Annotated in this window: 202 protein-coding genes and 3 pseudogenes (1 of these 205 running past the window's edge); 115 read left to right on the top strand and 90 right to left on the bottom strand. The window is 53.0% G+C overall.

Annotation, left to right across the window (positions count from 1 at the left end):
• Nucleotides 1-224: 224 nt before the first annotated feature.
• From CWS43_RS16420 to CWS43_RS16385, 6 genes are all read right to left on the bottom strand, one after another.
• The gene (locus CWS43_RS16420) at nucleotides 225-2,195 is read right to left on the bottom strand and encodes an alkyl/aryl-sulfatase (protein ID WP_101078112.1); all 1,971 of its coding nucleotides are present in this window, start codon (nucleotides 2,193-2,195) and stop codon (nucleotides 225-227) included.
• Nucleotides 2,196-3,019: 824 nt separating this feature from the next.
• Nucleotides 3,020-4,006, bottom strand: a complete 987-nt coding sequence (locus tag CWS43_RS16410; RefSeq protein ID WP_101078108.1) for a replication initiation protein — start codon at nucleotides 4,004-4,006, stop codon at nucleotides 3,020-3,022.
• Nucleotides 4,007-5,369: 1,363 nt separating this feature from the next.
• Nucleotides 5,370-5,579, bottom strand: coding sequence for a plasmid partition protein ParG (locus tag CWS43_RS16405; RefSeq protein WP_101078106.1), 210 nt, complete (start codon nucleotides 5,577-5,579; stop codon nucleotides 5,370-5,372).
• A complete protein-coding gene (parA, locus tag CWS43_RS16400; RefSeq protein WP_014341720.1) occupies nucleotides 5,576-6,202 on the bottom strand; it encodes a ParA family partition ATPase in 627 nt (208 codons plus the stop codon). Before parA ends, CWS43_RS16405 begins: the two co-directional genes overlap by 4 nt.
• Nucleotides 6,203-7,709: 1,507 nt before the next feature.
• Nucleotides 7,710-8,795 carry an ABC transporter ATP-binding protein gene (locus CWS43_RS16390; protein WP_101078102.1) on the bottom strand — a complete coding sequence of 362 codons (1,086 nt, stop codon included), beginning with the start codon at nucleotides 8,793-8,795 and terminating at the stop codon, nucleotides 7,710-7,712.
• A 250-nt stretch (nucleotides 8,796-9,045) separates the two neighbouring features.
• On the bottom strand, nucleotides 9,046-10,602 hold the full coding sequence (locus CWS43_RS16385; protein WP_232777020.1) for a PLP-dependent aminotransferase family protein: 1,557 nt from the start codon (nucleotides 10,600-10,602) through the stop codon (nucleotides 9,046-9,048).
• A 147-nt stretch (nucleotides 10,603-10,749) separates the two neighbouring features.
• Between CWS43_RS16385 and CWS43_RS16380 the strand changes: the two genes are divergently transcribed.
• From CWS43_RS16380 to CWS43_RS16345, 8 genes are all read left to right on the top strand, one after another.
• Nucleotides 10,750-12,018: a 4-aminobutyrate--2-oxoglutarate transaminase gene (locus CWS43_RS16380; protein ID WP_101078100.1), complete on the top strand. Its 1,269-nt coding sequence runs from the start codon at nucleotides 10,750-10,752 to the stop codon at nucleotides 12,016-12,018.
• 8 nt (nucleotides 12,019-12,026) lie between these two features.
• Nucleotides 12,027-13,481 (top strand): NAD-dependent succinate-semialdehyde dehydrogenase, encoded by a 1,455-nt coding sequence (locus tag CWS43_RS16375; protein WP_101078098.1) that lies wholly within the window; start codon nucleotides 12,027-12,029, stop codon nucleotides 13,479-13,481.
• 269 nt (nucleotides 13,482-13,750) lie between these two features.
• A complete protein-coding gene (locus CWS43_RS16370; RefSeq protein WP_101078097.1) occupies nucleotides 13,751-14,779 on the top strand; it encodes an ABC transporter substrate-binding protein in 1,029 nt (342 codons plus the stop codon).
• 185 nt (nucleotides 14,780-14,964) lie between these two features.
• A complete protein-coding gene (locus tag CWS43_RS16365) occupies nucleotides 14,965-16,227 on the top strand; it encodes an ABC transporter permease (protein WP_101078095.1) in 1,263 nt (420 codons plus the stop codon).
• 11 nt (nucleotides 16,228-16,238) lie between these two features.
• Nucleotides 16,239-17,078: an ABC transporter permease gene (locus CWS43_RS16360; RefSeq protein ID WP_369825880.1), complete on the top strand. Its 840-nt coding sequence runs from the start codon at nucleotides 16,239-16,241 to the stop codon at nucleotides 17,076-17,078.
• Between the two features lie 85 nt (nucleotides 17,079-17,163).
• Entirely contained in the window at nucleotides 17,164-17,907 is a 744-nt protein-coding gene (locus CWS43_RS16355; RefSeq protein WP_101078093.1) for an SDR family NAD(P)-dependent oxidoreductase, read from the top strand.
• Nucleotides 17,900-18,949, top strand: a complete 1,050-nt coding sequence (locus tag CWS43_RS16350; protein ID WP_101078092.1) for a phosphotransferase — start codon at nucleotides 17,900-17,902, stop codon at nucleotides 18,947-18,949. The genes CWS43_RS16355 and CWS43_RS16350 overlap by 8 nt, the downstream gene beginning before the upstream one ends.
• A gap of 11 nt (nucleotides 18,950-18,960) precedes the next feature.
• Nucleotides 18,961-20,220: an aspartate aminotransferase family protein gene (locus tag CWS43_RS16345; RefSeq protein ID WP_101078090.1), complete on the top strand. Its 1,260-nt coding sequence runs from the start codon at nucleotides 18,961-18,963 to the stop codon at nucleotides 20,218-20,220.
• Between the two features lie 2 nt (nucleotides 20,221-20,222).
• On the opposite strand, the gene CWS43_RS16340 is transcribed toward CWS43_RS16345, so the two are convergent.
• Nucleotides 20,223-20,894 (bottom strand): GntR family transcriptional regulator, encoded by a 672-nt coding sequence (locus tag CWS43_RS16340; protein ID WP_101078088.1) that lies wholly within the window; start codon nucleotides 20,892-20,894, stop codon nucleotides 20,223-20,225.
• A 291-nt stretch (nucleotides 20,895-21,185) separates the two neighbouring features.
• On the opposite strand from CWS43_RS16340, the gene CWS43_RS16335 reads away from it, so the two are divergent.
• Genes CWS43_RS16335 through CWS43_RS16320 form a run of 4 tightly spaced genes read left to right on the top strand, consistent with a single transcriptional unit; the run spans nucleotide 21,186 to nucleotide 25,919 of the window.
• Nucleotides 21,186-23,579, top strand: coding sequence for a DMSO/selenate family reductase complex A subunit (locus tag CWS43_RS16335; protein WP_101078086.1), 2,394 nt, complete (start codon nucleotides 21,186-21,188; stop codon nucleotides 23,577-23,579).
• Nucleotides 23,576-24,196 (top strand): DMSO/selenate family reductase complex B subunit, encoded by a 621-nt coding sequence (locus CWS43_RS16330; protein WP_101078085.1) that lies wholly within the window; start codon nucleotides 23,576-23,578, stop codon nucleotides 24,194-24,196. Before CWS43_RS16335 ends, CWS43_RS16330 begins: the two co-directional genes overlap by 4 nt.
• A gap of 2 nt (nucleotides 24,197-24,198) precedes the next feature.
• Nucleotides 24,199-25,047 carry a DmsC/YnfH family molybdoenzyme membrane anchor subunit gene (locus CWS43_RS16325; protein ID WP_101078083.1) on the top strand — a complete coding sequence of 283 codons (849 nt, stop codon included), beginning with the start codon at nucleotides 24,199-24,201 and terminating at the stop codon, nucleotides 25,045-25,047.
• A complete protein-coding gene (locus CWS43_RS16320) occupies nucleotides 25,047-25,919 on the top strand; it encodes a 4Fe-4S binding protein (RefSeq protein WP_101078081.1) in 873 nt (290 codons plus the stop codon). Before CWS43_RS16325 ends, CWS43_RS16320 begins: the two co-directional genes overlap by 1 nt.
• 33 nt (nucleotides 25,920-25,952) lie before the next feature.
• On the opposite strand, the gene CWS43_RS16315 is transcribed toward CWS43_RS16320, so the two are convergent.
• Entirely contained in the window at nucleotides 25,953-27,425 is a 1,473-nt protein-coding gene (locus CWS43_RS16315; RefSeq protein ID WP_101078235.1) for a sugar porter family MFS transporter, read from the bottom strand.
• Nucleotides 27,426-27,770: 345 nt separating this feature from the next.
• Between CWS43_RS16315 and fabV the strand changes: the two genes are divergently transcribed.
• From fabV to CWS43_RS16290, 3 genes are all read left to right on the top strand, one after another.
• Entirely contained in the window at nucleotides 27,771-28,967 is a 1,197-nt protein-coding gene (gene fabV, locus CWS43_RS16305) for an enoyl-ACP reductase FabV (RefSeq protein ID WP_101078077.1), read from the top strand.
• Between the two features lie 340 nt (nucleotides 28,968-29,307).
• Nucleotides 29,308-29,757 (top strand): STM2901 family protein, encoded by a 450-nt coding sequence (locus CWS43_RS16295; RefSeq protein ID WP_101078075.1) that lies wholly within the window; start codon nucleotides 29,308-29,310, stop codon nucleotides 29,755-29,757.
• The gene (locus CWS43_RS16290) at nucleotides 29,757-30,071 is read left to right on the top strand and encodes a DUF1493 family protein (protein WP_101078074.1); all 315 of its coding nucleotides are present in this window, start codon (nucleotides 29,757-29,759) and stop codon (nucleotides 30,069-30,071) included. Before CWS43_RS16295 ends, CWS43_RS16290 begins: the two co-directional genes overlap by 1 nt.
• A gap of 24 nt (nucleotides 30,072-30,095) precedes the next feature.
• Here CWS43_RS16290 and CWS43_RS16285 read toward each other — a convergent pair whose 3' ends face one another.
• The 3 genes from CWS43_RS16285 to CWS43_RS16275 all read right to left on the bottom strand — a co-directional run bounded on the left by CWS43_RS16285 (nucleotide 30,096) and on the right by CWS43_RS16275 (nucleotide 31,672).
• Nucleotides 30,096-30,578 carry an Hcp family type VI secretion system effector gene (locus CWS43_RS16285; RefSeq protein ID WP_101078072.1) on the bottom strand — a complete coding sequence of 161 codons (483 nt, stop codon included), beginning with the start codon at nucleotides 30,576-30,578 and terminating at the stop codon, nucleotides 30,096-30,098.
• Between the two features lie 229 nt (nucleotides 30,579-30,807).
• Entirely contained in the window at nucleotides 30,808-31,113 is a 306-nt protein-coding gene (locus CWS43_RS16280) for a DUF1471 domain-containing protein (RefSeq protein ID WP_101078070.1), read from the bottom strand.
• A gap of 298 nt (nucleotides 31,114-31,411) precedes the next feature.
• Nucleotides 31,412-31,672 (bottom strand): helix-turn-helix transcriptional regulator, encoded by a 261-nt coding sequence (locus CWS43_RS16275; RefSeq protein WP_101078068.1) that lies wholly within the window; start codon nucleotides 31,670-31,672, stop codon nucleotides 31,412-31,414.
• A 725-nt stretch (nucleotides 31,673-32,397) separates the two neighbouring features.
• Between CWS43_RS16275 and CWS43_RS16265 the strand changes: the two genes are divergently transcribed.
• Entirely contained in the window at nucleotides 32,398-32,895 is a 498-nt protein-coding gene (locus CWS43_RS16265; protein ID WP_101078067.1) for a ferritin-like domain-containing protein, read from the top strand.
• Between the two features lie 115 nt (nucleotides 32,896-33,010).
• On the opposite strand, the gene CWS43_RS16260 is transcribed toward CWS43_RS16265, so the two are convergent.
• On the bottom strand, nucleotides 33,011-36,211 hold the full coding sequence (locus tag CWS43_RS16260) for an autotransporter domain-containing protein (RefSeq protein ID WP_101078065.1): 3,201 nt from the start codon (nucleotides 36,209-36,211) through the stop codon (nucleotides 33,011-33,013).
• Nucleotides 36,212-36,346: 135 nt separating this feature from the next.
• Nucleotides 36,347-38,536, bottom strand: a complete 2,190-nt coding sequence (fhuE, locus tag CWS43_RS16255) for a ferric-rhodotorulic acid/ferric-coprogen receptor FhuE (protein ID WP_101078062.1) — start codon at nucleotides 38,534-38,536, stop codon at nucleotides 36,347-36,349.
• A gap of 412 nt (nucleotides 38,537-38,948) precedes the next feature.
• On the opposite strand from fhuE, the gene CWS43_RS16250 reads away from it, so the two are divergent.
• Together CWS43_RS16250 and CWS43_RS16245 are read left to right on the top strand one after the other, a co-directional pair.
• Entirely contained in the window at nucleotides 38,949-40,592 is a 1,644-nt protein-coding gene (locus CWS43_RS16250; RefSeq protein ID WP_101078060.1) for a methyl-accepting chemotaxis protein, read from the top strand.
• 19 nt (nucleotides 40,593-40,611) lie between these two features.
• Nucleotides 40,612-41,931 (top strand): sugar ABC transporter substrate-binding protein, encoded by a 1,320-nt coding sequence (locus CWS43_RS16245; RefSeq protein ID WP_101078059.1) that lies wholly within the window; start codon nucleotides 40,612-40,614, stop codon nucleotides 41,929-41,931.
• 64 nt (nucleotides 41,932-41,995) lie between these two features.
• Here CWS43_RS16245 and CWS43_RS16240 read toward each other — a convergent pair whose 3' ends face one another.
• The gene (locus tag CWS43_RS16240) at nucleotides 41,996-43,387 is read right to left on the bottom strand and encodes an aldehyde dehydrogenase family protein (protein ID WP_101078057.1); all 1,392 of its coding nucleotides are present in this window, start codon (nucleotides 43,385-43,387) and stop codon (nucleotides 41,996-41,998) included.
• A 100-nt stretch (nucleotides 43,388-43,487) separates the two neighbouring features.
• On the opposite strand from CWS43_RS16240, the gene CWS43_RS16235 reads away from it, so the two are divergent.
• The 3 genes from CWS43_RS16235 (at nucleotide 43,488) to CWS43_RS16225 (ending at nucleotide 46,090) form a co-directional block, all read left to right on the top strand.
• On the top strand, nucleotides 43,488-44,372 hold the full coding sequence (locus tag CWS43_RS16235) for a LysR family transcriptional regulator (RefSeq protein ID WP_101078055.1): 885 nt from the start codon (nucleotides 43,488-43,490) through the stop codon (nucleotides 44,370-44,372).
• A gap of 533 nt (nucleotides 44,373-44,905) precedes the next feature.
• On the top strand, nucleotides 44,906-45,313 hold the full coding sequence (locus CWS43_RS16230; protein ID WP_101078053.1) for an H-NS family nucleoid-associated regulatory protein: 408 nt from the start codon (nucleotides 44,906-44,908) through the stop codon (nucleotides 45,311-45,313).
• Nucleotides 45,314-45,529: 216 nt separating this feature from the next.
• The gene (locus CWS43_RS16225) at nucleotides 45,530-46,090 is read left to right on the top strand and encodes a cytochrome b (protein WP_101078051.1); all 561 of its coding nucleotides are present in this window, start codon (nucleotides 45,530-45,532) and stop codon (nucleotides 46,088-46,090) included.
• Between the two features lie 329 nt (nucleotides 46,091-46,419).
• Here the strand turns inward: CWS43_RS16225 and CWS43_RS16220 are convergent, their stop codons facing one another.
• On the bottom strand, nucleotides 46,420-46,653 hold the full coding sequence (locus CWS43_RS16220) for a hypothetical protein (RefSeq protein WP_101078050.1): 234 nt from the start codon (nucleotides 46,651-46,653) through the stop codon (nucleotides 46,420-46,422).
• A gap of 371 nt (nucleotides 46,654-47,024) precedes the next feature.
• Entirely contained in the window at nucleotides 47,025-47,942 is a 918-nt protein-coding gene (gene panE / locus CWS43_RS16215) for a 2-dehydropantoate 2-reductase (RefSeq protein ID WP_101078048.1), read from the bottom strand.
• Nucleotides 47,943-48,125: 183 nt separating this feature from the next.
• Between panE and CWS43_RS16210 the strand changes: the two are divergent.
• Nucleotides 48,126-48,887: pseudogene (locus tag CWS43_RS16210) on the top strand (Fic family protein); the annotation flags it as partial.
• Between the two features lie 48 nt (nucleotides 48,888-48,935).
• On the opposite strand, the gene CWS43_RS16205 reads toward CWS43_RS16210, so the two are convergent.
• The 4 genes from CWS43_RS16205 to rhaS (CWS43_RS16190) form a co-directional block, all read right to left on the bottom strand.
• A complete protein-coding gene (locus tag CWS43_RS16205; protein ID WP_101078234.1) occupies nucleotides 48,936-49,901 on the bottom strand; it encodes an ABC transporter permease in 966 nt (321 codons plus the stop codon).
• Between the two features lie 44 nt (nucleotides 49,902-49,945).
• Nucleotides 49,946-50,959 carry an ABC transporter permease gene (locus CWS43_RS16200; protein ID WP_101078044.1) on the bottom strand — a complete coding sequence of 338 codons (1,014 nt, stop codon included), beginning with the start codon at nucleotides 50,957-50,959 and terminating at the stop codon, nucleotides 49,946-49,948.
• Nucleotides 50,956-52,470, bottom strand: a complete 1,515-nt coding sequence (locus CWS43_RS16195; protein ID WP_101078042.1) for a sugar ABC transporter ATP-binding protein — start codon at nucleotides 52,468-52,470, stop codon at nucleotides 50,956-50,958. The genes CWS43_RS16200 and CWS43_RS16195 overlap by 4 nt, the downstream gene beginning before the upstream one ends.
• A gap of 67 nt (nucleotides 52,471-52,537) precedes the next feature.
• On the bottom strand, nucleotides 52,538-53,530 hold the full coding sequence (gene rhaS, locus CWS43_RS16190; protein ID WP_013578029.1) for a rhamnose ABC transporter substrate-binding protein: 993 nt from the start codon (nucleotides 53,528-53,530) through the stop codon (nucleotides 52,538-52,540).
• A 401-nt stretch (nucleotides 53,531-53,931) separates the two neighbouring features.
• Here rhaS (CWS43_RS16190) and rhaS (CWS43_RS16185) point away from each other — a divergent pair, with 401 nt between their 5' ends.
• The 3 genes from rhaS (CWS43_RS16185) to CWS43_RS16175 all read left to right on the top strand — a co-directional run bounded on the left by rhaS (CWS43_RS16185) (nucleotide 53,932) and on the right by CWS43_RS16175 (nucleotide 57,690).
• Nucleotides 53,932-54,750 carry an HTH-type transcriptional activator RhaS gene (gene rhaS, locus CWS43_RS16185; RefSeq protein WP_101078041.1) on the top strand — a complete coding sequence of 273 codons (819 nt, stop codon included), beginning with the start codon at nucleotides 53,932-53,934 and terminating at the stop codon, nucleotides 54,748-54,750.
• Between the two features lie 211 nt (nucleotides 54,751-54,961).
• Nucleotides 54,962-56,401: an aldehyde dehydrogenase gene (aldA, locus tag CWS43_RS16180; RefSeq protein ID WP_101078040.1), complete on the top strand. Its 1,440-nt coding sequence runs from the start codon at nucleotides 54,962-54,964 to the stop codon at nucleotides 56,399-56,401.
• A gap of 194 nt (nucleotides 56,402-56,595) precedes the next feature.
• Nucleotides 56,596-57,690: a hypothetical protein gene (locus tag CWS43_RS16175; RefSeq protein ID WP_101078039.1), complete on the top strand. Its 1,095-nt coding sequence runs from the start codon at nucleotides 56,596-56,598 to the stop codon at nucleotides 57,688-57,690.
• Between the two features lie 24 nt (nucleotides 57,691-57,714).
• On the opposite strand, the gene CWS43_RS16170 is transcribed toward CWS43_RS16175, so the two are convergent.
• The gene (locus CWS43_RS16170) at nucleotides 57,715-58,473 is read right to left on the bottom strand and encodes an alpha/beta hydrolase (RefSeq protein WP_101078038.1); all 759 of its coding nucleotides are present in this window, start codon (nucleotides 58,471-58,473) and stop codon (nucleotides 57,715-57,717) included.
• 787 nt (nucleotides 58,474-59,260) lie between these two features.
• Between CWS43_RS16170 and pqqU the strand changes: the two genes are divergently transcribed.
• From pqqU to CWS43_RS16150, 4 genes are all read left to right on the top strand, one after another.
• Entirely contained in the window at nucleotides 59,261-61,414 is a 2,154-nt protein-coding gene (gene pqqU, locus CWS43_RS16165) for a TonB-dependent receptor PqqU (RefSeq protein ID WP_101078037.1), read from the top strand.
• 190 nt (nucleotides 61,415-61,604) lie between these two features.
• Entirely contained in the window at nucleotides 61,605-63,998 is a 2,394-nt protein-coding gene (locus tag CWS43_RS16160) for a glucose/quinate/shikimate family membrane-bound PQQ-dependent dehydrogenase (RefSeq protein WP_101078036.1), read from the top strand.
• A gap of 214 nt (nucleotides 63,999-64,212) precedes the next feature.
• Nucleotides 64,213-65,016: a hypothetical protein gene (locus CWS43_RS16155; protein WP_101078035.1), complete on the top strand. Its 804-nt coding sequence runs from the start codon at nucleotides 64,213-64,215 to the stop codon at nucleotides 65,014-65,016.
• 42 nt (nucleotides 65,017-65,058) lie between these two features.
• The gene (locus tag CWS43_RS16150) at nucleotides 65,059-65,421 is read left to right on the top strand and encodes a DUF596 domain-containing protein (protein WP_101078034.1); all 363 of its coding nucleotides are present in this window, start codon (nucleotides 65,059-65,061) and stop codon (nucleotides 65,419-65,421) included.
• Between the two features lie 6 nt (nucleotides 65,422-65,427).
• Here the strand turns inward: CWS43_RS16150 and CWS43_RS16145 are convergent, their stop codons facing one another.
• The gene (locus CWS43_RS16145; RefSeq protein ID WP_101078033.1) at nucleotides 65,428-66,072 is read right to left on the bottom strand and encodes a hypothetical protein; all 645 of its coding nucleotides are present in this window, start codon (nucleotides 66,070-66,072) and stop codon (nucleotides 65,428-65,430) included.
• A gap of 177 nt (nucleotides 66,073-66,249) precedes the next feature.
• Here CWS43_RS16145 and CWS43_RS16140 point away from each other — a divergent pair, with 177 nt between their 5' ends.
• Nucleotides 66,250-66,666, top strand: coding sequence for a hypothetical protein (locus CWS43_RS16140; RefSeq protein WP_101078032.1), 417 nt, complete (start codon nucleotides 66,250-66,252; stop codon nucleotides 66,664-66,666).
• A 225-nt stretch (nucleotides 66,667-66,891) separates the two neighbouring features.
• Here the strand turns inward: CWS43_RS16140 and CWS43_RS16135 are convergent, their stop codons facing one another.
• Both CWS43_RS16135 and CWS43_RS16130 read right to left on the bottom strand, forming a co-directional pair.
• Nucleotides 66,892-67,692, bottom strand: a complete 801-nt coding sequence (locus CWS43_RS16135) for a helix-turn-helix transcriptional regulator (RefSeq protein ID WP_101078031.1) — start codon at nucleotides 67,690-67,692, stop codon at nucleotides 66,892-66,894.
• Between the two features lie 12 nt (nucleotides 67,693-67,704).
• Nucleotides 67,705-68,253, bottom strand: a complete 549-nt coding sequence (locus CWS43_RS16130) for a kinase inhibitor (RefSeq protein ID WP_101078030.1) — start codon at nucleotides 68,251-68,253, stop codon at nucleotides 67,705-67,707.
• Nucleotides 68,254-68,564: 311 nt separating this feature from the next.
• Here CWS43_RS16130 and CWS43_RS16125 point away from each other — a divergent pair, with 311 nt between their 5' ends.
• Nucleotides 68,565-69,842: a glycoside hydrolase family 28 protein gene (locus CWS43_RS16125; protein ID WP_232777015.1), complete on the top strand. Its 1,278-nt coding sequence runs from the start codon at nucleotides 68,565-68,567 to the stop codon at nucleotides 69,840-69,842.
• A gap of 210 nt (nucleotides 69,843-70,052) precedes the next feature.
• Here CWS43_RS16125 and CWS43_RS16120 read toward each other — a convergent pair whose 3' ends face one another.
• Nucleotides 70,053-70,520 carry a heme-binding protein gene (locus CWS43_RS16120; protein ID WP_101078028.1) on the bottom strand — a complete coding sequence of 156 codons (468 nt, stop codon included), beginning with the start codon at nucleotides 70,518-70,520 and terminating at the stop codon, nucleotides 70,053-70,055.
• Between the two features lie 267 nt (nucleotides 70,521-70,787).
• Here CWS43_RS16120 and CWS43_RS16115 point away from each other — a divergent pair, with 267 nt between their 5' ends.
• Nucleotides 70,788-71,177: a DUF4440 domain-containing protein gene (locus CWS43_RS16115; RefSeq protein WP_101078027.1), complete on the top strand. Its 390-nt coding sequence runs from the start codon at nucleotides 70,788-70,790 to the stop codon at nucleotides 71,175-71,177.
• A gap of 3 nt (nucleotides 71,178-71,180) precedes the next feature.
• On the opposite strand, the gene CWS43_RS16110 is transcribed toward CWS43_RS16115, so the two are convergent.
• From CWS43_RS16110 to CWS43_RS16095, 4 genes are all read right to left on the bottom strand, one after another.
• Entirely contained in the window at nucleotides 71,181-71,426 is a 246-nt protein-coding gene (locus CWS43_RS16110; RefSeq protein ID WP_101078026.1) for a DUF1272 domain-containing protein, read from the bottom strand.
• Nucleotides 71,427-71,580: 154 nt separating this feature from the next.
• The gene (locus tag CWS43_RS16105; protein ID WP_101078025.1) at nucleotides 71,581-71,952 is read right to left on the bottom strand and encodes a VOC family protein; all 372 of its coding nucleotides are present in this window, start codon (nucleotides 71,950-71,952) and stop codon (nucleotides 71,581-71,583) included.
• 96 nt (nucleotides 71,953-72,048) lie between these two features.
• Nucleotides 72,049-72,738, bottom strand: a complete 690-nt coding sequence (locus tag CWS43_RS16100; protein WP_101078024.1) for a YafY family protein — start codon at nucleotides 72,736-72,738, stop codon at nucleotides 72,049-72,051.
• Between the two features lie 39 nt (nucleotides 72,739-72,777).
• Entirely contained in the window at nucleotides 72,778-74,199 is a 1,422-nt protein-coding gene (locus tag CWS43_RS16095; RefSeq protein ID WP_101078023.1) for an MFS transporter, read from the bottom strand.
• Between the two features lie 136 nt (nucleotides 74,200-74,335).
• On the opposite strand from CWS43_RS16095, the gene CWS43_RS16090 reads away from it, so the two are divergent.
• Nucleotides 74,336-75,241 carry a LysR family transcriptional regulator gene (locus tag CWS43_RS16090; RefSeq protein ID WP_101078233.1) on the top strand — a complete coding sequence of 302 codons (906 nt, stop codon included), beginning with the start codon at nucleotides 74,336-74,338 and terminating at the stop codon, nucleotides 75,239-75,241.
• 42 nt (nucleotides 75,242-75,283) lie between these two features.
• On the opposite strand, the gene CWS43_RS16085 is transcribed toward CWS43_RS16090, so the two are convergent.
• Together CWS43_RS16085 and CWS43_RS16080 are read right to left on the bottom strand one after the other, a co-directional pair.
• Entirely contained in the window at nucleotides 75,284-76,648 is a 1,365-nt protein-coding gene (locus CWS43_RS16085) for an amidase (RefSeq protein ID WP_101078022.1), read from the bottom strand.
• A 1-nt stretch (nucleotide 76,649) separates the two neighbouring features.
• Nucleotides 76,650-77,489 carry an MBL fold metallo-hydrolase gene (locus CWS43_RS16080; protein WP_232777013.1) on the bottom strand — a complete coding sequence of 280 codons (840 nt, stop codon included), beginning with the start codon at nucleotides 77,487-77,489 and terminating at the stop codon, nucleotides 76,650-76,652.
• A gap of 93 nt (nucleotides 77,490-77,582) precedes the next feature.
• Here CWS43_RS16080 and CWS43_RS16075 point away from each other — a divergent pair, with 93 nt between their 5' ends.
• Nucleotides 77,583-78,530 carry a LysR family transcriptional regulator gene (locus tag CWS43_RS16075; RefSeq protein WP_101078021.1) on the top strand — a complete coding sequence of 316 codons (948 nt, stop codon included), beginning with the start codon at nucleotides 77,583-77,585 and terminating at the stop codon, nucleotides 78,528-78,530.
• Nucleotides 78,531-78,566: 36 nt separating this feature from the next.
• Here the strand turns inward: CWS43_RS16075 and exoX are convergent, their stop codons facing one another.
• A complete protein-coding gene (gene exoX / locus CWS43_RS16070) occupies nucleotides 78,567-79,229 on the bottom strand; it encodes an exodeoxyribonuclease X (protein ID WP_101078020.1) in 663 nt (220 codons plus the stop codon).
• A 118-nt stretch (nucleotides 79,230-79,347) separates the two neighbouring features.
• Nucleotides 79,348-79,917, bottom strand: coding sequence for a hypothetical protein (locus CWS43_RS27255; protein ID WP_157825404.1), 570 nt, complete (start codon nucleotides 79,915-79,917; stop codon nucleotides 79,348-79,350).
• A 909-nt stretch (nucleotides 79,918-80,826) separates the two neighbouring features.
• Here CWS43_RS27255 and CWS43_RS16060 point away from each other — a divergent pair.
• From CWS43_RS16060 to CWS43_RS16025, 8 genes are all read left to right on the top strand, one after another.
• Complete coding sequence (locus CWS43_RS16060; protein WP_101078231.1) at nucleotides 80,827-81,981, top strand: mandelate racemase family protein; 1,155 nt, start codon at nucleotides 80,827-80,829, stop codon at nucleotides 81,979-81,981.
• 156 nt (nucleotides 81,982-82,137) lie between these two features.
• Complete coding sequence (locus tag CWS43_RS16055; protein WP_232777029.1) at nucleotides 82,138-83,676, top strand: ABC transporter substrate-binding protein; 1,539 nt, start codon at nucleotides 82,138-82,140, stop codon at nucleotides 83,674-83,676.
• Complete coding sequence (locus CWS43_RS16050; RefSeq protein WP_232777011.1) at nucleotides 83,673-84,761, top strand: ABC transporter permease; 1,089 nt, start codon at nucleotides 83,673-83,675, stop codon at nucleotides 84,759-84,761. The genes CWS43_RS16055 and CWS43_RS16050 overlap by 4 nt, the downstream gene beginning before the upstream one ends.
• On the top strand, nucleotides 84,758-85,663 hold the full coding sequence (locus CWS43_RS16045) for an ABC transporter permease (RefSeq protein ID WP_101078017.1): 906 nt from the start codon (nucleotides 84,758-84,760) through the stop codon (nucleotides 85,661-85,663). The genes CWS43_RS16050 and CWS43_RS16045 overlap by 4 nt, the downstream gene beginning before the upstream one ends.
• Nucleotides 85,635-86,501, top strand: coding sequence for an ABC transporter ATP-binding protein (locus tag CWS43_RS16040; protein WP_101078229.1), 867 nt, complete (start codon nucleotides 85,635-85,637; stop codon nucleotides 86,499-86,501). The genes CWS43_RS16045 and CWS43_RS16040 overlap by 29 nt, the downstream gene beginning before the upstream one ends.
• A 25-nt stretch (nucleotides 86,502-86,526) precedes the next feature.
• Nucleotides 86,527-87,297, top strand: a complete 771-nt coding sequence (locus tag CWS43_RS16035) for an ABC transporter ATP-binding protein (protein WP_101078228.1) — start codon at nucleotides 86,527-86,529, stop codon at nucleotides 87,295-87,297.
• Nucleotides 87,298-87,467: 170 nt separating this feature from the next.
• Nucleotides 87,468-87,785: a helix-turn-helix domain-containing protein gene (locus tag CWS43_RS16030; RefSeq protein ID WP_101078016.1), complete on the top strand. Its 318-nt coding sequence runs from the start codon at nucleotides 87,468-87,470 to the stop codon at nucleotides 87,783-87,785.
• The gene (locus CWS43_RS16025) at nucleotides 87,778-89,046 is read left to right on the top strand and encodes a type II toxin-antitoxin system HipA family toxin (protein ID WP_101078015.1); all 1,269 of its coding nucleotides are present in this window, start codon (nucleotides 87,778-87,780) and stop codon (nucleotides 89,044-89,046) included. The genes CWS43_RS16030 and CWS43_RS16025 overlap by 8 nt, the downstream gene beginning before the upstream one ends.
• 39 nt (nucleotides 89,047-89,085) lie before the next feature.
• Here the strand turns inward: CWS43_RS16025 and CWS43_RS16020 are convergent, their stop codons facing one another.
• The 6 genes from CWS43_RS16020 to CWS43_RS15995 form a co-directional block, all read right to left on the bottom strand.
• Nucleotides 89,086-90,021, bottom strand: a complete 936-nt coding sequence (locus CWS43_RS16020; protein WP_101078014.1) for a DMT family transporter — start codon at nucleotides 90,019-90,021, stop codon at nucleotides 89,086-89,088.
• 64 nt (nucleotides 90,022-90,085) lie between these two features.
• Nucleotides 90,086-91,870 carry an ABC transporter permease subunit gene (locus tag CWS43_RS16015; protein ID WP_101078013.1) on the bottom strand — a complete coding sequence of 595 codons (1,785 nt, stop codon included), beginning with the start codon at nucleotides 91,868-91,870 and terminating at the stop codon, nucleotides 90,086-90,088.
• Nucleotides 91,870-93,378 carry an ABC transporter substrate-binding protein gene (locus CWS43_RS16010; protein ID WP_101078012.1) on the bottom strand — a complete coding sequence of 503 codons (1,509 nt, stop codon included), beginning with the start codon at nucleotides 93,376-93,378 and terminating at the stop codon, nucleotides 91,870-91,872. The genes CWS43_RS16015 and CWS43_RS16010 overlap by 1 nt, the downstream gene beginning before the upstream one ends.
• Before the next feature lie 13 nt (nucleotides 93,379-93,391).
• Entirely contained in the window at nucleotides 93,392-94,630 is a 1,239-nt protein-coding gene (locus CWS43_RS16005) for an MFS transporter (RefSeq protein WP_101078011.1), read from the bottom strand.
• Between the two features lie 4 nt (nucleotides 94,631-94,634).
• Complete coding sequence (locus CWS43_RS16000; RefSeq protein WP_101078010.1) at nucleotides 94,635-95,456, bottom strand: ABC transporter ATP-binding protein; 822 nt, start codon at nucleotides 95,454-95,456, stop codon at nucleotides 94,635-94,637.
• The gene (locus tag CWS43_RS15995) at nucleotides 95,456-96,274 is read right to left on the bottom strand and encodes an ATP-binding cassette domain-containing protein (protein WP_101078227.1); all 819 of its coding nucleotides are present in this window, start codon (nucleotides 96,272-96,274) and stop codon (nucleotides 95,456-95,458) included. The genes CWS43_RS16000 and CWS43_RS15995 overlap by 1 nt, the downstream gene beginning before the upstream one ends.
• Before the next feature lie 269 nt (nucleotides 96,275-96,543).
• On the opposite strand from CWS43_RS15995, the gene CWS43_RS15990 reads away from it, so the two are divergent.
• The 13 genes from CWS43_RS15990 to pduF all read left to right on the top strand — a co-directional run bounded on the left by CWS43_RS15990 (nucleotide 96,544) and on the right by pduF (nucleotide 108,875).
• Nucleotides 96,544-97,662, top strand: a complete 1,119-nt coding sequence (locus CWS43_RS15990; protein ID WP_101078009.1) for a 1-propanol dehydrogenase PduQ — start codon at nucleotides 96,544-96,546, stop codon at nucleotides 97,660-97,662.
• Nucleotides 97,663-97,700: 38 nt separating this feature from the next.
• On the top strand, nucleotides 97,701-98,378 hold the full coding sequence (gene pduL, locus CWS43_RS15985) for a phosphate propanoyltransferase (RefSeq protein WP_101078008.1): 678 nt from the start codon (nucleotides 97,701-97,703) through the stop codon (nucleotides 98,376-98,378).
• 28 nt (nucleotides 98,379-98,406) lie between these two features.
• On the top strand, nucleotides 98,407-99,114 hold the full coding sequence (locus tag CWS43_RS15980) for a flavoprotein (protein ID WP_101078007.1): 708 nt from the start codon (nucleotides 98,407-98,409) through the stop codon (nucleotides 99,112-99,114).
• 13 nt (nucleotides 99,115-99,127) lie between these two features.
• On the top strand, nucleotides 99,128-99,394 hold the full coding sequence (locus CWS43_RS15975) for a EutN/CcmL family microcompartment protein (protein ID WP_101078006.1): 267 nt from the start codon (nucleotides 99,128-99,130) through the stop codon (nucleotides 99,392-99,394).
• Nucleotides 99,395-99,403: 9 nt separating this feature from the next.
• A complete protein-coding gene (locus CWS43_RS15970; RefSeq protein WP_101078005.1) occupies nucleotides 99,404-99,904 on the top strand; it encodes a heme-binding protein in 501 nt (166 codons plus the stop codon).
• A gap of 42 nt (nucleotides 99,905-99,946) precedes the next feature.
• Complete coding sequence (gene tdcD, locus CWS43_RS15965) at nucleotides 99,947-101,146, top strand: propionate kinase (protein WP_101078004.1); 1,200 nt, start codon at nucleotides 99,947-99,949, stop codon at nucleotides 101,144-101,146.
• Nucleotides 101,147-101,473: 327 nt separating this feature from the next.
• Complete coding sequence (grpH, locus tag CWS43_RS15960) at nucleotides 101,474-101,755, top strand: propanediol utilization system shell hexameric protein GrpH (protein ID WP_095925478.1); 282 nt, start codon at nucleotides 101,474-101,476, stop codon at nucleotides 101,753-101,755.
• A gap of 21 nt (nucleotides 101,756-101,776) precedes the next feature.
• Entirely contained in the window at nucleotides 101,777-102,562 is a 786-nt protein-coding gene (gene pduB, locus CWS43_RS15955; RefSeq protein ID WP_101078003.1) for a propanediol utilization microcompartment protein PduB, read from the top strand.
• A gap of 42 nt (nucleotides 102,563-102,604) precedes the next feature.
• Nucleotides 102,605-104,113 carry an aldehyde dehydrogenase family protein gene (locus tag CWS43_RS15950; RefSeq protein WP_101078002.1) on the top strand — a complete coding sequence of 503 codons (1,509 nt, stop codon included), beginning with the start codon at nucleotides 102,605-102,607 and terminating at the stop codon, nucleotides 104,111-104,113.
• 9 nt (nucleotides 104,114-104,122) lie between these two features.
• The gene (locus CWS43_RS15945) at nucleotides 104,123-104,425 is read left to right on the top strand and encodes a BMC domain-containing protein (protein ID WP_101078001.1); all 303 of its coding nucleotides are present in this window, start codon (nucleotides 104,123-104,125) and stop codon (nucleotides 104,423-104,425) included.
• A gap of 64 nt (nucleotides 104,426-104,489) precedes the next feature.
• Nucleotides 104,490-107,033: a glycyl radical diol dehydratase GrpM gene (gene grpM / locus CWS43_RS15940; protein WP_101078000.1), complete on the top strand. Its 2,544-nt coding sequence runs from the start codon at nucleotides 104,490-104,492 to the stop codon at nucleotides 107,031-107,033.
• An 81-nt stretch (nucleotides 107,034-107,114) separates the two neighbouring features.
• Nucleotides 107,115-108,032, top strand: coding sequence for a glycyl-radical enzyme activating protein (locus CWS43_RS15935; RefSeq protein ID WP_101078226.1), 918 nt, complete (start codon nucleotides 107,115-107,117; stop codon nucleotides 108,030-108,032).
• Between the two features lie 51 nt (nucleotides 108,033-108,083).
• The gene (pduF, locus tag CWS43_RS15930) at nucleotides 108,084-108,875 is read left to right on the top strand and encodes a propanediol diffusion facilitator PduF (RefSeq protein ID WP_101077999.1); all 792 of its coding nucleotides are present in this window, start codon (nucleotides 108,084-108,086) and stop codon (nucleotides 108,873-108,875) included.
• Between the two features lie 119 nt (nucleotides 108,876-108,994).
• Here pduF and CWS43_RS27730 read toward each other — a convergent pair whose 3' ends face one another.
• The 4 genes from CWS43_RS27730 to CWS43_RS15910 all read right to left on the bottom strand — a co-directional run bounded on the left by CWS43_RS27730 (nucleotide 108,995) and on the right by CWS43_RS15910 (nucleotide 113,165).
• Nucleotides 108,995-109,519 (bottom strand): BMC domain-containing protein, encoded by a 525-nt coding sequence (locus CWS43_RS27730; RefSeq protein WP_101077998.1) that lies wholly within the window; start codon nucleotides 109,517-109,519, stop codon nucleotides 108,995-108,997.
• A 57-nt stretch (nucleotides 109,520-109,576) separates the two neighbouring features.
• The gene (gene metK, locus CWS43_RS15920; protein WP_101077997.1) at nucleotides 109,577-110,722 is read right to left on the bottom strand and encodes a methionine adenosyltransferase; all 1,146 of its coding nucleotides are present in this window, start codon (nucleotides 110,720-110,722) and stop codon (nucleotides 109,577-109,579) included.
• Between the two features lie 142 nt (nucleotides 110,723-110,864).
• Nucleotides 110,865-111,917 (bottom strand): AraC family transcriptional regulator, encoded by a 1,053-nt coding sequence (locus tag CWS43_RS15915; RefSeq protein ID WP_101077996.1) that lies wholly within the window; start codon nucleotides 111,915-111,917, stop codon nucleotides 110,865-110,867.
• Between the two features lie 18 nt (nucleotides 111,918-111,935).
• A complete protein-coding gene (locus CWS43_RS15910) occupies nucleotides 111,936-113,165 on the bottom strand; it encodes a PocR ligand-binding domain-containing protein (protein ID WP_101077995.1) in 1,230 nt (409 codons plus the stop codon).
• Between the two features lie 633 nt (nucleotides 113,166-113,798).
• On the opposite strand from CWS43_RS15910, the gene bamA reads away from it, so the two are divergent.
• Nucleotides 113,799-116,219 (top strand): outer membrane protein assembly factor BamA, encoded by a 2,421-nt coding sequence (gene bamA / locus CWS43_RS15905; RefSeq protein ID WP_101077994.1) that lies wholly within the window; start codon nucleotides 113,799-113,801, stop codon nucleotides 116,217-116,219.
• A gap of 195 nt (nucleotides 116,220-116,414) precedes the next feature.
• Here the strand turns inward: bamA and CWS43_RS15900 are convergent, their stop codons facing one another.
• The 12 genes from CWS43_RS15900 to CWS43_RS15845 form a co-directional block, all read right to left on the bottom strand.
• Complete coding sequence (locus CWS43_RS15900; protein ID WP_101077993.1) at nucleotides 116,415-116,798, bottom strand: methionine-R-sulfoxide reductase; 384 nt, start codon at nucleotides 116,796-116,798, stop codon at nucleotides 116,415-116,417.
• A gap of 160 nt (nucleotides 116,799-116,958) precedes the next feature.
• A complete protein-coding gene (locus CWS43_RS15895) occupies nucleotides 116,959-118,326 on the bottom strand; it encodes an efflux transporter outer membrane subunit (RefSeq protein WP_157825409.1) in 1,368 nt (455 codons plus the stop codon).
• 5 nt (nucleotides 118,327-118,331) lie between these two features.
• On the bottom strand, nucleotides 118,332-121,442 hold the full coding sequence (locus tag CWS43_RS15890) for an efflux RND transporter permease subunit (protein WP_101077991.1): 3,111 nt from the start codon (nucleotides 121,440-121,442) through the stop codon (nucleotides 118,332-118,334).
• Nucleotides 121,442-122,581, bottom strand: a complete 1,140-nt coding sequence (locus tag CWS43_RS15885; protein ID WP_101077990.1) for an efflux RND transporter periplasmic adaptor subunit — start codon at nucleotides 122,579-122,581, stop codon at nucleotides 121,442-121,444. The genes CWS43_RS15890 and CWS43_RS15885 overlap by 1 nt, the downstream gene beginning before the upstream one ends.
• A 125-nt stretch (nucleotides 122,582-122,706) precedes the next feature.
• Nucleotides 122,707-123,201 (bottom strand): PadR family transcriptional regulator, encoded by a 495-nt coding sequence (locus CWS43_RS15880; protein WP_232777009.1) that lies wholly within the window; start codon nucleotides 123,199-123,201, stop codon nucleotides 122,707-122,709.
• 260 nt (nucleotides 123,202-123,461) lie between these two features.
• On the bottom strand, nucleotides 123,462-124,037 hold the full coding sequence (locus CWS43_RS15875; protein WP_101077988.1) for a membrane integrity-associated transporter subunit PqiC: 576 nt from the start codon (nucleotides 124,035-124,037) through the stop codon (nucleotides 123,462-123,464).
• Entirely contained in the window at nucleotides 124,034-125,629 is a 1,596-nt protein-coding gene (locus CWS43_RS15870) for an intermembrane transport protein PqiB (RefSeq protein ID WP_101077987.1), read from the bottom strand. Before CWS43_RS15870 ends, CWS43_RS15875 begins: the two co-directional genes overlap by 4 nt.
• Nucleotides 125,622-126,275 (bottom strand): paraquat-inducible protein A, encoded by a 654-nt coding sequence (locus CWS43_RS15865; protein ID WP_369825878.1) that lies wholly within the window; start codon nucleotides 126,273-126,275, stop codon nucleotides 125,622-125,624. The genes CWS43_RS15870 and CWS43_RS15865 overlap by 8 nt, the downstream gene beginning before the upstream one ends.
• On the bottom strand, nucleotides 126,239-126,856 hold the full coding sequence (locus tag CWS43_RS15860; RefSeq protein ID WP_101077985.1) for a paraquat-inducible protein A: 618 nt from the start codon (nucleotides 126,854-126,856) through the stop codon (nucleotides 126,239-126,241). Before CWS43_RS15860 ends, CWS43_RS15865 begins: the two co-directional genes overlap by 37 nt.
• A 25-nt stretch (nucleotides 126,857-126,881) precedes the next feature.
• The gene (locus tag CWS43_RS15855; RefSeq protein ID WP_101077984.1) at nucleotides 126,882-127,544 is read right to left on the bottom strand and encodes a DUF3313 domain-containing protein; all 663 of its coding nucleotides are present in this window, start codon (nucleotides 127,542-127,544) and stop codon (nucleotides 126,882-126,884) included.
• A gap of 228 nt (nucleotides 127,545-127,772) precedes the next feature.
• Nucleotides 127,773-128,807: a TRAP transporter substrate-binding protein DctP gene (gene dctP / locus CWS43_RS15850; RefSeq protein ID WP_101077983.1), complete on the bottom strand. Its 1,035-nt coding sequence runs from the start codon at nucleotides 128,805-128,807 to the stop codon at nucleotides 127,773-127,775.
• Nucleotides 128,808-128,965: 158 nt separating this feature from the next.
• Nucleotides 128,966-131,386 (bottom strand): TonB-dependent receptor domain-containing protein, encoded by a 2,421-nt coding sequence (locus CWS43_RS15845; protein ID WP_101077982.1) that lies wholly within the window; start codon nucleotides 131,384-131,386, stop codon nucleotides 128,966-128,968.
• Nucleotides 131,387-131,763: 377 nt separating this feature from the next.
• Between CWS43_RS15845 and CWS43_RS15840 the strand changes: the two genes are divergently transcribed.
• From CWS43_RS15840 to CWS43_RS15820, 5 genes are all read left to right on the top strand, one after another.
• On the top strand, nucleotides 131,764-132,375 hold the full coding sequence (locus tag CWS43_RS15840; protein WP_101077981.1) for a TetR/AcrR family transcriptional regulator: 612 nt from the start codon (nucleotides 131,764-131,766) through the stop codon (nucleotides 132,373-132,375).
• A 137-nt stretch (nucleotides 132,376-132,512) separates the two neighbouring features.
• On the top strand, nucleotides 132,513-133,238 hold the full coding sequence (locus CWS43_RS15835) for an SDR family oxidoreductase (RefSeq protein ID WP_101077980.1): 726 nt from the start codon (nucleotides 132,513-132,515) through the stop codon (nucleotides 133,236-133,238).
• 43 nt (nucleotides 133,239-133,281) lie between these two features.
• Nucleotides 133,282-134,094 (top strand): siderophore-interacting protein, encoded by an 813-nt coding sequence (locus CWS43_RS15830; RefSeq protein WP_101077979.1) that lies wholly within the window; start codon nucleotides 133,282-133,284, stop codon nucleotides 134,092-134,094.
• A gap of 237 nt (nucleotides 134,095-134,331) precedes the next feature.
• Nucleotides 134,332-136,062 carry a tannase/feruloyl esterase family alpha/beta hydrolase gene (locus CWS43_RS15825; protein WP_198555848.1) on the top strand — a complete coding sequence of 577 codons (1,731 nt, stop codon included), beginning with the start codon at nucleotides 134,332-134,334 and terminating at the stop codon, nucleotides 136,060-136,062.
• Between the two features lie 225 nt (nucleotides 136,063-136,287).
• Nucleotides 136,288-136,740: a PadR family transcriptional regulator gene (locus tag CWS43_RS15820; protein WP_198555855.1), complete on the top strand. Its 453-nt coding sequence runs from the start codon at nucleotides 136,288-136,290 to the stop codon at nucleotides 136,738-136,740.
• Nucleotides 136,741-136,793: 53 nt separating this feature from the next.
• Here CWS43_RS15820 and map read toward each other — a convergent pair whose 3' ends face one another.
• From map to CWS43_RS15795, 5 genes are all read right to left on the bottom strand, one after another.
• Nucleotides 136,794-137,594 carry a type I methionyl aminopeptidase gene (map, locus tag CWS43_RS15815; protein WP_101077978.1) on the bottom strand — a complete coding sequence of 267 codons (801 nt, stop codon included), beginning with the start codon at nucleotides 137,592-137,594 and terminating at the stop codon, nucleotides 136,794-136,796.
• Nucleotides 137,587-137,841, bottom strand: a complete 255-nt coding sequence (locus tag CWS43_RS15810) for a ParD-like family protein (RefSeq protein ID WP_101077977.1) — start codon at nucleotides 137,839-137,841, stop codon at nucleotides 137,587-137,589. Before CWS43_RS15810 ends, map begins: the two co-directional genes overlap by 8 nt.
• 195 nt (nucleotides 137,842-138,036) lie before the next feature.
• A complete protein-coding gene (locus CWS43_RS15805) occupies nucleotides 138,037-138,288 on the bottom strand; it encodes a pentapeptide MXKDX repeat protein (protein ID WP_101077976.1) in 252 nt (83 codons plus the stop codon).
• A 49-nt stretch (nucleotides 138,289-138,337) separates the two neighbouring features.
• The gene (locus tag CWS43_RS15800; protein ID WP_101077975.1) at nucleotides 138,338-139,141 is read right to left on the bottom strand and encodes a molybdopterin-dependent oxidoreductase; all 804 of its coding nucleotides are present in this window, start codon (nucleotides 139,139-139,141) and stop codon (nucleotides 138,338-138,340) included.
• 10 nt (nucleotides 139,142-139,151) lie between these two features.
• Entirely contained in the window at nucleotides 139,152-139,778 is a 627-nt protein-coding gene (locus CWS43_RS15795; protein ID WP_101077974.1) for a cytochrome b/b6 domain-containing protein, read from the bottom strand.
• Between the two features lie 159 nt (nucleotides 139,779-139,937).
• On the opposite strand from CWS43_RS15795, the gene CWS43_RS15790 reads away from it, so the two are divergent.
• The 8 genes and pseudogenes from CWS43_RS15790 to CWS43_RS15760 all read left to right on the top strand — a co-directional run bounded on the left by CWS43_RS15790 (nucleotide 139,938) and on the right by CWS43_RS15760 (nucleotide 146,594).
• On the top strand, nucleotides 139,938-140,660 hold the full coding sequence (locus CWS43_RS15790) for a response regulator transcription factor (protein WP_101077973.1): 723 nt from the start codon (nucleotides 139,938-139,940) through the stop codon (nucleotides 140,658-140,660).
• 3 nt (nucleotides 140,661-140,663) lie between these two features.
• Entirely contained in the window at nucleotides 140,664-142,130 is a 1,467-nt protein-coding gene (locus CWS43_RS15785; RefSeq protein ID WP_101077972.1) for a HAMP domain-containing sensor histidine kinase, read from the top strand.
• Nucleotides 142,131-142,389: 259 nt separating this feature from the next.
• Entirely contained in the window at nucleotides 142,390-143,886 is a 1,497-nt protein-coding gene (locus CWS43_RS15780) for a UbiD family decarboxylase (RefSeq protein ID WP_101077971.1), read from the top strand.
• Nucleotides 143,887-143,896: 10 nt separating this feature from the next.
• Nucleotides 143,897-144,463 carry a UbiX family flavin prenyltransferase gene (locus tag CWS43_RS15775; protein WP_101077970.1) on the top strand — a complete coding sequence of 189 codons (567 nt, stop codon included), beginning with the start codon at nucleotides 143,897-143,899 and terminating at the stop codon, nucleotides 144,461-144,463.
• A gap of 43 nt (nucleotides 144,464-144,506) precedes the next feature.
• Nucleotides 144,507-145,220 carry a DUF554 domain-containing protein gene (locus CWS43_RS15770; protein WP_101077969.1) on the top strand — a complete coding sequence of 238 codons (714 nt, stop codon included), beginning with the start codon at nucleotides 144,507-144,509 and terminating at the stop codon, nucleotides 145,218-145,220.
• An 83-nt stretch (nucleotides 145,221-145,303) separates the two neighbouring features.
• Nucleotides 145,304-145,642 carry a LysR family transcriptional regulator gene (locus tag CWS43_RS27545; RefSeq protein WP_232777007.1) on the top strand — a complete coding sequence of 113 codons (339 nt, stop codon included), beginning with the start codon at nucleotides 145,304-145,306 and terminating at the stop codon, nucleotides 145,640-145,642.
• A gap of 15 nt (nucleotides 145,643-145,657) precedes the next feature.
• Nucleotides 145,658-146,158: pseudogene (locus CWS43_RS27540) on the top strand (LysR family transcriptional regulator substrate-binding protein); the annotation flags it as partial.
• Nucleotides 146,159-146,273: 115 nt separating this feature from the next.
• Nucleotides 146,274-146,594: a multidrug efflux SMR transporter gene (locus CWS43_RS15760; protein WP_101077968.1), complete on the top strand. Its 321-nt coding sequence runs from the start codon at nucleotides 146,274-146,276 to the stop codon at nucleotides 146,592-146,594.
• Between the two features lie 78 nt (nucleotides 146,595-146,672).
• Here CWS43_RS15760 and CWS43_RS15755 read toward each other — a convergent pair whose 3' ends face one another.
• Nucleotides 146,673-146,894 carry a YdgH/BhsA/McbA-like domain containing protein gene (locus tag CWS43_RS15755; RefSeq protein ID WP_101077967.1) on the bottom strand — a complete coding sequence of 74 codons (222 nt, stop codon included), beginning with the start codon at nucleotides 146,892-146,894 and terminating at the stop codon, nucleotides 146,673-146,675.
• A gap of 281 nt (nucleotides 146,895-147,175) precedes the next feature.
• Here CWS43_RS15755 and CWS43_RS15750 point away from each other — a divergent pair, with 281 nt between their 5' ends.
• Nucleotides 147,176-148,519 carry a hypothetical protein gene (locus tag CWS43_RS15750; protein WP_101077966.1) on the top strand — a complete coding sequence of 448 codons (1,344 nt, stop codon included), beginning with the start codon at nucleotides 147,176-147,178 and terminating at the stop codon, nucleotides 148,517-148,519.
• A 31-nt stretch (nucleotides 148,520-148,550) separates the two neighbouring features.
• Here CWS43_RS15750 and CWS43_RS15745 read toward each other — a convergent pair whose 3' ends face one another.
• From CWS43_RS15745 to hutW, 3 genes are read right to left on the bottom strand one after another with little or no spacing between them, the layout of a single operon-like run.
• Nucleotides 148,551-149,174: an NAD(P)-binding oxidoreductase gene (locus tag CWS43_RS15745; RefSeq protein ID WP_101077965.1), complete on the bottom strand. Its 624-nt coding sequence runs from the start codon at nucleotides 149,172-149,174 to the stop codon at nucleotides 148,551-148,553.
• Nucleotides 149,171-149,683 (bottom strand): heme utilization cystosolic carrier protein HutX, encoded by a 513-nt coding sequence (gene hutX, locus CWS43_RS15740; RefSeq protein ID WP_101077964.1) that lies wholly within the window; start codon nucleotides 149,681-149,683, stop codon nucleotides 149,171-149,173. Before hutX ends, CWS43_RS15745 begins: the two co-directional genes overlap by 4 nt.
• Nucleotides 149,670-150,995, bottom strand: a complete 1,326-nt coding sequence (hutW, locus tag CWS43_RS15735) for a heme anaerobic degradation radical SAM methyltransferase ChuW/HutW (protein WP_101077963.1) — start codon at nucleotides 150,993-150,995, stop codon at nucleotides 149,670-149,672. The genes hutX and hutW overlap by 14 nt, the downstream gene beginning before the upstream one ends.
• Before the next feature lie 225 nt (nucleotides 150,996-151,220).
• Between hutW and CWS43_RS15730 the strand changes: the two genes are divergently transcribed.
• Complete coding sequence (locus tag CWS43_RS15730) at nucleotides 151,221-152,216, top strand: AAA family ATPase (RefSeq protein WP_157825403.1); 996 nt, start codon at nucleotides 151,221-151,223, stop codon at nucleotides 152,214-152,216.
• Nucleotides 152,216-153,214, top strand: coding sequence for a DUF4435 domain-containing protein (locus CWS43_RS15725; RefSeq protein ID WP_101077961.1), 999 nt, complete (start codon nucleotides 152,216-152,218; stop codon nucleotides 153,212-153,214). The genes CWS43_RS15730 and CWS43_RS15725 overlap by 1 nt, the downstream gene beginning before the upstream one ends.
• A 58-nt stretch (nucleotides 153,215-153,272) precedes the next feature.
• Here the strand turns inward: CWS43_RS15725 and CWS43_RS15720 are convergent, their stop codons facing one another.
• Complete coding sequence (locus tag CWS43_RS15720) at nucleotides 153,273-153,977, bottom strand: SDR family oxidoreductase (RefSeq protein WP_101077960.1); 705 nt, start codon at nucleotides 153,975-153,977, stop codon at nucleotides 153,273-153,275.
• Nucleotides 153,978-154,150: 173 nt separating this feature from the next.
• On the opposite strand from CWS43_RS15720, the gene fecI reads away from it, so the two are divergent.
• From fecI to fecE, 7 genes are all read left to right on the top strand, one after another.
• Entirely contained in the window at nucleotides 154,151-154,669 is a 519-nt protein-coding gene (fecI, locus tag CWS43_RS15715; protein ID WP_101077959.1) for a ferric citrate uptake sigma factor FecI, read from the top strand.
• 5 nt (nucleotides 154,670-154,674) lie between these two features.
• The gene (fecR, locus tag CWS43_RS15710; protein ID WP_101077958.1) at nucleotides 154,675-155,646 is read left to right on the top strand and encodes a ferric citrate uptake sigma factor regulator FecR; all 972 of its coding nucleotides are present in this window, start codon (nucleotides 154,675-154,677) and stop codon (nucleotides 155,644-155,646) included.
• A 135-nt stretch (nucleotides 155,647-155,781) separates the two neighbouring features.
• Nucleotides 155,782-158,142, top strand: coding sequence for a TonB-dependent Fe(3+) dicitrate receptor FecA (gene fecA / locus CWS43_RS15705; RefSeq protein WP_101077957.1), 2,361 nt, complete (start codon nucleotides 155,782-155,784; stop codon nucleotides 158,140-158,142).
• A gap of 67 nt (nucleotides 158,143-158,209) precedes the next feature.
• Complete coding sequence (locus CWS43_RS15700) at nucleotides 158,210-159,115, top strand: Fe(3+) dicitrate ABC transporter substrate-binding protein FecB (protein ID WP_101077956.1); 906 nt, start codon at nucleotides 158,210-158,212, stop codon at nucleotides 159,113-159,115.
• The gene (gene fecC / locus CWS43_RS15695) at nucleotides 159,112-160,116 is read left to right on the top strand and encodes an iron-dicitrate ABC transporter permease FecC (RefSeq protein ID WP_232777003.1); all 1,005 of its coding nucleotides are present in this window, start codon (nucleotides 159,112-159,114) and stop codon (nucleotides 160,114-160,116) included. Before CWS43_RS15700 ends, fecC begins: the two co-directional genes overlap by 4 nt.
• The gene (gene fecD, locus CWS43_RS15690) at nucleotides 160,113-161,075 is read left to right on the top strand and encodes a Fe(3+) dicitrate ABC transporter permease subunit FecD (RefSeq protein WP_101077955.1); all 963 of its coding nucleotides are present in this window, start codon (nucleotides 160,113-160,115) and stop codon (nucleotides 161,073-161,075) included. The genes fecC and fecD overlap by 4 nt, the downstream gene beginning before the upstream one ends.
• A gap of 2 nt (nucleotides 161,076-161,077) precedes the next feature.
• Nucleotides 161,078-161,845, top strand: coding sequence for a Fe(3+) dicitrate ABC transporter ATP-binding protein FecE (gene fecE / locus CWS43_RS15685; protein WP_101077954.1), 768 nt, complete (start codon nucleotides 161,078-161,080; stop codon nucleotides 161,843-161,845).
• Between the two features lie 53 nt (nucleotides 161,846-161,898).
• Here fecE and CWS43_RS15680 read toward each other — a convergent pair whose 3' ends face one another.
• Nucleotides 161,899-163,128: an EAL and HDOD domain-containing protein gene (locus CWS43_RS15680; RefSeq protein ID WP_101077953.1), complete on the bottom strand. Its 1,230-nt coding sequence runs from the start codon at nucleotides 163,126-163,128 to the stop codon at nucleotides 161,899-161,901.
• A 362-nt stretch (nucleotides 163,129-163,490) separates the two neighbouring features.
• Between CWS43_RS15680 and lldD the strand changes: the two genes are divergently transcribed.
• Nucleotides 163,491-164,639, top strand: a complete 1,149-nt coding sequence (lldD, locus tag CWS43_RS15675; RefSeq protein ID WP_101077952.1) for an FMN-dependent L-lactate dehydrogenase LldD — start codon at nucleotides 163,491-163,493, stop codon at nucleotides 164,637-164,639.
• 41 nt (nucleotides 164,640-164,680) lie between these two features.
• Here the strand turns inward: lldD and CWS43_RS15670 are convergent, their stop codons facing one another.
• Nucleotides 164,681-165,811 (bottom strand): GGDEF domain-containing protein, encoded by a 1,131-nt coding sequence (locus CWS43_RS15670; RefSeq protein WP_101077951.1) that lies wholly within the window; start codon nucleotides 165,809-165,811, stop codon nucleotides 164,681-164,683.
• A gap of 299 nt (nucleotides 165,812-166,110) precedes the next feature.
• Between CWS43_RS15670 and CWS43_RS15665 the strand changes: the two genes are divergently transcribed.
• The 7 genes from CWS43_RS15665 to blaRAHN all read left to right on the top strand — a co-directional run bounded on the left by CWS43_RS15665 (nucleotide 166,111) and on the right by blaRAHN (nucleotide 175,069).
• The gene (locus CWS43_RS15665; RefSeq protein ID WP_101077950.1) at nucleotides 166,111-167,013 is read left to right on the top strand and encodes a homocysteine S-methyltransferase family protein; all 903 of its coding nucleotides are present in this window, start codon (nucleotides 166,111-166,113) and stop codon (nucleotides 167,011-167,013) included.
• Between the two features lie 72 nt (nucleotides 167,014-167,085).
• Entirely contained in the window at nucleotides 167,086-168,630 is a 1,545-nt protein-coding gene (locus CWS43_RS15660; protein ID WP_101077949.1) for an ABC transporter substrate-binding protein, read from the top strand.
• A gap of 91 nt (nucleotides 168,631-168,721) precedes the next feature.
• Nucleotides 168,722-169,660 carry an ABC transporter permease gene (locus CWS43_RS15655; protein WP_101078222.1) on the top strand — a complete coding sequence of 313 codons (939 nt, stop codon included), beginning with the start codon at nucleotides 168,722-168,724 and terminating at the stop codon, nucleotides 169,658-169,660.
• Between the two features lie 19 nt (nucleotides 169,661-169,679).
• Nucleotides 169,680-170,501 carry an ABC transporter permease gene (locus CWS43_RS15650; RefSeq protein ID WP_101077948.1) on the top strand — a complete coding sequence of 274 codons (822 nt, stop codon included), beginning with the start codon at nucleotides 169,680-169,682 and terminating at the stop codon, nucleotides 170,499-170,501.
• Nucleotides 170,491-172,083 (top strand): ABC transporter ATP-binding protein, encoded by a 1,593-nt coding sequence (locus CWS43_RS15645; protein WP_101077947.1) that lies wholly within the window; start codon nucleotides 170,491-170,493, stop codon nucleotides 172,081-172,083. Before CWS43_RS15650 ends, CWS43_RS15645 begins: the two co-directional genes overlap by 11 nt.
• 310 nt (nucleotides 172,084-172,393) lie before the next feature.
• A complete protein-coding gene (locus CWS43_RS15640) occupies nucleotides 172,394-174,064 on the top strand; it encodes a methyl-accepting chemotaxis protein (protein WP_101077946.1) in 1,671 nt (556 codons plus the stop codon).
• A 117-nt stretch (nucleotides 174,065-174,181) separates the two neighbouring features.
• Nucleotides 174,182-175,069 carry an RAHN family extended-spectrum class A beta-lactamase gene (gene blaRAHN, locus CWS43_RS15635; protein ID WP_101077945.1) on the top strand — a complete coding sequence of 296 codons (888 nt, stop codon included), beginning with the start codon at nucleotides 174,182-174,184 and terminating at the stop codon, nucleotides 175,067-175,069.
• Nucleotides 175,070-175,236: 167 nt separating this feature from the next.
• Here blaRAHN and CWS43_RS15630 read toward each other — a convergent pair whose 3' ends face one another.
• Genes CWS43_RS15630 through CWS43_RS15620 form a run of 3 tightly spaced genes read right to left on the bottom strand, consistent with a single transcriptional unit; the run spans nucleotide 175,237 to nucleotide 177,705 of the window.
• Entirely contained in the window at nucleotides 175,237-175,824 is a 588-nt protein-coding gene (locus CWS43_RS15630) for a flavodoxin (protein ID WP_101077944.1), read from the bottom strand.
• A gap of 16 nt (nucleotides 175,825-175,840) precedes the next feature.
• Nucleotides 175,841-176,830 carry an aldo/keto reductase gene (locus CWS43_RS15625; protein WP_101077943.1) on the bottom strand — a complete coding sequence of 330 codons (990 nt, stop codon included), beginning with the start codon at nucleotides 176,828-176,830 and terminating at the stop codon, nucleotides 175,841-175,843.
• Between the two features lie 23 nt (nucleotides 176,831-176,853).
• Nucleotides 176,854-177,705 (bottom strand): aldo/keto reductase, encoded by an 852-nt coding sequence (locus tag CWS43_RS15620; RefSeq protein ID WP_101077942.1) that lies wholly within the window; start codon nucleotides 177,703-177,705, stop codon nucleotides 176,854-176,856.
• A 226-nt stretch (nucleotides 177,706-177,931) separates the two neighbouring features.
• Here CWS43_RS15620 and CWS43_RS15615 point away from each other — a divergent pair, with 226 nt between their 5' ends.
• From CWS43_RS15615 to CWS43_RS15580, 8 genes are all read left to right on the top strand, one after another.
• Nucleotides 177,932-179,062 carry an efflux RND transporter periplasmic adaptor subunit gene (locus tag CWS43_RS15615; protein ID WP_101077941.1) on the top strand — a complete coding sequence of 377 codons (1,131 nt, stop codon included), beginning with the start codon at nucleotides 177,932-177,934 and terminating at the stop codon, nucleotides 179,060-179,062.
• Nucleotides 179,059-182,139 (top strand): efflux RND transporter permease subunit, encoded by a 3,081-nt coding sequence (locus tag CWS43_RS15610; RefSeq protein WP_101077940.1) that lies wholly within the window; start codon nucleotides 179,059-179,061, stop codon nucleotides 182,137-182,139. The genes CWS43_RS15615 and CWS43_RS15610 overlap by 4 nt, the downstream gene beginning before the upstream one ends.
• Nucleotides 182,136-182,828 carry a heavy metal response regulator transcription factor gene (locus CWS43_RS15605; protein WP_101077939.1) on the top strand — a complete coding sequence of 231 codons (693 nt, stop codon included), beginning with the start codon at nucleotides 182,136-182,138 and terminating at the stop codon, nucleotides 182,826-182,828. The genes CWS43_RS15610 and CWS43_RS15605 overlap by 4 nt, the downstream gene beginning before the upstream one ends.
• Nucleotides 182,825-184,228 (top strand): heavy metal sensor histidine kinase, encoded by a 1,404-nt coding sequence (locus tag CWS43_RS15600; RefSeq protein WP_101077938.1) that lies wholly within the window; start codon nucleotides 182,825-182,827, stop codon nucleotides 184,226-184,228. Before CWS43_RS15605 ends, CWS43_RS15600 begins: the two co-directional genes overlap by 4 nt.
• A gap of 111 nt (nucleotides 184,229-184,339) precedes the next feature.
• Entirely contained in the window at nucleotides 184,340-184,633 is a 294-nt protein-coding gene (locus CWS43_RS15595; protein ID WP_101077937.1) for a hypothetical protein, read from the top strand.
• A 149-nt stretch (nucleotides 184,634-184,782) separates the two neighbouring features.
• Nucleotides 184,783-185,190 (top strand): hypothetical protein, encoded by a 408-nt coding sequence (locus CWS43_RS15590; protein WP_232777001.1) that lies wholly within the window; start codon nucleotides 184,783-184,785, stop codon nucleotides 185,188-185,190.
• Between the two features lie 566 nt (nucleotides 185,191-185,756).
• On the top strand, nucleotides 185,757-187,142 hold the full coding sequence (locus CWS43_RS15585) for a diaminobutyrate--2-oxoglutarate transaminase (protein ID WP_101077936.1): 1,386 nt from the start codon (nucleotides 185,757-185,759) through the stop codon (nucleotides 187,140-187,142).
• A gap of 18 nt (nucleotides 187,143-187,160) precedes the next feature.
• Nucleotides 187,161-188,633: an aspartate aminotransferase family protein gene (locus tag CWS43_RS15580; protein WP_101078220.1), complete on the top strand. Its 1,473-nt coding sequence runs from the start codon at nucleotides 187,161-187,163 to the stop codon at nucleotides 188,631-188,633.
• Between the two features lie 91 nt (nucleotides 188,634-188,724).
• Here the strand turns inward: CWS43_RS15580 and CWS43_RS15575 are convergent, their stop codons facing one another.
• The 4 genes from CWS43_RS15575 to CWS43_RS15560 all read right to left on the bottom strand — a co-directional run bounded on the left by CWS43_RS15575 (nucleotide 188,725) and on the right by CWS43_RS15560 (nucleotide 192,488).
• Nucleotides 188,725-189,681 (bottom strand): GlxA family transcriptional regulator, encoded by a 957-nt coding sequence (locus CWS43_RS15575; RefSeq protein WP_101077935.1) that lies wholly within the window; start codon nucleotides 189,679-189,681, stop codon nucleotides 188,725-188,727.
• A gap of 20 nt (nucleotides 189,682-189,701) precedes the next feature.
• Nucleotides 189,702-190,898, bottom strand: a complete 1,197-nt coding sequence (locus tag CWS43_RS15570) for an MFS transporter (protein ID WP_101077934.1) — start codon at nucleotides 190,896-190,898, stop codon at nucleotides 189,702-189,704.
• 59 nt (nucleotides 190,899-190,957) lie between these two features.
• Complete coding sequence (locus tag CWS43_RS15565) at nucleotides 190,958-191,719, bottom strand: SDR family oxidoreductase (RefSeq protein WP_101077933.1); 762 nt, start codon at nucleotides 191,717-191,719, stop codon at nucleotides 190,958-190,960.
• A gap of 325 nt (nucleotides 191,720-192,044) precedes the next feature.
• The gene (locus tag CWS43_RS15560; RefSeq protein ID WP_101077932.1) at nucleotides 192,045-192,488 is read right to left on the bottom strand and encodes an ester cyclase; all 444 of its coding nucleotides are present in this window, start codon (nucleotides 192,486-192,488) and stop codon (nucleotides 192,045-192,047) included.
• A gap of 118 nt (nucleotides 192,489-192,606) precedes the next feature.
• On the opposite strand from CWS43_RS15560, the gene CWS43_RS15555 reads away from it, so the two are divergent.
• Together CWS43_RS15555 and CWS43_RS15550 are read left to right on the top strand one after the other, a co-directional pair.
• The gene (locus tag CWS43_RS15555) at nucleotides 192,607-193,530 is read left to right on the top strand and encodes a LysR family transcriptional regulator (protein WP_101077931.1); all 924 of its coding nucleotides are present in this window, start codon (nucleotides 192,607-192,609) and stop codon (nucleotides 193,528-193,530) included.
• Between the two features lie 155 nt (nucleotides 193,531-193,685).
• Nucleotides 193,686-195,023, top strand: a complete 1,338-nt coding sequence (locus CWS43_RS15550; RefSeq protein WP_232776999.1) for a glycoside hydrolase family 28 protein — start codon at nucleotides 193,686-193,688, stop codon at nucleotides 195,021-195,023.
• Between the two features lie 68 nt (nucleotides 195,024-195,091).
• Here the strand turns inward: CWS43_RS15550 and mntP are convergent, their stop codons facing one another.
• Together mntP and CWS43_RS15540 are read right to left on the bottom strand one after the other, a co-directional pair.
• Nucleotides 195,092-195,664: a manganese efflux pump MntP gene (gene mntP, locus CWS43_RS15545; RefSeq protein ID WP_101077930.1), complete on the bottom strand. Its 573-nt coding sequence runs from the start codon at nucleotides 195,662-195,664 to the stop codon at nucleotides 195,092-195,094.
• A gap of 307 nt (nucleotides 195,665-195,971) precedes the next feature.
• The gene (locus CWS43_RS15540) at nucleotides 195,972-197,003 is read right to left on the bottom strand and encodes a sensor domain-containing diguanylate cyclase (protein WP_101077929.1); all 1,032 of its coding nucleotides are present in this window, start codon (nucleotides 197,001-197,003) and stop codon (nucleotides 195,972-195,974) included.
• Nucleotides 197,004-197,898: 895 nt separating this feature from the next.
• On the opposite strand from CWS43_RS15540, the gene CWS43_RS15535 reads away from it, so the two are divergent.
• Nucleotides 197,899-198,813 (top strand): GGDEF domain-containing protein, encoded by a 915-nt coding sequence (locus CWS43_RS15535; RefSeq protein WP_157825402.1) that lies wholly within the window; start codon nucleotides 197,899-197,901, stop codon nucleotides 198,811-198,813.
• 70 nt (nucleotides 198,814-198,883) lie between these two features.
• Here the strand turns inward: CWS43_RS15535 and CWS43_RS15530 are convergent, their stop codons facing one another.
• Nucleotides 198,884-199,603 (bottom strand): EAL domain-containing protein, encoded by a 720-nt coding sequence (locus CWS43_RS15530; RefSeq protein WP_157825401.1) that lies wholly within the window; start codon nucleotides 199,601-199,603, stop codon nucleotides 198,884-198,886.
• A 440-nt stretch (nucleotides 199,604-200,043) separates the two neighbouring features.
• Here CWS43_RS15530 and CWS43_RS15525 point away from each other — a divergent pair, with 440 nt between their 5' ends.
• Nucleotides 200,044-201,807 carry an EAL domain-containing protein gene (locus CWS43_RS15525; protein ID WP_101077926.1) on the top strand — a complete coding sequence of 588 codons (1,764 nt, stop codon included), beginning with the start codon at nucleotides 200,044-200,046 and terminating at the stop codon, nucleotides 201,805-201,807.
• 93 nt (nucleotides 201,808-201,900) lie between these two features.
• Here the strand turns inward: CWS43_RS15525 and CWS43_RS15520 are convergent, their stop codons facing one another.
• From CWS43_RS15520 to CWS43_RS15505, 4 genes are all read right to left on the bottom strand, one after another.
• The gene (locus tag CWS43_RS15520; RefSeq protein WP_101077925.1) at nucleotides 201,901-202,929 is read right to left on the bottom strand and encodes a LacI family DNA-binding transcriptional regulator; all 1,029 of its coding nucleotides are present in this window, start codon (nucleotides 202,927-202,929) and stop codon (nucleotides 201,901-201,903) included.
• 30 nt (nucleotides 202,930-202,959) lie between these two features.
• Entirely contained in the window at nucleotides 202,960-204,369 is a 1,410-nt protein-coding gene (locus CWS43_RS15515) for a sucrose-6-phosphate hydrolase (RefSeq protein ID WP_101078218.1), read from the bottom strand.
• A complete protein-coding gene (locus CWS43_RS15510) occupies nucleotides 204,369-205,739 on the bottom strand; it encodes a sucrose-specific PTS transporter subunit IIBC (RefSeq protein ID WP_101077924.1) in 1,371 nt (456 codons plus the stop codon). Before CWS43_RS15510 ends, CWS43_RS15515 begins: the two co-directional genes overlap by 1 nt.
• Nucleotides 205,740-205,813: 74 nt before the next feature.
• Nucleotides 205,814-207,394, bottom strand: coding sequence for a carbohydrate porin (locus CWS43_RS15505; RefSeq protein WP_101077923.1), 1,581 nt, complete (start codon nucleotides 207,392-207,394; stop codon nucleotides 205,814-205,816).
• Nucleotides 207,395-207,648: 254 nt separating this feature from the next.
• Here CWS43_RS15505 and CWS43_RS15500 point away from each other — a divergent pair, with 254 nt between their 5' ends.
• Entirely contained in the window at nucleotides 207,649-208,590 is a 942-nt protein-coding gene (locus tag CWS43_RS15500) for an aminoimidazole riboside kinase (RefSeq protein WP_101078217.1), read from the top strand.
• A 157-nt stretch (nucleotides 208,591-208,747) separates the two neighbouring features.
• Here CWS43_RS15500 and umuC read toward each other — a convergent pair whose 3' ends face one another.
• The 3 genes and pseudogenes from umuC to CWS43_RS15485 all read right to left on the bottom strand — a co-directional run.
• Nucleotides 208,748-210,010 carry a translesion error-prone DNA polymerase V subunit UmuC gene (umuC, locus tag CWS43_RS15495; protein ID WP_101077922.1) on the bottom strand — a complete coding sequence of 421 codons (1,263 nt, stop codon included), beginning with the start codon at nucleotides 210,008-210,010 and terminating at the stop codon, nucleotides 208,748-208,750.
• Nucleotides 209,994-210,428, bottom strand: coding sequence for a translesion error-prone DNA polymerase V autoproteolytic subunit (gene umuD / locus CWS43_RS15490; RefSeq protein WP_101078216.1), 435 nt, complete (start codon nucleotides 210,426-210,428; stop codon nucleotides 209,994-209,996). Before umuD ends, umuC begins: the two co-directional genes overlap by 17 nt.
• 232 nt (nucleotides 210,429-210,660) lie before the next feature.
• Nucleotides 210,661-210,858 (bottom strand): annotated as a pseudogene (locus tag CWS43_RS15485) (LysR family transcriptional regulator); the annotation flags it as partial.
• 333 nt (nucleotides 210,859-211,191) lie between these two features.
• Here CWS43_RS15485 and CWS43_RS15480 point away from each other — a divergent pair.
• From CWS43_RS15480 to kup, 4 genes are all read left to right on the top strand, one after another.
• Nucleotides 211,192-211,497, top strand: coding sequence for a LysR substrate-binding domain-containing protein (locus CWS43_RS15480; protein ID WP_101077921.1), 306 nt, complete (start codon nucleotides 211,192-211,194; stop codon nucleotides 211,495-211,497).
• A gap of 149 nt (nucleotides 211,498-211,646) precedes the next feature.
• Nucleotides 211,647-212,408, top strand: coding sequence for a glucose 1-dehydrogenase (locus CWS43_RS15475; RefSeq protein WP_101077920.1), 762 nt, complete (start codon nucleotides 211,647-211,649; stop codon nucleotides 212,406-212,408).
• Between the two features lie 128 nt (nucleotides 212,409-212,536).
• Nucleotides 212,537-213,577, top strand: coding sequence for an oxidoreductase (locus tag CWS43_RS15470; RefSeq protein WP_101077919.1), 1,041 nt, complete (start codon nucleotides 212,537-212,539; stop codon nucleotides 213,575-213,577).
• 173 nt (nucleotides 213,578-213,750) lie between these two features.
• The gene (gene kup / locus CWS43_RS15465; protein WP_101077918.1) at nucleotides 213,751-215,625 is read left to right on the top strand and encodes a low affinity potassium transporter Kup; all 1,875 of its coding nucleotides are present in this window, start codon (nucleotides 213,751-213,753) and stop codon (nucleotides 215,623-215,625) included.
• Between the two features lie 64 nt (nucleotides 215,626-215,689).
• On the opposite strand, the gene CWS43_RS15460 is transcribed toward kup, so the two are convergent.
• Both CWS43_RS15460 and CWS43_RS15455 read right to left on the bottom strand, forming a co-directional pair.
• Complete coding sequence (locus CWS43_RS15460; protein ID WP_101077917.1) at nucleotides 215,690-216,463, bottom strand: hypothetical protein; 774 nt, start codon at nucleotides 216,461-216,463, stop codon at nucleotides 215,690-215,692.
• Nucleotides 216,464-216,567: 104 nt separating this feature from the next.
• On the bottom strand, nucleotides 216,568-217,380 hold the full coding sequence (locus tag CWS43_RS15455) for an alpha/beta fold hydrolase (protein WP_101077916.1): 813 nt from the start codon (nucleotides 217,378-217,380) through the stop codon (nucleotides 216,568-216,570).
• A gap of 142 nt (nucleotides 217,381-217,522) precedes the next feature.
• Here CWS43_RS15455 and CWS43_RS15450 point away from each other — a divergent pair, with 142 nt between their 5' ends.
• The 4 genes from CWS43_RS15450 to CWS43_RS15435 all read left to right on the top strand — a co-directional run bounded on the left by CWS43_RS15450 (nucleotide 217,523) and on the right by CWS43_RS15435 (nucleotide 221,738).
• Nucleotides 217,523-218,395 carry a LysR family transcriptional regulator gene (locus CWS43_RS15450; protein ID WP_232776996.1) on the top strand — a complete coding sequence of 291 codons (873 nt, stop codon included), beginning with the start codon at nucleotides 217,523-217,525 and terminating at the stop codon, nucleotides 218,393-218,395.
• 146 nt (nucleotides 218,396-218,541) lie between these two features.
• Nucleotides 218,542-219,540 (top strand): ROK family protein, encoded by a 999-nt coding sequence (locus CWS43_RS15445; RefSeq protein WP_101077914.1) that lies wholly within the window; start codon nucleotides 218,542-218,544, stop codon nucleotides 219,538-219,540.
• Between the two features lie 96 nt (nucleotides 219,541-219,636).
• Nucleotides 219,637-220,809, top strand: coding sequence for an MFS transporter (locus CWS43_RS15440; protein WP_101077913.1), 1,173 nt, complete (start codon nucleotides 219,637-219,639; stop codon nucleotides 220,807-220,809).
• Between the two features lie 116 nt (nucleotides 220,810-220,925).
• Nucleotides 220,926-221,738, top strand: a complete 813-nt coding sequence (locus CWS43_RS15435; RefSeq protein WP_101077912.1) for a Cof-type HAD-IIB family hydrolase — start codon at nucleotides 220,926-220,928, stop codon at nucleotides 221,736-221,738.
• Between the two features lie 63 nt (nucleotides 221,739-221,801).
• Here the strand turns inward: CWS43_RS15435 and CWS43_RS15430 are convergent, their stop codons facing one another.
• From CWS43_RS15430 to mntR, 3 genes are all read right to left on the bottom strand, one after another.
• Nucleotides 221,802-222,341, bottom strand: coding sequence for a glycine zipper family protein (locus tag CWS43_RS15430; protein WP_101077911.1), 540 nt, complete (start codon nucleotides 222,339-222,341; stop codon nucleotides 221,802-221,804).
• Between the two features lie 14 nt (nucleotides 222,342-222,355).
• A complete protein-coding gene (locus CWS43_RS15425; RefSeq protein WP_101078215.1) occupies nucleotides 222,356-222,706 on the bottom strand; it encodes a hypothetical protein in 351 nt (116 codons plus the stop codon).
• A gap of 268 nt (nucleotides 222,707-222,974) precedes the next feature.
• The gene (gene mntR / locus CWS43_RS15420; RefSeq protein ID WP_101078214.1) at nucleotides 222,975-223,415 is read right to left on the bottom strand and encodes a manganese-binding transcriptional regulator MntR; all 441 of its coding nucleotides are present in this window, start codon (nucleotides 223,413-223,415) and stop codon (nucleotides 222,975-222,977) included.
• Between the two features lie 188 nt (nucleotides 223,416-223,603).
• On the opposite strand from mntR, the gene CWS43_RS15415 reads away from it, so the two are divergent.
• Genes CWS43_RS15415 through CWS43_RS15395 form a run of 5 tightly spaced genes read left to right on the top strand, consistent with a single transcriptional unit; the run spans nucleotide 223,604 to nucleotide 227,690 of the window.
• Nucleotides 223,604-224,560, top strand: coding sequence for a metal ABC transporter substrate-binding protein (locus CWS43_RS15415; protein ID WP_101077910.1), 957 nt, complete (start codon nucleotides 223,604-223,606; stop codon nucleotides 224,558-224,560).
• Complete coding sequence (locus CWS43_RS15410; protein ID WP_101077909.1) at nucleotides 224,557-225,342, top strand: ATP-binding cassette domain-containing protein; 786 nt, start codon at nucleotides 224,557-224,559, stop codon at nucleotides 225,340-225,342. The genes CWS43_RS15415 and CWS43_RS15410 overlap by 4 nt, the downstream gene beginning before the upstream one ends.
• A complete protein-coding gene (locus CWS43_RS15405) occupies nucleotides 225,339-226,193 on the top strand; it encodes a metal ABC transporter permease (protein ID WP_101077908.1) in 855 nt (284 codons plus the stop codon). Before CWS43_RS15410 ends, CWS43_RS15405 begins: the two co-directional genes overlap by 4 nt.
• The gene (locus CWS43_RS15400) at nucleotides 226,190-227,044 is read left to right on the top strand and encodes a metal ABC transporter permease (RefSeq protein ID WP_101077907.1); all 855 of its coding nucleotides are present in this window, start codon (nucleotides 226,190-226,192) and stop codon (nucleotides 227,042-227,044) included. Before CWS43_RS15405 ends, CWS43_RS15400 begins: the two co-directional genes overlap by 4 nt.
• A 58-nt stretch (nucleotides 227,045-227,102) precedes the next feature.
• On the top strand, nucleotides 227,103-227,690 hold the full coding sequence (locus CWS43_RS15395) for a flavin reductase family protein (RefSeq protein WP_101077906.1): 588 nt from the start codon (nucleotides 227,103-227,105) through the stop codon (nucleotides 227,688-227,690).
• A gap of 18 nt (nucleotides 227,691-227,708) precedes the next feature.
• On the opposite strand, the gene mtr is transcribed toward CWS43_RS15395, so the two are convergent.
• Nucleotides 227,709-228,953: a tryptophan permease gene (gene mtr, locus CWS43_RS15390; protein WP_101077905.1), complete on the bottom strand. Its 1,245-nt coding sequence runs from the start codon at nucleotides 228,951-228,953 to the stop codon at nucleotides 227,709-227,711.
• Nucleotides 228,954-229,233: 280 nt separating this feature from the next.
• Between mtr and CWS43_RS15385 the strand changes: the two genes are divergently transcribed.
• Together CWS43_RS15385 and CWS43_RS15380 are read left to right on the top strand one after the other, a co-directional pair.
• Nucleotides 229,234-230,040, top strand: a complete 807-nt coding sequence (locus CWS43_RS15385) for a hypothetical protein (protein WP_101077904.1) — start codon at nucleotides 229,234-229,236, stop codon at nucleotides 230,038-230,040.
• 543 nt (nucleotides 230,041-230,583) lie between these two features.
• Nucleotides 230,584-230,686, top strand: partial view of a hypothetical protein gene (locus CWS43_RS15380; RefSeq protein ID WP_101077903.1) — the start only. It continues 611 nt past the right edge of the window; the window shows 103 of its 714 coding nt (coding positions 1-103); its start codon is at nucleotides 230,584-230,586; the stop codon falls past the right edge of the window.

Genomic DNA, 230,686 nt, shown 5'->3' with positions numbered 1-230,686 from the left:
TTTCCAAAAGAGAAATAAAAGTAAAAAGAAATAAAAACTAATCCTATTAATTCATATAGTTAATGTTAATTATAGATGACTGGGGTTTTCCTCTAGCTTTCATGGTGGCGATAAAATGGCGGTGGATAACCTTTAGTCTGACCTGACAATAAAGGCCTGTAATCATTGATAAGGCACAGTGGAATAAATTCCCCTGCAGCGAAAGTACCGCAAGGGGATTTTACTTATGGTGTAACGATATTGAACCAGAACTCAAATTTATCCATGTAACCCAACATTTCATCTAGCTTCGCGCCGTTGCCGGTAACCTTCACATCGCCTTTATCTTCAGCTTGTTTCAGGGTTTCTTCCTTAAGGATGATTTTGTTGAGGGTGTCGCGATTCAAAACAATGGTGGCATCGGCGTTTTTCGCCTCTGCATCAGCGGTATGGTTCAACACGCCGTTTTCCAGTTCCAGCTTGTACTTGCCGCCATCACTGCCCAAATCGACGTTGAATACTGCTTTCGCATTCGCTGCTTTCTCGCCATTGATATGAACGCCGAGGTAGTCAAAGAACATTTCCGGTGACATCGCTTTTACCGTATCCGGACTTGCCGTATTTGGTGTTGGCAGTTTCTGTACACCGTTACGTAATTCCTGCGCGCCAGTAAGATAGAAATTACGCCATGGCCCTGATTCGGCCTGATACCCCAACTGTTCCAATGCGTCTGCTTCGAGATTGCGTGCTGCTTCATTTTTCGGATCGGCAAAGACAACTTTACTCACCACCTGTGCAACCCACCGGTAGTTCCCCTTATCGAAGTCCTCTTTAGCTTTTTTCAGAATGTTATCCGCGCCGCCCATATAATCGACAAATTTCTTCGCCGCTTCCTCCGGTGGCAGTTCATCCAGTGTTGCAGGGTTGCCGTCAAACCAGCCGAGATAAAGAACGTAAGTTGCTTTAACATCATGGCTCACCGAACCGTAATAACCCCGGCTTGCCCATGTTTTAGCCAGACCGTCCGGTAGTTTAAAGTTTGCCGCAATTTCATCACGAGTCAGGCCGGTATTTGCCAGCCGGAGTGTCTGATCGTTGATATAGCGATACATATCGCGCTGACTTTTCATCAGGTTAACAACATTCTCTTTACCCCAGGTCGGCCAGTGGTGCTGTGCCATGATGATCTCTGCTTTATCACCCCAGCGGTTAATTGCATCGTTAATGTATTTTGACCAGGCCAGCGGGTCACGAATTTTTGCGCCACGTAGTGAATAAGTGTTATGCAGCGTGTGAGTAATATCCTCTGCTGCTTCAATCATTTTTTTCTCTTCTACGTACCACAACATTTCAGAAGGGGCTTCGGAACCTGGTGCCATCATGAAATCGTAGGTCAGACCATCAATCGTTTCTTTCTGCCCTGTTTTAGTGATGTAGTTAGTTGGAGCAATTAACGTGACCGTCCCTGCTGATGTGGTGGTACCCAGCCCTGCGCCAACCTGGCCTTTCGCATCCGGTTTCAGCAGGTTCCCATACATGTAACTAGCACGGCGGCTCATGACATTACCCGCCATAATATTCTCAGATACCGCTTCATCCATGAATCCAGCAGGCGCATAAATTTTTACCTTACCGGATTTCACATCAGCTTCATCGACCACACCACGTACACCGCCGTAATGGTCAACATGACTGTGTGTATAAATGACCGCGACAACAGGTTTCTTACCCCGATTTTTATAGTACAAGTCCATGCCCACTTTCGCGGTTTCTGCCGAGACTAAGGGATCTACAACTGTAATGCCTTCTTTACCTTCGATAATGGTCATATTCGAAAGATCGAGATTACGGATCTGATAAACCCCATCAGTCACCTCGAACAGGCCGCTGATATTGATTAACTGGGATTGTCGCCAAAGACTTGGGTTAACACTGTCAGGAGCCTTGTCGCCTTCTTTTATGAAAGCATATTTTTGAGGATCCCAGACAACATTTCCCTGAGAGCCTTTGATCACATCTGCCGGTATAGCGGCAATAAAACCTTTGTGGGCATTGGTAAAATCGGTGTTGTCGGAGAAAGGAAGCTGACTATAAAGTGCATCATTAGCTTGCTTCGTCGCTGTCGTCGCATCTTTCGGTGCTTCCTGCGCAAAAAGCGGTGTTGATGAAAGTAACCCTGCCAGAGCAAGGCTTTTGACTATCAATTTAAGTTTCATTCCTTATCCTCAAAAAGTAATCATGCCCCATATGAGGCTTATTCATTAATCTGCACACGATATGCCTCGCACGAGGTATAACGATTGCGAATTAACGTCTTCATGACTCGTTTTAAGAATAATCAGGATGTTACATTACGCAATGTTTTAACATAAAAATCACACAACCTATTGGATATAAATACTTTTATAATAAGTCATCACAGGGAATAATATTTTCAATTTCACAAAAATAAAGATTTAAATTCAATTTCCTAATTATCAGCTTTCCGCCGCCTCATAACTCACATCTGACAGAAGCACTTCCAGATTCAACGCAGCCAAAAACCCACTCCCACCCAGGCGGTACGTAGGTTCCGGATTTAAATCCGGACACTGATCTTCGCCCTGAAAACTATACTTCTCAACGGGCGCACGCTGGTCAGAGGCTAAACCCGCTGGCCTGAATGGCGATAAAATGGCGGTGCAAATGGTGCATACTGGCAATTAAAGGGTTTGCGTGACAGATCATGTCAGTGCTCACTTACACTAAAAACCTGCTTATACGCTAGAGATAGGCTTTCGCTCTGGGTTTTATGCCTCATGAGATCCATTTCTGAAACGATGGCTTATAGCTTTTGGGCAGTACGCTGATAAAGCCACCCAAACGGGTAATGTGGAATGATTTCCTGATCACACCCAGTAAGTACTCACTAACAACAAAGGGTAAAATAATCAGATAGTTAGAGAAAATGGCCGTCAAAATTATCCTGACCCTCACAACGAAAAACGGCGTATCTCGATGAGATACGCCGTTCGTTTCTGAATGCTTTCCGGCCTTACTCTCAGGCTACGGTTTTTTTACTGCGGGAACTGACCTCAGAGAGGATCTCTTTTTGTTTATTCTTTTCGCCTATCAGCTTGTACCAGCCTGAGAGTTTACGCAGATCCGGTAATGTTGCCTTCTCTTCTACGTCGTAAGCACTTAATTTCTCACGATACTCCTCAAAGATATTGATACAACGGCGCGCCCACTCACCTTCCAGCGCAGAGCCAGTCACAGCGCGCGGACGGCGTGGCAAGCGCGGGCGCAGCGGTTTGCTGGCCTCTGGCGCTGACTCATCAACATACGCGAACTTGATCGAAACAACGGTTCTGCCCTGCTTCACCGGCTCCCAGACCACGGAAATATCGGTATTGGCGTTGATCCGGTTGATCGTCGGCTCAAGCAACTTCTGGCGGAAGTCACGGTAATCCTCGTATTTACCCGCTAAACCGGCCTTCTCGCGCATCCAGTTGAGATCCAGGGTCACTTCAATGGCTTTGCCGCTGCGTCGCCCGTAGAGGTTTTTGGCTTTGATTAACCAGCCATACAGGCGCACGGAAAATGGGGTATCCAGTTTTGCGATATTGGCAAAATTAAGTTTGGTGAAAGACTCTTTTAATTCATAAAGATACGGCGCAACGTCCTGACCGAATCTCAGTACAACGGCGCTGTGATCATCACTGCTGACGTATTCCAGTCGCGAAAACCACGAAAGCTGTACGGTACGAACTTTGCCGGTTTTCGTATCCGGTTTGTAGATGGTGACCGGCTTTTTCATCAGGCTTTCTGCCGCTTCACGCAGCTGGCGGTGGCTGCTCGTCGGGTTTACCCCGTAGATCCGCTGGTAATCCTGAGGGAAAAGTCGATAAAGCGTGTCGGGCTGAGGTTTCCTGCTATCAATTTGTGCCAGCGCCAGGTTAAGCAAGCGCATTTCATCCAGAGTAACGCTGTAGGCGCCTTCAAGAAGATCGTTCCCCTGAACTACGGTGAGTTTATTCAGTTCCATGTAGCAGGATCCATAAGTGGAAAGTAGGTAAATTATTCCACATAAAAAATACTGACGTAAAGTAAAAACAAGGCTTATTTATTCTTTAAATTTCATGGCATTAGTAAAAGATCAAAAAACATCGATCAGGAAAAACTTCCACATATGATTTTCCACAGCATTTGGGATCCTTTTTTTAACATGCTGGATCTGCACGTTTTTTACAGGAAATTACTCCACGTATTGAACTGAAGGTCTCCGCCGCGAAATATCATGAATACACGCAGTTCTCCCCTGTTGATCAGAAAATTCCTCCACATATCGCCCTGCATTGTACGTTAATTGAACGAAGGCGGATTTGTGATCCCCTTCTCATTCCACAATCAGCGCATATTCCCCACCAGAAACAGAACCGACAGGAAAACCTTCCACATATGCATGCAGCCTCGAGCAGAAAAAGTCTCCACATTTGGGAATGCACGATCGGTGATCAGGAAATAACTCCACATAAGGAATGAATTCCGATCTCAGGAAATCTTTCCACCTATAGTAAATGGCGGGATCAGGAAATGCTTCCACGTATTCACGTCGTAATACGTTCCCTGACCGGACATTACCGTGAAATCATTCACGCTAGATCAGATAATTCTTCCACATATCAACAAGTGACAATGTCACCGTATTTATAAGTAACTGTTTTTAAAGTATTAGTATTTCCGTGAGCGTTCAAATGACGCTAACCAGATCAGAAAATCCCTCCACATAACGACAAATTGGATCAGGAAAATCTTCCACATATGCCCTCTTCTGCTGCCTGAATACAGGTTTCTGAAGCGGGTAATGGTGGTGAGAATGATCCTCTGCCCGTTATGTGACACAACGTGACGCTGTCACAGGAAATGTTTCCACATTAAGAAGCAATTAGGGATCAGGAAAAGACTCCACTTATCAAAAAAATGTTTTGTGGCAATGTGTTAGCTTTAAATCTAAGCTGGTGTTCCTGAGATGGGCTGTCACTGCAAACTGTCCACAGAAAAAACCTCCACGTATCCAGCAGACTGATCTGTAAGGAAATTATCCACAGGAAAAAGCTCTACATTGATCATGAAAAGGATCCACATCCAACAGGAAGGATCTCCACTCCGGACAGGAAATCTCTCCACAATATGTGTTGTATTTTACTGATTAATATCAGAAAAAACCTCTCTTAAAGAGAAAGATCTAAACTTAAAAATAAAACAAAACACTATTTGATCTTGAGATCCTGATAGGGACTGGAGAGGCTATTGCGTAAGGGGACTGGTAACACTAAGCCGGACAAGGTTGTGCAGGCTTTAGAAACAGAAACGGGTCTTATAAGACCCGATCCAGACAGTTGAAACGATCAGGAACGCTCGTTAGTGATAAGCCATGCATTGATCAACTCTGTCAGAACATCTTTCATCTCGCGATCTTGCAGGAAGCAGCTGGTTTTGAAGCGGCGATGCAACTCTTCATCGATGTTAGTCTGTAACTTCTTCACTGAAGCGGGCGGCTTTGCTACAGCGTCAAGTGCTGTAGTCAGTTGTCTGTGCTGGCCAAGTTTCATTTTCATTTCAACAACTCCGTAATTTCTTTGGTCATAATTTCAATCTCGCCTTTCGCATTACCGTCCGTTGTATCGAAGACTGTACCGCCATCCATCATGGTACGGATGTAAACCTGGCGCTGAGTAGTGCCTGTGCGCAGTGCCGGAACGCCTGTATCTGCAATTGATTCCTTCAGGACTTCCAGCATCTTAGCGGAGGCGACTTTCTTAGTGATCAGAAAACGCGCGATGACAGGTTGTAAATTTTCACGCGCCTCAACAACGGCAAGTATAGCGCCGCAGGCTGCAAAATCTAAAGGTGACGGTGTCACGGGGATCAGTACTAAATCACTGACCATCACTGCTGCTGATGAAATTGCCGAGATTGCTGCTGCACCGTCGATGACCACGTAGTCATATTCTTTCAACTGCTTGCGTACGGTATAGACTTCTTTTTCTGATGCGGCTTCCGCCAAGTCGAACTGGCATTTGCTTTCGTCGTACCAGTTACTGATGCTTCCCTGTGGATCGGTATCGACCATCACCACTTTATGACCTTGCCTGGCAAGACAGGTTGCGATGTTAATAGAAGTCGTGGTTTTCCCTACCCCGCCCTTCCCGTTCAGGAAAGAAATAATTTTCGCTGCCATAACAACCTCTTGATGAAGCGCTAAATGAAGATTATTGAATCCCGGAATTATAGGACTTTGGGATTCAATATTTATGTAATCATAGGATTCTGGGATTTAAAAATCCATGAATCACAGGATTGAAGCACTACTATAAAGTCTACATCTGATGATTTCAATATTTTAGGATTACCGAATTATATTATCCTGTAATTCCAGGATTACATGATTAGCGGTTTAAAGAGCGCGGCGGTAGCATTATGTTCAGGATGTTGTGATTTTTGAATCTCATCATCCCAGGGTTTTGGGATATCAGGATTACAGGCGGATAAGGTTGAAGTATCGAACTCAGAGAATAATGGTACAACTTGAAGCTACGAGGATTTAGGTATCTTGTGATTTCATGATTCTGCAATCTTGGGATTTTCGCGGGGATGCATCATGCCAATGAGAGCGCCAAAAAGTTTCGGCTGGTGTTGACGTTCAAAACAGTAGCCATGAAAATCTCACCATCTCACCATCTCACCATCTCACCATCTCACCATCTCACCATCTCACCATCTCACCATCTCATCATCTCACCATCTCACCATCTGATGATTCCTGTATCCAGGGATTTATACATCTTGGGATTTCTGAAGTATGTGATGCCAATTCTGTATTTTATGATTACAGGATTAAATGATTCTGGCATGCCTGACATTACAAAATCCTTAAGTTTTTGGATATGGGTAGCAGGATTATGGGATTAAGTAATCTTTGAATCATTTGTTATCATTAGAAGATCATGCCGGTATGTTTGGTACGACAGGATTCCAGGATGACATAATCCCATGGTCTTAATGAGGATCACAGGAGCATAAGATTACACGTTGATGAGTGCTCTCTGGTCTTATCTTGTTATGTGTATCATGTAATCCTGGGATTTAAATGGAATCTCAGGATTACATGATACCGGGTTGGGATTCTATGATTTCATAATCATTTCATGAAAATCATTTAGTTAAATTCGGAAAGTTGAATTGATTGTAATCTACCATCAGAGGATTTCAGGATTCCATGATTATCTATAGGATTTTGAGATTACAGGATATCCATAACAAATTACAGGATTGTGGGATTCTCATAATGCACGGGGATTCAGAGATTCCATGATTATGGAGGTGATGAGTGCAGACTTATAAGATTCAAGGATTCTGAGATTCATCGATAGCATAAGATTACCGAATCCTAAAATCTCAGGATTAACGCAACTGATAATGAATTTTGGGATAGTGGGATTTCAGGATGGTGTGATTTTATGATTATGAAATACAGGCTTGAAGGATGTTGTGATTATAAGATGCTGGGATTTATCTTGTGATGACAAGATGACAAGATGACAAGATGACAAGATGACAAGATGACAAGATGACAAGATGACAAGATGACAAGATGACAAGATGACAAGATGTAGAAACAATAAATCCCAAGATTATAAAATCTCAGGATTTTAGGATTGGAAGATTCAGAGATTTGAAAGGCGGAATTAATGGGTCACAACATCAAGTGCACGCAGATGTTCAGGCAGCCAGGAAAGAAGAACTTCTGATCCGGCTTTCCAATCCGGATTCATGTGTGCGGCAGAAAGTTTCACCATGAAATTATCTTGCCCGGCAACCTCAGTCATCATCCTTACATGATCGCCAAGATAGATAAATTGCTTTATCCGAGCTTTAACGTTTTCCATCCCGGGTTGCGGGTTATTCACGCTGATCCGCTCGGGGCGAATCGACAGCAAAATCTTTTTACCTGGCGAACTTGGACGAATTTTAACTGCGCGTAATCCGGTGCCATCATCGAGTGAAGCACGATAGTAATCACCATCAGAAGCATCATTAGTCGCGAGCAGGCTGTTATTTTCTCCGATGAACTGTGCAACAAACGCATTATCCGGTTTTTCGTAAATCACGCTTGGGCTGTCCATCTGCTGGATAACTCCGTCGTTAAACACCGCTACGCGGTCAGACATGGTCATCGCTTCGCTTTGGTCATGAGTCACATAAACAATCGTCAGATCCAACATCTGATGTAATTGCTTGATTTCCATCTGCATGTGTTCACGTAACTGCTTATCCAGTGCGCCGAGCGGTTCGTCCATCAGCACGAGTTTGGGTTCGAATACCAGAGCGCGGGCGAGGGCGACACGTTGCTGTTGCCCGCCGGACATTTGAGCCGGATAGCGGTCGGCCAGCGGTTTTAATTTCACCATGTCAAGAATGCGGTCAACTTTCTCTTTGATATCCGTCTTGTTCAGACGGCGGATAGTGAGCGGGAAAGCCAGATTCTCCGCAACCGTCATATGCGGGAACAATGCGTAATTTTGGAACACCATACCGATATCCCGCTGATGCGGTGGCAAATTATGAAGTGGCTTATCGCGTAAAAGAATTTCACCCTGCGTCGGTGTTTCAAAGCCTGCCAGCATCATCAGGCTGGTCGTTTTGCCAGAGCCAGAGGGGCCAAGCAGCGTTAAAAACTCACCCTCATGCACATCAAGATTAAGATTTTTAACTACCAGCTTATCGCCGTCGTAACTTTTCTTGATATTTTTGAAGCTGACATACGTTCTCATCACAAGCACTCCGCAGATAAAAATTATCGAATATCTAATGACGCGACCCGGCACAAATCGTGCATAAAACATCCTCAAAAGGATTGTTTGTGTGGCGTTGCTAAAAATCTTTACCACCCACCCGAAACGCGAACAAGCATTTTTTAGCAAAAAACCACAAAAAAATGGCCTGAGAGAAATCTCGCAGGCTTATGAATTCTATTGCTATTTTTTTAAGTTCACAGATTATTGCTAGCAATATGGAAGGGGGCTACGCAGGATCAGGCAAGTTATCAGCTTCCGTTTCGGTGTACTCAGTCAGCGCCTCATGTGCACTACAAGATTGCAATCTGCGTCGTAAACAATCAACGATATGCCCAAATGCTGTTTCAATCTCTTCTTCCGGCACACAGCCGTAGCCCAGCAAAAGCCCACGCCGCGGGGCGGGACGCAGGTAATACGCCGAAAGTGGGCGTGTCAGAACTTTCTTTTGCTCCAGTTCTGCGCTCAATGCCACATCATCAATCGAGTCTGGCAGTGACAAAATCATGTGCAGCCCTGCATTGCTGTTTTCACACAAAAACGCCTGCCCAAGTTCCTGCTCAATCAATCGGGTCAGTGCGTTGCGTCGTTTACCGTACAGCAGACGCATCCGGCGGATATGCGCTGCGTAATGGCCTTCACGAATAAATTCCGCCAGCGTCAGTTGGGTCAATCCATTACCGGCGCGATAAAGTTCTGAATGGGCGATTTTAAGGCGAGATGCCAGCGGACGTGGTAACACGACGTAGCTGATACGCATAGCGGGATACAATGTTTTGCTGAATGTCCCGATGTAAATCACGGGTGCATCGCTGCTCAAACCCTGAAGGGCGGGGATGGGATTACCGGAATAACGAAATTCGCTGTCGTAATCATCTTCCACTACCCAACTACCTTGCTGACTCGCCATCGCGAGTATTTTCTGACGTCGGGCAAGGCTCATCACGGACCCCAGCGGGTAGTGATGTGACGGTGTCACGCATATCAGCTTAGGTGCACGGTTTTCTGGCGGGTTATCCGGCGGGTCCATGCCATTTTCGTCAACGGCGATGGGTTGAATCTCGACACCGTTGATGGTCAGCACGTTACGGATGCCCCAGTAACTCGGCTCCTCAATCCATGCAACGTCGCCAGGGTCACACAGCATTTTGGCCAGCAGATCCAGCGCCTGATGTGTCCCTGCGGTGATCAGGATTTGATCTGCAGTGCAGTCCACAGAGCGGGCAATGCGCAGATAATCCGCCAGCGCGTGTTGCAACTGCGGGCACCCGCCGTGACGAGAGTAGGTGAGAAATTCAGGATGCAATCTGCGACTCAGGCGGTTCTGCAGTTTTCGCCAAATATCATGTGGAAATTTGGTGACATCAGGTACGCCAGGCATGAACGCCCCCCACTGGTGCGAAGCGACACCCGTACGTGTCAGCAGTTGAGAACCCCGTTTGGAGAGAGCAACGTGGCTGCGAACGGGCGGGCAATTCGTCATGGTTTTATCTGCGATAACGCCATCCTTAGGCAAATCGGCGGTGACGAAGGTACCACTTCCCGTGCGGGTCTGAATGTAACCCTCGGCCTGCAATTGCTCATAAGCGGCCAGCACCGTATTTCGTGAGATATCCAGTTCTTTTGCCAGATCACGGGAAGCGGGCAGGCGGCTGCCGGGGCTGATGCTGCCATCGAAGATAGCCTGTTGTAATGCCAGATAAACCCGCTTATTTAGCGTACCGGCAACATCCTCTGAAAGCCCGGTAAGACGTTGCAAAATGAGGTCAGAAAGGAGTGAACGCAAAAGTGGTACCTCAAAATAATTAAAACTGGTTCTGGATTATAGAGCCGCTGACGGGATAAAAAACAAGAACGGATTGCTAATTCGACAAATTGTTCACCTCGCAACCGGCAATCTATAAAAATTTCAACCTTCAGGCAGGAGCGAAAGATGAGTCACAGTGAACTGGAAAAACGCCGTAAAGAAGCGACACCGCGTGGTGTCGGCGTCATGTGTGATTTCTATGCAGCGAAAGCGGAAAACGCTACGTTGTGGGATGAACAGGGACGGGAATACATCGACTTTACTGCCGGAATTGCTGTGCTCAATACCGGGCACCGTCACCCTAAAATCGTCGAGGCAATCCGTAAGCAACTCGATCTGTTCACGCACACTTCCTACCAGATTGTGCCTTATGCCAGCTTTGTAGAGCTGGCCGAACGTATCAACGCTATTTCACCTGTCGCAGGAAAAGCGAAAACCACATTCTTCAGTACCGGAGCCGAAGCCGTCGAAAACGCGGTGAAAATTGCCCGCGCGGCAACCGGGCGTCCCGGTATTCTGACTTTCTCCGGCGCATTTCACGGGCGTACGTTACTCACCATGGCGCTGACGGGGAAAGTGGTTCCTTATAAAGTCGGTTTCGGCCCGTTCCCGGCATCGGTGTTCCACGCGCAGTATCCCAATGCGCTGCACGGCGTCAGCACCGAAATGGCGCTGGACAGCATCGAACGTATTTTCCGCAGTGATATCAGCCCGCAGCAGGTTGCGGCGATTTTGTATGAACCGGTGCAGGGCGAGGGTGGATTCAACATCGCGCCGGAAGCTTTCGTTAAAGGCCTGCGTGAAATCTGCGACCGCCACGGCATCGTGCTGATTGCTGATGAAGTGCAGAGCGGTTTTGCCCGCACCGGTAAAATGTTCGCATCAGACTATTACGCTGATGCCAAGCCGGACATTGTGACCATGGCCAAAAGTCTGGGCGGCGGTATTCCGATTTCCGGCGTGACCGGACGTGCTGAACTCATGGATGCACCGGAACCGGGTGGCCTCGGTGGCACCTACGCAGGCAACCCGCTGGCTGTTGCATCTGCGCTGGCCGTGCTGGACATCATTGACGAAGAAAAGTTGTGTGACCGCGCCAGCCGCCTGGGTGCGGAACTGGTCGAGACACTGGAAAAAGCGAAAGCGACATGTCCGGCTCTGGCCGATATTCGCGCTCGCGGTTCAATGGTTGCGGCTGAATTTAATGATCCTGCCACTGGTAAACCTTCCGCAGAACTGACCAAACTGTATCTGCGTAAAGCGCTGGATGCCGGATTGCTGATGCTGAGCTGCGGCGTTCACGGCAACGTGATCCGTTTCCTGTATCCGCTAACCATTCCTGACGCTCAGTTCAAAGACGCACTGGCGATTCTATCCGGCGTTCTGGCTGACTGAGGCAATCTATGCAACTCAAACATCAAAGCTTATTACGCCAGCAATGCCTGATTAACGGCGAATGGGTCGACAGCGAAAACGGTGAACGCGACGATGTAGTCAACCCCGCAACGGGAGTGGCGATCGGCAGTGTTCCGCAGATAACAACCAAACAGACGGCGCAGGCTATTGTCTTCGCCGAACAGGCGCAGATTGAATGGCGGGAAAAAACCGGCAAACAACGTGCCGCCCTGATGCAGAAATGGGCGCAACTGATGGTGGCACATGCAGATGACCTGGCGTTGTTGCTCACCGCGGAACAGGGTAAATCACTGGCCGAAGCGCGGGGGGAAATCGTTTATGCGGCTTCCTTTATTGAATGGTTTGCCGAAGAAGCCAAACGCGTAGAAGGCAGCGTGCTCGCGCCGGTTCAGGCATCACAACGCATGCTGGTGCTGAAACAGCCGATTGGTGTCTGTGCAGCCATCACGCCGTGGAACTTCCCGGCAGCGATGATCACCCGCAAGGCAGCGCCAGCGCTGGCAGCCGGTTGTACGATGATCGTGAAACCCGCAGAACAAACGCCACTCAGCGCCTTAGCGCTGGGGCAACTTGCCGTGGAAGCAGGTATTCCGGCTGGCGTACTGCAGGTGATCACAGGGTCCGCGCAGGAAGTGGGCAAAGTTCTGTGCGACAGCCCGGTGGTTCGCAAACTCAGCTTCACGGGCTCCACAGAAGTCGGACGGATCCTGATGGCGCAAAGTGCGCCGACGGTGAAAAAACTTTCTCTGGAACTGGGGGGGAACGCACCATTTATCGTTTTCGATGACGCCAATCTCGAACGCGCCGTGGCAGGCATTATGGCGTCAAAGTTTCGCAATAGCGGGCAAACCTGCGTCTGCGCCAACCGGATTTATGTCCAGCAAGGGATTTATCCCGCGCTGGTAAAACGACTGGTCGAAGAAGTGGAAAAACTGAAAGTGGGTGAGGGGACACAACCGGGCATCACGCAGGGCCCGCTCATCGATGATGCCGCCGTTGGTAAAGTCCGCGAGCATATCGAAGATGCGGTATCGCACGGTGCAACAATTCTCACCGGCGGTCAGCCACACGCGCTGGGCGGCACGTTTTACCAGCCAACGGTGGTCGGCGGTGTGACATCAGCAATGAAATTCGCCCGTGAAGAGACCTTCGGGCCGGTTGCGCCAGTCTTCAGTTTTACCGATGAAGCGCAGGCCGTGGCGATGGCTAATGATACCGAATTCGGGCTGGCGGCGTACATTTTCACCCGCGACGCGGCACGTCAGTGGCGGGTTCCGGAAGCCCTGGAATATGGCATGGTGGGGATTAACACCGGGCTGATTTCCAATGAAGTTGCTCCATTTGGTGGTATTAAACAGTCCGGTCTGGGGCGTGAGGGGTCACGCCACGGGATGGACGACTATCTGGAAATGAAATATCTGTGCATCGAGTTAGGTGAATAACCCTGACGCACAACGTCCCGATAGGGTGCAGAAATGCACGTCAGCTGTGCAAGGTTCGACAATAAAAAGAAACTGAGTGGTCACGAGGCATAAAAAAGTCCTATAACGCCTCGAAAAATCCTGTCCGTCCGCGGTTCATTGCGTGGCGGACAGACTTATCAGGAATGGCATGGTTTATGCTTTATCATAAAATATGATGCATCATATTTTTAACAATGCCGTTCTCTTAGCGCTTTCCTTACTTTTTTAGTTAACCCAGGAGTCACAGCATGTTTAAGAAAATTGCCCTTACTACTCTTCTTGCAGGGTTAGTGTTTCAGGCTCAGGCGGAATCCCTGACCGTGATCTCTTTCGGCGGCCTGAATAAGGACGCTCAGGACAAAGCGTTTTACAAACCCTTCGCTGCCGCCGGAAAAGGCACTATTGAACCGGGGGAATACAACGGTGAAATGGCGCGTATCCGTGCAATGGTGCAAACCGGTCAGGTGGGTTGGGACGTGGTAGAAGTTGAAAGCCCGGAGCTGATCCGTGGTTGCGACGAAGGGCTGTTTGAGCCGCTCGACTGGAGCAAACTGGGCGATAAAACCCAATATGTGCCGGGTGCGGTCACCGAATGTGGAGCGGGCATTTTCCTGTGGTCAACGGTGCTGACGTATGACGCCAGCAAACTGAAAAAAGCGCCAACCAGCTGGGCAGACTTCTGGGATGTAAAAGATTTCCCAGGCAAACGCGCACTGCGCAAAAGCGCCAAATTCACGCTGGAAATCGCCTTACTGGCGGATGGTGTGAAACGTGAAGATATCTATAAAGTGCTGGCCACGCCAGCTGGCGTGGAGCGCGCCTTCAAGAAACTCGATCAAATCAAACCGAATATTCAGTGGTGGGAATCTGGCGCGCAACCGCTTCAGTGGCTGGTGTCCGGCGACGTCGTGATGACTTCCGCCTACAACGGTCGCGTGAGCGCCGCGCAGGGTGAAGGTCATGATTTCAAAATGGTCTGGGACAACAGCCTGTATGACCTCGACAGCTGGGCCATCGTAAAAGGGTCCAAACACAAAGATCTGGCCGAACAGTTCATCGCTTTCGCTAACAAACCTGAAAACCAGAAAGTCTTTGCTGAAACTATCCCTTACGGCCCGACTGAAAAATCCGTGACCGGCATGATCGACCCTAAATACGCGCAAAATCTGCCGACCGCCGAGAAAAACCTGGCAGGCGCTTTGCAGGTTGATACTAACTTCTGGATTGAACATGGCGAAGATCTGGAACAACGCTTCAACGCCTGGGCTGCTAAATAGGCACACCATCTTTCAGACTGACTCTGCGTTGGCTTCGCCCCCGACTCCCGGTCACAGTCTTTTGTCTGTGGCCGGGGATCCGCCTCGCTCACCGCCTTGATTCAGCCCGAATGATTTAGGGTATTGCAGTGATCGCAGGACCTATTTTTAGAAAAACAGGCAAACCGCCGCAGCGGGAGAAAATTATGAGCCAGACAGAAATGCTGACGACACCGGTGCCGGACGACACAGCTTCCGGGCCGACGCTGCGTCAGCGCTTGCGTAAAGTCGAAGCGGCGTATACGCGACGTTCTTTGCTGCTGATTGCGCCGCTATTATTGTTTGTGGTTGTGAGCTTCCTGTTCCCGATTGCCTCCATTCTGGGCAAGAGCGTGGTCAACCCGGAGCTGGGGCAAACCCTGCCGGAAACGGTGGCACAGCTTTCGCGCTGGGACGGTAAAACGGTGCCGGATGAAGCGACGTTTTCCGCGCTGGTCACTGATTTGCGCAATGCCCGCAACAGCGGTCAGATGGCGACCATTGCTAAGCGTTTGAGCTATGAAGATAACCGCTACCGGAGCCTTATCACCGGGACATTACGCCATGTGCCGCAGGGTGGTGCAGTGCGTGAATCGCTGATTGAGAGCATGCCGCTATGGGGGGAATTAAGCACCTGGCAAACCGTGCAGCGTGCAGCGAAACCGGTCACTTCTCTTTATCTGTTGTCAGCGTTTGACCGCAAGGTTGATGTCGATTCTGGCAAAATTGTCGCGTTGCCGCCCGATCAGGCATTGTACGTGAACGTCCTGCTGCGCACGTTGTGGATGGCTCTGGTGGTGACGATCTGCTGCGTTCTGCTCGGCTATCCTCTGGCATACTGGCTGGCAAAACAGCCGGTGGGCCGCGCTAATCTGCTGATGATTTTAGTGCTGCTGCCGTTCTGGACATCACTGATTGTCCGCACGGCAAGCTGGATCGTGCTGTTGCAATCAGGCGGCCTGATAAACCGTGCATTGCTCTCGACCGGCATTATTGATCATCCGTTGATTATGGTGTTCAACCGTCTGGGTGTTTATATCTCGATGACGCACATCATGCTGCCGTTTATCGTCCTTCCTTTATATGCTGTGATGAAAAGCATTTCGCCGAACTATGTTCGTGCCGCAATTTCGCTCGGGGCGCATCCTTTCTCCGCGTTCTGGCGGGTTTACGTGCCGCAGACTTATGCCGGGGTGACCGCCGGAGCGCTGCTCGTCTTTATGATGGCGATTGGTTACTACATTACCCCCGCGTTGCTCGGGGGGCCGGGTGACCAGATGGTTAGCTACTTCGTGGCATTTTTCACAAACACAACAATGAACTGGGGTATGGCCGCTGCACTGGGCAGTCAGTTACTGGTGATTGTCGTGTTGTTGTATATCGTTTATATCCGCGTCACGCGTACCAAAGCTGAAATAGCTGCGCATTAAGGAGCCCGATGATGAAACACAGTATGAAACAGAAAGGGGCACTGATTTTGCGGCTGTGGCGCTGGTGTTTTAATTTCTACAGTGCGGCAATTTTGCTGTTCCTGATTGTACCCGTATTAATTATTGTGCCGCTGTCTTTTAACGAGGGGTCGTTCCTCAGCTATCCGCTGACTGGTTTTTCATTGCGCTGGTATCAGACGTTTTTTCACTCAGATGAGTGGTTGAGTTCGCTGGGTAACAGCCTGCTGATTGCCCCGCTGGCAACGCTTCTTGCGACGGTTCTTGGTGTTCTGGCTTCCGTCGGGTTGGTGCGCGGAGAGTTTCGCGGTAAATCACTGGTCATGGCGATTCTGATTTCACCGATGATTGCGCCTGTCGTGATTATTGCCGTGGGGATGTTCTTCTTTTTCGCCCGTGTTTCGCTGCTCAACAGCTATCTCGGGCTGGTACTGGCGCACGCCTTGCTTGGCGTACCTTTTGTGGTGATCACCGTTGTGGCGATCCTCAAAAACTACGACCGCAATTTATCCCGCGCGGCAGCCAGCCTTGGGGCGTCACCGTGGTACGTTTTCCGCAAAGTCACATTGCCGCTGATTGCACCAGGCGTTTTCTCCGGTGCGTTGTTTGCGTTTGCTGCCTCATTTGATGAAGTGGTGGTGACACTGTTCCTTGCCAGCCCGCGCCAGCGCACATTGCCGATCCAGATGTTTGCCGGTATCCGTGAAAATCTCGACCCGACGATTGCCGCCGCTGCTTCGCTGATGGTGGGTGCATCGCTGATTTTACTGCTGGTGATGGAATTGCTGCGTCGTCGTGGCGAGCGTTTACGCCATTCCCCGGTTGCACATTAGATAGAAATTAATCAGAGGACTTTACAGGTCCTCTTTTTTTGATTATTCCTGATGCATCAAATATCAAAATGCAGGAGCATTGACCATGACAGAAACAACAGAGCAAAAAACGCTTTTGCTGACCGGCGCAAGCCGTGGCATCGGTCACGCGACGGTCAAACATTTCTATGCCGCCGGATGGCGGATTTTCACCGCATCGCGTCAGAACTGGGTAGACGAATGCCCGTGGGCAGAAGGTTTTCTTAACCATATTCATCTGGATCTGGAAGATATCGACAGCGTGCAGAAAGCGCTGCCGATGATCAAAGAGCGCCTCGGCGGGCGGCTGGATGCGTTGGTGGATAACGCCGGTATCTCGCCAAAAACCAGCACTGGCGGGCGTCTCGGCGTGCTCGGCAGCGATTACGCAACCTGGCTGCAGGTGTTTAACGTTAATCTGTTTTCGACGGCGATTCTGGCAACCGGCCTGTTTGATGAGCTGAAAGCCGCGCAGGGTAGCATTATTAACGTGACATCGATTGCCGGCAGTAAAGTCCATCCGTTTGCGGGGGTAGCGTATGCCTGTTCCAAAGCCGCGTTATCAACCCTGACCCGTGAAATGGCGCATGAATTCGGCCCGCACGGCATACGTGTCAACGCCATTGCGCCGGGTGAAATTGATACCGCTATTCTCTCGCCGGGCACGCAGGAAATCGTCGAACGCACCGTACCGTTGCAGCGTTTGGGGAAAGCCGATGAAGTCGCATCGCTTATCCATTTCCTCTGCACATCGGGTGCATCTTATGTCAACGGCGCGGAAATTCACGTTAACGGCGGTCAGCATGTCTGAAGCGCCGTCACTGCTGACTACGGAAGTGCCGCGCGTCAGCCCGTCGCAAGCCGAAAACATCGCCGCGCAGGTCTACGGGCTGGATGGTTCCGCGCAGGTGTTGGGCGGTGAGCGGGACAGCAATTTTTGTCTGACCACATCTTCAGGCCGTGCCTACATGCTGCGGTTTGTGAACCCGGCAGAAGTGCCCGAAGAAGTCGATTTCCAAACCGCCATTCTCAGTCATCTGGCCTTGCGCGACAGCCAGCTGCCGGTGCCGCGATTGCAGGAAAGTTGTGGCGGTGAACTGACGCCCCAGGTCAGCGTCGGCGGGCAAACCCTGACGTTGCGCGCGGTCAGTTATTTGCCGGGCACCGCGCAATTTCAGGTACCGCGTTCGAAAGCGCTGATGTGCGAACTGGGCGATGCGCTGGCGCGTCTGGATGTCGCGCTGAATGATTTTGAGCATCCGGGCGCAAAACGCGATTTGTTATGGGATATCAGCGATATGTCGCGCCTTGAAGGCTGGGTGCCGCAACTGACCGACCCCGCACAAAGGCAGACGATTTCCCGTGTGCTGGAGATCCACCGGCAAAAAGTGGTTCCCACCGGGCAGCGATTGCGCAAACAGGTGATCCATAATGATTTGAATGCCCATAACGTGCTGGTCAGCAGTTCGGATCCGCAACGTCTGGCCGGGATTATTGATTTCGGTGATGCCCTGTACGCACCGCTGATCAACGAACTGGCAACGGCGCTGGCCTATCAGCTGGACAGCCATGGCGATGACCTTTTCCTTTATTGCCGTCCGATGATTGCTGCCTATACAGCGCGCCAGCCGCTGACGGACGCTGAACTTGATGTGCTGCCTGAACTGGTGGCCTCGCGGCTGGCGCTGAGCCTGCTGATTGCTCAGCACCGTGCGATGCTGTATCCGCAAAATCGCGACTATATTTTGCGCAATCAGGTGCATGCATGGGGAAGTTTATCGCGCCTGATGGCACTTTCATTTTCGCAGGCTGACACGATATTTCGTCAGTCGTGCACGTCTGAACTGAAGTAAAGAGGTTCTCTATGCTGACTCAGCAACAGGTTTTAGAAGGCCGCCAGCAGTGGCTGGGCGGCGGTTATCGTCTGTTTTATCAGGAGCCGTTGCACGTCGTGCGCGGCGAAGGCGTCTGGCTGTATGACAGCGAAGGGCGTCGCTATCTGGATGCTTATAACAACGTGGCATCCGTGGGACATTGCCATCCGGCCGTTGTCGAAGCGATTGCGGCGCAGGCCGCGCAGCTCAACACGCACACGCGGTATCTGAATGACGCCATCGTAGAGTTTGCTGAAGATTTTCTGACGGAATTTCCGCCGGAACTGCGCAATCTCACCATGACCTGCACCGGCAGCGAAGCCAACGATCTGGCGCTGCGCGTGGCGCGGCAAATCACCGGCGGGCAGGGCGTTCTGGTCACGCGCTGGGCGTATCATGGCGTCACCAGTGCATCAGCCGAACTTTCGCCTTCGCTCGGCGACGGTTTTGAGCAAGGCAAAAATGTCTGGCTGATTGATGCGCCGGACACCTTCCGCCGTCAGGGCGCTTTCGCCGCTGGCGTGGAACGGGCGCTGGAAGAAATGAAACAGGCTGGCGTAAAACCAGCGGCGCTTCTGGTGGACACAATTTTTTCCAGCGACGGCGTTTTCAGCCCTGAACCGGCAGAAATGCGGCGTGCGGTGGCGTTGGTTCGTGCCGCTGGCGGATTATTTATCGCCGACGAAGTGCAGCCCGGTTTTGGCCGCACCGGCAGCCAGCGCTGGGGTTTTGCCCGCTACGGCGTGATGCCGGATCTGGTGAGTCTGGGCAAACCGATGGGCAACGGACATCCGGTCGCCGGGCTGGTGGGCAGGCCGGAACTGTTTGCAGAGTTTGGCCGTCGTCAGCGTTATTTCAACACCTTCGGCGGTAATCCGGTTTCCTGCCGAGCGGCGCATGCGGTTTTACAGGTTTTGCGACGTGAAGAACTGCAACAGAACGCGCAACGGACGGGAGAAATCCTGCGGGAAGGGTTGCTGAAACTGGCGGCGCGTTATCCGGTGATCGGCGATGTGCGCGGTGACGGTTTGTTTATCGGTGTGGAACTGGTGAGCGATCAGCGCAACACGCCCGCGCCTGAGCTGGCGGCGTTTGTCGTTAACCAGATGCGGCAGAAACAAATCCTGATCAGCGCCACCGGCCCGGCGGCTAACGTCCTGAAAATCCGTCCGCCGATGGTCTTTCAGCCGGAACACGCTGCACTGTTGCTGGAAACACTGGCGGGTGTATTGACAGATATCCCGCTCTAAAATCACCTCTCCCGGCTGGCGGCCAGGAATTCAACCATCTTCTGGCTGCCGTCGAGAATATCTTCCTGAATGGCTTTTCTGGCCGTTGCGCTGTCGCCTTTGCGCAGTGCGCGCAAGATTTCTTCGTGATGTTCGATCGCCATCCGCTCGGAAAAATGTGCGTACGCCTGGGCAATCAGCGGGCCAGTGCGCATCCATAAACTGTCGATGAAATTACTCAGTAGCGGCATCCGCGCGCTTTCGGCCAGCATCAGGTGAAATTCACTGTTGAGGCGCAGCGCTTCCGGTAAATCTTCGCTGCTGATGGCTTTGCGGTTGTTCTCAATATTTTGTGCGATGCGCTGTAACTCATATTCCGTTACCGTCTGCGCCGCTTTTTCCGCCCCGAGACCTTCGAGATCTAAACGCAACGTGCGGATTTCCTGATATTGCTGCTCATCAAGCTGCGGCACACGGATATCTTTCGGTGTGCGCATTTCCAGCGCCTGCTCTTTTGCCAGTTGCAAAATCGCATCCCGCACCGGCGTCACGCTGGTGCCGACCTGTTCCGCGAGTTCGCGTATCCGCAGGCGATCATTGGGCTTCAGCCGACCGGTAATTAATGCTTCGCGTAATGTGGCGTAAACGCTGCTGCCCAGATAGGCGTGGTTAATTGAGCTGATGGGATAATTCAAAGTTCACCGTAGCAATAGAGTGCGCGCACCCGGATTAAGGAGGAATTTGTGAAAGGCGATTATACAACATGATGCATCAAATGTGATGGGCAGAAGTAACCCTCGTTTGATATCTATTTTGCGTGATGAGTTGCGTGCGATACATCACGGTAATTAATACATAACCTTATGAAATTAAAAAATAAAGCGCGTATACCCCGAAAGGAGAGGCCACCTGTATGCGTGTTGATATCACACAAGGAAAAATTTGACTTAAGCGTGCGATGATTTTTCCTTTTGCGAGCTAATGTCATGAAAAATAATGAAGATTGTAAGGATCCTTCGAGCGTAAACCGGCGGGATTTTGTCAAACTCAGCGGTGTGGTGGCCGCACTTCCTCTGATCGGCTTTAAATTTGCACATGCAGGCGGGAAAATCTCTGTCGCCTCTCAGGAATTCCCCTCCTCACCGGAAAAAATCGTCCCCACCTGTAGTTCATTCGACTGTGGCGGCAAATGTGATATCCGCGCCCATGTTCAGGAAGGCGTCGTGACCCGCATTTCCACCCGTCCGGATGCCGATCTCGACCCGGAAATGCCCATCATGCGCGCCTGTGTGCGCGGGCGCAGTTACCGGAAATTTGTCTATCACCCTGACCGGCTGAAATACCCGATGAAGCGGGTCGGCAGGCGTGGCGAAGGTAAATTCGAACGGATCAGTTGGGACGAAGCCACGACGCTGATTGCGTATAACCTCAAACGCATCACGGAAAAGTATGGCCCGGAATCGCGCTATGTTCACGTCGGTACGGCGGTCAGCGGCGGCCCGTTCTCCGGCGATACCATGGTGCGCCGGTTGCTGAACCTGACCGGCGGCTATCTCAATACTTATCACTCGGTGAGTATGGGCAATACGGCGGCGGCGACGCCTTACACGTATGGCGCGGCAGCCAGCGGCAACACGCTGGATACGCTGGCGGACACGCCGCTGGTGATCTTATGGGGGCATAACCCGAACGAAACCATATTCGGGCATACCAACCACTATTTTCAGCAAATGAAACAGAACGGCACACGGTTTATCGTGGTGGATCCGCGCTATTCGGACACGGCGGCTTCGCTGGCGGATCAGTGGATCCCGCTGCTGCCCTCCACTGACAATGCGCTGATGGACGCGATGATGTACGTCATCATCACGGAGAACCTGCACGATAAAGCGTTTGTTGAGCGTTACACCCTCGGTTTTGATGAAAGCGCAATGCCGGAAGGCGTACCGGCCAATGAATCGCTGGTGGCGTACCTGACCGGCGTGAAAGACGGCGTGAAAGACGGCGTGAAAAAGACGCCGGAATGGGCGGAAAAAATCACGCATGTGCCTGCGCAAACCATCCGCCAGCTGGCGCGTGATTACGCCACTACCAAACCGGCAGCGCTGATCCAGGGATGGGGGCCGCAGCGTCATAACTGTGGCGAACGCACTGCGCGCGGTTCGACATTACTGGCGACGATCACCGGAAATGTCGGCGTGAAGGGCGGCTGGGCGGGCGGTTATGGCGGTGACAGCAGCCGTAAATTCACCGCCGGTGTGGAAATGCCCGATAATATGGTGAAGAAGCAAATCTCGGTGATGAACTGGGTGCAGGCGGCGGATGATGCCAGCAAAATCACGCCGGCGGACGGGCTGACCGGCGGCGACAAACTGGACAGCAATATCCGCATCCTGTTTTCGCTGGCGGGGAATTATCTGGCGAACCAGAATCCGGATATCCATCAGGCCGTTAAGGTTCTCGAAGATGAATCCAAAATTGAATTTATCGTTGCCAGCGATCTGTTCCTCACGCCCAGCGCGAAATATGCCGATCTGTTGCTGCCGGAAACCAGCTTTATGGAGCGCTGGAATATCGGCGAATCGTGGGGAACCGGCAATTACCTGATCCTCTCAGAAAAACTGATTGAACCGCAGTTTGAAAGCCGTACCGACTACGACTGGTTGCGCGAAGTTGCGGCCAAACTGGGCGTCGAAAAGGAATTCAGTCTCGGACGGACGGAAAAAGACTGGATCGTCAGCATCTGGGAAAAAACTCGTGAATCAATGCCGGAGGAGAAACTGCCGACCTTTGACGAACTGCTGATCACCCGACGTTATCTTTTCAAAGACAAACCACATATCGCGTTTGAAGCGAATATCAGTGACCCGCAAAACAATCCGTTCCTGACGCCTTCCGGCAAAATCGAGATTTTCTCAAAGCGCCTGTACGACATGCATCATCCGGAAATCCCGGCGTTATCGCATTACGTTCCGGCGCACGAAGGCCCGGAAGATGAACTTTCTGCCCGTTTCCCGTTGCAGCTGATCACCTGGAAAGGCAAAAACCGCGCGAACTCCACGCAGTATGCCAACCCGTGGATGAAAGAAGTGCAGGAGCAAAAATTGTGGATCAACCCGGCTGATGCCACACAGCGCGGCATTGCGCAGGGCGACAGCGTGCGCATTCACAACGATCGCGGCGTGACGCTGATCCCGGCGGAAGTGACGCAGCGCATCATACCCGGTGTGGTGGCTTTACAGGCAGGCGCGTGGTGGCAGCCGGACGAAAACGGCGTTGACCGTGGCGGTTGCGCCAACGTACTCAGTTCGGCGCGCATTACGGCGCTGGCGAAAGGGAATTCTCATCAAACCATGCTGGTGGAGGTTGTGAAAGCATGAGCCAATTTATAGATTACGCGCCGGTCAGTGACCGCCAGTTGGGTTTCTTTATCGACTCCTCCCGCTGCTCGGGCTGTAAAGCCTGTCAGGTCGCCTGCAAGGATAAAAACAATCTGGAAGTGGGCCGCCGTTTCCGCCGTATTTACGAAGTGAAAGGCGGCGGATTCGTGTCCACCGGGCAGGGCGGCGTTTACAACAACGTCTATGCCTACACGCTGTCGATTTCCTGCAACCACTGCAAAGACCCGATCTGCACTAAAAACTGCCCGACCACCGCCATGCACAAACGGCCGGGCGACGGCATTGTGCGCGTCAATACTGACAAATGTGTCGGCTGTGGCTACTGCGCGTGGTCATGTCCGTACGGCGCGCCGCAGCTAAATCAGGAAACCGGTCAGATGTCGAAATGCGATTTTTGCGTCGATCTGCAAGCTGCCGGAGAACAGCCTGTTTGCGTCGCGACCTGTCCGCTGGGTGCGATCAAATTCGGGCCAGTTGACGAGTTACGCGCGCAATACGGCGACTTGTGCGACGTTCAGGGTTTACCGGGGTCTGCGCTGACGCAGCCCAATCTGGTCATCAAACCGCATCAGGGCGCTGAAAAGGGAGGGAAATAATCATGCACGAATGGCCACTTATTATTTTCACTCTGCTGATCCAGAGTTCTGTCGGCATCACGCTGTTCACCACGCTGATCCTGATTTCCGGCGCGGACAAACTGAGCGCCAGAGAAAAGCATCGTCTTGCGCTGCCCGCGATGCTGACGGCGTTTATCGCCGGTGCGCTGGGGCTTATCGCATCCACCGCGCATCTCGGGTATCCGCTAAACGCGTTTCATGCGCTGAGCCATTTCAGCAGTTCGTGGCTGAGCCGTGAAATCGTGTTTGCCAGTACGTATCTGGCAGCGCTGGGGCTGGCGACGCTGATTGCGCTTCTGACCAGGCGGGTGATCACGCTGTTAATGGTGACTGCCGTCGCGATGGGTGCGGTGGATATCTTTTGCATGAGCGCGATTTATGTTCACGCTTCCGTTGTCACGTGGATGCACTTCAACACCTACGTCATGTTTGGCGGCACCGCGCTCACCCTCGGCGCAGTCTACGGGTTGTGGACGCTGGCGTCGCGTCCGCTGCTGGCGTGGGGAAGCGTGCGCAGGCTGGCGGTGATGTCGATTGGCGTGCTGATCGCGGTCACCGTTTTTCGCCTGCTGATTCAGCCGGTGTACGGCAACTATCTGGCCAGCTTGGGCGGCGCGGATCTGATGACGTTCCCGCATCGGCCTCTGGAAGCTTACGGGCAGATGGCGTGTACGCGCTTTGTGGCCTGGGCTCTGCTGATTGCAGGCGTGAGCCTGGCGGCATTAAGTCTGCATACGCAGCGGTTCAGCCGCCTGCGGTTGCTGGCGGGCGCGGTGCTAATCCTTATTGCCGAAGTGATGTTGCGCTTTAATTTCTTCAGCATTCATTAATGAAACTGTTTTCGCTCAATGCCCGTCCGCCCGAAGCCGGTGCCGGACGGGCCTGCGTTCGCAATACTCTGCCCGGCAACCCTTGCCGGGCCTGCGTGGATGCCTGCGGCGCGGGCGTCATAAAGGTAAACAACGGAAAGATTGAAATAGAAACCGCAGGCTGTACGGCCTGCGGGGCCTGTCTTTTTGCCTGTCCGGCTGGCGCGATGGGCGGCATTACGCCGCCGGAACGCGCTTACCGCGACGGCTGTCTGACCATGCCGCTGAGCCTGAGCGCGCCGTCGGTTAACGAACTGCTGATGTGGCATGCGCAATTCCTGATACGCGGCGTCGAAATGGAGGCCGGTTCGCACTCCGGCTGGCTGATGGCGGTTGCGGCACTGAATATCCGGCTGAAACAAAGCGGTGAACCGCTGTGGAATCTACAGCCCCCTTCCGAAGATATTCAGCAGGGATTGCGCCGTCGCTGGCTGCGCATCAAAGACGATTCCCGCCAGACGGGCCACGTTACACCGGGCGGCAGGGCGCGACGTGCCAGCTTCCCGCAGGTCACCGAATATCGCCTCACGGTGGATCGCGAAAAGTGCTCGCTGTGCGGAGCTTGTGCGCGGGTTTGCCCCGAATCAGCGATTCACATCAGTAACACGTCTTTTACGCTGAATGCGCAAAAATGCACGGGTTGCGGCAACTGCGAAACCCTGTGCTTCGAAAAAGCGATCAGCGTGGCGAAGGATAGCGCGGCGGGTTCAGAAATTTTGGAAACAACGGGCGCGGTGTGTATGACATGTCGCCGCCCGTTTACGGCATGGTCAGCAGATGAAAAACGGTGCCCGGTATGCCGGAAGCACGGTTTCAATATGCGTGAGACGTGAGTTGAAGGCGCGTCCCTGCGCCGGTAAAACGGTTTAAACGCCTGCCTGCTCTGGCGCAGGGTCATCCTGCAAATGCTTTTTGAAGTGTTTCTCGATCTGTTCCAGCGTTTTGCCCTGCGTTTCCGGGGCGAAAATCACCGCGAATATCCCGCCCGCCACGCCGATGGCGGCGAACGTGAAGAACGACCAGGTCAGCCCGATGCTTTCCAGCATGATCGGGAACATAAACGCGATGGAGAAGTTCGTCATCTGCATGGCAAATACAGAGACGCCGTTCGCCATACCGCGGATGCGCATCGGGAACATTTCCGACAGCAACAGCCAGGTGACCGGCGACAGCGCGCCCTGCTGGAAGCACAGGAAAATCAGCATCCCGCCGAGCACCAGATAACTGCGCACCGCATCAGGATGGCCGTTGACCGTCTCCGGCATCAGCCAGGTCACCAGCCCGATGGCAAGCAGCGTACAGGTGCAACCAATTTGCCCGGTCAGCAAAAGCGGACGCCGCCCGAAACGGCTCAGCAGCATGATCCCCACGAACGTCATGATCACCGAAATCACGCCGTTGGCGATGGTTGCCATGAGCGACGCATTGGTGCTCAGCCCGGTAGCCTGCAACATCGTCGGCGCGTAGAACATAATCGTGTTTACGCCCGACAGTTGCTGAAGCATCGCGACCCCGATCCCCAGCACGACCAGCCGCTTCATCCACACGGAAATGGTCTTCTGGCGGCGCGAGTGCTTCTCGCTTTTAGAACTCATGGAGCTGCGGATTTCGTTAAGTTCTTTCTCGACTTTGCCCGCTTTACGGGTGCGTTCCAGCACGTCGCGCGCCTCGCGGTAGCGGCCATGCATGGCGTACCAGCGTGGTGTGTCTGGCAGGAATAACATGCCGACCCACAAAATCACCGCCGGAACACACGCCACACCGAGCATCCAGCGCCACGTCGTTTCACCGCCCCAGACTTCGTTAATCGCCGCATTACTGGTGTAAGCAATCAGCTGGCCGGAAACAATCATCAGTTCCTGCAAGGTCACAAACTGCCAGCGCCGGTTGGACGGTACGATTTCGGCGATATAAATCGGCACAATCGCCGCTGCGCCGCCGACGGCCAGCCCGAGAATGAAGCGGAAAATAATCATCAGCACGACGTTAGGTGCCAGCGCACAACCCAGCGAGCCGAGCATGAAAATCAGCGCCATCGTGAGGATGATTTTCTTGCGGCCAAACCGGTCAGCGACGCGTCCGGCGCAGATGGCTCCGATGGCGGAACCCAGTATCAGAAAGCTGGTGACCATCCCGGTGGTCACCGAGGTCAGGTGCAGGTCGTGCTTCATAAACAGCAGCGCGCCCGCGATCACCCCGGTATCGTAGCCAAAAAGCAAACCACCGAGGGTGGCGATGAACGCGATGATTTTTACCAGCGGTTCGGTCGGCTGCGGCGTTTTCTTCACCTCGCTTTCCTGTCCGTCTTTGAGTTTGTCAGTCACAAGTGCTCCCTGTATTTCATTATTGTCGTTATGGAGTGTGATGCAGATCACACAACTATTAAACGTAACGCATGTTGAGGATTTTGGTAGGAAAAAGGGAAAATGAGTGGTTTATGGCACGCCGGATGCTGAAATTTCGGAAAATACTGACCAGCGCGCAGGAGCGGGGCGGGAACTGGATTACACTTGCTCACAGAGGATTTTTCAGTGGGTTTTTTATCCATTCGGGTAAAATTGAATCAGTTTTCGCTTAAGAGAAGTCTGTTTACGATGGGATAAAGCAGCAGGTTTTGCCTGAAACGGCGCAAACCTATATTCTATCGGCCAATTTACTGAGACAGTTGCAACAATGAGGTCTATATGATTATCAAACCACGCATCCGTGGCTTTATCTGTGTTACTGCCCATCCGGAAGGTTGCAAGGCGAACGTTAAAGAACAAATCGATTACGTGACCGCACAGGGTAAAATCGACGGCGGCCCGAAAAAAGTCCTGGTGATCGGTGCATCCACCGGTTACGGCCTCGCTGCCCGTATCTCTGCTGCTTTCGGTTCTGACGCTGCCACGCTGGGTATCTTCTTCGAACGTCCGGGCGATGAATCCAAAACCGCCACTGCGGGCTGGTACAACTCTGCGGCATTCGAAGAATTTGCTGAAGCAAAAGGCCTGTATGCCAAAAGCATCAACGGCGACGCGTTTTCTGATGAAGTAAAACAGAAAACCATCGAACTGATTAAACAGGATCTCGGTCAGGTTGATCTGGTGGTTTACAGCCTGGCTGCGCCACGCCGCACCCATCCGAAAACCGGTGAAGTGTTTAACTCCACCCTGAAGCCAATCGGTAAGCAAGTGACTATCCGTGGCATCAACACCGATAAAGAAATCATTAACGAAACCACGCTCGAACCTGCAACGCCGGAAGAAATCGCCGGAACTGTTGCGGTGATGGGTGGCGAAGACTGGCAGATGTGGATTGAAGACCTGAAAGCCGCCGGTGTGCTGGCGGATGGCGCGAAAACCACGGCCTTCACCTACCTGGGTGAAGAAGTGACGCAGGACATCTACTGGAACGGTTCTATCGGCGAAGCGAAAAAGGATCTGGACAAACGTGTTCTGGATATCCGCAGCTCACTGTCAGAACAGCACGGCGACGCACGCGTTTCCGTTCTGAAAGCCGTTGTGACTCAGGCGAGCTCTGCTATCCCTATGATGCCGCTGTACCTTTCCCTGCTGTTCAAAGTGATGAAAGAGAAGGGCACCCACGAAGGTTGTATCGAGCAGGTTTACGGCTTGTACAAAGACAGCCTGTACGGTGCTTCTCCGCTGCTGGACAACGAAGGCCGTCTGCGCGCTGACCTGAAAGAGATCGCGCCAGAAGTGCAGGAAGAAGTCGGTAAACTGTGGGATGAAGTCACCAACGATAACATCGCTGAACTGACGGACTTTGCAGGCTACAAAAGCGAGTTCATGCGCCTGTTCGGCTTTGGCCTGAACGGCGTTGATTACGCCGCCGACACCAATCCGGACGTGAAAATCAAACATCTGATCCAGATGTAATCTGATTTAACGCGCAATGATTGCTGAAAACCCAGTTCTGCCGAAAGGCGGAGCTGGGTTTTTTTGTGGTATATCAGGATGTTGAAACAGTTCTAGTTTTGGGTGGGATTACCTGTCCACCCAGCGCTGTTTTTGCAGGCGCTGGATCAGCCGGATAGGGTCACTTTGATCGAAGGCGGGGATTTTGAGGGGGAGGAGACAATGATTTTCGGCGTAGTGACTCACATCATCAACGATGCGACGACCGACGAATCTGATGATTTTCCGTGTATGTGATCATATTGCCCGCCTCAGTTGCAGGATGTATTCTTTAACCCTTCTAATCAAAAGGATATTGAGAGTGGACACTACTGAAACGCTAAACGGGACATACTTTTACCACGGCAACGATAACTTAACTAAAGAAGAGTTGTTTTGGTTAATCTTCTTGGAATCTTTCTCCAATCACGCCGGAATAGAAATAGAAACAGCTGCAACCATCTTTGTGGGTAGACCCATCATCCCTAAGCGCAAAGTCTTAGGCTCAAAGGGGGACAGAACAAGCATTGCATCAAAAATGTCACGTAGAATCTTTAAGGATGCAAAGCTCCCAAACAATCTAAAAATTCCCACAATCGCTTATGGTCAGGTGAGGAACTCAAATCAGATTGGTACGATCGTTGGGCGTTGGGTTCCGTATTTGGGCTACCCACAGGCAATAATAATTTGTGCAATCGTGGCAAAGGATACACGTAGTAAATACAACCTCATCGCCTACCCTCAAGACCGTATTGCATGGACGTATTTCTGATGGAAGTAGATGAAAATGAGATTCTTCAATACATCACGGAAAAATACAGTGAGCGGAGAAAACCAGTTCGTAAAGACTGGACGTTTCAGGAACACTTTAATTTAGTGACGGATGAATTAGGGGAGATGCTGATTGACCTGTTCACTCGGTATGGCATCAGCTATGACAATTTTAATCTCGACAATTACTTTGAGCCTGAATTACCGTGGTGGTGGTTTCGGCTTCGACGGCAGTACAAAGAAAAGATGTACAAGCCTCTTACTGTTGAGATGATTATTGAGTCTGCCAAAGCCGGAAAATGGCTTTACGATTAAGGGGCGCAATACCCCTTTTTCATATTATGCTGTTTGGCGATCATTCCATGAATCGGCAAAGATAATATTGCCGTCGTTATGTTTCCACGTTATTTTCTCGTACCGTAGTTCTACTGTTTCCAGATGGTTATCCTGCGGGTTATCACTGGCAGCCATTGTTGGCGAAATCGAAACGATGCGCACCTTTTCCAAAAGCATGTTGAAGTATTCCACTTCCTGACCAGCATCGTTAATGCGATACCATTTTATCTCGGCAGATTCGAGATTCTGACCAGTTGCCACCGCTTTATAGATGTATGGGCTGGAGCAATCAAAATCTTTTACGATTAGTAAAGGGGAGTGCATACGTGTGGCAGTAACTTTCCCTGTTGCGTTGTCAGTCGGGATCATCAGGTTGTGATGAAACCCCTTAACCTCGATACTGTATTCCCTGTCTTTGACATCAACGCCGCCTTTGATTAGTGCGCCGCCATCATCTTTAAGCCACATGTAAGCTGGAATTGGCATTTCTTTAAATCTCATTATTAAAAGTGTGGCTAATGTTAAATCGATGAAGGCAACATTTGAAAGATAAATTTGAGTTAAGTCTTGTTTTGCCGTGGTGGTAATCAGTTCAGTTTTGCGTAGGGAGTTGTTCAGTCGTTAGATACGACACTCTTTACTACTAGAAAATAAAAAATGCCGCAAACCTTCCCGGCCTGCGGCATTTTTATTTCATCACTGCTGTCGTAATCCATTAGCCATAAGCCACTTTGTGGTTGATATGGTAGAAGGTCGCCGTTGCGGCCATAACGTGCTGATCTTCCTTGCCCGGTTTGTGCGATTCCACATTGGTGATGTGGTAACCGACGGCACCGGCGTCTAACGCTTTTTTAACAAACGCGCTGTTGAGTTCTTCCATGGACGTTGCCCAGGAAACCGTGGTTACGCCGACGGCTTGCAGGGAGGCTATTTCACGATGCGATAATCCGGCGCGCACCAAAACAGGCTTAACAGCTTTCGGATAGAATATGGATAAAACATCATTTACTAAGCCTTTCATGGATTTACTCCTCACTAATACAGTCTCTATACCCGGATGATTTGGGTATTCAGAATGTGCCGTAATAATCAGAGGCGATTGCGCACTTGAGATATTTATCCGGCACATTGCCAATAAACACCTTTTCATGTTGCGACCATTAGCTTTAATTGCTAATTCATTGTTAAGCAAACTTCCGCCACAATTAACGCAATATTTAAAGAGGATATTTACAGTGGGTTACAGGTTCGGTGTTTTTGACATGAGCAAATAAAAGGGCGCATTTCGCACCCTTAATCTTATTCCCTCGACCTGTTCTTTAAATCCGGTTCGCCGCGCGCGGTGGCCGCTGCATCAGCTCATGGGTGGCAGGATGGTAATAGCGACTCGGCCAGATGACGGACGGGGGAATACCCAGCGCCTGACCGATCAGGATTTCACCTTTCGGCCACGGTCTGGAAAGCGCATTTGAAAGCGTTGAGGAACTCAGGCCAGCAGCGCGGGAAACGGCGGCAAGCGTGGTGCCTTTCTTGCGTAACGCGGCAATGATATCGGCCTGATGCCAGTCCTGATTATTCATAACGGTTTGCTCCTGTGTTGGCCTGCGCAGGAACCGCGGTGCAGAAGGGCAGAAAAGTGGGGCTATGCGATAGTTTCATTGACATCTCCTTGTAGTAAGTACGACTACCACGGGAGCTGCGAAACTCTTTGGTGGTAGCTCAGACAAGGTTCGCAGTACCGGCCTACAAGGACACCGGCCAGCCCGAAGGCTGCCCCGTCTGAGCCACCATTGATGTTATCAGACAGCGTAAGCCGTACAAATAACAGATGAGCAAAGACATTGGCACTCAATGCATGGCATTAAGTACGTCCTTATAGAGTTAACCGAGCTGCGAAACCCGGCTGCGGATTTTGCCGCAGCGGGCGCACTATAGCGTAATACAAAGAAGTAAACCAACAGGCTTAATGCGAAATTGAGGTTTGCTTTCCAGAGAAATTTCAAGCGTTGCAGTGAGTTACATTCTGCACTTCCCATTGCACCATTGCAGAAAATGCATTTGACGGTGTTCAGACAAAATCCTGAATGGAAATTTGTTTTTTAATATAAAAGCAATGTAATTTTTTTCGGGTGTCGGTAAATAATATTATCGTCATAGCAGGCAGGGAGTTAGCGTATTTATGGATGAATAAAAAACGATTTTTATTTTATATTTCTGATGAGATAAGTCTCAAACGAAATTTATGACATTCAAAGGGACTACGCTTAATGAGTCAATAAATCCGCCGCTGTAAAAAGGAAATATAATGTCTATTACAACCTTAAAAGAATTATTCATTCATGATTTATCTGATGTTTATAGTGCTGAACGTCAGATAACCAAGGCGCTGCCTAAAATGGCCCGTGCTGCCACAGACCCTAAACTGGGCGATGCTTTTAAAACACACCTTGAAGAAACGCAGGGGCAGATTGAAAGATTAGATCAAGTCGTTGAGTCTTCTGATGAAATTCGCCTTAAACGTATGAAATGTCATGCGATGGAAGGGCTGGTAGAAGAAGCGCAGGAGCTGATTGATTCTGTTGAAAAAGGCGAAGTGCTGGACGCCGGCCTTATCGGCGCAGCCCAAAAAGTTGAGCATTATGAAATTGCGACTTATGGCACCTTAGCCGCGTTAGCGAAAAAGCTGGGATATTCGCAGGCTGCGAAATTACTTGAAGAAACATTGCAGGAAGAAAAAGACACCGATAAAAAATTAACGGTTATTGCGGGATCACAACCGGTAACCAAAACTGCAAAAAGTTAATTGCGCACCAATTATTACGTAACGTCCCCTGATAATGTTAGGAATAAACAATGAGCAAATCTAAAGCGCATAAAAAAGGGCGCTTTAGCGCCCTGTAACTCATTTCTTAAACGCCTCAGAATCCGATATTCACCCTTATCATGATCATCTGAGAACGGCTGCGCGCATCATCCAGCCCCAGCGTTCCCTGATAGGCGATGCCCGGCGTAATGTTGTGTGGCAGCAGGAAATCCAGCCCCATGCCCAGCACGATATTTTCCTGACTGTCGCCGGAGACATCTGCGCTCCAGCTGTCATTGCCGCTGTCCGCATAACCCAGACGGGCGCGGCCCTGATCGCTGAAGGCGTGCGCGTATTCGATACGACTTTGCCAGCGCAACATCGACCAGGTCAGCGGCAACGCGTACTGCGTCCGGATCCCAACGGCGCCGGTGACGTCATTCAGCACTTGTGAGGCGAAGGCTAAATCATAGGCGTCGGCGTTCGATTCGGTGTAGCTGTTCAGATGTGTGCGCGATAATTGCAGACGTCCGTAAGGGGAGATGAGCAGGTCCGGCAGACGGTAATCGTAACCCGTGGTGACGGCGCCAAATACCTGATAACCACCACGGTCGCCGCGTGCGAAGTGATCCATTTCTGTTACGTAGCGGCGGCTGTCATAGTCCAGACGGCTATAGCCGAGCAGGCCATCGATAAAGTAGTTGTCCGGATGATAACTGCCATAAAACGCTGAACTGACGGAGCGCCCGTTGCTGCGGGAACCGCTGTCGCCAATGTCGCTGACGTCCCGGCCAAAACCAATCCCCATACCTGCGGTAAATTCAGGGGTGAACTGATAGTCTGCGCCGGTGCTGATCCCCACCAGCGTATGGCTGAAACTCACGCCGTCTTTATCGGAATGCCCAAAATCCACAAAGCCACCGGTCCAGTAATTGATGCGTGAATTATTGCTGTTGAGCGGATGCTGTGCGGAGGTTTTGTCTGTCATCTGGGGCAATTCGGAGGGCTGACGGTTATTTTCCCAGGCAGAATTCCACAGCGTATCGTCAGGGCCGCGTTCTTTTTTAGACGACGGCATGTTGAAGCGGATACCGTTCATCCCGCTGTGAACACTGGCCGTATTGTGCAGGGTTTCCAGACGATCGCTGAAGTTACGGATCTGAGCGCGCGCAAAATTCTGTGCCGACTGAATCTGGGCACTGACCAGGCCGAGAACGTCGGGATCTTTAGACGGATCAGGGCGTCCGGCGATGGTGAAGGTCACCGTCGCCGGTGCAGATTGTGAATCTTGCGTCAGCAACACATAGCGCAGAGCTACCGTGCCGGAAGCCTGACTGGCAGCGTCAAAATCCAGATAAACGCTGTTTTCGCTTTGTTGGATTGTAGCGTTACCTGATGTTTTTGGCGGTAAATCAACAAGGCGCGCGCCGGTGAACGGGCCGCCTGTGGCGCTTTCGGTCAGGTTGACGCGCACTGATTTTCCGGCCAGAACGGAAGCGGCATGGCTTGCACCCACCGGCTCCGCACTGATGATATTGAGCGTATACGTGACCTGACCGCTTGCGCCGCTGGCATCCGTCGCCGTCAGTGTGAAATTGCTGTTACCTGCGGCGGCTGGTGTCCCGCTCAGGGTATCGCCAGCCAGCGCTAATCCGGCCGGTAAAACCCCTGAAATGCGGTACTGATAAGGCGCTGTGCCGCCGGAAGTGCCGAACGTCTGACGGTAAGCTGTGCCTGCACGGCCTTCCGGCAACGCGCCGCTGGCGGGGGTAAATGCCAGCGTCGTGGCGGTAACATTAAGTGTGACCGTCGCCTGTGCCGCGCCAAAATTGTTGGACGCGCTGTAAATGAAACTGTCACTGCCGGAATATCCCGCGGCAGGGGTATAGCGGATTTTCAGGCTTTGGATCCGCGCAGTGCCGTGTGCGGGTTGTTGCACAATGGCAAGCGACGTCACTGCGCCGCCGGATAACACCGGTTCAATCAGATTCTCACGGGTATTGGCGACCACGGTTGATGACACCGCGCTGACGACCGGTGCCTGACCGGTAACGGTAATCTGATAACTGACCGTGCCGGTGATCCCGGCGTTATCCGCAGCGCTGACCTGAATTGTATAGCTACCCGATGCCGTCGGCGTTCCGGAAATTTCGCCGGTGCTGGCGCTGATTGTCCGGCCTGCGGGCAGGCCGGACGCGCTGTAGGTATAAGGCGACGTGCCACTGCTGGCCGTGATGGTCTGTGACCAAGGCGTGCCCACCGTGGCAGAAGACAATGTGCCGCTGGCCGGTGTGAAACTCAGCGTCACGTTGGTTACATGGATGCTTACAGTGGCTGGCGCAGAGGTTCCCCAGTTATTGCTGGCGGTATAGGTGAAGGTATCCGTGCCTGAATAGTTGCTTACCGGTGTGTAAGTGGCGGTGGTTCCCGTGATGACAACGGAGCCGTGTGCGGGCGGAGAGGTTACCGCCACCGATGTGGCTGTTCCGCCGGAAAGGGGCAGGGTAATGGCGTTATTGCTGCTGTTAAACGCCACGCTGGTGCTGTCCGAACCCGCGACCGGTGCCAGCCCGCTGCGTTGCACCACTACGGTATAGGCGGAAGTGGTTGTCCCATCTCCCGCCGTAACGACCACGCTTAATGTGTTATTGCCTTCGCTTAATGCAACCGCACCGGAGGCGCTGCCCGAGGTGACGGACACGCCGTTCACGGTGACGGTTGCCGTGTTATTGCGGGTGGTTGGCGTGAGAGAAATGCGGGTGACGCTGTTGGCCACAACCACGTTGTAAGACGAGGTGCCGGAGGAGAATGCCGGAGACAGTGAACCCTGGGAAGCTGAAAGCGCCGAAAGGCTGGCGTCTGTTGATGCGCTGGTCGCAGAGGTACAGGAAACTGTGAGCGGGCTGAGGTAGCCGTGGCTGGTCGTTATGCGAAACCGGAGTCCGGCACTCACCAGCTGCGAGCCCGTAACCGTATAAGTATGTGTTCCGGCTGTGCCGCCTGAACTTGCAGTGGGGTAATAGGTTGAGAACGTGCTCATCCCGTAGTTCGTCAGGCTAAAACTGTCGGTATTCGTGTTGTCACTGTTCACGCCTGCGCCGGAGTCGGTAAACGTCAGGGTCAAAGTATCACCAGCGTCAAACTGGCTTGACTGATAAGCCTGTGCAGCAAATGTCGCGGTGGAAAACGTCGCGTTATTCAGTGCGGTACAGCCTGCGGATTGCGCGATGGCCGAGGATACCGAAACTAAAGACAACAGAAGAAAAGTGCAGACAAAACGGGCACAGCCGCCTGTTGCGCGATAAAGGCGAGTCATGGTTATTCCCTGAGATAATCTGACGTGCAGGCGTCGTTTTTATTGGTTTATTTCAGGGATGTTATCGGAATATTCCGAAAGCCAATCGCGCAATTACCGCATCAAAAGGGGGGTAATTGCGCGATGGCAAACAAATCAGAACGCGTAAGAAAGGCTGACGGAATAACTGCGAGGCTGACCGTAAACGGCGTAATCGCTCAGCCACGAGTAATAGCTGCGGTCAAAGAGGTTATCGATGTTAGCCTGCACCGCGAGCTGACGGGTGACCTGATAACGGGTGAACAAATTAACCAGCGGAACGCTGCCCTGATACACGCGCACTGTGTTGCCGTCTGGCCCGGTGGCATCCTGGAAGGTACGGTTTTGCCAGTTCACGCCACCGCCGACGGTGAGATCCGGCATCCACGGTAACTGATAGCGGCTGAACAGTTTGAGCTGCGTCTGCGGCATATTGCTGTTGAGACGTCCACCGGTGTTATCCCGCGCAACATAGCGTGTGGCGCCGAAAGTCATTTGCAGGTTGTCGGTCACCGCGCCGTTAATCTCGAATTCAGCCCCTTTGCTGACCGTGCCCTGCGCGGCGTAGTAGGCCTGTTCGCTGGTGTCATTGACGAAGTTGTCGCCATCGGCTTCTGCGACATTATCCTGTTCGATGCGGAAAACGGCGAACGTAGCGGTCAGGCGGTCGCTCATCCAGCTGGATTTCAGGCCGGTTTCGTAGTTTTTCCCGGTGGCTGGTGCCAGATAATGACCGTCGCGGGTGCGGTAGGTTTGTGGCTGGAAGATGGAGGTATAACTGGCGTAAGCCGACCACGTATCGTCGATGTCGTAAACCAGGCCGCCGTAAGGCGTGAGGTTATTTTTACTCATATTGCCGCTGCTGCCGACGGTGCTCCACTGCGTATAACGCGCGCCGATAATCAGTGAGAGCGGGTCGGTCAGCGAGAACCGGGTCGCCAGGTAGCCCGCTTTCTGGCGCACCACGTCGTCGGCGTTCAGATACCAGTCGTCCCATTCCGGTTCCGCAACGTCGCCGTTCCAGTTGTTGAAGCTGCCCATGGTGTCGCTGTCGATCGGGCCGTTGGCGCTGTACGTCGAGTTGTGCTGGCGGCTGTAACTGACGCCAGCGACCATTTCATGCTGGCGGCCAAAGAGCTGGAAAGGTCCGCTGGCGTAGGTATCCACCGAATCCAGTTTGCGCGTTCCGCGGTCTTTACTGCCGAATCCGGAAATCCCTTCGCCCGTTGTCGCGTCCGGGAAATCTTCGATATACAGCAGCTTGTCGTCGAATTTCTGTTCGCCGTGCGTTCCGTTGACGCGGAATGTCCAGCCGTTATCGAAATCATGTTTCACGTTAGCGAAGACTTTGCGCGATTGGGTGTTGTAGTGCGTCCAGTCCGCGGATGTGTTGGTGCTGCGGTCGAAATGCGTGCGTGCGCCGTTGCTGTACCAGGTCGGCAGCCCGCCCCACGTCGGATTGCCGGTATTATTTTCCTGATAATCGTAGCCGAGCGACACCGTGGTGTTATCGGTCACGTCGGCATCGACCACGCCATAAATGAATTTTTTGGTTTTATGGTAACGGTCGAGCCAGCTGTCCTGATCCTGATAACCGGCCACGACGCGGCCGCGCACTGAGCCTTCTGCGTTGAGCGGGCCGGAAACGTCGAGCACGTAACGCTGTTTATTCCAGCTGCCGTAGCTGGCGCTGATATTGCCGGTGAATTCTTTGCTGTCCGCCTGTTTGCGCACCATGTTGACGGACGCCGCCGGATTACCGGCACCGGTCATCAGCCCGGTCGCGCCGCGGACGACTTCGATACGGTCATAAATGGCGGTATCTTCGGCGGCATCGCCAAAGTTCCAGGTATCGCTGACAGAAGAAGGAATGCCGTCGTAGGTGTAATTATTGATGTAGAAGCCGCGTGAGAAATAGGAAACGCGCTCGCTGTCGATGACTTCCGTCGAGATGCCGGTGGTGTTATCCATCACGTCGCCCACCGATTGCAGGTTCTGATCCTGCATGCGCTGTTTAGTGATCACGCTGACGGACTGCGGCACGTCACGCGGCGTCAGCAACATCTTCGTACCCGCACGCGTGGTTTTGACGTTGTAATCCTGCGACTCATCGACGGTTCCGTTTGCGGTTCCTTCAACGACCATATTCTCATCAGCGGTTGTCGCTGTGCCGGTGGCGGCTGCGGCGTGAGCAGCGGAAGAAGCCGCCATGACCAGAACCGCCAGCGCCGACAATGATGTTGAAAGCTTATTTTTGTTCTCAGGTGCGGATGTTGCCGCGCCGTAACCCCTGCCAGTGAAAGACATAACGTTTCCCGTAAAAAACACATTAATAGAAAGCGATACCGCTTCTTTTAATTGTCTTTACACAGGATCATCTGACCGCAGTCATCCGCCTGAATTGCAAATTTTAAGAAGAGCACGCAATGAGAATGTGAATAGTAATCATTTGTGTTTTCTATGTCTCAGAACCTTTCAGACCAATAAAGTAACAAAATGTTTTAACGCTTTCCCGGCAGTGTAAATCGCTGATTAAACGTAAACCGTTGCTATCTAAAATCGTTAAAACTTTAATTGCGGCGCGGGTACAGGCTCCTGAAATAACTGCTTAAATATTCGCTGGCCTCTGCCGATAAATCGTTCTAAAGGGCGATCGCCGGTTTGCCATTTCACGCTGACGCCTTCCTGTTGGATTACCGCTGTTATCAGAGGAATTGATATGGGATTTACCATCAAGAGCCGGTTGATTGGCATCGTGGGCTTGCTGTGTATTTTGCTGACGATCGCTGCATTATGGGCAATATTAGGTCTTCGCGCCGCCGATCAGCGGGCGATTTCAACTTACCGCACTGAGTTATTACCTCTGCAACATTCCGCGAAATTATACCGCCTGGCGCAGATGCAATCGGCAACGCTGTTTGAATCACTGCGTTACTGGACTGATCCGGCTGAAGTCGATCAGCGTGTGGCGCAGATTGATGCTTACGGCAGGCAAATTGCCGCCGAACGCAAGGCGTATGAAGCCACGTTTGCCGTGCCCGGTAGCGAAAAACTCCGCACCACTTTTCTCGATGACCTGAACGGTTATCAGGCCGCCATCAGCAATGCTGCAAAACTGGTCGCCGGAGGCAACCCGTCCGGTGCGCTGGTGATTATCGAAACCCGTCTGAAAAATGGCAGCCAGGCATTGCAGCAGGATATCGACGGGCTGGATAACCTGATGAGAAGCCACGCCGAAAACAATTACGCCACCAGTTCAGCGGCGTACGCCACGATGCGCAACAGCATGGCGGCGATTCTGGCCGTCGGTTTACTGGTCGCCGGGATTGCGGGTTGGCTGCTGGTGCGTTCGATTACCGGCGCAGTACGTCGCGCACGTCGTCTGGCCGAATCGATTTCCGAAGGCGGCCTGAATCACCGTCTGGGCGTGATCCCGAAAGATGAAATGGGCGAACTGATGCAGGCGCTGGCGAATATGGATGCTCGTCTGAGCGGTATCGTACGTGAGGTCGGTGAAAGCGCGCAGGCGCTCAGCAGCGCGGCCGGGCAAATGGCGGACGGCAATAATGATCTGTCTTCCCGGACTCACGCACAGGCCAGCTCGCTCGAACAAACGGCGGCAAGTATGGAACAGATGACCGCGACGGTGAAATTCAACGCGGAGAATGCCTCGCAGGCCAGCCAGCTTGCGCAGACCGTGCGCGAGCAGGCACAGCAGAGCAGCAGTATTCTGACTGACGCGGTTACCGCAATGCAGGAGATCGAAGATTCCAGCAAGAAAATTGCCGATATCAATCGTGTGATCGACGAAATTGCCTTCCAGACTAACCTGCTGGCGCTGAATGCGGCGGTGGAAGCCGCGCGCGCAGGCGAACAGGGGCGCGGTTTTGCGGTGGTCGCCTCAGAAGTGCGTCAGCTGGCGCAACGTTCTGCAACAGCGGCGCAGGAAATTAAAACGCTGATCCAGACCAGCGTCAGCAAAGTCGATGCGGGCAGTAAACTGGTGTTGCGCTCCGGCGAAACGCTTCAGGAGATCAACGGCGGTATGGCGAAAATGGTGGAATACGTGGCGGACATCGCCGTTGCCAGCCGTCAGCAGTCCAGCGGGATTGAGCAGGTGAATGTGGCAATTGTCCAGATGGACAGTGCGACACAGCAAAACGCTGCACTGGTGGAAGAAGCCAGCGCGGCCAGCCATACCGTGAACGAACACGCGGCGCGGCTGGTTGAGAAAATGTCGTTCTTCCATTTGCGCCCGTCCGCAAATTTACCGGCGACGACAATTGAAGGCGTGCTGGAACCATTGCCTGCACTGAACTCTCCGGCGAAAGCGCCTCGTCAACCGCGACTGGCGAAAGCCTGAGCCGAAAAGGAGCACTATCATGTCAGGTCTTTTTCAGCGTCAGATCCTGAGCATTCTGCTACCTCTGGCTTTTTGTGCCAGCGCGCAGGCGCAGACCGTCGTTAAAATCGCGACTATCGCGAACGGCGACATGACGATCATGCAGCAGATGTCCGGTGAGTTTGAAAAAACGCATCCGGATATCAAACTCGAATGGCACGTGATGGACGACGGCGAGCTGCGCAAACAGGTGCTCAGCGACATGAACAGCGGGCAGGCGAATTTTGACGTAATCACCGTGGGCACGTACGAAGCGCCGCTGTGGGGTAAAAAAGGCTGGCTGCAACCGCTCAACAATTTGCCCGCTGATTACAATGTTGATGATTTACTGAAACCCATCCGCAGTGCGCTTTCCTGGCAGGGCACGCTGTACGCGCTGCCGTTTTACGGCGAAAGCAGCATGACGTATTACCGCAAAGATTTGTTCGCGAAAAAAAATCTGACCATGCCGAAAAATCCAAGCTGGGATGAGGTGAAATCTTTCGCGGCGCAGCTGACCGATAAATCGCAGGGCATTTATGGCCTGTGTCTGCGCGGGCTGGCAGGGTGGGGTGACAACGTGGCGTTTATCACCACGATGGCCAACGCCTATGGCGCGGAGTGGTTCGATGAAAACTGGCATCCGCGTCTCGACAGCGACGAGTGGCGCGCGGTGCTTACCGATTACGTGCAGATGATGCATGACTACGGCCCGCCGGATGCGAAATCCAACAGCTTTGGTCAGAACCTGAAACTGTTTGCACAGGGCAAATGTGCGATGTGGATTGACAGTACCGTCGCCGCCGGAATGGTCATCAACCCGCAGATTTCGCCGGTCGCGGACAGCGTCGGTTTTGCGCCCGCGCCGACGGCGATTTCGAGCAACGGTTCGCACTGGTTATGGGCATGGGCGCTGGCCGTTCCGCAACGTGCAAACCATAAAGATGAAGCGCAGCAATTCATTACCTGGGCAACATCGCAGGCGTATATTCAGGACGTGGCGAAAACGGTGGGCTGGGGTGCAATCCCGCCAGGCAGTCGTTACTCCTCTTACGCGCAGGTGAAATACCAGAAACTGGCACCTTATGCCGATGGTGTAAAACAGGCGGTGGAAACTGCGACGCCTGAGCAACCAACACTATATCCGGTGCCGTATCAGGGCGTGCAGTACGTGAGTATCCCGGGGTTTGATCAGATGGGCGATGCGGTCGGGCGAAATATTTCCGATTTGCTGGAAGGCAAGAAAACACTCGATGAAACGCTGAGCGCGAATCAGCAGGTGGTGACATCGATTTACGCCACGACATCACAGGGCAATTAAAATCAAACAATCACAGGATTATATAATCCTGTGATTGTTTCTTTGTTTTGCGTCTCAGCCTGGCTTACTTGCGGTTACTCCACACGGTCTGCACGTTGCAGAATTCGCGTAAACCGAAATGCGACAACTCGCGGCCATAACCGCTTTTCTTCACACCGCCAAATGCTACGCGCGGATCCGATGCGCTGTAACCGTTAATGAAGACACCGCCGGTTTCCAGCTCGCTTGTCATCTGTTCCGCCAGCGCCAGGTCAGCGGTGAAAATTGTCGCGCTCAACCCAAAATCGCTGTCATTAGCCAGTTCAACCGCGTGGTCCGCATCGCGGGCAACCGTAATTGCCGCGACCGGCCCGAACAGTTCCTGACGGAACGCGGTCATTTCCGGTGTCACATTGCTCAAAATTGTCGGCGCATAGAAGTTACCGTTTCCGGCAATTTTCTCGCCACCCAACAGAAGGGTGGCGCCTTCTGCCAGCGTATCCTGTACCTGTTTATCCAGTTCATCACGCAGATCGAAACGCGCCATCGGGCCGATGTAAGTGGCCTCATCCTGCGGATCGCCGATCACCAGCGCCTGCGTGGCTGCGACGAACTTCGTCGTGAAAGCGTCCAGAACACCTTCTTCGATGATCAGACGTTTCGCTGCGGCGCAAACCTGTCCGGTATTCTGATAACGCCCTGCAACAGCAGCGTTAACGGCCTCATCGAGATCCGCGTCATTAAGTACGATAAACGGATCTGAACCGCCGAGTTCGAGTACGCATTTTTTCAGTGCCTTACCAGCGAGTTCGGCAATGGCTCCCCCGGCGCGTACGCTGCCCGTGACCGTCACGGCGACAACACGGGGATCGGCAATCAGCTGCGCAACAGCGGGTGTCCCGACATTGATGACGCCAAACGCCCCGACCGGGAAACCTGCTTTCAAGGCTGCCTGTTTCACCAGATAGGACGAACCCATCACGTTTGGTGCGGGTTTTAGCAGAAAAGTATTGCCCGCTATCAGTGCAGGAACCGCACCACGAAGAATCTGCCAGATTGGGAAATTCCACGGCATAATCGCCAGAATCATACCGGAAGGGCGGTAATGAATGTGCGCCTCGCCGTTATCAACCGTTGTCGGTTCCGGTGCCAGCATTGCCGGGCCATTTTTGGCATACCATTCGCACAGACCCGCTGATTTTTCGACTTCGGCGCGAGCCTGCTTAACCGGCTTACCCATTTCACGGGTAATCATGCGCGCGATGTCTTCGCTGGCTTCGCGCAGCTCAGCGGCGAGGTTGATCAGCAGCGCTGCGCGTTTAGCGATTTCTGTCTTGCGCCATTGCTTAAATGCCGCGTTGCCCTGAGCAACCGCCGCTTCCAGCATCAGCGCACTGTCAAAAGCATATTCTGCGATGTGCTCGCCGTTAAACGGGTTTTGCGAAATTGCGTGAGTTTGGGTATCTGCCGTTGTCATGTTGTGTTCCTCGTTAAGTCAGTTCATTCAGAATAGAGGGTTGCTGAGATGAATAAAAATGAATAAAAATAAGCAAACCGTTCACTTTTTGAGAAAGCTTATGAACCTGTCCCAGCTTGAGATGTTCCGCGCCGTGGCCGAAACCGGCAGCATCAGCGCCGCCGCGCAGCGCGTGCACCGTGTGCCTTCGAATCTCACCACACGTATTAAACAGCTGGAAGCCGAGCTTGGCGTGGAGCTGTTTATCCGTGAGAATCAGCGGTTGCGGCTTTCGCCAGCGGGGCGGAATTTCCTCAGCTACAACAACCGCATTCTGGACCTGGTCGAAGAGGCTCGTGTGTCGGTTGCTGGCACTGAACCGCAAGGGATATTTGCGCTGGGGGCGCTGGAAAGCACCGCCGCTGTGCGCATCCCTGCTTTACTGGCACGTTATCATCAGCAGTTTGGCAAAGTTGAACTGGCACTAAGCACCGGGCCTTCCGGTGAGTTGCTGGATAAATTGCTGGAAGGAGAACTGGAGGCGGCATTTGTGGATGGCCCTGTTTTGCATCCGGTTCTGGATGGCGTACCCGTTTTCCAGGAGGAAATGGTGATTGTGGCACCGCTTCACCACGCGCCGGTGACCCGCGGGCAGGAAGTGAATGGCGAAATCGTTTATGCGTTTCGTTCGAATTGTTCTTACCGGCGGCATTTTGAAAGCTGGTTCGCCGATGATGGCGCCGCACCCGGTAAAATCTACGAGATGGAATCCTATCACGGGATGCTGGCGTGTGTGATTGCCGGCGGTGGTCTGGCGCTGATGCCGCGCAGCATGCTGGAAAGTATGCCGGGCAGCAGTACGGTCAGCTTCTGGCCGCTGGCCGATAATTATCGTTTTCTGACCACATGGTTGCTGTGGCGGCGTGGCGCACTGACGCGAAATTTATCAGAGTTTGCGGCAATGGCATCAGAGGTGACGGTCAGCCTTCAACCGACTGCAAGATGATTTGCCAGTCCATCGCAAATTTCAAGGCCACACAGAGTGCGCAAACAATAAAAATGGTTTTGAACATAGCTCAAACAGGTCTCTTTTGTGTGATGTGAATCACATTTTAAAACGGATCGCATAAGAGCGCCTCTGTAGTTTTGAACAGAAGATGCGGTTTCCTGCGTATTTTTTATTGCAGTGTGTATTTGAAAGAAGGGGATATCCGCGCGAAATGAAACGGATCCGTGTGATTTGTACATTATAGCAACATTAACTATTCACACAGTGATACTATTATGAAGGTGCGTAATTTGGATTAATAATATTTTTCAGGTTAATTTGACAGCTTTAAAGTGATTTGTTCGTGAAATTTTTTATTCAGCGCCAACAAGTCTTTAGGAAGACAAAGCATTAACAATAAAGAGAAGCTAAACGACATGGCGGGGAATGTGTAATAGGTTGTAATATTATGCTGGCGCAATTGATATCATTATTTCTTTGTGTAGAATCATGGTGACTAATTTAATGAACATCTCTAAAGTGAGCACATCATGGACAACGCATTAAACGTTTTGAATAATATCCGTACACTTCGGGCCCAGGCTCGCGAAATGCCGTTGAGCACTCTGGAAGAGATTCTTGAGAAACTGACGGCTGTTGTTGAAGAATCTCGTGAAGATGTAAAAGCGCGTAGTGCACAGCAGCAGGAACGTGATGAGAAACTATTGAAATATCGCGAAATGCTGGCAAATGATGGTATTGCTATTGATGATCTGTTGGGGCATCAGGCGGCAAAAGAAACCACTAAAGCTAAACGCAAACCGCGTCCGGCAATCTATGAATATACCGACACCGATGGTTCTAAAAAGACCTGGACCGGCCAGGGGCGTACTCCTTCAGCTATTAAAGCTGCACTGGACAAGGGCGCAACTCTGGAAAGCTTCCTGATTGCACGCTAATTAATTCGCTGTTGTGTTGAGGCGCTGCCTGCCACGCTCTGAGCCAGGCAGGTAGCGTTTCCTCTGTGTATTGATTTTTAATCTCTTATTTTTTACCGCGACACTGTTAATTTTTCTTTCCACACTTTGCCCCCACTGGCGTGTTAGCCTGTCATCTTAATGTAAGCTTAAGCCTCAACAAGTAGGGTAATGGTAACTTTGTTTACCGGAACTTCTATGCGTACCCGATATTCTTCTGCGCAAATTGTGCTGCACTGGCTGGTGTTTGTTTTGGTCGTTCTGGCCTATGCCACGATGGATATAAAAAACACATTCGCGAAGGGTTCCCTTATAAGAGAGTTATTAACGCTAACGCATTACAGTCTGGGGTTCTGCGTATTATTCCTGATGTGTGTGCGTCTTTTTGTCCGCGCGATGTACGTCACACCGGCCATTAAACCTCTTCCTCCACGCTGGCAAAATTGTCTGGCGGCCATCACGCATGCTGTCGTTTATCTGATGTTTATCTGTTTACCGGCCTTGGGAATTTTGTCGCAATATTATGGCGGGCATGACTGGACAATATTTAACATCAGGATGCCGGGAAGCTATCTGCCGGATCTCCCATTACAAAAACAGCTCAAAAATTTGCATGGATGGCTGGCAGATGCCGGATATTACCTGATCGGATTACACACTTTTGCTGCTCTGTGGCACCATTACCGCCGCCGCGATAATACGTTGATACGCATGTTGCCGGGGAAGAATCAACGGGATAAAAGTCTTTTAAGAGAATAAACTCCGCACGCTGTTTTTTGATTTTTGTATTCCTTAAGGTGGCTTTTACAATAACGCGTTTGGTTACTGTGTATTATTGGTTTTATAAGTTTACTTAACTCAAATTATTCCTATGGAAGGCATGAACATAGCTTGTCCGGTGTGGGACGAATCACTGTGTCGCGGGCACAATACTCATAGAAACGATAAGAAAATCCAAATAAAAAACTCAACTGGTTCGATATCGTAGATGATCGCAATCATCCGTGGCCGGGTCTGACCTGGTTCAAAACCTCGATTAACCTTCCCGACGTAAAAAAGAAACCGCCCCTAAGGGCGGCTCTCTAATGCTACTTGCTTTGAGCGAAATTGATGCTGATGTGATTGCCAGTAATTCGCCAGCCTTCATTTCCGCTACCAATTAAACCACCCAATACAATGAGCAGTGCATAGATGCACTTTTTCATTGAAACGGCCTCAATTAAAACCGTGTGCCACGTTTGATCTGCCAGAGAACCCGCCGCAGCACAAGCGATGTTGGTCGCCTGTTTAACGGTACTGTGAATCCTTTCTAAATCTGGCACCCGGAGCTACCCGGCGAAAAGTCCGAGGCGATAGTATCAGCACGAATTTCAGAATAATTTGATCTCAACACTTAAGTTAAATTTATTATTTTGCCAGAGACAACCTATGCTCTATAGGCCGTGACAAACTCCAAGTTTGTTGGAACAAATCTCAGGTTTGTGCAAGATCAACAATTACGAAATACGCGCTACAATTTGTAGCCGGAGAAGTGAATTTGAGTTAATCTCCTCCTCGTTGGTCGCCTGTTTGGTGTGAGACCGCTAATCGAAGCACCACAAAATCCCCGCCTTTTGGCGGGTTTTTTGTTTCTATGGTCAGGTGATATTCTCAAACCTTCAGATTTGGCAGAAACAGACCTCAAAATCCACTGCTATTCACGGTTCTTCTGATACACACAAAGGTGCGTATAAGCGGCCTGCAACAGCGGAATGCTGATCCCCACACGCGTTGCACGCTCCACCAGATCGCCGATAATCTGGTCGGCCTCGACAGGATAGCCCTGCGTCATATCGCGATACATTGACGAGGTTTGTGGCGAATTTTTATCGGTCACGGCCTCCCTGACTTTTGCCACCGCCGCCGTGCGTTCCGCATAGCCAAAGGCTTTCATGGTGGTCAGCGCTTCGGTAACAATGGCCTGTGCGAACTCCGTTCCGCCCGGCGCAGAGGCGACCTGACCGATGTTGCCGCGCATGGTGCAGGTGATGGCGCCGAAGCTTGAAAGCAGCAGCCACTTCTCCCACAGATCGCTGATGATGGTTTCCGAAAGGATGGCATCGATACCGGCGCTCTGGAATGCCTGATCGACTTTAAGAATGCGTTCGGTTTTCTCGCCGGAGAGTTCGCCGTAGAAAATCTGATGCAGTGGCGTCATCTGATGGAGATGGCCGTCGGCATCCAGCGTGGCGTTGATTTTGCACAGTCCGCCAATCAGCGCATGCTCGCCGAAGCGCTGGCTGAGCGTTTCCATATGCTTCATGCCATTGAGCACCGGCATGACCAGCGTGTTTTCGCCAACGACCGGTGCGATATCTTTGATAGCCGCTTCCAGTCCGAAGCTTTTCACTGTCAGCAGAATCAGATCATAAGGGCCGGTCAGCTGAGAAGCCTGTACCACGGCGGGTTGCAGGTGAAAATCACCGTGCGGGCTGTGAACCGTCAGTCCGTCTTTCTGCACTGCCAGCGCGCGTTTCTCGCGCAGTAAAAATGTCACATCCTGCCCGGCCTGAGCCAGCCGCGCACCAAAATATCCGCCCGTCGCACCCGCGCCTACCACTAAAATCCGCATATGTTATCCCCATTGTTTCAAGACATTCAGAAACCAAGCTGTGGGTTTAAACTACGGGAGTCATAGCCTTTTAATCAAGAGGCTGCGGCATAAAGGATTCAGTGGCTGGAGAGAAAAGAAGAATTTTTGATGATTTTGTCGCGTGATACTATTACGCATCACTATTTCTAAAAGGAGCACTGAATGGCAGGTTATCAGCCACCGTACAGCATTACGCCAGCCATTCTGAACCGGGTCGTTGAGGTTGGGGAATTACTCGGGCGCTGGGCCGCGCATGCGGAACAATCATCGGTGCTGCTGCGAAAAGAAAACCGCATACGGACCATTCAGGCTTCACTGGCGATTGAACATAACAGCCTGTCTACCCAACAGGTGACGGCTATTATGGAAGGCAAGCGCGTGCTCGCGCCGCAAAAAGATATACAGGAAGTTCGTAACGCGATCCTGACTTACGAACAGCTACCCACGTGGAAAAGCTATGTTCTCGACGATGTCCTGAAAGCTCACCGGCTGATGATGACCGGCCTGGTGGATGCGCCGGGTCACCTGCGTAGTGGTGATGTCGGGGTTTATCGCGATAATCAGCTGATTCATATGGCGCCGCCGGTCGGGCAGCTTTCGCGCCTGATGGCCGATTTGCTGAACTGGCTGAAGGAAACCGAGATTCATCCGCTGATTGCCAGCTGCATTTTTCATTACGAATTTGAATTCATCCATCCGTTTCCGGACGGCAACGGAAGAATGGGGCGGTTGTGGCAAACGCTGATCCTGAGCCAGTGGCGTCCTGAACTCGCCTGGCTGCCGGTTGAAACCCTGATCCATAATCAGCAACAGGATTATTACCGCGTATTGGGTGAATGCGATCGCGCCAGTGACTGCACGGCATTTATTGCATTTATGCTGGAAAAACTGGTTGAAGCATTACGCGAAGGCATTGAAACCCAACTCTCTTTTCACATTCCCCGCCCGTAGGCGGGAATTGCAGGCCAGACGCTATTTCCCCCGCGCTGCCATAATCCTCCGGTACAGCACCGGCAGCGAAATCACCACAATCAGCATCGCGCCGACGATGACTGACATCACGATCCCCGGCACGTTCAGCAGGCTGAGTCCGAAGGTCAGCAGGCCCATCAGGAAGGCGGCGATGATGACGCCGGTCATGCTGCCCGAACCGCCAAGAACGCTGACGCCGCCGAGCACCGCCATCGTAATCACGCTCAGCTCCCAGCCAAGTGCCAGCGTCGGGCGCGTGCTGCCGAGCCGTGACGTCAGCAGAACCGCCGCCAGCCCGGACATCACGCCGACCAGCACGAACAACGTCAGGTTGTGGCGCTTCACGTTAATGCCGGAATACCAGGCCGCCACCGGATTATTGCCGATGGCGTAGGTACGGCGGCCAAAGTTGGTTTTGTGCAGCAGGAAATAAAAAACCGCACCCAGCACCAGAAATAACGCGAACTCAAACGACAGCGGCCCCCAGACATAACCCTGCCCGAACCACGCAAAGCTGGCGGGATATTTATTCAGTGACTGATCGCCGAGCAGCACATACGTGATGCCACGGAACAGACTCATGGTCCCGATGGTGATCACAATCGATGAGAGATTCAGGCGCGTCACCAGCAGCCCGTTAATCAGCCCGCACAACAATCCCACGCTCAGCCCGACGCCCACCAGCGCCGGTGTCGGCAGCCCGGCCTGCGCGCAGAATCCCATTATGGTGGAACTCAGTGCCATCGTTGAGGCGACGGATAAATCGATTTCACGGGCGATAATCAGCATCGCCATCGGCAGAACAATGATGGCCTTTTCGGTAAAGTTGAACGTGGCGTCCGACAGATTCCAGATATTGAGGAAGTACGGTGAGGCGAGGGCGTTCACCACAAACACCAGCAGCGTCACCACCAGCAAAAATCCTTCCCAGCACATCAGGCGGCGGAAGAACGGCGTTACCGCCATCGGCACACTTTCCCGTGCAGGCGTGCGCGAAGTTAAGGTCTTATTCATGATCTGGCCTCTGATTCAGGTCCTGATGCGTGGACGGAAGGAGAATGGCGTAAAATCAGTCTTCCTTTACGTTTATTGCCGCGTTCGTTGAGGACAACCGCGATAACAATCACCGCGCCCGAAATGGCCATCTGCCAGAACGGCGACACTTCAATCACCGGCAGGGCGTTATTGATGACGCCGAGGAACAGCGCGCCGAGCAGGCAGCCGATGACCGAACCGATGCCGCCCATGGTGCTGATCCCGCCGATGACGCAGGCGGCGACAATCTGTAATTCAAAGCCATTGGCGACGTCCACGTAGGCGACGGCAAAACGTGAAATCCACAGATATCCGCAGAAACCCGCCAGCGCGCCGGAAAGGCAGAAGCTGACGAACTGCATTTTTCCCGCGTTGATCCCGGTGTAATACGCCGCCGTGGCATTGCCGCCTGCGGTATATAACGCGCGGCCCGTGCGGCTGTAGCGCAGGAAATACGCCACCAGAATCAGTGCGGCAATCGCGCACCAGCCGAGCAGCGGCAGGCCAAGAAACGGTGCGCGCGGCAGGCTGAGGAAATCCGGGCTCATCTGATGGGCGTTAATCCAGCCGCCGTTCGAGAGCAGGAAAATAATCCCGCGATAAATACTCATGGTGCCCAGCGTCACCACAATCGGCGGGATGCCGACTTTCCACACCAGCAGGCCATTAATTGCACCCATAATCAGGCCAAGCACCGTCGCCAGCACGACCAGCGACCACACCGGAATGTCAGGGTGATGGAAGTTGATCAGCGCAACAATCATGCCGGTCAGTGCCAGATTGGCGGCCATCGACAAATCAATGCCTTTGGTCAGCAGCACCATCATCTGGCCGAGTGCAAGAATGATCAGAATCGAGGTGTCGTTGAACATCTCCAGCAGGTTTCCGGCACCGATAAACTCCGGTGAGCGTGCACCGACGCCGAGCACCATCAGGACAATCACCACCGCCAGCAACAGCTCACGGTACTTGAGTAAATTCTTGATCATGCTGCCTCCTCGCCCGCGCCGCTGGCAGCACTGACAATCATTTCGGCGGTGGCGTCGCCCGCGTTGAATTCCGCCACCATCAGCCCTTCGTGCATCACAATAATCCGGTCCGCCATGCCCATGACTTCCGGCAATTCTGAAGACACCATAATCACCGCCAGCCCGCGTCCGACCAGCTCGGACATAAACTGATGCACCGCCGCTTTCGAACCGATATCAATCCCTTTGGTCGGCTCATCGAGAATGATGATGTCCGGCTGCGTCGCCAGCCATTTTGCGATCACCACTTTCTGCTGATTACCGCCGGAGAGCGTGCCCACAGGCTGTTTCCAGCTCGAGGCTTTCACCTGCAACCGGCGCGCATAATCATCGGCCAGCGCCCACTCTTTTTTGTCATTAAGCACGCCGCGCGGGTTCAGCTGGCTGAGCTGCGGCAGGCTGATATTCTGGCTGATAGGCAAATCGATAATCGCGCCCTGTTTCTGGCGCTCTTCCGGCACGTACACAATTCCCGCGCGGATGGCCTGAGAAGGGCGCGTGAAATGCTGTTCTTTGCCGTTGATCAGAATCTTGCCGCCGTTTGGCTGCGTGACGCCAAACAGCGCCTGCATCAGCTCGGTGCGGCCCGCGCCGACCAGCCCGTAGAATCCGAGAATTTCACCTTTGCGCAGTGAGAAATTAATGCCCGCAAATTCGGTCGGATGGCTGAGATTCTGCACCTGCAACACGATTTCACCGGGTGCGCAGTTCACTTTCGGATACGCCTGGCTGACTTCGCGCCCGACCATCATCGTGACCATCTGCGGCTCACTGATCTCACTGATTTTGCCGGAGCCGACATAACTGCCGTCGCGCAGCACCGTGTAGTAATCGGAAATCGCGAAAATCTCGTCGAACTTGTGCGAGATAAACAGGATGGCTTTTCCTTCATGTTTCAGGCGTTCGACAATCTGATAAAACTCCACGATTTCATGCTGCGATAGCGCCGCCGTCGGTTCGTCGAGGATCACCACCTGGGCATCAAACGACAGCGCGCGGGCAATCGCCACCATATGTCGCTGCGCGATGCTCAGTTCTTTCAAAATAGCGTGCGGATCGATATTCACTTCCAGACGCGTCAGAATATCGCGCGCCTGCTGATGCATCGCCGGCCAGTTCAGGCGCTTAAAAATCCCGCCGTAAACATAGTGGCCGACGAAGATATTTTCGGTAACCGAAAGCTCGTCAAACAGCACAGTTTCCTGATGGATGGCGGTAATACCGATTTTGTGCGCCGATTCCGGGTTGGGCAGCTTTATCGGAATCGCTTTATAGCGCAGCTCGCCTTCTTCCGGCTGATAAATGCCGGTCATGACTTTCACCAGCGTGGATTTACCCGCGCCGTTTTCGCCAATCAGGGCTGTCACCTTTCCCGGATACAAATCCACATGCACGTTATTCAGCGCCCTGACGCCCGGAAAGACCTTGCTGATGCCCTGTAATGACAAAAGCGGAGTCGTGGAATCTGTCATTTCGTTTCCCCTGTCTGGCTAAGCACAACAAAACGGCTCACCGCAAAACGATGAGCCGCCGTCAGGATCAGAATATTTTCGAGAATTTGTCGATGTTGCTGGCGTCGTAAACAAACGGTTCAGCCATCGCACCACTGCCGTCCGCATCCAGTTTCACTTTGCCTAAACGGCCCATGCTGGCTTCGGTTTTGGTGGCCGTGCCTTTAACCAGATCGTCTGCCAGGTAGGTTGCCGCGTAACCGAGATCAATCGGGTTCCAGATGGCAAAACTTTTGGTCGCGCCGGATTTCACCGCGCCTGCCATTTCAGACGGCAGACCGAGGCCGGTGACGTAAACTTTGCCGATTTTACCCTGATCTTTCACTGCCTGTGCGGCGGCCACAATCCCGACCGAAGACGGGGAAATAATGACTTTCAGATCCGGATAAGATTTCAATAAGCCGATAGTTTCGCGATAACTTTTATCTGACAGATCATCGCCATAGGCCACAGTCACCAGATTGACGGAAGGATACTTTGGCAGCACCTTTTTCATCTCGGCAATCCACAGATTTTGGTTGGTCGAGGTCGGTGTGGCGCTGAGGATCGCGACATCCCCTTTTTCGACATTCAGCGCTTTCAGTGCATCGGCGGCCAGTTTGACGTTGGTTTCACCAATCAGCGCATTGTTGGACGGATTCAGGTGGATCTGACGGCCTTCTTTGGCGACGCCGGAATCCCAGGATACGACTTTAATGCCGCGCTGCATGGCTTTTTTCAGCACCGGAACCAGCGCGTCCGGGTCGTTGGCGGAAACGGCAATGGCATCAACGCCCTGTGCGATCAGGCCGTTCAGCACTTCAATCTGCGCTTCGGCGGTGGTGGTGGTCGGGCCGGTGTAAATCACTTTTACATCACCCAGCTCTTTCGCTGCCTGCTGTGCGCCCACGTTAGCCGCTTCAAAGAAACCGTTGCCCAGTGATTTCGCCACCAGCGCAATTTTCACTTCAGCCGATGCCGCGCCTGCCAGCAGGATGCTGCTCGCCATCAGGGTGAGGCTCAGTACGTGTTTTAATTTCATTGTTTGTACTCCGCATAAGTCTGCATAAAGTTTAACGACCCAAAAGTTGCCGGCGCGCCAGGCGCATGATCACGACTCTAGGAGGTTGCCGGCGGGCTGACCTTTCCGCGAGTGCCAGTCCGGCGTTAACTATGGCAAAGACACAAAGGTCTGGGAGAACAACCTCACAAATTGATAACATTCTTATTGGGAGGGCGCGAAACGGTCAGAAAAACACAGATTAACCCTGGGGGAAAATCCGATCAGAATTAGGTGTAAAGCTAAGTAGTGCGCCGGATTGGGCCGGATCGGTTCGGGGAATAAAGGTTTTGTTCAAAAGCGATTGGCGGATCACAATTTCAGGCCAATGGCTGCCCCGGCGCGGACTAAGATATTACGATAATGTTAATAAGGAGTCGGAAATGACCGTGTTACGCAGTAGTGAGTATTTCCCCTCAGGAGATTTCCCGGTCACCATTGAACCACGTTATCCGCAGGAAACTTTTCCTGAGCATCATCACCAGGATTTCAACGAGATTGTGCTGGTCGAACAGGGCACCGGGACGCACGTTTTTAATGATCATCCGCTGATCCTCAGTGCGGGCAGCGTTTGCTTTGTGCGCCACTGCGACCACCATCTTTATGAAGATACCGATAATCTGCATCTGACTAACGTGCTGTACCGCAGCCCGAATGCATTTCGTTTTCTCAGCGGTCTCAGCGATTTATTGCCGAAGGAAGTCGATGGCATTTATCCGGCACACTGGCGTATCAGCCCGAATCAGATTGTGCAGGCCAAAACGCTGATCGACTTGCTGGCACAGGCACCGGCCCGCCAGTCCCCTGAATTACAGGCGCAGCAGGAATTGTATTTTATGCAGCTCTTATTGCTGCTGCGCCAGGGCCGCCGGGATGTCGGCTATCGCGGGCAGGGCGGCGACCTGAATAATCTGCTGGACTGGATGAATGAGCATTACGACGAAGAGATCAACTGGCCGGTGCTGGCGGAACAATTCTCCATGTCCCTGCGCACGCTGCATCGCCAGATGAAACAGCAAACCGGCTGCACGCCGCTCAATTACCTCAACCGGCTGCGCCTGCTCAATGCGCGCAACATGCTGCGTTTCAGCGACAGCCCGATCACCGAGATCGCCCATAACTGCGGTTTTTGCGACAGCAATTATTTTTCTACCCTGTTTAAACGCGAATTTGGGTATGCGCCCCGCAGTATCCGGCAGTGATCTTCGCTCTTCTTAATAACTCCCTCTGATTTGCAAAAATGTTATGTCGGGCAGACCGACCATGACATTTTTGCCATTTCTCAAAATCAACTGGCAACCACGGAAAGGTAAAAATGGTGCGGATAGAACAGTCTGTTAAAACTTCACAAAAAAGAACTTATTTTTTAACAATCCGTTCATCACCTCTATCCGGTCTTTGGAGACTCTTTACATGAGCACAGTTCAAAAACGTATGTACATCAACGGCGAATTCGTTGAAAACACCGGCGGTAAGTGGATTGACGTGGTAAATCCGGCCACAGAACAGGTGATTTCGCAGATCCCTGAAGGCTCGGCGGAAGACACAAAAAAAGCCATTGATGCCGCCGAAGCCGCGCAGCCGGGCTGGGAAGCCTTGCCTGCGGTGGAGCGTGGTGTGTGGCTGCATAAAATCGCTGCCGGGATCCGCGAACGTGAAGCCGAACTGACCGAAACCATTATTGCCGAGGGCGGCAAAACCTACGGCCTGGCGCAAACCGAAGTGCTGTTTACCGCCGATTATCTCGATTACATGGCTGAATGGGCGCGCCGTTACGAAGGCGAAATTATTCAGAGTGACCGGGCTAATGAAAACATCTTTGTGTTCCGCAAAGCCATCGGCGTGACCACCGGCATTCTGCCGTGGAACTTCCCGTTCTTCCTGATTGCGCGCAAAGCGGCTCCGGCGCTGATCACCGGCAATACCATCGTGATTAAACCGAGCGAAATCACGCCGAATAACGCGGTGATTTTTGCTGAAATCATCCACAAAATTGGCCTGCCTAAAGGCGTGCTGAACATTGTGACCGGCTACGGGCCGACCGTCGGGCAGGAACTGGCCGCCAACCCGAAAGTCGGAATGGTTAGCCTGACCGGCAGCGTCGCCGCCGGTATCGCTACCATGACCGCCGCCGCGCAGAACGTGACAAAAGTGTCGCTGGAGCTGGGCGGTAAAGCCCCGGCGATTGTAATGAATGATGCTGACCTGGAGCTGGCGGTTAAAGCTATTGTCAGCTCACGCGTGATCAATACCGGGCAGGTGTGTAACTGTGCGGAGCGTGTTTACGTGCAGGAAGGCGTGTACGACGAATTCATTTCGCGTATCAGCGAGGCGATGAAAAAAGTCACGTTCGGCAACACCGCTGAACAAAAGGATTTGGATATGGGGCCGCTTATCAGCGGTGCGGCGTTAAAACGCGTCGAGGACAAAGTGGCGAAAGCTGTTTCGCAGGGGGCAAAAGTGCTGCTGGGCGGAAAACGTCACGGCGACAAAGGTTTCTTCTATCAGCCGACGGTGCTGGTGGATGTGAAGCAGGACATGCCGATCATGCATGAAGAAGTGTTTGGCCCCGTGTTGCCGGTTGCGACGTTCAAAACGCTGGAAGACGCGATCGCGATGGCCAACGACAGCGAATACGGGCTGACGTCTTCGATCTATACCTCAAATATCAATACCGCGATGAAAGCGCTGAAACAGCTGAAGTTCGGGGAAACCTACATCAATCGCGAAAACTTCGAAGCGATGCAGGGCTTCCATGCGGGCTGGCGTAAATCCGGCGTCGGCGGTGCAGACGGTAAACACGGTTTGCAGGAATACCTGCAGACACATGTGGCCTATTTGCAGTTCCACTGAGGTTCCGCCCGCCGTTTTAACTGACTTATCCGCAACTCTTAAACCGGAGCAGGGAAACCTGACTCCGGCTTTGTTTTTGCTTAAAATAAGTTCTGAAAATATAAAAAATCTTATTTGATGCAAAGCGTCATTTCATGTAAATCAGGTGTGCACCCGGTGTGTCCTGACTATTTATTGCGAGTGAGCACGACAAAATGAGCGTGATACAGAGCCTTATCAAACAAGCTTTTGGCACCACGAACGGTCATGAGGCCGCCAGTTTTCTGGCCAGCGCCTGCAACCGGATGAAGACGATGGATAAAATATCCATCGCCCGCGAAGTGGAAAGTGCGCTCAAAGGCGTCAGTTTTAGCCGTTCCGAGGCGGAGAACGGTGCAAAGGCGAAAACAAAAACGGTTTATAAGGATACGGCCGTCACGCTCGAAAAACTGGCTGCATTGGAAAAACAGGTGCGCAGCCTGACGAACGAACTCGCCGTCGCGCGCACTAAAGTCAGCATGGGTAATCCCGCAGATTCTGAGCAGATGAAAGCCGAGGTTATCCGCCTGAATACGCGGGTCGCCGAGCTGCAACGCCAGTCAGAAATCCAGAGAAAACAGTACGCGGACGATCTGGCCCTGATCCGCTCGCGCCAGCAGACGAGCGGGAGATCAAAGTCTGCTGAGCTGGATGCGGCCAATGAACTGATCACCTACACCGGCAACCAGATGGTGGCGCTGGCCGCCGCGCGCGATTCCCTGCAACAGCGTTTAAACCTGGTGGAAACTGAATCTGAACGCCGCGTGCTGGAAGAAGAGGATAAGCGCCACGCGGCAAACCGCCGGGCTGATGGAAATTACGCACTGCTCGGGCAGCAAAAAGAGCTGACCGCTGAGGCTAACCGTAAAATTACGCAGTTGCGTGCAAGCCTTAAACTCGAAGAGTTCGAAGGGCAGTCGGCAAAAACTGAAACAGCGAAACTGAAAAAACAAATTGCTGAGCTGGAAGATGAAAACAGCCGGTTAGCGGAGGAAGCTCGTAATAATTATGATGATTGCGAACGGCTGAGTAACGCGCTGGACAGGATTGACAGAGAGTTTGCGGCGTATAAAGACAAGAAAGAACGTTTCACCGGGTGGATCCACGTTCCGGGCGCCATGATGAGCCTCGCCGTCGCCGGGCTGGTGATGTATTCGGATGCACAACCCGGACATCTGCTCGATAGCCTCACTCCCGCCGTACTGCTCGGGAGTGTGGTGTACGCGCTTTCCCATATGATCGCAATGATTACATCGGGCCGGAAAGCCTAACAGCACCGGCAAATGCTGCCCTCTTTACTTCAATGCCCCCTGCGCGGCCTGTTCAATCAGTGCTGCCACGTCTTTTGGATGTGATTCATACACTGAATGGCTGGCCCCTGCGATTTCAACCGTGTGGCTGTGTGCGCGTTTGGCGTACATGCGCTCTAAATCCGGGTTAATAATTTTGTCGGCCTTCGCCACCATGTACCAGCTTGGTTTCACTTTCCACGCCGGATCCGGGATGTTGGCAGTGAATACGCTGGCAGACGTCAGCATCTGTGCCTGCGCTTCGAATTCAGCCTGTTTGCGTGGCAGGTCGGCCGCAAAGTCAGACGGGAAATTGGCCGGATTGATATACAGGAAGCCGTCCGGCGTTTTCACAAACGGATGTGCCGTATTCGGGAATTTCTTGCCGTTTATCGCTTCGGTTTCGCCGTTATCCAGCGCATGCGCCGCAATATAAACCAGCCCCGCCACGTGCGGATCGTTACCCGCTTCGGTAATAATCGCGCCGCCATAGCTGTGCCCGACCAGGATCGCCGGGCCATTTTGCATATCCAGAATGCGTTTGGTTGCAGCGACGTCTTCCGGGAATGACGTCAGGGGTTCCTGCACCAGCGTCACTTTATAACCATCATGCGTGAGAATGTCGTATACCGGGCGCCAGCCTGAGCCGCCAACAAACGCACCGTGAACCAGCACAATATTTTTTACCGGTGCTGCCGTGGCCGCCTGGGTACCGAATGCCGCCGCTGCGGCGACCAACAATGTTGAAGCTAAACGTAAACGCATTGCACTACCTCTTTCGCTTAATCAGAAATGAACATCAGGGTGTGATGCCACTTTGGGCCTGACGCTCTGACAGGGAAGTGACATGACTATGACAAAATCGTCATGAAGGATTGCGCCGGCATAAAAGTGTGAAAGCGTTTTCCCCGATTTAATTGTGGGTATTTCGGCTGACGGAGGTCATCTCCATTTTATATCTTTTGTAAAGACAGCCTGGTTCCAATAACCGGTACTTATTGGGTAAAAAAAAGACGATGAATATTCCGCAGTCTCAGAATTGTGGTCTATATTTATTCTCAGACCCGTTTTTCAGGGCGAATTTCGAAAGTCGAAAGGCAAATTATTCATCCGAAGGTTTGTGTGGATTAATACCTTATTAGGATGTTTTTGCTTATTCGATAAATTTTTATTTATCATAGTGTTAAATATAGTGTAATCGCTACCATCTCAGTTTCTATCAAGGCCGTGCGACTGTCGTTGAAATTTTCGAACGAAAGCCGGGTTTTATTCTATTTGAGAGAAATTACATCAGAAGTGAATTAAGCCCACGATGTCTGGGCGGGGATTTAAATTGAAATCTGGTTTCAATGCACTCTGCGTGCGGTATTTTGTTAAAAAGTTATATTTGTAAAGTTGCGTATGTACTAACAGGAAGAAAAAAACTATAGTGACGCCCTTCACCGCTCTCAATCAGATTGGTCGATTTTTGTCTACTTCTAATGTCTAAAATTGAGATGTGAGTCGTTTTTTTTGACTCGACCTTTTAACTTAAAACAAAAGAACTCATAAAGTGAACGCCAAAACCTCTGCTTTTATTTTTACCTTTTTGTCATTTCTTACGCCAGTTTCAGTCAGTTACGCCCAGACAGCCACAGCGTCACCCGATAAAGATCAGGACGACAATGCCGATTCCTCTTCCCTGATGGTGATCAAGCGTGAAAGCACCGGCGGTTTGTCCGAATTAGACACGCCAGCAGCGGTCAGCGTGATTGATGGCGACGATTTCAGAAACAGTAAAGCGCAGGTCAACCTGTCTGAAAGCCTGGGCAGCGTTCCCGGTCTACAGGTGCAGAACCGTCAGAACTACGCGCAGGATTTACAGCTTTCCGTTCGCGGATTCGGCAGCCGTTCCATGTACGGCGTGCGCGGCGTGCGTATTTATGTTGATGGCATTCCGGCCACCATGCCAGACGGGCAGGGGCAAACCTCCAATATCGACCTGAATTCTGTTGATCGCGTTGAAGTCCTGCGCGGGCCGTTTTCGGCGCTTTACGGCAACTCTTCCGGCGGCGTGGTGAACGTGGATACCCAAACCGGTTCCCAGCCTACCAAACTCGAAGCCGGTACCTATTTCGGCAGCTACGGTTCTTTCCGTAACAGCATAAAAGCCAGCGGCGCAACCGGCGACGGCACGCACGCGGGTGATGTGAATTACCTGATTTCCGGATCGCGTTTCACCACCGACGGTTACCGTGACCACAGCGGTACGCAGAAAAACCTCGGTAACGGCAAACTGGGCGTGCGTATCGATGACGCGAGCACCCTGACGCTGATGTTTAACAGCGTGTCCGTGGATGCGAACGATCCGGGCGGGCTGACTGAATCTGAGTGGCACGCTGATCCGACGCAGGCCAAGCGAGCCGATCAGTACAATGCCCGTAAGAGCCTGGATCAGACACAAGTTGGTTTGCGCTACCAGCGTCAGATGGGCGAGAACGACGAGTTCAGCCTGATGACATATCACGGCGAGCGTCACACCACGCAGTATCAAACCATTCCTGCCGCAACGCAGAAAAACCCGCTGAACGCAGGTGGCGTGATTGTGCTGGAGCGTAAATATTCCGGTGTGGATACCCGCTGGAAACATGACGATCAGATCGGCTCCGTACCGTTCTCCGTCACCGGCGGCCTGGATTATGAAACCATGACCGAGCGCCGTTTCGGTTATGAGAACTTCGATTCTGATGGCGATTTGGGCGTGAAGGGCAACGAGCGCCGTAACGAAAAGAACGTGATGTGGAACCTTGACCCGTATCTGCAAACCACGTGGAACCTGACCCCGCGCTGGACGCTGGATGTCGGCGCGCGCTACAGCACCGTCAATTTCGATTCAACGGATTACTACATCACCGGCAGCAATCCGGATGACAGCGGTTCACGCCGTTATCACAAACTGTTGCCGATGGCGTCCCTGAACTTTGCGGTCACGCCAACGCTGAATACGTATGTGTCTGCGGGACGTGGTTTTGAAACGCCGACCATTAACGAGCTTTCTTACCGTACTGACGGCAAGTCTGGCCTGAATCTGGATCTGCAACCGGCGACCAGCACGACGGTTGAAGTCGGCAGCAAATGGCGTGTGGGCAACGGTTTAGCAACCGCCGCCGTGTTCCAGACCGATACCGATGATGAGCTGGTGGTGGCCGAAAGCATCGGGGGCCGTTCGAGCTACATGAACGCCGGGAAAACCCGCCGTCGCGGGCTGGAGCTGTCATTAGATCAGCAGTTCGAAGAGAACTGGCGCCTGAAAATGGCCTGGACCTTGCTCGATGCGACATTCCGCAACGAAACCTGCGGCGCGGGCGACTGTACGCCAGCGGGTAACCGTCTGCCGGGGATCGCCCGCAATATGGGCTACGCCTCGCTGGAATGGGCACCGGTTGATGGCTGGCACGCTGGCGCAGATGTCCGCTATATGAGCGACATCGAAGTGAATGATGAAAACAGCGAACAGGCTCCGGCGTATACCGTCGCCAGCGTGAGTGCGGGCTACCGCTTCAACTGGAGCAAAGTGACGCTCGACCTGTTCACCCGCGTCGACAACCTGTTCGACAAAAGTTATGTCGGTTCCGTGATCGTAAATGAAGGCAATGGGCGCTATTTCGAACCGGCGCCTGGCAGGAACTACGGTGGCGGAGCTACGCTCTCTTATAGCTTCGAATAAGTTTTACGTTTTTCAGTCAGTCACAGAAGTTCGTTTTAATTCAGTAAAAAGTACCCCGCGAAGCTGCCAGACGCCTGCACGTATTTACGCTGGCAGCATTCGCAAGGCATGACGCCCGTGTAAACCGGGTGTTCTTGAAGATTCAGCGCACCTGAATCGACGATTATAAAAATCTGTAAGGTCATCAACTATGGAAACGAAAGCCTCGTTATCACGCATCGTCGTAATAATTACCGCTTTGTTCGCCGCGTTAAGCGGGATTTATCTTTTAGTCGGCGGTATCTGGCTGGCGAAATTAGGTGGTTCTCTTTATTACATTATTGCCGGTGTGATTTCGCTGGTTACTGCGTGGCTGCTGTTCCGCCGTCGCTCCTCTGCATTATTGCTGTACGCCGTGTTCTTGTTCGGTACCACCATCTGGGCTGTGTGGGAAGTGGGCACTGACTTCTGGGCGCTGACACCGCGTCTGGACGTCACCTTCTTCCTCGGCCTGTGGATCCTGCTGCCCGTCGTTTATAACCAGATGATCGCTAAGAACGCTTTCGCGCGTGGCGCACTGGCGCTGTCGCTGGTGTTCACCGTGATCGTTCTGGGTTACTCCATCTTCAACGACCCGCAGGTCATTAACGGGACGATTAAAGCGGCAGATTCTGCGCCTGCAAAATCGGATTCCGGTATTCCTGACGGTGACTGGCCTGCGTATGGCCGTACTCAGGGCGGTACCCGTTACTCGCCGCTGAGCCAGATCAACGATCAGAACGTCAGCAAGCTGGATGTGGCCTGGACTTTCCGCACCGGCGACCTGAAAACGGCTAACGATCCGGGTGAAATCACCGATGAAGTGACGCCAATCAAAATCGGCGACATGCTTTACCTGTGTACGCCACACCAGAAACTGTTTGCTCTGGATGCCGCGACCGGTAAAGAGAAGTGGAAATTTGATCCGCAGCTCAACTCCAACCCGACTTTCCAGCACGTAACCTGCCGTGGTGTGTCTTATCATGAGACCACGCCAGCCGCGCAAGGCACCGAAACTAACGGCGCAGCACCTGCTGTTTGTTCACGTCGGATTATTCTGCCTGTCAACGATGGCCGTCTGTTCGCACTGGACGCTGAAACCGGCGCACGTTGCCCGGCATTCGGTAACAACGGTGAGCTGAACCTGCAAAGCAACATGCCTAACGCGGTTCCGGGCCACTACGAGCCGACTTCACCGCCAATCATCACTAAATCTGTGATCATTGTTGCCGGTGCGGTAACCGATAACAACTCAACCCGCGAGCCTTCTGGCGTGATCCGTGGTTTTGACGTTGAGACCGGTAAACTGCTGTGGGCCTTCGATCCGGGCGCGTCTGATCCGAACAAGCTGCCTGCTGAAGGCGAGCACTTCGTGGCGAACTCCCCGAACTCATGGGCTCCGGCGTCTTATGATGACAAACTGGATCTGGTTTATCTGCCAATCGGCGTAGCTACTCCGGATATCTGGGGCGGCAACCGTACGCCAAATATGGAACGTTTCGCGAGCGGCCTGCTGGCGCTGAACGCGTCCACCGGTAAACTGGCGTGGTTCTACCAGACTGTTCACCACGATCTGTGGGATATGGACGTTCCGGCGCAGCCGACGCTGGCTGATATTACTGACAAGAGCGGCAACAAAGTTCCTGCGATTTATGTACCGACCAAAACCGGTAACATCTTCGTGCTGGACCGTCGTGACGGTAAGCTGATTGTTGATGCGCCTGAAAAACCTGTTCCGCAGGGTGCGGCGAAAGGCGACCATGTGTCTCCGACTCAGCCATTCTCCAAACTGACCTTCCGTCCTGAAGCCAAACTGACCGGCAAGGACATGTGGGGCGCAACGATCTACGACCAGCTGATGTGTCGTGTGATCTTCCACAAACTGCGTTACGAAGGGACGTTCACGCCGCCTTCCGAGCAGGGCACGCTGGTATTCCCGGGTAACCTGGGGATGTTCGAGTGGGGCGGTATTTCTGTGGATACCGATCGTCAGGTGGCTATCGCTAACCCGATCGCTCTGCCGTTCGTGTCTAAACTGATCCCACGTGGCCCGGGTAACCCGATCGAGCCAGATGCTAACGATAAAGGCGGTTCCGGTTCTGAGTCTGGTATCCAGCATCAGTACGGCGTGCCTTACGCGGTCACCCTGAACGCATTCCTGTCTCCGCTGGGCTTCCCATGTAAACAGCCTTCATGGGGTTACATCTCCGGCGTTGACCTGAAAACCAACGACATCGTGTGGAAAAAACGTATCGGCACCGTGCGCGACAGCTCACCGGTTCCGCTGCCGTTCAAAATGGGTATGCCAATGCTGGGCGCACCGATTTCTACTGCCGGTAACGTGTTCTTCATCGCGGCAACCGCAGACAACTACCTGCGCGCGTTCAACATGAGCAACGGTGACAAACTGTGGGAAGCCCGTCTGCCAGCTGGCGGCCAGGCCACCCCGATGACTTACTCTGTGAATGGCAAACAGTACGTTGTTATCGCAGCCGGTGGTCACGGATCGTTTGGCACCAAACTGGGCGATTACATCATCGCTTACGCACTGCCCGACGCGAAATAATCCGCGTTTGAAGAAAGTGAGAAGTTAATGGAAAGGCCGCGAAAGCGGCCTTTTTTTGCCTCTATGATATCCCTTTCAAAATCCATCTCATGGTTTCTGCTGTTCTGCCGATACTCTCTTAATCTTTGAATTCGGGTATAATTTTTACTCTGCGGCCAGAATGTTTTATAAGGCATGCGCGGCAGTTCGCCCATAAACAACAAGGAAAAATGAAATGACCGACATGGATGTAAAGATCAGTGAGAACAATATCGTTTCACCTTCGATCAATCGCCTGATAAAAAACGGCTGGGCGGCCGCAGTGGCTTCGGCGCTGATTACCGTTGCGCTGGATGTTTATTTCTGGATGAGCGGCGTCCGGGCTGTACTCGTCTATTTCAACCTTATTTATGTGCTCGTAAGCTGTGGTCTGGCATACGGTATTTACCGGCGCAGCAGGGTTTGTGCGGTGCTGATGCTCTTGCTGTTTGTGCTGGATAAAGTCTATGCGCCCGTGACGTACAGCAGCGGTAATATCGTATTCTTCGTCATGTTTATGATGTTTTTTTCCGGCGGTGTTGTTGGCACGTTCTGGTATCACTCAAAAGCGCGTTCGCAGGATGTCAGCGGCACGAAAGTGATGTTACTCACGGCGCTGTGTGCGGCGATATGCATCGGATTCGTTGCCAGCGTGAAATTCCTGACGACCGATTCGCCGCAGAAAGCCTGGCACGAATTCCACCAGCAACTTGACAAGGCCAATGCCAAAGGCAACTTCCCGGCCAGGCTTGATTATTACACCGTTGTGCAAAGTGCCGAGCTCAGTGATAAAACGCTTATTTATACCTACTCCGTCGAGAATACCCGTCTGGCTGATATCAGCGATTCTCAGCTCGAAACCCAAAGCCGGGCTAATTTTGCGCGTGCTTACTGCGCGGGCAATATGGTGCAAAAATATGGTCTGCAGGTTGAATACGTGTATACGCAAGGGTTGACTGAAAAATCGTATTCCTACAATAAAAAAGATTGTATGGATTAAGTCATTAGCGGGTATTTCAGGCGTCTCAATGAAGGTTATTCAATGGAAATAAAAACAGTGTGTGATGCTGTCGTTCAAAGTGCATTCGGACTTTCAATGGGGGCTGTTTGGCAGCATATCAGCGTCGAATGTGCCCACATTCCTGATAACGATGCGTTCAGGTTTGACGTTTTCTTTCATCTGCTTGAACGACTGATGGATGAGGGAAAAATCCGGCTGGCATCGGACGGACAATTTCTTTCAGGAACAGCAGAACAACAGCTGGAGCGGATAAAAAATGCGTGGCCTCATGGTAAGCCGGACGATGAGTTAGACGATCCCGAGGGTGCCGGTCTCTGGTTTTTAGCCAAATCACCGGCGGGCATTGTCTGGCTCATGCCCGACGGCAGAGAAATCTGGACATAGTTTTCGCTATGTCCGGCAGCCTGTCACCTGCGGGTAGTTACGGCAAACCAGAATGAGTTTGTCTTTGGGCTCGAAGCCTTTATCCAGCATACATTGCTGAACCTGTGCGGCCTTCAGGACTGTCGGGAGATAAGACACTGAGCCCAGCGGATTCGGATATCCGCACTCATACATCGTCTGTAACGCGAGCTTATCGTTCTCAACGGCATGGGAAAAATGCAGAGAAGCCCCGGCTTTACGCCAGCGGATGAACTGTGATTCATCTACGCCCGAACCCGGTTTGATGGAGTAGAAACCCCCATCAGCGACGAAAGGCAGCGCTTCGAGTTGCTTCTGGCTCACCGGGTAGCCCTGCTGTTTAGCCACGCAGGCAGGCGCGTTTTTGTTCACATCGCAAATATGAAAATCATGCTTATACGTGAATCCCTTTCCTTCCATGCACTGGTAATACAAAACAGTTTCGTTATCGGTGAAGTCCGGTTCAGGCCCCGGCAGCGGCACGCCGCATTGCCCCATCGCGACGCGGGTTTCATCGATTGAAGTATGCGGGCGCTGCCATTGCGTCAAATCCGGCGGCGGCGGACAGCCGGTAAGCAGAAAAACGGACGCTATCAGAGCAGGTAAAGAAATCAGTACAGAGAGGCGTGGCATAAAAATCCTTTATTAATCATATTATGGACGTCCCTGACCCCCGCGGGTGCGTGGGGAACAACGTGAGCGGAGAAGTATAGTTCAAAGGATGGGGAGCCGTAATGGACTCTCCCGGCATTAGCTGTAATCTGCTAAAAGAAGATATCCGCCCACCTTAAAAAAGATAAAAGGACTGATATGGAACCGGTACGGCTGATGGGAGAGGGGTATGAACCCTGGGTCGAATGCTCTGGAGAACGGATGATTTACACGCTGCCGGTCGACTCAGGGTTTGTCAGCTTTTGCTTCACATTTGAGATCTGCCAGCGTGATCTTGATGTCCTGCTCTCAGATGACTACAGACGCGCCGTGCTTGAAGTCACTGCGCATTTGTTACTTCAGTGTTCGACGCTCAGAGGTAATGGCCGTTTTGTGCAAAGCGACTTTGACAGGCTTGTCTTGAATACGCTTCATTCAAAGCGTAGTTTCCTGGAGGCATTCATTACGCAAGTCGATAGGGAACATAATTATTGTGTTTCTCATTTTGTGAAAGAAGCGATGAAGCGGCGCTCCGCTAAAAACAAAACGTGTGGAACGCCTGAACGGGTTAATTGAATAACTGGCATAATTAAACGTTGTTGGTTTGAAAAACGCTGACACACAACGTCCGCATTCTTACTGCTTTGTGCCACAGACCGGTACTTCTGGTTCCGGATTAACCCGTTATGATCTTCATCAAAAAGGTGACGGTATAATCATGTTGCCTTTTTCTTACTCAAAATCTTGTCATCCTTTTCATTTTTATGCACTGATACTTTGGACACCTTCACCCCTGAGCAATTATACTTCGCGAACCTTGCCCTGTACTGCGCGCCGTAATGCCCGTGGCGTGATTTGATAGCGTTCCTGGAAACGAGATGTGAAGCGAGACGGGCATTGGTATCCATTATCTCTGGCGATCTCAGCGATGAGTCTGCCGGTTGTTTGAATCTCATGAAGTGCATTACCTAATCTGACATCGTCAAGAATTTGCTGGAAACTGCCTCCCTCTGCTGTCAGATATCTATGTAAGGTTGATGCTGACATATTAAGCCTCTCAGCAGCATCACGAACCGTCCATCGAGCCGAGGGGGAAAGGGCTATTAAGTCCTGACAACGCGCCGTCACAGTATTTACCTGGTTGCCCATGAAGATATTGGCTATGCTGGTATCTTGAAGCATCACCAACATTCCTAATACCATATGCTCAAGTAGTATTTCCGAATAGTTATTATTCAATGCGTATTTCAGCTGTTCCCAGCAATATTCCAACTCTCTGTTTAATTTTATACAAAATTTTTTTACATTGTCCCTTCCCAATGGGGAAGGGTAATGTTTCAGGTAAAAATCAATAATTGATGAGGGTATGAAGATTATTTCAGAAAGATAGCGTCCACCTGAGGGGATATTCGCAATATGGAGCTCATATCCCGCCGGGAATGCGATCAGCTGAGATGTTTCGGCGGTTTCGATATGCTCACGCCAACCAATAATTTTTTTCCCATGTCGGACACGACACAATGCAGGTCTAAGTAATTTAACTTTGTGCAGCTCATGCGCCTGTTGTGAGCTGAATTCCTGCATACTTAATTTATCCTGCATTGCATTTTCTCATTAGTGGCCGTAGACGGGGACAATTTCGGCTGTCGCAAGCTTATTGGCATTTAACATATATCCAACCAATGCACCGCTCGAACTCCTGTCAATTGGCAAGTTACTTACTTTCAGTGCCCATATCTTAAAATGGTAATGATGAGGTTTATCGCCACTTGGTGGACATGCACCTCCGAAACCAGAATATCCAAAATCATTTCGACCATTAGTTGCACCCTGAGGGAGTTTTGACCCACTCTTATCTCCGGCCCCAGATGGGAGACTCTTCACATTGGCAGGAATATTAACGACAGTCCAATGCCACCAACCCGAGCCGGTTGGTGCATCCGGATCAAAAGTTGTTATAGCGAAACTTTTTGTCCCCGGAGGGACCCCTGACCATTCCAGCGCAGGAGAACGGTTTTCCCCCTGGCAGCCAAAGCCATTGAAGAGGTAAGTCTGGTTCAGCGATGTTCCCGTTTTGATTTCCCTGCTATCTAAACGGAACCCATCTGCATAGGCTGATGATGAACAAAGTATGAATAACGCAATTCCGCAATGAAATTTCATGAGTAGGCCTTTTATTCTTGTCGAGAAGCTATTTTATTAACCTGCACCCAGCCATATTATGCTAATTAATTCAAATAATGTGCCAATACACTCAAATATTAGCTGTTTAAATTAAGACGCGTTTAAGGTCTCCTTGTCCTGATGTCGCTTTGTGAAGGCAGGCTTAACGGTCTCCTGCACTGTGATTTTTTTGGGTCAGAACATGATTTATTCATATGGCTCAAATATGATGTTGTTTTCATTATCAGTGAGTTGATTGTATGTCTGGGATCCGCAGTCATGTATTGGGATTTACCTGCTGTGTTTTGGTCATGTCAGGGCTCCTGGCCAGTACTTCCGGCCTGGCGCAGGATCGGCGGCAGGTGACAGAACCCGGATTACCTGCTTCGGTATGCGCGACATTGGCCCCTTCTGCACAATCGAAAGATGATACCGGGCGTTTGCAGGACACGATCAACCGCTGCCAGCCGGGAGCCGCCGTACGCCTGATAGCCGGTGCGGCTGGCACCCGCTTTGTTAGCGGGCCGCTGATCATGAAATCCGGTGTCACCCTCTGGCTCGATCGTAATGCCGTGCTGGCGGCAACGGCTGATCCAATGGCATACGACAAGGATGGCCTCTGTGGCAAGCTCGATGGTAAAGGTAATGGCTGCCGTCCGTTTATCTTGTTCAGCGGGACGCATGGCGGTGGCATCGTCGGCGAGGGGATGATAGACGGACAGGGCGGGCAAGCCATGATCGGGCATAACGAGACATGGTGGCAACTCGCGCGTCGCGCACAAACCGAAAGCAGCAAGCAGAATATCCCGCGCCTGATCGAGATTGACCACGCACACGACATTACGTTCTACAAAGTCACGCTGCACGATGCGCCCAACTTCCACGTGGCGATGAATGGCGTACGGGGAGCGACCTTCTGGGATGTGCGTATTGATACGCCAGCAAATGCACGAAACACTGACGGTATCGACCCCGGCGCCTCGCAGGATATCACCATTGCACACAGTTTCATCCGCACCGGTGACGATAACGTGGCACTCAAGGCCGGCAGCGGCGGGGCCACCCGATACGTCTCGCTGATCGATAACCATTTTTACTGGGGACATGGTCTGTCAATTGGCAGCGAGACGGTCGGCGGCGTCAGCGATGTCATGGTTCAGGGGCTGACTCTGGACGGCACGACCTCCGGTTTGCGTATCAAAAGTGACGCCAGCCGCGGCGGGTTAGTCAGCAATGTGCGTTACGAGCACGTGTGTATGCGTAACAATCGCCGCCCGATTGACTTCGACACCCGCTACGATGCCAACGCGCAGGGTAGTGAGATCCCTGTCTTCCGCGACATCGTCCTCCGGGACGTCGTTGGCGAATCCGGTGATCTCGTGTTGCGAGGCTATGATGATACCCATCAGCTTGGCATCACTCTGGATGGCGTGCGCTTCACGCCGGATGCGCGCTGGCAGATTGAATTCGCCCGGATCGAAACCGGACCCGGCGGTGTACGTCCGGCGTTACCCGGAAAGTTGCAGGGTTCAGAGGTGCATACCGGTTGCGACGGGGGCTGGGTGTCGTTTCCTGGCGGCACTTCATGACCTATCATTGAATAACAGATAATGAATTTGAGGCTAAAATTGCTGAAAAAAAATCGCACTCGCAGCGCTATTATCGTGCTGTTTCCTGAAAGCCAGATTGAAGAGGGATGAGGCCATTTAATTAATGGAATTTCTTCTTAATATTCGAATTTGTTCCATTACCCCGTCCCTCTTGTATTCTGGTGAAATAAAGAATTATCTTAACATGTTTTATTTAAAGCTTTCGCTGGCTGTTTTTGCGATAGCGATTTCATTTGGATTTGCTGAACCGCTCACGCCTACGGCACCGATAGTATTACCTTGCCACACGACGGGCGAACCGCCACCCAGCGGAATAACGCCCGGCAATGTGGCAATGGCAGGTTCTTTGCCGTTGGCCCGATCCATATATTTATCCGTCGGGGTGCGATATAACGCCGCCGCACGACCTTTCAGCACCGATGAGTCAATACAACCTGTTGGTGCGTTATCCATGCGCTGAAACGCCAGGAGTTGCCCGGACTGGTCGAGCACGGCAATACACACGTTGGCGTTAAGCGCGGTTGCTTTCTCCTGAGCCGCAGCTATTAATTTCAGTGCGTCACTTTGTGTCAGGATAGTTTGTGTCGTCGTCGCCTGAACGGCAGTTGTGCCAAATAGTGCAGCACTCAGAAGCGCCATAGACAGGATTTTTTTCATTTAAAAAGCTCCTTAATAAGAGAGCCAGTTTGTGGCTCCCGCGTATTATCCACGCCGGCGGCGCAGACAATAAATAATACATAACCAGAGTGCTGATATAATGATCTCGCTTAATATATGAATCGACATGACATAACGAATTTTGCAACGTAATGCGACTATGGGATGAACTTATAGTTCAAAGCCGGCACTACATTGCTGAAATATTCGAAAGGTGACTTGTTGGGTGCGAATGTTATATCGCCAGTGCAGAAAAGGAATAACCAGATGGCCGCCAGTTTAGATGAAATTAAAGCGCTGGAATACAGCCTTCATGCTGCCAGCCGTACAGACAGAGAATGGTTAGAAAGGGTGCTGCATCAGGGTTTCAGGGAAATCACACGTTCCGGCGCGATGGTTGACCGTCAACAGACTATTGCATCGCTGATTGCTGAAATGCCAGGATCGGGGATTGAGTCTGATGATTTTCAGCTCCAGATTCTCAGTGAGAAATCTGTGCTGCTGACGTACAAAACCTGGGGGCGCGGCGCTACCGGAAACGTACGTGGCGCGCTGCGTTCCTCAATCTGGACACTGACGGAAGGCACCGGCTGGCAGCTGATTTTCCATCAGGGCACGCCAGCGGCTCAAACACTGGCGTTATCTTCTGCCGGATGACCTTTACGACGAGGCGCAGCCCGCCGGATTAAATACACGTGTTGTCGACGCCGGATTATTCGCTAATTTATTCTCCGGCCTGCGGGGACGTGCAACTAATTCTCCACCGCAATTCGGGCAGATTCCGCCCAGTTTGGTTTCGGCGCAAGTGACGCAGAAGGTGCACTCAAACGAACAAATTTTCGCGTCAGCCGACGTCGGCAGCAAATCGGTATTACAACACTCGCAGTTGGGTCTCAGTTCCAGCATAGAAATTTATCCTCTGTGGGTTTACTTCATGAGCAAGCTTCAATTTTCACCGACGTGTATCGTCGTAAACATAACCTGAAACAGCGGCTTGGGAAAAGCCCCGCGTCGGGATAGCTAATTTTAGCAGAGCGCAGCAGCGCTCTGTTTTACGCCATTAATCCAGAGATAAGCGGTAAACACGCAGGCGATGCCCATCGGGATCCCGCGCAACAAACGTGTATCCGAAATCCGTTTCAACCGGATTTTGCACAATTTCTAACCCCTTCTCACGCCAGAGGGAACAGAGTGCATCCACCTGTTCATTGCTGTCGGCGGAAAAGACAATTTCACCCTGACCGGGTATGCCTGCTGAGGCTGGTTCGACGGTATGGCGGGACCATAATCCCAGTTTCATGCCCGAGGGGAGGATAAACATCGCAAAGGTGGGAGAAATCTCAACCGGTTGTTTTTCAATTAAGTCAGCATAGAATTCGGCACTGGCTTCCGGGTTGTTGACGTACAGAATAACCAAACTTGAATCAATCATGAGCAGCCCCTTGGCGTTAATGAAACATCACGCTTGATGTCCCTTACTGCTTATCATAGAGGTGACTACTGCCAGTTTTTGTCAGTAGTCGTCAGGCTATTGTGGGGTGATTTTTTCCATTTCGTGCCATTCCTTCAGTAATCTTTGGCGCCGTTTGGGGTAACGCGTATTTCCTTCTTTAAGCGAGATAATACAATCCGTGCGGAAATGGCGAAAACCCTGACGTTTCTCACACCAGGCGACGAGCACATGAACGAGGTCGAAATACCCGAGTGCAAAAGGCCAGATTATCCGGTGGGATTCTTCGTTTTTCAGGCTGCGATACACGATTTCAAGCTTACGTTCTCCCCGTATTGCCTGCCGAATCTGCGGTAAAAAGGCTTCTCCGGTTAGTGCGCTGTCAGAAGGGCCCACCAGCAGCGTCGAAGACTCCAGAGAAACACGCAAATCCTCTGGCAGTACGGCAGCAATTTTTGCCAGCGCATTTTTGGCCGCTGTGCTCAGTTGCTCATCGGTACGCTTTGCGACCCAGCGCGAGCCCAGAACCAGCGCCTGAATTTCATCTTCGGAAAACATCAGGGGAGGTAGCATAAAGCCCGGACGCAAAATATATCCAAGCCCCGGTTCGCCCTGAATATCAGCGCCCTGTGCCTGCAATGTGCCGATATCGCGGTAGAGGGTCCGGATGCTGATATTAAGATCCGCAGCCAACTGAGCGCCCGTCACCGGAAACCGGTGACGGCGCAGAATCTGTATCAAATCAAGCAAACGCTGGGAACGTGACAAGGCATTCTCTCTTCAGTTTTCAGAAAGCTATTATTTCCATTATTTCTCTGCCTGCAAATCATGTCGCTGGCCGCGCAACCGGCTCACGCTGAGGGTAATCGCCAGAACCGTCGCAATCACGGCGATCCACAAACTTAGTTTTACGGAATGGGCTTCCTGAATCGCGCTGCTGGCGGCGTAAATGGACAAGACCACGCCGACGACCGCGGCACCCAGGCACTGCCCGAAGGTGCGCATAATCGCCAGTACGCCTGAGGCGTAGCCGCTATTTTCACGCGAGGCGTTCGACAGCATTTCACGGTTATTCGGGCTCTGGAAACAGCCGAAACCGAGGCCGCAGACGAAACTTCTCAGGCCGATATCCCAGAATTGTGGATCAGCAGGCAGTTGTGCGAGCAGTAATAGCCCCACCGCAAAGATCGCCAGCCCGACCGTGGAAATAATGGCGGCCGGATAGCGATCCGCAAGGCGTCCTGCGTGGGGCGCAGCGAGGATAATGCCCAGCGGCCACGGCGTGAAAAGCAGAGCGGAGACAAACGCGCTGTAGCCGTAAACGCTCTGGAACAGAAACGGTAGCGCCACAAAAGTAATGCCCTGGCTGACAAATGACGCCAGTGAAGTGAGTGCGGCCAGCGAGAACCGCGAGGAGGCAAACATGCCGAGCGGCAAAAGAGGTTTTGCTGCGCGACGCTGACGCCAGACAAAAGCAGCGCCTGCGACCACCGCGATCAGCCCGTAGATGACCGCCGTGGTTAAATCATCTGCACCCGGACGTGAAAACGCGTCTGCGGCCATGATCAGCGCACCGAGCATCGCGGCGGATAACACCGCACCCGCAAAATCAAACGGCTGGCGCGTGGCTGCCGGGTTTGCCGGAATGACGCGCAGCGCCAGGACCATGGCAATAATGCCCAGCGGAATATTAATGGCGAACAGCCATTGCCAGCTCAGCGCCGACAAAATGGTGCCGCCGAGCACCGGCGCTATAGCCGTGCTGGTAGCGATGATCAGGGCATTGAGGCCAAGAATTCGTCCCAGCAAACGGTTAGGGAATACCGAGCGCAAAATCGCCGGGCCAATGCTCAGCGTGGCCGCCGCGCCGATGCCCTGCAACACGCGCATGAACACCAGCACATCGAGGGAGGAAGACAGCGCGCAGCCCAGCGAGGAAAGGGTGAAGAGAGCCAGCCCGGCAACAAAAATTGAACGAAAACCAATGTGGCTGGCCATCGCGGCAAAAATCGCCAGCGCCATGGACGCCGAAAGCAGATACCCATTGGAAACCCACACCGCTGCGCCCGCCGAAATATCCAGCGCCCGCGCGATTTGCGGCAACGCAATATTCACCATCGAACCGTCGAAAACGGACATCGTTGCCATCGTCATGACCGCAGCCATCGCGAAACCACGCTCGCGGCCCGGTAATCCTTCATCGCCGGGTCTGTCTGAAAATAATTCCATAATTCAAACCGTTCTCTCTCACAGGGGATGCAGGAAATATAGCGGTACGCCGGATATAGCGGAAGACGCAGCATTTGCATTGAATACCTGCATCAAACGCCTTCTCTCCGGTTTCGTGGCGCGTTACACTGCGCGAATGACTGAACCTGACCTGAACTTACTCATTGCGCTGGATGTGCTTCTCGCTGAAAGAAGTGTAGCGGGTGCTGCGCGCCGTCTGGGATTAAGTGCTTCCTCGATGAGCCGGACGCTCAGCCGCCTGCGCACGGCTACGGGCGATCCTTTGCTGGTACGCGCCGGACGCCAGATGGTGCTGACGCCGTATGCCGAAGAGATCCGCGAACGTGCGCAGAACGCCAGTTTTGAAGCGCGTGCGTTGCTTCGTCCGTCATCGGCAGAACTCAATTTAGCCCGGCTTGAACGCACCTTCCTGCTCCGTTCCAATGATGGTTTTGTGGTGGCGTTTGGCGCCGCGCTGATTGCCGCTGCCGCGCAGGTCGCGCCTTACGTGTGTTTGCGGTTCACGCCAAAACCGGAAAAAACGTCTAACGCACTGCGCGAAGGGCGGGTTGATCTCGAGATTGGCGTCGTCGGCGATATGGGGCCGGAAATCCGTTTGCAGACATTGTTCCGCGACAGATTTATCGGCGTGGTAAGAAAAGGCCATCCGCTGGCGCGAAAGGAAACCCTCACCGCGCAGGAATATGTCTCGTTCGGGCACATTGTCGTTGCCCGCCGCAACGGCACGCATGGCCCGGTCGATGACGCGCTGGCCGAAGCGGGGCTGAAACGAAAAATCGCCGCCGTGGTGCCGGGGTTTTCTGCGGCACTGGCGATTGCCCAAAACTCCGACCTGGTGGCGCTGATCCCCGCGTCATTCCTGATTGCCGAACCCGTCGGGCTTTGCGCTTTCGAACTGCCGGTGAAAACCCGCGAAATCACGATTTCCCAGATGTGGCACCCGCGCTCAGAAGTCGATCCGGCGCACCGCTGGTTGCGTCAGCTGGTGCTGAGCGTTTGCCGGGAGAAAGTACCTCAGTGAAAAAGGGGAACTGAAGAACAGTGAATAAAAATAGAGTCCCGGTTAACTTCTGTATTGATTAAAAACTGAAGCTGCCTTAATCAGAACATTTTCATTATCTTTTAATGCAAGCAGTTCCATCCCAACGGGAAAACCATTTTTTGTAAACCCGACAGGGATGCTCAATGCCGGAGCGCCTGTGACCGCCGAGAGTAATGCATTGCTTCCTTCCTGCAGTTGTCCAATTTTTACCGGAGGATTTCGTATAACGGGGTAGATCAAAACATTAATCCCGTTTTCGGCGAAAAACCGTTCAAAATCTCCGTAGAGTTGCTTCTGAATTTCCAGCGCCTGAGCGTATTCATTCGACGAAGTGCCTTTATGAAAGGCGCGGTTTTTGAATACGGCCTCTAACTGCGGATGGAAAAGCTTTGATTCATAAATCGCCTTGAGTGATTTAAATTTTGCTTCTGTTCTGAGGGTCAGTAATTGCTCAAGTGATTCGGCAAATTCATAAGCAATCACATTCGCTTCATTCACCCGTTGTTCAAGGCCAGGAAACTCCACCCGTGACATCTTGCCTGCATGGCGGGTTATTTCATCAGCCGCTTGCGTGATTAAATCTCTGATATCGGTATTTTCGGGTGTGGTTCCGGTAAACCAGCCCTCCAGTAAACCGGCATTAATATTGCCTTCAAAATGTGCAATGGGATCCCCTGAGAGTATTCCGGCTGCCAGTTGCAGGTCTTCGGCTTTTCTCACTAACGGCCCGGCAATATCCTGAGTGGGGGATAAAGGAACAATGCCTTCCATTACGATGCTTCCCCGCGTTCCCCTTAGCCCATAAAGGTTATTAAAAGCTGCTGGGATGCGGACCGAGCCTGCGGTATCCGTGCCGATTGCCAGAGGAACATATCCTGCCGCAACCGCCACGGCGGAGCCACTGCTGGAGCCTCCCGGCGAGTAGCCTGGCAGTAACGCATTTTGCGTAAAACCTGTTAACGAGGAAGCGCCGGTAATCCCCGCGGCGAGTTCGTGCATCGCGGTTTTGCCCAATAAAATCGCACCTTCCTGCCGTAGCCGGGTGATTAACGGTGCATCGTGGCGGGCGATAATCCCCTCTAACGTGACGGAACCCGCAGTGGTGGGCCATCCGGCTACGTCGATATTGTCTTTAATCAGAATGGGGATGCCTTCCAGCTTTCCCAGAGGTGCGCCGCTGGCGCGTTTTTCGTCACTGTTGGACGCCGCAGTCCGGGCTTCATCTGCAAATAATCCTGTAATGGCATTGAGCGCCAACCCTGATTTATCGGTGTTTTCTATGCGTGTAATCGCGAACTCGACGAGATCCAGAGAGGTCACGCGCTTTTTATCAAGCGAACGAAGCAATGAAGTGACAGACGCCTTACTGTAATCATCCGGTGTCATTCTACTTTTCCTCATAGATTATTGATGATTTTTGGCCGTGCCCGGCGTCCAGAATACGGCCAAAAGAGGCTTTCGGGAAATGCGAGCTAAACCAGAGGGCGTCATGTTCTTTGCACCAGTCGATGGCTTTTCTTCTTGATTGTTCTGCTAAAGGTTTATTCTCACAAAATACAGAATTCCAGTGAGGGTGCGTAAATTGCACTGGGCTGTGCATGACATCGCCGGTAAAAAGTGCGAACTCCCCGGCTGATTGTAAAATGATAGATGCATGGTCGATACTGTGTCCCGGCGTCGGCATAAATTTCAATATTCCGGCAAAAACAGGTGAAGTCTGGATATTAATCGTTTCCAATTTTCTGTTTTTAATAAGCGGCAAAATACTGTCCTGATATAACGCGTGTCGCTTTTCATCGGTTTTACATTGTTTTAATTCTATTTCGGAACAAATATAACGGGCGTTGGGGAACAGGGGTTGCCATTCACCCTCCTGGCCATCAGTATTCCAGCCGACATGGTCTGTATGCAGATGTGTTAAGAGAACATAGGTGACGTCGTCGGGTGAAACCCCTGCCTGCCTGAGGTTTTCCAGGTAATTTGTATTCAACTGATGAAACAGCGGGATGTTATTTCTGTTACGATTATTCCCGGTGGCAGTATCAATAATGATAATGTCATCATCTGTTTTAATTACCCAACTGTGGATGGAGAGTTCAACGTTTTTATCTTCTTCGCCATTCATATCACAAAGGTGATCAGGAAATAACGACGCCAATTTAAATGAAGCGGTTTGCTCGGAAATTTTGGAAATTTTACAATTTCCGACAGTCACTGGAATATGCATGTTACTCCCGATAATGTTTGGACAGGTTGATTGTTAACCTGTTAATGCCGAAGTATGATTACGTGCATCTGATTATTCAAATCGATTAAAATTATGAAAGATATCAATGAAAATGATTTTGGTAAAATAGACCTTAACTTATTGATCGTACTGGTCATCATGGCTGAAGAGCGCAGTGTCACCAACGCAGCAAAACGGCTTCATCTGGGGCAGCCCGCGATGAGTGCCGCCTTAAAAAGATTGCGTGAGATGTTTGATGACCCGCTCTTTATCCGCACATCCCGGGGCATGCTTCCCACTACCCGTGCCGAAAAACTCGTCGGGTTTTTCCGGCCTGTACTTCAAAACGTTCATCGCGCAATTTTCGATTTCCCTTCATTCAATCCGGCTGCCGACAGCTATAACTTTCGTATCGGGATGAGTGACTGGGTCGAACATTGGCTGATGGCAGACTTACTGGAAATATTAAGTGCCGAAGCCCCGGGGATAACAATTACTGTATTAGGCTCAGACCCTTATAAAGATTTGCAAATGATCAGGGATGATAAAGCGGATGTGATTATTTCGGTCGGAAAAGACCTGACGCAGGAAGCGGGCAGAGAAAATCTGGTGCAATTTGGTTTCAAAACCGTTTGGGACAGAAAGCAGATCGAAATCGAAAAACCGCTGAGCATTGAAGATTTTATAAAATATGATCATCTTCTGGTTTCGTACAGAGGCGCAAATCAAAGCCTGATCGATAGCCAGCTCGCGTTATCAGAACGTAAAAGAACGGTGAGATACGTCACCCCGAACTTTGCCTCTCAGCCGCTTATCTTATCGCGTTTACCCGTGTTTACGACCGTTCCTGAGGGATTAGTCGATGTCTGGTGCAAACGCTATGATTTTGATTTTGATGATGTCCCTGTCGAAACATCAAAATATCATCTGTCACTGTTATGGAATAACCGGCGGGAAAAAGAACCGGCTATAGAATGGATTTTGCACAAACTAAAAGCGCTTATCGCGGGTAAAACGAAAAGCATTCGCGCTGAGCAATGAATGCTTTTTGTTATTGCTCCGGAAGGCCAGAAAACGCTATTGCGCATCAAGATAATGTTTAAGCGTCATCCGCAGATCGGGCGTTAATTCTTTGATATTTTTCAGCATCCAGCGCAAATATGCCGGGTCGTCTTCGGCGATTTCTGCAATCTTTTTACCCCGGTATTTGCCAAACATCATGGTGGTAATCAGCGCAGGTCTGCCGGTGATAGTGACCATTTCTTCCGGCGTCCAGTCGGATTCATCCATAATGCGGATGAGTAACGCGGCGGTGATATAGCAGTCAAACAGCGCGCGGTGATGATGCAGTTCCGCCGGAGTTTTCACGTCGAGCTTGAGGGATTTGTACAACGCCATATTGCTGTACTTAATTCCCGGCCACAGACGACGCGCCAGTTTAACGGTACATATCCATTGTCCGGGCATTTCAGGCAGCATGCGCTGGTCGAAACTGGCGTTGTGGGCGACGTAATATGGGCTGCCGTGGTAGCGGGGAATGACATCTTCAATCCACGGTTTATCGGCCACCATGGCCTCGGTGATTTTGTGGATAGCCATCGCCTGATAGCTTATCGGGCGATCGGGGCGAACCAGGTCGCTCATCGGATTGACGATCCTTCCGTCCTCAATATCGACAGACGCCACTTCCACCACGCCGCCCTGCAACCCGCAGGTTTCCGTATCAATAACACGCAACATATTCCACTCCCGAGCCCACCGGGCATTTGCCGGTAAATTACCGTGACCCTAATTTATTTTGCCTGATTTTTCAATCAGGGTGACAAGCGCTCTGGCATCATAATGCCGGGTTTGCATTTTATTTGCCCGCGGTGACCTTACGTATATCGCCCTGTAATAGCGCCAGTTTTGCAGCAAGCCCATCAGCGATGAGCACCGTGGCATTTTTCACCGGGGTGATGGTGTAATAAGGAACGGAGTCAATGCATTTCAGCCGTGAGAAAGTATATTGATTATCGTGCTGTATGGCCATCCGGTAGTCTCCTTCGGAGATGAAAATATATGACGCATCCGGATTTTCGTTAACAATCATATACCGGTCATGGCAGTAGAAGGAGGTCCGGGAATCGAGCGGTATTGTTCTGCTAAATACGCTTTCGACAATAGCAGAGTAAGTGAGTGTATAAATAAGCCAAACGACACACCCCACAAAAAGCAACAGCGTAAACACTTGCCGGTTCGGTGATTTTTGCATTATTCGCGTATTCCACCGCGAAGGGATGCGTTTTGTTTTTATGCCAAATGCGGATAGAATAATTATAACGACAATGAAAAACACACAGTAATAATAAGTGTATTTCACAGCGGCTAGGCCAAGCGTTGTTGTCATGATGATTGTTTTTTCGTAAGGTATATCAATTAGTTCCATAACACTCTTGCGGGTTGCTACATAACTGTACGCGGTAATCAAAACCCATGAAAATTTGATAATTTTGAAAAAAGTCTTAACAAAGACTGAACTCTCCGGGTCTATGTAGGCAATGTAATAATGAATAAGTAAGTAAATACAAAAAATTATCGTCAGAAGAAATATAATCGGGGATTGCAGTGATGAGCTAAAGTAAAATGTGACAGATGCCATGAGGCAATAGAAACTGCAAAGTACACTAATAAAACAAATCATTTCTGCCGTGTTTAGTGATATGTTTTTATCCGGATAATTTTTTTTCTTACGCAGTTGCCGATAAACTTTTTGTATTGATTTTCGCCGAATATAAGCGATCGCCAGGAGTATTAACCCGGGCGGGACAACTATCGGGTAAAATAAAACACCCTGAGGAATTAAAAATAACAGGCTCAGATACAGAAACACTATTTGTAGCCAGTATATAGGGGGAAAGGGGGATATCTTCGGGGCATGCATATTTAAAAATCCTTTTTAATGAAGATGCGATCGGGATAATGTATCCATTTCACGGGGTATTGCAATATGCCATTGAAATATAATGAATTAACATGATGTAACGCATTTTATCGCCGCATGTACCTTTAATCCCACACAGTCAGCCCGCCTACTTCCTGTACAGATCACACTTCTCCCCACTTTCGTGAAAATGCTCACATCGCACCGTGCAGATGCCCAAACTTACGCGAAAATTTTCGGCTTTTAGCCGTGGCAATGCGTGAATAAACTGGCTAAGTTCAATAATGAAACGCTATTTTATTTATGTTGGATTGCAGTTTTAACACAGTGTGAGGAGGCTCACATTGCGGGCAGAAGTGTAATCCGGGGGCGCTCTGATGAGCGTTAACTCTCTCAGTAATGGCAGGTATCGCTGTGAAAATAAGTTCTGTTGAAGTCACTGTTTTTACTTATCCGACCCGGCGTGTTTCAGACAGCGCAGGTCATTCGCATCCGGGTGAAGAAAGTCAGGCAAAAATGGCGATGCTGACGATTACCACTGACGAAGGCGATTGCGGTTATTCATTCGCGCCGCCGGAAGTGGTGCGTCCGCACGTCGTGAACGCATTTTTTAGAAAAGTGCTGATTGGTCAGAACCCGTTTGACCGGGAACGTTTGTGGCAGGATCTGGTTCACTGGCAGCGCGGCAGCGCGCATCAGCTGACCGAACGCGCGTTGTCGTTTGTTGAGCAGGCGTTGTGGGATCTGATTGGCCGCAAGCTGAATATGCCGGTACACAAACTGCTGGGCGGATTCCGCGAAAAAGTCCCGGCTTACGGCAGCACCATGTGCGGTGACGAGCTGAAAGGCGGCCTTTCAACGCCGGACGAATTCGGTCAGTTCGCTGAAAAACTGGTGGCACGCGGTTATCAGGCTATCAAGCTTCACACCTGGATGCCGCCGGTGGCGTTCGCGCCGGATCCGAAAATGGACATCAAAGCCTGCGCCGCCGTACGTGAGGCGGTCGGGCCGGATATCGAACTGATGCTTGATGGCTATCACTGGTACAGCCGCAGTCAGGCGCTGACCATCGGTAAGGCACTGGAAAAACTCAACTTCGCATGGTTCGAAGAACCGATGGAAGAAGAGAGCATGGCGTCCTACGCGTGGCTGGCGGAAAACCTGTCAATCGACGTCATCGGCCCGGAAAGCCTGGGCGGCAAACATCACAGCCGTGCGGACTGGGTGAAAGCCGGTGCCTGCGACATTCTGCGCGCTGGCGCAAACGGCGTCGGCGGCATTTCGCCGTGCATGAAAGTCGCCGGTCTGGCTGAAGCGTTCGGCATGGATTGCGAAGTTCACGGCAACGGCGCGGCCAGCCTGGCGGTGGTCGGTGCGATCCGCAACTGCCGCTGGTACGAACGCGGCCTGTTGCATCCGTTCCTTGAATATGACGAACCCGCCGCCTACCTGAACAGCATCGTTGACCCGATGGATGAACAGGGTTTTGTGCATCTGTCTGACCGCCCCGGCCTCGGAGAGGACATCAATTTTGAATACATAGAGACCCATACCGTCAGCCGCGACTGACCTGCGGGCAGAAAAAATAATAAACCTCTGACTCTACCCGGAAGGTACATCATGAACTCTGGCACACCCCTCAGGGCGTGGTTTTTCGCGCTCCTGTTGTCGGTGAGCTGCTGGCCGGCGCTGGCGAAAACGCCGCCCGACCAGCTGATCATCGGCATGAACATGAATAACCTGCTGACGCTCGATCCCGCAGCGATGACCGGCAACGACATTGTCGGCATTGTGGTGAATCTTTATGACCCGCTGATTGAGCTTGATCCGCAACAACTGACTAACGTGCGTCCGGCGCTGGCGACCTCGTGGGAGGTCAACGACGCCGGAAATCTGATTACGTTTCATCTGCGCGAAGGCGTGAAATTTCACTCGGGCAATCCGGTCACCGCGGACGATGTGGTGTGGTCGATGCGCCGCATTCTGCACCTGAATCTGGCGCAGGCGTCGGTGTGGAAGTCTTACGGATTCACCAAAAAGAACGTCGATGAAATGGTCCGCGCGCCGTCACCCAATACCGTTGAAATCCGGCTGCCTAAACCGAACGACCCGAAACTGGTGATTTATTCGCTGGCCGCGCTCGGCAGCGTGGTGGCGCTGGACAGTAAAACCGTGCAGGCGCACGAAGTGAACGGCGACTGGGGAAACCGCTGGCTGACCACCAACGAAGCGGGTTCCGGCCCGTTCCGTCTCGACAGCTGGCAGGCGAAAGATGTGCTGAACATGAGCCGTAATCCGCAGTACTGGCGTGGCGAACCGCGACTTTCCCGCGTAGTGTTCCGCCATTTTCAGGAATCCCAGACCCTGCGCCTGATGATTGAAAAAGGCGATCTGGATATTGCCAATAATATGGCGGTTTCCGACGTGACCGCGCTCAGCCATGATCCGGCGATGGTCGTGGATCAGGTGAAAAAGGGCACCATTTATTACGTGGCGATGAGCATGAAAGAGCCGCATTTCGCTAACCCCAAAGTACGCGAAGCGGTGCGCTACCTGATTGATTATCAGGGCATCGGCAAAGCGCTGATGACCGGTTACGGCATTGTGCATCAGCGTCCGATTCAGGTCGGCATGCCCGCCACGCTGCCGGATCCGGGCTACACACTTGACATTCCGCGTGCCAGAGCCTTGTTGGCGGAAGCCGGATATCCGGACGGTTTTGACACCACGCTGCGGGTGCTGGCCGACCAGCCATTCCTTAATATCGCGATTGCCGTGCAGTCCACGCTGATGCAGGCGGGCATTCGCGCCAAAATCGTCACCGGTACCGGCAACCAGATTTACGGTGCGATGCGTGAACGCAAATTCGCCATGCTGGTCGGGCGTGGCGGCAGCGGCGTGGAACCGCATCCGCATTCCAGCCTGCGTTCGCTGGTCTACAACCCGGACAACAGTGATGCGGCGCGCCTCACCAATTTTCAGGGCTGGCGCACCGGTTTCTACGACAAACAGCTGAATACGGATATCGATCAGGCGCTGCTCGAACGCGACCCTGAAAAGCAAAAGCAGGATTACTTCGCGATTCAGGAACGTTACGACGCGCTGATCCCGGCGCTGGTGCCGGTTTCGCAAATGGTCGATTCCATCGTGGTGCGCACGGATGTCAAAAATTATCTGCCGCACCCGTCTGCAACCACTTTCCTGCGCGACGTCTACAAAGATGACGCCGCTGACGCACAACCGGCGGGAGGTAAAGGGTTATGACCACGCAAACTCAGCCAACGCAAACTCATACTACGCAAAAACAGCCCACACAAACCCGGACCTGGCATTCCGGCATTCCCGCCGGACGCATCGGCAAACGGCTGGTGCAGGTGGCGGTCACGCTGTTCGGCCTGCTGCTGCTGACGTTTTTCATTGGCCGCGTGATGCCGGTGGATCCGGTGCTGGCGATTGTCGGGCCGGACGCCGACCACAGCACATATCAGCAGGTTTATCATCAGCTTGGCTTTGATAAACCGCTGTGGACGCAGTTTGGCATCTACCTTTCCGGGCTGGCGCACGGGGATTTAGGCAACGCGCTGCTGACCGGCAAACCGGTGACGCAGGATATTCTGCGCGTTTTCCCGGCCACCATGGAACTGGCGACGCTGGCGATCATTCTCGGCGCTGGTGTGGGTATTCCGCTGGGCGTTCTGGCGGCGGCAAAACGCAACAGCATTGCCGATTATGTGGTGCGCATCATCAGCCTGGCCGGGTATTCCACGCCGATATTTTGGGTCGGCATGATGGGATTACTGGTGTTTTACGCCTGGCTCGGTTGGGTCGGCGGTGCGGGGCGCGTGGATTTCAGCCTCGACGGGCAGGTTACGCGTCACAGCGGTTTTATGCTGATCGACGCGCTGATCGCCGGAAATGGGGAAGTTTTCCGCAACGCGCTGAACCACCTGATCCTGCCCGCGTCGTTGCTCGGTTTTCACTCGCTGGCCTACATCAGCCGCATGACCCGCAGCTTTATGCTGGCGCAGCTCTCGCAGGAATTCATCATCACCGCCCGCGTCAAAGGGCTGAGCGAATGGGATGTGCTGTGGAACCACGCGTTCCGCAACATTCTGGTTCAGCTGCTGACCGTGGTCGCGCTGGCCTACGGTTCGCTGCTGGAAGGCGCAGTGTTGATCGAAACCGTCTTCTCCTGGCCGGGCTTCGGTTCCTATCTCACCAGCAGCCTGATGCTCGGCGATATGAACGCCGTGATGGGTTGCGTGCTGGTGGTCGGTATGATTTTCGTGGTGCTGAACCTGCTCTCTGACCTGCTGTATCAGGTCTTTGACCCGAGGACAAAAGTATGACGATTTCCCTCGATTCTGTGGTGCTCAGCGCGGGCGACGAAAAACGCCAGCGTGTGAAACGGGCGTTTGGCCGCGTCGGGCATTTCCTCTGGCAGATGGCGTGCAATCCGCTGACCGCCATCGGTGGTGCGATTGTTCTGGTGTTAATGATTGTGGCGCTGTTCGCTCCGTGGATTGCGCCGTTCCATCCGCTGGTACAGGACTTAAATAACGCGCTCAGCCCGCCGTCGGCGGCGCACTGGTTTGGCACCGACGAGTTTGGCCGCGATATCTTCAGCCGTCTGGTTTACGGTTCGCGGATCACGCTCTACATCGTGTTGCTGGTGTCTGTCACCGTCGGGCCGCTCGGCTTATTACTCGGCGTGACTGCCGGATATTTTGGCGGCAAAACCGACATGGTGCTGATGCGCGTCACCGATATCTTCATCTCCTTTCCGAGTCTGGTGCTGGCGCTGGCGTTTGTCGCCGCGCTCGGGCCGGGGCTGGAACACGTGGTGATCGCGATTACGCTCACCGCCTGGCCGCCGATTGCGCGTCTGGCGCGTGCCGAAACGCTCTCGCTGCGTCAGGCAGATTTTATCTCGGCGGTGCGTTTGCAGGGCGCGTCTCCGGTGCGGGTGTTGTGGCGTCACATTGTGCCGCTGTGCCTGCCGTCGGTGATCATCCGCATCACCATGAATATGGCCGGTATTATCCTGACCGCCGCAGGGCTTGGCTTCCTCGGATTAGGCGCACAGCCGCCGGATCCTGAGTGGGGCGCGATGATTTCCAGCGGCCGTACTTACATGATGGAGTGCTGGTGGGTGGCAACGATCCCGGGTCTGGCGATCCTGATTAACAGCCTGGCGTTCAACTTCTTAGGAGATGGCCTACGTGACATCCTCGATCCCCGAAATGACTGACGCTCCGGTGTTGCTCGACGTGCGCGACCTTAACGTCAGCTTTGTGAATGGTCGTCTGGTGACGCACGCGGTGCGCGGCGTTTCCTTCCAGCTCGGGCGCGAAAAACTGGCGATTGTCGGTGAATCCGGCTCCGGTAAATCCACCGTCGGACGCGCGTTGCTGCACCTTCATCCGTCGAAAGCGCAGATTACGGCCAGCAAAATGCAGTTCGCCGATGTGGATTTGCGCAATGCTACCGCGAAACAAATGCGGCAGGTGCGCGGGAAGCGCATCTCGATGATTATGCAGGATCCGAAATACTCGCTGAATCCGGTGCTGTGCGTCGGCGATCAGATTGCTGAAGCGTGGCGTTCGCACCATAAATGCTCATATAAAGACGCCAAAAGCAAAGTGCTGAACATGCTCGACGTGGTGCGGATCCGCGACCCGGAGCGCGTGTACGGCCTGTATCCGCACGAGATTTCCGGCGGGCAGGGGCAGCGCATCATGATTGCGATGATGCTGATCACCGATCCGGAAATGGTGATTGCCGACGAACCGACCTCCGCGCTTGACGTTTCGGTGCGTTTACAGGTACTGGCGCTGCTCGACGATCTGGTGAAAACGCGTGGTCTGGGGCTGATTTTTATCAGTCATGACATCAATCTGGTGCGCAGTTTCTGCGACCGTGTGCTGGTGATGTACGCCGGACGCATTGTGGAATCCATCGCTGCCACCGATCTGGATAACGCGCAGCATCCGTACACGCGCGGCCTGCTGAATGCGCTGCCGGACATGGATAACCGCCGTTACCCGCTGCCGGTGATGCAGCGTCAGGCCAGCTGGCTGACCGATTAAGGAAACTGAAATGTCTCAAAAAACCATGATCGACGTCCGCAACCTGAACCTCACGTTTGGCGAAGGCGCGAAAACCACGCAGGTGCTGACGGATGTCAATATCGCCGTGCGGGAAGGCGAAATTTTCGGGCTGGTCGGTGAATCCGGCTCGGGAAAAACCACCGTCCTGAAATGTCTGGCGGGGCTGTTTACCCACTGGAGAGGGGAGCTGGAAATCGACGGGCAGCAACTCGAACACCGGATTGGCCGCGACCGTTGCCGTCTGGTGCAGATGGTGTTTCAGGATCCGTACGGTTCGCTGCACCCGCGCCATACCATCGGCGATATTCTGGAAGAGCCGCTGCAAATCCACCGCATCGATCAGCGCGATGCGCGCATCAACGCTATCCTGGAAAAAGTCGGTCTGAACCGTGCCTTCCGCAGCCGCTATCCGCACCAGCTTTCCGGCGGACAGCGCCAGCGCGTGGCGATTGCCCGCGCGCTGATCCTCAAACCGCGTGTGCTGTTGCTCGACGAACCGACCTCGGCGCTGGATGTTTCCGTACAGGCCGAAATCCTCAATTTGCTGTTCGATCTTCAAAAAGAGGAAGGGCTGACATATCTGATGGTCACGCACGATCTCGGCGTTATCGCGCATCTCTGCCAGCGCGTAGCCGTGATGAAATACGGCAAAATCCTCGAAACGCTGGAGACCGATGCACTTCTGCGCGGCGACATTCAGGACGACTACACCCGCGTTCTGGTTGACGCCAGCCGCGATTACAGCCGCGAAATGGCGGCGAAAGTGATGTTGTGATCGCAGGATTAAAGATCTTGAAATACCGCTGCATCCGCCGTGATGCAGCGGCCGTATTGTTCATTTTTTCTCTTCTCCGCGCAATAAATCAGCCTGATATCTCTGGCTGTTTCTCAATTTAAATCTATAATATTGGGTATTAAGTTTAATATTTCAGGTTTACTCACAATATGATGGATTTAAATCTCAGCAAGCCCGACGAGGTCGTTAAGCTGCTTTGCGACCGTCTGCGTAAGGAGCGATTGTTCCGGCAAATGACGCAGGCTGAGGTTGCAGCGCGGGCGGGTATCGGGGTTAACACGGTATCTAATCTCGAATCGGGGAAAAATGTGGGCTTTGAGAATGTCGTGAGAGTGGCGATGGTGCTTGGACGCCTCGGCGAGCTGGAAGCCCTTTTCCAGCCCAAAGTTGACTCTCTGGACGACATTCTCAGGTATGAAACCGGCTTAAAACGCCAGCGGATCAGAAAGAAGACTGACGATGCCTGATAAAATCGACGTGTACTATGAAGGTTGGGGTGAACGCTGGCTCTGGGGGACGTTAGTGTCTTCGACGGCGCTGACCGGCCGCCCCGTCATCCTGTTTGAATACAGCGATGAAGCCGTGCGCAAAGGGCTGGAATTATCGTCGTACACCTTGCCTCTGCGGGGTGCCAGATTACGCCGGGATTTCCCGGCGCATCAGCTCGGGCTGCCTGCGCCTGTTTATGATTCCCTCCCCGATGGCTGGGGTATGCTTTTGATGGATCGGTTATTCAGGCAACGCGGTCTTAACGCCGCGCGTATTGGCCCGCTGGAGCGGCTGACCTATATCGGCGCTAATGCAATGGGGGCAATGTCATTCCAGCCCGCCCGGCCTGAGGGTTCTCCTTCCGAAGATGACATTCCGCTCACCCAGCTGGCTTCTGAAGTTCAGGAAGTGCTCGACGGTGAGGGCGGCGAATTTTTGCAAAGGCTGTTGCAGATGGGCGGGTCACCGCAGGGCGCAAGACCCAAAGCCTTGCTGAGTCGTGATCCGCACTCCGGAGCGTTCTCAACAAAAACCGGGCCAGACCTTGAAAACTGGCTGATTAAGTTCCCGGCAAAACAGGAGCACCCGGAAGTTTGTGCCGTCGAAGCGGTCTATGCGCAGTGCCTGCGCGATTGCGATATCCGGACGCCGGATACCCGGTATTTTAGTCTGCCAGACGGGCAGGCTGCTTTCGCCAGCCAGCGTTTCGACCGGCAAAAGGGGCTAAGAGTACCAATGCAAAGCCTCGCCGCGTTTACTGGTGCGAATTACCAGTCTCCCGGCGCGCTCGATTACACCAATTTTCTGCGCGCTACGCAGATGTGTACCAATGACGTTCGTGAGAAAGAGCGGGCTTTTGAACGGGTCGTTTTCAATATCGCTTTTAACAACCGCGACGATCACCCGAAAAACTTCGCTTACGTGATGTCATATTCCGGTGAATGGAAACTGGCACCGGCCTACGATGTCACCTATTGCGAAGGTCCCGGAGGCTATCACCAGATGGACGTTATGGGAGAGGCATTAGATATCGACAGAAAACACGTTTTCAGGCTTGGTACGGAGGAAGCCGAGCTGACATCTCAGCAGACCGGACTCATCATTGAGAAGATCTGCAACGCCGCCGCCGGTTTTGCCGCAATGGCACAGAAACTGTTTCAAGATCAGATCACGGCGGAAACCCGAAGCTCAATTCAGAAAACGATTAACGCCAACGTGAAACGACTTCTGGCTGAGTGATTTTCGACACAGCAGCCCTCCCTTTCTATGGGGAGGACGTCATGCTGCGTTACGGCGTTTCGCAATCCATCCGCGCAAAATCCCTTCGGCGCTGACGGTCACAATCCCCAACATAATCAATAACGCACCGAGGATGAAATTCACTTTCAGCGGTTCTTGCAGGAATACTACGCCCGCGATGATGCCGAAAACCGGCGTCATGAAGGACAAAATGCCCAGGCGCGACGCCTGATAACGGCGCATCAGGCTGAACCACGCGAGATAGCTGGCGAAGGTCACGATGACAGTCTGGAAAAGCATACTGCTGACGGAAACCGGGCTGAGGCGGAAATGCGTTTGTCCGGTCAGCAGGGCCAGCCCGCCGAGCAGCACGAACGCGCCTGCCAGCTGATAAAACAACGTCATAGTTGCGCTGCCGGACGATAATTTACTGCGGCGCACGACGATAGTGGTCATGCCCCAGAACATGCCGGCCAGCAGGCCGAAAAAATCCCCGAGCAGCATATTGCTGGCCTGCGGTACGGCAGCAGAGTGTCCGCCAAACAAAAACGCCACAATTACGCCGATAAACGTGATACCGACGCCCGACCATTGCAGCCCGCTCAGCCGTTCTTCCGGCACCAGAAAATGCAGCCCCAGTGCGGCAAAAATCGGCGCGGTATACAGAAATACCGCCATGTGCGCCGCCGTGGTGAAACGTAATCCTTCGGCGACAAACATAAATTCGATGGAAAACAGCAGGCCGACCAGCAAACCGGGGCGCAGGGTTTCACGGCTGAACGGGATTTTCCGCTGGCGCACCAGCATCAGGATCAGCACCGCCAGCCCGGCGATGCCGGAACGCAGCGCAACCTGCAACAACGGCGTTATATCAGCCGCCGCGCTTTTGATCGCCACCTGCTGCACGCCCCAAATCACACACAATCCTACCATCACGCTGGTAGCCATTCCGTCCAGCGGTTTACGCGTTTCCATTTCCATTCATCCGGTAAAAACTCAGGCCGACAGCTTAGCGCGAAACTAATGATTCAGATAACGTTCAGTGTGCGGTTGCCCGCTTTTTCCCCCGCAAACCGCTGAGCGTGACGGCCATGACGGAAAGCACGGCCAGCGCGGCAGCAGGGGCGAAAACGCTCCACCACGCGCGCTCGATATAGGGCATGCCTTCGGCCAGTACACGCCCCCATTCCGGCACCGGCGGCGGTGCACCCAGCCCGAGAAATCCGAGTGATGCCAGCGCCAGTGCGATCCCCGGTAAACGTAACATCGCGTGGCGCAGCAGCGGGCCACACAGCGCGGGCAGCACGTAAAACACCGTGCGGCGGATGGCGCCCACGCCGACGACCGGCAGCATTTTCATGTACGGGCGTGCCTGAATTTCACTGACCAGCGCAGCGGTATGTGCTGCAAGCGGTGCCCAGCTCACGGCGGTGACGGCAATCGCCGCGCCGGTCGCGGTCGGGCCATTGACGGCGGCGACAACTAATCCGGCAATCACCGGCGGCAGCGCGTTGGTGACTTCAATCGGTCCGGTCATCGCGCGGGGAAATGCGCCGATCAGCAGACCAGCGGCGAGACAAATCAGCGACACCGCCAGCGCCTGCAAACAGGTGTTGAGTGTGCCGTGCGCCACACGGGCGAGCAGGTCACGACCCATCGCATCGGCCCCGAAAGGCAGCGCCAGCGACGGCGGTTGTAAGCGCAGATATTCCGACGTCAGCGGGTCTCGCGGCAAACCGGCGAGCACCATTATCAGCAGTATTCCCAGACACAGCAGCGGGATCCACGCCCGCTGTTTTTCCGGCTGAGCCGTCTGCGCCGGAACCGGCACCGCGCCGAGTTGCAGCGCCCGGCCCAGCAATAAACGGCGTCCGCCGCCCGCCAGCATTCCCATAAACGACGCCAGCAGCAGCAGGATCAGCACGCCCGTCTGCAAGGCCGGTAAATCCCCGGCAGCCGCCGCGCCCAGCGTGGCGCGCCCGAGTCCGGGAATGGCAAAAACCTTTTCCACCGCGATGGCGCCGCCGGTCAGCGAAACCAGCACCAGACCGGTTAGCGGCATAACGCCCGGCATCGAACGGGCGATCACCGCCAGCGCGGTGTGGCGACGTGAGATGCCCAGCACGCTCCAGGTGGTCAGCCAGCTTTCGCCAAAGGTTCCGGCCAGTGCATCGGAATACAGCCTGCCCAGATAACCGCCCGCAGGCAATCCCAGCGCCAGAGACGGCAAAACCGCGTACTGCCAGCCGAGCCACCCGTAAGGCGGGAAGAATTGCAGCCAGACTGCGCCGGTGATCAGCAAAAGCGACGCCAGCAAAAACTCCGGCAATGCGGTCAGCAGGGCAGCGAAAAAGCCCGCCGGGCGCGGCGTATGGCCGCGTAATCCGCGAATCATCGTGCCAGCACACAACAGCAACGCCAGCACCAGCGCCACCAGCGCCGACGACGCCATTAACGTCAGCGAAACGCCGGTCGCCCGCAGCATGCCGGGTAACACCGGCAATCCTGACACCCACGAAACACCTGCATCGCCGCGCAGCAAACCGCCGAGCCAGTGGGCCAGCGCGTGCCACGGCCCCTGATCTAACCCGAGCGACAGCCGGATAGCGTTCAGCGTTTCCGCCGTTGCTTCCTGCTCACCGGAACGTGCGCGCAGCAATGACAGCGCCGGATCCGTGCCGGAAAGCCACGGCAGCAGGCCGATCAGCACCACAATGGCGGCCAGCGTCAGCGCGCGTGAAATCAAGGGTACCCGGGTGCCCGGCGGGCGCTGGCGTAACCGGCTGACGCCCGCACAGGTCCGGCAATAAATCGATTCGCTCATCAGTCGGCCTGAGAATTGCGCTGCGTGGCGGCGTTGATCAGCGTGCGTTCACGCGGGTCACGCAGCGCATCTCGGACGTTCGCCGCTTCGCCCTGGATCACGCGCTCATGCAGCATCGGAATGGCGGCGTCGGTGGCGAGGATCTGATTTTCAGCCAGCATAATGGCATTGCGGCGCGCTTCTCCGGCAGGAATGGCCGAGGCGCGTTGCAATGCTTCATCGATTTCCGGGCGGCAAAGTTGCGCGATGTTGAACGACCCTTTGCAGGAGAAATCGCTGTAGAGATACGCCACCGGATCGCCGGAATCCAGCACCGTCGCGCGGGATAAAATAAAGGCGTCGAATTTGCCCGCCAGCGCATCGGTTTCAATTTGCGAATACTCGCGCACTACCTGTTTGACGGTAAATCCGGCGGCGGTCAGCTGTTGCGCCAGATACACCGCCACCTCCGGGAGTTCGGCACGATCGCTGAAGGTCGCCAGCGTGATGGTTTCACCGGCCGGTTTACGCGCCGCCGCCGGATGCGCGACCGGCTGGCGTAACTGCGCCGCCCACGGCAACGCCGGGCCGAGCAGACCTTGCGCCACATCGGCGCGTTTTTCATAAACGTTATCCACCAGTTGCTGACGGTTGATGGCTTCGCGCACCGCCGCCCGCAACGCCGGATCCTGCATTACGCCGAGCCGCGTGTTGAGATACAGCGTGTTGGTGCGCGGCATCGGCACTTCGTGGATTAAGCGCTGGTCGAGCAAAGGTGCCTGAGAAACCGGGATGGCTTCGACGATGTCTGCCGTACCGGTGCGTAATGCCGCGCCACGCGCCGTGCCGTCCGGCACAAAACTGACGTCGATGCCGCTGGCTTTGGCTTTTTCGCCCCAGTAACCGTCAAATCGCTCGAGCCTGGCACTGCTGGTGCCGTCCACCTGCACCAGTTCAAACGGGCCGGAACCGGTATGGCGCGGGTCAACCACGCCGCTGGCGCTGTAGGCTTTCTGCGACAAAATCGCCAGCTGCGGGCTGGAAAGGCGCTGCGGCAGCAGAGGATCAGGCTGCGCCGTGGTGATAATCACCGCGTGTTCGCCGTCGGCCACGGCGGTGAGCTGAACGCCGTCGAGAATGCGCGGCTTCGGTGCTGCACGGGCGGCCACGGTCAGGGAATTTACGACCGCCGCCGCATCAAGCGCCGTGCCGTCGTGGAATTTCACATCATGGCGCAGCCCGAGGCGCCAGCTGTTTTCGCCGGTTTGCTGCCATTTTGTCGCCAGCGCCGGTTGGGCTTCGCCGAGCTTATCAAGCACCACCAGCGTTTCCGCCGTACTCCAGCGCGAGAGCTTAAACGCATCGTCGCTGAGCGGCGTCAGGCCGGAACGCGGCGGTTGCAACATCGCCAGCCGCAGACGGGAATCTGTGCTGTTTTCGGTGGTTTTATCGGCTTCATTAAAGCAACCGGTCAGTAAAAGTGCAGCAGAAAGCAGCCCGGCCAGCGGGCTTAAACGTAACGCAGACATCAGAAGTTCCTTGTCAGATTGCAGGAGGAGGCAGCTGGCGGCAGATTCGCCACATTGCCAGCGCGCTTAAAAACGGAACGGCGGCCAGCGCCAGCCAGGGGATCACCGCACCGGGCGACGGCACCAGTGCGTCATCGAGCAACCCGCCGAGCAGGAAATTTCCCGCCAGTACCGCGATGCCGCCCATCGAAGAGAGCGCCCCGTAATGCGCGCCAAGATTGTGCTGCCCGGCAAAACGCGGAATTAAATCCATCCCTACCGGTACAATCAGCATCTGCCCGACGGTCAGCAATGTGATCAGCAAAACAGACGGCAGCAGGTGCAGCGAGCCTTCCGGCGGCACCGTCCAGGCAAACATCGCCACGGCGGCAAAGGCGGAAGAAAGCAGAAGAAAACCGGCAGGCAAAATGACCCGCGCGCCAATACGGCGGGAAAACCGCGCCAGCGGCATTTGCAGTACGATCACCAGAACCGATGCCAGCACAAACAGCGGCCCGAGATCTTGCTCGCCGCCGCCGGAGCGACGCAGTTCCACCGGCAGCGCCAGATACAGCTGGTTGTAGCTGAACAGATACGCGCTGTAGGCCACGATAAACGCCACGAAACGCGGCTGACGGAAGGTCTCCCACCACGGCACAATTTTCAGTTCGGCAGCGCGTTTCGGTGCGGCGGGAAGGGTGAAAAACAGCACCACCAGCGCAACCATAAATAAGCCGGAACCGGCCAGTGCCACCGGCTGAAAACCGTAGCCGGAAAGCAGCGAACCGAGCAACGGCCCGAGCACTGCGCCGAGTTCCGCACAAACGGCTGACAGCGCAAACCACTCGGCGCGGCTGCGTTTTCCGGCTTTCTCGCTGTGCGTTCCGGCCTGCGCCAGCAGGGCTTCAATCGATGGCGAAAACAGCGCGCCGCCGACACCGGTCAGGCAGGCACCGAGTATCACCGGCGTCAGCGTGTCGGAAAGCCCGAGCAAAAGGTATCCGGCGATGCGCACCACGCAGCCGCAGAGGATAACCACCCGCGCGCCGAAACGGTCAGATAACGCGCCGCCGAGCAAAAACATCCCCTGCTGCGAGAAGGTGCGCAGGCCGAGCACCAGCCCGATCGCCCAGCCGGAAAGCAGCATGTCATCGCGCAGAAACAGGGCGAGAAACGGCACCACGGCGTAAAAACCGATGTTAAAGACCAGATTGCTGCCCAGCAGCAGCGGAGGCCAGGGCGCAGACGTGCGGGTTTGAGAGCGGGTGAACATCGGGTTATCCGTTAACGGTCAAAGGTAAATGAGGAACAGCCGCCAGCAACTGGCGGGTATGCGAATGGCGCGGAGCAAGCAGCGCGTCCTGCGTCGGGCGGTCTTCGATAATTTCGCCATCGTGCATGATCAGCAGGCGTTCGCACAGCCCGGCCACCATCGAAATATCGTGCGTCACCATCAGCAGCCCCATGCCGTTTTGCTGCGTAACCTGTTGTAAAAGCTGTTTGATTTGCTCACGCAGCGGTAAATCCAGCCCGCTGACAGGTTCATCGGCAATCAGAAATTCGGGGCGGATTGCCAGCGCACGGGCAATCGCCACGCGCTGTGCCTGCCCGCCGGATAAGGCACCCGCAGAGCGGTGTATCAGCATTTCCGGCAGGCCAGCCTGCGCCATCACCTGTGTCACGCGTGCTTTTATCTCACCCTGAAAACCCAGACGTTTCAGCGGCTCAGTGATAATCTGGCCGACATTCTGATTGGGCGGCAGTGAACCGGCCGGATCCTGCGGAATGTATTGCACCCGCTGGCGGTATTCCCGCAGCGAACGGGCAGAACCGGGGCGGACAGGTTTTCCGTCGCAAAACACATCGCCGCTGTCCGGCGCGTCCATCGCCAGCAAAATTCTCAGGAGTGAGGATTTGCCGCAGCCGGAAGCGCCCACCAGCCCGACGCGCTCGTGGCGGCCAATACGTAAGGATAAGTGTGAAAACAGCGGCGCAGATTCTCGTTTTTTCTGCCAGAAAAACCCCGGAACGGCCAGATTCCGGCTGACGTTGTGAAGGTGCAAAAACGGTTCGGTGACGAGTTGCAGTGAAGGATTCATCAGACGGCCACCGCGCTTAACGTGGAGGCATTCCGGTGCAGCGCCGCGCTGTGTTTTGCCGCCGCAACCAGCCGTCTGGTGTAGGCGTGTTGTGGATTATTCAGTAATTGCGCCATCGGGGCGGATTCCACCAGATGCCCGTTTTCCATCACCAGCGCACGTCCGCAAAGTTGCGCGGCAACGGCGATGTCGTGCGTGATAAACAACAGGGCGCGGGGTTGTTGCGCATTTTCGCAAGCATCACGCATCACCTGCAAAACCCGTTGCTGTGTGAGCACGTCGAGCGCGGTGGTCGGCTCATCGGCCACAAGCAACGCGGAAGATGACTGCATTGCCAGCGCGATACACAAGCGCTGCCGCTGGCCGCCGGAAAGTTCTGCCGGATAACGCGCCGTAAAGTTTGGGATTTCACCCAGCCCGACCCGTTCAAGCATTTTGGCGAGTTCGTCCGCGCTGGCCGCAGGCAGGGCGAGATTCAGCTGTTTGCCGAGCGTCATCAGAGGATTGAGTGCGGTGGAAGAGTCCTGGAATACCGTCGCCACGCGGCTTTGTGCGCAACGCGCCACAGGATGTTTGCCGCTGACTTCAATGCCGTTTATGCGAATGCTGCCGCTGAGCTTTGCGCCCGCAGGCGGCGTACCTGTGATGGTTTTTGCGGTCAGCGATTTGCCCGAGCCGGAAGCGCCGAGCAGGCAAACCCGCTCGCCCGCGTTCACCGAAAAGCACAAATCCGCGACACGTTTTTCACCGGCGATCTCCAGCATCAGCCCTTTAACTTCAAGGACCGGTTCGACATTTTTCGCCCTGTCAGCAGTCATTCCCTTCAACCTGTTCATCGCAGTGGTGTGTTTGATATGTGATAACATAACAAAATGTGTCAATTTGATGCAAAAGATTTTGTGAGTTTTTATCTGCGGATAGTTTCCCTTTCTGCATTTTTTTGCCCGTTCTGAAAACAACAGGGCAAAAAAGTCCTCCACCTGCACAACCCTGAGCAACGCCCCGGCAGACCGCCAATGTTAGGTTAAAGGCATCTTTTTACGACCGTGATTTGCATGCCGGTCATCTGAGCAAGGTAGTTGAAATAATGGCGAATTCGTTTTTCTCCAGCCCGCGCGTGTATTTCGGCAACGGGGCGTTAACTGCGTTAAACACCCTCAATGATAGAAAGGTCGCGATAGTCACCGACGCTTTTATGGTGAGCTCGGGAAAAGCCGCGGCCCTGTGTGCGCACATGCCGCGCGCGACGGTGTCGGTTTACGGCGACGTCAGGCCGGACCCGGATATCGACATTCTGAAAGAGGGTGCGGCGCATTTTAAAGCCTTCAGACCGGACGTGATTATTGCGCTGGGCGGTGGCTCCTCGCTGGACGCGGCAAAGGGCATAAAAGTGACGCTGGAGGAACATTATCAGCAGCACCGGATTGAGCTGATTGCGATCCCGACCACCAGTGGTTCGGGTTCCGAAGTGACGTCATACGCCATTATTTCCGACCCGCAGAATGGTCGCAAATATCCGCTGGTGTCGCAGGCGCTGGTGCCGGATATCGCGATTCTGGATCCGCAGCTGGTGCTGAGCGTGCCGCGCCATATTGCCGTCGATACCGGCATGGACGTGCTGACACACGCCATCGAAGCGCTGGTTTCAACCGGTGCGAATGATTTCAGCGATGCGCTGGCAGAAAAAGCCATTGCGCTGGTTTGGCGTTATTTGCCGCAGGTCTATAGCAACGAGCAGGACATCTGCGCCCGTACGCATATGCACAACGCCTCATGTATGGCGGGCATGGCGTTTAACTCTGCCGGGCTGGGGCTGGTTCACGGAATGGCGCACGCCCTCGGCGGCATGCTGCATATTCCGCACGGTAAAATTAACGCCATGTTGCTGCCGCTGCTGATTGAATTCAACAGCGAACAGGCCAGCGCGCAGACCACGGAACGCTACGTGAAACTCGGGAAAATCCTGGGAATAGAGCAGGGCAGTGCGCCGCAAATCATCGCGCAGACCGTGGCGAAAATCCGCGCGTTAAACCAGCACTTTGGCATTCCGGCAACCTTAAAAGCGCTCGGCACCGACAGCGCGATGTTTGAGCCGCTGCGCCAGCCGCTTGTCCACGCCACGCTGGCGGACGGATGTACAGCGTCGAATCCGCGTCAGCCCACTGAACAGGATATCGACCGGCTGCTTACGCAGATCGCCGGATAATCTCATTTTCTTACTTACCGATCAGGGTCTTTTACGTCATGAATTACAGCCAGCAACAAGCGCAGTGGATCACACAACAAATCATGCAGGAACTGGCGGCCGGAGAAAAATTGCCGCAGCCAGCTACCGCCGGAAATATCCCGCATCTTCAAGTGCCGGTCGGCGTTTCAAACCGCCATATTCATCTGTGCCGCGAAGACATGGATTTGTTGTTTGGCGCAGGTTCCACGCTGACGCGCATGAAAGCGGTGAAACAGCCCGGCCAGTTTGCGGCGGAAGAAACGGTGACGTTGCGCGGCAAAAAAGGCGACATCAGTAATGTGCGCATTCTCGGGCCGCTGCGCAGCACCACGCAGATTGAGATTTCGGTAGCCGACAGCTTTGTGCTCGGGGTAAAAGCACCGGTGCGCATGTCAGGCGATCTGCTCGATTCGCCGGGGCTGGAAATTATTGGCCCGCGCGGGCAGGTGATAAAACCACATGGTGCGATTGTCGCCTGGCGGCATATCCATATTTCGCCGCAGGAAGCTGAGCTGCACGGGTTGCGCGACGGAATGGAAATTAATCTTGCAGCCGGTGGGCAGCGTGCTGGCGTGCTGAGCCACGTCGTGGTGCGCGTCAGTGCCGATGCGGTGCTGGAGCTGCATATTGATGTGGAAGAAGCCAACGGCTTTGGCCTGCGCAACGGCGATTTCGTTAGCCGTTATACCGGATAGTCATTTAACGGACAGAAAGAGGAAAACCATGGAAAGTCAGGCGCTGTCCCGGTGGCTGGATACGGTTATCGCCAACCTGCTGGCAGAAAAAAAGCAGACAGTGAAAACCGTGCGCGTGGTGATCACCGGCAGCGATGTGACCACGTTGCCGGTGACGCTGCGCGGCATGCGGGCACTTGAACACGCGGGTTACCGGCTTCGGGTCGCGTTCTCTCACAGCGCGATCCTCGGCGGCCTGAAAATCGCGTTGCTCGCTGATATGGCGGCTGGCGTGGTTGTCGATGACAAAAGTGCTGACGAACAGCTTGCGGGCGGAGAGGATTACGACAGTCTGTATCTGCCTGCGCTTTCGGGCAACAGCCTGACCAAAATTGCGCTCGGCATTCGTGACAACCTCGCCACCGGCTGGGTTTTCCATGCGCTGGAAAAGCAAAAAAACGTGATTGCGACCCTGCCGCCCGAACTGCTTAACCAGGCTGACAGCGGATTTCCACCGCCGCTGATGGCGCGTCTCGCCGGTTATGCGGATGTGCTCAGGCAGTACGGTATTGCGGTGACGGGCATAAATTCGGATGTTCAGGTCAGCACAGAAATAACCGGTAAAAAACGGCTGATCACCCTCAGTGATATCCGCCAGCACCGTACCACGCAGCGGTTACGTATCGACAGCAACACGCTGATCACGCCTGCTGCGCAGGATGAAATTCGCCGACAGAACATCACCGTGATCCGGTGAACCGGGAGGAAATATGTATCTGGCAAAAGTCACCGGCGCGCTGGTTTCCACGACCAAGCACGCCTCACTCAACGGCGCAAAATTACTGATGGTTGCCCGGCTTGATGAACATTATCAGCCGACCGGCAGTGCACAGGTCGCCGTGGATTTTGTCGGCGCGGGAAATGGCGAAATCGTCATTATCACCACCGGCAGCTCGGCGCGCATGAGTAATACCAAAGAGCATTCCGTGATTGATGCCGCGGTGGTGGGCATCGTGGATCCGCAGGAACTGTTGTGAGGAACTGCCATGTCAGCACGCGATGAAATGCCACTCGACGGCTGGATCCACTCGGCCATTTCTGCCCAAAAACTGCAATCCCGGCGGACGATGAGTCTGGAAGACTGCGCGGCAATGGCGCAGTTTGCGGCGCTTGAAGCACAGGCCATCGGCATTCCAGTGGTATTCAGCCTTGCCGGTGCCAGCGGGCATCAGCGTTATTTTTTCAGCATGGAAGAGGCGCTGCTGGTCAGCCACCGGCTGGCTACGGAAAAGGCCTGGACCGCCGTTGCGCTGAAAATGGCCACGCATGAACTCGCCTTGCAGGTACAACCCGGTGCGGAACTTTACGGCCTGCAACAGGAAAGCGGAATTTGCTGCATCGGCGGTGGGTTGCCGTGCTGGTCAGACGGCGTGCTGCTGGGCGCGATTGGCATAAGCGGCGGCACGGTGGAACAGGATTTAACCGTGGCGCGCAATACGCTCCGGCGTTTCAGTGCCGCACGCTACGTGATTACGCCCTCCCGCTGACAAACAATTTTCTTAAACCGGTAATGATTAACAGGGGTCATCATGTCCTTCGCTTCACTGATTTTGGTTATTAACTGCGGTTCATCCTCGCTGAAATTTTCGCTGATCCCGGTCGGGGACGGCGCGCCGGTGCTCTCCGGGCTGGCAGAAAGGCTCGGGCTGGACAACGCGACGATGACGCTCAAAGACCTGACTGGTCAGAAATCTACGCTGGCGCTGAGCGAGGCAAGTCATGTTTGTGCGCTGAAAGCGTTATTCGCCGAACTGGCGGAGCGCCAGTGGTTGCGCGATGTGCATGCTATCGGTCATCGCGTGGCGCACGGGGGCAGCGAATTCAAACATTCCGTGCTGCTCACCCCGGACGTCATTGAAAAGATCCGTGCCCTTTCCGCTCTGGCACCGCTGCATAATCCGGCCAATCTGACCGGTATCGAAGCGGCAATCGCACTTTTGCCGGAGGTGGCACAAATCGCCGTGTTCGACACGGCGTTCCACCAGACGCTGCCGCCAGCAGCCTATACCTACGCCATCCCGCTGGAATATCAGGAACGTTATCAGGTGCGGCGCTACGGCTTTCACGGCACGTCTCACCGGTATATTGCCGCGCAGGCGGTGTCAGCGCTGGGTCTGGACCCGGACGACCACGGCATTCTGATTGCGCATTTGGGTAACGGTTCTTCGGTGTGTGCGGTGCAGAACGGAGAAAGTGTGGATACGTCGATGGGCATGACGCCGCTGGAAGGGCTGGTGATGGGGACGCGCTGCGGCGATCTGGATTTTGGTGCGGCGGCGCATATCGCGGCCTGTACCGGGCAGACGATCGATGCACTGTATAAAATGGTGAATAACCAGTCCGGTCTGTTCGGATTGTCCGGCATATCCAGCGATTGCCGGACGTTGCAGGAAGCCCGCAGTAACGGTGATCCGCGCGCCACCCTGGCGATCGACGTGATGGTTCACCGGCTGGCGCGTCATCTGGGCGGGCATCTCACTTCGCTTAAACGCCTGGACGCTTTGATTTTCACCGGCGGTATTGGCGAGAATTCTGCGCTGGTACGGGAACTGACCATTGCACGCCTGAGTGTTTTTGGCCTGAAACTGGACGCACAAAAAAATCAGGAAACCTGCGGTGGCTGCTTCGGGCTGATTTCAAAAACTGATACGCCGAAGATTGCCGTGATCCCGACCAATGAAGAAAAAATGATTGCCCGTGATGCGCAGGCTATTTCCGCAGCAAGGTAATTCCGGATTTTGATTATTAAGTTCTGTGCAGTAAAGAATAAATAAAACTGAGATCTGAATAACAATTCCCCTTATTCATGGGCGGGTTTCGTACGTGCCGGTTTCAGCATTTTTTATTTATTCAGCGCTATTTAATGCAGATGGATTTTATTGTCCGGCTGTTTGCCGGAATAACAAGATAGTCCGGCTGGCGGGCAAAACATTTTGTCCCTAAATCCTTACTATCATCGTGCGTGAAGTGTTTATGCGCAGAATGAAAACCCCGCGGCGGTGACTTTTATTAACTCCCGCGCTTACCGATATTCCCACTCAATATCAGAGGTCGTTATGCAACAAGAAGCACTAGGTATGGTTGAAACTAAAGGGCTGGTTTCTGCAATTGAAGCGGCAGATACCATGGTCAAATCCGCCAATGTCACGCTGGTGGGTTATGAAAAGATCGGTTCCGGCCTGGTCACTGTGATGGTGCGCGGCGACGTCGGCGCAGTAAAAGCAGCCACTGACGCCGGTTCTGCGGCAGCCCTGAAAGTGGGTGAACTGGTTTCTGTCCACGTTATTCCGCGCCCGCATATCGAAGTGGAAAAAATTCTGCCAAAAGCCGTCGGTTAATAACGCCAGAGGATACTGACCATGAGAGATAATCTTGTTGAGCAGATTATATCTGAAGTAGTGAATAAACAGACTGATGAAAATGGCAGAGGCAAAACAGCCGCCAGTATTGCCGGTTGTGGTCTGACAGAATTTGTCGGCACCGCCCTCGGCCATACTATTGGTCTGGTCATTGCCAATGTCGATCATCAATTACATGACGTCATGAATATCGACAAGAAATATCGCTCTATCGGTATTCTGGGTGCGCGCACCGGCGCAGGCCCGCATATTTTCGCAGCGGACGAAGCCGTGAAAGCGACCAACAGCGAAGTGATCTCGATTGAACTGGCGCGTGATACAGAAGGTGGCGGCGGACACGGATGTTTAATCATTTTCGGCGCTGCCGATGTGTCGGATGTCCGTCGCGCCATTGAAGTGGCGTTGTCAGAAATCGAACGCACTATGGGCGACGTTTATGGTTCACCGGCGGGACATCTCGAATTTCAATATACCGCCCGCGCCAGTTTCGCCCTTAACAAGGCGTTCGGCGCACCGATCGGCAAATCTTTCGGCATGACCTGCGCCTCTCCGGCGGCGATTGGCGTGGTGATTGCTGACGTCGCAGCGAAATCTGCGGTCATCGAACCGGTCGGTTATGCCAGCCCGTCTCAGGGAACCAGCTTCAGTAACGAAGTCATCTTCACGTTCGCCGGTGATTCCGGTGCCGTCCGCCAGGCAGTGATCGCGGCGCGCGAAGTGGGGCTGAAACTGCTCGCCACGCTCGACCCGGCGCCCATCAACTCCACCACCAAACCTTATATCTGAGGGTTCACCGTGCGAAGCGATGTGAAGTAAGGAACTGACAGCATGAATGATATTGAAATTGCTCAGGCGGTATCGAACGTTCTGAGCCGGTACACCAAAATTGCACCGGAAGCGGCACCGCAGGCCGCGCCTGTGCAGGCGGTTCAAAACAGTGATTCGCTGGATGCCATTGTTGCCCGCGCGCTGGCACAACAATCAGTGCCCGCACCACAGGCGGCGACCTGCGATGCGGGCAACGGTGCATTTGATTCGATGGACGAAGCGATTTCTGCCGCCGTGCTGGCGCAGGTTCAGTATCGCCATTGTTCAATGCAGGATCGCGCCACGTTTATTCAGGGCATCCGTGACGTATTTTTGCAGGAAAGCACCTTGCAGGAGATTTCCCGTCTGGCGGTGGAAGAAACCGGCATGGGGAATTATGCCGATAAACTGACGAAAAACCGCGTCGCGGCGCAGAAAACGCCGGGGCTGGAAGATCTGACGACCGGCGCGCTGAGTGGCGACAACGGCCTGACGCTGACGGAGTTTTCGGCCTACGGCGTGATTGGGTCGATTACGCCGACCACCAATCCGACCGAAACCATCATCAACAACAGCATCGGGATGCTGGCGGCGGGAAACACCGTGGTGTTCAGCCCGCATCCGCGTTCCCGCAACGTTTCGCTGATGACGGTGGCGCTGATTAACCAGAAGCTGGCGAGCCTTGGCGCACCGGCCAATCTGGTGGTCACGGTCACGCAGCCTTCACTCGATAACACCAGCGCATTAATCAAAGACCCGCGTATCAATATGCTGGTGGCAACCGGCGGGCCGTCAATTGTGAAAACGGTGATGTCTTCCGGCAAAAAAGCCATCGGTGCGGGAGCAGGAAATCCGCCCGCCGTGGTCGATGAAACCGCAGATATTGAAAAAGCCGCCCGCGATATTATCCGCGGATGCAGTTTCGACAATAACCTGCCGTGCGTCGCTGAAAAAGAGGTCATCGTGGTCAATCAGGTGGCGGACTATCTGATTCACTGTATGAAGAAAAGCGGTGGGTATCTGCTGTGTGACCCAAAACTCATCCGGCAACTACAGGCGCTGGTGATGAACGAAAAAGGCACCGGGCCGGACACCGCGTTTGTTGGCAAAGATGCGCGCTACATCCTGCAACAACTGGGCGTGAACGCGCCGGAAGACACCAAAGTGATCCTGGTGGAAACCGAAAGAACGCATCCTTTTGTGATCCATGAACTGATGATGCCGGTGCTGCCGGTGGTGCGTGTGGAAAATGTTGATGAAGCCATTGAACTGGCGGTGAAAGTGGAACATGGCAACCGTCACACGGCCATCATGCACTCTACCAATGTCGATAAACTCACCAAAATGGCCCGTCAGATCCAGACCACTATTTTCGTGAAAAACGGGCCTTCCTATGCCGGATTAGGCGTCGGCGGTGAAGGACATGCGACCTTTACGATTGCCGGGCCAACCGGAGAGGGGTTGACGTCAGCGAAGTCATTCGCCCGGATCCGCCGCTGCGTGATGGTCGAGGCCCTTAACGTCAGATAAGGGGCGGTGATGAAAAAACGCATCATAAACGCACCGACGCCAGACATCGTGGCCATGATAAAACGCAGGATGCCTGGCGAATTCCGTTCAAGACTGGATCTCATCCGTATCGATGCGATTGGCATGATTATGTTGCCGGTGCCGGATCTTTATTTCTACGCGGATGCTGCCAGTAAAAGTGCGAATGTGGTGGTCTCGGAAATATTTGGCAGCTGCCCGCAACATATTACGACGCTGGCCATATTTGGTGAGGTCGCTGCGGTGAATGAGGCCATGCGAATAATAGAAGACGATAATAATACCGCGTTCTGATTATCCGCCGATGAAAAAACAAATTACTGCCGCAAGGTTAAATAATTAATTCGGGAGTTATTCTATGTTAGAGAAAGGTTTTTCTAATCCGACCGAACGTGTTGTCAGACTCAAGAATATGATCCTGCATGCCAGACCGTATGTGGAATCTGAGCGCGCCGTCCTGGCAACGAATGCCTATAAAGAAAATGAACATCTGCCGGCTATTATGCGCAGGGCGAAAGTCGTCGAGAAAATATTCAATGAGCTGCCGGTGACTATTCGTCCTGATGAGCTGATCGTCGGTGCAGTGACTATTAATCCCCGCTCGACTGAAATCTGCCCTGAATTCTCTTATGACTGGGTGGAAAAAGAATTTAATACCATGGAACACCGGGTGGCTGACCCGTTTATTATTCCTCAAAAGACCGCAGACGAATTGCACGAAGCGTTTAAATACTGGCCGGGTAAAACCACCAGTTCGCTGGCGGCGTCTTATATGTCCGACGGTACCAAGGAAAGTATGGCCAGCGGCGTTTTCACCGTCGGTAACTACTTCTTCGGCGGCGTTGGCCATGTCAGCGTGGATTACGGCAAAATCCTGAAAATCGGTTTCCGTGGCATCATTAACGACGTTACCCGTGCGCTGGAAAATCTGGATCGCCGCGAACCGGGCTATATCAAAAAAGAGCAATTCTATAACGCCGTGATCATCAGCTATCAGGCGGCGATTAATTTTGCTCATCGTTATGCGCAGGAGGCCACACGTCTGGCGCAGCTGGAAAGCAATCCGGCGCGTAAACGTGAGCTGGAACAAATCGCGCAAAACTGTACCCGTGTTCCGGAAAACGGCGCGAGCACGTTCTGGGAAGCTTGCCAGACCTTCTGGTTCCTGCAAAGTATGTTGCAGATTGAGTCCAGCGGTCATTCCATTTCTCCGGGGCGTTTCGACCAGTACATGTATCCGCATCTGGCGGCGGACAAATCCATTTCTAAAGAATTTGCCCAGGAACTGGTGGATTGCTGCTGGATTAAGCTTAACGACATCAACAAAACGCGCGATGAAATCTCAGCACAGGCATTTGCCGGTTATGCGGTTTTCCAGAACCTGTGCGTGGGCGGACAAACGGAAGATGGCCGCGACGCAACTAACCCGCTGACCTACATGTGTATGGAAGCCACGGCGCACGTGCGTCTGCCGCAGCCGTCGTTCTCCATTCGCGTCTGGCAGGGCACGCCGGATGAATTCCTGTTCCGCGCTTGTGAACTGGTGCGCATGGGGCTGGGCGTTCCGGCAATGTATAACGACGAAGTGATTATTCCGGCGTTGCAAAACCGTGGCGTATCACTGCATGACGCCCGCGATTACTGCATCATCGGCTGCGTGGAACCGCAGGCACCGCACCGCACGGAAGGCTGGCACGACGCCGCTTTCTTCAACGTGGCAAAAGTGCTCGAAATCACCCTCAATAATGGCCGCGCAGGTAACAAACAGCTGGGGCCGGTGACCGGTGAAATGACGCAGTACACCGGCATTGACGATTTCTTTAGCGCGTTTAAGAAACAGATGGCGCACTTTGTTCATCAGCTGGTGGAAGCCTGCAACAGCGTGGATATTGCGCACGGCGAGCGCTGCCCGCTGCCATTCTTGTCTGCGCTGGTGGATGACTGTATCGGGCGCGGCAAATCGCTTCAGGAAGGCGGCGCTATTTACAACTTCACCGGCCCGCAGGCGTTCGGGATTGCCGACACCGGGGATTCCGTCTACGCGATTCAGAAACAGGTATTCGAAGATCGCAAACTGACGCTGAATGAACTGAAAAGCGCGCTGGACGCTAACTTCGGCCACGCCACCGGTGGCACGCCGCACGCTGCCGCCGGGAAATCTTCGCTAGGCGAGCAGGAAATTCACGAGATGGTGAAACGCATCATCGAAACGCACGGTGCTCTGGATGCGGTGGCGATCAAAGCGGAAGTCTATCGCCAGCTTGCCAGCAATACGGCGGCACCGGCGGGTAACGGTTCCCGTTTTGAGGAAATCCGCCATATTCTGGAAAATACGCCGTGCTTTGGTAATGACATCGACGAAGTGGATATGGTGGCGCGTCAGTGTGCGTTGATTTACTGCCAGGAAGTCGAGAAATATACCAACCCGCGCGGCGGCCAGTTCCAGGCCGGTATCTATCCGGTGTCGGCTAACGTGTTGTTTGGTAAAGACGTTGCCGCATTGCCGGACGGACGCATGGCGAAAGAACCGCTGGCCGACGGTGTTTCTCCGCGTCAGGGGAAAGACACGAAGGGCCCAACCGCTGCGGCAAACTCTGTGGCAAAACTCGACCACTTCATTGCCTCAAACGGGACGCTGTATAACCAGAAATTCCTGCCGTCTTCGCTTGCCGGGGAACAAGGTTTGCGTCACTTCAGCGGGCTGGTCAGAAACTACTTCGATAAGAAAGGGATGCACGTTCAGTTTAACGTCATCGACCGCAAAACCCTGGTTGAAGCGCAGAACAATCCTCAGCAACATCAGGATCTGGTTGTGCGTGTGGCCGGATACAGCGCCCAGTTCGTGGTGCTGGCGAAAGAAGTGCAGGATGACATTATCAGCCGTACTGAACAGCAGTTCTGATTAATCAGTTTCACCGGCGGGCCATGTATTACAGCATGGCCCTTTTTTAAAATAACCTGTGGCGCTGATGTGAGCGAAGTCATGAATAAAGTCGATTACGAAATGGAAGGCGTGCTGTTTAATATTCAGCGCTATTCTCTGCATGACGGTCCGGGTATTCGTACAATTCCTTTTTTTAAAGGATGCCCGCTTTCGTGTAAATGGTGTAGTAATCCGGAATCACAACGTCCTCAGCCGGAATTAATATTTAAAAAGAATGACTGTATCCGCTGCGGTAAATGTATTGAAGTCTGCAAACGACAGGCGCTGTCGGTAAATAATGCTTTCTTTGTCGATCGCGAACGTTGTATTCAGTGCGGCGAATGTACACAGGTCTGCCCGACGCAGGCGCTGGAAATGAAAGGCAAACGCATGACGATTGCCGAAGTGATGCGTGAATTGCAGAAAGAAGAAAATCTTTACCGCCGCTCCGGGGGCGGGATCACGCTTTCCGGCGGCGAACCGCTGGCGCAACCGGCGTTTGCTCGCGAACTGCTGAAAGCCTGCAAAGAAAAGGGCTGGCATACGGCGATGGAAACCACCGGTTTCACCACGCCGGAAGTGATTGCCGACGTTTTCCCTTACGTCGATCTGGCGCTGACCGACATCAAAGCCATCAATCCGGCCGTGCATCTGGCGAACACCGGAATAGGCAATACGCAGATTCTGGAAAACCTGCTGCGTATTTCATTCCTGACCAAAGTGATTGTCCGTATTCCGGTGATCCCCGGCGTCAATGATAACGTCGATGAGATCCACCAGATAGCCGGATTTGCCCGCCTGATGTCCAATGTCGATACGATTCACTTATTGCCGTATCACGAATATGGTGAAAATAAATATGGCTTGCTGGGGCGCATTTATCCGATGGGTGACCCGGAACGTACCGGCGAATCAAAAATGGAAATATTAAAAAAAGAAGTAGAGTCATTAGGGTTTAATTGCCATATAGGCGGGTGATGTTCCGGTCAGGAATATCAAAATAACAATAATCAAAATCAGGATTATTATATGAATGATTCAGTCAAAACGCAGTGCCTTGCGGAGTTTCTCGGTACCGGATTATTTCTGTTTTTTGGCATCAGCTGTCTTGCCGCAGTGAAAGTCGCGGGGGCCAGTTTCGGGTTATGGGAAATCTGTATTGTGTGGGGGCTGGGAATTTCGCTGGCGGTGTATCTCACCGCCGGGATTTCCGGTGCCCACCTGAACCCGGCGATTACCATCGCGCTATGGTTATTCGCCAGCTTTCCTGGCCGGAAAGTGGTGCCGTACATTATCGCTCAGGTTGCCGGGGCGTTTGGCGGTGCGTTGCTGACCTATCTGCTTTATCACAATCTGTTCACGGAATTCGAAAGTGCCCATCAGATGGTGCGCGGCAGCGTGGAAAGCCTGCAACTGGCCAGCATTTTCAGCACGTATCCGGCGGCGGCGATCAGCGTCTGGCAGGCGGCTTTCGTGGAAATTGTCATTACCTCGATTCTGATGGGGCTGATCATGGCGCTGACCGATGATGGTAATGGTGTGCCGCGCGGCCCGCTCGGGCCGTTGTTAATCGGGATCCTGGTGGCGGTGATTGGCGCATCAACCGGGCCGCTGACCGGATTTGCCATGAATCCGGCACGCGATTTTGGCCCGAAATTATTTACCTTCTTCGCCGGCTGGGGTGAAATGTCGATGACCGGGGGTCGCGATATTCCGTACTTCCTGGTGCCCGTTATTGCGCCGGTGATCGGTGCATGTCTGGGCGCGGCGGTTTACCGTTTCTGCATCAGCAAAAATTTACCGGGCAAAGTCACCGCGTAAAAAGTATTCCCGTCTTAAAGCTCCCGAATGTGAAGCAATAAAAACGGCAGTGAAGGTGAGGGGCTGATGATTATTGCCCCGACCCGCACTGCCGTTTTGCTGTTTTGTTATTCCGCGTTTTACGCTTTTTTATTCCCCCGGCCAGAGGTGTTTTTTTTAGTATTCACCGCAGCCGGTTGCGGTTTTTTATCTTCTGCCGTTTCTGAAATGACCGGTTCCCCGACGGGTTCAGCCACAGATGCTAATTCCATGCAGGACGTTTGCGGTATTTCTTCGACATTCACGACTGCAATGATTGACGGCTGTATCGTTGGTGAGGGTGGCAGCGCTTCAGGTTCCGGTTCGGCAGGCGTGATGCCTTTGGTTTCGGCGGAATAAATCAGACTTTCAATGTGTTGCGCGGTACGGGCGATGACTTTGTGGGCGTAAACGACACCGACTTTGCGCGCGGCAATGACGCCGGCAGCGACGGCGGCGTTGATCGCACCGATTTCGCCTTCCAGTTTTATCGTGACCATTCCGCCACCTTTGGTCAGCTCATAACCGACCAGTGTGACATGTGCGGATTTCATGGCGGCATCCGCAGCTTCCACCGCCGCCGCCAGCCCGACGGTTTCTATTAATCCCAAACTTAGCCCGGACATAAATTTCTCCTGTTGATGGATTCATTGTGGCGTGCGGTGACCGCCGCCTTTGCGTATTCAGGTGTCGTCGCGCAGTGCCTGCGCCTTGTCGGTTTTTTCCCAGGGGAAAATGTCCCGGCCAAAATGGCCATAGCAGGCGGTCTGACGGTAGCGGGGAACAAGCAAATCCAGCATCGAAATGATGCCGGAAACGCTCAGATCGAAATGGCGCTCAACCCGCTGAGTCAGCTGTTCAGCGGTCAGCGGGCTGCTGCCAAAAGTATGTATGCGGATGGCTACCGGACGCGGAAGGCCGATCGCCCAGGCCAGCTGGACTTCGCAACGTTTTGCCAACCCGGCGGCGACGATATTTTTCGCCACATACCGTGCGGCATAAGCGGCCGAGCGATCGACTTTCGACGGGTCTTTGCCGGAGAATGCGCCGCCGCCGTGGCGGGCTACGCCGCCGTAGGTATCGACGATAATTTTTCTGCCGGTCAGGCCGCAGTCGCCCACCGGGCCGCCGGTGACAAATTGCCCGGCGGGGTTGATCAGTAAACGGGTTTTCGGCGTTAATACGCGGGCGGGGATCACGGGTTTCACGATCTCCTCAATCACCGCCTCGCGCAGTTCCGCCAGGGAAATCTCCGGATCGTGTTGCGTGGAAACCACGATGGTGTCGGCGGCCATGACCTGACGGTGGTTGTAGCGCAGCGTGACCTGGCTTTTGGCATCCGGACGCAGAAACGACAGTCTGCCAGACTGACGTAAAATCGCCTGACGCATCATCAGCCGGTGCGCCAACATCAGCGTGGCGGGCATAAGTTCCGGTGTTTCGTCGCAGGCATAACCGAAGGTCATCCCCTGATCGCCTGCGCCCAGGAATTCCGGCGCGGAACCGGTCATCCCCTGTGCAATATCCGCAGACTGTTTCCCCAGGATATTCAGCACGCCGCAGGTTTTGGCATCAAAACCCAGACGGGAGTGGTTGTATCCAATTTCGCTGATGGTGTGGCGGATAACGGATTCGATATCGACATTGGCCGTTGAGCTGATTTCGCCTGCAACAATCACAATACCGGTTTTGAGCATGCATTCGCAGGCCACGCGGGCCTGCGGATCTTGCAAGAGGAAGGCGTCCAGGATTGCATCGGCAATCTGGTCGGCCATTTTGTCCGGATGCCCGGCGGCAACCGATTCAGAGGTGAAAAGAAAGTCGTCCAAAGTCGCGCCACGTTTCTCAGAGGGTACCCCATGGTAGGCGGCAAGCGGCGAAACTGGCGTGAACTATCTTGCTGGTAAGGTGGACTTTTTTGCCCACGCGACGGGCACGCGCACAAAATCAGGCGTGCCCGTCGCAGGCCGGTTAAACGGGTTGCGGCGCGACAATTTTACGAAAATCGGACGGCGCCATTCCGGTCTCTTTTTTGAAAATCCGGCAGAAATAATTCGCATCCTGATAAGACAGTTCGAGCGCGATGGTGTTGATTTTGAGATCGCTGAACTGCAATAACGATTTGGCAACGCCAATTTTCCGGCTGGCAATGTAATTGGAAAAACCGGCACCGGTAATTTTCTTAAACGCACGGCTGAGATAGCAGGAGCTGACAAAAGAGCGGGCAGCAATTTCGTCGAGCGTCAGGTTTTTCAGGATGTTTTTTTCGATATGGAATTTCGCGCGATCGATGAAATCCATCGTGCCGCTGGCATGTTTGAGTGAATAATCGAACGTTTCTTCGCTGGCGTCGAACAGGGAGGACATTACACGATAATACGCATGGGAAGGTATCCCGCACTGGTGTATTTCCTGGATAAGTGCCGCCACTTTTTTGCCGGTGGGAATGCTTTTATCGCCCTGCGAGGCGAGATGCTGATGCAGTATTTCGAGAACATCGGTCAGCAATTTACGCTGGCTGACCCCGGACGTAGTGCCCACACAGGCGTCATCGAGGGTGTTGAATAAAAAGCTGTGCCACCGGGGGTAATCACAGGATTCAATCATGGATACTATTTTCTGTTTCAGCGCCCGTGACGCGGCGATATCGACATCATTCACTTCCAGCGTTTTTTTGATGGCGTCAGTCAGCGTGCTTTTTTTCACCGGTTTTAACAAATAGTCGTCCACTTTTAAATTCAGCATGCTGCGCACAATTTCGAAATCATCATTGGCAGTGGTAACAATCACTTTTGTGTCGTTATTTTTTGTGCGCAGATATTCGATGACCTGATTCCCGTTGGGCAGCGGAATATTAATATCGACAAACATCATGTCAATTTTCTCGAGATCGTCAATCAGCTGGATGGCCTTTTTTCCGGTTGACGCTTCATGAACAACCGCGTTATCGACATATTGCGAAACAATACGCCGCAGGGATTCAGATTCAATTAATTCGTCTTCGACAATAACAATATTATACATGTTTATTTCTCCGGTCTGTCAGGCTTCCAGCATGGGGAATTTCAGTGTAATCGTGGTGCCCATTCTGGGTTTATGGGCGCTGTAAATTTCCAGCCCATAGTTTTCCCCGAATAACAGCTGAAGCCGGTTTTTAATATTATTGATACCGATACCGCCTTTCTGACGGTTTTCATCGCCGGATAAAATATTGGCGATATCGGCCTGTGAAATGCCATCTCCGTTGTCACTGACTTCCAGAATGACATCGTGGCCGTCGTCGCGGGCGCTGATCCGCAGCTGGCTGCTGGTATCGCGCGGTTCGACAACGTAGTTGAAGAAATTTTCGACCAGCGGCTGTAAAATCAGGAACGGGCAAACCACGTCAGAATACTTTTCCGGGATATCGCAGTGATAATCAAAACGATCGTGCATTCTGACTTTTTGAATGGACATATAGCTGGTGACATAATTAATTTCATGGCTCAGCGTAATCAGCCCGTGATTATTTTTGCGTAATAAATAGCGCATCATATCGGAAAAATCATGCACCATCGTTTCGGTTCTCTGGGCATCTTCGAGATACGCCAGACGGCCAATAGTATTTAATACATTAAATAAGAAGTGCGGGTTAATCTGATACGACAGCGCTTTAAATTCGGCCTCATGCAGTGAACGCTCAATCTCAACGCGTTTACGCAGCTCGTCGGTCAATTCGAGATCTTTGCGGTGCAGTTCACGCTGAATATTATTGGTGTGCGCCTGTTCGACCAGATAAGAAGAGACGTGCAGTAATGTCGATGCCGTAGATTCAAAACGGTCGTAAGGCATCCGTTTGGCATCCTGATGTAAGTCGATCAGCCACGTATTTTCTTTCCATATTTCATGATTATCGAGAATGTAGGGAATGGTATTTTCTTTCTCTTCCTCGACTTTCACCTGACCGGAGATAAACGCGCCCAGATAATGGTCATTGATCATGATCGGCACAGCGAATTCCACGAATCCGCAGTAGCAGCGATAGACTACCGGTTTCCCCGCCTGCATGGCCGCGCGGCCCCCGGCGTTATCGCTTTCATAGCAGTGTGTCGCAAGCGCCTCGTTGAGGCGTGAGCGGGCGCAAAAATCAGAGAACCCGCTGGCCTGCGTCACCGGCACGCCGTCCTGATCCACCACCACCAGGGCGATCATCATGGATTTACTGAAATTGTCCTGGAGAGTTTGAAGTCTTTTTACATCAAGAAATTCATGCAGTTTATATTTGTTATTCATTAAGCCTGCCTGCAATACCAACGGTAAGATATTTACCCGATAAATATACAGGAGAGAGCGTTTTTATATTTTGAAACGCGTCACAGCCGGGTTAATTCAGCCTTGCTGATAATGTTAATTTTTGTGAAAGGATGTTAACTTCTCTCGTAAATAACAACGAAAGCAAAAATCCTAGAGACGTTGCTGTTATTTTTCGTGATAATTTACACTATTATTTTAAGCGGGAATCATTAGCCGGATTTAATAATAAACAGGTGGCGTGAATCTCTGTTTACTATTATTTCAAAGGATGACGTTTCACCGTCAACCCAAATGAGGGCACCTCTCCTTCTCCGCCGCGAAGCCGCCGTGTTCCTTACTGAAAGCCACAACTGTACGCCTCGTGAAAATAACGTAAGTAATGCGTAATCGAATCCCGTGTTTTATGAAAATCAAAACTTCGCCGATGAACCTCCGGTATATCCCACAGTCTGTTAGCGAGGTTGTTTTTTCTGTGAGCAAAATCTTTCCGTTCGCGGTGGATTTTATCAGCAGGAAAAACAGCGGGCACAGATCACTCACCAGCCTTAATGACAGAGCGCAGTGCTGGAAAGGATGATTTCCAACATTCACTGTTCGGAAGACTTTCGTTAAATGACAATGAAAAAAATACTCTTAGCGTCGCTGCTGTTCAGCAGTATCCCGGTTTATGCCGCCGGCGGCTTTGTCGTAAAGGACATTCACGTCGAAGGGTTGCAGCGGGTAACCGTCGGTGCGGCTTTGCTGAGCATCCCGGTGCGTGTGGGGGATACGATATCGGATGACGATATCAGCCAGACAATTCGTTCGCTGTTTGCGACCGGGAATTTTGAAGATGTGAAGGTGTTGGAGGAGGATAATACACTGATTGTGCAGGTGAAAGAACGGCCAACCATTGCCAGCATTACCTTCTCTGGCAACAAGGCTATCAAAGATGACATGCTGAAACAGAACCTGGATGCCTCCGGGGTCCGCGTCGGCGATGCGCTGGATCGCACCACGATTTCCTCAATTGAGCACGGCCTGGAAGATTTCTATTACAGCGTCGGTAAATACAGCGCCAGCGTGAAAGCGGTGGTGACGCCGTTGCCGCGTAACCGTGTGGATGTGAAATTTGTCTTTACGGAAGGGGTTTCGGCTAAAATTCAGCAAATCAATATTGTGGGGAATAAAGCTTTCACCAACGATGACCTGGTTGCTCATTTTCAGCTGCGCGATCAGGTGCCCTGGTGGAATATTCTGGGGGATCAAAAATATCAAAAACAAAAACTGTCCGGTGACCTGGAAACGCTTCGCAGCTTTTATCTCGACCGGGGTTATGCGCGTTTTACTATTGACTCAACACAGGTGAGTTTAACGCCGGATAAGAAAGGGATTTATATTACCGTCAATATTACGGAAGGCGAACAATATAAATTTTCCGGAGTCGAGGTCAGCGGCAGTATGGCCGGGCATTCGGCAGAAATCGAAGCGCTGGCGGTGATCCCATCTGGCGAATTATATAGCGGTGCGAAAGTCACCAAAATCGAAGGCGATATTAAAAATATGTTGGGACGCTACGGATATGCTTATCCGCACGTCACCACACAGAGTGATATTAACGACGCTGCTAAAACCGTCAAACTGCGGATCAGTGTCGACACCGGCAACCGGTATTCCGTTCGTCAGATTCGTTTTGAAGGCAATGACACGTCGAAAGATGAAGTGCTGCGCCGCGAAATGCGGCAGATGGAAGGCGCGTGGCTGGGCAATGATCTGGTGCAAAAGGGCAAAGACCGCCTGAACAGGACCGGCTATTTTGAGACGGTGGATGTCGATACACAGCCTGTTCCGGGATCAAACGATCAGGTTGATGTGATATACAAAGTCAAAGAACGCAACACCGGCACTTTCAACGTCGGTATCGGGTATGGCACCGACAGCGGTATCAGCTATCAGCTTGGCGTGACGCAGGATAACTGGCTGGGCAGCGGTAATACCGTCAGTTTCAGCGGAACCCGAAATACCTACCAGACATATGTTGAAGTCTCGGCCACTAATCCGTATTACACCGTCGACGGTATCAGCCTTGGCGGCAAAGTGTTCTACAACCATTACGACGCTGAAGATGATGATCTGGCTGCGTACAACCTGCAAAGCTACGGCACGGGCGTTAATCTTGGCCTGCCGGTCAGTGAAAATAATACGCTGAACCTGGGGCTGGACTATGTTCACAGCACGCTGAGCGATATGGAACCCCAGGTGGCGGTGTGGCGTTATCTGAACGCCAGTGGCGTACAGCCGGGCGTGGTGACATCCGGCAACAGTACCGCCGAACTGCGCACCAACGACTTTTTCGCCAGTGTAGGCTGGGCGTATAACGATCTCAACCGGGGTTTCTTCCCGTCATCGGGCACCCGCGCCAGCTTAAGCGCAAAAGTGACCACGCCGGGCTCGGATGATAGTTATTACAAGATTACCTTTGACGCCAACCATTACATTCCGCTGAGTGATAAATCGGATTGGGTTCTGATGGGCCGCGCCAAAGCCGGTTATGCAGCAGGAATTGGCGGTAACGATGTACCGTTTTACGACAACTTCTATGCGGGTGGCTCCAGCTCAGTGCGAGGATTCTCGTCTAACACCATCGGCCCGAAAGCGGCTTATTACAAATGCACGACCAGCGACACGTCCTATTCCAGTTGCCCGGTGGATAAATCTTCCGATGCCGTGGGGGGGAATGCGATGGCGATCGCCAGTGCTGAACTGTATGTGCCAACGCCGTTTATCAGCGAAAAATACGCCAGTTCCGTGCGCACATCGTTCTTTGTGGACTCCGGTACGGTGTGGGATACCAAATGGCAAAATACGTCGGCGACCGAAGCGGCAGGTATTCCGGATTATGGTGATCCGATGCATATCCGTGTTTCCAGCGGTATTGCACTGCAATGGCAATCGCCGTTAGGTCCGCTGGTATTCTCTTACGCTCAGCCGCTGGTGAAATATGAAGGTGATAGCGCAGAACAGTTCCAGTTTAATATTGGCAAAACGTGGTAATAATATGTCCGGCTTACAAACTTATTACTTTTTGCAGACGTAATGAGAATAGAGTTTGATACGGATTCAATTATAATGTGTGCATGATGTTTATTGAGCAACCATTTATGGTAAAACATCATGCCATTATAATATTGTTGGAGTTCTTCCTTTTAAGGGCTGCCCCTGTGCGGCCCTTTTTTTTATTTTACGGACTTACGCCTGATGATAATTCCCTTGCTCATCGGCGCTTTCAAAAATAAGCGAAACTGAATTAACACAGTGACGCAAATTCTTTTCGGTCAGATATTCCCCCTCAAAGACGTGCCCTAAATGTGCTTTACAGTTAGCACAGACGATTTCGGTTCTGCGCCCGTCAGCATCAGGCACCCGTTCTACCGCGCCCGGAATTTCATCATCAAAAGCTGGCCAGCCGCAGTGGGACTCGAATTTATGCGCTGAGGTATACAGCGGAGCTGAGCATCTTTTGCAGACATAACGTCCGGGTGAAAAATGGTCGTTATATTCGCCGGTGTTAGGCCGCTCTGTCCCTTTGTTCTCAATGACAAAACGTTCAAAATCATTCAGTTCTCTGTTCATAACGCGTATTCCTTACAGGGTAATCATTACTGTGGCATGTCAATCATGGGGGTATTAATAACGCCTAAGAGGTGACGAAACAAGGGGAGTTGTTATCTGAAGGTTAAAAAGGCACATCGGGTAAACACCGCATCCGTGCGGTGTATCCGAAACTGAGGGGTTATTCCACGCCGCCGCCCAGCGACTGCCACAGGGTGATCCGGTTTTCGAAATCGGTCTGTTGCAGCGCAATCAAATCGGTCTGCGCTGACCATAAGGAACGCTGATCGGTCAGAACGGTCAGGTAGTCCCCCGCACCGGTTTCGTAACTGCGGCGCGCCAGATCGTAGCTGCGCTGTGCGGCCGCGACATATTGCTGCTGGGCGTCCAGCTGTTCGCTGAGCGTTGCGCGTCGGGCGAGGGCGTCAGCGACATCTTTAAAGGCACTCTGGATCGATTTTTCATACGCGGCGATCAGGCCCTTTTTCTCCGCTTCGGCGTAGCGAAGTTGCGCCGTGTTGCTGCCACCGGTGAACAGCGGCAGGCTCAGGCTGGGGGCGAAAGACCACACATTCGCGCCGTGGCTGAACAGATTCGACAGCGAACTGCTGCCGACGCCTGCGCTGGCGGTGAGCGACAGCGTCGGGAAGAAATTCGCACGCGCCGCACCGATATCCGCGTTGGCGCTTTTCAGGTTATGTTCCGCTTCCTGCACATCCGGGCGGCGCAATAATACGGAAGACGAGACACCGGCAGGCACCAGCGCAATGGCCTGCGGTGCGAGGCTTTCCAATGTGCCCGGCAGCAGGTTTTGCGGCACGGTATCCCCCACCAGCAGGTTCAGCGCGTTAATGTCCTGCGCAACCAGCGTCTGATAACTGGCGACGCTGGCGCGTGCCTGCTGGTAAATCGCCATCGATGAACTGACATCCGGGCCGGACGCCACGCCTTCTTTCTGGCGCAGCTGTGTAATGCGCAACGAGTCGGCGGCGCTTTTTTGGGTGTCCTGCGCCAGTTTCAGGTTGCTGTTGTCGGCTGCCAGCGTGATCCACGCCGTGCTGGTTTCAGAAATCAGCGTCAGACGCGTGTTCTGCGCCGTGGACTCGCTCGCCAGCCAGGTTTCTTTTGCGGCGGTACTCAGGCTGCGGTTACGGCCAAATAAATCAATCTCAAAGCTGCTGACCGCGCCGTCGGCTGTCGCACTGCTGCTGACACCCGCATCCTGCGTGCGGCTGCGGGTCTGCGACAGTTCTGCATCCACCGTCGGGAACAGGCTGGCGCGCTGTTCCCCGTACAGCGCTTTAGCGGCTTCGATATCGGCGATGGCTTCCTGCATATCGCGGTTGCTGGTCAGCGCCCGTGCGACCACCGCGTTAAGGCGCGTATCGGCCAAAATGTGCTGCCAGTCGCTCAATACTGTGGTCGCTGCGGGTTGGCTGCCGGCCGGCCAGACAGCAGGCACTGGCGCAGCGGGGCGCTGATAATGGGGATCCAGCGAGATACAGCCTGCCAGCAGCAGCGACAGAGAAATAATACTCAGACGAAAAATCATGCTTACTCCTGCGCGTCTTTGTGGCCGGTGAACACTTTTTTCACCAGAACGAAGAACAGCGGAACAAAGAAAATAGCCAGTAAGGTGGCGGTCACGGTGCCGCCAATGATGCCGGTCCCGATGGCGATACGGCTGTTGGCACCGGCACCCGTGGCTACGGCCAGCGGCATCACCCCGGCGATAAAGGCCAGTGATGTCATCAGGATCGGGCGCAGGCGGGTACGGGCGGCTGACAGCGCGGCGGCGGTCAGTGTGCTGCCTTGTTTAAGCGCCGCTTCGGCGAACTCGACAATCAGAATGGCGTTTTTCGACGACAGCCCGATGGTGGTCAGCAACGCGACCTGGAAATACACGTCGTTATTCAGGCCACGCAGTTCGGCGGCAAGGGATGCACCCAGCAGACCGAGCGGGATCACCAGAATGACCGAGAAGGGGACGGACCAGCTTTCATACAACGCGGCGAGGCACAAAAACACCACCAGAATTGAGATAGCGTAAAGGCTCAGCGCCTGCCCGCTGGCGAGTTTTTCCTGCAGCGACAATCCGCTCCACGCCCAGGTCGAACCGGCAGGCAATTTATCCGCCAGCGCTTCCATTTTTGCCATTGCGGCACCGGAGCTGTATCCGTCGGTATTTTCGCCCTGAATTTCATAGGAGGTTGAGCCGTTGTAGCGCGCCAGGCTTTCCGGGCCATAGGTCCAGTGTGTGGTGGCGAACGCGGAGAACGGCGTCATGCTGGTGCCGTCACTGGTGCGTACAAACCATTTGTTCAGGTCAGCCGGTTTAGAGCGAAACTGACTGTCGCCCTGGATATACACTTCTTTAACGCGGCCACGGTCGATGAAATCATTAACGTAGGTGCCGCCCCAGGCGCTGCTCAGGGTATCGGTGACGTCGCTCAGTGTTAATCCCAGCGCCACGGCTTTGTTATTGTCGATATCCACCTGAAGCTGTGGCATCTGTGGCAGATCGTTGGCGCGGACGGATTGCAGCTCAGGGCTTTTTGCCGCCATCGCCAGCAGTTCTGTGCGCAGTTTCAGCAGGTCGGCACGGCTGGTGCCGCCGGTTGACATCAGCTCGAAGGTGAAGCCGTTGCTTTGCCCCAGACCGTCTACCGACGGCGGCGTCATGGCAATGACTTTCGCATCACGGATCACCGCGAGATCTTTCATTGCACGCCCGGCGATGGATTGCGCGGTGTTGGCCGTGCCGGGGCGGCTGTCCCAGTTTTTAAGGGACACGAAGGCCATCCCGGCGTTCTGGCCGCTGCCGCTGAAGTTAAAGCCGGTAATGGTGAAAATGACGTTGGTATTGTCTTTTTCTTTATCCATAAACCACTGTGTGACGCGGGAATTGACGGCTTCTGTGCGGTTCGCCGTTGCGCCTGCTGGCAGGGTGTACTGCACCATAATCTCGCCCTGATCTTCGGACGGCAGGAAGCTGGTTGGCAACTGCCACATCAGCAAGCCCATCAGCGCAGCCATGGCACCGTAAATCAGGACCATCGCGACCGGGCGGCGCTGAACGTGCGTGACACCGTTTTCATAACGATGCTCCGTGCGGGAATATAGCCGGTTGAACCCGCCAAAGAAGCCAGTGGTGGATTGCGGTTTGTGACGCAGGAAAGCACCGCACAGCGCGGGTGTCAGCGTCAGCGCCACGACCACAGAAAGCGCCATCGCGGAGATAATCGTGACGGAGAACTGGCGGTAAATCACGCCGGTCGAGCCGCCGAAAAAGGCCATCGGCAGGAAGACGGCGGAGAGCACCAGCGCGATGGCAACCAGCGCACCGGAGATTTCGCCCATCGATTTTTCGGTGGCTTCGCGTGCGGAAAGCCCTTCGTCGCGCATGATTCGCTCGACGTTTTCCACCACCACAATGGCATCGTCCACCAGCAAACCAATCGCCAGCACCATCGCAAACAACGTCAGGGTATTGATTGAGTAACCAAACAATGCCAGCACGCCGAAAGTCCCGAGCAGCACGACCGGTACCGCCAGCGCAGGGATAATCGTGGCGCGTAAATTCTGCATAAACAGATACATCACCACGATCACCAGCACGATGGCCTCGATCAGCGTTTTGATCACATCTTCAACGGAGACTTTGATAAACTCCGTGCTGTCTTTCGGGTACGCGACGTCATAGCCTTTCGGCATGCTGCGCTGATATTCGCTGATGGTATTTTTCACCAGCGTGGCGGTGTCCAGTGCGTTGGCACCGGGCGACAGCATGACCGCCATACCGGCGGCCGGATGGCCGTTCAGCTGTGAAGTGGCGGTGTAATCTTCACTGCCCATTTCAACGCGCGCGATGTCGCTGATACGGACAATCGCACCGCCGGTATTGCCTTTTACGATGATATTGCGAAACTGCTCCGGCGTTTGCAGCCGTGACTGCGCGCGCACCGTGGCGGTCAGTTGCTGGGTATTGGAAGCGGGCAGACCCCCGATTTTCCCGGCAGAAATCTGTACGTTCTGGGCTTCGATGGCAGTTTCAACGTCAGACGGCATCAGGTCATAAGCGGCCAGTTTGGTCGGGTCCATCCAGATACGCATGGCGTATTCGGCACCAAAAACCTGCAAACTGCCGACGCCGCTGACGCGCGCCAGCGGATCCTGCATGTTGCTTACCAGCCAGTCGGCGATATCCGAACTGCTGGCTTTGTCGGTTTTGTCGTACACCGCCATGATCAGCAGGAAGCTCGACTGCGATTTGGTGACGGTCACGCCCGCAGTCTGCACTTCTGTTGGCAGGCGTGATTCGGCCTGTTGCACTTTGTTCTGCACCTGAACCTGTGCGGTATCGGCGTTGGTGCCTTGCTTGAAGGTTACGGTAATATCAACAGAACCGTCGGAGCTGCTGCTGGAACTGAAATAGAGCAAATTATCCAGCCCGGTCAGCTGTTGTTCGATGACCTGCGTAACACTGTTTTCAAGGGTTTCGGCGTTTGCACCGCTGTAAGTGGCTTTGATTTTGACTGACGGCGGGGCGACGTCCGGATACTGCGCGACGGGCAGCGTGCGGATGGCCATAACCCCGGCCATCATGATAAGAATCGCAATCACCCAGGCGAAAACCGGGCGACGCACAAAGAAGCGGGAAAACATCAGGCGGCTCCTTCTGTGCTTTTCGTGGCGGCAGTATTATTCACTTCAACCGGTTTCACTGTATCGCCGGTCGAGACTTTGTCGCTACCTTCTACCAGCACGCGGTCACCCGCCTGTAATCCTTTGACGATCAACCAGTTTGTGCCGTTGGCTTCGCCGGTCACGACGCTGCGTTGTTCCACTTTGTTGTCCGCGGTCACTACCAGCGCCGTGGCATCGCCTTTGGCATCGCGAGTCACACCCTGTTGCGGGGCGAGAATGGCGTTTTCGATCACGCCTTCATCCACATCTGCGCGGATAAACATCCCCGGCAGTAAAACGTGTTGCGGATTAGGGAATACGGCGCGCAGTGTCACAGAACCGGTAGCCTCATCAACGGCCACTTCGGTCAGTTCCAGACGGCCTTTTTCGGGATATACCGACCCGTCTTCCAGCGTGAGGATGACGGCCAGCGTATCGCTGTTGGTTGCCAGCGCGCGTTTACGCAGGTTCAGCAAATCGGCGCTCGAGCGGGTGAGATCGACATACATGGAATCGAGATTGCGCACGGTCGCCAGCGCCGTGTCCTGTGCGGCTGAAACCAGCGCGCCCGGCGTGACGGACGAGATCCCGATGCGTCCGGCAATCGGTGAGGCGACGCGTGTCCAGTCGAGGTCGATTTTTGCCGTTTCCAGCGCCGCCTTTTTTTCATCCACGCTGGCGCGGTCTTCGGCACAAGCGGACTGCGCATCTTCGGCGTCCTGCTGCGACACGCCCTGTTCCTTCACCAGCACCGCGTAGCGCTTAGCTTTCTGGCAATCGGAAATCACCAGCGCATTGGCACTCTTCAGCGCCGCTGCGGCCTGATCGTAGCTCGCTTTATAAGAAGAGGGATCAATCTGATACAGTGCCTGGCCGGCTTTCACCATGCTGCCTTCGGTGAACAGCTGTTTTTGAATAATTCCGCCGACCTGCGGGCGGACATCGGCGGTTAACGTAGCGGTGGTGCGCCCGGTTAATTCGCTGACCAGATTAAACGGTTGTGCTTTTAGCGTGACGACGCCCACTTCGACCGGCGGAACAGATTGCGGGACCGTTTGCGAATTATCACATCCGCTCAGCCCCATAATAATGAGTAATGGCAAAAGTTTTGATGGCATTTTGGTGTCCGTAAATAGTAACGAAATAAAAAAAAGGCAAAAAGAATCCCTGGCCGTTTTATCGAAATAAAACAGTCCGGGTTTAATCGGATTTATTTAAATGCAGTCATTAACGCAAAGGTTAATCAGAGTTCGTTTATTTTCCGCGTCGTGTCGTTGACGTATTCAATAATTTTGGCATATTTCTCCGGGGTAATTTCTCCGTTGTAAAATTTAGCGCGTATCGTGATTTTTAAATTCTCTATGGCGTAAAGCAGTTCGGGTGCCGGTGGTGGCCTGTTGTTGATCACATGGGTTTTCATTTTTTCTTCGATGACGCGAATTTCTTTTCTTTTGAGCGTCAGAAAAGCGGAACCGGCAGGTGTCATCGTGAACTGCTTTTTGCCTCCTTCAATGTCGGTTGCTGTGGCAAAGCCTTCTTCGACGATAAACGTCAGAATCGGATAAATTACGCCGGGGCTGGGGATATATGCCCCCATCGAGTAGCCTTCGATGGTTTTAATGATTTCATAGCCATGCGCCGGGTTTATCTGGAGCAAATGCAGCACAAACAACGTCAGTTCCTGACGCGTAAACAATTTGCTTTTGCGGCGGGTGACCGGTTCGGGGGGGATCATCATTTTTCCTTCTGCCAGGTGACCAGAGGCGTTCAAGATATATCTTGTGTGCGAGCCGGATCAAGATATATCTTGAGAGGCAAAACAACGTAAGGATAGCGTTAGTTCATTGTTTTTAAACAATTTTAAACCCGTTGTGATTCGGCGGGTTTTCCCCGTGTTGACAATTCTTAACATCAACGCTTGTTTTATCTTTTTGATTTTTAAAGACTAAAAAAAATCCGTTATCAGGGTCGTTTTACACTGTAAGCATTGCGAAAAAGTCAGCCGCAGCGGCGCTGTAGCACGGAAAAAGTGATGTCATCCGCCACGTCCTGCACCAGTTTCTGCTGAATAATCACCCGCTCCTGAGTGCCTTCCGGTATTGCACGCTGATGCTGCGCCTGACAGATGAGTTGCCCGCCGTCTTTACCGAAATCCAGCTGCCAGGTGGCGGCTATCGTCGCTTTCTCACCTTGCCAGACGTCAAACTGTTCCACTGACACACGGATACCGATCACCGGTTTGTCTGGCGATGCGGTCAGTGCGGCGGTGTCCGTGGTATTGAGAGAATGTTCAAGCCGCGCAGTCAGCGCCGCGCGGATCTCCTCGGGCAACGGCGCAGCCCAGAGTGCGTTATCCGAAATCAGCAGTTCTCCGTTGCGCTGATGCACCATCAGCTGCGGCTGATTGAGCCGTTCCGCAACATTCACCGGTTTCACGCGGATGACAAAAGGCGCGGAGCCGGCAACCACGGGTGCGGCGGCAGTGGTCAGCGTGTAATAGTGCGGTGCGGAAGACGCGCAGCCGTTTAAGACCAGCAGGGCAAATGCCGCGCTGGCGGTTCGGGCGAGTTTCATGGCTTTTCCTTTTTATCATCCGATCTGCCGGTAATCGGTGCCTGCGGCTGACGTGTGAGCAGGCCGGTCAGGGTACGCAGGGAATATAATGTGCGCTGGAATTCAGCCAGCGTTTGCAGCAGCGGCGAATCTTCCGCCAGCAAGGTTTCGGCCCGGGTCAGGGTCTGATTCATCGTGCCGAGCGTCTGCTTGGTTTGCGGCAGAACCTGGCTGTTGACCTGAATCAGCGTTTGATTGAGATTGCCCAGTGTGGCGTTGAGATTATTACCGATCGATTCAATGGGCATCTTCGAAACCTTGCCGATGAGCGTCGCGAGCTGTTCCTGAAGGTGATCAAATCCGCCGTTCAGCGTCGGAATGCGCAGCGGCCTTGCGCTGATATCGTAAGAAACCGGCGCGGCGTTCGGGATGAAATCGAGCGAAATATACAGCTGCCCGGTCAGTAAATTCCCGGTGCGCGCCTGTGCCCGAAGGCCATGTCTGACCATATCTCGCAGGAAAACGGCGGCCTGTTTCTGGCTGTCTTTCTCAGGTTTCGGTAGTTTGTCCAGCACACGACCTAAACGGTTCGGGTATACCTCGATCGTCACGACGGAAACAAACCGTGAACCGGCAGGTTCGTAATCCAGATCGATGGCGGTCACTTTACCGAGTTTCACACTGGAGAATTCTACCGGTGCGCCGGTTTTCATGCCGCGCAGGGACTGCTGGAAACGTAGCTGAAGTATCTGTGGTGTGCCGTCGGGTTGTGCCATGGCGGATGCCTGATCGCCAGCCAGCGTAAACACGCTGTGGCTGGCCGAAGGAGCGGCTGCGACGTTATCCGGCGGATTAGCGAATGCAATACCGCCTGCAATGACCGAGGCCATTGTCTGGGTTTTGATCTGCAAGCCCTCAGAATCGAGCGAGAGATCGACACCGCTGGCGTTCCAGAACCGGCTGGCCGTGGTCACAAATCGATCATAAGGTGCATCAATAAAAATGTTCAGGCTGACGCCTTTACCATCCGGCCTCAGCGCGTAGGACGATACCCGCCCGACCGGCACGCGACGGTAATAGACGGCTGAGCCGATATCCAGTGACCCCAGATCATCCGCTACTACCTCAAACTGCCTGCCGGGCATGCCGTTGATGACCGTGGGGGGCGTTTCCAGCCCGCGAAATACGTTGCCCGGTTTGTCTGAGGTGCCGGTGTCGAGGCTGATATAAGCCCCCGAAAGCAGGGTATCGATACCGGACACGCCGCCCATCCCCACGCGCGGGCGCACAACCCAGAAGCGGGTGTCTTCTTTCGCCAGACTTTCGGCATTCTTCATCAGTGACACTGTCACGAGTACGCGGTGGCCATCGGGGCTGAGAGTAATTGTTTTCACCAGCCCGACGGTGACGTCTTTGTATTTCACCTCGGTTTTTCCGGCCTGTAATCCGCTGGCGGTCTGGAACGTGATCGAAATCTCCGGCCCGGCGGATGCCCACATCTGAAGAAACAAAAACAGCCCGATCACCGCAGCGGTGGCAGGCACCAGCCAGACCAGCGACGGACGCCAGCGGCGCGGTGTGATTTCGGGTGCCGGAGAAACGTTTTCACTCATTCTTGTTATTTTCCCAAATCAAACGCGGGTCGAACTTCATGGCGGCCAGCAGGGTAAAAATCACCACGGCACCAAAAAAGACAATGCCGATGCGAGGTTCGGCAGTGCTGAAACCGGGGAACTGCACCAGTGCGGCGACCAGTGCCACAACCATCACGTCGAGCATCGACCAGTACCCGATATATTCCGTCAGGCGGTACAGGCGGGTGCGGCGAACGCGGCTTTTGGCTTCGCCTTTTCCGGCGGCAAGCAACAGCCCGCCGAGGATCAGGAATTTGGCGCAGGGTACGACCACGCTGGCGATAAAAATGACGGTAGCGACGCTGTATGAACCGGACGCCCAGAATTCTGCGATACCGCCCAGGATGGTGTTTTCACCGCCGTGACCGGCAAATGAGCTGTACATCACCGGCAGTAAATTGGCGGGTAAATACAACAGCAGAGCGGTCAGCAAAAACGCCCATGACTGGCTGCGGCTGTCCGGCTGGCGCGGGTGCAGCGCCGCATGACAGCGCGGGCACGGCAAACAATGAACGCCGGAAACATGCTCGCAGACCAGCCCGCAAACGTGGCAGCGGACGAGCCCCTGCGGTAACGCCTGAACGGGCATCACGGGCGGTAGCCGCGGAGGGTTTTGAGTGTCCATAACGGCTGGAAATCCTGATGATTAATTACCGGCAACAGCATGCACAGGCCGAGTAACGCCCAGGTGCCGGGTCCGGTGGTGATTTCAACCAGGCCGGAAAGTTTGATGGCGGCAATCAGGATACTCAGCAGCGCGACTTCCGCCATGCTCCACGGTGCCAGCCCGGCGAGCAAACGCATGGCGGAGGCAAAACCGGGCGCGGCTTTTTTCCTGCACGCGTGAAATAACACCCAGCCGAGCAGCAAAATTTGCAAACACGGGCAGACAATCATCAGCAACGCCACCGGGATCGCCAGCGGCGACGCATAGCTGTGTGCCAGCGCCATCGCGGTTTGCCATAGCGTGGCCGCCTGCGACTGGCCGTGGAAGCCGATTTCCAGCACCGGAAAAACATTGGCGATGATAAAAAACAGCGCCGCCGTGAGGGTGAGCGCGAACCATTGTTCCAGACTCAGCCAGCTTCCCCGATATAACACCGCCCGGCAGCGCGGGCAGTGTGCGGCCTCGCCGGGCCGCACGGATTTTCGGGTATACAGGCTGTCGCAGTGTTTGCAGATGATTTGCTGCGGATAGATTTTCATCACGAGCCCTTTCTGATTCAGCCGGTTATTTCAGCTGGTCCTGCAACTGATCCGCGCCTTTCTCCAGCCCGGTTTCTGCCGCACTCAGCGCGCCAAAAGTCGCCCCGATGTTCAGTGAGTTCGGGTACTGGCGTGAGATATAGGATTTGAGCAGCTGATTGCCCGGCGCATCGTAGATTTCCACCGCATAACTCACCGAGCCGGTAAACGACCCCTGTTTGCCGCGGATTGACTGCACGATGTTGTACGGCCCGCCCATCAGGTCAAAGCGTGTGAACGTGCCGACAAACGGCGTACTGGTTTCCGCGCCGGTCAGCGTCAGACGAATGCGCAAGGTGCCCGGCGTGATGGCGTTGGTCAGCGGGAACCGCTCCGCCACGCTTTTGCCGAAGACCTGCTGCATATGCGCCGCCAGTTGTTGTTTTTGTTCAGGAGAAACGTCATCAAACTGGGCATCCGCTCCCTGATAAATCACCACCGGATCCACAATGGCGCGGGAATATTTATTCCAGTCGACCGGCGTGTTGTAGCTGAAAGCGATATGCCCGGATTCATCCTGCGTGTCAGGTTTCATCTGGGAAGAAGAAGTGACCCCGGTGTAGGGCACAGGCTGGGTACTCGCGCACCCCGTTAATAAACCTAAAGAAATCAAAGCTGCCAGCGGATAGCTGTTTGTTAACGCAGACATACGTCTTACCTTCTTATGAAAAAATGCAGCGGGATGTCGGTTTACTTTTTCATTAAACCGTACAGTACGGTGCATTTATGAAGTAAGACAATTCTCCTGTCAAGAAAATGTACAGGTGGGTTCAGTTATGAAAGTAAAAAAGAGAAAGTGTGACAAATAGCGGTTTGCGGGGAAGGGTGAACAAACGGGTTCCGGCAAAGGCGGCCACCTCTGCCGGATCGGCTTTATTTACCTCATCTCATCCGCCAAAATTGCACGGACTTTTTCCAGCACCGGAGCCGCCTGTGTCACGCCTGCTGCAGTTTGCTCTTTTGCCCACGCGGCCTGAATCTCCGGATAGCGGCTCACCGTTTGCCAGTGTTCCACTTCGCTGTGCTGAAGTTCACGGACGTTTGCGCCGTCTTTGCGCAGCGCATCCAGCTGGTTTATATAGCCGTTGTCCATCGCCTGACCGGCAGTTTTGTAGGCAGTTTCTGCGGCGCGGTGAATGGCATCCTGATCGGCTTTCGCCAACGCGTTCCAGACTTTTTCATTCATCACCAGCAGATAAACGTGGCCGAGCCACAGCTCCCGCGAGACTAAAACGTCGGGTGCTATCTTCTGGATTTTCAGATCATAACCGCTGTCCACGTTGACCATAATGCCGTCCAGCGCGCCGGTCTGAAACGCTTTCACCGTTTCCGGCCCCCACGGCATCGTGACCGGCTTCGCGCCCGCATGTCGCAGGAAATCCTGATGCCAGAAACTTGCCGAACGCCACGTCGTGCCCCGGATATCTTGCAGATTGTTCAGCGGATGCGTGCTGAAAAACGCCACCGGATAACCGGTACCGAAGAAAATGTTCACGACGTTTTCGTGATGTAATTCGGCAGGAAAAGCCGGAATTTCGGCGTAAACGCGGCGGAAGAATGCGATCTGTTTGTCACCGGTCGGCCCGGCGGGAAAGCTTTTAAAAATCTGATGCAACGGCAGCGATTTTGCCACGTATTCAGGTACAACGGTGCCCATATCCGCTTTCGAACCCTCACCGATAACGCCCAGCGCGTTATAGCCGGTCGCCAGTTCACTGCCCCAGTGGGCGTTAATTTTCAGGCGGCCCTGTGATTCTTTTTCGATAGCCGGGAAGAAAACGTCATTGATGAAGCGGGTGCGCGTGCCGCCCGGCGGTTCATGATCGGTGTACGTCAGGAAAGTGGTTGCGCCTGCACTGACGGGCAGCAACAGGGCGAGCACCAGCGCGAGCGGTTTTCTGATTAAGTCCATGTAATCTCTCAGTGAAATAAAGGGGAGGAAACAAGGAGTCTACGGGTTTACGACACGCTCTGATGTGCGTCCCCGCACTTTATGGCCGTATTGTCAGGCATAAAAAAAGCGCCATGTTTTCACATAGCGCTCAGGTTTTTCGGGTGATGAATTATCGCTTAGAAATCGACATTCACGCCCAACTGGAAGCTGCGGCCCGGCATCACGGCCAGCGCTTTGTTGTATGCATCCTGATTGGTGGTTTCAGTCAGCGTGCGGCTGCTCAGGTAATCCCAGTATTTACGGTCGGTGATGTTATACACGCCCCCGCTGAGTTTTACGTTTTTCGCCACTTTCCAGTAGGCCGTTGCATCAAGCAAACCGTAGCCAGGCACGTTCATGTATTCCGTGGTGGAATCCGTGATCGGTGTACCGGCGTTGGTGTAGCTCTGACGGTTGGTCGCTTCGGCTTTTTTACCTTTCACGAAGGTTGCGGTCAGCGCCGTGCCGTAGATGCCTGACGGATCATCCCATGCCACACCGGCTACAAATTTCATTGGCGGAACGCTGTCGATATCAACGTATTTGTCGCCCGCGTAGCTGGATTTGGATTCACCCTTGGCGTAACCCAGTGCGAAGCTGGTGCTCAGACCGTCAACGCTGCTGAACCACGTACCGTAGTTGATTTTGGTACTCAGATCGCCCCCGTAGATAAACGCTTCATCGCGGTTTTCGGCCTGATAAATCGTATAAATATTGGAAGGTACGTTGGTGAACATGCCCGGGTTAGCCGAGCGGGTGTAACGGGTATTGGCGATGAAGTTTTTGTACGTGTTGTAGAACACGGCCGTTTTGAAGGTCACGCCTTCGGTCGCTTCACCTTTCATGCCCCATTCGAAGTTGTTGCTGGTTTCGGTTTTCAGATTGGTGTTACCGATCAGCGCATATTGCTGAGAAGCGGCATAAGAAGAACCGAGGTTCCAGGAACCGTAAAGCTGGCTGGCATCCGGGAACTGCGCGCCACGACGATATTGCAGGTAAGTCATCAGTTTAGGCGTGATGTCATACGTGAATGCCAGTGATGGCAGAACCTGTGTATCGGAGTTGGCTTTACCGTACAGAGTCGAAACCTGGCTTTCAGACACCGTGCTGTTAGACAAATCTGACAAGTCTGTCGCTTTTGTATTCTGGTACGCCACACGCACCGCCGGCACGATGGAGAAGTTATGGCCGTCGAGGTCAAACTTCATGGTGTCTTGCAGGAAACCGCCGAGAACGTAAGAACGGCTGTTGGCTTCAGGCTGCATGATGGTGGTGTAAACACTCTGATCCGGGCTTTCGCGGAACGGACGTTCAGTGTTAGAGATGCGACCGTTGATCCCGGCACTCAGCTCGTGGCGACCCAGCGTTTTCAGCCAGCTGGTTTCCGCGCCATAGGTGCTGACGTCGTAGTCGGAATAGACGTTCATCATCTCTTTGCTGGCGTTCGGCATGTAGGTGTTGTCGTGCGCCTGGGTGTACTGGTAATAGACTTTGGAAACGACCGCATCGACATAATCGTTGAACGGCGTCCATTCGTCTTTCAGGCTTGCGCCCCAGCGGCGGGTATTACTTTGCTGCTGCGCGGTGCCCAGAATGGAGCTGCCTGCGCTGTTCCACGCATCGTAATGGGTGTGATTGACTTTTTCGTAGTAATCCAGCGTGCCGGTAAATTTGTGTGCATCATTTGGCTGCCAGATAGCGGAAGTCATGATGGCATCAGAGTGCCAGTTAGCCGGATAAGCATCATGCGTGCCGCTGTTATTACTGGTTTCCTGACCGTCGCGGCGGCTGATAGCCACAACGCCACGCAGGGTCTCATCCCCCGCAGCTGCGGTGATGCCGTTGTGCCATGAACGGTCTGAAGAGTCATAATCAGACTGGTAGCCGAAGTAAGTTTCTTTGCCCGGACGCAGATAGTCGTCTGCGGTTTTTGGCAGGAAGGAAACAGCACCGCCGATGGAGGTGTTGGCGCGTTCGGCGGAAGTAGCGCCGGATTCGATGTCTACCTGACCGTAAATATACGGGTCAATGTAATCACGGCCGATGCCGGATGTGCCTAAACCCGCGCGGCTGGCGTAGCTGCGGCCGGTAGCATTTGGCTGTGGAATGCCGTCAACGTCGATGCTGACGCGGTTGCTTTCCAGACCACGAATGTTATAGCCGGTATATCCGCTGCGGTCGAAGCCGCTTTTGCCGTTGCCGGAGCCGCCGCTGGAGCCGGTTGCGGTGATCAGGGGTTCATAACGCATGATGGTGCCGAAATCGTTACCCCCTTTTTTCTGCATTTCTGCCGCAGTGATGGTGGTTTTCGAGCCAGGTTTTTTATCCGGCATCGTTTCGGTGACGGTCATCACTTCTTCATTGTTTTGCGCCAGATCTTGCGCAGTGCGTACCACCGGTTTTTTCTTGACGGTGTCAGAAGGTTGCACTTTATTGGCGGTGAGATCGGTACTTTCTTTAACTGCTTCCGCTGCATTAACGTTAAAGGTGGTGGTGAGAATCGTCCCCATGAAAATGACGTTTTTCACCAAACCCTGCTGTGTAAAGGATTTGAACATTTGTTTTTAGTCCTGCACTGATTTTTTAAGTTCTGCTCGCATTTACTGCCTTTCGACAAATCAGACGCGCTGGTCATCTGTATTCAATTCTTCCGTGAAAAAGCCGCTATCCTTATAAAATATGGGTTTATTTTCAGTCATTACCCATTTCGGCTTTGTGCGAATGATAATGATACTGATAATTGTTATCAACAAAATGGTAAATAAAAATACGCTTCTTAACGAAATCTTTGCACTTCGTTCTGAAAAATGGGCTATGCGGGTCGCTTTACAAGGCGCTAACCCATCGTTAGAGTGGGGCGATGAGGGAACTGTACCGTACAGTTTCGCCACGACGGTTTTTGGCCGTGGCCGTAAAAGCAACGTCAGGAGGGGAGATGAAAGTCCGCACCGAAGCCCGCAGGGAGGCGATTATCGATGCCGCAGCGCAATTGTTTCAGGAAACCGGTTACGAACGCGCGTCAATGAATGAGCTCGCCCGGCGTCTCGGCGGTTCAAAAGCCACGCTCTACAGCTATTTCCCGTCGAAAGAAGCCTTGCTGGTGGCGGTGGTGAAAGCCTATGCCACCGGGCATCTCTCCGACGCCGTCAGCGATCTGACCCAAACGTGGGCGGATGCCGATCTCGAAACCATCCTCACCCGTTTTGGCGAAAGAATGTTGATGGTGCTGACTAATGATGTCTCCGCGCTGGCGGTGTATCGCATGGTGATCGCCGAGTCCGGGCATTCCGAAATCGGCACGTTGTTTTATGATGCCGGCCCGCGGGAAAGCGTCGATATTCTGGCAAAATTCCTGGGCAGTGCGATGGATCGAGGGCAACTGGCGCAGGCCGATGCGCATCTGCGTGCCTTACAATTTCTGGCGCTGGTGACGGCGCAAACCAATACGCGCGTCTATCAGCGTAATCCGGCACCGCTGGAAATTGCGGAAATCCGCCAGATGGTGAGCAGCGCCGTCGGTATGTTCTTGCACGGGGCGGTGCGTTAGCCCGTAACCCACGTTCTGCGGTTAAATAACCGGCCTTCTTCGCGATGGCCGGTTTTTTTTGAAATCGTTGCATAAAATATTGCTAAGATATATCTTTCACGAAGTTGAGAATGATTCCACTTCTGAAGGAAAGTGCGATGAACGAATTATCAGGGAAACGTATTCTGGTGATTGGCGGCAGCTCCGGTATCGGGCTGCGCGTGGCGAAACTGGCGGCAGAGCAGGGTGCAAAACTGACGCTGGCGGGCAGAAATGCCGAGCGTCTGGCTCAGGCCAAAACCGGGCTGGCGGGCAGCGGCGCGGAAGTCGAAACCGTGATCTTCGATGCGCACGATCACGCTGCGCTGGAAGCTTTTTTTGCGGAAACAGCCGCTTTCGACCACGCTGTTTCAATGGTCGGTGACGTCATGGGCGGCGGTTTTCTGTCAGCCGATATGGCGACAATCCGGCGTGTGATGGAATCCAAATTCTTCACGAACGTCCTGATTGGTAAGCTGGCGGCCACGAAACTGAACGCCGGTGGCAGTCTGATTTTTACGTCCGGAACCGGTGGCCGCGCACAGGATGCCTGCGCCAGCTATATCGGTAATCTTGGGATTCAGGCATTAGTGGAAGGCCTGGCGGTGGAACTGGCGCCGGGCGTGCGTGTGAATACCGTCGCGCCGACCTGGACGCCGACGCCGTTCTGGCGTGATATGCCTTCAGAGCAGTTTGAAACGATCAAACAGCGTTTTGAAACCAGCATTCCGTTACACCGCGTCGCGACTATTGACGAACTGGCGTCGGCTTATATCTTCCTGATGAGTAACACATTTATAACCGGTCAGAAACTGGCCGTCGACGGCGGTATTATGCTGGGCTGACCGGACCGGCGATTGATCATTTCGACATACTGAGAGAAAGAATATGGAACACAAACGCACTGAATCTTCCGCCGCCAACCTGCCGGTGCGCGTTAAGAACGAACTGGTTTTCCGTCATATCACGGTAAAATCCGCTGAAACAGTTTCCGGCTGTTTTAAACGTATTGTTTTAAGCGGCGAAGAACTGAAGGGTTTTAATTCGCGTGGCTTTGACGACCATATCAAGCTGTTTTTCCCGGCAACGCCGGGTGACGTCATTAATCCGCCGACGGCGACCGAAGAAGGAATCGTCTGGGGAGAAGGCCCGCGGCCAATTAACCGTGAATACACGCCACTGCATTTCGACGCACAAACCCACGAACTGACGCTGGATTTTTATATTCACGACGGCGGCGTGGCCAGCGAATGGGCCGACAATGCCAAACCGGGCGATAAACTGATCATTGGCGGGCCGCGCGGTTCCCTGATTATTCCGACGACCTACCGGTGGCAGCTGTATCTTTGCGATGAAACCGGTCTTCCTGCGGTGAAACGCCGCCTGCGTGAACTGAAAGAGGCGGCTGTAAACGCAAAAATCACCGTACTGGTGAAAGTGAAAGACGTGAGCTGCATCAGTTATCTGGATGAAGAAAAAGATTTCAACGTCGAGTGGATCGTCAGCGATGAGCACAATGGTTATCGCGAAGACGATGCGGTGGTGCAGAAACTGAAAAGCCTGATGCTGCCGGAAAATGATTATTACGTCTGGGCCACCGGCGAAGGGAAATTCGTCAAAGGTCTGAATGATTATTTCATCGAAACCCGCGGGCTGGACGCAAACTTTGTCCGCTGCGTGGCGTACTGGCACGCGAAATAATTTTCTTCGCCGGAACTGATTTACCCCTGTAAAGTGTGACGGAATAATTCTCCCGCAGATAACAGAACGTATTTTCCCTGTTATCTGCGTTTTTTATCTCAGTCGCCACGAATTAATACTTTGTTGCAACTGCCGCGTAAATCATTACGGCAGCCGCCCTGAACGCCATTATTTATTATTTCTGCCATCATTATAATTCTTATGACAAATTCTGAATCTTTATTCAAAGGAATGGTTATGAAATTAAAAAGCCTTAACGGGCGCTGGCGGGCGCTTTGTCTGTTACCTCTGCTGTTAGCCGGATATTCCTCCTTCAGCGCCGCTGCTGACCCCACAGCACCTGTACGGGAGGTGGTCAGGCCGGTGATGTCCTGCGCAAAACTTGCCGACGTTTCGCTGACCGACATCGGCGGCGAAGGCAGCCGGATCACGACCGCCAAAGAAATCACCGTGAACGGCGCAACGGTCTGTGAAGTCGATGGCAATCTGCATCCGGAGATCGGTTTTCAGGTGATCCTGCCGGTTTCATCGTGGCAGCAACGTTATATGCAAATCGGCTGCGGCGGTCTTTGCGGGAATATTCAGCTGCAAATCGGCGCAGCCGCCGGTTGTACGCCCTTAAATACCAACGGTTTTGTACTGGCCGCCACCGACATGGGCCATTCCATGAAGGAAGGTGATTTTGGTAAGGATCCTCAGAAACGCGTGGATTTCGCCTACCGCAGCCAGCATCTGACGGCGGAAGTGTCGAAAAAGCTGATCACGGCGTTCTATGGCCGCGCGCCTGCGTATTCCTATTTTAACGGCTGCTCGGACGGTGGCCGCGAAGCCCTGATGGAAGCGCAGCGTTTCCCGCATGATTTCAACGGGATTATTGCCGGTGCCGCCGCGATGAATTTCCAGTCGCAGAATGCGGTTTATCACGCCTGGCAGGCGCTTTCCAATACCGGGCCTGACGGCAAACCGTTGCTGCTGGCCGCGCGTTTGCCGCTGATCCATAACGCCGTGCTCAAACAATGCGACGCGCTGGATGGTCAGACCGATGGCCTGATTGCCGACCCGCAAAGTTGCCATTTCGACACCTCGGTTCTGGCGTGTAAAACCGATCCGGCCACGCCGCAGGGATCGTGTTTATCCACCGCCGAACTGACGGCGCTGAACCGGTTATACGCCGGGCCTGTAGATCCGACAACCGGCAAAAAACTGATTGTCGGCGGCCCGATGCCGGGTTCAGAACTGGCGTGGGAAGGCGTGTTTGTGCCGGAAAAAGCCAGCGACCCGATTTTCAGCCAGATGATAGCGCTGTCGTCACTTAAATACATGAATTACGAGAAAAATCCGCCAGAGAATTTTACGTTAAAAGACGTGAAGTTCACCGAAGAGGCGTTTGACGAACTGCGCAAAATGCATCCGCTTTATGACGCGACCAACCCGGATCTGACGGCGTTTAAAGCCGCCGGTGGCAAGCTGATTATCTGGCACGGCTGGGCGGATCAGCACATTTCACCGCTCAATTCCGTGGCTTATCATCAGGCCGTCGGCAACGTCATGGGGGCAGCGAGCCGCGATCAGTTTGAGCGTCTGTATCTGCTGCCGGGCGTGCATCACTGCTCCGGCGGTGAAGGCCCGAGCCTGGTGGATTTCCTCACACCTATGATGAACTGGGTGGAAAAGGGCACTGCGCCGGATAACATCACCACGTATCAGGCGGCAAAAGAGCAGAAAACGTCGTTCGGGCAACCGCTGCCGGAACGCGGTAAAAAGCCAGCAACTGAAATCCGTCTGGAGAAAATCCCGGCAGATGCCGCTTCACGCCCGGTTTTCCCGTACCCGGATTACGCGGTGTACAGCGGCAAAGGCGATGTGAATTCAGCCGCCAGCTATGTGCGCAAACCGCTGGCGACGCAGCCTGCGGCTTATCACTGGCTGGGCGAAGATTTCTATAAGCCCTATACTTTTGTGAATTAAACGCCGTTCAGGCCGGTGATCACGATATATCAGGCAGGCTGCGGCTTGCCTGATGCTTTACAGTATTTGTGAAAGAGGGCTTAACCCGTTATCTTTAAGGGATATCTTTACGCAATATTAACTATGGTTCTGATGAAAAATAATCCTCCGGGTAACGATCGTCCCCCTGCCGGGTCAGGCAACAAATCCAACTGCATTGCTGCGAAAAAACACCGTCGTGAAAGAATGTTCGAAACCGGTGATATCCGCTTATTAATGCTGCATTTTCTGCAACAACGCTCCGCCCACGGTTATGAACTGATCAAAGCCATCGAGGAGTTATCCAAAGGGGAATACACCCCGAGCGCCAGTATTATTTATCCGAACCTGACATTTCTGGAAGAGCAGGGTTATATTTTTGCCCGTCAGGAAGAGGGCGGGAAAAAGCAATATACCCTCACCGCAGAGGGCAGCACCCTGCTGGGCAAACAAACTGAACAGCTGGAAAGCGTAACTGAACGCCTGCATTCACTGGCGATTTTATCGAATAACCGCAGTATTCCCGAAATGCAAAGAGCGATTAATAATATCCGTATGGCGCTTAATCTGCGGCTGGCGAAAGGGCCGATCGAACAGGAAACGCTTTATAAGATTACCGATGCGCTTGACCGTGCAACGAAGGAAATTGAGCGCAGCTGATGTGGCCTGATAACGAAAAAGCCTCCGTTTACGGGAGGCTTTAGGGAGATTTGTTACTGTTCTTCCGGCCACGGCGTGAGTATTTCATAGCCGTCTTTGGTCACTGCAATCATATGTTCCCACTGTGCGGATAACGAATGATCTTTCGTGACCACGGTCCAGCCATCGGGCAGCACTTTATTTTGCTTTTTACCGGCATTCAGCATCGGTTCGATAGTGAATAACATGCCTTCCTGCAACACCAGCCCGCGGCCTTTCTCACCGTAATGTAATACCTGCGGATCTTCGTGGTAGCCCATGCCGATGCCGTGGCCACAATATTCTTCCACAATCGAAAAGCCTTCCCGCTTTGCCACTGCCGCGATGGCGTGCCCGACATCGCCGAGTGTCGCGCCCGGACGGACCACGCCGATACCCGCCATCATGGCTTCAAAGGTGGTATCCACCAGACGACGAGCCAGAATACCGGGCTCACCGGCGTAGTACATGCGGCTGGTATCGCCGTACCAGCCGTCTTTAATCAGCGCTACGTCGATATTGACAATATCACCTTTCCTGAGCGCTTTATCTGAAGGAATGCCGTGGCAAATCACATGGTTGACGGAAATGCAGGTTGTTTTCTGATACCCGTGATAACCGATGTTAGCCGGAATTGCCTGCAATTCACCGACGATAAAATCGTGGCAGATTTGGTCAAGTTCATTGGTGGTGACACCCGGCACGACATATGGCGTGATCATATGCAAAACACGGGCAGCCAGTTTACCGGCGATGCGGGCTTTTTCGATACCTTCCGGCGTTTTGATCATCCGGTTATTGTTCACAAAGTATTTGCTGTCTAAACCATTATTCATTGCTTGCCTTCCTGTGTGTGCCACCCACGTTTAACAGCGTACGGATACTGCCGGCGTTCTCATCAGACTCCACGCTGCAACGCACCAGCAACTGCGAAATTTCGCTGTGGGTCATGTCGGGATGCGTCTCCATCAGCATGCCGATCTTCATCCAGTGCTCGGCCTGCGCATTCATCGAGCGTGTATAAGCCAGGCTGGCGATACGCAGATTCTCGTGCATCAGCTCTGAAATCTTGATGATACCCATTGGGTTACCTCGGTAGTATACGAATCATATATGTTTTATATACTACGCATAATAAGCGCTAAACTCAACCGTCGCAGACAGAGGATGTGCGGTTCTGCTGGCCGGAAAGGGCGGGGCGACCGCCAATGAAAAACGCCTCCGGTTGAGATACGCGGAGGCGTTTTTTGTTCAGGCAATAAAGACAGAAACGCTGTTTTACTGGCTCATCGCGCCTTTTTTCATGGCATCTTTCGACATGGTGTCTTTCTTCATAGAGTCTTTCGACATTTTGTCTTTTGACATGCAATCTTTGCTCATCGCCTCTTTACTCATGCTGTCCTTCTTCATGCAGTCTTTGGACATGTGGCCCATCGTATCTTTTTTCATCATCGCGTCTGCGGCATAAGTGGTGCTCACTACGCCCATCATCAGGCAGGCAGACATCATCATTACTGTTAACTTTTTCATGGTTATTCCTTTTCTCTGTTGGGTTTTATTGAGATCGTCGTCGTGTGTTCTAACTTCCACCAAACCAGTTGTAGCCCTGATCTTCCCAGTAGCCACCGGTGTACTTATTGGTAATTTCAATCACTTCGATGTGTTTCGGATTCTTATAGCCGAGCTTGGTTGGCATCCGGAGTTTCATCGGGAAGCCGTATTTACGCGGCAGTATCTGGCCGTCGTATGTCAGCGCCAGCAGGGTTTGCGGGTGCAGCGCTGTCGCCATATCAATGCTGGTGTAATACTCGTCGGCACATTTGAAACTGACGTATTCCGCCGTGAGGTCGGCACCAATCAGCCGTAAAAAATCACCAAACGGCACGCCGCCCCATTTGCCGATTGCGCTCCAGCCTTCCACGCAAATATGCCGCGTCACCTGGCTGACCTGCGCCATCTTGTAAAGCGCCGGCAGCGACCATTCACGTTTATCTAACGCCAGACCGGCAATTTTCAGGCGATAGGCCGTGCCATCAACGTCCGGTGCGTCGTCTTCTGCATAAAAAGCGTTAAACGGAAACGGGCGGGTGATCATCGATTCGGCATAAACCGGCGCGAGACGAGTGGAACCAAACAGCCAGCCCTGAACGCGATCGTTGAAACCGGAAATCTTACCCAGTGCCGTTTCTACACTGGCGTTGTCGCTGATATCGCAACCAGTCAGCATTGCCACGCCACCCAGCGTGAGCCCGCGTTGTAAAAACAGGCGTCGGGAGGGGGCATCAAGTTCACGGATGATCTGTTTTTTAGCTTCCCGCAAAATCGCTTCGCTGTCGGAAGGGCTGAAAATCTGGCTGATGCTTTTTTTAATAATATTTTTCATCGGGCTTTCCTTAACGTCCGCGCAGCATGGCAATCAGGGTTTTCGGCACCAGCGCCACCATGACCAGATGCAAAACTACAAACCCCACTAACGATGCCATCGCTAAAAAGTGCACGTAGCGTGCGGTATCAAACCCGCCAAGCAGTTCACGCAACAGGGGAAACTGTACGGATTTCCATACCACCAGGCCGGAAAGTACCAGCACGATGCCGTCAAACATCACGAAGATGTAAGCCGCGCGCTGGACCATGTTGTAGTGATTCAAATCGTCGTGTTTTAGCCTGCCGCGTACCGCATCGCGCAGGTCATTAAAGATGCCGCGCGGCGTCAGTGGCCAGAATTTGCGTTTCATCCGGCCCGTGACAATATTCATCAGCAGATAAAACAAACCGTTGAAACCAAACAGCCACATGCCGGCGAAATGCCACTGGATTGCACCGCCAAGCCAGCCACCGAGGGTGATGGTGGTCGGGAAGTCGAAATCGAACAAAGGCGAGGCGTTATAAATTTGCCAGCCACTGGTGACCATAATCAGCACCGCCAGTGCATTCAGCCAGTGGGCCAGACGCAGCCATAACGGATGGACGATGGCCGGTTTGGGTTTCGACTGAGTCGGTAAATCAGTGTGAACTGTCATGATGAATCCCTGCCATCTGCCCTGTGATGTTGAAATTATTGAGCAGATTTGTTCCCCGAGACCTCACGCAAAGTTAAATAAAATGTGATAACTCAGGGGCAGTCGCTTGTGTAGACTGAAACCAGAAAACGAATCAATAAAGCGGACCGGGATGACGCAATGGATAAGACGAAAAAGATTCTGATTGTCGAAGATGATGGGGATATCGCGGAATTGCTGAGTTTGCATTTGCGCGATGAAGGTTATGAAATTACTCACGCTGCGGATGGCAATCTGGGCGTGGCGTTGCTGGAAAAAGGGGGATGGGATGCGCTGATCCTCGACCTGATGCTGCCGGGGGTGGACGGGCTGGAAATCTGCCGCCGTGCCCGCAACATGACGCGCTACACGCCGATCATTATTATCAGCGCGCGTTCGAGTGAAGTGCACCGCGTGCTCGGGCTGGAACTGGGGGCTGATGACTATCTGGCGAAACCGTTTTCGATGCTGGAACTGGTGGCCCGGGTCAAGGCGCTGTTTCGGCGTCAGGAAGCCATGAGCCGGAACATGAAAATGGATGCCGGTACGCTGCGTTTCGCCGGGCTGGCGATTGACCCTATCGCCCGCGAAGTGATGCTGAATGAACAACCGGTTGAGCTGACACCGCGTGAGTTTGATCTGCTGTATTTCTTTGCCAAAAACCCCGGCAAAGTGTTTTCGCGTCTTAGCCTGTTAAATCAGGTTTGGGGATATGAACACGAAGGGTATGAGCATACGGTGAACACCCATATCAACCGGTTGCGCATTAAGATAGAGGCCAATCCGGCTGAGCCGGAACGCATTCTGACCGTGTGGGGAAAAGGGTATAAGTTCGCCAATTCTGCGCAAGACGCGCAAGGATAAACCATGAAAAAACTCACACTGGCACAAAGACTGACGCTGGTATTCATGCTGTTGTTGCTCGCCTGCTGCGCGCTTTCCGGCTACATGCAGGTGCGTACCAGTACGCAGTACAGCCAGGCGGTGATCCAGCGATTATCGGCCAATCTGGCGACACAAATTGCCGCCAATAATCCGCTGCTCAGCCAGGGTGACTGGGATCCGAAAGCGGTGCATTCACTGTTTAATCAGCTGATGGCGGTCAACCCGAGCGTAGAAGTTTATCTGCTGGATAAAGACGGGAATATCGTCGGCAATGCGGCACCTGCCGGGCGGTTACGGCAGCAAAAGATTGATTTAACACCGGTTAACGCCCTGCTGAATGGCGCGAAAATGCCGATCTACGGTGAGAACCCCCGCGATCCACAGACCCGCCAGGTCTTTAGCGCCGCGCCGTTGCAGGTGGATGGCGTCACTAAAGGCTATGTTTACATTGTGTTGCTGGGCGATGCTTATACCACGCTGACCAGTGACGCGCAGTACCAGTCATCGATTTATCTGGCGCTGCGTTCCACTGCGCTGGTGGCGTTGTTTGGTTTACTGGCCGGGGCGCTGGCGTTTCGCTGGGTGACGCGCCCGGTGCGTAAACTGACCGCGCAGATTGCCCGGCTGGATACCGGTGGTATGGACGCCATTCAGGTGCTGGCAAAAACCGACATTCCGGCAGGTGCGCCGCGCGATGAAGTGGCACAGCTCCAGCAGGCGTTTATCGCGCTGGCGAAACGTATCGATCAACAGTGGCAAAGCCTGATGTTGCAGGATCAGCAACGGCGTGAATTCATCGCAAACATTTCCCATGACCTGCGTACACCGCTGACCTCGCTGCACGGTTATCTGGAAACGTTGTCGATGAAATCGGACAATCTGAGTAATGAAGACCGGCAGCGTTATCTGAGCATTGCGCTGACGCAGAGTAAGAAAGTCGGGCGACTGGCACAGGAATTATTCGAGCTGGCGCGGCTGGAGTATGGCGTGGTGAAACCGCAGAAAGAGCCGTTTTCCTTAAGCGAACTGGTACAGGACGTCTTTCAGAAATTTGAACTGGCGACCGAAACGCGCGGGCAGAAGCTGCTGGCCGACATCACTCCGGGGATCCCGCTGGTGAATGCCGATCTGGGCATGATTGAGCGGGTGCTGACCAATCTTCTGGATAACGCGATCCGTTTTACGCCGGAAGGTGGCACGATTGAAATAAAATTGTGGCAGAACGAAGGACAGGTGATGGTACAGCTGAAAGATACCGGGCCGGGTATTGCGCCGGAGCTGAAAGACAGCCTGTTCGTCCGGCCTTCCATTCTCAGCACCAATAAACATCGTGCTGGCGGGCTGGGGCTGATGATAGTTCACCGCATCCTTCAGCTTCACGGCAGCAACATTACGCTTATTGATCAGCCTAAACACGGTGCGTGCTTCCAGTTTTCTGTGCCGGTTTAAGGCGCTATCGGAAATAGCTTTTTTTAATTTGAGTGACAAGGTGATCCCGGTCACTCAAATTACCCCTCATTAATCCGGGAAGTTATTATTATGTGTTTTTATTTGTTAAGGGATAATTAAAATACAGATATAAACCAAAAAGGTTTAGTTGGTGAATTTAAACGGTACTTTTTGAATTTTCCTCGTGAATATATATTGACTGCGGCGGTGAAATAACAACCTCCTCTTGAATTGAATATATCCTTACCAGGAAAATAATATGTCTAAAAATGAAACCCACCCTCAAAATAATAATGTGCACGATCTCCGGTCCGCGATTAAATTTTTAGAAAGCCTGCCGGGCGAAATGGTCAGCACCGATGTGGAAGTCGATCCTCATGCGGAATTGTCCGGCGTTTACCGTTACGTCGGTGCCGGTGGTACCTGCGAACGCCCGACCCGCAAAGGCCCGGCAATGATGTTCAACACCATCAAAGGGTTTCCGGGAGTCCGTGTTGTCACTGGCCTGATGTCCACCCGTGAACGTGCCGGCTACCTCCTGAACTGTGCGCCGGAAAGACTGGGTTTTCTGCTGAAAGACTCGGTAAAAAACGCCATTGCACCGGTCGTGATTGACCGTGGCACTGCGCCATGCCAGGAAGTGACGTATCTGGCGGATGATCCGAATTTTGACCTGCGTACATTGTTGCCTGCGCCGACCAATACTGAAGAAGACGCGGGTCCGTATTTCACTATGGGCATGTGCTACGCCTCTGACCCGGAAACCAAAGAGTCCGATATCACGATTCACCGCCTGTGCATCCAGAGCCGCGACGAGCTTTCTATGTGGCTGACCCCGGGCCGCCATATTGATGCCTTCCGTGAAAAAGCCGAACGTGCGGGTAAACCGCTGCCGATTTCCATCAGTATTGGTGTAGATCCGGCGATTGAAATTGCGGCCTGCTTCGAGCCGCCAACCACGCCGCTCGGTTTCAACGAACTGAGCATTGCCGGTGCACTGCGCGGCAAAGCGGTTGAACTGACACACTGCGTATCCATCGACGAAAAAGCCATTGCGCATGCTGAGATTGTTATCGAAGGCGAACTGCTGCCCAACGTGCGCGTCCGTGAAGACCAGAATACAAATACCGGTAAAGCGATGCCTGAGTTCCCGGGTTATACCGGTGAAGCGAAAGCGGCACTGCCGGTCATTAAAGTGAAAGCCGTAACGCACCGCAGAAATCCGATTCTGCAAACCACACTTGGCCCAAGCGGTGAACACGTCAGCATGGCCGGTATTCCGACCGAAGCCAGTATTCTGGATATGATCGACCGTGCAATGCCTGGTCGCGTGCTGAATGTGCACGCTCATACTTCCGGCGGCGGCAAACTGCTGGCTGTGCTGCAATTTAAGAAAGCATCACCGGCAGATGAAGGTCGTCAGCGTCAGGCCGCATTGCTGGCGTTTGCTGCTTTTTCCGAGCTGAAGCACGTCATTCTGGTCGATGAAGATGTGGACATTTTCGATACCGACGACATTCTGTGGGCGATGCAAACCCGCTTCCAGGGCGATGTGGATATTGCGACAATCCCCGGCGTACGCTGCCATCCGCTGGATCCTTCACAAAATCCGGCGTACAGCCCGAGCATTCTGCAGGAAGGGATGTCATGCAAAACGATCTTCGACTGCACCGTTCCTTTCCATCTGAAAGCGCATTTCGAACGTTCTAAATTTAAAGAAGTTGATGTGAAGAAATTCCTGCCAGATTTTAAGTAAGGAAGTAAAAATGAGTAAACGGCGGATAATTGTCGGGATAAGCGGTGCCTCAGGGTTCCAGTACGGAATGAAGGCTCTGGAAATATTGCAGGATACGGATGTTGAAGTGCACCTGATTATCAGTAAAGGTGCCGAAGTGACGCGGAGTCTTGAAACCGATATCGAACGGCAGGATGTTATCCGGCTGGCCGATGAAGTGCATTCCATCAATAATCTTGGGGCGTCGGTGTCCAGTGGTTCTTATAAAACCATCGGGATGATTGTTGCGCCGTGCTCGATGAATACTTTGGGGTCCATTGCTCACGGGCTGACCAGTAATTTGCTGACGCGCGCGGCGGATGTCGTGTTAAAAGAGCGGCGCAGGTTAGTCTTAATGGTCAGGGAAACACCGCTGAATCTTTCACATCTGAAAAATATGCAATCGGTGACTGAAATGGGCGGGATTATTTTCCCGCCGGTTCCGGCGCTCTATCATAAGCCTGAAAGCGTGGATGACATTATTCACCACAGCGTGGCGCGGGCTCTGGATTTATTTGATCTGGATATCGCCAATATTAAGCGCTGGGGTGAAAGTTAACAGACAAATATTTATAACAATATATCAAATTTGCGGAGTAGAAATGTTAATTGGACCTATTGTTAACAGCGGTGCCATTATTATCGGCGGCCTGTTAGGGGGCTTTCTTGGCGTAAAAATGCCAGAGCGGCTGCGAACTTCGTTGCCCCAGACGTTCGGATTATGCTCAATGGCGTTGGGTATTGTACTGCTGGTCAAAATGCACAGTATGCCCGTTGTGATCCTGTCGGTTATTCTCGGCGCAGCCATTGGCGAATTGTTTTATCTCGAACGCTATATTGCCCGCCTGGGGAATATGGCCCGGGGCATTGCCTCACGTTTTGCACCTGATACCGGCATGGATCAGAGCGTATTTACGGAGAAATTCGTCGCGATTATTGTCCTGTTTTGTGCCAGCGGCACCGGGATTATCGGCGCCATGACGGAGGGAATGACACATGATCCGAATATTCTGTTTGTCAAAGCGATTATGGATCTGTTTACTGCGGCGATTTTCGCCACCGTGCTGGGCTATGCGGTCGCGCTGATTTTCATTCCGCAGTGGATTGTGCAGTTCCTTATTGCCTCGGCGGCGGTGTTTATTCTTCCGCTGACCAATGCACAAATGATGGGAGATTTTACCGCGGCGGGCGGTTTTATTATGCTGGCTGCAGGTTTTCGCATCAGCGGAATTAAATCGATTGCGGTAGGCAATTTATTACCGGCGCTGATCCTGGTGATGCCCATCTCGCACTACTGGAGCCTGTTCATTCACTGATCACTGCCTGCAAAAGCCACTTCATCATGAAGTGGCTTTTTGTATACTGGCGATGACGCGGCCTGAATGAAAGGAAGGATAAGATGGATCTCAAAAGAATGCGCTATTTCTGTACCATCGCAGAGCAGGGGTCGATCAGCAAAGCGGCGAAAGTGTTGAATATCGCACAGCCGCCGCTGGGCAAGCGCCTGCATGAACTGGAGGAGGAGGTTGGTTCACCGCTGTTTATCCGCACCAGCAAACAAATGGTGCTGACCGAGGCCGGGCGGTTTTTGTATCGCAAATCCAGTGAAATTCTCAATCAGGTCAACAGCGTGACAAAGCAGGCAATCGATATTGCCTCACAAAAGAAACGTACGGTGCGTATCGGCGTCTCCTATCTTTATCTGCGCTATTTCAATACCGTATTTCTCGATCTGTAACGCAAGAATCCGGACTGGGATCCGAACATTCTGGTGTCTGAATCCACCTATCTGGAAGAGCTGGTCATGAATAAAACGCTGGATATGGCGATGATTCAGACTCCCGCCGACGTGCGTTCTTTTTATGTACGTGAATTCGAGCCTATCAGGCTGGTCGCGGTGGTCTCCGGCGAGCTTGCGGATACGTTGCCCGACCGCACATTGTCCTTTGCGGATTTATCCGGTTTTCCGCTGATCATGCTGCACCGGATGGGCGGTGAGGGCACCTATGAAGTCCTGCTCAACCGGTTGTATGAAGAAGTGAAGGATGTGAATGTCATCATGAAAGTCTCAGAGCCGCGGCTGGTGATCGAGATGTTCCGCGACGGCCTGACGGGCGCTGCGCTGATGCCGGAATCAGAAGTCGGGGAAAGCCGCCATTTCCGTATGTTTAACATTGAACAGAAAGGTAAACTTTTCCGCCCGGCGATCATTACGCTGCATACCGAAAAGGATTCGTTTTTGCCGGGGGAGTGATTTTTGTAAACCTATGAAAGAGTGAACTATAATGTTTCACTCTTTCATGCTGACTGGACGACCAGAGACTCAGCCTTATTTGCAGGGACGACCCTGCGTGTTTTAAGGACACACTATGGCCTGGGTTTACCTGTTTTTAGCCGGAATTTTCGAAGTGGTCTGGTCTACCGCGATGAAAGAATCCCACGGATTCACCCGCCTCATCCCCAGTATTATCACCGCCGTCTTTATGTTGCTCAGCGTTATTTTACTGGCGATATCGATGAAAACCCTGCCGCTTGGCACGTCATACACCATCTGGGTGGGTATTGGCGCTATCGGCGCATTTATTCTGGGTGTCACGATGTTTGGCGAAAGCCTCAGTCCGCTGCGGGTTACCGCCGTTTTGCTGATTTTCGCGGGCGTGATTTTGCTGAAGGTTGCAACGAAAGAGTGATGGGGTAAAACGCCAAAAACAACAAAGCCGCTCTGTAACAGGAGCGGCTTTTGTTCTTAATGCTCAGACTTCAGCAAATCATTTGTATAACACAGCGGTGCCATGAATGCGGTTCTGACCACCGGCTTCGATAATTTTATAAGAGGTTGCACCGGCTGCCGCAGCTTTTGCTGCGAAGGTGGATTCCAGGCCATCCAGCGTGTTGTCGGATGCGCTAACAGTGCCGATCTGAGCCGCAAAGCTACCAAAAGAAACAGTGGCGAGTGCTGCAGCGATAACGATAGTTTTGATGGTTTTCATGATGTAATTCCTTCTCAGTGTTTGTTAGGTGAAGGCGGCTGCCTTCGATGAGAAGAAGAATAGCGCCGCTGGAGTTGGATGGATAGCGGAGTGATTTGCTGATAATTGTCAAAATATTTGAATGATATTGTATTGTACTGAACTCTCCCTTTTCGGAGGATTCTCTTGCAACCCGTCCGCCATTTTCCGCTATCCCACACCGTGTTCTGGCATACTTTCGTAATAGCTTCTGGACGTATAAAACTGAACCAGGATCCGCAGTTCCCCAAGGGAGGTAATTTATGGCGACGGAATATTATCTACGCAGGCAGCTCGAAGTAATGATGGCCGATCCTAAGAACTGGGATTACAGCTACTCAAACGAAACGGATCCGCGAAAAAGGCTGGAGTGCCTGACGCGTCATTACAACGGCCATATCCGCCAGCGTGCGGTCTTGTGTCTGGGGCTGATGAAAGAGGGTGAAGCGCTGCCTTCAATCATTAAGCGGGTGAATGACTGGGCCAGCCAGGTACGCGATGCGGCCCGTCAGAGCATCCGGCAATTTATGACTCCCGAAAGCGCCGGATGGCTTGTTGTCTGTTTGCCGGATTTCTACGCCTTGCTCAATACCCGGCGCGATAACCACGCGTTACTGGTTGATGAGATTGTCAGTTTTCTCGCCCGTCCGGAACACTGCGCGGCGTTGATGAGCGGATTAGTGTCGCCGAAAAATGACGTGGCACGGTACGCGCAGGCTCTTTTACTGGAACATCAGCTGCTGGCGGTGGATGTTATTTTTGAAAGCACGCGCAGGCATAAAAATGCCGCCGTCAGGCTGGCCGCTGCCCGTGCTTTACTGGCTCAACCTGAATCGGTCACGCAGGAAAGGCTGCTGGCGTTGTTGAAGGATCGCTACGCGCCGGTCAGACAGGCTGCGCTGAATCACGTTATTGATGAGGCCAGGGACGTGCCGGTTTCATTGTTGCTGGAGTTGCTGTGTGACAGAAATGAAGTGGTGCGAAAGCGTGCGGCGAGATTACTGATTGCGGGCGGGCAACCGGTTATTGCGCACTATCTTTCAATATTCGGCGATGAAAACCAGAAAATATCCCGGCGGCGCATCGCGCTGTCAGGGCTGGACGAGCAGAAATACGAAAATGTCCTGGCGCTGGCGGCGGATTGCCTGAAAAGCAGCAATAAAGCGCTCTGTAAAACGGCATTGCAAATCACGGTCCACGGTTTGCAGGAAGATGCCCGCGAGGTGTTACTTGAGGCGATGGCGCATCCGGCTTATCCGGTGGCGATATTCGCCTGCCGCTACTTTGTGAAGCTGAAACTGTATATCCGGTTGAGCGATATCCAGCAGAGTCAGGCGGTTGCGCCATCAGTGAAACATCAGCAACTGTATTTCTCGTTAGCCGCACGGCTTAACCGGTGGGACAGGCTGCAATTTTTGCTGATGAATGCGGAGTCTGCGGATACGGAGTTGCTGCGTCAGGCGTTGAACAACGGGTCGCATGAACAGACCCACACGTATCACGAGCCTTCCCGCGAGCAGAAAAAAGTGTTGCTGACGTTACTCAGGCAACATCCTCATATCGCACTGAAAGACCGGCCTTATCTGTTGCAGATGCTGGCGCAATAAAAGACAGATGCCCCGTTTCCGGGGCATTTTTTTAAAATCTTTCGCCATCCAGTGTGGAATCGCACAGCGCGTACACGTCGCCCCAGCCCGCGCCGGAGGACAGCAGTTGCCGGATATGCAGGGCAACGTCGGCGCGGCGGACGCGGCCATGCGCTTCAGTTTCGATAAGATGTGCCTTACCGGTTGCCTCGCCGTTCACCAGACCGCCCGGGCGTAAAATACACCACGCCAGCGTGCTGGTTTGCAGCCAGCTCTCAGCGAGTGATTTCTCACGAACTGCCTGCCCGAACGCCTGTTTTGCGCGGTCAGATAAGGTCGGCCAGCTGTTACCACAGCCGATGGACGTCACCAGCAGCATCTGACGGATCCCGGTTTTTTCAGCCGTATCCACAATCAGGCGGTTGGCGGTGTAGTCGGAGAGTTTCCCGCCCAGCGTTGACACGATTTGTGCCTCCGCGCCGGCCATCCGGCAGGCCTGCAAGACATCTTCCGGGTTCAGCGCGTCGCCCGAAATCACGGTGACGCCCGCTGCGCGCAGGGTTTTCGCCTGTTCAGGGTTGCGGATAAGCGCCACAACGGGGCGCTCCTGTGCAGAAAGGGCGACCAGTTCAGCCCCGACGCCGCTGCCAGCGCCAAAAATCAGCAAAGTCTTCAAGGATGGTTCTCTCTCTCGCTCAAAGTCGCGGGGAGGGTGCGAAATGCATTCAGCTGATCGGTCAGTAATTCACGATGGCTGTCACGCCCGACGAAAACCTTAAGCATCGCATAACCGGAAGCGTTTAAAAACCAGACACTTGCTGTGCTCATCCCCATAAATGGCCGTTCGACGAATGCAATGTGCTGGCAATTTGTTGCACGGATATGCCCGCTCATTCCCTGTTTACCGCGCAGGTTGAAATACCCGTGGCGATGCGTGCCTGTGGGCAATTCACCGTGAAATTCGAGGATCAGATCCTCATTATTCACCAGCGTCGTGACGTCGCCCCATTGTGTGATGTCGTCCCAGACGGTGTCGAAGTGAGTGCCAGCAAACAGATAACTTCCCGGCAAATTCTGAATCACGTTCAGCGGCGTGGTGGCGTATTCGCGGGCGATATCCTCGACGGTGCCGTCGGGCTGCGTGGCTAAGAAGTCGATCAGGGATTGAAGGTTATCCGTGTGCATGGGAATCATTCCGTAAAGTCAGTTGAGGGATAAGTGTTTGTAATGCCTGCAACATATTGCTGGCCCAGAAACGGCCGGCAGGCGTCAGGCTAAAACGCGGGCCTTCGCTGTGCATCAGGCCGCACTCTTGCCACTGTTGCAGCAGCGGTTCAATCGGGAAGGGATCCTCGACGATGCGGCTCAGATCATAACGGCCAGCCTCTATACCGCCCTGTAAATCCAGCCGCCAGCGGTGTTCACCGGTCGTTGCGGCGGTCATCATCATGATCGGTTTTTGCCCGGCGTCGAGCTGTTGATAATAAGCGTCCAGGTTGCGCATCGTCATATAAGACTGCCCGCCAAGATTGCCGCCCGCGCCGCTGCCGAAAGCCAGACAGTCTGCGCCTTTTTTGATCAGCAGATTATAGAGATTGCGTTCGCGGGTGGTGCGCGCCCAGTGGCTGTTGCTGATCTGATGCCAGCCGTCACGCGCCAGAAACGCTTCGCCTTCCAGATAGAAATCTCGGCGCATACTGACGTCGGGCAGGGTGACGCGGTTGTTCTCGACCGCTTTGCCCAGCGGCGTGGACGGCAGCAGATTCAGCGCATAAAGATCGACACCGTCAAGCGGCAGGTCGCGGACAATCTGTAAATCTTCCAGCCACGACGCGCGGGTCTGTTCCGGCAGGCCAAACATCAGATCACAGACCACTGCTGCGCGGTCACGCTCTCCCAGCTTACGCAGAAAATTAATGGCTTCGTCGCGGTCGGCGCGGCGTCCCATTCGCTGGCGGATACGCGTGTCAAAGGTCTGAATACCGACGGAAAAACGGTTAGCGCCGGCCTCCAGACAGGCATCAATGCGTTCGTCATCAAAATTCAGGATGCGGCCTTCTACCGTGATTTCACAATCCGGCGCCAGCGGCAAACTGCGGCGTAACGTCACAATAATCCGGTGTAACTGCCGGGCGCTGAGCGCCGTCGGGGTACCGCCCCCAAAATATACGGCGTGGATGGGGGCCGACTGATGCAAGGGCGAGCTGGCTTCCTGCTCGATTTCCCTGATCAGATAATCACAGTATTTTTCGGTTGCCTCTTCTTCCAGTTTGTTCTGGTAGAAACCACAGAATTTACAGTGCGTTGCGCAAAAAGGGATATGCAGATAGACCAGACGTTTATTGGCCGGGAGTGTTCGCAGGCAAAGTGCATGCCATTGCGCAGGAACATCTTGCGGGGCGACGGGCTGCTGGGGCCGCCAGGGCATCACCGCCCAGCGGTCCGGAAACGGCAGGCCCTGTGCCGCTGCATAAAAGCGCGTGAGGTCTAAGCTCATGGGGGTCTTCTTCTCCTGAAGAAACAATCATTATCGCTTATTAAACGATAATGATTATCATTCGATCAAACCCTACCCGCGCTTTCGATGATCTGTATCAAGTTAAGAAATTGCGTAATGCCGCGCAAATCTTCCCATTCATTGCAGGGGCCGGTGCTCTGCCTCTGTCGTCCGTCCCTTCAATGACTTACACTGAGCCTATAAATCTGCGATGGAATAATGAACATGCACCCTACACTCAAGACACTAAAAATTGAGAGGCTTTTTGGCCACAAAGATATCGAGCTGCATTTTAATGATGTCACTGTTTTGGTGGGCAAAAATGGCCTGGGTAAAACGACGCTACTAAAGATTTTGCATGCGCTGTTGATGCGTCAATCTTGTGCAGAAATCAGCAATTGCCTTAATGCAACACTTACTTTCTCAGATAATGAGACGATAGACTTTCGTAAAAAGCCATTATCATTTACGGATGCCGACGGTATTGAAAAAAAGATACCTGAAGATATTGATGATCATCTCTATGAATTATCAGAGAACAATTCAATGCATGACATTCCTGAGGGAACTGTAGGTTATAATAATTTCGAGAGCAAAATTGAGATAGTCAATAAAACATACTTATATTCTATCTTGCGTGAATTTCTGAATTCTAAGTTCACTTTATCCGACAATAAAAAATATTTTCTGAACGCAGTAGCAAAGATCAACTTCATTTCCACCATCAACATGAGCGCCAACTCTCAGCAAGTTTTAACGGGGAGCGATGGCCGTCAGAGGAATTTCCTTGATTGGGAAATAGAAAAAGAAATAGCAGATTTGGTGAAAACACCGAAAGGAAAATTCACCCTTTTATTCCTGAAGGAATTAAATCGTCATTTTTCTGACAGCGGTAAGAAGGTACAAATCACAGAAGGCCTTAAAGTCATTACCTCTGATTCAAAAAATCCCCTCCCGATCAGCAAGCTCTCTTCCGGTGAGCGCCAGTTGCTGTACATCATGGCGAAGGTTGCCAATACTAAAAGCAGCCCGGCATTTCTTTTAATGGATGAGCCGGAAATTTCTCTTCACCTGAACTGGCAGGAAAAACTTATCGACAGCATTAAAACGCTGAATCCAAACTGCCAGATTGTCATCGTGACACACAGCCCGGCTATCATTATGGATGGATACATGGATTCTTACGTTGATATGGAAAGCATCGTGACGGGAGGAAAGTAATGTCTGATTTTTCAAGGATGATTGGCTCACCTGCGTTTATCAGAGCCTATAGCAGCATTCAGAGTGGTCAGACAATGGGCAATATTTTCGTGGAGAACCCAACTGATATTCCGTTCTGGCAACATGTGGTCAATGCGGTAGAGGCTTCACGCTATAAAGTCAGGCCAATCGCGAAAGAAAAGGCTGCAGGGAAGCGGACATTACAGAAGCGTTATGCAGAGCTTAATCAGGAATTTCTGGTTGCAGTTGACAGCGACTATGATTATCTGTGCCCGGAGCGCCATGACCATGCTGTTCAGCTAAACGAAAACCCTTTTATTTTGCATACATATTGTTATTCGAGAGAAAGTTTTCAATGTTGCCATCTTTCTGTCGAGTCAATTACTGATATTCTCTACTACCATGAAGCGTTGCCATCAGAAATTCTCGAAGCGCTGACTCAGTATTCACGCTGTATTTATCCTGCATTGTGCGCGTTTGCATATTTGCACAATCAGAATTGGCAGAAATACGGCGAGGATTTGTTCAAAGATGCGTTAACAACAGAGGCTGCGGCTTGTCTGATTGATGATGAGCTACGAATTAATGGGGATCTTCTGACTCGCTTAAAAACCAGGATAGATGAATATTGCCAATCTTTAATGAACGATATTACAGACCGGGTCACATTCGAAGACTTCAAAGCAGAGTTGAACAGAAAAGGTATAACAGAAGATAACGCATATATGTTTATTAATGGGCACTGTCTTCAAAATACAGTCGTGAAACCTATGCTGGAAAAGATGGTGGCTGTGACCAAAAGAGCTGAGAAAGCCAGCATTGATGACATGTATCCTGAACCCGAAAGACGCGCGACCAAAAGACAAAAAATGAACGAAATTGACAACTACTATAAAAATGAACGCCACCTGTCGACGCTTCTCTCAACCGGACATGCATTTTGCCGCCATGCTTTTTTTGATCAGATTATTGAAAAACTAAGAGCTCTGTCTCACTGATCCAACTCCCTGCAAACTTAAAAGCTCAGATCCTCTGAGCTTTTATCTCCACAGATTCTTATCGCTTTGCTTTATCCCGGCGCGGCCTGACGGCGATGTCTGTAATTTGCGTATCGTCGCTGGCGCTGACCACCAGACGCACGGCGGCGGCCACGGATTCTGGCGTGCTGTATTCGCGTGGGTCAATGGTGTCAAAGTTGCCCTGGCTTTCGCGGGTTTTGCGGTTCATCGGTGTGTCCGTAGGCCCCGGTGCGACGGTGGAGACACGCACGCCGTGCTCCGTTTCTTCCTGCCTTAGCGCATGGGCAACTGCGCTCAGCGCAAATTTTGAGGCGCAATACACTGTGTTCCCGCCTTCCGCTTTCGTGCCCGATCCCGAGCCGATAAACACCACCTGGCCTTCCTGTTTTCTCAAGGCCGGTAACGCCAGACGGGTGAATTCCGCCGGTGCAAAAACGTTGATGGAAAACTGCTTTTGCCAGTCTTCCGGCGCCGCCTGTTCAAGGCGCAGCGGTTTGGAGATCGCCGCAGAATGCACCAGCACATCAATCGCCGGTAATTCGCGGACAAACTGCTCAATGGCGTTGAAATCCAGCAGATCGATTTCAACCGCCTCCACATTTTCAACCAGCCGCAGCGCAATCAGGCTGTCTTTATTCCGGCCAAGGGCATAAACCCGATGGTCGCGTGCCAGATTATGAACGATGGCCAGCCCGATACCGCTGGTTCCGCCGGTGACGATGGCGACAGGGAGTGAACTCATGATGTTTTCCTTGTGGTTTTTATGCAGGCTAACATCCGGCGCAAGTGTGATCGATGCACTTAATTGGCTTAGCTTTTACCGCAGATGGGAAAGCGAATGATTCTCGATTGTAATGATAACTATTATCAATTATCATCCGATTGTGAATTTCTGGTCTGGTTATGTAACTGTCTATGTCCGCAAACGTTGCCGTCACCCCGGTTCGCGCCTTTGAAGCGCTTTACAGCACGCATCACCGCTGGCTGAAAAACTGGCTCCAGTTCAAACTGGGGTCTGCCAGTGACGCAGACGATCTGGCGCAGGACACGTTCATGCGCGTCCTTACCGGTGATACGGTGCAGGAAATTCGTGAACCCAAATCCTTTCTCTGCACGATTGCCCGGCGCGTAATGGTGGATTTTTTCCGCCGCAATGCGCTGGAACGTGCTTATCTCGACATGCTGGCGCTGATGCCGGAAGAGCATATGCCGTCGCCGGAACAGCGACAATGTCTGCTCGAAACTTTGCAGCAAATCGATGCAATGCTCGACGGGTTGGGCGAGAAAGTGCGCCAGGCATTCCTGCTGTCACAGCTTGAGGGGCTGACGTATCCGGTGATTGCGCAGCGTCTGGGCGTTTCGGTCAGCTCGGTCAAAAAGTACATGGCGAAAGCCACCGAGCACTGCCTGCTGTTCAGCCTGGAACAGGGCTGAGCGCGATGAACACTTCCCTTACCGACAATCAGCGTCTGTCGCTGAAAATGGCGGCACAGTGGTTCGCTACGCTGTGCGCAGGTGACGTCACGCCGCAGCAAAACCTGAAATGGCAGCAGTGGCTGGCGCAGAGTGAAGACCATCTCTGGGCATGGCAGCGCGTGGAATCCTTGCAGGGGCAGTTGCACAATATGCCCGGCAAATTCAGTTATCAGACGCTTAACCATGCGCGGCAGCAGTCCGAGGTTACGCGCAGGCGCGTGCTGAAAAGCCTGCTGGTGCTGCTGGGGCTGGGTGGTATCTGGAAAGCCTGGCAAACACCTGCCGGGCAGGGCTTGCTGGCGGATGCCCGTACCGCAACGGGCGAAATTAAAACACTGCGTCTTGAAGATGGCTCACAGCTTTCTCTCAATACCGCCAGTGCCGCCGATATCCGTTTTACCGATACGCAACGTCTTATCCGACTGCATCAGGGTGAAATCAGCATGACTACCGCGCGCGATCCGTATCCCGTTTCGCGCCCGTTTCTGGTGGAAACGCAACAGGGAATGCTGCGTGCGCTCGGTACCGAATTTATCGTCCGGCAGCAAGAGGATGCGACACGGCTTACGGTGCTGAAACACGCGGTTGAAATCACGCTGCGTGACCGGCCTTCTCAAATTTTGCAGGTCAGCGAAGGGCACTCGGTGCGTTTTACCGGCAATGTGTTTGATGAAGTGACAGCGAATGTCAGCGGGGCCGGAAGCTGGAGTAAAGGTGTCCTGAGCGTCAGCGACTGGCGGCTGGCGGATGTGATCGATGAACTCTCCCGCTACCGGCACGGACACCTGGGCTGCGATCCGCGGGTGGCAAACCTGCGGATCAGCGGGACATTCCCGCTGAAAGATACCGACAGCGTGCTCGATATTCTTTCACGCACACTTCCTGTGAAAATTCAGACGGCTACGCGCTATTGGGTGAACGTAGTGCCTGCCTGATGCTTCGGTGAAATCCTCCCCGCAAATAAAAATGATAAATAATCGCATTCGCGATTGTCCCTTTTGAATTCTCATCCGACTCCTATGTAGCCATTAAAAAATCACACAGCAAAAAACATAAAATCGGGAGAGGGTATGTTCATTTCACGCTCACGCGTTATTCGTTCTTTTGGCAAAACAACACCACTGGCGATTGCCATTCACTGCGCCATCATTCCAGCCGCTCTGCTGACCGCGTTGCCGGTGGCCGCTGCGGTTCAGTCTGCGCCTTATCAGATTGCCGCAGGGGATCTGGATACCGCCCTCAATCAGTTTGCCGCTAAAGCGGGGATCACGCTTTCGGTTGATTCTTCGCTGACGCGTGGAAAACACAGCAGCGGATTGCAGGGGAGTTACACCGTCACCGACGGGCTGACGACACTGCTGGCAAACAGCGGCCTGGAAGCTAAATCGCTGGGCAATAATGCGTTTACGCTGGCGGCGATCCCTGTGCCGGTGCAGACGTCCGAATCCCTGACCGTGGTCGGCGACTGGCTGGCTGATGCGCGGGAAAATGACGTTTTTGAACATGGCGGGGCGCGTGACGTGATCCGCCGTGAAGATTTTGTGAAAACCGGCGCCACCACGGTGCGCGAAGTGATGAACCGTATTCCGGGCGTCAATGCGCCGGAAAACAACGGTACCGGCAGCCATGATATGGCGATGAACTTCGGTATTCGTGGCCTGAATCCGCGCCTTGCCAGCCGTTCAACCGTGCTGATGGACGGCATTCCTGTCCCGTTTGCGCCTTACGGCCAGCCACAGCTTTCCCTTGCGCCGGTTTCGCTCGGCAATATGGATGCGGTGGACGTAGTGCGTGGCGGCGGTGCCGTACGTTACGGGCCGCAAAGCGTCGGCGGCGTGGTCAACTTTGTGACGCGCGCTATTCCGAAAGATTTTGGTATTGAAGCCGGAATGGAAGGCTTGCTCAGCCCGACGTCCAGCCAGAATGACCCGAAAGGCACCGGTAATCTGATGGTGGGCGGCACGGCAGATAACGGTCTGGGCGGTGCGTTACTGTATTCCGGCACACGCGGCAGCGACTGGCGCGAACACAGCGCCACTAAAATCGACGATGTGATGCTCAAAACCCGCTACGCGCCGAACGAGGTCCACACGTTTAACAGCCTGCTGCAATATTACGAAGGCCGGGCTGAAATGCCGGGTGGTTTATCCCGTGCGGATTACAACGCTAACCGTTTTCAGTCCACACGTCCTTATGACGAATTCTGGGGCCGCCGCCAGCTGGCGAATTTTGGCTATCAGTATCAGCCTGACCAGCAGCATAAATTCAACGTGCAGACGTTCTATACCTACACGCTGCGCAGCGGTTATCTCGATCAGGGCAAAAACCTGACGCTTTCCCCGCGCCAGTACTGGGTACGCGGCATCGAACCGCGCTACAGCCAGAGCTTTAACCTTGGGCAGACCGCCCATGAAGTCGGCGTCGGTTACCGTTATGTCAGCGAATCCACCCATGAATTGCGCTATTACAGCCCGGCGAAATCGGGCGTGCTGCCGACCAGCGACAGCCCTTATGACCGCGATACGCAGTCCGGCACGCAGGCGAACGCGTTTTACATCGATGACCGCATCGACGTTGGCGACTGGACCATCACGCCGGGCATGCGTTACGAACACATTCAGTCGTATCAGAATAACTACATCAAAGGCACCAAACAGGAAATCAGCTACAACGCGCCGCTGCCTGCGCTGAACGTCGTTTATCACATGAACGAGGCCTGGAATCTTTACGCCAACACAGAAGGCTCTTTCGGCACGGTGCAGTACAGCCAGATCGGTAAAGCCGTGGACAGCGGCAGTATCGAACCGGAAAAAGCCCGCACCTGGGAGCTGGGTACGCGCTTTGATAACAGCGTTGTGAAGGCGGAAGTCGGGCTGTTCATGATCAACTTTAACAATCAGTACGACTCTAACCAGACAGACGACAGCGTCAATGCACGCGGGAAAACCCGCCACACCGGGCTGGAAAGTCAGATCCGTTACGACCTCGCTGATTTGTCGCCAAAACTCGAAAACTTCTCCGCTTACGCCAGCTATGCGTATGTCAACGCCGTCATTCGCGAATCCGGCGACACGAAGGGCAATCAGGTGCCGTTTTCCCCGAAAAACAAAGGCACGCTGGGGCTCGACTACACGCCGGGCAACTGGTTCTTCAACGTCAACAGCGAATACCAGTCCGGCCAGTTTGCGGATAACGCCAATACCGTTGCGGAAAGCGCCGACGGCAGCACGGGCCGCATTCCCGGCTTCATGCTGTGGGGCGCACGCGCCGGTTATCAGTTTGGCCCGGACATGGCAAACCTGAATCTGGCCTTCGGTGTGAAGAATATCTTCGACCACGAATACTTCACCCGTGCGTATGACGATAACAACAAAGGGATTTATGCCGGACAGCCGCGCACGCTGTATATGCAAGGCTCCCTCCATTTTTAATTGCTGAACATTTACCGGGCTGAGTCATTAAGCCCGGTTTCTCCCTTTTCAACCGCACAGAGGTTTTATGTCTTTATTCTCCCGCTTTGCGCTTTTGATTGGTTTATGTTTTTCGCTGGGCACCGCGCAGGCCGTGACGGTGGCTGACCAGCAGGGCAGTTTTACGCTCGATACGGCTCCCAAACGCGTCGTCGTTCTGGAGTTGTCTTTTGTGGATGCGTTAGCCGTGGTGGATGTCAGCCCGGTGGGCGTGGCCGATGACAACGACGCAGAACGTATCTTGCCGGAAGTGTGCCAGCGCATCGGTGCATGGAAGTCCGTTGGCACCCGTTCGCAGCCGAGCCTTGAGGCGATTGCCGCGCTGAAGCCGGATCTGATCATTGCCGACAGCAGCCGTCACGGCGGCATTTACACCGCGCTGAAAGGCATTGCACCGACGCTGATGCTGAAATCCCGCAACGAAACTTACACTGAGAATCTGGAATCGGCGGCGATCATCGGCAAAGTGCTGGGGAAAGAGGCGCTGATGCAGCAACGTCTGGCGGAACATCACCAGCGGATGCAGGCGTTTGCCAGCCAGTTGCCAAAAGGTACGCAGGTGGTGTTCGGCACCTCGCGCGAACAGCAATTTAATTTGCATACGCGCGATTCCTACACCGGCAGCGTGCTGACGTCGCTTGGCCTGGTTGTGCCGGAGCCGGTTAAGCAGCAGGCGCTGGCAAATATCAGTTTTGAGCAACTGCTGGCGATCAACCCGGACTGGCTGATTGTCGCGCACTACCGTCAGGAAAGTATCGTGCGCCAGTGGCAGCAGGATCCGCTGTGGCAAATGATGAAAGCCGCGCAGAAAAATCAGATCGCGGCAGTCGATGCTAACGTCTGGGCGAGAATGCGCGGGGTGTTTGCCGCTGAACATATTGCCAGTGACGTTGTAAAAATCCTGCATCATCAGGCGGTCGTTACCGCACCATGATGGCAGTAACACGGAGAGTGAAAGGGTGGCGCTGGACGTTGCCCCTGTGCGCATTGGGCGTCAGCTTCTGGCTGACGCTTTTTTGCCGTTCTGCGGTGCCCATCGGCGCACTGGAATCTTTGCGCGCGCTGCTTCCCGGCCCGCCCGCGTCACTGGCGCAGGCGCTGGTGCTCAATCTGCGGCTGCCCCGCAGCCTGGTGGCGATGTTGCTCGGTGCCAGCCTGGCGCTGGCGGGCAGTTTGCTGCAAACCCTGACCCGCAATCCGCTGGCATCGCCTTCCTTATTTGGCATTAACGCCGGGGCCTCACTGGCGATGGTGGTGGTCAGTGCCCTCAGCCCGCAACTGTTATCTGGTTTCAGCATTGCGCTGGTGGCGGCCACCGGCGGCGGAATAAGCTGGGGGATGGTGATGCTGACCGGCGGCGGCTGGCAGCAGGCGGGTGACCGCAGCCGGTTAATTCTTGCCGGTGTCGCCGTTTCGGCGTTGTGCGCAGCGCTGGCGAAGGCGACGCTGATCCTCTCAGAAGATCATGCATACGGCATTCTAAACTGGCTGGCCGGAGGCGTGGCGCACGCCCGCTGGCCGGAGTTCTGGCATTTGTTTCCGTTTACCGTAATTATCGCGCCGTGGGTTTTACTGCTTTCCAGCCGCCTGAATTTGTTGCAGGTCAGCGATGAAAGCGCACAGACGCTTGGCGTAAATCTGCCGCGCCTGCGGCTGACCATCAACCTGATGGTGCTATTGCTGGTCGGTGCCTGCGTCAGCGTCGCCGGGCCGCTGGCCTTTATCGGGCTGCTGGTGCCGCATATTTCCCGTTACTGGATTGGCTACGACTTGCGCCGCATGTTGCCGGTGAGCATGATTTTTGGCGCAACGCTGATGCTGCTGGCCGATCTGCTGGCGCGCTTTCTGGCGTGGCCGGGTGAATTACCGGCGGGCGTGGTGCTGGCGCTGATTGGCGCACCGTTCTTTGTCTGGCTGGTGAGGACACGCACATGACCCGGCAGTTCACGGTGTTCACCGTTCTGATCAGCCTGTTGCTGCTGACCTTCCTGATTTCCCTGCGTTATGGCACGCACACCCTGACGTTTGAGCAAATGCGTCTGGCGCTTGCGCCCGCTGATGACAACCATTTCCCGCTGATGGAATATCGCCTGCCGCGCTCACTCCTGGCTGTGCTGGTTGGCGCGGCACTGGCGCTTTCCGGCGTGCTGGTGCAGGGCATTATCCGCAATCCGCTGGCCTCACCGGATATTCTGGGCGTTAACCACGCCGCCGGGCTGATGTCGGTGGGCGCGCTGATGCTGTTCCCCGCGCTTTCCGTTTTGTGGCTGCCGCCGCTGGCGTTTATCGGTGGGATTACCGCGTTTGTATTGCTGCGCCTGATGTCAGGGCGTTCCGCGCCTTTGAAGCTGGCGCTGACCGGCGTCGCGCTGACCGCATTTTACGCCAGCCTGACGGATTACCTGATGTTGTCGCGGCCGATGGAAATCAACAGCGCATTGTTATGGCTGACAGGAAGTCTGTGGGGACGCGGCTGGAATTTCGTCGAAATCGTTGCGCCGTGGTTGCTGATATTGCTGCCGCTCAGCCTGTGGTTTTGCCGCGATCTGGACGTACTCGCGCTTGGCGATGAAAGCGCCTCGACGCTGGGTATTCGTGTTTCCCGCGTGCAGCGTCTGGTGTTATTGCTGGCGGTTGCACTGGCGGCCATCAGCGTCGCCGCCTGCGGGCCGGTCGGTTTTATTGGCCTGGTCGCGCCGCATCTGACCCGCAAGCTGGTCGGTGGCCGTCACCGTGTGCTCATCCCGGCGTCATTGCTGGTGGGCGCACTGATTTTACTGCTGGCAGACGTGCTGGCGCGTACCTTACATCCGCCGCTGGAGCTGCCTGCAGGCGTTTTAACGGCGGTGATCGGTGCACCGTATTTTTTCTGGTTACTGATGAGAACCCGCTGATTATGCAACTGAGTGCAGACAATCTGTATGCCGGTTACGGCAATAAAAACATTCTGAACGGGCTTTCGCTGAGCCTTCCGGCGGGGAAAATCACGGCGCTGATCGGCCCGAACGGTTGCGGGAAATCGACGTTGCTGAAATGTTTTTCCCGCTTACTGACGCCGTCTTCCGGAATATTACGGCTGGGGGCAGATGATTTATCCGCGCTGCACGGGCGCACGCTGGCACGTAAACTGGCACTGTTGCCGCAACAGCATATTGCACCGGAAGGGATCAGCGTGCGGGAGCTGGTGGGCTATGGCCGCAGCCCGTGGTTGAATCTGTGGGGCAGGTTGGGGCAGCAGGATAAAACGGCTGTTGAAAAGGCCATGCAGGAAACAAATATCACGGATCTGGCGGAAATGCGGGTCAGCGAGCTTTCCGGCGGGCAGCGGCAGCGCGTCTTTCTGGCAATGGTGCTGGCGCAGGATACGCCGCTTGTTTTGCTCGACGAGCCGACAACGTATCTCGATATCAGCCATCAGGTTGAGCTGATGAATTTATTGCGCCGCCAGAACCAGCAAGGTAAAACGCTGGTGGCGGTATTGCATGACCTTAATCAGGCCAGCCGGTATTGCGATTATCTGGTGATGATGGCAAAGGGGAATATCATCGCACAGGGCACGCCGGAAGAGATCATGACGCCTGCGCTGCTGGCTGAGGTCTTTGATATTCATGCTCAGATTCACCCTGACCCGGTATCAGGCAGGCCGATGTGCGTGGTGAAGTAAGCATTCCGGCATGTATTCCCGCCTGTCAATAAAAGCCGAAATATTCACTACTCTCAATAGGACGAGAGTTCATCTGCCCATTTTAAGGCCTGTTGCATATCCTGGATAATGCCGTTTTCCGGCAAGTTTAAATCCTGGCAAAGTGCACGGGCTTCGTCCCACTTTTGCTGCTCATAAAGTTGGCTCAGATAAAGGATCTTATAAAGCAAACCTTCGTGGTTGCATAATGCGGACATGACACCTTCGGATAAGGATATTTGCTGGAATAAATCTTCATGGGATATTTCAAGTATCACATCTAATAATGAAAACAGACCACAAAAGAAGGCATCATGCGCCTGTTGTTGCAATCCAATCTTGGTGGCTATCAGTTCGCAGAATCGTCCTCTGGCCAAACTTGTGAAATACAGCTCAGCGGTTTTCATATCATCAAGGTTTGATATGCATACGATGGAGACAAAACGGCGAAGTTCGTTATATCCCAAATACAGAATTATTTCCCTTATGGTCAGATCATTGGACAAAACGATACCACGGCGCTGAAAGAGAATGTTCTTTGAAAACTTCAGGAGCTTATAGGATAATGTCACATCAGTCTTTAAGAGCTCTTCAATTGTTTCCAGATTGGGCGAATCAACATTTATTTCTTTCATCAGTTTTAGCAGGGAAATCCTGTTGGGCGATAGCTTTTTGGATTGGATGACCTCCGGTTTTTTGTAAAAATACCCCTGAAATAAAGTAAAGCCTGCGTCAGCATACGCGTCGAAAACCTCTCTGGTTTCGACCTTTTCGGCCAGAAATGTTATGCCGGTTAATATATCGTGCTTATTTTTTAAATACGTTATTATTTCATCTTGTGACTTTTTACTGACATCGAATTTAATGGTGGAAATATACGGGAAAAACGCCTCCCATTTTTCTTCCAGAATAAAGTCGTCGAGGGCTATTTTAAAACCGTTAATGTATAGTTTTTTTACTGCGCTGAGCAGGTCTGCGTCTGGCACTGCGTTTTCCAGTATTTCAATCACCACTTTATCTCTGGGGAGAATGCTGGCTGTACCATTTATGATCAGCTGATAAGGGAAATTAATAAATGAAGTATGAGGACCCACCAGGCGGGGAAGGGGCATGCCAAGCAGATGATCGGAGATCATACTATAAGTTGCATGTTCGTCAGAGACATTGGGGAAGTAATTACTCATGCTGTCTCTGAAAAGGAGTTCGTAAGCGACAGTTTTCAGATCACGATTAAATATAGGCTGCCTTGCTATAAAAGAATTCATCAATATTCCCCTTGCCGCAATTTACCTTATGACCTTATATCATGTGCAAATAATGATAAGTATGATCGTCAGCACAGATAATCATGGTTAGAATATTTTTGTCATGATTCTTACCGTTATGAGAACTGATTTAAATTGTCCCCTGATCACAAGGATAGATGAGATATCCACTCTTTTGAGAAAACTTCTTAAAAGCCTTCTGTAAGAATCGTTTTATTCCTCAGTGTTTCACCGGACGGGCACCACGTTATTCCTGCACAAATTTTGCCAAATGCCGAAGATTAAACTATATATGACAATAGTTTAGTAAACCTCCTACACCCCAACAGCGCCGTCAGAGCGCAAGACACCGAGAAAATACAATGATCATTTCTGCATCAACGGATTACCGTGCGGCGGCAAAAAGCAAATTGCCGCCGTTTCTGTTCCATTACATCGACGGCGGCGCTTATAACGAGCATACGCTCAGACGTAATACTGCCGATCTGGCCGATATCGCGTTGCGCCAGCGCATCCTGAAAAATATGTCCGATCTCAGCCTGGAAACACAGTTGTTTGGCGAAAAGCTGGCGATGCCGGTGGTGCTGGCACCCGTTGGGCTGACGGGCATGTATGCACGTCGTGGCGAAGTTCAGGCGGCGCGGGCGGCAGCCACAAAGGGGATCCCTTTCACGCTTTCTACCGTGTCGGTTTGTCCGATTGAAGAGGTTGCCCCGGCCATCAACCGGCCAATGTGGTTCCAGCTTTATGTTTTAAAAGATCGCGGATTCATGCGTAATGCGCTCGAACGTGCTCAGGCGGCAGGCGTGAAAACGCTGGTTTTTACCGTGGATATGCCGGTGCCCGGTGCACGTTATCGTGATGCACATTCGGGGATGAGTGGCCCGAACGCTGCTGCACGCCGGATGTTACAGGCGGTGACACACCCGCAGTGGGCGTGGGATGTCGGCCTGAACGGTAAACCGCATGACCTGGGTAACGTTTCTGCGTATCGCGGTAAACCGACCACGCTGGAAGATTACATCGGCTGGCTGGGCGCAAACTTCGACCCGTCAATTTCATGGAAAGATCTGGAGTGGATCCGCGAGTTCTGGAAAGGCCCGATGATCATCAAAGGCATTCTGGACCCTGAAGATGCCAAAGACGCCGTAAAGTTTGGCGCCGACGGCATCGTCGTTTCTAACCACGGTGGCCGCCAGCTCGACGGCGTGCTGTCCACTGCCCATGCGTTGCCCGCGATCGCTGACGCCGTGAAAGGTGACATCACGATCCTGGCGGATTCAGGCATCCGCACTGGCCTGGATGTCGTGCGCATGATTGCCCTCGGCGCTGACAGCGTGTTGCTGGGGCGTGCGTTTGTTTATGCGCTGGCGGCGGCGGGTGAGGCGGGCGTAATCAATTTGCTGAATCTGATCGAAAAAGAGATGAGGGTGGCGATGACGCTGACCGGCGCGAAGTCCATTTCCGAAATCAGCGCGGATTCGCTGGTATACGGGCGCGGCGTGCGATAAACGCGGTGAACCGGGGCAGAGCTGACGGCTGCCCCGCTGATTTACGCACCGGTGCAATAACCGTTTCGTCCGGCGTGCTTGGCCTCATACAGCGCCAGGTCGGCACGCCTGAGTAACTCCAGTGATGTCATCCCCGGCGCCCATTGCATGATGCCCTGGCTGACGGTCACAATATCGGAAACCTGTGATAATGCGTGGGGAATGGCCGCTTTCTCAATGTTTTGCCTGATGCGCGAAGCTACCGCTTCAGCCTCCTGCGCCCCTGTGTTATGCAGCAATATCACAAATTCTTCCCCGCCATAGCGGGCAACCAAATCAGCCGGTTGCCGCACGGCGTTCTTGAAACATTCCGCGATACTTACCAGGCAGGTATCTCCGGCCTGATGGCCGTAGTGGTCGTTGTATTTCTTAAAGAAATCGACGTCGATCATAATGACGGAAAGCGTTCCGCCCTGACGTTCGGTTTGCGCAATGTGTTGCTCAAGCTGGCTATCGAACTGGCGGCGGTTGGCTACGCCGGTGAGCGGATCGTTATGCGCCAGATTATCCAGTTTACTGACCAGCATTGCGTTATCGCATTCCCGGCGGACAGATAAAACAAACCAGCGGTTGAGCATTATGCGCCCCGTCTCGAACAACACGCTGATGATGATTATCGCGGCGACTTCCAGAACCGGAATGCTCGGCGCAAGAAAGACCAGATGATAGAACAGCGAAACCCATAGCGGAGACGTGAAGCTATAAAGGATGGGGGCTGCCGGATAGAGTGCGATCAGAGCGGTAAAAATCAGCATACAAAACAGCGGGAAAATCAGCTGCTGCTGCACGTCATTGCTGAGCATAAAGTGGAACAGCGTTGCCCAATACAGGCCGGTCAGAAATGCCAGCGCCATCGCCGGGAAGCGCGACCTGACAAAGCGCAGCAAAGGCAGTATCAGGATAAAAAAGACGAGAAAAATAAGCGACATTCTGTCGAATTCTGCGCCAGAAATCGCGGCTGCCGATTCGGGAGCAAGCAGCGGCCTGAAATAGTGCCGCCCGAAAAGAAAAAGCGCAAAACAGAGATTGGCAAACAGCAGCCACAGCCCGCTGGTGCGCAAAGCGGTTTTTTTGTAATGCTCAAGCAAGGCGCTGAACGCGGTATCTTGCGCGGGGCTGGGGGCTTTTGGCATGTTTATCCTTAACATTGTTCTCGGGAAATAGTGTAGTCGCCCCGTGGCACAAGGTTAGGGTATTTGTTTTCTGAGGAGGAATATTGATGAAAGTATTCATCCGGCACCACTGTGCACAGGCAATAAACACCTTCTGCATCAGGCGATCACCGCCCGTGCGGCCATATTTGTATGAAACCGAATCCTTACATTTTTAGCCATTAAGAAATCTAGACATCTAAACGTTCGTTTTGTAGAGTGTTGCCACCTGCTGAGTTAATAATTGATTCGGTTAAGAAAAATACGATGGCGGCGACACAATGATCAGTAACATTAAAATCCTCGATGGCGGCATGGGCCGCGAACTGGCCCGGATGGGCGCTCCCTTTCGGCAGCCTGAATGGTCAGCCCTGGCACTGATGCAGGCCCCGGAGTTTGTCCGTGCCGCACACGATGCTTTTATTGCCGCCGGTTCTCAGGTCATTACTACTAACAGCTACGCCGTTGTGCCGTTCCATGTCGGCGAAACCGTCTTTGCTGAGCAGGGCGCGGCGCTGATTGCGCTGTCCGGCAAACTGGCGCGTGAAGCCGCAGATGCCGCGCCGGTGGCGGTCAACGTCGCGGGCTCACTTCCCCCTGTTCTGGGCTCCTATCGACCGGATCTGTTCGAACCTGTGGCGGCTAAAAAGCTGCTTAAGGTGCTGGTTGAAAACCTCTCTGACACCGTCGATTACTGGCTGGCTGAAACGCAAAGCTCTGTCGCGGAAGTTGAAGCCGTGCGCGACGTGCTGGGTGATGACTCCCGCCCGCTGTGGCTTTCTTTTACATTGCAGGACAACCTCGGTGAGCGGGGGAACGCCTCATTGCGCTCCGGTGAATCCATCGAACAAGCCGTTGACGCCGCTCTGCGGGTTTCTGCCAGCGCGGTTCTGTTCAACTGCAGCCGCCCGGAAGTGATGGCCGCCGCCGTGCAGGCCGCAAGAGCGGCACTGGCCGCGCAGGGTTCCGCACTGGATATCGGTGTTTACGCGAATGCCTTCGAGCCTGCGGATAACAAACGCGGCGCAAACGAAGGGTTGAGTAAAATTCGCCAGGACACTGACCCGGCCGGATACCTTGAGTTCGCTCAGGACTGGGTAGCAAAAGGTGCGACGATGGTGGGTGGTTGCTGCGGTATCGGGCCGGAACACATTGCCGCACTGAAAAACGCATTCAGCGAATAAAATCAAAAACAATTCAGCCGCCCGACGGACTGAATTTTGGGGCGTTATCGCCCCAATGACAGGGGAGAAAATATGTTAGATCGTCGTTCGTTTATTAAAAGTGCGGGGGCACTTTCCATCGCTGCGGCAACGCACTCTTTGTGGCTGGGCAACGCGTTTGCCGCCGACGCTGAGAAGCCAAAAAAAGGCGGTCATCTGGTGGTCGGCGTGGATAACGCCTCCAGCACCGACCGTCTGGATCCCGCGTTCTGGTTCGAAACGTACATGTATTTTGTCGGTTCGCAGATGTTCAACAATCTGGTAGAGATCGACGAAAGTGCCGGGCTTGCGCCATCGCTGGCGGAATCCTGGTCTTCTGCCGATGGCAGCAAAACCTGGGTGCTGAAAATCCGTCAGGGCGTGCAGTTCCACGATGGCCGTTCGCTCGGCGCGAAAGACGTGGTGTATTCCCTGAATCACCATCGTGGCGAGAAATCCACGTCGCCGGTGAAAGGTTATCTGGATACCGTCAGTTCAATTGAAGCGACCGGCGACCATGAAGTCACTATCAAACTGACTGCGCCGGATGTGGAGTTTGTCTGGTTACTGAGCGCCGTGCACTTCGCTATTACCGCCGAGAATGAAAACTTCGACAAAGGCATCGGCACCGGTGCGTTTATTTTGGAAAAATTCCAGCCGGGCGTGACCACGCTGACCAAACGCAATCCGAACTACTGGAACAGCGAACGCGGGCACGTAGATTCCGTCGAAACACTGGCGATGAATGATTCCACCGCGCGCGTTGCGGCGCTGGTCAGTGGCTCTGCTCAGCTAATTAACCGTGTGAATCCGCGCATCGTCAGCCGCATTGAACGCATGCCGAATCTGAAACTGGTGCGGGCAAAAGACAGCATGATTTACACCTTCCCGGGGCTGTCGAATCTGGCACCGTTCGATAATGTTGACGGGCGTCTGGCGCTGAAATATGCCATCGATCGCCAGCAGATTATCGACACCGTGCTGGGCGGATACGGCACTGTCGCCAATGATAATCCTATCTTCCCGTCGAACCGTTATTTCGCCAAAGATATTCCACAGCGTCCGTACGACCCTGAAAAAGCCCGGTTCCACTGGAATAAATCCGGGTTCAGCGGCCCGCTGACGCTGAATGTCGCGGATGCCGGTTTCCCGGGTGCGGTTGACGCGGGTCAGCTCTATCAGCAATCTGCGGCAAAAGCCGGGATCAATCTCAACGTGGTTCGCGTGCCGGACGATGCATTCTGGAATGATATCTGGCAGAAGAAAGCGTTTGTGTCCTCAAACTGGGCAAACCGTCCGACCGCTGATGCGCTGCTCTCCCTGGTGTTCACCAGCCAGTCTTCGTGGAATGAATCGGCGTGGCACGTCCCGGCCTTCGACGCGATGGTGAAAGCCGCACGCGGTGAGGCAGATGAAACACGGCGCAAGCAGATTTACCACGATATTCAGGTCATGCTGGTGGATCAGGGTAGTGAGATTATCCCGCTTTATGCGGATGCCCTCGACGGTTGTTCAGCAAAAATCAAAGGGTTCACGTCTGTTCCGGGGATGCCTCTGAGCGGCAACCGCGCCGCAGAAAAAGTCTGGATTGAAAGCTGAGCCGGGTAAAATAATGTCAGAGTTATCCTCGCAAAAAGCGACACAACGGCCTGCGGGCCGTTTATTACCCGCACGTCCTTCCTTACTGAATATGGTTCTGGTGCGGTTGTTTTATGGCGTCCTGGTGGTGCTCGCCGTTTCTGTGCTGATTTTTGCCGGTGTGCAATTGTTACCGGGTAACGCCGCGACGGCGATCCTCGGCCAGAGCGCGACGCCGGACGCTATCCGCGAACTGAACCTGCAACTGGGGCTGGATAAACCGGCGATCAGCCGCTATCTGAGCTGGTTGCTCGGGGTGCTGCACGGTGATTTTGGCACCAGTTTTTCCACCCGTGAAGCCATCAGCGGCCCGTTGTTTACGCGGCTTGGCAACACGCTGTTCCTGGCCGGATGCACCGCCGCCATTGCGGTTCCGCTGGCGCTGCTGATTGGTTTTATTTCCGTGCGTTATCATGGCAGCGTTATCGATACTTTCCTGAATGCCATCACCCGCGCCACCGTTGCGCTGCCGGAATTTTTCTCCGGTTATCTGTTGATCCTGATTTTCGCCATTACGCTGGCGTGGGCACCGAGCAACAGCAGCATTACGGCGGATATGCCGCTGGCGGCCCAGCTTTCAGCGATTTCCCTGCCCTGCGCGACACTGGTGCTGGCGATCCTCGGGCATATGAGCAACATGACCCGTGCCGCGCTGATTGCCGCGCAAAGTTCTGCTTATGTGGATACCGCGTTGCTGAAAGGGCTGTCGCCATCGCGCATTTTATGGCGTCACGTTCTGCCCAACGCCATCGGCCCGATCATTAACGTCGTGGCAATCAACCTGGCCTATCTGATGGTCGGTGTGGTGATTGTCGAAAACGTGTTTGTGTATCCGGGGCTGGGGCAGTACATGGTCGACAGCATCAGCAAACGTGATATTCCGGTAATGCAGGATTGCGCGCTGTTGCTGGCCGGGATCTATATCCTGCTGAATTTGCTGGCGGATGTGATGGCGCTGGTCGCCAATCCGCGTTTACGCCACAACCGCTGATGCTTAGGAAATGACTGCAATGCCTGCATTAAAACCCTCTTCGGTTCTTGGCCTGCTGGTGCTGAGCCTTTTTATTCTTATCGCCGTTTTCGCGCCCTGGTTGTCGCCACATGCACCGGATCAGACGCTCGGCATGTCCTGGGATTTGCCCGGCCCCGGCGTTTTGCTTGGCACCGATAATCTTGGTCGTGATTTGTTGTCCCGTCTGATCTGGGGCACCCGCGTTTCGCTGGGGGTGACCGCGCTGGCGGCGCTGGTCGCATTTGTGGTCGGCTGCACGCTGGGCTTCATCGCCGGGCTGCGTGGCGGCTGGGTAGATCAGGTGATTTCCCGGTGTAATGACATTGTGATGGCGATCCCGACGCTGATTCTGGCGTTAATCGTGCTGGCCGTTTTGCCGAAAACTATTTTGATCCTGACGCTGGTTCTCGGCCTGCTCGAGTCTACCCGCGTGCTGCGCGTGGCACGTTCGCTGGCGGTGGATATCGGCGTGATGGAGTTCGTTGACGTGGCGCGTCTGCGTGGCGAAAGCCTGGGCTGGATCCTCTGGCGGGTGATCTTACCGAATGCTTTACAGACGCTGATCGCCGAGTTTGGCCTGCGCTTTATTTTCATTTTGTTGTTCCTCTCTGCACTCTCTTTCCTCGGTTTAGGCATTCAGCCGCCGACTGCTGACTGGGGCGGGCTGGCACGCGATAACAAGGACGGTATTTTATTCGGCGTCTGGGCTGCACTGATCCCAGGTGGTGCTATTGCCGTGCTCGCGCTGGCGGTAAATGCGGTGGCCGACTGGCTGATGAGCGGTGAACGCCGCCGTTGGGGGAAAAAGCATGAAGGATGAACTGTTAAGCGTTGAGCATCTTCGGGTGGTCACCGTCGGTAAAAACCCGCGAACGCTGGTTGATGATGTCTCGCTGAGTGTAAAGCGTGGCGAAGTGCTGGGGCTGATTGGCGAATCTGGCGCAGGGAAATCCACCATCGGGCTGGCAATCCCCGGCCATTGCCGCCAGGGGATGCGGATCCACTCCGGCAGTATTGTGTTTAACGGGCAGGACCTGACATTACTGTCTGACCGGCGCTTACGTCAGATCCGTGGCCGCCATATTGCCTACGTGGCGCAGTCAGCCGGTGCGGCGTTTAACCCGGCGATAACCCTGGGCGAGCAGGTGATTGAAGCCGCACTTAAGCATAAAATCTACGATCGTCAGCAGGCTCAGGCGCGCGCCATTGAGCTGTTTGAACTGCTCGGCTTGCCGCAGCCGCAGGCGTTTTATCAGCGATATCCGCATCAGGTCTCCGGCGGGCAGTTACAGCGCGCAATGATTGCGATGGCGCTGTGTGCGAACCCTGAACTGCTGATTTTCGATGAGCCGACGACCGCGCTGGATGTCACCACGCAGCTTGGCGTGCTGAAAGCCATTGCCGATGTGATCCGTATTTCCGGGGTAGCGGCGATTTATATCAGCCACGATCTGGCCGTCGTTGCGCAGATCAGCGATAAAATCATGGTATTGCAGCACGGTAAAATGGTGGAGCAGGCACCGACCGCGCAGCTGCTGGCACAACCGCAACAGGAATACACCCGGCGTTTGCTTAATGCGCAGGGCGAACCCAAAATGCCGCAAACCGGCGAGGCACCGGTGGCGCTGAGTCTGCGAAACATTAGCGCGCGTTATCAGTCGCAACCGGTTTTGCAGGATATTTCGCTGGACCTGCCGCGGGGTCGTACGCTGGCAGTGATCGGCGAATCCGGTTCGGGCAAATCGACGCTGGGCAAAGTCATTTGCGGGCTGCTCAGCCCGGAAACGGGGGCGGTGACGCTGGAACAGGAAACGTTGTCTGCGGGTTTGCGTCAGCGTAGCCGCCCGCAGTTGCGCGATGTGCAGCTGATCCATCAGATCCCCGATACCGCGCTGAACCCGAAAGAGCGGATCGGCGGGCAGATTTCCCGCGTGCTGGAATGTTTCACTGCGCTGAACCGCAGTGAGCGGCAGGCTAAAGTCAGTGAACTGCTGGCGCAGGTTGGGCTGAACGCGGAGCTGGCGGAGCGGTTCCCTGCGGCGTTGTCCGGCGGCCAGAAGCAGCGCGTATGCATCGCGCGGGCACTGGCGGCGGGGCCGAAACTGATTGTGTGCGATGAGCCAACGTCAGCGCTGGACCCGCTGGTGGCGCGGGACGTACTGGCGCTGCTGCGCAAAATCCAGCAGGACACCGGCATCGCGTACCTGTTTATTACCCACGATTTGCAGGTCGTGCGCGAGATTGCCGATGAAGTTGCCGTCCTGAAGCAGGGCGTGATTGTGCGTCAGGGGCCGGTGGCGTCTGCGCTGAGTGAACCTCTGGACGATTACACCCGAGAACTGCTGCATTCGGTGCCGGAAATGCGCACGGGCTGGCTGGCGGAAATGTCCGCCAGTGCGTAAAACTGCCTCCCCTTAACCGGGGAGGCGTTAATCCAATGTTATTTTTTGTTCAGTAACAAAACTTTCTAATTCACCTCTCTTTACACTTCCCTAATAATCCTGTCACTAAAGATCTCTTTATTTGTACCGATAACCCTCCTGAACGGTAAATATTTTTAAGGTAATTTCCCCCGCTTTAAAAATTAATTTGAGATAAGTGATGCTGGATTATTTAAAAGAAAATAAACAGTAATTTCGCTATGCAATCATCAGTACTTTGAATTGTTTCGTGTTGTATTCATTTTATTGGCCAGGAAATAAGGGAGTGAGAATGTTTAGTATGATCAACAATATGCGTGTGGGTACCCGTCTGGGGGCCGCATTCAGCCTGGTAATTCTGCTTTTAATTATTGTCAGCGTGACGGCAGTAACCAAAATAAGTGCTATTAACGACAGTATTGACCAAATAGTCAGCGATCGTTATGTGAAAGTCCGCCTGGCATTTGACGTCCGCGACGGTGTGAATAACCAGATTAAATACTTGCGCGGAATTGTCATCGATACTAAAAATCCTGAGCAAAACCAAAAACGCTATTTACAACTTGATGACACCGTTAAAGAAACTAATCTGGCGATGAGCAAAATTGCAGCTATCCAGACAACGGTGACCGGCAAGCAAAAAATCAAGGCATTGCAGGATGCCAGCGTGGCGTTTGAATCCGGTAAAGAAGCGCTGATCACTCTGGCCCGCGCCGGTGATATGGATGGTGCAACGGAATATGTGCTGCGCAAGCTGACCACGTCTCAAAATGCCTATCTGGATCTGGCGACCGCTTTCGCTAATTCTCAGGATCAGCAGTTGCAGGCCGAAGGCATTAAAGCCGTAGCAGACGGACACACCGCCATCGAGCTGACCCTGATTTTCTCCGCACTGGCAATCCTGGTGGCGGCGGCGCTGGGCTATTTCCTGACCCGTTCTATCACCCGTCCGTTGCTTAATGCGGTGAAAGTGGCAGAAAACGTGGCCGCAGGCGATCTGACCACGCAAATTCAGGTGAGCTCGGGCGATGAAACAGGCCAGCTGATGCAGGGCCTGAAAAACATGAACGAAAACTTACTGAAAATTGTGACCGAAGTCCGCGCCGGCACAAACGCTATCAACAGCGCGTCCAGCGAAATTGCCGCCGGAAACCTTGATTTGTCTTCCCGTACCGAGCAGCAGGCCAGTTCGCTGGAAGAAACCGCTTCTGCGATGGAACAAATGACGGCGACGGTGAAGCAGAACGCTGATAACGCCCGTCAGGCGAACCAGCTGGCGACACAGGCTTCCCGCGTGGCAGTACAGGGCGGTGAAGTGGTGGGTGAAGTGGTTAACACGATGGAAGGCATTAATGCTTCCTCGCGTAAAATTGTGGATATCATCGCGGTTATTGACGGTATCGCCTTCCAGACCAACATTCTGGCGCTAAACGCCGCTGTAGAAGCGGCGCGTGCCGGTGAGCAGGGGCGTGGATTTGCGGTTGTGGCCTCTGAAGTGCGCAACCTGGCGCAACGTTCCGCCAGTGCCGCGAAAGAGATCAAAGTGCTGATCGACGATTCTGTTTCTAAAGTTGATAACGGTACGCAGCTGGTCGCCAAAGCGGGTGAGACGATGGCCGAAGTGGTATCCAGCGTGAAAAACGTGACGGATATCGTGGGTGAAATCGCCATCGCCAGCAATGAACAAAGCACCGGCATCGAAGAGATCAACAAAGCCATTAACCAGATGGACGAAGTGACTCAGCAGAACGCCGCGCTGGTTCAGGAAGCCTCTTCCGCCGCGTATTCCCTGAATGAACAGGCAGAGCGTCTGTCGCAGGCTATCAGCATCTTTAAAGTCAGCGCGGGTTCAGCGAGCGCTGCCGTACGTCAGGCAGCACAAGCTAAAGCGCCTGCGTTGCCGGGTAGCCGTCGCCTCGCACCGGCAGGTAAAGCGGATGAAGGTAACTGGGAAACATTCTAAGCAGCTCCCCGTTTCAACGATTTTCCACATCCAAACCCGGTACTGAGTATCGGGTTTTTTACTTTTTGCCTCCGCTTTTGCCATAATCCCTTCGCCAACATAAAGGAGAAGGCATTGATGATGAAAAATACCCTGCGTAAAACGGCGCTGATCGCCACCGCTGCGATCACGATGGTCACGTTCAGTGCGGCGTCCCGTGCGCAAACGGCGACAAAAATGATCACTGTCCAGCAACAACTCGCTGCACTGGAAAAAGACAGCGGTGGCCGCCTTGGCGTAATGCTGATTAATACCGCCGATAACTCTCAAATCGCGTACCGTGCGGATGAACGTTTTGCGATGTGCAGCACCAGTAAATTTATGGCGGCGTCGGCCATTCTTAAACAGAGCGAAACGCAAAAAGATTTGCTGGCGCAGCCGGTGAGCATTAAGAAATCGGATCTGGTGAATTACAATCCGATTGCTGAAAAGCACGTTAACGGCACGATGACTCTCGGCGAGCTGGCGGCCGCGGCGTTGCAGTACAGCGATAATGTGGGGATGAACAAACTGATCGAACATCTCGGTGGCCCGCAAAAAGTGACCGAATACGCCCGCACGCTGGGGGATGACACCTTCCGCCTGGATCGCACCGAACCGACGCTGAACACCGCCATTCCCGGCGACGAGCGTGATACCTCCACGCCACGCGCTATGGCGCTCAGCCTGCAAAAAAATGCGCTGGGTGACGGGCTGGCCAGGCCGCAACAGGCGCAGCTGGTTGAGTGGATGAAAGGCAATACAACTGGTGCAATGAGTATCCGCGCAGGGCTGCCGGCAACGTGGATTGTGGGCGACAAAACGGGCAGTGGTGATTATGGCACGACCAACGACATTGCTGTGATCTGGCCTGAAAACAAGGCTCCGCTGGTCCTGGTGACCTATTTCACACAGCCACAGCAGGATGCAAAATCACGTCGTGATGTCCTGTCTTCCGCAGCGAAAATTGTGACTCAGGGGTATTGATGGGCTGATGATAATGCGGAAGGCGACTTCCGCTTTTTTTGACTCTCCGTGGTGCCGTTCCCCGTTAACCTTTCAGAAAATATCAGGTCATAAGCGGGGGACAACGCCCAACGCTGACCCGTTATGTGCTTTTTATATCAATAAAAGGTCATATATGACCTTTTAAATCAGACTAATTCTTTCAGCCAGCTATTCACGCTTTCCATTGTCTTACGCTCCTGATCGGCCTGCATCACAAACGCTTCATGCAGTTGCGCTTTGGGTGCGTAGCGGGCCAGCACGGATGCGCTGTCGCCGGGGCCATATCCACCGTGCGTAATAAACGGGATCAGCTTTTTGCCGGAAAGATCGTGCTGGCTCAGAAATGAGCGAACGGTGGTCGGCACGGTGGTGCCCCAGATTGGAAAACCGAGACAGATCGTGTCATAGCTTGCGATCTCCGGCACCGTTTCTTTCAGTGGCGGTTCAAAGCCACGCTCCTGCTCCTGTTGCGCCTGAGCAACGGTCTTCAGGTAGTCTTCCGGATAGGCGGTGGCCGGAATGATTTCGAACAGATCAGTGTTCAGCCCGCGATGGATAAGCCCGGCAATCACGCGGGTGTTGCCGGTGCGGGTAAAGTATGCCACCAGAATGCGGGAGCCTTGCTTTTGCAAAGCTCCGCTTTGTGTTGACGCACTGACAGAACCACTGACCAGAGGAAGACCCGCCAGTGCGGCTAACAGCATCCGGCGGGTGGCATCGTGGTCTGAATTCATGGTATCGCCTCTCCTGTTAGCGCCCGACGCGTGCCTGTAAGGCCGCCGGGTAGCGGTCACCCTGGACTTTCACGGTTTCCAGCGCCGTGGCGATATTGCTCAGTTCCCGCTCAGACAGCACCACGTCTGCCGCGCCCAGGTTTTCTTCCAGACGGTGCAATTTTGTGGTGCCGGGGATGGGCACAATCCACGGTTTCTGTGCCAGTAACCAGGCCAGTGCAATTTGTGCCGGTGTGACGGCTTTGTCCTGCGCGATCTGGTTAAGTACGGCAACCAGAGCCTGATTGGCCGTCAGCGCCTCCGGTGAAAAACGAGGGACTTTGCTGCGGAAATCGTCGCTGCCAAACGTTGCTCCGGCGGCGATGGAACCGGTCAGAAAGCCTTTTCCCAGCGGGCTGAAGGGAACAAAGCCGATGCCCAGTTCTTCCAGCGTCGGGATAATTTCCTGCTCCGGTTCACGCCACCACATCGAATATTCACTCTGTAATGCCGTAACCGGCTGAACAGCGTGCGCGCGACGGATGGTTTGTGCACCGGCTTCTGACAAACCAAAGTGTTTCACTTTGCCTTCGGCGATCAGGTCTTTCACCGTGCCGGCGACATCTTCGACGGGGACATCCGGGTCGACACGATGTTGATAAAGCAGATCAATGACATCGGTTTTCAGGCGTTTCAGCGAGCCTTCGACGGCCAGGCGGATATGTTCCGGCCTGCTGTTGAGGATTTGCTGCTTATTGTCATCACCAAACGTGAAGCCGAATTTTGTCGCAATAATGACTTTATCGCGCAGCGGTGCCAGCGCTTCACCGACCACTTCTTCATTGAGATAAGGGCCGTAAACCTCAGCAGTATCAAAGAATGTCACCCCGCGCTCTACCGCGGCGCGGATCAGTTCGATGGCTTGCCTGGTTTCTGTCACCGGGCCATAACCGTGGCTCAGCCCCATGCAGCCTAAACCTATTGACGAAACTTCAAGGCCGGATTTTCCCAGCAGACGTTTTTGCATGTGATTTCTCTCCGGATGTGACGTTAGACGTTCAGTTTACGTTGGGTCAGCCACTCAACCATGGCCGGATCGCGGTGTGAGAAGAACGCGCTGGTGCCGGTATCGAGCGCTGCAATCAGGTTCATCTCTTCATTGCTGAGCTCAAAATCCAGCACGTTGATGTTTTCTTCCATGCGCTCTTTACGCACGGATTTCGCCAGCGAAGCGATGTTGCGCTGGAACAGCCAGCGCAGGATCACCTGACCGACGCTTTTTCCGTATTTTTTACCTAATCCCATAATCACGGGATTCTGGAATAATCCGTTGCGGCCTTCCGCGAAAGGTGCCCACGCTTGCGGCTGGATCCCTCTGGACTGCATCCACGGCACGGGTTGAAGCTGTTGGGTAAACGGATTGACCTCCACCTGATTAACGGCGGGCGCAACGTTGTTGAATGCTATCAGGTCCGCGAGCCGGTCGGGATGGAAATTACTGACGCCAATCGCACGGATTTTCCCGGCCTGCTGCAACTCTTCCATTGCCCGCCATGCCCCGTGCACATCACCGTAAGGCTGATGGATCAGATAAAGGTCAACGTAATCAAGTTGCAGGCGATTTAAAGAGCGCTCGAACTGGGCTTTTGCGCCTTCATAGTTTGTATCCTGTAACCAGAGTTTGGTGGTGACGAACAGTTCATCGCGTGCAATACCGCTTTGTTTCAGCGCATTGCCCACCTGGGTTTCGTTCTGATAGGAGGCGGCGGTATCAATCAGGCGATAACCGGCGTCAAGGGCATCGAGCACGGAACGTTCACATTCGGCAGGGTCGTTTATCTGGAAAACGCCAAATCCCAGTAAAGGCATCTCAATGCCATTATTTAATGCGATGTTTTTCATTACATGTTCCTCTTTGGGGTCACTGTGTATTCATAGGATCCTATTGATGATAGACCCGATGCTTTCATCAGATTAGGTGGGGGGAACAGGATGGGTTTATGAAAGGAATTCATTAATCGAAGTTTTGCCCCGTTAACATTACAAAGTTGTCATTTTTCTGGCGGCTTTCTGTGGGGGCGGGCAGCGTAAACTCGGCGCATATCTTATTGCCGGGAAGACCTGCTGTATGACCATTTCCAAGCCAAAGCGGCTCGCTGTTATCACTTTCGTGCTCGTGTGCGGAGCCTCCTTTTGGGGCTATTCATTACGCACTTCACCTGCGGCTGAAAAGCCTGCGGCGGCAGCGCCGCTGGTCAGCCTGGTGGCGGCGCAAAGCAAGGATTTGCCCCTGACACTGAATACCCAGGGACATCTGGTTTCGCTTAATCAGGTGGATGTTCGTGGGCAAGTCACCAGCGCCGTTGCGCAGGTGGCTTTCCATGAAGGGGATTTCGTTAAAAAAGGCCAGCTTCTGTTTGTACTTGATGACGCTGAGCAGCAGGCCGCGCTGCATCACGCTGTCGCACAGCTGGCAGTGATGAAGGCGCAGCGGGATAAAGCCACCAGCGACCTCAACCGCGGGAAGTCACTGGTCAAACAGAATTACATTTCTTCTTCGGACTGGGACACGCTGGTCAGCGCACAGCAGCAGTACGCCGCGCAGTATCTCTCAGCGCAGGATGATATCCGCACCGCGCAGGCACAGCTGGCCTACACCCGTATTTATGCGCCGGTGAGTGGTAAAACCGGGGCGCTGAACGTGCATCCGGGCAGCCTGGCCCAGCCGAGCAGTACGCTGCCATTAGTCAGCATTAATCAGTTTGATCCCATCGGGGCGGAGTTCACTTTACCCGAACAGAACCTGAATTCAGTGATTGTGGCTCAGCAGCACGAGCCGGTAAAAGTCTGGGTGAATGATGCCAACGGAAAACGTATTGCCGGCACGCTAAACTTTATCGATAACAGCGTCAGCACCACCAGCGGCACCGTCAGTTTCAAAGCCACGTTCGACAATGCCAATAATCTGCTGTGGCCGGGGCTTTATCAGAACATTACGGTGGATGCCGGAACCACGCCGAATGCGGTTGTTCTGCCACCGCAGGCGGTGCAGGATGGCCCCGATGGTCACTTTGTGTATGTCATTGACAAACAGAGCCACGCCGCGACAGTACCGGTGACGTTATTGCGTATCCAGCAGCAGATGGCCGTCGTTGAAGGTTTATCCGCCGGCATGCAGGTGGTATCAGAAGGTGCGCGGATGCTGCGCCCGGGAATGGCAGTGACGGTGGCGGCTAACCACGCGGGGCAGACCTTATGAGTTTGTCCGAACTGTGTCTGAAACGCCCGATTGCCGTCATGCTATTGTGGCTGGCGGTCATGGCTGCCGGTTTGCTGTGCTGGTTTAAACTGCCGATTGCGGCCTTGCCAAATTACGATACCCCCACGATTCAGGTGAACGCCTCGCTCTCCGGGGCCAGCCCTGAAACGATGGCCTCTTCGGTCGCAACGCCGCTGGAGAAAAAACTTTCCACTATTCCGGGTGTGGTGACGCTGACCTCAAACAGTTTGCAGGGCGCGACCACCATTGTGCTGGAATTCGACCCGTCGCGAAATATTGATTCGGCCTCGGTGGACGTGCAGTCCGCGTTATATCAGGCTTTGAAGCAATTGCCGTCTGAAATGACCACGCCGCCCTCGTTTCGTAAAATTAACCCGGCGGATGCACCGATTGTACAAATCGGTCTGGATTCACCGTCGATGCCACTTTCTGATCTGAACCGGTACTCTGATGACCTGATTTCTCCGGCACTGTCTACCCTGACCGGTGTGGCGCAGGTGACGGTAATCGGCCAGAAACGCTATGCGGTGCGGGTGGAGGTTAATCCGGACAAACTGGCGGCAACCGGTTTAACGCTCGAAGATGTGAACTCTGCGCTGAGCGCAGCCAACTCCAATTCACCGATTGGTGAGCTGGACGGGAAGCGCCAGATGGTGATGTTGCAGACCAGCGGCGACCTGATGAATGCGGCTGATTTTGCCAAAGTGGTGATCGCCACGCGTAACGGCCTGCCGGTGCGGCTTTCTGATGTCGCTTCCGTTGAGGACAGTATTGAGAACACCCTGAGTTTCAGTGCGGTCAACGGACATCACGCGATTGTACTCAGCGTACAGCGCCAGCCGGGTGCCAACATCGTAGCGACGCTGGATTCTATCCGCCAGCTGCTGCCGAAGATTCAGGCGCAAATGCCCGCCTCGGTGAACGTTAAGATCCTGAACGACCGTTCGATCTCTATCCGTAATGCCATTCATGACGTCACCGTCACGCTGATGCTGACTATCGGCCTGGTCATTATGGTGATTTTGCTGTTCCTGCGTCATGTCCGCGCAACGCTGATCCCCGCGCTCAGTCTGCCTGTTTCACTGTTGGGCGCCTTTGCACTGATGTACGCATTTGGCCTGAGTCTGGATAATATTTCCCTGATGGGGCTGACGATTGCCGTCGGGCTGGTGGTGGATGACGCCATTGTGGTGCTCGAAAACATCATGCGCTACATCGAGGCGGGCGAAAAACCGTTCCAGGCCGCGCTCAAAGGCGTCCGGGAGGTGGCATTTACGGTGCTGTCGATCTCGCTGTCGCTGATCGCAGTATTTATTCCGATCTTCCTGATGCCGGGTACGCTGGGGCTGCTCTTCCATGAATTTGCCTACGTGGTTTCACTGGCTATTCTGGTCTCTGCGGCCGCGTCATTGACGATTATTCCCTTGCTGGTGCCCATGCTTATCAAACCCCACACGGGGGAAGAGAAACCGGAACCGCGCTGGAGCCGGGTATTCGAAGCCGCGTTTGAAAGCCTGCGCCAGCATTACGCTAACGGGCTGGAGTGGGCGATCCGCCACCGTGCTGTCACGCTGAGCGTGGCGGTGAGCACCATCATTCTGACCGTCGGTTTATACTCGATTTCACCTAAGGGGTTTTTCCCGCAGGAGGATATCGGGCAGGTGACGGCCAATATTGATGCGCCGCAGGATATGTCTTATGAAGGCCGCCTGAAAGTGGCGGAGCAGTTGGGGACGACCTTGTTGCAGGATCCGAGCGTGGCTGACATGGTGACCAAAGTTGACCACGATACCACCCAGCTTTCGCTGACGCTGAAAGACCAGAACATGCGGCCCGCGATGGCTGATGTTTTGAAACAGATGCGTTCAGAAACCGCCTATCTGCCGGGGATTAAAGTGTTCTTCAGCCCGGTACAAAACCTGAAAGTGGGGGGCCGGAGCTCAAAAAGTAGCTATCAGTACACACTGCAATCGGTCAACAGCAGTGGCGGTACCAGCCTGAATGACTGGGCGAACAAAATGATGGTGGAGATGCAGAAGAGCGGGGTATTTGTGGGCCTCAACAGCGATGCGCAACTGAACGGTTTGCAGGCACAACTGGTGATTGACCGCAACAAAGCGTCGCTGATGGGCGTGGATATCCAGCAGATCCGCAAAAATCTTTATGATGCTTTCGGGACCTATCAGGTCTCGACTATTTATGCGCCGGAAGACAGCTATGAAGTCATCATGGAAGTGCAGGGGCCGTTCCGCCAGAACGAAAGTGATTTGTCGAAAATCTACGTCCGCGCGTCCGATAATTCCCTGCTGCCGATTACTACGTTTACCCATATTTCACGCACACAAGGCGTCACGGCCGTAAACCATCAGGGGCAGTTACCGGCCATTACGCTGTCGTTTGATCTGGCTCCCGGTAAGTCACTGTCCGATGCCACGCAGGCTATTTCGCAGGCGCAGCAAACGCTGAAAATGCCGGCCTCCGTGTTCGGGACTTACGCCGGCCAGGCGGCGCTGTTCCAGCAATCGCAAAGCAGCCAGATCTGGTTGATTTTGCTGGCACTGGCGGTGATTTATGTGATTCTCGGGATGTTGTATGAAAGCTGGATCCACCCGCTGACGATTCTTCTGGGGCTGCCGTCGGCGGCAGTCGGTGCGCTGCTGGCGCTGAGGCTGTTTAACCTCGACCTGACGTTTATCGCCATGATAGGTATCTTGCTGCTGATAGGCATTGTGAAAAAGAACGCTATCATGATGATAGACTTTGCATTAGCCGCGCAGCGCGAGCATGGCATGAGCCCGCATGACGCCATCATGCAGGCTTGTTTACAACGTTTCAGGCCGATCATGATGACCACGCTGTGCGCGATTATGGGCGCACTGCCGATAGCGCTGGGCCTGGGCGCCGGTGCTGAACTGCGCCAGCCGATGGGGGTAGCCATTGTCGGTGGTCTGCTGTTCTCGCAATTTATTACCCTGTTTATCACACCGGTGTTGTTCTTACTGTTCGACGGTAAAGGCAGCAAAACCGCAGAACCTGAGGTGAAGGAGCTGTCATGAGATTACTGTTGGTGGAAGACCAAAAAATGGCGTCCGAGTATATTGCCAAAGGGCTGACGGAGAATAATTTCGTGGTAGATGTCGCGCAAAACGGCGTTGACGGGCTGCATTTCCTGCTGACCAATGATTATGATCTGGCGATCCTCGATGTCATGTTGCCGGGCATTGATGGCTGGAAGGTGATTGAGATGGCGCGCCAGGCCGGTAAGCAAACGCCGATTATGTTCCTGACCGCGCGCGATGATGTGGAAGACCGCGTTCGCGGCCTGGAACTGGGCGCGGAAGATTATCTGATCAAGCCGTTTTCCTTCAGTGAACTTCTCGCCCGTGCGCGAGTGATCCTGCGCCGCCAGACGGCGCAGTATTCCCCTGCGGCGGAGGAAAACCAGCTACAGGTTGCCGACCTGACCCTCGACCTGCTTAAGCACCGGGTTACCCGCGCCGGCGTGCGCATTGAGCTGACGCAAAAAGAATTTTTGCTGCTCAGTTTGCTGATGCGCCGCTCGGGCGAAGTGCTGTCCCGCACCGTTCTGGCTGAGCAGGTGTGGGACATGAATTTCGACCCGGAAACCAATGTCATCGATGTCGCCATCCGCCGACTGCGCAACAAAATTGACGATGATTTCGACGACAAACTCCTGCATACGCTGCGCGGTGCAGGCTATGTGCTGGAACTGCGCACCTCATGAGATCACTTCTGCGCCCATTGCGCAATATGCCGATTACTTTCCGGTTAACGCTCTACTTTTCCCTGACGATGGCTATCGTCCTGTACTGTGTTTCCGGCCTGCTGTATTCCACCATGCGTTCTCAGCTCAATCAGAAAGATGAGCAGGAGCTGCGCAGCTCAATGCAGTTTCAGCAGGAGATGGCGGTTGCGATCAGTGAGCGGCAGGGGACTGAAGCGCAGTGGCAGAAAGAGCTGTTTGAATTTGTCGTGCAGCAGGAGCGGCTGTCGCTACGTATCATCAGCCCGGATGGCAAAATCTATTCTCAATCGGCCAATATGCGCGTGCCGCAGTCTGATTTTTCACCCCCGACCCAGAATTTCAGTTACCGGTCATGGCGTTACAGTGACGACGAACACCGGGAAAAGTATCTGATCACCTCGACGTATTTCACACTGAAAGATCATCAGCAATGGCTGGTGCAGGCCGCGCTGAATGTGTCAAAAAACAATGAAATCATTGAAAATTATTATCAGATGATGCAGTTCATCGCCGCTTTGGCGATCATCATCTTTTCCGCTTTTGGCTTCTGGCTGGCGCGCCGGGGGTTATCACCGCTGCGCACCATTATCGCGGACATCGAGAAAATTCACGCCGAAGACCTGCATACCCGTATTTCTACCCAGCGCTGGCCGACAGAACTGAATGCGCTGGCTGCTTCTTTTGACCGGATGATGATGCGGCTTGAAGCCTCCTTTAAGCAGCTCAACCGCTTCTCTTCTGACATTGCCCATGAATTACGTGCGCCGATCAATAACCTGATTTCTGCTGCCAGCGTGACACAATCTAAAGACCGCAGCAGCCAGGAATACCAGGAAACCCTCGCCGCCATTGTTGAAGAAGGTGAACGCTTGTCCCGAATGATCTCCTCCATGCTGTTTCTGGCAAGGGCAGATAACAGCCGTGAAGCTTTATCTAAAGAATGGTTAAGCAGCCAGCATGAGTTTGAAAAGCTGATCAATTTTTACGATATTCTGGCTGAAGAAAATAATATTACGCTGGTCAGCGAAGGCGATATTGCGGTCCTGGGGGATCCGCTGCTGTTGCAACGCGCGCTGTCGAACCTGCTGTCCAACGCCCTACGCCATACCGGGGAGAACGGGCAAATTACCCTCAGCGCCAGGGATGACGGAAACGTGGCCTTGCTGAGTATTGAAGATAATGGTGAAGGGATTTCTGCCGAACATCTGCCGCTGATTTTTGACCGCTTCTACCGGATAGATGCTTCACGCAGCCTGACGGAAAACACCGGTCTGGGGCTGGCGATTGTCAAAACTATCGCAGAATTACACGGCGGCAAGATCCTCGTTGAAAGCGAGCCGGGGAAAGGGAGCCGGTTCACGCTGGTTCTGCCGAAATAAACGGCTTACATTGCAACATCGTAATGTGAGTGACGGCGTGGGGTCATGGTCGGGAAGGCATACTGTCTCTAAAGGCATCACCTCTGATGTTATCGAAAGAGAGTATTGATTATGAAAAAGAATCCCCTGGTTTATATCGCATTAGTGACCGGTTTTATCTGTATGGCGGGGACTTCGCTGACCACGGCAAATGCGGCGGGTATCGAGCGTGTTTCCAATATTTCGCTGCTTTCTCCGGCGGCGTTCCATCCGGATCTGAACAAGCTGCACAATGATTATCCTTATGGGTTGCCTAAGCAAAGTGATGATTATCATGAACAGGCGGCGTCTCACCATAAAGAAGGCAGTGATAATAACGCCGCGTCGCCAACAGAGAACGACACGACGTTCCAGGTTATCCGCTGATACGGGAATATTTACTGAAAGGCCGGGGCCAGACGTCTGCCCCGGTTTTTTTGCTGTGAATTTTTTATCAAATAAGTACAACATCGTCGCGGTTATGGGTTACTTTTCTTAAGATTTACGGACTGATAGAAAAGAGGGAAGGCGAACACATGACCAAACCGTTTTCAGGCACCGCGCAGGCGCTGATGATGTCGTTACTGACGGGACAGGTTATGCACTGGCAACGCGCGTGGTATCCGCAGCCTTTTACATCGGCAGTCTGGCGCAGTGTCAGCACGGTGTTGTTTTCGAAAATACTGGAGCCGGTCTGGTGGTGTTGCCGGTGCCCTGAACCGGTGGTTACCGTCAGGAAAAACACGGTTTACTGGCTGGCACATCTGGTGCAGGAGCCGGGGCCGGCGGCGGACAAACTGTGGATTGATGCAGTGAAAGCCCGCTATCAGATGCAAACCAACAGTGCACTCGGACCTGACGCTGACCCGTTCCTGCTGCAGATTTTTCAGGATTACGTGGCGTTGTATGACCTTTACAGCCGGGGCCGGGCGAAGGAATCTTAGCAACGTGCCTTTCTGCCGCAAAGGTGACCCCCTGATATATTAACGGGTGTAATAAACGTCCGTATTATTTGGGTAATAACCCGAATTTATATCGGTGTAATATATTTCAAAATTTATATTCGGCCAATATTCAGCCATTTACTGGCCGTGCGATTATTATACGCATTCAGGCAACGCGCGGCGGGCTATAATAACGGTGTTCTTCAGGAATCACTTATCCGGCATCAGAACCGGTGCGAAGTCACGGCCAGAGAAGGGGGGGCACGGCGTTGCTTAAGGGCAATTTTGTTCCCGTGGTATCACGCGTTTACCCGTTGTTTACCTGACAGGAAGTGCTTTTTAGTGCTTTATTAATGCCCGTGTAACTGAGTTAAGTCAGCACGATCGTTCAATAAATCAGCAACATATTGATTCCTATAAAAAAGAATAAACAATTCTATACAAAATAATTTATTGAGGTACAGAGTAAAAAGCCATATATTGGCCGCGTTTTTCTCATGGTACTTACCTTTTAAATACATTTATTCAATTGCAGCGTTTTCATAACCTGCGGTTGTAGGAGAGATATGATGACGGATAAAGTCCGTATTGACAGTTTAGGTGCGAATTCATTAAACGGAAACAATGAAACCTATTTGGCGAGACAAGCTGAATTTGAATCGAATGTCAGGAGCTACCCGCGTAAATTGCCACTGGCAATCGCGAAGGCCAATGGCGTGTGGATCACCGATGTTGAGAATAATCAATATCTTGATTGCCTTGCTGGTGCCGGTACGCTGGCTCTTGGACATAATCATCCGGACGTGCTGCAAAGCATCCAAAATGTCATTACCAGCGGCTTGCCGTTACATACACTGGATCTGACAACCCCGTTGAAAGATCAGTTCTCAGAATATCTGCTTTCTTTATTGCCGCAACAGGGCAAAGAGTATTGCCTGCAATTCACCGGCCCGTCAGGTGCGGATGCTGTTGAAGCCGCGATGAAACTGGCTAAAAAAGTCACCGGTCGCTCTGGCATCATCAGCTTCTCTGGCGGCTATCACGGTATGACTCATGCCACTCTGGCGGTGACCGGTAACCTGTCTCCGAAAGAAGCGGTAAACGGCATGATGCCGGAAGTGCAGTTTATGCCTTACCCGCACCAGTACCGCTGCCCGCTGGGCATTGGCGGTGACGCTGGCGTTAAAGCATTAACTTATTACTTCGAAAACCTGATCAACGACGTTGAAAGCGGCGTGCGCAAACCTGCAGCCGTGATTCTGGAAGCTGTTCAGGGCGAAGGCGGCGTGAACCCGGCACCGGCTGAGTGGTTGCAACGCATCCGTAAAGTGACTCAGGAACACGGCATTCTGCTGATCCTCGACGAAGTTCAGGCTGGCTTCTGCCGTACCGGTAAACAGTTCGCCTTCGAACACGCGGGCATCGAGCCGGATATCATCGTGATGTCTAAAGCGGTCGGCGGTGGCTTGCCACTGGCTGTTCTGGGTATCAAAAAACAGTTCGACGCATGGGCTCCTGGTCACCACACCGGTACATTCCGTGGCAACCAGCTGGCGATGGCGACCGGCCTGACGACGCTGAAGATCCTGAAAGACAACAAGATCGCAGACAAAGTTGCAGCACAAGGCGAGTGGCTGAAAGGCAAACTGGCCGATATGCAAAAACGTTACCCGGTGATGGGTAATGTGCGCGGTCTGGGCCTGATGATCGGTATTGAGATCGTTAAGCCAAACGAAGCGCAGGATCATATGGGTTGCTACCCGGCTGACGGCGAACTGTCTGCACTGTTGCAGAAAAAATGTTTCGAAGCGGGCCTGATCCTTGAACGCGGTGGCCGTAATGGTTGCGTGCTGCGTCTGTTGCCTTCCCTGCTGATCACCAACGATGAGCTGGGTATTTTCCTCGATAAGTTTGAGCAGGCGCTGTTAGCGGCTGGCGTCAAACCTGTTTGAGTGGAGTGAATGACCCTGATGTCCGAGTTAAACCCGATTCTGGCAGGCTCAGCGCAAAGCACTGAAGCCTACCAGCAGGCTATTGCACAGAGCAGCGCCGCTGTTGTGCAGTGGCTGCAGCAACCTGAGATGTATCAGGGTAAAACTGTTGCACAACTGCGTGAGCGCATCACGCTTGATTTCAATCCTCAGGGCCTGGGTAACCAGGTCGCGATTGAACGTGCGATAGAATACTTTTTGAAAGACAGCCTGTCGGTGCATCACCCGCAGTGTGTCGCGCATCTGCATTGCCCGAGCCTGGTGATCAGCCAGGCTGCTGAGGTGCTGATCAACGCAACGAACCAGAGTATGGACTCCTGGGACCAAAGCCCGTCGGCCACCATCATTGAGATGAAGCTGATTGAATGGCTGCGTACTCAGGTAGGTTATCAGTCTGGCGATGCGGGCGTGTTCACCAGCGGTGGGACTCAGAGCAACCTGATGGGGCTGATGCTGGCGCGTGATGCGTTCTTCGCCCGTCAGGGGCACTCAATCCAGCAGGATGGCCTGGTCGGCGATCTGCGTAAGATTAAAGTTCTGTGTTCCGAAAATGCCCATTTCTCGGTGCAAAAGAACATGGCGTTAATGGGCCTTGGTTATCAGTCTGTGACGCTGGTGAAAACCGATGAGTTTGCCCGTATGGATCTCAACGATTTGCGCGAGAAAGTGGCACAGGCACACGCCAACGGCGAGCAGATCCTGGCGATCGTCGCAACAGCCGGTACCACCGACGCCGGTGCTATCGACCCGTTGCGTGATATTGCAGAACTGGCGTCAGCAAACCAGATCTGGGTGCATGTTGATGCAGCCTGGGGCGGCGCGTTGCTGATGTCTGAGAAATATCGCGATTATCTGGACGGTATTGAGTTAGTGGATTCCATCACTCTGGACTTCCACAAACAGTTCTTCCAGACCATCAGCTGTGGCGCATTCCTGCTTAAAGAAGAGCGTCACTACGAGCTGATGCGCTATCAGGCGGCTTACCTGAACTCTGAGTTCGACGAAGCGGCGGGTGTGCCTAATCTGGTGTCTAAATCGTTGCAGACTACCCGTCGTTTTGATGCATTGAAACTGTGGATGGGTCTGGAAGCGTTAGGGCAGAAACAGTACGCGGCGATCATCGATCACGGTGTGACGCTGGCGCAGGATGTTGCGCAGTATGTTACGTCTGCCGCCTCTCTTGAGCTGGTGATGAAGCCACAGCTGGCGAGCGTTCTGTTCCGTTACCGTCCTGAGCAGCTGGCCACTGCCAGCGACGCGGCTATTGCACTGCTGAACCAGAAGATTGGCGATGCGCTGCTGGAATCCGGTCGTGCGAACGTGGGTGTGACCGAGCATAACGGTGTCACCTGCCTGAAACTGACCCTGCTGAACCCGACGGTTACGCTGGACGATGTTAAGGTGCTGCTGGCTCTGGTTGAGAAAACCGCACAGCAACTGCTTAACGCCTGAGTTTTAGCCCGGCGATAATACCCTGCGAAAGCCGGTAACACGAAAGTGTCACCGGCTTTTTTATTGCCAGAATCGCCGCAAAGAAAAGGTTTTATAACGCCGCTCCCTTCTGCTGCCTGCCAGCGCGCAGCGATTGTGGGGGAATGCCGTATCCCCGGATAAACACTTCCCGCATATGGCGGCCATCCCTGAAACCGGATTCCCTGGCAATGACGTCCAGTGACAACCGGCTTTGTTCAATCATCAGCCGTGCAGCTTCCAGCCGCAGCCCTTCGATGGCTTTGGCGGGTGACTTGCCTGTTTCCGAACGAAAAAGCCGGCTTAGCTGACGTGCGCTGATATGGACTGCATCCGCCAGGATTTCAACCGTGAGTGATTTACGCAAATTGTGGCGCGCATACTCAAGCGCACCTTGTAAACGATCTGAACGGGGTGAAAGCTCGAGCATTTCAGAATGCTGAGTTTGTCCGCCAGAGCGGCGCTGATTCATGACCAGCCGGTGGGCGACGATACGGGCAATGTCTGTGCCGAGATCTTTTTCCACCATCCCTAACGCCATATCAAGGCCTGCGGTCATGCCTGCGGATGTCCAGATTGCATCATCGATGATAAAAATGCTGTCTTCTTCTATCCGGATCACCGGGTGTAACGTTTTCATGCTTTGCGCATGCGCCCAGTGAGTGGTGGCCCGTTTCTTATCGAGCAACCCTGCCTGTGCCAGCACAAAGGCGCCAGTACAAATCCCGGCAATACGGCGGGCATGGTGCCCGGCCGTTTGCAGAAAACGAATGATGCCTTCGGAAGCCGGTTGCTCTGCGGGTGTCAGAACGCCGGCAACGAGCCAGGTATCCGCCAGCGTGCAGGACGACAGCTTCCGGCTGTCGATCCCGATCCCTGAGGACGATTGAGTGATCCCGCCATTTTCCGAATAGACGGTTGGCTGGTAGAAATTTTCGCCATAAACATGGTTAGCGAATTCAAAGACGGTCAGCGTTGATAAAGCCAGAACCTGAAAATTATCAGAAATGATCAAACCTATCCTGTGCATCGTATCCCCCACATGGCGTTTCAGTTTTCGACGATATTCCGGCAAGGCCCCGGCATCCGCAAATATTCGGAAACCCGCAGGCTGAGCATGGCCAGTAACAGGAATATCACCGAGCTGACCATGACGCCATAAAATCCCGCCGACGGATAAATCCAGGATGCCACTGCCGAACCGAAACCGATACCGCAGAACATAAAGGCGCTGGTCAGGGCCAGTGAGACACCGCGATGAACCGGATCAGACAGCTCAACGATCCTGCGCTGTTGCGTTGGCCAGAGAATGTCGGTGGCGAATGCCCAGAACACCAGTGCGGCGTAGAGAAGTGCCAGTGAGCCTGGCAGTGCGACAATAAACAGCATATCGGCGACCAGCAGCGTAATGCCCACCGTCAGCAGCTTTTCCGCGCTGTATTGCCGGGCGGCGCGTGATACAAACAGGTTTCCCATAATGCCCGCCACGCCTAAGATCGCGAGGGCAATGGATACGGCACCGGCATCACCCCGGTAGGTATCACGGATAATCGGCGAAATGAACGAATACATATCGTAGACGCCGGAGGTGATGAAAAATACGACCAGAAAAGCAGCCAGCGATTTCCCCTCTGTCAGCACATGCCCGACCTGGCGAAGTGTCACATTCACACCGGCGACATGATCAGGCACGCACAGCAACACGTTGAGCGCACTTAACAGGCTGACGCCACCGACGATGATAAACAGTATTCTTGCGCCCCACAGGTTAGCAATCCAGGCGGCGAGCGGGATACCGACCATACTGGCCATCGATACGCCGAGTAGAATCATCGCGATAGCGCTGCCCCGCTCTTTTTGCATCACCAGTTCTGAACCCAGTGCGACCAGCACAGGCCCAATCAGTGATGCCCCAAGACCCATCACAATGCGTGAAACGACCAGCAGGGAATAACCGGGCGCCGCAGCGAAAAGAAACGACCCGAGTGCGAAAACAAAAATACCGGCGAGCACCTGCTGGCGGCGTCTGAAGTGCCCGAACAGTACCTGCGCCAGCGGCGCGGCAAGCGCAAATGTCAGCCCGAAAATCGCCAGCAGCCGCGCACTCTGTGGATCCGTCAGATCCCATTCATGAGAAATAGGCGCGAGGCTGCCAGCGACGGATAAAGAGCCCGTTGCCTGAATAAAGTAAGCAATGCTGAGTGCCCACAGTGAACGACGCTGTGGTGCGGTGATCTGATTCTTCATGACGGATATCTCCGCAAACCGGAAAAAGTCGTGGCACCCCGCGATGCCACGATAAACTATTACTGAACAGGGATAGGGTTTTCAGCCACAGACTGGTTGAATGCATTCACCATCACATGCTCATTTGCACCCGGGTTGTCACGCACCGGCAGGACGCGGTCAACAATGGCTTCAATGGTTTCGGTGCCCAGCTTGTCGAAAGTCTCTTTGATAAAGTCGTCCAGCGGCATGGCACGCGGGTCGCCGCTCTTATAGATCAGGTCGGTATCCACCCACGGCGGCGAAATTTCAATCACCGTTACTCCGGTATCTCGCAGGAGAAAACGCTGAGACAAGGTGTAGGAGTGAATGGCCGCTTTCGTGGCGGAATAAAGGGCGTTAGTTGCCAGTGGCAGAAAAGCCAGAACCGAGCTGTTGTTAATCAGCACGGCATCTTTTTGTTTTTTCAGATGCTCAATAAAAGCCGCACTGATACGCACCGGCCCGAGCAGGTTGGTATCAAGCAACGTGACCGCCTGTGCATCATCAAGCGCACCGGCTGCGTTATCAAAAGGCATGATACCGGCGTTATTGATGACCACGTTAAGCGCCGGGTAAAGTGAAAGTATACGGTCAGCCGCCTGCCGGATACTGGCCGGATCGGTGACATCCAGCACCACGGAGTCCATCCCCGGGTTGGCTGCCGTAACGCTGTTGAGCAGCGCCTGACGTCGCCCCGAAATGATCACCTGATTTCCCTGTTTATGGAAAGCCTCTGCCAGGCCGCGTCCAATGCCTGATGCGCCGCCGGTAATGAAAATGGTGTTACCTGTCAGTTTCATGATGATTTTCCTGTCTGGATTTATGGAAGAGCCCTGTATCCCGGCGGTATGAAACCGCAGTGATGTGGGCCAGTGAAATCATCATAAGCATTTTCATTGCGTCTTAAATGACGCATAAGGTCGTGATTTGGGACATCACTTTTCGCGCGAGAGAGAATTCAGCGGGGAGGTTTTCATTCAGGGGAAAAATTCACTAAACCACTACGGAGCTAAAACCGGAGAAAATACTATCCATTATATCGATATCAGGTTTTATATTGCCGGCTCCGCCTTATCCGGCTGCTGCCCTTAACCGCGGGCAGCAGCAGCGTCGTTGTTCGGTGTTTTAAGAAAGGGGAGGGAACTGGCCTAATTGCATAAACAGGCCGAACCAGTCTTCCAGATGCCAGGTTGTGGTAATCCGCTCGCCGTTAAGCTGGTGGATCTCATGCAACCGGATACTGACAAACTTGCCAGTGGGCGCGATGCCCATAAACATTCCTTTGTGTGTACCGGTAATTTCTGCCCGGACGGCAATCTGCCCCGGAACCTGTAGCAGGTCGTGGATCACGATCTGCACATCAGGGAAAGCCGCCGCGAACGCGTTAATAATCGGCTTCAGTCCCTCGGGGCCGGGCACCTGACCCGGTGCCAGTGGAATATCAGCCCAGTCGGGGGTAACGGCTTCATCAACCAAATCAGGTTGTTGCAGGCTGAAAGCCTGATAGATTTTTTCAACAGCCTGACGTTCTGCTATAAGACGATTTGACGTCCCGGTATTGTCTGACATTTCGATATCTCTCTGGCAGGTTAGCTTTCATTGTGGATAATCTGGAGCACTCAGCCAGTATCACATCAGCAACAGCGGTAATTGAAATAAGAAAAGCATATAGAGGAATATACGTTTCATGGATTTTAAAGGGCTTGATCTGAACCTTCTGGTGGCCTTCGATGCGCTGATGGAGGAACGAAATGTCACCCGTGCTGCTGCAAAAGCCGCTGTCAGCCAGCCTGCGATGAGCGCTGCACTTTCGCGCCTGCGCACGCATTTTGCCGATCCGTTGTTTATCCGCAGTGCTTCAGGTTTATTGCCGACCGCACGGGCAAAAGAGATCAGTTTGCACGTTTCAAACGCGCTGAGTGAACTGGCTAATCTGCTGGCTCCCGCCGAGGCGTTTACGCCTGAAAAAGGGAGCATTTCCTTCACGCTGGGCATGCCTGAATACCCGATGATGGTGCTCTTGCCTGGGATCACGGCGGCGCTCAGACGGCGGGCACCGGGCGTGACTCTTCATGTGCGGACATTTATCGATCGCGATGAGTCTGTACAGATGCTTGATAGCGGAGAGGTCGACATGGTGATCGGCATCATGCCGACACAATCTGAAAGCCGGATATTATCGCTCCCGTTATTTAGCGATGAATTTGTGACCCTGGTCCGGCGCGACAGCGAGGCCGCCAGAGAGGGTATGACGCTCGACGCGTATCTGCGGATGGGGCATATATTGGTGTCGCCGGAAGGCCATCATTATGGCCAGGTGGATGAGCGGCTCAGAGAAATGGGGCTGGTCAGAGAACTTCGTCTGACCCTGCCCACGATGTTTGCTGTCTCGGAAATCGTCCGGCAAACACATTATGCCGCCACGGTTCTGAGACGAAGCGTGTTAGTCAGTGAGAATGATGAAAATATTGCGATGTTCAAACCGCCGGTCGGGATGCCAGAAATACCGTTTCATTTGCTGTGGCACCGGCGTTCCGATGGCATCAGTGCACAACAATGGCTGAGAAACCTGATCTGCGCACAATCCGCTGAATTGCTGAGTGCGCCGTAAAACGCCGGTGGGATCGTCCGGATCATGGCTCCGGTGATGGCGGGCAAGTGCCAGCGGTCATTAAGCGTTCCTGTTACATTTCCTGATTATTCGAATTATTACTGCATGTTAGTCTCAGCCTTTAACTCCATGTCTTTTATGAGAATTAAAGTGAAATGAAATTATCATTTAAAATGTTCATGAGCGTCGTTTCGATTCTGCCTTCTCTTGCTATGGCTGGAACTCTGCCAGCAGTGTGTCATCCTGAAAAATTTGGTGGTAAGGGCGACGGGCTTACCCTGAACACTCAGGCGATTCAAAAAGCGATAGATGAGTGTTATCAGAAAGGCGGTGGCACAGTGTCCTTCGGTGCAGGCCGGTGGTTGTCCGGGCCGCTTATGCTTAAAGATCACATCACGCTGGATATCCCTCAGGGAACAGTATTGCAGGCCAGCAACAGTGCAAATGATTTTGTCGCGGCGTTTATCGGGCGTCCGGCTCAGGCGCGCGAAGCCTTTATTCTGGCGAACCGGGCAACGGATGTTGCTATTACGGGCGGGGGGACGATTGACGGAAATGGTCAGGAAAGCTGGTGGCCACAGGCGTTAAAGCTGCGCAATCAGGTCAGAAGCGGAGATGCGGCGGCATTCACGAGCCGCTATCCCGGCATTCCGATTGCGAACGGGATGCCGCGCCCTTGGCTGGTTGAATTTAATAATGTCTCCCGATCATCACTCAATAATATTCACCTGACCCGGTCACCGATGTGGAATTTAGTGATCCGCAACAGCAGTGATATCCATGTGAATAAGCTCCTGATTACGAACCCGCTGACATCACCTAATACTGATGGCATTGATATTGTGTCATCCAGATCGGTCTTTATCCGTGGGGCAGATATTCACACCGGTGACGATAATATAGCGATTAAATCGGGCGTTCAGCCGCAAAGTGGCGAACCATCAAAAGACATTTTTATCAGTGATTCTGTGATGCGTGAAGGGCACGGTATTTCGGTCGGAAGTGAAACGGCTAACGGTATTGGCAAAGTGTCCGTCAGCCATATCCGGTTTATTAATACCGAAAACGGGCTGAGGATAAAATCCGGACGCGACAGGGGCAATACGATAGGTCCGTTCTTTGCTGAAGATCTCACGATGCAGAATGTGATTACGCCTTTGCTGGTCACCGACAGCTATAGCGGGCAAAGCGGCGCGGAAGGAAAATCTTTAATTGCCCCGATCCCGCATGCAGATGTCACGGCGACCACGCCGAAGATTTCAGGCGTGACGATAAAAAATCTCAAGGCCACAGGGGCGAAATATGCCATGATTTTCAGCGGATTGCCTGAGTCATCAATCCGGGATATCAGCCTGCAAAATATAACGATTTCGTCGCAGAAAGGGGTTCAGGCGCGTTATGCCGAAGGGCGCCTGAAATCTGTGGATCTGGATGTTGCCAGCGGCCCGGTGTGGAATAAAGGCCCGGGAGTGAGTTTTACTGCGATGCAATGATTGCGGGGAAATCAAAAACGAAAAGGGCAGCGACTTAAAACGCTGCCCTTACTGATGACTGGCCGGTTTTAGCCCAGCAGACCCAGATGTTCGACGAGGATGGAAGTGCCGATACCGATCAGCACCACGCCGCCGAGGATTTCAGCCCATTTACCTATTGCTGCGCCAAGGAACCGGCCAAGCAGCATGCCAGAAGTTGCCATGATGGTGGTGGCTGCACCGATGGCCAGTGCCATCACCAGAATATTGACCTGAAGGAAAGCCAGACCGACGCCGACGGCCATTGCGTCCAGGCTGGTCGCCACAGCGGTCGTCACCAGCAGCCAAAAACCGTGGCGGCGCGGCGCTTCGGCTTCTTCGGCGTTGTCTTTTTTGAATGCTTCCACAATCATGCGGATACCGAGGATCAGCAGCAGGGTGAATGCCACCCAGTGATCCCAGCTCATAATGAACTGGCTGGCCGCAAGCCCGATGCCCCATCCAATGACCGGCGTTATGGCTTCAATTACGCCAAAAATTAAACCGGTTCGTAATGCCTCTTTCAGTGGTGGGCGGTGCAATGAAGCCCCTTTACCGATGGCTGCCGCGAAGGCATCCATAGACATGCCGAAAGACAGAATGAGGATGGTATAAAGTTGCATAAAACGGACCAGTCAGGCCTTCATGACTAAAAAAGGCTGTTTATTAAAAGAGGAGTGCAGTTTGCCACAAAACTAAAAATAAAAAAACCAGTATATTCAACATGTTATAGTACTGGTTAAGAATGTTAGCACAGGCTATATTTGTATGAAATGGCTTCAAATTGATGAAAATGGCAGCGCGGCAATGTAAAAATATCAGTCATCATAATGATTTATGCTGAGCCAGGGTTATTCAATGAATCTCATCTTTTTGTCGCCATCCCGGTTTTTGTGATTGGCGAAATAGCACAAAAAAGGATGCGGAAGGCTACTCTCTGTTCTCCGCGTCGTGATCCATTCTTCTGTGTTTCTTATCGAGATACATTGCCTGATCGGCCTCGTGTATCGCCTGATCGGGGTCGGTGACGGCGGGATTGATGGCGATGGCTCCGATACTCGGCCCCTCGTAATTGATCGTGCAAGAATGCAGTTTGTATTCGCCGCTGAGCAGGTTCTTCAGACGGGTTTTGAACTCATGCGCCGCGCGCTGTGCTTCGTCAAAATCAGCCGGACCTTCTCCTGCCACGATAAATTCATCCCCCCCGACGCGACCAAGAATTTCGGCGTCACTCACCCCTTCTTTAAGCCGTTGTCCGACCGCCGAAAGAAAATCGTCTCCGGTCTCATGCCCGTATTGATCATTGATTTGTTTGAAATTATCCAAATCGGTGAAAGCGACCAGAACATAGTGTGACTCATCGCTGGCATGTTCGAACAACTGAGGCAACTGCTCAAACACCGCACGACGATTGGGAAGCTTTGTCAGTTCATCCGTATAGCTGACCGCAGTCAGTGCCGCATTGGCCTGTTGCAGCTTTTTCAGGAGTTGTTCATTTTGAATTTGCTGGGCGATAAGCTGGGCAAAGAGCTGAAGTACCTGCTCACTGCGCTCCGACAATTCCCGGTGTTCAGTGCTTGCGGCGCATAAAGTGCCATACAGCGATCCATCAGAAAGCATGACCGGGGTGCTGACATAAGTGTGAATGCCTAAGTCTTTTGCCGCCTGAGAATCCCCCCAAATGCCGGCTACATCGCAGGTGTAACGCTTTCCTTCATCGAGCGCACGTTTGCAGAGGGTGTCATCCCAGGGCACAGAAAGCCCTTCGGGGATCTGCATTTTGCGGGTGTTACGCGAGAACAGAATATGCTGCTGGCTGTTGTCTGGCTCAATGCGGGTCAGGTAGGTTGACTCCATATTGGTTACCAGTTCGAGCATTTCCAAAAGCTGGCGGACAAGGCCTTCTAACGTGTATTCGGATTCTAACGCACTGGAAATGCGCTCAATGAGATTATCAGACATTCTCTCAGTAAAACCTTCTTCAAATTGTCATGCTGCGTGCACCACGGATGCGGGGATTTTAACATATAACTTATCTGAATAGTCTCTTTGAGGGATTAAAATATCAAAATCAATTTCTTTCAATTGATTGAATTTAAACGAAATAAATTAATTTACGTTAAGGTGAGGGGGGCAAGGTGTGCTGAAGTATTACGGACAATTTGAGATCACAAATGCTCTGTTATCAGGGGCAGTCCACCGCGCGGGTTTTTACTAAGCAATGAACAGACTCAGGTTTACGTTAAGTTTGCTAATTATGTTTTCGTTGTATTTGCCCGCCTGGTTTTTAATAAGATAAATGAAGCCGCCTATTCGCCGGTCGCAGGAGAAATACCTTCTTTCATCACGCAGCTATTGAATTTCCAATTCTTCCTTGTTTTGGAATACCGAATGCACATTTTCCCTGGCCAGGGGGATTATTCCAGTCAGGATCAATATTGTAGCTACCATGGGTATCAATATAAAATGTCATAAGAAAGGTTTTGTTTCGCGTTATTAATTCTTTAGAGATATTAATGGGTTGTCTTTAATCAATCCAAAATCGTCCAGGATTAGGGAGTAAAATTTTTAGTTATAAAACCTGAGTTTTCGAGCCTGGCAAGATAACCTATCCCGATAACAAAGCCTGTTTCTCCCGGGTGTGGTTCCTTGTTACTTCTTAGCGGAGAAGATACACTCTTCCGTGCGATTTAATTATAGTGGCTACCATGTTATGGATTTCATAGAGTTAACCTTTATTAACACGCTTATAGGTATATGTGTCACTTATACATGCATTTCCATTCCATTGATAAACTATAGAACCGCTCTGAGCGAACAAGTATTATTTAAAATGTTGCTAGGGATAGTCCTGGGTTTGGCTAGCATCTATTTATTCAAAATCGGGGAGCAACACAACACCAGTATTTACAGCGTTATCATATCGCCAATCACTTTTGGACTCATTGTTTTCGGATATCAAACATTTTTTGCAAGTCTGGTTGTGAGTGCTGTATTTTTATTTGGTATTTCGACATTTTATGATGCGTTTTCTCTCGTGTACTTTGTAATTCTACTGCTTTTTTATATCAGGGGGCAGATGAGGATCCGTTACGTAATATATGCATACTGCATTGCGCAAGCCTTTAATCTGCTCACACACGTCAGTGCACTTAATGAAAATGGATATTGGACTCTTGCAATTATTAAAACCATCTTGAGTTTGCTCTATATCTCGCTGGTTTATGTTTTTTTAAATAACTTAATAAACTTATCTAAAAGAGAGGTGTTTTTCAAAAACGCTTCAAAAACAGATCCTCTTACGGGAATTAATAATCGAAGAAGCATTGATGCCTATATTGAATCCCTGAGTGAATCTTATGGTGAGAGATTTTGTGTTCTCATGCTAGATATTGATAATTTTAAATATTTAAATGATAAATTTGGCCATCCTTTTGGAGATAAAGTGATTAAGAGGATTGCTTATCTTGTGAGGGAAAATATCAGGGATAATGATTTCGCCGGCAGGTATGGCGGGGAGGAGTTTATTGTATTTATAAACGCAGATTTACACAATGCAACGAAGATAGCAGAAGACATCAGACTTGTTATACAGGATAACAAAATGAAATTTGATGGTCATGAGGTGCATGTGACTGTTTCTATAGGTATTTCTGAACGCACTGACACGCAATCTGTGTTTGAGACTATATCAATCGCTGATAATGCGCTCTATACAGCGAAAACGAGCGGGAAGAATAAAACCATGACACTCAGTGAATCCGCCGCCTGACGTTGTTGCCTTTTGGGTCGCGGCAGATGACTCATTTTCTGATACCTCTTATCGGGATAGACCAACTAATTTATAAATGAGAATAACCTTTTCCCGGCATCAGTATTTCGATATCTTCTAACGGAACTGAGGGGAATAGAAAACCTTGGGCGCAAGATATGCCACTATATTGCAGATTTCTTAACTGGGTTCCAGTTTCAACACCTTCAACAATGATCGAACTACAATATTGACTGATGTTATCAATAATGGTAGCCCACATGACTGAATTTCCATTTTCCCAAAAGAATTTTTTATCTATTTTTACTGATTCAAATTTAGTGTTTTTTAAAGTGTTTATGTTGCTGAAATTAGTACCGTAGTCATCTAACCATAATTTATATTTTCCAGCCAGTGTGTCTACTAAGATATTTCCTTCTGCTTTATCTATTTTAGGGAAATGCTCAGATATTTCTAATCTTATAAAGTCATTATTGTCCAAGATATCTTTTATATGATGATCTTCAAGTATAAGAATCGCCATGCCTTGGTCGATATTAAGAGAACAAAGTAATTTGTTTTTTTTGAAAAATGACGATAGGGCGTTAATTTCGTTTAGTTGTGTTAGCAATAATTCATGCTTGTATTTTATATCCAGTGAACTGATGAATTTTTGTGGTTCGATTTTTTCGCCGCTGAACCCTCCTTCAAAGCTTGTTAATAGTTCCACTGCGTATAGTAAACCTCCGACATTATAAATGGGTTCACATCTGAATTTGCATAAGACTTGAAAATTTAAACGTAACATCATTTCCTCCTTAAAAGTCTTCCATTTCGCAGTGTTAATCATTGATCAATTTCGCAAATTAATAAACCTATATTGATCGATTTTACCTATGATAAAACCTATTGATTAACATCTATTGATCGATGAAACAAATCCAATTCTCTGATTTTGAGTGTTAAATATTTTTGAAAAAAGGCCAGAAACATTAGCAACCATAATATTTTTTGGTGCCACGATATGACAAATATTCCTTTGTTCCTCACGGCGACGGAGTTTTCTATTCAAGAACCCGCTCAGCAATCATGGAGGGGCCTTGCGATAGCTGCCACTGACATTTACTGGGAAACTTTATAATGAGGCTATAGGATAGGATCGACGTCGAAGTTGTTACCTTTATCAGGCTAACAGAGGTATTACGCCAGACAAGGCAATGGAAAAAAGACTCACTACACTGGAGTATTGCTATGTTGACTGATCTCAGCAGCGATGAAAGTAAAAAACGCGCAGCGATAAGCATGCTTAAGAGCCACGATGAGATTCGGGACGAGGCGCTAAAAAAATATACTCTCCTGGCCTGCCAGTTACTCAAGATGCCGATGTGCTTCGTGTCAGTTCTGGATGATGAAAAGCAGTACATTAAATCAGCACAGAATATTACGGTAACTGAAACCAGCCTCGGCGAGGCGTTTTGCACAAATACGCTGGAGCAAGGTGAAACGTATATTTGTACAGATACTCAACGGCATCCGGATTTCAAAACTTATGAAGCCGTTACAAAATCCCCCTTTGTTCGTTTTTATGCCGGTTGCCCGCTCAAAACACAGGACGGGATCGCCGTAGGTACGCTGTGTCTTTTAGATACTCAGCCTCGCATCCTGTCAGATGAGCAGATCAACATTTTTGAACAGTTGGCAGGGCTGGTATCGGGTTTTCTAGCGTCCTGGTATAACGTCGGGTATATCGACATTGTGACGCTGCTGCCAAACCGGCAACGGATGCTCAAAGATATCTCTGTTTCAAAAGAGAGCACGCTTAAGCTCGTCATCATTGACTGTATCGACATGCCTTTTGCGTACGAAATGGCCCGCTCACTTGGCATGACTGCCGTAGAAAATTTATTGCGTGACATGTCGGTGCAACTTCAGGCCAGACTGCAACTGACTGAGCAGCTCTATGTTGTGGCAGTAGGAAGGTTTGCTTATTTCACCTACGAAAAAGAGAATTTGGCTCTCGAAAATATCGCCCTGTGTCTGCGGGGAATACAGGCCAAAATCAATCCTGAAGTTCCTCTGGATTTGGATATTCACATCGGCGATTCAGGAAGTTGTGATAGCTCTATGACGTCGGTAGAAATCTTGCGGCGCGCGGTCAGCGCATTGCATGAAGCGATAAGTCGCGGCTACCGGTTTATGACCTATGATGAGGCGCTGGATAACCAGAAGAAGAATGATTTTAGCCTGCTCACCGGCCTGAGAGAGGCCCTCCACGAAGACCGGGGATTGTATCTGGTCTATCAGCCGAAGGTCTCGCTGGTGACGGGCCGGGTTACGGGTGTCGAAGCGTTGCTGCGCTGGAAACATGCAGAGTATGGCGAAGTGCTGCCTGGGCTGTTTATTCCGCTGGTGGAAAGAACCAGCCTGATGCGGGAGCTCACGGGATGGGTGATTGATCATGCTATCGCCCAGTTAAGCCAGTGGCGTGATCGGGGAATTTTTTTGCCTGTTTCTATTAATCTGGCCGCCAGCGATTTTTCACGGCCCGATTTTGCGGATGAACTTGAACAGAAAATACTAAATGCCGGGCTGACACCTGCTTTACTCGGTGTTGAATGTTTAGAAACGGAGAGGATGCTGGAAAACCCTGCGACTCTAAACGGGCTGGAGATGCTGAAGTTACGCGGATTTAGTATATCACTGGATGACTTCGGTTCCGGCTACAGTAACATCAACTATCTGCGCCAGATCCCGATGGATATCATTAAGCTTGACCGTTCGATTGTCAGTAAGATTGCCAGCGATAAAGCCAGCCGCATCGTTGTCCATAACGTTGTCAGGTTGCTTAAACAACTCGATTATGTGGTGCTGGCCGAAGGTGTAGAAGATGACAAAACGGTAGAGATATTACGTGAGCTGTGCTGTGACGAAGTGCAGGGATATGTTTATGCCAGGCCGATGATGGCCAGAGATTTGGAAGTCTGGTATGACGCAAGAAATGAACGTCGTCCTTAGCGTTAAAGCAAAAAAACTCTCAGTGGTGGCGGTGGGAGTATTGCCCTGACTTTTCTGCGATATTGGCGTAACCCCCGTGGTAATGCTCTGTATTCAGCTTATTGATTCCGATGAATCAGGGTGCCGCCAGTGTAATTTGGGCGTTAAATAGCTTTGAATGTACTCTATGGGTTGTTCATTGATAAGACTGATTATCATCTCAAAACAATGTATTGCCAGCGCCTGGCAATCCTGTGCGACGGTATCAATTTTCACCGTCAGTGAATCATAAAGATAATGGTCGTCAAAACTGCATAAATGAATATCACTCTCAAGCAGTTTGTGTTGGCTCATATAGCGTAATACCCCTTCCATCAGCCCGCAGGACGCGACATACAGCGCTTTGGGTGGACGCCCGAGCCGGGCGCAGAGATTGGCAAACATTTCATAACCTGAGCTCGGATGATAATTACCGTACATAATCCACTCAGGATTCAGGCTGACACCCGCACGCTCAAGCCCCAGCTGATAACCGGCAAGACGGTCGCGCGTTGGAGAAATGCGTGGCTGGCCGCCGAGAAAATAAAATTCGTCCGGATGCTTTTTCGCAACCCGGGCGACCAGTTCAGCCGAGGATTCGATGGCTTCGCACACGACCAGGGGCAATTGCGTTTCCTGCAAATGCCGGTCAAACAGAACCACCGGTAACTGCTGGCTGATTTTTACGTATTCCGCATCGCTGAGCATACTGGACGCCACGATCAGTCCGTCTACCTGACGCTGGATAAGGTTGTTCACCACCATGGTTTCCTGACTGGTGTTCTCATCCGTGCAGGCAATCAGCAGTTGCATGCCGTTCTCGCGACAGAGCGTTTCAAGCTCATTGGAACAGGCCGCAAAACCGTAGTTGGTCATTTCCGGGACAACCAGACCCAGCGTGAAGCTGCGGGTGACGTTAAGTGAACGGGCGTGGATACTGGGCTGATAATGCTGCTCAGCGGCCACCGCAAGCACGCGATCGCGCGTCGTATCGGAGATGCGAAACTTCTTGCTGTGTCCGTTAAGAACCTGGCTGGCAGTCGATTTCGACACGCCAGCCAGCTCTGCTATGCCACTGATAGTGATGCGTTTGGTCTTTTTCACTGCGCCATATTCTGTTGTCCGGAAAGGTTTTTATTCTAACACGCAATCGGCTAACAGCCAGTGGCGCAGCGTAATCTGATGATGTCCGCTGAAGTTTAATAATGCCGGTAATACAGGGAAGTAGCGTGAAGTCATCACCGCTTCCCCGTCGTTGATGAAAATCTCAATGCTGGAACTGTCACACAGCACAGTCAGTTTGCGTAACGAGCCCTGCCAGAAACGTTCTTCCGGTAATCCGGTGCGCCGGTTTTTACGCATCAGATGCAGACATTCACCGTCCCATCTCAGCAGCAGGTCTCCGCCAAAATCAGCGCTGAAGGCCTGTACGGTTTCAATTTCCACTTCAGCACGGGTAACATCCCAAACCGGTGCGTCGTCCGCCAGCCCTTGCCACTCCTGCATGTCGCCGCGAAGAGCCTGCAATTCACGGGCAGGGCGCTGAATAATTTTACCGGCCATAAGCGTCAGTTCGCGCGGGCAGGTCAGGGTATGCAGCCAGCCGTTTTCCACCGTTGGCTGATAAAACTCATCGCCATCCGGGATACCCATCCAGCCAATAAGCAACCGGCGACCATCGTCGGTTTGCGTCGTTTGTGGTGCATAAAACTCAAATCCCAGATCCAACTCCGTGAAATCACCGTGTGGGAATTTTGCCTTTTCGGTATCCAGATGCCCGACAAAATAGCCCGACTGGAAGGTATTCAGATAACGATCGGCTTGCGCAGGCAGACCTTGCGGGCAGCAAATCAGCACGTCCTGACCGTCCAGTCTGAATAAATCCGGGCACTCCCACATGTAACCGAAATCCCCTAATCCGTTCAGATTCGATCCGGCTATTTCGCCCAGAGATTCCCAGCTGAGCAGGTCGTCGGAACGGAGCAGTAAGACTTTGCCCTGAAGGCTGAGATCCTGCGCGCCGAGCACCATGTACCAGTGATAACCCTTTCGCCAGACTTTCGGATCACGGACGTGACCGGTATACCCTTCGGGCAAATCCAGCACCGGACCGGTTTTGTCAAATTCGCCTTTTGCGTTTTCACGCGCCAGACACTGGAACGCCGTGCGGCTGCCATCAGGGTATTTCACGTTTCCGGTATAGATCAGCGTCAGGTGACTGTGATCGCTGACCGCAGAGCCGGAATAACAGCCGTGGGTTTCGTAGGCTTCCGACGGTGCCAGCGCCAGCGGTTCGTGCCGCCAGCTCAGTAAATCCGCCGAACTCCAGTGCCCCCAGAATTTCGCACCATGCGTACAGGCCAGCGGATTCCACTGATAGAAAACATGGTAACGGCCTTTATGCTGAATAAATCCGTTCGGATCGTTGAGTAATCCAACCGGCGGCGCAAGATGCCAGCCGGGCCGGTAAGGGTCAGACGCTGCTTTGACCTGCCCTGCAACTACGCTGCGCAGGGCTTGTTTGAGCAAGCTCGTTTCCGTCATCATTCACTCTCCGTTTTGTATTTCAGCAACAACGACAGCAGGAATGCGCTGCCAAAAGCAATCACCAGGCCAATCAGATAGCTGAGGATCGAACTGGCTTGTACGATCGCCAGCCCCGGAATACCGGTCAGGCCTACGGCCGTCATATTCACGTGCATTGCCACCACCCAGGCACCGCCCAGCGCACCACCCGCCAGCGCGGCGAGGAAGGGTTTCATGAATCGCAGGTTAATACCAAAAATTGCCGCTTCGGTAATGCCCAGCATGGCCGAGAAGGCCGAAGGCACGGCGATGGCTTTGATTTTGGCATCCTTCGTTTTGAAATAAACCGCCAGACAGGCACCGCCTTGCGCCACGTTCGCCATTGACCAGATCGGCAGCAGGAAGTTAACGCCAATACTCGGATTACCCAGCAGCCCGGCTTCAATCGCATGGAAGCTGTGATGGATCCCGGTGATCACAATCACGGAATACAGTCCGCCAAATACCAGCCCGGCCAACCAGCCTGCATGCGCGATCAGCGTGCTGAGCACAAACGAAATTCCGTCACCCAGCGCACGACCGGCGGGGCCGATAATCAGGAAAGCGATGAATCCCGAAATGATCACCGTCAGGAACGGTGTGAGGATTAAATCCAGTGCATCAGGGATGATTTTTCGCAGGCGTTTTTCAATGAAACTCATGAACCAGACCGCCAGCAACACCGGGAATACCGTGCCCTGATAGCCGATCATCGCAATTTCAATACCAAAGAAATTCATGGTATGGAAACCGCTGGCAACGCCCCAGGCATTAGTCAGCGCAGGGTGAGTCAGAATGCCGCCCAGCGTGGCCCCCAGGAACGGATTACCGCCAAATTCACGTGCCGCCGTGAAGCCAATCAGGATAGGCAGAATGATAAATGCCGCCGAGCTGAACATGTCGAGCATGATAAAAATCGCGCTCTCAGGATTGGCCCAACCGTAGGTTTTCACCATACCGAGCAGGCCCATCAGGAGACCGGAAGCCACAATCGCCGGAATAATCGGCACAAAAATGTTGGATAACACGCGGGCAATGCGCTGGAACGGATTCAGTTTTCGCGCCGCGATATCCGCCGCTTCAGACTTGCTCGACTCGCTGATGCCTGCCACTTTGATGAACTCGGCGTAAACCTTATTCACCAGACCGGTACCAAAAATAATCTGTATCTGGCCCGCATTGCTGAAGCAGCCTTTCACACCTTCAATTTTCTCAATAGCACTTTTATTGATCAGGCTGTCGTCGGCCAGCACCAGACGCAGGCGCGTTGCGCAGTGTGCCGCGCTGGCGATATTGTCTTTGCCGCCAAGCAATGGCAGCAACTCCGTGGCAATTGCATTGATATTCATCTTGTCCCTTACTGTATTTTTATGGACATCGCCCGGCCAGACCGGGCGCAGCCTCGTCAATCACACCCTGTTTTTTAGAACCAGGTTTCCATCTGGATACCAAAATTCCACTGTCCGCCAGCGGTAAAACCATCCGTGCCGAACGAATCGCTGGAAGAATAGCGGTCGAGCTCTTTACTCCAGTCCATATAACTGGCGAAGAAGCGAATTTCCGGGCGGCTCAGCATGTCGCTGATATCGCCTACTTTGAACGTTGGCGCAAAGGTCAGTTTGTAGAATCCGCCTTTCACTTTGTTGTAATCGTTGTAGCCCTGCGGGTCGAGATTCATGTACTGATAGCTGCCTTCATAGGCCAGCTCGAAGTTTTCAGTGATCTTCTGAATCAGGCGGGTGTTGAAGGTCACCCATTTGTAATCGTCGCCGGAGATGTAGCGGTCTTTACTCTGCTGCGCCAGAACGGCAGGGGCGATGCTCCAGTTTTTGCTTAACGGCGTGATCCCGTAAGTCGCCAGACGCAGCGTATTCGCGTCATCGGTCAGATGACCGTCCGAACCCAGCGCTTTAACTTCTGCACCCAGGCCATGACCGTAAAGCAGTGCTGTCGTGGATGTCCCGTCGCGCAGCCCGTAGAAGCTGTCCCCGTGGTACGCCAGCATCGTATGGAAGCCGGTATCCGCGGCATTCGTGATGCCCTGTGTTCCGGTATTTTCGCGATCCTGATTGTTTTTGGCGCGCAGGCCGCTAAGCATCCACTGGAAAGGCCCGGCGTAGTTGTTCGCCGTAACAATGTAGTTCTCAATCCGCGTATCGTCTTTGTTCTTATTTTCGAGATCGTCAAAGTTACGCCCGTAAAGTGAGAAGTTACTTTTCAGGTTGTCTCCCCATTTGACGTCATAGATACCGCCGCCGGTCCCTGCAAGGAAGATGATGTCGGAGTCGAGGAAGTGAATGTCGAAATTATCGCGATCAAATCTTTTACCTGCCCACAGCGTCGAATCTTTCCACGGGCCGCTGAACGTCGGCAAAGAGCCTAATTCAACAAACGCCTGGCGGATGTTCAGATCGCTGGTTGCACCGGTCCAGTCGTTATAACTGCGCTGGCCGTCCGCCAGCATGACTTTGTAGCGGGAGGTCGCGCCGCTGGCCATGGTCTGGTTATGCTCCAGATTTAATTCAACGTAGGTGTTGTTTTCGTTGCCCAGACGTCCCACCGCACCGCCGGTTTGCCCGGCAGGAGTTACATAAGGGCCGCTTTCCGTTGATGTACCGGAATCATTCATGATCACGCCGGAACGCGCATAACCTGAGAATTTGAATCCTTCAGGCGCACTGCTGGTTTTATTGTTAATGCTGGCTAACGATTCCGTACGTTCAGCTACTTCAGCCGTTTTTTGCTGATTTATTTCAGCATTCCTGGCCACCTGACGGGTTTGCTGCTCATTGTTAGCAGTGCGTGTTTCCAGCGTTTTCACCTGTTTTTCTGCTTCGGTGGCGCGGGCTTCTGCTTTCTCTGCGCGGTTCTCGGCGAGTTGCAGCCTTTTCTCCAGAGCATTCAGCCGGGCTTCAATGGCACTGGCCGATGTATCCGCTCCCTGGGCGGCACCCGAAAGAATTAATCCAATAGCAACAGCAAGATAGCGAGGTTTCATCATCATTTTTATCCCTCAAGGTAAGTGTAATTATTATGAGAAAACCATTTTTGCTAAATTGCTAAACTGGTTTTCCTGAGCACAATAATCATCCGCACCTGGTTTAATCAATGATGTTTTACCGGCAGATCTCGTAATTGTGATCCTCTTTGCAAAATATCACTAAACTCGGATAATTCATTTGTACTTGCTTAGCTAAACCGGTTCTTCTACTTTATATGGAAATTTAGCCACACAGGAAATGAATACAGGGAATGAAAATGAAAAATCGAATTTGGGTGCTGGGCGATGCGGTAGTGGATTTAATTCCGGAAGAGGATGGCCGCTTATTGAAATGCCCGGGAGGCGCGCCCGCGAACGTTGCAGTCGGGATCAGTCGCCTGGGAGGCGAAAGTGCATTTATCGGGCGGGTAGGGGATGACCCGTTTGGAAAGTTCCTGACGAAAACGTTGAGTGCTGAAGGCGTAGACACCGAGCATATGCTGCTGGACGCGAGTCATCGCACGTCAACCGTTGTGGTTGAAAACGATGCTGAAGGAGAGCGCTCTTTTACCTTTATGGTGCGTCCGGGCGCAGACTTATTCCTTCGACCTACAGATATTCCTGCCTTCAAAGCCGGGCAGTTTCTGCATCTGTGTTCCATTGCTTTATCCGCAGAACCCAGCCGCTCTTCCGCCGTGCTGGCGATGGCGCAGATGAAAGCTGCTGGCGGCGTCGTTTGTTTTGATCCGAATATTCGCCACGACTTATGGCCGGATGAAAATCAGTTACGTGATTGCCTGAATCAGGCGCTGTCGATGGCCGATATCATCAAGATTTCTGAAGACGAGCTGGAATATCTGACGGGTGAAGCGCTGCTTTCCGAGGGAATTCTGCGTTTGTGCAACCGTCATAATCCTGAACTCTTGCTGGTCACACAGGGTAAAAATGGCGTGTCGGTATACCGCAAAAAAGATGCGTCGTTAATGCAATATCCGGCTCCTGACGTTAAAGCCTTAGATACGACCGGCGCGGGTGATGCGTTTGTCGCCGGATTGCTGGCCGGGCTGGCGCAACACTGGCCGTTGGATTCAGATCAGGCGTGGGAGCAAACAGTCCGTCAGGCTCTGGCTTGCGGAGCGCTGGCCACCACAGCAAGAGGGGCAATGACGGCATTACCGGATCGCATAAATTTAGATAAGTTTTACTCTCTGATGCCCTGAATTGTATTTACCCATACCTAATCTGGTAGTTATCGTTTATTTATGCTGAATATACTTGGGTTTTTTTGACACTTTTTTTTGCCTCATAACAATGTTCATTTCAACATTTCGATTGTTTATATAAAACTTATAAGAACATAACTATATGATATTAAATCTATTTGACGATCGGCAGATCTGAATATCGTGTTGTATAACATGGAGACAACATTTCACGCTTCATCGCCCAGGATTTCCGGGCTCCCTGGCCGGCAAACCACACTGAACCCCGGCCAGAACGATTCAGTTGATCGACGACCTGCATTAACGCAGCACTGTTTTTTTGCGGTGGGTGTTCGTCAAACAGATTAAGCTGCGCCACTCCCTGGCTGAAGAAGTCACTCAGCATCACGCCAGCTTTCATATAGCGATATCCGGAAATCCAGATGCGGTCGAGTGCTGCGGTCGCCAGATGTATAATATCCCGCGTATCATTAGTGGGCGTCATCAGCTTGCCCGATGACTGGTTGCCATAGAAAACTTCATTCTGCGCATGCGGACTGGTTCGAATAAACACGCTGATATAACAGCAAAATTGTTTCTCCTCGCGCAATTTCTCGGCGGCGCGTTCGGCATAGGCACAGATTGCCTCATGCATATCGCCATACTCGGTGATACGGCTACCAAAAGAGCGGCTGCATATTATTTGTTGTTTAGTCGGAGAAAACTCTTCCAGCCCTAAACACGGTTCACCCCGCAATTCTCTTGACGTTCTTTCCAGCACTATATTGAAGTGCTTACGAAGCACCCAACTTGAGCAATCGGCCAGATGCAGGGCGGTTTCAATCCCCATCAGATTCAGTTTTTTACTGATCCGCCGACCCACGCCCCACACCTCGCTGGCTGGCACCAGCGCCAGCAGTTTACGCTGACGATCAACATTCGATAAATCGACGACTCCGCCGGTTTTTTTCCACGTTTTTGCTGCGTGGTTAGCCAGCTTGGCTAACGTTTTGGTGGGGGCAATCCCGACACCAACGGCCAGCCCGGTTTCTCTGAGCAGGCGTTTGCGGATTTCGTGACCGAACACTTCAAGGTCGATGCAGTTCCTGACGCCCGTCAGGTCGAGAAAAGCTTCATCAATCGAATAAATCTCCAGCTTCGGGGCCATATCTTCAAGGATAGTCATCACACGATGGCTCATATCGGCATACAACGCGTAATTGGAACTGAACACCTGTACCTTCTGGCGCTTCAGTTCATCCTGTAGCTTGAAATAGGGTCCGGCCATGCCAATTCCTAACGCCTTCGCTTCTGCTGAACGTGAAATGATGCATCCGTCATTATTTGAAACGACAACGACAGGTTTACCTTGCAGATCTGGCCGGAAAACCGTCTCGCAGGAGGTGTAGAAACTGTTGACATCAACAAGCGCGAACATGTCTGTTGGCCTTCAGGGTAAATGTCACCACGCCAAAAATTTCCAACTCCTCTTCTGCTCCGAAAACGATGGGAGAATAATGGGGATTATGAGGCACGAGCTGAAGGCGGGGGGAGGTTTGAAGTTCTTTCACCGTGAATTCGCCCGCGACTGCAGCAATCACGATATCACCATGAACGGCGGACAGTGAACGGTCTACAACCAGCAAGTCACCATGGCTGATGCCTGCGCCGACCATCGAATCGCCACTGACCCTGACAAAGTACGTTGCGCTGGGATGCCTGACGACAAGTTTATTCAGATCAAGGCTGTCCTCAACGTAATCCTGTGCCGGGCTGGGAAAGCCGCAAGGCACCCGTTCTATAAAGAGTGGAAGAGGGAGCGTTATATCGGATTGGCAGGGGGTAATAAATTGCATCATCGGCACTCAAAATTACTGTATTTATGTACAGTATGCATGATTGTTCCGATCGTTCAAGAGCTACGGCAAGGGGGTTTCTGAAAGCCGTTGAAGATCCTCTGAATTTAAGTTGGGGTCAGATCCTGAATACCCGACGATCTGGCTTTCCGGATGACGATCTGCTGATACTCCGCTAAACGAAGTAACAGGGCGTTTAGCGGATCAGGCATTTGTCTTTTTCGGGCACGTTTTAAATCTGGGTTTTGTTAATTAAAAAGTCCACCAGCGTTTTTACTCTTCGCGTTTTACCCGTGTTTTTTAAATAGTACAGATATACCGGAGGATATGTTTTCCAGTAAGGCTCCATGACAGGAATAAACCGGGCATTATCGGGCTGCATTGCGTAAACAGGTTCAAATAATCTGCCAATTCCCAGCCCGTTACGTATTATCTTGGCCCCAAGACATAACGGAGAGACTTTAAGGCCACTGCGGCCAAGGTTTCTGTAATTCATCGTGTTCCTCTTAACTAGCTGTTTATTCGTGCTGACATGATTTTTTGCTGAAATGAAAGGGGCATCATGACATCAGTTAATGAAAATCAGCGTCAATGGTCTCATTCAGTGATTAATTGATATATAGCCGATTCATGAATCATCATCATAAGTGAATGCAATATTGGTGCATTAATATTATTAACGCGGGCAGGTATTATTCGTTTCAGGCAGATATTTGAATCCCGTCAGTCCTGATGCCGGTCAGGCAATTGATGTCAGTTTAAGATTTTTCACCGGTCTCTGGTCAGCCACGGTGGGTTTTATGTCTGGGAGTTTAAAAACGACGGTAAAGACGTCAGAGCCCGGGTTGAGGGGCAGATAGTCTTTAATACCGTTTTCCAAACGGTCGATGCTGCCGCAGATGGTTACGGTATTGCCCATGTGCCTGAAGACTTAGCCACTGAATATATCAGACAGGGGGAATTAACCCTGATACTTGAGAACTGGACCCCATACCGGGAAGGCTTACATATATTTTATTCGAGCCACCGGCAGTCTTCAAATGCAATGAAAATAGTCGTTGATGCATGACGTTATCAGGCCTGATTTATTCTCCTCATATATAACAATCTTCGCATAGATAAGTCGAAAAAGAGTATCAAACGCCATGAATAAATAATGGCGCGATGCAGTGCTGTTAATTTCACCAGAATGAATGTCTCAATAAAATAGGAACTGAAATGAATACACCATTTAAAAATCAGGTGGCCCTGGTCACGGGTGCGGCTTCCGGTATGGGGTTAGCTGCTGCAAAAGCTTTTGCACAGGCCGGTGCCCGTGTGGCCTTAGCCGATATTAATGGCCCTGCGGTGACGGCAGCGGCACAAGAATTAGTGACTGCCGGTTATCAGGCATTGGGGATCCGTTGCGATGTCGCCGATATCAATGACGTGAAAAATATGGTGGAACACACCGTGGCGACTTTTGGGCGCCTGGATTATGCGTTCAATAATGCCGGCGTGCAAAGCCCGGTCTCCGAGACTGCCGATGCTGACCCCAAAGATTACGATTTTGTGATGGACGTTAATTTACGGGGCATCTGGAACTGCATGAAATATGAGCTGATTGAGATGCGCAGGCAGGGCAGCGGGGCTATCGTTAACAACTCTTCCCTGGGGGGATTAGTCGGGATTGCCGAACGGGGAATCTATCATGCGTCTAAACACGGCGTGGTGGGGTTAACGAAAAGTGCAGGCCTTGAATACGCAGATAAAGGTATCCGGATCAATGCAGTCTGTCCGGGGATTATCGAAACGCCGATGGTATCAGGCATGCTTGAATCTCAGGCAGAAGCTATGGCCGGGATGATGAAAGAAGTGCCCATGCGCCGGCTGGGGCGCGCGGAGGAAATCGCCGATGCGGTGCTCTGGCTGTGCAGCCCGGCCTCCAGCTTTATTGTCGGCCACGCCTTGCCTGTTGATGGCGGATATACCGTCCGTTAATTTGTATCCCCCAAGGCCTGAGCGAACCCATACGCTCAGGCAGGAAAATTCAGCTCGTTACGCTTTTACTTTGCGTAAAGTAATCGATTACAATGTTGCGAAAAGGTAAGGCAAACAGAGGATCGATGATGAGTGAAAAAATTCGTGTCGGGCTGGTCGGATATGGTTTCGCCAGCAAAACGTTTCATGCCCCGCTGATTACAGGGACTTCAGAAATGGTGTTAGCGGCGGTCTCAAGCAGTGATGCCGCCAAAGTTCACGCTGACTGGCCGGCAATGCAGGTGGTTGCTGATCCGCAAGCCCTGTTTGATGACCCGACGTTAGACCTGATTGTGATCCCGACCCCTAATGACACCCATTTCCCGCTGGCCAGAGCGGCGCTGAATGCGGGTAAACATGTTGTTGTCGATAAACCCTTTACCGTGACGCTGGCTCAGGCAAAGGAGCTTGATGCACTGGCAAAAGAGAAAGGGCTGTTACTTTCCGTGTTCCATAACCGCCGCTGGGACAGTGATTTCCTGACGCTCAAAAAACTGCTGGCAGACGGCACGCTGGGTGAAGTGAGTTACGTGGAATCTCACTTTGACCGTTTCCGCCCGGAAGTGCGTCAGCGCTGGCGTGAAATGAAAGGGGCAGGGAGTGGCATTTGGTTTGACCTTGGCCCGCATATTCTCGACCAGGCGTTGCAACTGTTTGGCGTACCGGTAGCAATTAATGTTGATATGGCACAGTTGCGGCCAAACGCACAGACCACGGATTATTTTCATGCAGTGCTGACTTATCCGCAGCGCCGTGTCGTGCTGCATGGCAGCATGCTGGTGGCGGCAGAATCTGCACGATTCCAGGTGCACGGTACGCGCGGAAGCTACGTAAAGTTCGGGCTGGATCCTCAGGAAGATAACCTGAAAGCCGGAGCCCGCCCGCCTTGTGAAAACTGGGGGTTCGACGCGCGTGACGGTGTCCTGACCCTGGCCGAAGGCGACACCATGACGGAATCTGTTTACCCGACGCTGCCGGGGAATTATCCGGCTTATTACGCTGGTATCCGCGACGCAATTAACGGCAAAGGGGAAAACCCGGTGCCCGCCGCCGACGCTATTGCGGTGATGGAACTGATCGAACTGGGTCAGGAATCAGCGGATAAACGCCAGACCCTTCAGGCAGGCTAACCCCTTCAGGGCGGCATCATGTCGCCCGTTTTATTCATGCTCCTGTTCGCTTCAGTGCACCGAATCCGGTGGCAGTAAAAGATAATAACTTGTTAATGAAATTGAACAAATGTAGCGGCTATACTCTCTAAATGGAGTGACAAATGTTACTCCGAGACTTAGTGAAGCCACTCATGAAGCATACAAAAAATAAATCATCGCTGCTTACTGTGACTGTGGCTTGTATCGGTGTCGTGTATGGCGATATCGGTACCAGCCCGTTGTATACCCTGCGTGAATGTCTGACCGGACAGGCGGGCATTACCGTGACACCCGGTTCCCTTTTTGGCTTTTTATCACTTATTTTCTGGCTGCTGATGCTGGTGGTGTCGGTCAAATACATCAGTTTCGTGATGCGTGCCGACAGTGACGGCGAAGGCGGTATTCTGACCCTGATGTCGCTGGCTATCCGTAATCTCAACCCGCGATGGATCCCCATTATCATGTTTCTCGGGCTGGTGGGGGGCAGCTTCTTTTATGGTGACGGCGTGATCACGCCAGCGATTTCGGTACTTTCTGCCATTGAAGGGCTGGAGATTATCGAACCTTCGCTCGATCGTTTCATCATTCCATTCTCAATTGCGGTGCTGACGCTGCTGTTTTTTATTCAGAAAAACGGCACCGGCAGCGTGGGGAAAATCTTCGCGCCCGTCATGGTGTTGTGGTTTGTCACCATCGGCGCGTTGGGCATTGGCGGCATCGTGCGTAACCCTGACGTTTTACACGCGCTGAACCCATACTGGGCGCTGCATTTCTTTGTGGAATTCAAAACGGTATCGTTTTTTGCTCTCGGAATGGTGGTGCTGTCAGTCACCGGCGGCGAGGCGCTGTACGCCGATATGGGGCACTTTGGTAAAAAACCGATCCGCATTGCCTGGTTTATTCTGGTCGGACCGTCGCTGGTGATGAATTATTTCGGGCAAGGGGCGTTGCTGCTGAGTAAACCCGATGCAATCGCGAACCCGTTTTTCCTGCTGGCACCCGGCTGGGCGCTGATCCCTCTGCTGATCCTGGCAACGCTGGCGACCGTTATCGCCTCGCAGGCGGTGATCTCCGGCGTATTCTCGCTGACCCGCCAGGCCGTGCGGCTGGGATATCTGCCGCCGATGCGCATCATCTATACCTCAGATGAGGAATCGGGGCAGATTTACATCCCGGTCGTTAACTGGTTGCTGTATTTCGCGGTACTGATCGCCATCCTCAGTTTCAAACACTCCAGTAATCTGGCGTCGGCCTATGGGATTGTCGTGACAGGAACCATGGTCATTACCTCGCTGCTGATTGGCATTGTGATGGTTAAAAATTGGGGATGGAATACCTGGGCTGGCGGGCTGCTGATGACGGTAATGATGTTGATCGACGTGCCGTTATTTGCGGCCAACCTGACCAAACTGTTCTCCGGCGGCTGGCTGCCGGTGGCAATTGGTTTGGTGATTCTGGTGATCATGCTGACCTGGAAAACGGAACGAAACCGCCTGCTGCGCCGTCTGCGGCAAGATCCTGAAGCGCTGGAATCCCTGATTGCTTCGCTGGAAAAAGCGCCACCCAAACGCGTGCCGGGTACTGCGGTGGTGATGTCGCGCGGGCAATACGAAGTGCCGCTGGTGTTGCTGCACAACCTCAAGCACAACAAAATCTTGCATGAACGTGTGGTGCTGCTGACGGTGGCGACAGAGGATGTGCCGTATGTACACAACGTGCGGCGGGTAACCATTGAGCAGCTTTCGCCCAGTTTCTGGCGGGTGATAGCCAGTTATGGCTGGCGGGAAAAGCCGAATGTGACCGATATCCTTTATCGCTGCGGGCTGGAAGGGCTGAAATGTACCATGAACGAAACGTCGTTCTTTATGTCGCGGGACACCTTTATTCTCGGCGATCCGCGCCCGTGGTATCTGAAGGCACGTGGCAAGTTATTTCAGATATTACAGCGAAACTCATTACGCGCGCCCGAGCATTACCATATTCCACCCAACAGGGTGATTGAGCTGGGTGCCGTTGTGAAATTCTAAAAGCAGACGTCCCGTTTCTGGCTGAAATAATCCGGAAACGGGACGTGCGGGGAGATCGGGCTGATTAGCTCTGCGGATCCTGAAGCTCGGTGATGTTTGCGGCCTGAGGCGATGACGTCGTAGTATCGGTCTGTGACTGTAAAACGGTGACCGGCACGGATTGTGTACTGGTCTGCGTTGCCGGGGGGGTAGTGCTTTCAGTCTGTGTTGCTGTGGCCGGCGCTGTTGCTGGTGCTGCCGGAGTGGCCGGTGTAGTTGTCGTCGCTGGTGTTGATGTTGTCGTCGACGTCGTGGCAGGCGCTGCCGTTGCCGGTGTTGCGGTTGTTGATGTCGCAGACGCAGCGGGTGTTGCCGCCTGGGTTTGCCCGTCCGTTGCCGGAGCTTCGGTTTCAATTTGCTTTGGCAAAGCCGGAATTGGGTCTAACGGCATCGATTCTGACTTAGGTTTCGGGACCGGGGTTGGCGCACGAACCTGGAATGTCGGTTTGAGATTCGCAACAGAATAGGCCACATGGCTGATATCGTTACGCGATGTTGTCACATCGACCGGCGAAATGGTCACGCGCCCAATCAGTGAACGGGCATAACCACCGACTTTATGTTTCCCCTCGGGAAGCTGCACCTCGAGATCCTCGCCTATCCCCAGCGCACCGGCATCTTTGCCATCAATGGTGACATAAATTTTTGTGCCATCGTCGGTTTTCGTCTGAACGTGGGCTACGGTCAGCCGTGTTGAACCGAGGTCAAAAGCCGTAGCGGGTGCAGTTGTATTCGTTTTTGCGCAACCTGTCAGCGCAAAAACGGCCGCAACGGCGGCCAGGGGGAAACGATAACTCATAGTACGGCGTCTTCCTTTAAGGGATTTTTGTGATCTGGCTATCAATATACCTGATCATGCAGGAGAGATGAACGCTCCTGCAGGGAACTCGGAAGAGTCTGTTGTTAGCAATCATTAACCGTAACGCAGGATTTTGCGGTCGTTTTGCGAGTTTTATGTGTGGTTATGATATCTGCAATCTGTTGTGGCGCTTCAACGGGTAACAGATGCCCTTTATTTTCCAGAAAATAGACATCTGCTAAAGGGTAGCTGGCGATGATGTGCGCTTTCACAACGGCTACGGGGTCAACGCGGTCAAGTTCTCCGGCAATGATGACCACCGGTACGTTGATTTGTGCGGCTTTATCGCGAAGGTCTTCCTGCATCCCGGTATCAATCCATCCGGCCGTTGCCTGAGGGCTCAGACGCAACGCATCGGTGATCAGCTGCTCACGATTGTGTTCTGAAACCGCACTACCCGTGAGAACATTCTCCAGCGTCCAGATAACGGCCTCGCGGCTGGCGTAGGTGCTTTTCATCTGCCCGCGCTGTGTGGCAGTAAAATTCATCGGGGACAACGGAGAAGAAGCAACAAGCACCAGGCCTGCCAGCCCCTCCGGTTGTCTGCTGGCCAGCAGTTGCGCTGCTTTGCCTCCCATTGAATGCCCGACAAGAATGTAACGGGTCAGCCCGAGAGCCGTAATAACATTGAGAACATCGTCAGCATGGTCTTGTGTCCGGTAGCCTTCATCAGGAGCTTCTGATTCACCGGCACCACGGGCATCAATGGCAATACAGCGGAATGTGTCACGTAATAACGCCACAACCGGATCCCATGTCTGCGAAGACCCACCCCAGAAGTGCAGGAAGACCAGTGCGGTTTCGCCTTTTTGCGTGTCTGTCACGTTCAGATTATTGCCGTTGCTTAAAATTTTCATGATTTGCTCTCTGTGAAGGCGCGTCTGTAAGCGAGCGCCGTGCAGATATTTTCCAGAGGATCGTGAAAGTATGGAATATGCTAATTTATCTGTATGGTGTAAACCATAAGTACATAGAGGGTGAGGCGCTGTGGATCGTTTTATGAGCTTGTCTGTATTTGTGTCGGCCATTGAAGAAGGCAGTATCGCGGCGGCCGGCAGACGCTTCGGCCTTTCCGCCGTTATGGCTGGCCGCTATCTTTCTGCCCTGGAAAAATCACTCTCGGTCAGGCTGATCGAGCGCACGACGCATCGTTTAAGCCTGACTGACGCAGGGGCAGCTTATTTTGCCCGCAGCAAACACATTCTGGAAACGCTGGAGCAGGCAAATGCTGAGGCCGCGGATTTACAGGCCACGCCGCGCGGCACCCTGAGAATTGCGGCGCCCACCACTTTCGGATCAATGTATCTGGGCCCTGTGGTTGCGCGGTTCATGGCAGAGTTTCCCCAGGTTGAGGTTGCATTACATTTGCAGGATCGTTTTGTCGATCTGGTAGAAGAAGGGGTGGATCTTGCTGTCAGGATCGGAAATCTGCCCGATTCAGATCTGGTGGCGCGCAAAATCAGAGACTACCGGCTGATGGCATGCGCCTCGCCGGAGTATCTGAAGAGTGCGGGCATTCCGCAAACGCCGGCTGATTTACAATCGCACCAGTTGCTGGGCTATATTGGCGCAGTCACGGCTGAGCCCTGGCATTTTACCAGCGATGACGGCAAGGCGGTTACGGTGGAGACCCGTTGTCGTTTTATGGCTAATAATACGGCAGTCATGCTGGAAGTGGCATTATGTGGCTCGGGTATTGTGTACGGCCCTGATTTTGTTTTTGCAAAATCTCTGGCCGGGGGCCGTCTGGTGCCGGTTTTAGCCGCCTATACCGGTGCATCGCTGCCATTGCACGCGATTACGCCGACATCAAAACATGTCAATTTTAAAACCCGCCTGTTTATTGACCGGCTGAAGCAGGCTTTCGGCTGAATGGCTTCGCCTGCGTCTGCGAAAAGGGAAGGAATGCAATAGACCATTATCACCTCCTTGCTGCTTTTTCTCTGTGAACGGATAAAAGTCTGTTCCCCGGCTTTGTGTTAAATTACTGCCATTCTTTTCTGTATCTCCGAGGCAACATGATCACTCCTTTAAACCGTACAACCCGTGAAATGAAGATCAATAATGTGGTGCTCGTCACTAATGCATTGAAATCATTGGGTTCGGCGACGAAGGCGGATTTAGCGAATGCAACAGGGCTGAGTATCGCCACCTGCGGCGCGGTGCTCAATGAGCTGAGCCTGAGCGGCGAGGTGCTGGCGCTGGAGCGGGAGGAATCTCGCGGCGGAAGGCCCGCGCAGCGGTATGCGTACAACCCGGATTACTTTTCGTTGCTGAGCCTGTATGCACAGGGTAGCGACAGCGCAGCACAAATTATCTGGTCGGTGAATTCGGCAACGGGCAAGAGCCTGGCGCAGGGAGAAGTGCGGTTTTTACCGTCCACGCTGGAGGCTTTTTATCAGCATATCGGCGGCCTGCTGGCGGATTACCCGAACATTAAAGCGCTGGGCGTCGGTTTGCCGGGTGTGGTGGTGAAAGGTTCCGTGGCGACCTGCGATATCAGCGCGTTTGCCGGTGTGCCTGTTGAGCAACAATTGCGGGATCGCTTTGGTATTTACGTGCAAGCCGATAACGATATGAACTATACCGCGTACGGTTTTTATCGCAGCAGCTGCGCAGGCGTCACCGCGCCGGTGGCTTACATTTTTAAACCCGAGGCCCCTTGTCTTGGATGCGGCATGGTGATTAATGGCCAGGTATTGCAGGGCGCAACCCAGTTTGCGGGGGAAGTTTCCAACCTGCCGTACGCGGGGATGAATACACTGCCGGTGGCGGATGAAATGGCGAAAGTCATCGTCTCGCTGGCCGCCATTATTAACCCGGTCACCGTCGCGCTTTCCGGCACGAAAATCAGTAACACGATGCTGGCTGAGATCACAGCACGTTGTCTCCCGTTCATCCCCGAACAACATATGCCAGCCCTTATTTACCGCCCGTCGATGCGTCAGGATTACCTGCAAGGCATCACTGAACTGACCCTGAGCAACTATAATCTGCACGTCGTTTTCGGCGCTTAGCGTTCCCGCACATTGACTTTATTCTTTGCCAGCCCCTATACTGTTTACTTATTAAAAGTCTTTTAATAAGTAAATTACACCGAGCAGGAGAAAGCCTTGTCATTTTCATCTGAAGTAGAAAATACCTCTGCGTGGGTCGGTGCACCGGCTAAACGGGTTGCCACACGGATGATGTTTTTTGTCACCGGAACGGCGATGGGGCTTTGGGGGGCGCTGGTGCCTTATGCGCAGCTGCGCACGCAATCTGAAGCCGGTACTCTCGGGCTATTATTGTTGTGCCTGGGTGCGGGTTCGTTGCTCTCCATGCTCGGCTCCGGGCGGATCATTGGCCGGTTCGGTTGCCGGGCGGTCATTATTGCCGCTGTGATTGTGTACTGCCTGATGCTGCCGTTGCTGGCAACATTGAGTGACATCTGGCTGCTGGCGGTGAGTCTGTTTATTTTCGGAATGGGGATTGGGCTGGCCGATGTTGCTGTGAACGTGCAGGGTACGCTGGTCGAGCAGGCGGCAGATAAACCGCTGATGTCCGGCTTTCATTGCCTGTGGAGCGTTGGCGGTATCGCCGGGGCGGGCGGGGGTTCGTTGCTGCTGAGTGCAGGTATCACGCCGCCGGGCACCACCCTTTGTGCGGTAGCGCTGGTCGCCGCGGGGACGGTTTATTCCTTACGCGGGTTGCTGCCCTTTGGCGTACATGAAGAGGGCGGCGCTGAGGGAAAACCCAAAGCCAGGCCGAACTTCCGGTTGGTGCTGATGGCCGTGATGGCAATGATCTGCTTTATGGCGGAAGGCGCGGTACTCGACTGGGGCGGTGTATTCCTCACCGGGGAACGGGGGCTTTCACTGGAACATGCGGGCTGGGGATTTGCCGTGTTTGCCGTTGCGATGTCGCTGATGCGTCTGACGGGGGATGCGATTGTCAGTGCGCTGGGGCGTAAACGCATTCTGATTATCGGCGGGATACTGGGTATTGCCGGATATCTGATGGTGGTATTGCTGCCAGGCTGGATCCTGCCGTTGTGCGGCTTCGCTTTGGTCGGGATCGGTGCCGCAAACATCGTGCCGGTGCTGATTACGCTCGCGGGCCAGGAGAAAGTCATGCCGGTGAACATGTCTGTTGCGCTGGTCGCCACGCTCGGGTATCTCGGCGTGCTTGGCGGCCCTGCGCTGATCGGCTTTATCGCCCATCTTACCAGCCTTTATGTGGCATTCGGCGGGGTCGCCGCCGCGTTTTTAGTCATCACGTTTGGCGCCTGTAAGCTGAAGTATTGATTGCCTTCAAAGGCCAATGATTTATAACTGAGTGGCAAATTTGCCAGCTGGCGCCTGAACCCCGTCAGCCTTCTTTTACTTTTTCTGATTAAAATCCGACCCTGTAAGGAGCTGTAATGGCCGTAAAACTTATTGCCGTGGACATGGATGGCACGTTCCTCAATCCGCATGGCGAATACAATAAAGCGCGTTTTCGCGAGCAATATCAGCAACTGGTGCAACGCAATATTAAGTTCGTTGTCGCGAGCGGTAATCAGTATTACCAGTTGAAATCTTTCTTTGATGACATCGACGAGCAGATTGCCTACGTGGCGGAAGGTGGCGGCTACGTGGTGGATAAGAAGAAGGAGATTTACTGCGGAAAACTCGAGCCGGAGCAGGTCGCGCAGGTACTGGGCTGGATCAGCCGTACACCGGGTATCAACACGATTGTCTGCGGCAGAAACGGTGCCTATGTGCTGGAAGGCACAGATGAAGCGTTTATCAGCCGGATGCGTCGTTATTACCATCGTCTGGCCAAAGTGCAGGATTATGCGCAAATCAGCGACACGATCTTTAAATTCGCACTCAGCTATGTTGAAGATGACGTGTATCCGCTGATGGGTGAAATCACGACACAAATTGGTGGCATCGTTGCGCCGGTGACCAGCGGACACGGTTCGGTGGATTTGATCATTACCGGTAATCATAAAGCCAGCGGATTGCGCAAAATTCAGCAAATTTACGACATTCGCGATGAAGAAGTCCTGGCGTTCGGCGACAGCGGTAATGATCTGGAAATGCTCAGCTATGCGGGCTACGGCTTTGCGATGGAAAACGCTTCCGCACCCGCCAAATCAGCGGCGAAATATATTGCACCTTCCAACAGGGAAGACGGTGTGCTGAACGTCATTGACGATGTGCTCAACGGCCGTGCCCCTTTTGCTTAACGGGGGATAAGCCGGGATTAACGGAAAAGCTGCCACATAAACGGGCAGCTTTTTTATTGCATGTTAAGGCGTGTAATCCGGCGGTACGTCACCGTTTCCCGGCTGTTGCGGATAATAATCCGGTGGAACCTGCGACTGTGCCTGTGGATAGGCGTTGTCACTGTAACGGGCATCTACCGGCACTTTATTGCCTTTGGCGTACATGCATTGGGTATAAACCGTGTCGTATTGATCCTGCAGGTCACCGCTGCTGGCACCGGCGCTGTTACTGCCCATTGCGCTGCCGATCAGTAAACCACTGCCCGCACCGACCAGCGCACCCGGCCCCGCCTGGTGGGAGGCGGCACCAATCAGTGCACCCGCGGCAGCCCCGACGACCGTACCCGCCGCCGCCGTATTGACGGCAGTATTATTGGCCGTCTGGGCTCCACCGTTGACACTGTTGTAGGCGTCATTGCGACACGACATCTCATCCATTCTGAATTGCTGATAATCCTTTCCTGTGCCCGGCAAGACCATCACATCTGGCCGGGTGGGCGGTGAAACGCAGCCGGAAAGGGCTGCTGCCAGGGCGATAACCGCCAGCGGGGTGAACCTGTTCATGAGGTGCTTGCCTGTTAACGTGGAGCGGAATCGCCCACTACCACTTTCATCCAGCCACGCGGACAGCGCTGCACATGCGGATAGTATCCCGCAGGATTCTGGCAGTAATAAGCATAATCAGGGGTTTTCTCTACGTAGGTCTGCGGTTGCGCAGGTGTAACGTAAACAACAGGCGGTGGCCCGTAATAAACCGGAGGAGGGGGTGGCCCCCAGGGAATGCCGACGACAACACGCGGACCGCCATACCAGCCACGATAATATCCGTGGCCGTAATACCCATGTCTGTAATAACCGTCGGCAAAAGATGCTGAACTGGCTGACATCAAAACGCCAGCGGTGAGCATCAACAACAACAGCCTTTTCATAACTACCTCGAGCAAAGCATATTGACCGGATGCACGGAGCGGCATAAAAGCCACCACTCCTGAGGATAAAGATACGCGCAAAGGCGATAAAAGGTTGAGGGCAGATCAGGGGGAATATGACAAGACAGTGGCAGCAATTGTGACCAAAAAATTCAGGGGAAAACGTTTGTTTACGTTGAGGTTTGTGATGAGGTTTTTTAGCGCTGTGCGCCCGGTTTTGTCAAAATTACTCCGGGCGTAAAATTAAGACGAATAGTTGATCCCGGCGTTATTGACGGCTTGCAGTAAAACGCCGGAACGCCTCCAGGGTTTCATCACTGACGTGGTGCTCAACGCCTTCTGCGTCAAGGCGCGCCGTTTCTGCACTGATGCCGAGTGCGATGAAAAACGCTTCAACCACGTTATGGCGTTCGCGGTTTTCTGCCGCAAGCTTTTCACCTTCCGGTGTCAGAAATGTTCCGCGGTAAGGTAACTGATGTACCAGCCCGGCATTGGCCAGCCGTTTCAGCGTTTTCGCAACGGTAGGCTGGGAAACGCCCAAACGCGCCGCTAAATCGACCTGGCGCGCTTCCCCAAATTCGTGGATTAAGTCTGAAATCAGCTCGACGTAATCGTCCATTAATTCCCGGCGATGCGCCTCGCGCACCTGTAAAAAACCCTGAGCGTGTTCTTCCACATCCAGCAATGGATTTATTTTTTTATCTTTCACTGCGCTTGCCTCTTTCTTGCTCAACGGTTTCCCACCGCAGCCGCGCTCACCACGGCAACCCACGCATTGTAAACCAAGTGCACACATCTACCAATTTCTGAAAACTTTGCCTTGGCTATGGAGTATAGCCTGTGCTATACCTGAATAATAAACCGCCGGTTGATACTCAGAGTCATAGGGGAGATTTCATGGAAAGAGGTCAGAGTTTTAAGAAACAAAGTATTTTGCAACTGCTCAGTCTTTCACCGTTTCGCCTGCGGCTGATGCTGATCGGCATGATTGTGGCGATGATTGGCGGCAACGCGCAGGCGGCGGAGAAAGAAAGAAAAAAGTTTAAAGTCGTCACCACGTTTACGGTGATACAGGATATCGCGCAGAACGTTGCCGGTGACGCCGCCACGGTGGAGTCGATCACTAAACCCGGCGCGGAGATCCACGATTACCAGCCAACGCCGCGTGATATCGTCAAAACGCAGTCGGCGGATCTGATCCTGTGGAACGGTTTCAATCTTGAGCGCTGGTTCGGGCGTTTCTTTGCGAACATCAAAAATGTGCCATCAGTGACGGTGACCGAGGGCATCACGCCGCTGCCGATTCAGGAAGGGCCGTATCTCGGGAACCCGAATCCGCATGCGTGGATGTCGGCTCAAAATGCCCGGGTTTATGTCGAGAATATCCGTGCAGCGCTGGTGAAGTACGATCCTCAAAACGCCGCAACTTACGACCGTAATGCCAAAAATTACGCCGAAAAAATCAGCCAGCTTGATGCGCCGCTGCGCGCACGCCTGGCAAAAATCCCGGCAGAGCAGCGCTGGCTGGTAACCAGCGAAGGGGCATTCAGCTATCTGGCGAAAGATTATGGCTTTAAAGAGGCTTATCTGTGGCCGATCAACGCGGAAGAACAAGGCACACCGCAGCAGGTAAAAAAAGTCATCGATCGGGTTCGTCAGCAAAATATTCCGGTGGTGTTCAGTGAGAGCACGATTTCAGACAAACCGGCAAAACAGGTCAGCAAGGAGACCGGGGCGAAGTATGGCGGTGTGCTGTACGTCGATTCGCTTTCAGCCGAAAACGGGCCGGTGCCGACGTACATCGATTTGCTGAAAGTGACTGTGGGCACTATCGCTCAGGGGTTCGGGCAATGAATGACTCGCAGCTTCATCTCAACGTTGATGATATTTCAGTGACCTACAACAACGGTCATACCGCAATTCAGAACGCATCGTTTACGCTGCGCGGTGGCTCGATTTGCGCGTTGCTGGGTGTCAATGGCAGCGGGAAATCCACGCTGTTTAAAACCATTATGGGGATTATCCGCCCGACTCAGGGCAGCGTGACGCTCGATGGTCTGAACGTAGCAAAAGCGCTGAAAAAAAATCTTATCGCGTATGTACCGCAATCCGAAGAGGTGGACTGGAACTTTCCGGTGCTGGTGCGCGATGTGGTGATGATGGGGCGTTATGGAAAAATGTCGTTTCTGCGTATTCCCTCGCAGGAGGATAAAAAACAGGTCGCTTCTGCGCTGGCGCGCGTCGGGCTGAGCGGGCTGGCACACCGTCAGATCGGAGAACTGTCCGGCGGGCAGAAAAAGCGCGTCTTTCTGGCGCGGGCGCTGGCGCAGCAGGGGCGTGTCATGTTACTCGACGAGCCTTTTACCGGCGTTGATATCAAAACGGAAAATGCCATTATCGAATTGCTGCGGCAGTTGCGCGAAGAGGGGCATCTGATTTTGGTTTCCACGCACAACATCGCCAGCGTGCCTGATTTTTGTGACCGCGTGGTGCTGATCAACCGAACGGTGATCGCGTCTGGCGCGCTGGAAACCACGTTCACCCATCAGAATCTCGAAAACACTTTCGGCGGCGCACTGCGCAACATCGGCTATCTGCTGCCAAAAGAAACGCAGCCGGTCAGGTTAGTACAATGACAGACCTTCTGCTGGAGCCGTTTCAGTACAATTACATGGTAAAAGCCATCTGGGTCAGTGCCGGGGTTGGCGCAGTGTGTGCATTTTTGTCTGCGTATCTGATGCTTAAGGGCTGGTCGCTGATGGGCGATGCGCTGTCGCATTCGGTGGTTCCGGGAGTGGCGGGGGCTTATGCACTGGGGTTTCCGTATGCCATCGGCGCCTTCGGGACCGGCATTCTGGCGGCTTTTTCCATGACGCTTTTGCGCCACTTCACCAAACTGCGTGAAGACGCGATCATTGGTTTTGTATTCTCTACGTTTTTCGCCCTTGGCCTGTTGCTGGTGTCGCTGAATCCAACCTCGGTCAACGTACAGTCGATTCTCTTTGGCAATATTTTAGGCATTGATGATGCGGATATCTTGCAGGTGCAGATTATTGTCGGCATTTCCATGCTGGTGCTTTGTGCTGTCTGGCGCGACCTGCTGGCGGTATTTTTTGACGAAGCACACGCCGTGTCAGTGGGCCTTTCCCCCCTGAAGCTAAAAATTATTTTTTTCACCATTTTCAGCGCTTGCAGCGTGGCGGCATTACAAACTGTCGGTGCGATTTTGGTGATCGCGATGGTTATCACGCCCGGTGCGACGGCGTATTTGCTCTCTGACCGGTTCTCCCGTGTGCTGATCATTTCGGTGATTATCGGTGCAGTCACCAGCGCTGCCGGTGCGTGGCTCAGCTACTATCTCGATGGTGCAACTGGCGGGGTGATTGTCTGCCTGCAAACGACCGTTTTCCTGCTGGCGTTTCTGTTCGCGCCGAAACATGGGTGGCTGGTGAACCTGTTGCTAATTAAACGCCGGAGCCGCGCATGATGGCCTGGATGGATGTGTTGATGGAGCCGGTAAGTTTCGGCTTCATGCAGCGGGCGTTAGTGACGGCAATGGCGACCAGCATAGTCTGCGCGATTTTCTCCTGTTTTCTGGTGCTCAAAGGCTGGTCGCTGATGGGGGATGCGATTTCGCACGCGGTGCTGCCCGGCGTGGTACTGGCGTATCTGGCGGGGATCCCGCTGGTGATAGGGGCATTTGGTTCAGGCCTGTTTTGCGCTGTTGCCACGGGGTTCATTAAAGAACATTGCCGCGTAAAAGAAGATTCGGTAATGGGGATTGTTTTCTCCGGGATGTTTGCTGCCGGTCTGGTGCTGTTCTCGCGGGTCAATACGGAGCAACATCTCAGCCATATACTGTTTGGTAATGTGCTTGGCGTGACGGACGGTGAAATGCTGCAAACGCTGATTATTGCTGCCGTGGTGACGATGCTGATTATCCTCAAATTCAAAGATCTGATGCTGTTCTGCTTCGATCCTGTGCAGGCAAAAGTGATCGGTCTGCCCGTGCGTTTCTATCATTATGCGTTGCTGTGCATGCTGGCGCTGACCATTGTTGCCGCGCTTCAGGCAGTGGGTGTGGTGCTGGTGGTCGCGATGCTGATCACACCCGGGATCACGGCCTTTTTGTTGTGCAAAACCTTGCCTAAAATGCTGATGGTTTCCGTGACGGCGTCACTTATCGCGGCCGTTTCCGGCACCTTTATCAGTTTTTATATTGATGCGGCGACCGGTCCGGCAATCGTCCTGATTCAGGCCGTGATATTCCTGCTGGCGCTGGGGGTTAATCTGTTGCGTAAAACGGCCAACGCCCGGCGGGTCGCACCGAATGCGTAGTACTTCAGCCGCTGTTTTGCGATGCTGCCCGTCGCATCCCCTTTACTGAGAGACTCTGATGACTCAACAATTTGCGCCTGTCGAACTGGAAAAAGCTTACCGCCTGATCAACCACGGGACTACCGCGCTGGTTTCTGCACATCACGCGGGCACAGACAACGTAATGTCCGCCTCATGGGTATGCGGGCTGGATTTCAAACCGGCAAAACTGACCGTTGTGCTGGATAAAATTGCCAGAACCCGCGAACTGATTGAGCAAAGCGGCACTTTCGTGATTCAGGTGCCAACAGTGGCACAGTTGCAAATGACGTACGATCTGGGCAACCGAACGTTGAGAACCGATCCGGACAAACTGCAACATTGCGGCGCGGAGTTGTTCCGCATGGAAGGCCAGGGGAATTTACCGTTTGTGGCAGGGTGCACCGCCTGGCTGGCGTGCCGGCTGATTCCGGAACCGCACAACCAGCAGGCGCATGATTTATTTATTGGTGAGATTGTTGGCGCCTGGGCCGATACCCGCGTTTTCAAAGAGGGGCACTGGCATTTTGAAGATGCCGACCCTTCCTTGCGTAGCCTGCATTACATCGCCGGTGGCCAGTTCTACGCGACAGGCGAACCGCTGAACGCGAATACCGATTTGGGCTGATTTGCCGGGCCGTTCACGCTAGTGGTAAACCGGCAGTAAATTCAGGCTCGACAGAATATGTACCACCGCATTGAGCCCGCCAAAAAGCAGCACCAGCGCAATCATTTTGTTTCCACCCCATACGCGGTATCGCGGGCTGCCGAAGCGCTGGCGTGATGCCCGCGCCATCAGTGCGGGCACAATGACCGCCCAGACGGTTGCCGCGAGGCCGGCAAAACCAATGGCATAAATAAAACCGTCGGGATACATCACGCCGCCGATAATGGGCGGAACAAACGTCACCAGTGCGGTTTTGAAACGTCCGGTGCGGCTGTCGTCGAATTTGAACAGGTCGGCCAGATAGTCGAATAATCCAAGGGTTACGCCTAAAAACGAGCAGGCGACAGCGAAGTTTGAAAAAATCGTCAGCAGTAAATCCAGCCCCTCACTGTGGATAATCTGGCTCAGTGACTGCACCAGCACATCAATATTGCCACCCCGTTCAGCGATACCGATAAACGCCGGGCGCGGAATGTTCCCCATCGTACCCAGCATCCAGATGATATACAGACCGAGCGCCATCAGTGTACCCAGCAGCAGGCATTTCTTAATGATCAGCGGGTTTTTGCCGTAGTACTTCATCAGGCTGGGGACGTTGCCGTGATAGCCAAATGACGCGAGGCAAAAAGGTAGCGTTGCCAGAACATACGGTGCATAACGCGGATTAAGCTCAACGCTGTTGAGCAGATTGACCGGTTTGATATGCCACAGCAGGCTGCCAAATGTCAGGAAAAACGCGATGATCTTGGCACCCAGCACGATGGCGGTCATACGGCTGACAGCCCGGGTACTGAGCCAGACGATAAAGGCGACGGCCAGCGCGGTCAGCAGCCCGCCAAGGCGCGGTGAAAAGCTGACAGACATCTCGCGCAGGGTATGCGTAATCACCGAACCGCTGGCGGAAATATAGGCGTACGTCAGAATATACAGGACGAAAGCAATCGTGATGCCGTTCAGGCGATTCCAGTTTTTCCCCAGCAAATCGCCGGTCACGGTGTTGAAACTCGACCCTACCGGATAGTTCAGGTTAGCCTCCAGGATCATCAGACCGGAGTGCAGCATACAGAACCAGGTGAAAACCAGGGCAGCCACTGACCAGAAAAACCAGGCGCCGGACATCACCACCGGCAGGGAGAACATTCCTGCGCCAATGATGGTTCCACCGATAATCATTGCGCCGCCCAGAACAGAACGTTGCGGGGCGGTCACGGAAAGCGTCGCCATAGTGCGGTTCCTCGCGTGGCTTTTATCACGATTCGTTTGAAGAATGGCTGTAAAAGATTAAGTATGAAAAATGACCTGAAACCCTATTTTTATGCTGAGTTTTTGGTCCTGAGCGCGGCAATATAGTGCATCAAGACAAAGTTGTACACCTTTGAACTAGTTTGCTGATACAAAAAATGTGTTCACTTCGCGTGGCTGGTGAAAAACGACGTTCTGAAAAAATAGGGTGGATGAAATTCTGCAATACTCAGGAGGTTCCTTTAGCAACGGAGGCAATATCATGAACCGGCGGCAATTTTTGGCAGGTAGTGTAGCAACGTTGGCGATGTTATCGCTGGACAGGCCGGCAAGAGGAAAGGGGCATCCGGCGAGCATTGCCGCTTCTGTTTCATTGCAGTTCACGCAAATCCAGCAACAAAGTACATCGCTGGTGATCAACCTGGTGACCGGCAATTTGCTGAACTTTAGTTATCTTACCCTCAGCGGTAACCAGCCCAATCTCTATGGAAATCAGGTTTATCTGTGGGAAGTGTCGGCTGACACCATTCCCTGGAGCCGTCCGGCACAAAACGGTGCTCCCGTATTGCTCAATGCCCCTGCCGGAGATCAAAATATCGAGAATGTCGAGATCTCCACGAATGCGTACATTTTAGGTTATTCGCTGGCTCCGGCGGTATCAGACTCCGGCTGGTCAGATTATTCCAACGTCGTTGCCTGTGCTTACATTCCCCCGGGAACCGGCGGGATTGAAAATCGTGAGGTGGCGCAGTCGGGATGCTGTATCGAACCCCGTTATGTGGGAAGTACGTCATTAGCTTGCTACTTCGCGTTTTTACCCGGCTTTCAGGCCAGGTCATCGAAAAGCTGGATTGGCATCTGGCAGGGCAGCGCGGCGTCCTACACGGTGCCGCCAAAGTGGGTTGCGCCGGTTCAGGTCGAATCGGACAGCGGTTACGCAGGGATGAACGGTGTGGCTTTAGCCGCTGGCGAAAAATACACTCTCGGGCTGTTCAGCGGGGGTTTTGACCTGAATCCGGAAAAATGTGACCTCAGGCTTTTATCCTGCGTAGCAGTTTTTTCGACCTGACGCATATAAGACTTTGTTTGTTAAAAAATGGATAAAATGTGTGAGTTAAATGTTTTTTACTTAAATTTTCGAAAAATAAAATCTGATATAAAACAACAGTAATATCGCCAGTGAAATTAAAACACTTTGAAAATGATTGGAATTATTCCTGGTCGTTTTTATTTATGCTTTTTTATTTTAAAAAATAAAATCAGCAATAAAAGACAGGTATTTTGAGGTTTTTTATGTGTGAATAACATAAGCCATATCAATGATTTATGATTGATTTTTATTAGGATTAATCCTAGTGCATTGCATGATTATGCAATGATTTACATGCTAATGTTGTTATCTAATTTATTGTTTTTAAATGATTTAAATTAAAATAAATTATTTTATGCCTTGATTTGTATTTACGCATTTTGCCTGCTTTACTTCATATGGCCTTTCAAATGATAAGTATGTTTTAACTGTTTTACGTGTGCCTCAGCCAGCATTACGTCCCTTCATGGATATGTTTGACGTGCCCGTAAATTATTATCACGCTTGAAGATAGAGGTTAATATGTCATACGAAGATATCTTGAAAATACCTGCCAGCACGGCCGTTACCGCAGACCAAAATATTATTGTGACGACCGACCCGGACGGCGTCAGCGCGAATCAAA

The organism is Rahnella sp. AA (assembly GCF_002834385.1).
Lineage (GTDB): Bacteria > Pseudomonadota > Gammaproteobacteria > Enterobacterales > Enterobacteriaceae > Rahnella.
The sequence above is the reverse complement of the archived record's forward strand: the minus strand, read 5'-3'. Positions and strand labels throughout refer to the sequence as shown.

What these genes read in the sequence shown, in the direction of transcription:
- CWS43_RS16420 (WP_101078112.1), bottom strand. Translation starts at nt 2,195, where the DNA reads ATGAAACTTAAATTGATAGTCAAAAGCCTTGCTCTGGCAGGGTTACTT.
- CWS43_RS16410 (WP_101078108.1), bottom strand. Translation starts at nt 4,006, where the DNA reads ATGGAACTGAATAAACTCACCGTAGTTCAGGGGAACGATCTTCTTGAA.
- CWS43_RS16405 (WP_101078106.1), bottom strand. Translation starts at nt 5,579, where the DNA reads ATGAAAATGAAACTTGGCCAGCACAGACAACTGACTACAGCACTTGAC.
- parA (WP_014341720.1), bottom strand. Translation starts at nt 6,202, where the DNA reads ATGGCAGCGAAAATTATTTCTTTCCTGAACGGGAAGGGCGGGGTAGGG.
- CWS43_RS16390 (WP_101078102.1), bottom strand. Translation starts at nt 8,795, where the DNA reads ATGAGAACGTATGTCAGCTTCAAAAATATCAAGAAAAGTTACGACGGC.
- CWS43_RS16380 (WP_101078100.1), top strand. Translation starts at nt 10,750, where the DNA reads ATGAGTCACAGTGAACTGGAAAAACGCCGTAAAGAAGCGACACCGCGT.
- CWS43_RS16375 (WP_101078098.1), top strand. Translation starts at nt 12,027, where the DNA reads ATGCAACTCAAACATCAAAGCTTATTACGCCAGCAATGCCTGATTAAC.
- CWS43_RS16370 (WP_101078097.1), top strand. Translation starts at nt 13,751, where the DNA reads ATGTTTAAGAAAATTGCCCTTACTACTCTTCTTGCAGGGTTAGTGTTT.
- CWS43_RS16365 (WP_101078095.1), top strand. Translation starts at nt 14,965, where the DNA reads ATGAGCCAGACAGAAATGCTGACGACACCGGTGCCGGACGACACAGCT.
- CWS43_RS16360 (WP_369825880.1), top strand. Translation starts at nt 16,239, where the DNA reads ATGAAACACAGTATGAAACAGAAAGGGGCACTGATTTTGCGGCTGTGG.
- CWS43_RS16355 (WP_101078093.1), top strand. Translation starts at nt 17,164, where the DNA reads ATGACAGAAACAACAGAGCAAAAAACGCTTTTGCTGACCGGCGCAAGC.
- CWS43_RS16350 (WP_101078092.1), top strand. Translation starts at nt 17,900, where the DNA reads ATGTCTGAAGCGCCGTCACTGCTGACTACGGAAGTGCCGCGCGTCAGC.
- CWS43_RS16345 (WP_101078090.1), top strand. Translation starts at nt 18,961, where the DNA reads ATGCTGACTCAGCAACAGGTTTTAGAAGGCCGCCAGCAGTGGCTGGGC.
- CWS43_RS16335 (WP_101078086.1), top strand. Translation starts at nt 21,186, where the DNA reads ATGAAAAATAATGAAGATTGTAAGGATCCTTCGAGCGTAAACCGGCGG.
- CWS43_RS16330 (WP_101078085.1), top strand. Translation starts at nt 23,576, where the DNA reads ATGAGCCAATTTATAGATTACGCGCCGGTCAGTGACCGCCAGTTGGGT.
- CWS43_RS16325 (WP_101078083.1), top strand. Translation starts at nt 24,199, where the DNA reads ATGCACGAATGGCCACTTATTATTTTCACTCTGCTGATCCAGAGTTCT.
- CWS43_RS16320 (WP_101078081.1), top strand. Translation starts at nt 25,047, where the DNA reads ATGAAACTGTTTTCGCTCAATGCCCGTCCGCCCGAAGCCGGTGCCGGA.
- fabV (WP_101078077.1), top strand. Translation starts at nt 27,771, where the DNA reads ATGATTATCAAACCACGCATCCGTGGCTTTATCTGTGTTACTGCCCAT.
- CWS43_RS16290 (WP_101078074.1), top strand. Translation starts at nt 29,757, where the DNA reads ATGGAAGTAGATGAAAATGAGATTCTTCAATACATCACGGAAAAATAC.
- CWS43_RS16285 (WP_101078072.1), bottom strand. Translation starts at nt 30,578, where the DNA reads ATGCCAATTCCAGCTTACATGTGGCTTAAAGATGATGGCGGCGCACTA.
- CWS43_RS16280 (WP_101078070.1), bottom strand. Translation starts at nt 31,113, where the DNA reads ATGAAAGGCTTAGTAAATGATGTTTTATCCATATTCTATCCGAAAGCT.
- CWS43_RS16275 (WP_101078068.1), bottom strand. Translation starts at nt 31,672, where the DNA reads ATGAATAATCAGGACTGGCATCAGGCCGATATCATTGCCGCGTTACGC.
- CWS43_RS16265 (WP_101078067.1), top strand. Translation starts at nt 32,398, where the DNA reads ATGTCTATTACAACCTTAAAAGAATTATTCATTCATGATTTATCTGAT.
- CWS43_RS16260 (WP_101078065.1), bottom strand. Translation starts at nt 36,211, where the DNA reads ATGACTCGCCTTTATCGCGCAACAGGCGGCTGTGCCCGTTTTGTCTGC.
- fhuE (WP_101078062.1), bottom strand. Translation starts at nt 38,536, where the DNA reads ATGTCTTTCACTGGCAGGGGTTACGGCGCGGCAACATCCGCACCTGAG.
- CWS43_RS16250 (WP_101078060.1), top strand. Translation starts at nt 38,949, where the DNA reads ATGGGATTTACCATCAAGAGCCGGTTGATTGGCATCGTGGGCTTGCTG.
- CWS43_RS16245 (WP_101078059.1), top strand. Translation starts at nt 40,612, where the DNA reads ATGTCAGGTCTTTTTCAGCGTCAGATCCTGAGCATTCTGCTACCTCTG.
- CWS43_RS16240 (WP_101078057.1), bottom strand. Translation starts at nt 43,387, where the DNA reads ATGACAACGGCAGATACCCAAACTCACGCAATTTCGCAAAACCCGTTT.
- CWS43_RS16235 (WP_101078055.1), top strand. Translation starts at nt 43,488, where the DNA reads ATGAACCTGTCCCAGCTTGAGATGTTCCGCGCCGTGGCCGAAACCGGC.
- CWS43_RS16230 (WP_101078053.1), top strand. Translation starts at nt 44,906, where the DNA reads ATGGACAACGCATTAAACGTTTTGAATAATATCCGTACACTTCGGGCC.
- CWS43_RS16225 (WP_101078051.1), top strand. Translation starts at nt 45,530, where the DNA reads ATGCGTACCCGATATTCTTCTGCGCAAATTGTGCTGCACTGGCTGGTG.
- panE (WP_101078048.1), bottom strand. Translation starts at nt 47,942, where the DNA reads ATGCGGATTTTAGTGGTAGGCGCGGGTGCGACGGGCGGATATTTTGGT.
- CWS43_RS16205 (WP_101078234.1), bottom strand. Translation starts at nt 49,901, where the DNA reads ATGGCGGTAACGCCGTTCTTCCGCCGCCTGATGTGCTGGGAAGGATTT.
- CWS43_RS16200 (WP_101078044.1), bottom strand. Translation starts at nt 50,959, where the DNA reads ATGATCAAGAATTTACTCAAGTACCGTGAGCTGTTGCTGGCGGTGGTG.
- CWS43_RS16195 (WP_101078042.1), bottom strand. Translation starts at nt 52,470, where the DNA reads ATGACAGATTCCACGACTCCGCTTTTGTCATTACAGGGCATCAGCAAG.
- rhaS (WP_013578029.1), bottom strand. Translation starts at nt 53,530, where the DNA reads ATGAAATTAAAACACGTACTGAGCCTCACCCTGATGGCGAGCAGCATC.
- rhaS (WP_101078041.1), top strand. Translation starts at nt 53,932, where the DNA reads ATGACCGTGTTACGCAGTAGTGAGTATTTCCCCTCAGGAGATTTCCCG.
- aldA (WP_101078040.1), top strand. Translation starts at nt 54,962, where the DNA reads ATGAGCACAGTTCAAAAACGTATGTACATCAACGGCGAATTCGTTGAA.
- CWS43_RS16175 (WP_101078039.1), top strand. Translation starts at nt 56,596, where the DNA reads ATGAGCGTGATACAGAGCCTTATCAAACAAGCTTTTGGCACCACGAAC.
- CWS43_RS16170 (WP_101078038.1), bottom strand. Translation starts at nt 58,473, where the DNA reads ATGCGTTTACGTTTAGCTTCAACATTGTTGGTCGCCGCAGCGGCGGCA.
- CWS43_RS16160 (WP_101078036.1), top strand. Translation starts at nt 61,605, where the DNA reads ATGGAAACGAAAGCCTCGTTATCACGCATCGTCGTAATAATTACCGCT.
- CWS43_RS16155 (WP_101078035.1), top strand. Translation starts at nt 64,213, where the DNA reads ATGACCGACATGGATGTAAAGATCAGTGAGAACAATATCGTTTCACCT.
- CWS43_RS16150 (WP_101078034.1), top strand. Translation starts at nt 65,059, where the DNA reads ATGGAAATAAAAACAGTGTGTGATGCTGTCGTTCAAAGTGCATTCGGA.
- CWS43_RS16145 (WP_101078033.1), bottom strand. Translation starts at nt 66,072, where the DNA reads ATGCCACGCCTCTCTGTACTGATTTCTTTACCTGCTCTGATAGCGTCC.
- CWS43_RS16140 (WP_101078032.1), top strand. Translation starts at nt 66,250, where the DNA reads ATGGAACCGGTACGGCTGATGGGAGAGGGGTATGAACCCTGGGTCGAA.
- CWS43_RS16135 (WP_101078031.1), bottom strand. Translation starts at nt 67,692, where the DNA reads ATGCAGGATAAATTAAGTATGCAGGAATTCAGCTCACAACAGGCGCAT.
- CWS43_RS16130 (WP_101078030.1), bottom strand. Translation starts at nt 68,253, where the DNA reads ATGAAATTTCATTGCGGAATTGCGTTATTCATACTTTGTTCATCATCA.
- CWS43_RS16125 (WP_232777015.1), top strand. Translation starts at nt 68,565, where the DNA reads ATGTCAGGGCTCCTGGCCAGTACTTCCGGCCTGGCGCAGGATCGGCGG.
- CWS43_RS16120 (WP_101078028.1), bottom strand. Translation starts at nt 70,520, where the DNA reads ATGAAAAAAATCCTGTCTATGGCGCTTCTGAGTGCTGCACTATTTGGC.
- CWS43_RS16115 (WP_101078027.1), top strand. Translation starts at nt 70,788, where the DNA reads ATGGCCGCCAGTTTAGATGAAATTAAAGCGCTGGAATACAGCCTTCAT.
- CWS43_RS16110 (WP_101078026.1), bottom strand. Translation starts at nt 71,426, where the DNA reads ATGCTGGAACTGAGACCCAACTGCGAGTGTTGTAATACCGATTTGCTG.
- CWS43_RS16105 (WP_101078025.1), bottom strand. Translation starts at nt 71,952, where the DNA reads ATGATTGATTCAAGTTTGGTTATTCTGTACGTCAACAACCCGGAAGCC.
- CWS43_RS16095 (WP_101078023.1), bottom strand. Translation starts at nt 74,199, where the DNA reads ATGGAATTATTTTCAGACAGACCCGGCGATGAAGGATTACCGGGCCGC.
- CWS43_RS16090 (WP_101078233.1), top strand. Translation starts at nt 74,336, where the DNA reads ATGACTGAACCTGACCTGAACTTACTCATTGCGCTGGATGTGCTTCTC.
- CWS43_RS16085 (WP_101078022.1), bottom strand. Translation starts at nt 76,648, where the DNA reads ATGACACCGGATGATTACAGTAAGGCGTCTGTCACTTCATTGCTTCGT.
- CWS43_RS16080 (WP_232777013.1), bottom strand. Translation starts at nt 77,489, where the DNA reads ATGCATATTCCAGTGACTGTCGGAAATTGTAAAATTTCCAAAATTTCC.
- CWS43_RS16075 (WP_101078021.1), top strand. Translation starts at nt 77,583, where the DNA reads ATGAAAGATATCAATGAAAATGATTTTGGTAAAATAGACCTTAACTTA.
- exoX (WP_101078020.1), bottom strand. Translation starts at nt 79,229, where the DNA reads ATGTTGCGTGTTATTGATACGGAAACCTGCGGGTTGCAGGGCGGCGTG.
- CWS43_RS27255 (WP_157825404.1), bottom strand. Translation starts at nt 79,917, where the DNA reads ATGGAACTAATTGATATACCTTACGAAAAAACAATCATCATGACAACA.
- CWS43_RS16055 (WP_232777029.1), top strand. Translation starts at nt 82,138, where the DNA reads ATGAACATGAATAACCTGCTGACGCTCGATCCCGCAGCGATGACCGGC.
- CWS43_RS16050 (WP_232777011.1), top strand. Translation starts at nt 83,673, where the DNA reads ATGACCACGCAAACTCAGCCAACGCAAACTCATACTACGCAAAAACAG.
- CWS43_RS16045 (WP_101078017.1), top strand. Translation starts at nt 84,758, where the DNA reads ATGACGATTTCCCTCGATTCTGTGGTGCTCAGCGCGGGCGACGAAAAA.
- CWS43_RS16035 (WP_101078228.1), top strand. Translation starts at nt 86,527, where the DNA reads ATGATCGACGTCCGCAACCTGAACCTCACGTTTGGCGAAGGCGCGAAA.
- CWS43_RS16030 (WP_101078016.1), top strand. Translation starts at nt 87,468, where the DNA reads ATGATGGATTTAAATCTCAGCAAGCCCGACGAGGTCGTTAAGCTGCTT.
- CWS43_RS16025 (WP_101078015.1), top strand. Translation starts at nt 87,778, where the DNA reads ATGCCTGATAAAATCGACGTGTACTATGAAGGTTGGGGTGAACGCTGG.
- CWS43_RS16020 (WP_101078014.1), bottom strand. Translation starts at nt 90,021, where the DNA reads ATGGAAACGCGTAAACCGCTGGACGGAATGGCTACCAGCGTGATGGTA.
- CWS43_RS16015 (WP_101078013.1), bottom strand. Translation starts at nt 91,870, where the DNA reads ATGAGCGAATCGATTTATTGCCGGACCTGTGCGGGCGTCAGCCGGTTA.
- CWS43_RS16010 (WP_101078012.1), bottom strand. Translation starts at nt 93,378, where the DNA reads ATGTCTGCGTTACGTTTAAGCCCGCTGGCCGGGCTGCTTTCTGCTGCA.
- CWS43_RS16005 (WP_101078011.1), bottom strand. Translation starts at nt 94,630, where the DNA reads ATGTTCACCCGCTCTCAAACCCGCACGTCTGCGCCCTGGCCTCCGCTG.
- CWS43_RS16000 (WP_101078010.1), bottom strand. Translation starts at nt 95,456, where the DNA reads ATGAATCCTTCACTGCAACTCGTCACCGAACCGTTTTTGCACCTTCAC.
- CWS43_RS15995 (WP_101078227.1), bottom strand. Translation starts at nt 96,274, where the DNA reads ATGACTGCTGACAGGGCGAAAAATGTCGAACCGGTCCTTGAAGTTAAA.
- CWS43_RS15990 (WP_101078009.1), top strand. Translation starts at nt 96,544, where the DNA reads ATGGCGAATTCGTTTTTCTCCAGCCCGCGCGTGTATTTCGGCAACGGG.
- pduL (WP_101078008.1), top strand. Translation starts at nt 97,701, where the DNA reads ATGAATTACAGCCAGCAACAAGCGCAGTGGATCACACAACAAATCATG.
- CWS43_RS15980 (WP_101078007.1), top strand. Translation starts at nt 98,407, where the DNA reads ATGGAAAGTCAGGCGCTGTCCCGGTGGCTGGATACGGTTATCGCCAAC.
- CWS43_RS15975 (WP_101078006.1), top strand. Translation starts at nt 99,128, where the DNA reads ATGTATCTGGCAAAAGTCACCGGCGCGCTGGTTTCCACGACCAAGCAC.
- CWS43_RS15970 (WP_101078005.1), top strand. Translation starts at nt 99,404, where the DNA reads ATGTCAGCACGCGATGAAATGCCACTCGACGGCTGGATCCACTCGGCC.
- tdcD (WP_101078004.1), top strand. Translation starts at nt 99,947, where the DNA reads ATGTCCTTCGCTTCACTGATTTTGGTTATTAACTGCGGTTCATCCTCG.
- grpH (WP_095925478.1), top strand. Translation starts at nt 101,474, where the DNA reads ATGCAACAAGAAGCACTAGGTATGGTTGAAACTAAAGGGCTGGTTTCT.
- pduB (WP_101078003.1), top strand. Translation starts at nt 101,777, where the DNA reads ATGAGAGATAATCTTGTTGAGCAGATTATATCTGAAGTAGTGAATAAA.
- CWS43_RS15950 (WP_101078002.1), top strand. Translation starts at nt 102,605, where the DNA reads ATGAATGATATTGAAATTGCTCAGGCGGTATCGAACGTTCTGAGCCGG.
- CWS43_RS15945 (WP_101078001.1), top strand. Translation starts at nt 104,123, where the DNA reads ATGAAAAAACGCATCATAAACGCACCGACGCCAGACATCGTGGCCATG.
- grpM (WP_101078000.1), top strand. Translation starts at nt 104,490, where the DNA reads ATGTTAGAGAAAGGTTTTTCTAATCCGACCGAACGTGTTGTCAGACTC.
- CWS43_RS15935 (WP_101078226.1), top strand. Translation starts at nt 107,115, where the DNA reads ATGAATAAAGTCGATTACGAAATGGAAGGCGTGCTGTTTAATATTCAG.
- pduF (WP_101077999.1), top strand. Translation starts at nt 108,084, where the DNA reads ATGAATGATTCAGTCAAAACGCAGTGCCTTGCGGAGTTTCTCGGTACC.
- CWS43_RS27730 (WP_101077998.1), bottom strand. Translation starts at nt 109,519, where the DNA reads ATGTCCGGGCTAAGTTTGGGATTAATAGAAACCGTCGGGCTGGCGGCG.
- CWS43_RS15915 (WP_101077996.1), bottom strand. Translation starts at nt 111,917, where the DNA reads ATGTATAATATTGTTATTGTCGAAGACGAATTAATTGAATCTGAATCC.
- CWS43_RS15910 (WP_101077995.1), bottom strand. Translation starts at nt 113,165, where the DNA reads ATGAATAACAAATATAAACTGCATGAATTTCTTGATGTAAAAAGACTT.
- bamA (WP_101077994.1), top strand. Translation starts at nt 113,799, where the DNA reads ATGACAATGAAAAAAATACTCTTAGCGTCGCTGCTGTTCAGCAGTATC.
- CWS43_RS15900 (WP_101077993.1), bottom strand. Translation starts at nt 116,798, where the DNA reads ATGAACAGAGAACTGAATGATTTTGAACGTTTTGTCATTGAGAACAAA.
- CWS43_RS15890 (WP_101077991.1), bottom strand. Translation starts at nt 121,442, where the DNA reads ATGTTTTCCCGCTTCTTTGTGCGTCGCCCGGTTTTCGCCTGGGTGATT.
- CWS43_RS15885 (WP_101077990.1), bottom strand. Translation starts at nt 122,581, where the DNA reads ATGCCATCAAAACTTTTGCCATTACTCATTATTATGGGGCTGAGCGGA.
- CWS43_RS15880 (WP_232777009.1), bottom strand. Translation starts at nt 123,201, where the DNA reads ATGATGATCCCCCCCGAACCGGTCACCCGCCGCAAAAGCAAATTGTTT.
- CWS43_RS15875 (WP_101077988.1), bottom strand. Translation starts at nt 124,037, where the DNA reads ATGAAACTCGCCCGAACCGCCAGCGCGGCATTTGCCCTGCTGGTCTTA.
- CWS43_RS15870 (WP_101077987.1), bottom strand. Translation starts at nt 125,629, where the DNA reads ATGAGTGAAAACGTTTCTCCGGCACCCGAAATCACACCGCGCCGCTGG.
- CWS43_RS15865 (WP_369825878.1), bottom strand. Translation starts at nt 126,275, where the DNA reads ATGGACACTCAAAACCCTCCGCGGCTACCGCCCGTGATGCCCGTTCAG.
- CWS43_RS15860 (WP_101077985.1), bottom strand. Translation starts at nt 126,856, where the DNA reads ATGAAAATCTATCCGCAGCAAATCATCTGCAAACACTGCGACAGCCTG.
- CWS43_RS15855 (WP_101077984.1), bottom strand. Translation starts at nt 127,544, where the DNA reads ATGTCTGCGTTAACAAACAGCTATCCGCTGGCAGCTTTGATTTCTTTA.
- dctP (WP_101077983.1), bottom strand. Translation starts at nt 128,807, where the DNA reads ATGGACTTAATCAGAAAACCGCTCGCGCTGGTGCTCGCCCTGTTGCTG.
- CWS43_RS15845 (WP_101077982.1), bottom strand. Translation starts at nt 131,386, where the DNA reads ATGTTCAAATCCTTTACACAGCAGGGTTTGGTGAAAAACGTCATTTTC.
- CWS43_RS15840 (WP_101077981.1), top strand. Translation starts at nt 131,764, where the DNA reads ATGAAAGTCCGCACCGAAGCCCGCAGGGAGGCGATTATCGATGCCGCA.
- CWS43_RS15835 (WP_101077980.1), top strand. Translation starts at nt 132,513, where the DNA reads ATGAACGAATTATCAGGGAAACGTATTCTGGTGATTGGCGGCAGCTCC.
- CWS43_RS15830 (WP_101077979.1), top strand. Translation starts at nt 133,282, where the DNA reads ATGGAACACAAACGCACTGAATCTTCCGCCGCCAACCTGCCGGTGCGC.
- CWS43_RS15825 (WP_198555848.1), top strand. Translation starts at nt 134,332, where the DNA reads ATGAAATTAAAAAGCCTTAACGGGCGCTGGCGGGCGCTTTGTCTGTTA.
- CWS43_RS15820 (WP_198555855.1), top strand. Translation starts at nt 136,288, where the DNA reads ATGTTCGAAACCGGTGATATCCGCTTATTAATGCTGCATTTTCTGCAA.
- map (WP_101077978.1), bottom strand. Translation starts at nt 137,594, where the DNA reads ATGAATAATGGTTTAGACAGCAAATACTTTGTGAACAATAACCGGATG.
- CWS43_RS15810 (WP_101077977.1), bottom strand. Translation starts at nt 137,841, where the DNA reads ATGGGTATCATCAAGATTTCAGAGCTGATGCACGAGAATCTGCGTATC.
- CWS43_RS15805 (WP_101077976.1), bottom strand. Translation starts at nt 138,288, where the DNA reads ATGAAAAAGTTAACAGTAATGATGATGTCTGCCTGCCTGATGATGGGC.
- CWS43_RS15800 (WP_101077975.1), bottom strand. Translation starts at nt 139,141, where the DNA reads ATGAAAAATATTATTAAAAAAAGCATCAGCCAGATTTTCAGCCCTTCC.
- CWS43_RS15795 (WP_101077974.1), bottom strand. Translation starts at nt 139,778, where the DNA reads ATGACAGTTCACACTGATTTACCGACTCAGTCGAAACCCAAACCGGCC.
- CWS43_RS15790 (WP_101077973.1), top strand. Translation starts at nt 139,938, where the DNA reads ATGGATAAGACGAAAAAGATTCTGATTGTCGAAGATGATGGGGATATC.
- CWS43_RS15785 (WP_101077972.1), top strand. Translation starts at nt 140,664, where the DNA reads ATGAAAAAACTCACACTGGCACAAAGACTGACGCTGGTATTCATGCTG.
- CWS43_RS15780 (WP_101077971.1), top strand. Translation starts at nt 142,390, where the DNA reads ATGTCTAAAAATGAAACCCACCCTCAAAATAATAATGTGCACGATCTC.
- CWS43_RS15775 (WP_101077970.1), top strand. Translation starts at nt 143,897, where the DNA reads ATGAGTAAACGGCGGATAATTGTCGGGATAAGCGGTGCCTCAGGGTTC.
- CWS43_RS15770 (WP_101077969.1), top strand. Translation starts at nt 144,507, where the DNA reads ATGTTAATTGGACCTATTGTTAACAGCGGTGCCATTATTATCGGCGGC.
- CWS43_RS27545 (WP_232777007.1), top strand. Translation starts at nt 145,304, where the DNA reads ATGGATCTCAAAAGAATGCGCTATTTCTGTACCATCGCAGAGCAGGGG.
- CWS43_RS15760 (WP_101077968.1), top strand. Translation starts at nt 146,274, where the DNA reads ATGGCCTGGGTTTACCTGTTTTTAGCCGGAATTTTCGAAGTGGTCTGG.
- CWS43_RS15755 (WP_101077967.1), bottom strand. Translation starts at nt 146,894, where the DNA reads ATGAAAACCATCAAAACTATCGTTATCGCTGCAGCACTCGCCACTGTT.
- CWS43_RS15750 (WP_101077966.1), top strand. Translation starts at nt 147,176, where the DNA reads ATGGCGACGGAATATTATCTACGCAGGCAGCTCGAAGTAATGATGGCC.
- hutX (WP_101077964.1), bottom strand. Translation starts at nt 149,683, where the DNA reads ATGCACACGGATAACCTTCAATCCCTGATCGACTTCTTAGCCACGCAG.
- hutW (WP_101077963.1), bottom strand. Translation starts at nt 150,995, where the DNA reads ATGAGCTTAGACCTCACGCGCTTTTATGCAGCGGCACAGGGCCTGCCG.
- CWS43_RS15730 (WP_157825403.1), top strand. Translation starts at nt 151,221, where the DNA reads ATGCACCCTACACTCAAGACACTAAAAATTGAGAGGCTTTTTGGCCAC.
- CWS43_RS15725 (WP_101077961.1), top strand. Translation starts at nt 152,216, where the DNA reads ATGTCTGATTTTTCAAGGATGATTGGCTCACCTGCGTTTATCAGAGCC.
- CWS43_RS15720 (WP_101077960.1), bottom strand. Translation starts at nt 153,977, where the DNA reads ATGAGTTCACTCCCTGTCGCCATCGTCACCGGCGGAACCAGCGGTATC.
- fecI (WP_101077959.1), top strand. Translation starts at nt 154,151, where the DNA reads ATGTCCGCAAACGTTGCCGTCACCCCGGTTCGCGCCTTTGAAGCGCTT.
- fecR (WP_101077958.1), top strand. Translation starts at nt 154,675, where the DNA reads ATGAACACTTCCCTTACCGACAATCAGCGTCTGTCGCTGAAAATGGCG.
- fecA (WP_101077957.1), top strand. Translation starts at nt 155,782, where the DNA reads ATGTTCATTTCACGCTCACGCGTTATTCGTTCTTTTGGCAAAACAACA.
- CWS43_RS15700 (WP_101077956.1), top strand. Translation starts at nt 158,210, where the DNA reads ATGTCTTTATTCTCCCGCTTTGCGCTTTTGATTGGTTTATGTTTTTCG.
- fecC (WP_232777003.1), top strand. Translation starts at nt 159,112, where the DNA reads ATGATGGCAGTAACACGGAGAGTGAAAGGGTGGCGCTGGACGTTGCCC.
- fecD (WP_101077955.1), top strand. Translation starts at nt 160,113, where the DNA reads ATGACCCGGCAGTTCACGGTGTTCACCGTTCTGATCAGCCTGTTGCTG.
- fecE (WP_101077954.1), top strand. Translation starts at nt 161,078, where the DNA reads ATGCAACTGAGTGCAGACAATCTGTATGCCGGTTACGGCAATAAAAAC.
- CWS43_RS15680 (WP_101077953.1), bottom strand. Translation starts at nt 163,128, where the DNA reads ATGAATTCTTTTATAGCAAGGCAGCCTATATTTAATCGTGATCTGAAA.
- lldD (WP_101077952.1), top strand. Translation starts at nt 163,491, where the DNA reads ATGATCATTTCTGCATCAACGGATTACCGTGCGGCGGCAAAAAGCAAA.
- CWS43_RS15670 (WP_101077951.1), bottom strand. Translation starts at nt 165,811, where the DNA reads ATGCCAAAAGCCCCCAGCCCCGCGCAAGATACCGCGTTCAGCGCCTTG.
- CWS43_RS15665 (WP_101077950.1), top strand. Translation starts at nt 166,111, where the DNA reads ATGATCAGTAACATTAAAATCCTCGATGGCGGCATGGGCCGCGAACTG.
- CWS43_RS15660 (WP_101077949.1), top strand. Translation starts at nt 167,086, where the DNA reads ATGTTAGATCGTCGTTCGTTTATTAAAAGTGCGGGGGCACTTTCCATC.
- CWS43_RS15655 (WP_101078222.1), top strand. Translation starts at nt 168,722, where the DNA reads ATGGTTCTGGTGCGGTTGTTTTATGGCGTCCTGGTGGTGCTCGCCGTT.
- CWS43_RS15650 (WP_101077948.1), top strand. Translation starts at nt 169,680, where the DNA reads ATGCCTGCATTAAAACCCTCTTCGGTTCTTGGCCTGCTGGTGCTGAGC.
- CWS43_RS15645 (WP_101077947.1), top strand. Translation starts at nt 170,491, where the DNA reads ATGAAGGATGAACTGTTAAGCGTTGAGCATCTTCGGGTGGTCACCGTC.
- CWS43_RS15640 (WP_101077946.1), top strand. Translation starts at nt 172,394, where the DNA reads ATGTTTAGTATGATCAACAATATGCGTGTGGGTACCCGTCTGGGGGCC.
- blaRAHN (WP_101077945.1), top strand. Translation starts at nt 174,182, where the DNA reads ATGATGAAAAATACCCTGCGTAAAACGGCGCTGATCGCCACCGCTGCG.
- CWS43_RS15630 (WP_101077944.1), bottom strand. Translation starts at nt 175,824, where the DNA reads ATGAATTCAGACCACGATGCCACCCGCCGGATGCTGTTAGCCGCACTG.
- CWS43_RS15625 (WP_101077943.1), bottom strand. Translation starts at nt 176,830, where the DNA reads ATGCAAAAACGTCTGCTGGGAAAATCCGGCCTTGAAGTTTCGTCAATA.
- CWS43_RS15620 (WP_101077942.1), bottom strand. Translation starts at nt 177,705, where the DNA reads ATGAAAAACATCGCATTAAATAATGGCATTGAGATGCCTTTACTGGGA.
- CWS43_RS15615 (WP_101077941.1), top strand. Translation starts at nt 177,932, where the DNA reads ATGACCATTTCCAAGCCAAAGCGGCTCGCTGTTATCACTTTCGTGCTC.
- CWS43_RS15610 (WP_101077940.1), top strand. Translation starts at nt 179,059, where the DNA reads ATGAGTTTGTCCGAACTGTGTCTGAAACGCCCGATTGCCGTCATGCTA.
- CWS43_RS15605 (WP_101077939.1), top strand. Translation starts at nt 182,136, where the DNA reads ATGAGATTACTGTTGGTGGAAGACCAAAAAATGGCGTCCGAGTATATT.
- CWS43_RS15600 (WP_101077938.1), top strand. Translation starts at nt 182,825, where the DNA reads ATGAGATCACTTCTGCGCCCATTGCGCAATATGCCGATTACTTTCCGG.
- CWS43_RS15595 (WP_101077937.1), top strand. Translation starts at nt 184,340, where the DNA reads ATGAAAAAGAATCCCCTGGTTTATATCGCATTAGTGACCGGTTTTATC.
- CWS43_RS15590 (WP_232777001.1), top strand. Translation starts at nt 184,783, where the DNA reads ATGACCAAACCGTTTTCAGGCACCGCGCAGGCGCTGATGATGTCGTTA.
- CWS43_RS15585 (WP_101077936.1), top strand. Translation starts at nt 185,757, where the DNA reads ATGATGACGGATAAAGTCCGTATTGACAGTTTAGGTGCGAATTCATTA.
- CWS43_RS15580 (WP_101078220.1), top strand. Translation starts at nt 187,161, where the DNA reads ATGTCCGAGTTAAACCCGATTCTGGCAGGCTCAGCGCAAAGCACTGAA.
- CWS43_RS15575 (WP_101077935.1), bottom strand. Translation starts at nt 189,681, where the DNA reads ATGCACAGGATAGGTTTGATCATTTCTGATAATTTTCAGGTTCTGGCT.
- CWS43_RS15570 (WP_101077934.1), bottom strand. Translation starts at nt 190,898, where the DNA reads ATGAAGAATCAGATCACCGCACCACAGCGTCGTTCACTGTGGGCACTC.
- CWS43_RS15565 (WP_101077933.1), bottom strand. Translation starts at nt 191,719, where the DNA reads ATGAAACTGACAGGTAACACCATTTTCATTACCGGCGGCGCATCAGGC.
- CWS43_RS15560 (WP_101077932.1), bottom strand. Translation starts at nt 192,488, where the DNA reads ATGTCAGACAATACCGGGACGTCAAATCGTCTTATAGCAGAACGTCAG.
- CWS43_RS15555 (WP_101077931.1), top strand. Translation starts at nt 192,607, where the DNA reads ATGGATTTTAAAGGGCTTGATCTGAACCTTCTGGTGGCCTTCGATGCG.
- CWS43_RS15550 (WP_232776999.1), top strand. Translation starts at nt 193,686, where the DNA reads ATGAAATTATCATTTAAAATGTTCATGAGCGTCGTTTCGATTCTGCCT.
- mntP (WP_101077930.1), bottom strand. Translation starts at nt 195,664, where the DNA reads ATGCAACTTTATACCATCCTCATTCTGTCTTTCGGCATGTCTATGGAT.
- CWS43_RS15540 (WP_101077929.1), bottom strand. Translation starts at nt 197,003, where the DNA reads ATGTCTGATAATCTCATTGAGCGCATTTCCAGTGCGTTAGAATCCGAA.
- CWS43_RS15530 (WP_157825401.1), bottom strand. Translation starts at nt 199,603, where the DNA reads ATGATGTTACGTTTAAATTTTCAAGTCTTATGCAAATTCAGATGTGAA.
- CWS43_RS15525 (WP_101077926.1), top strand. Translation starts at nt 200,044, where the DNA reads ATGTTGACTGATCTCAGCAGCGATGAAAGTAAAAAACGCGCAGCGATA.
- CWS43_RS15515 (WP_101078218.1), bottom strand. Translation starts at nt 204,369, where the DNA reads ATGACGGAAACGAGCTTGCTCAAACAAGCCCTGCGCAGCGTAGTTGCA.
- CWS43_RS15510 (WP_101077924.1), bottom strand. Translation starts at nt 205,739, where the DNA reads ATGAATATCAATGCAATTGCCACGGAGTTGCTGCCATTGCTTGGCGGC.
- CWS43_RS15505 (WP_101077923.1), bottom strand. Translation starts at nt 207,394, where the DNA reads ATGATGATGAAACCTCGCTATCTTGCTGTTGCTATTGGATTAATTCTT.
- CWS43_RS15500 (WP_101078217.1), top strand. Translation starts at nt 207,649, where the DNA reads ATGAAAAATCGAATTTGGGTGCTGGGCGATGCGGTAGTGGATTTAATT.
- umuC (WP_101077922.1), bottom strand. Translation starts at nt 210,010, where the DNA reads ATGTTCGCGCTTGTTGATGTCAACAGTTTCTACACCTCCTGCGAGACG.
- umuD (WP_101078216.1), bottom strand. Translation starts at nt 210,428, where the DNA reads ATGCAATTTATTACCCCCTGCCAATCCGATATAACGCTCCCTCTTCCA.
- CWS43_RS15475 (WP_101077920.1), top strand. Translation starts at nt 211,647, where the DNA reads ATGAATACACCATTTAAAAATCAGGTGGCCCTGGTCACGGGTGCGGCT.
- CWS43_RS15470 (WP_101077919.1), top strand. Translation starts at nt 212,537, where the DNA reads ATGAGTGAAAAAATTCGTGTCGGGCTGGTCGGATATGGTTTCGCCAGC.
- kup (WP_101077918.1), top strand. Translation starts at nt 213,751, where the DNA reads ATGAAGCATACAAAAAATAAATCATCGCTGCTTACTGTGACTGTGGCT.
- CWS43_RS15460 (WP_101077917.1), bottom strand. Translation starts at nt 216,463, where the DNA reads ATGAGTTATCGTTTCCCCCTGGCCGCCGTTGCGGCCGTTTTTGCGCTG.
- CWS43_RS15455 (WP_101077916.1), bottom strand. Translation starts at nt 217,380, where the DNA reads ATGAAAATTTTAAGCAACGGCAATAATCTGAACGTGACAGACACGCAA.
- CWS43_RS15450 (WP_232776996.1), top strand. Translation starts at nt 217,523, where the DNA reads ATGAGCTTGTCTGTATTTGTGTCGGCCATTGAAGAAGGCAGTATCGCG.
- CWS43_RS15445 (WP_101077914.1), top strand. Translation starts at nt 218,542, where the DNA reads ATGATCACTCCTTTAAACCGTACAACCCGTGAAATGAAGATCAATAAT.
- CWS43_RS15435 (WP_101077912.1), top strand. Translation starts at nt 220,926, where the DNA reads ATGGCCGTAAAACTTATTGCCGTGGACATGGATGGCACGTTCCTCAAT.
- CWS43_RS15430 (WP_101077911.1), bottom strand. Translation starts at nt 222,341, where the DNA reads ATGAACAGGTTCACCCCGCTGGCGGTTATCGCCCTGGCAGCAGCCCTT.
- CWS43_RS15425 (WP_101078215.1), bottom strand. Translation starts at nt 222,706, where the DNA reads ATGAAAAGGCTGTTGTTGTTGATGCTCACCGCTGGCGTTTTGATGTCA.
- CWS43_RS15415 (WP_101077910.1), top strand. Translation starts at nt 223,604, where the DNA reads ATGGAAAGAGGTCAGAGTTTTAAGAAACAAAGTATTTTGCAACTGCTC.
- CWS43_RS15410 (WP_101077909.1), top strand. Translation starts at nt 224,557, where the DNA reads ATGAATGACTCGCAGCTTCATCTCAACGTTGATGATATTTCAGTGACC.
- CWS43_RS15405 (WP_101077908.1), top strand. Translation starts at nt 225,339, where the DNA reads ATGACAGACCTTCTGCTGGAGCCGTTTCAGTACAATTACATGGTAAAA.
- CWS43_RS15400 (WP_101077907.1), top strand. Translation starts at nt 226,190, where the DNA reads ATGATGGCCTGGATGGATGTGTTGATGGAGCCGGTAAGTTTCGGCTTC.
- CWS43_RS15395 (WP_101077906.1), top strand. Translation starts at nt 227,103, where the DNA reads ATGACTCAACAATTTGCGCCTGTCGAACTGGAAAAAGCTTACCGCCTG.
- mtr (WP_101077905.1), bottom strand. Translation starts at nt 228,953, where the DNA reads ATGGCGACGCTTTCCGTGACCGCCCCGCAACGTTCTGTTCTGGGCGGC.
- CWS43_RS15385 (WP_101077904.1), top strand. Translation starts at nt 229,234, where the DNA reads ATGAACCGGCGGCAATTTTTGGCAGGTAGTGTAGCAACGTTGGCGATG.